Origin of the sequence: Nocardia sp. NBC_01377, assembly GCF_045040005.1 — a bacterium.
Classification (GTDB): Bacteria; Actinomycetota; Actinomycetes; order Mycobacteriales; family Mycobacteriaceae; genus Nocardia; species Nocardia noduli.
This window is the reverse complement of the sequence record NZ_CP109566.1, coordinates 5,983,539-6,214,224: the sequence shown is the minus strand read 5'-3', so window position 1 is coordinate 6,214,224 and position 230,686 is coordinate 5,983,539. Positions and strand designations below refer to the sequence as shown.

Here is a 230,686-nt window from a genome sequence, read left to right as displayed (position 1 = left end):
CCCACCCCGCCGAAGACGGCGAGCACGACCAGAGCGGAGGAGCCATCCTCCAACGAGTGCGCCGCGTCCGATCGGAACACGATATCGCCGAGTCCGTACTGGAATGCCGCGCCGACGATCGGGGCGATCACCGCGAATCCGGTCAGCGACAGCGGCGCGTAACGGACCCACCTCGGCTGCCAATGCCCGATCTCTCGTTCGGTGACCGGCTCGACATCCGGCGCGATGCGGTCGGGAGATTCCGAATCGGTCTGTTCGGCAGCGGGTTTCGCGCTCGCGGTCAGATGATCGACCAGGGTCGCGCGCAAGGCGGGCACCAACGCGCGGTCGAGGGAATCGAGCCGGAATTTCTCGCCCGACTCGGCCTGCTGTCCGGTGCCGATCACCACCACCGACAGTCCGAGCAGGCGGTGCAGCGGATCGGATTCGATGTCGACGGAACGGATTCGCGAGCGCGGCACCGACAGTCTGCGGCGCTGGATCAGGCCGGTGCGCAACTCGACGTGGGTCGGGCCGATGCGATAGGTGGTGGTGAACCAGCGGGTGAGGGCGAAACCGATGATCAGGGCGAGCGGGATGAGACTCCAGCCGTGATTACCGCTGCTCGTGCCGAGGATCAGGGTGCCGACCAGCACGGGAATGAATTTCGCCACCTCGTTGACCGGATGGATCAGCAGCATCCGCCTGTCCAGCCGCAACCAATTGCCCGCATCGGGGACGGCGGGTGCGTCGGCGGGGGAGGCGCGGGCGGCCGGGTCGTTGGTCGGTCCGCTCACGTCGCGTCCCCGCGGTGCAGTGCCGCGATCTGCGTCAGCCAGGTCACCGTCTCCTCCGCGACCGGCAGATCGAGCGCCTCGATGCGTACCGCTCCGGCCGAGGACGCGGTGGTCACGGTCACCGTGGCCAGACCGAGCAGACGCTCGAGCGGTCCGCGTTCGGTGTCGACGGTCTGCACGCGCGAGATCGGCGCGACCCGGCTCTCCTGGGTCAGCCAGCCGACCCTGGTGTAGACCGCCTCGTCGGTCACCTCCCAGCGGTGCACCGCGTAGCGCCACCACGGCACCACCGTCGCGTTGACGATCCCGAGGACGATCGCCACCGCCAGCGCCACGCCCTGCCAGCCGCGATGGCCCGAGTCGAAGAATGCCCAGATCAGCACCGCCGCCACGGCGATCAGCCAGAACACCGCCCCCTGGAGGGCCCACAGGAGTTTGGCCTTCGGGCTCGGTCGCAGTGCCGGATCGGCGAGTACGGTGCTCGGTGGCGACATACAGCCATGTTGGCACGAAATTCCCGCCCTCCGTCGACGCGCCGAAGCGCCCATGGAATAACCGCGCGCCGTCGCGAGGTTGTGTTGCTCACGACTGCGCCGTACGCGGCGCCGTCGTCGTCGTGTGCGCGGTCGCGGCATTGCCGCACGCTCACTCGGGTGCACTGGAGGGAGACAGCGAAGGATGTGTAGCGCATGATCGAGGGCGTGACCGAGCTAGCGACACCGAGTGTCCCCCCCGTGCCGCCCACGTCATCGGCCATGCGCCGGGCGCTGCGGCGAGCGCGTGACGGCGTGACATTGAACGTGGACGAAGCCACCGTGCTGCTGCACGCCCGCGGCGATGACCTGGTCGATCTGTCCGCCAGCGCGGCCAGAGTGCGCGACGCGGGTCTGGAGTCGGCGGGTCGCCCGAAAACCATCAGTTACTCCCGCAACGTCTTCATCCCGCTGACCAAACTGTGCCGGGACAAATGCCACTACTGCACCTTCGTCACGGTCCCGGGCAAATTGCGGGCCGAGGGCAAAGGCATGTTCCTCGAACCCGACGAGGTGCTCGAGATCGCGCGCGAAGGCGCGGCGCTCGGCTGCAAGGAAGCGCTGTTCACCCTCGGTGACCGGCCGGAGGATCGCTGGCCCGAGGCCGCGCAGTGGCTCGACGAGCGCGGTTACGATTCCACGCTCGACTATCTGCGCGCCGTCTCCATCCTGGTACTGGAGGAGACCGGACTGCTTCCGCACCTGAATCCGGGCGTGATGAGCTGGGACGAGATCTCCCGCCTCAAGCCGGTCGCGCAGTCCATGGGCATGATGCTCGAGACCACCTCGTCCCGGTTGTTCACCGAGAAGGGCCAATGCCACTACGGCAGTCCGGACAAGGATCCGGCGGTGCGGTTGCGCTCGATCACCGACGCCGGACGTCTCTCGGTGCCCTACACCACCGGAATCCTGATCGGCATCGGTGAGACGATGGCCGAGCGCGCCGAATCCATCATGGCGATTCGTAAGCAGCACAAGGCATTCGGGCACATCCAGGAAGTGATCATCCAGAACTTCCGGGCCAAGGACGATACCGCGATGCGGGATACCCCCGACGCCGGTCTGGAGGAATTCCGCGCCGCCATCGCCGTCACCAGGCTGCTGCTCGGCCCGGACGTGCCGGTGCAGGCGCCGCCGAATCTGGTCTCCCAGCAGGACTGCCTCGATCTCATCGACGCGGGTATCGACGACTGGGGCGGGGTCTCGCCGGTCACGCCCGACCACGTCAACCCCGAACGGCCGTGGCCGAATCTGGACACCCTGCGCGAGATCACCGAAGCCGCGGGATACCAGCTGGTCGAGCGCACCTCCGCGCATCCGAAGTATGTGCGCGCGGGCAATCCGTGGATCGATCCCCGGATCGGCGCGCACGTCGCGGCGCTGACCGACCAGGCGACCGGTCTGGCGAACCCGGACGCGCTGCCGGTCGGCCTGCCGTGGCAGGAGCCCGACGAGAACTGGGATTCGGCGGGGCGGGTCGATCTCAACACCTCGATCGACGTCACCGGACGAAATACCGAGAGCCGCAGCGATTCCGGACTCGGCCAGGAGGTCCTGGGAGCCTTCGGCGACTGGGACACCATTCGTGAACAGGCCCGTGATCTGGCGATCGCCGTGCCGCAGCGGCTGGACGCCGACGTACTCGCGGCGTTGCGCGCCGCCGAAGCCGATCCGGCGGGTCTGAGCGACGCCGAATACCTGGCGCTCGCCACCGCCGACGGCCCGGATCTGGAAGCCGTTGTCGCCCTCGCCGATCAGTTGCGTCGCGAGGTGTCCGGCGACGAGGTCACCTACGTGGTGAACCGGAATATCAACTTCACCAACATCTGCTACACCGGATGTCGTTTCTGCGCGTTCGCCCAGCGCAAGGGCGATGCCGACGCCTTCACGCTCAGCACTGAGGAAGTCGCCGACCGGGCCTGGGAGGCCTATGTCGACGGTGCGAGCGAGGTCTGCATGCAGGGCGGTATCGACCCGGATCTGCCGGTCACCGGATACGCGGATCTGGTGCGCGCGGTGAAGCGGCGGGTGCCGTCGATGCACGTGCACGCGTTCAGTCCGATGGAGATCGTGAACGGCGCGTCACGTGGCGGCCAGAGCGTCAAGGATTGGCTGGTCGCGCTGAAAGAGGCGGGGCTGGACACCATCCCTGGCACCGCGGCCGAGATCCTGGACGACGAGGTGCGCTGGGTGCTCACCAAGGGCAAACTGCCCGCGTCGGCCTGGATCGAGGTCATCACCACGGCCCATCAGGTGGGGCTGCGGTCGAGTTCGACCATGATGTACGGACACGTCGACAATCCGTCGCACTGGGTCGGCCACCTGCGCGTGCTGCGCGGAATCCAGGACGAGACGGGCGGTTTCACCGAATTCGTGCTGCTGCCCTTCGTCCACCAGAGCGCCCCGCTCTACCTGGCGGGCGCCGCACGCCCCGGCCCGACCATCCGCGACAACCGCGCCGCCCACGCCCTGTCGCGCATCATGCTGCACGGCCGTATCCACAACATCCAGACCAGCTGGGTCAAACTCGGCACCCAGGGCACCCGCATGATGCTCAACGGCGGGGCCAACGACCTCGGCGGCACCCTGATGGAGGAGACCATCTCCCGCATGGCAGGCTCCCAGCACGGCTCGGCGAAAACCGTCGCCGAACTGCGCGAGATCGCCGAGGGCATCGGCAGGCCGGTCCGCGAACGCACCACCGTCTACGGCCGCATCGACCGCTCCGCCACCTCGATCCCCCTGGTCGTCGGATAGCCACGGAAGCACCCGGGACGACGGTTACGATCGCGACGTGACCGTCATCTGGCAGGGCCCGCAACCGACGCCGATCGACTGGGTGACGTTCCTCGACATCGAGGAGGACGTCCGCCGCGAACTGGAGATCGTCGACGGTTTCGTCGTCCCGCGTGAGCAGCGCGGGCGTGACCATCAGAAGGTCGGCACCCGGCTCTCGCTGGCCTTGGAGCGCGCGGCAGTCGCCGAGATGCGGGGCAGTGGTGGCGGTTCCTGCTACGAGACCAACACCGAGGTCGACGTGAAGATCGGGACGCTGACCATCGAGCGCTACACGCTGTCGGATCGGACCGGCCCCTACATCCATATCGGCACCGGTCACCGCGATATGGGCCCGGTAGCTGTCGCCGCCTCGGATCCCTTTCCGCTGGAACTGCTGTGGGCGGATCTGGAGATCGCGCCTCGGGTGTGAACGGTGGGGTTGGAGGGATCGGTCACTCGATGCGGGCGTGAACGGGGTTGCGGCACTAGGATCTGGCTGGGGCGTCACAGTGGACGCGGCCGGGGCCGGAGCTGGGAAGTTAGGGCAGGCTGACCGGTAGTAACGTGGGGTGTAGGGATAGGGTTTCGCAGGCGGACCATCCCGCAGGTGAGGACCAGACTAGGAGAACGGCAGTGCCGTACATCATCGCTGAACCGTGCGTTGACGTGAAGGACAAGGCATGCATCGAGGAATGCCCCGTGGATTGCATCTACGAGGGTGGTCGCATGCTGTACATCCATCCCGACGAGTGCGTGGACTGTGGTGCGTGTGAGCCGGTGTGTCCGGTCGAGGCCATCTTCTACGAGGACGACACCCCCGACCAGTGGATCGGTTACGTGAACGCCAACGTCGATTTCTTCGACGAGCTGGGTTCGCCGGGTGGCGCGACCAAGGTCGGCAAGACCGATTTCGATCCGGCGTTCATCAAAGAACTCCCCCCGATGGGCGAGTGAGTTCGCACGTGTCGGCTCGTATTCGGGTCAGCTCGCTGCTGCCCGACTTCCCTTGGGACACCATCGCGGCGGTCAAGGCAAAAGCGGCGGCGCATCCCGGCGGAATCGTTGACCTGTCGGTCGGCACCCCGGTCGATCCGGTGGCACCGCTGATCAGGACCGCGTTGAATTCGGTCGCCGAGGTCCCCGGCTACCCGACCACGCACGGGACGCCCGAACTGCGCGCCGCCGCCGTCGACGCGCTGAAGCGGCGCTACGGGGTCACCGATATCGATCCCGCCGCCGTCCTGCCGGTGATCGGCACCAAGGAACTGATCGCCGGACTGCCGAAACTGCTCGGCCTTGGCACCGGCGACCTGGTCGTCATCCCCGAGGCCGCCTACCCGACCTACGAGGTCGGGGCACTGCTCGCGGGCGCCGAGATCGTGCGCGCGGACGGTCTGACCCAGCTCGGCCCGCGCAATCCGGCCCTGATCTACGTGAATTCGCCGTCGAATCCCACCGGCAAGGTGCTCGGCGTCGATCACCTGCGCAAGGTCGTCGCCTTCGCCCGCGAGCGCGGCGCGATCGTGGCCTCCGACGAGTGCTACCTCGGACTGACCTGGGAGGGACGGGCGGTCTCGATCCTCGACCCCGATGTCTGCGACGGCGATCATACGAACCTGCTCGCGGTGCATTCCCTGTCGAAGACCTCGAATCTGGCCAGTTACCGCGCCGGATTCGTGGCGGGCGACCCCGAACTCGTCGCGGAACTGCTCGAAGTCCGCAAACATTCCGGCATGATGGTGCCCTTCCCGATCCAGGCCGCCATGACCGCGGCGCTGAGCGACGACGCGCACGAGGCGCAGCAGCGCGAACGGTACCGGGCGCGCCGGGAGATTCTGCGAAAGGCCCTGGAAGCGGCCGGTTTCCGCATCGATCATTCCGAGGCGGGCCTCTACCTGTGGTCGACCAGGGGCGAGAACTGCCACACGACCCTGGACTGGCTGGCCGAACGCGGCATCCTCGCCGCACCCGGCGAGTTCTACGGCCCGGGCTGTGCCGAATACGTCCGCATCGCCCTGACCGCGACCGACGAGCGCATCGACGCCGCGGTCTCACGACTCGGCGAGCGCTGAGAACAGCGCGCCGGGCGTGCCCGACGCTCATCTGACACTCCGGAGCGTCGAAGACGGCCGGACCGTGCGCGTCGCGATCCGCGATCGGCCGACGACCCTAGGTTCGGTGCGGCCACCCCATCGCCGCCCGCCCGCCCGATCGAGCGGTTGCCAGGCAGCGTCCGGGGACACGCGATCGGCGCGCGTGCCGCGCAACCGGCCGCAAAGGGCGATAGCCTGGGGTATGGACGCTGTCACGGTTGTCCCTGTCCCCGGCAACGAGCCGGTGCATTCCTACGCACCCGGCAGCCGGGAGCGTGAACTACTGGTCGCGCGACTGGCCGAGATCTCCGCCGAATCCGTCGATGTCCCGCTGGTCGTCGGCGGCAAACATCGCCCGGGTATCGGCGATCGGCACTCCATCGTCGCCCCGCACCGGCACGCTCACGTCCTCGGGACCTACACCGATATCACCCACTCCGAAGCGCGCGGAGCCATCGACGCGGCCATCGCGGCCGCGCCCGGCTGGCGCGCGCTACCCTTCGACGAACGCGCCGCGATCCTGCTGCGCGCCGCGGACCTGCTCGCGGGCCCGTGGCGCGAGACCATCGCCGCCGCGACCATGCTCGGTCAATCGAAATCGGCGATCCAGGCCGAGATCGACGCCCCCTGTGAACTGATCGACTTCTGGCGTTTCAATGTGGCGTTCGCGCGCCAGATCATGGAACAGCAACCTCAGTCCTCGCCCGGGGTGTGGAATCGCCTGGAGTATCGGCCGCTGGAGGGTTTCGTCTACGCGATCACCCCCTTCAACTTCACCGCCATCGCGGGAAATCTGCCGACCGCGCCCGCCCTGATGGGCAATACGGTGGTCTGGAAACCGTCACCGACCCAGACGCTGTCCGCCTTCTACACCATGAGATTGCTCGAAGCCGCCGGCCTGCCGCCCGGCGTGATCAATATGGTGACCGGCGACGGCGCGGCACTGTCGGAAGTCGCGCTGAGCGATCCCCGGCTGGCCGGAATCCATTTCACCGGTTCCACCGGGACATTCCAATACCTGTGGCAGCAGGTCGGCGCGAATATCGGCCGCTACCACGGCTATCCGAGGCTCGTCGGTGAGACCGGCGGCAAGGATTTCATCGTCGCGCATCCCTCGGCCGATCCGGACGCGTTGCGTACCGCGATGGTCCGCGGCGCCTACGAATACCAGGGCCAGAAATGTTCCGCCGCGTCGCGCGCCTATATCCCGCGCTCGGTGTGGCGGGTCATGGGCGACGATTTCCTGGACGTGACGGGCGGGCTCGAATACGGCGATATCGCCGACCTGACGAAATTCGGTGGCGCGCTGATCGATCGACGTTCCTACGACAAGAACGTGGCCGCCATCGAGCGGGCACGCGACGCCGGGATCACCATCCCGGTCGGCGGCGAGTACGACGATTCCGAAGGTTGGTTCGTGCGCCCGACGGTGCTGCTTTCCGACGATCCCCGCGACGATTCCTTCCGGACCGAGTATTTCGGCCCGATCCTGTCGGTGCACGTCTACGACGACGCCGAACCCGGTTCCTACGCGGCGATTCTGGCCGAGGCCGAATCCGCCGCACCCTACGGGCTGACCGGCGCGATCTTCGCCCAGGACCGGCACGCGATCGAACAGGCCAGTGCCGCATTGCGATTCGCGGCGGGCAATTTCTACATCAACGACAAACCCACCGGCGCGGTGGTCGGTCAGCAGCCTTTCGGTGGCGCGCGCGCTTCGGGAACCGACGACAAGGCGGGTTCGCCGCTGAATCTGCTGCGGTGGGTGGCGCCACGGACCATCAAGGAGACGTTCGTCCCCCCGGTCGAGCATCGCTATCCGCATATGGACGTGTGAGCGGCATTCCCGACGGCACAGGAGGCACGGTGGGCCAGGCAACGCAGAATCCGGTGCGGGGTAGTCGGCGATGAATCCGCTGCGTCCCGTCATTCTCGCGGCCGCCGGGTCGCCGCGCATGAAACGCGTGCTCACCGGCACGACCGTCACCACCGATATCGTCCGCCGCTTCGTGGCGGGGGAGACCAGGACCGAACTGCTTCCGGTCGTGGCGGCCGTGCTCGGCACCGACCGGCTGGTCAGCGTCGATTTTCTGGGTGAGTACACGACCGACCGCGCGCAGGCGGACGCGACCGTGGCGGAATACCTCTCGCTCATCAACGATCTCGCGGCGCTCGGGCGGGTGCGGTCGCTCGGTGTCGAGGTCGCGCCGGTGGAGGTGTCGGTCAAATTGTCGGCCCTCGGGCAGGCGTTACCCGTCGACGGCCCCGCCATCGCCACCGACAATCTGCGCGTCCTGTGCGCGAAGGCGGCCGAGGCCGGGGTATGGGTGACCGTCGACGCGGAGGATCACACCGCCACCGACGCCACCCTGGCCTCGGTGCTCGAACTGCGGCCCGAATTTCCCTGGCTCGGTACGGTTCTCCAGGCCTACCTGCATCGCACCGAATCCGACTGCGCCGAATTCGCCGGGCCGGATTCACGGATCCGGTTGTGCAAGGGCGCCTACCGGGAACCGCAGGGTGTGGCGTTCCAGCATGCCGTCGAGGTGACCGAATCGTATCTGCGCTGTCTCGAAGTCCTCATGTATGGGGACGGCTATCCGATGGTGGCGACCCACGATCCGATGCTCGTCCTCGCGGCGGAGACGATGGCGGCCGAAACGAACCGGGCCGCCTATCGTTTCGAGCACCAGATGCTCTACGGCATTCGCGAGGGTGAGCAGTCCCGGCTGACCGAGGCCGGATACGCGATGCGGGTCTACATGCCCTACGGCAACGAGTGGTACGGCTACCTGACCCGGCGGCTGGCCGAGCGCCCGGCGAATCTGGGGTTCTTCCTGCGGGCGCTGGTCTCGCGGTCCTGATCAGACCAGCGGCGTGCCCAGCCGGTGCCTGCGACGCATATCCCACAGGTAGGCGTTGAGCGGAAAGAGTCTGGCGGGCTTGGGGAATCGCCGATGGACGGCGCCGATCGCGCGCAACAGCGCGTTCATGATCCGTTCGTCGCGGTCGGTCCAGGTCAACCGCATCTCCGAGCGCAGATGCGGTGGCAGCAGCCCGACAACGAAGAAGCGCTGAACCGGTGCGAAGATCCGCAGCGGCCTGGCGACCATCTTCAGATCGATGAGGTCGTCGAAGAAGGCGCGGGTCCTGGGATCGATCGTCTTGGTGGCCAGTTCGGAAGTCCAGTACTCGTCGAACGCGGCGCGATCGGCGGGCCACATCTCGGGGCGCACCTGCAACGTGGTGCCGAGTCGGGAGGCGTACCGGTAGAAGACCGCGGTGGTGTCGGGGTCCATCGGACCGTGTAGTCGTTCCTCCAGGTCGACGATGCCCCAGTACAGGCAGGCCGCCACCCACAGCTGTAGTTTCGGGTCGAAGGCGTTGTACTCGACCGGGCTGGCGGGACCGGAGTGGACGGGCCGGTGCGAGCCGTTGACGGCTTTCTTGTAGATCCGCTTGTCCTCGTCGGTGCCCATCAGCGCGACCGCGAGGTAGGTCAGCGTGGTGCGCAGCCGCTTGTACGGATGCACGGTGATGCGACCGGATTCGACGGGACTCTCCATCACGCCGTAGGCGACCGGACGCAGGCTGAGCTGCATGATGACATTCGCGGTGCCGCCGAGGAAGGCGGCCGCCCCGGTCCAGAACTCCTCCATGTCGAAGTCGTCGGCCGTCCCGTAACGGCAGCTTCGGGCAGGTTCGGGCGTTGTCTCGCGCAGGGGTGCGGTCATGGGATCCCCGTCTTTCTGTCTTCGTTCACGATGACGAAAAATGAGAAGATTGTGCCCTCACTTTCTCATCGTCTCGGAATCCTGTCAATCGGCGGTGACCGTCGCCGGAGGGTGATGCTATGCGATGCTTGGATCGTCATCGTTTCGCCGGAATCGACTGTGGATAGGTGGAGAGCATGGCGAGGCTGACCAGGTTGCTGCCCCTGGTGCGCAACACGGGCCCGGAGGATCGCAATCAGGCACGCGTGCTGGACGCCGCCCTGATGGCCTTCCTCGATTTCGGGATCAAGCGCACGAGCATGGTCGAGGTGGCACGGCGCTGCGGGCTGTCGCTGGCCACGCTGTACCGGCGCTTCGCGAGCAAATCCGATCTCATCCAGGCGGTCGCGCTCCGTCAGACCCGCGATTTCATCGACGAGGTCGACGCCGTGCTGAAACGTCAGGTGGACCGCGACGCCGACGCCGAGGACCAGATCGTCGAACTGTTCGCCGCGTTCATCAACGGCCTGCGCGGTAACGAACTGGTCCACCGCCTGCTCGCCACCGAACCCGAACTGGTCCTGCCGTTCCTCACCACGCGCGGCGCGCCGATCATCGAACTCGGCCGCGACTACCTCGCCGAATTCGTCGCCCGCCTCCAGGCGGAAGGCAAACTCCCCGACTACGACCCGGCCCCCCTCGCCGAGATGATCGCCCGCACCGCGGTATCACTGGCACTCACCCCGCAAACGGTGATCCCGCTCGGCGACGACCAGGCCATCCGCCGCTTCGCCCGCGACCACGTCGTCGTCTCCTTCCGGGTGTCCTGAGGACGCGTCGCGTCATCAGACCAGGCGCAGGCCGAGGCGGCGGCGCAGGCGCAGGTCCCAGAGGAACGCGGTGATCGGGAAAGTCCTGAGCGCGTGGGGGATTCGGTCCTCGATCGCGCCCGCGGTGGTGAGCAGGCGGGCCAGGTTGCGGTCGTCGCGGTCGGACCAGGGCATGCCCATCTGGTCACGGAGGCGGGCGGGGAGCATGCCCGCGGTCATCCAGCGGTGGAATCGGCCGAAGGCGAGGTTGACCGGGCGGGGGAACATCTTCAGGTCGACGATGTCGTCCAACATGGCGCGCACCGGTGCGGCGATGCTGGTGCGGGCCAGGTTCTCGGTCCAGTAGCGGTCGAAGGCGGCGCGGTCGGCGGGCCACAGCCCGGAGGGCATCTGGAGCGTGCTGCCGAGACGTTCGGCGTGGTGGTAGAAGCCGTCGGCGGCGGCTTCGTCCATGGGACCGTGCATGCGCTCGTAGAGGTCGCGTGCGCCCCAGTAGAGGCAGGCGGCCACCCACAGTTGCAGGACGGGGTCGAAGGCGTTGTATTTCACGGGGCTGTCCGGGCCGGAGCGCACGCCACGGTGCGAGGTGTCGATCGCCGCGCGGTAGGCGGCGCGCTCGTCCTCGGTGCCGAGCATGGCGACCGCGAGATAGGTGAGGGTGGTTCGGGTCCGTTTGATCGGGTGCAGCATGATCTTGCCGCTGTCGACCGGACTCTCCAGCACGCCGTAGCCGACGGCGGGGGTGCTCAACTGCATGATGACGTTGGCCGCCGCGCCGAAGAACGCGGCCGATCCGTCGATATGGCGGGTGATGTCGAAGTCGTCGGTCCCGGCGCGCGTGCTCGGCGTCGACGCGTCGGCGCGAAATGGTCTGGTCATGGCGACCTCGATCTCGTCGTTGAGAAGAGTATTCATAAACCGTCTCACCGCCTCTGCGGGGTGTCAACCGTCTGCCGCCCACGTCGTCCGAGCTGTGATCGGGGGAGCGCTTCCGCCGCATGATCCGCCGGAGGTCGGCACGACACGGATCCGGGAACCTACCGCGGCGAGCGGCGACCGCACGGCCGACTTCGCCTCGATGGCGGACTCGATGTTCGAACGGCCGGATGGACGGGCCGCGGGGCAGCGTCGATCCTATGGCACGCGCGCAGTAGCGTGAGCGAATGTCGTTCGGCTCGCCGCTGCTGCTTCGTTCCCTGAATCCGCTCGCCGTCGCCGCGGGTGCGGATATCCCCGACGCCGTCACCATCGACGGGACCACGCTCTCGCGCGGTGATCTGCTCGGCGCGGCGACCTCGGTGGCAGAGCGGGTCGCTCGCGCCGACCGGGTGGCGGTACTGGCCGCGCCCTCCGTCACGACGGTGCTCGCGGTCGTCGGCTGCCTGATCGCGGGCGTCACGGTGGTGCCCGTGCCGCCGGATTCCGGCGAGGCCGAACTCGCCCATATCCTCGCCGATTCGGGGGCGCAGGCCTGGCTCGGCGAGGCGCCCGATGGCACCGGACTGCCGGTGGTGCCGGTACGCGTGCACGCGCGGTCCTGGCACACCTACTCCGAACCCGATCCGGGCTCGGCCGCGTTCATCCTCTACACCTCGGGCACCACCGGCCTGCCCAAGGGCGTGGTACTCACGCGCGGCGCCATCGCCGCCGGGCTCGACGCCCTCGCCGACGCGTGGTCGTGGACCGCGAGCGATGTACTGGTACACGGTCTTCCGCTGTTCCACGTGCACGGCCTGATCCTCGGCGTACTCGGCCCGCTTCGCGTCGGCTCACCGCTGATCCACACCGGCAAGCCGACGCCGCGGGCCTACGCGCGGGCGAAGGGAACGCTGTATTTCGGGGTGCCGACGGTGTGGTCGCGGGTCGTCGAAGATCCGGAATCCGCACGGCACTTGGCGAAAGCCAGGCTGCTGGTGTCGGGCAGCGCGCCGCTGCCCGTTCCGGTTTTCGAGAAGTTGCGCGAACTCACCGAGCAGAGTCCGGTCGAGCGGTACGGCATGAGCGAAACCATGATCACGCTGTCCACGCGTGCCGACGGCGAGCGCAGGCCCGGCTGGGTCGGCACCCCCGTGGCGGGCGCGCGGACGCGGCTGCGCGACGAAACCGGCGCACCGGTGCCGCACGACGGCGAGAGTATCGGCGGGCTACAGGTCTCGGGGCCGATGCTGTTCGACGGATACCTGAATCTTCCCGAGGTGACCGCCGAGAGCTGGACCGAGGACGGCTGGTTCCGCACCGGTGACGTGGCCGTCATCGACGCCGAGGGTTTCCATCGCATCGTGGGGCGCGAATCGGTGGATCTCATCAAATCCGGCGGCTACCGGATCGGGGCGGGCGAGGTCGAGACCGTGCTGCTCGGCCATCCAGCCGTCGCCGAAGCGGCCGTGGTCGGTCTGCCCGACGACGATCTCGGCCAGCGCGTCGTCGCCTTCGTCGTGCTGCGCGACGGTGCGGCAGACGATGTCGAGTCCGAACTCATCGACCATGTGGCGCAGCAGCTTTCGGTGCACAAACGGCCACGAGAGGTCCGCGTGCTGACCGCGCTGCCGCGCAATGCCATGGGCAAGGTGCAGAAGAAGGTGCTGGCTTCGGGGGATTGACCTCGAGTGAGGTGCAGGTTCTACGGTCACGGATATGAACGCACAGCTGACGTCCGAACAGATCGATTACCTGCACACGCAGCAGTTGGGTCGGCTGGCGACCGTCCGCCCCGACGGCTCGCCCCAGAACAACCCCGTCGGTTTCCGGTACAACGCCGACCTCGGCACCATCGATATCGCGGGCTGGAACATGGGCGCTTCGTGGAAGTTCCGCAATCTGACCGGCAACGACCGCGTCGCCTTCGTGGTCGACGACGTCGCCTCGGTTCGGCCCTGGCGCGTGCGCTGCCTCGAAATACGCGGTACCGCGAAGGCATTGACGGATGTGCAGCCCTACATGGAAGGCGTGTCCCGTGAGATGATCCGCATCCGTCCGGACCGGGTCATCGCGTTCGGGCTGGAGGGTGAGCCCGCCTCGTGAGGCTCACCCTGCGGGAACTCAGTCGTTCGCGTGCAGCGCCGCGTTCAGTTCGATACCCGTGCCCGCGCGGGACACCACTTCCACCGCTCCGCTCTGGGAATTGCGACGGAACAGCAGATTGTTCTGCCCGGCCAGTTCGGCGGCCTTGACCACGGTGCCGTCGGGCGTGACGACCTTGGTGCCCGCGGTGACGTAGAGCCCGGCCTCGACCACGCAGTCGTCACCGAGCGGGATGCCGACGCCGGCGTTCGCGCCGACCAGCGAACGCTCGCCGATCGAGATGATCTGGGTGCCGCCACCGGACAGCGTGCCCATGGTCGACGCGCCACCGCCGATATCGGAACCGTCGCCGACCAGGACGCCCGCCGAGATACGACCTTCGATCATCGAATTGCCGAGGGTGCCGGCGTTGAAGTTGACGAAACCCTCGTGCATGACGGTGGTGCCGGAGGCGAGATGCGCGCCGAGCCGGACCCGGTCGGCGTCGCCGATACGCACGCCGGTCGGGATCACGTAATCGACCATGCGCGGGAATTTGTCGACGCTGTAGACGGTCACCGGACCGCGGGCGCGCAGTTTGGCGCGGGTAGCCTCGAAACCCTCCACCGCGGCGGGGCCCTGGTTGGTCCAGACCACATTGCTCAGCAGGCCGAACTGGCCGTCCAGGCTGATCGTGTGCGGGGTGACCAGCCGGTGGGAGAGCAGGTGCAGGCGCAGGTAGACGTCGTGCGCGTCGACCGGCGGGGCGGACAGGTCGGCGATCACGGTGCGCACCGCGACCACGTCGACGCCGCGCGCGTCATCGAAGCCGAGCAGCGCGGCGTACTCCGCGGGGGCGTCATCGAGGCGTTTGGTGCCCGTCTCGCCGAATTCGCCCAGCTCCGGGCTCGGGTACCAGGTGTCGAGGACGGTTCCGTCCGCGGTCACATTGGCGATACCGACTGCTGCTGCTCCCTTGATGCTCACGTCGACAGAGGTTACCGACCCGAGGCGGGCCGTGGTGAACCTACCTGCGGCTTGTTCGTCACAACCCGGTCGCGGGTCACCGGAGAAAGGCACCGCCCCTCTCCGTACGCTGAGTGCGTGACCATCGACCTGCGCGAGGATCCCATCGCACTGACCGCCGCTCTGGTGGACATTCCCAGCGTCTCGCTCGACGAGGCCGTGATCGCCGACATCGTCGAACGCGCGCTGCGCGAGCAGACCACCGGATTCGAGGTGCTCCGGCACGGCAACGTCGTCCTGGCCCGGACGAATCACGGCAAGCCGACACGGGTGATCCTGGCGGGGCACCTGGACACCGTGCCGATCGCCGACAACGTGCCGAGCAGATTCGACACCGACGCCGAGGGCGTGCCGGTGATGTTCGGCTGCGGCACCGTCGATATGAAATCCGGCGACGCGGTCTTCCTGCATCTGGCGGCGACCGTCGCCGATCCGGTCTGCGATCTGACGCTGATCCTCTACGACGGCGAGGAGATCGCCGCCGAACACAACGGGCTCGGCCATATCGAGCGCGATCTGCCGCAGTGGCTCGACGGCGATCTCGCGATCCTCGGCGAACCGTCCGGCGGCTGGGTCGAGGCGGGGTGCCAGGGCACCATGCGGGCGCGGCTCACCACCGAGGGCACCCGCGCGCATTCGGCGCGATCCTGGTTGGGCGACAACGCTGTTCACCGTCTGGCGCCGGTTCTGCAACGGCTGTCGGAGTATCAGGCCAGGCAGGTCGACATCGACGGATGCGTGTATCGCGAGGGGTTGTCGGCGGTGCGGGTCCAGGGCGGTGTCGCGGGCAATGTGGTGCCCGATATCGCCGAACTCGACGTGAATTTCCGCTTCGCGCCGGATCGTTCGGTGGACGAGGCCGTCGCCCACGTCCGCGAGGTCTTCGCGGGCCTGGACCTGCGTTTCGAGGTCACCGATTCCGCGCCGGGCGCGTTGCCCGGGCTGACCGCGCCCGCGGCGGCCGACCTCATCGCCTCGGTCGAGGCCCACGGTGGTGGCGGGGTGCGCGCGAAATACGGCTGGACCGATGTCTCCCGTTTCGCGGCGCGCGGCATTCCCGCCGTCAATTTCGGTCCCGGCGACCCCAATCTGGCCCACAAACGCGACGAACACGTGCCGACGGCGCAGATCACCGCCGTCGCCGCCATCCTCCGGAATTACCTCGTCGGCGGGGCCTGAATCCGGCGATCCCGTGTTGCCGTGAATACGCGCGGTGTTGTCCCGGTGGTTCGGCGCGTGAAACGCCGATCCCGGTAGCGTGGAGGTCATGTCTACCGACGCCGTCGAACCCGAGGTTGCCAGCTCACGGAAGTCGACCCCCAAGTATCGGGGGCCGATCATGTTCCGTCGCGACCGTAAGGCCGGTCTCGGCACCGCGGACCAGAATCTGCTCGATCGGCACGAGCCCAGCGGTTGGGTGCACACCGATCCGTGGCGGGTGCTGCGCATCCAGGCCGAATTCGTCGAGGGTTTCGGCGCGCTGGCCGAGGTGCCGCGCGCGGTCGCGGTCTTCGGTTCGGCGCGCACCCCGGTCGAACACCCCGAATACGAGGCGGGCCGCGCCATCGGCGCCGCGCTGGCCAGGGCCGGATTCGCGGTCATCACCGGCGGCGGTCCCGGGGCGATGGAGGCGGTCAATCGTGGCGCCTCCGAGGTGGGCGGCTATTCGATCGGGCTCGGCATCGAGCTGCCGTTCGAGCAGAGCCTCAACGAATGGGTCGACCTCGGGATCAACTTCCGGTATTTCTTCGCGCGCAAGACCATGTTCGTGAAGTATTCGCAGGCCTTCGTCTGCCTGCCGGGCGGATTCGGCACCCTCGACGAATTGTTCGAGGCGCTCACCCTGGTGCAGACCCGCAAGATCACCCGGTTCCCGATCATCCTGTTCGGCACCGCGTACTGGTCGGGACTGGTTGACTGGCTGCGGGATTCGCTCGGCGGCTCGGGCAAGATCTCGCCGGGAGATCTCGATCTGCTGCATCTGACCGACAGCGTCGAGGAAGTCGTCTCCATCATCGTCGACACCGCGGCGGCGGGCGGGAATGTCGACGCGCTCGGCACGGAGGACCAGTGGTGACCGCCGCCGGGTACTCGGTGTGCGTGTACTGCTCGGCCAGCACCGCCGATCCCGCGCACCTGTCCCTCGCGGCCCGGGTCGGCACCGAAATCGCCAGGAACGGTTGGCGATTGGTGTCCGGCGGCGGTCACGTCTCGATGATGGGCGCGGTGGCGACGGCCGCGCGCGCCGGTGGCGCGAAGACCGTCGGGGTGATCCCGAAACACCTTGTGCACCAAGAGGTCGCCGATGTGGGCGCGGACGAACTCATCGTCACCGACACCATGCGCCAGCGCAAACAGGTCATGGAGGATCGCGCCGACGCCTTCCTCACCCTGCCCGGCGGCATCGGCACGCTGGAGGAATTCTTCGAGGCGTGGACCGGCGGCTACCTCGGCCAGCACGACAAGCCGGTGGTCCTGCTCGACGCGGACGGTTTCTACGCGGGACTGCTCGGCTGGCTCGACGAACTGTACGAGCGCGGGTTCGTGACCAGGTACGCGATGGAGCGGATCACCGTCGTGACCGATCTGGCCTCGGCCTTCGCCGCGCTGCGCGGTTTCGCCGACGTCACAGTGAACGCTGAGGAGCATCAGGACCGGTGAGTACCGAAACCCGCACCACGGTAAGTCTTCTCGATCTCGTCAAAGCCCTCCCGGCGATGGCGCTCGACGCACCGGGCATGGTGCGCAACGCTGTCGGGATGCTGGTCCGGCCCGGTGACCGGGCCTCGATCGGCCTGTATTTCCAGCGCAACGCCCACCGGCACCCGCAACGGCTCTTCCTGCGTTTCGAGGGCAGCACCTACACCTATCAGCAGGCGAACGCGCAGGTGAACCGGTTCGCCAACGTCCTCACCGATCGCGGTGTCCGGCGCGGTGACGTGGTCGGCGTGCTGATGACCAACCGGCCCGAAACCCTGCTGCTCGCACTGGCCGTGGTGAAACTCGGCGCGACCGCCGGCCTGGTCAACCACAATCAGCGCGATCGGGTGCTCGCGCACAGTTTCGAATTGCTCGACAGTGTGCTCGACGTGGTCGGCGAGGAATGCCGGGAGGCGCTCGACTCGCTGCCGGAGCCGCTGCCGAATGTGCTGTACAGCGACGATCTCCTGGACGCGGCCGAATTCGCCGATCCCGACGATCCCGCGGTCTGCGCGCAGATCACCGCGGGCGAGCGGGCTTTCCTGATCTTCACCTCCGGCACCACCGGCCTGCCCAAGGCCAGCGTGATGACCCACCAGCGCTGGACCAAGAGCATGGCCGGGCTCGGCGGACTCGGAATTCGACTGCGCGGCAGCGACATCATGTACTGCTGCCTGCCGCTCTATCACAACAACGCGCTCACCGTCGCGCTGTCGTCGGTGCTCGCGGGCGGTGCGACCTACGCGCTCGGCCGCAAATTCTCGGCGGGCGGATTCTGGGACGAGATCATCCGGGAACGGGCCACCGCGTTCATCTACATCGGCGAACTCTGCCGCTATCTGCTCCGGCAGCCGCCCGCACCCGTCGATCGACAGCACCGGGTCCGGCTCGCGGTCGGCAACGGGTTGCGTCCGGAACTGTGGGACGAGTTCACCACCCGTTTCGGCATCGGCCGGGTGGTCGAGTTCTACGGCGCGAGCGAGGCGCCGGTGGCTTTCGTCAACGCGTTCGGCATCGACCGCACGGCCGGGGTAGGTCCGCTGCCGTACGCGATCGTCGAATACGACGACGAGACCGGTAAGGCCGCGCGCGGAGCCGATGGCAGATTACGGCGGGTCGGTTCGGGCGGCGTGGGACTGTTGCTCGCCAAGGTGACGGGCAGGCAGCCCTTCGACGGATACACCGACGCGCAGGCGTCCGAGGCCAAACTCGTGCGCGACGGTTTCGCCGACGGCGACGTCTGGTTCGACACCGGCGACCTGGTTCGCGACCAGGGCTGGTGGCATATCGCCTTCATCGACCGGCTCGGCGACACTTTCCGGTGGAAGGGCGAGAACGTCGCGACCACGCAGGTGGAGGGCGCGCTCAGCGAGAGCGAGGCGATCGAGCAGGCCGTGGTGTTCGGCGTCGACATTCCCGGAACCGACGGCAAAGCCGGAATGGCCGCCGTGACCCTGCGCCCCGACGCCGAATTCGACGGGAAGGCGCTCGCCGGGCTCGCCTACGACCGCCTGCCGTCCTATGCCGTCCCGCTGTTCGTCCGCGTGGTCGACGAACTCGAGCAGACCTCGACCTTCAAGAGCCGCAAGGTCGAACTACGCAAACAGGGATACGCGAGCGACGACGCGAGCACGCTGTACGTCCTCGCGGGCCGCGCCGACGGATACGTGCCCGCCTACGACGAGTACGCCGACGACGTGGCCGCGAGGCGCGCGCCCAAAGGGTGAGTGCCGGTGGTCTCAGGCCGCGACGCGGGAAGGGCGCAAAGTGTTCATCGGCGGACGGTCCGCCAGCGACACCTCGGTGCTGTGGGCGGTGAATTCGTCGCCGATCAGCGGGAACTGGGTGAGCGCCGCGCCGGAGTCCTGGACTCCGCTGCGACCGAGGACGGTGCCGAGGATCTGGCGGCTCATCACGCCCAGATCGGCGAGCGGACGGTTGCGGTGGGTGCGCACGCCCAGATTGACCTGGCCGATGGCATCGATGCCGAGCCGATCGTAGGTGTCGAGCAGCAGTCCGATCTCCACGCCGTAGCCGGGCGCGAACGGGACCGAGGTCAGCAGTTCCCTGGTGCCCGCGTATTCGCCGCCGAGCGGTTGCAGCACCTGTGACAGCTCCGGGCGCAGTGCGGCCAGCAGCGGTCGTGCCACGAGTTCGGTGACTCGGCCGCCGCCGTGCGCGTCGACGGAATCGCCCTGGCGCAGCGGCCGCCGGTAGTATGCCTTCACCAGGTGCATGCCCTCGACCGTCAGCAGTGGGCCGAGCAGTTTCGGCACGAAGGCCGGGTCCGGGTCGATGAGATCGGAGTCGACGAAGGCGATCAGGTCGCCGCTGGTCACGGCGAGCGAGCGCCACAGCACCTCGCCCTTGCCCGAGACCGGATCCAGTTCGGGAACCGCCTGTTCCCGGGTGATGACTTCGGCGCCGGCGGCCGCCGCGCGTTCGGCGGTGGCGTCGGTGGATCCCGAGTCGAGTACCACCAGTTCATCGACCAGGGTGCCGAGCAGGGGCCGGATACTGGCCACCACGTCGGCGACGGTGCCTTCCTCGTTCAGCGCGGGCAGCACGACCGAGACCGTGCGCCCGTTCTTGGCGGCGACGAGGTCGTCGACCGGCCATTCGGGGTTGTCGAAGGTGTTCGTAGTCGCCCAGGCGGGCTCGCGGTGTTGGAATTTCATACCAGACCTCGCAGGGTTCGTGCGGGGGGCCGGATGCCCTGGATCGCGGCGATCATGTCGACCACTCGCCGGGTCGCGGCGACTTCGTGGACCCGGAAGATTCGAGCGCCCGCCGCGGCAGACCATGCTGTCGCTGCCAATGTGCCCTCCAACCGTTCGGATAGGTCGACACCTAAAGTCTCCCCGATGAAATCCTTGTTGCTCAGTGCCATCAGGACTGGCCATCCGGTTTTTACAAGAACGTCGACTCCACGCAACAGTGCGAGCCCGTGATGGGTGTTCTTACCGAAATCGTGGGTCGGATCGATCAGGATCGAATCCCGGCGCACACCCGCGGCGAGCGCGTCCTCGGCCGCGCGCACCACCGTCTCGGTCACCTCCGCCACCACGTCGGCGTAGCGGACCCGGTGCGGCCGCGTCCGAGGCACCGCCCCTCCGGTGTGACTACAGACGATGCCGACCCCGAGTTCGGCCGCGACACGCACCAGATCCGGATCGGCGCCCGCCCAGGTGTCATTGATCAGGTCGGCGCCCGCGTCGACGGCGGCCCGCGCCACCTCGGCGCGCCAGGTGTCGATGCTGATCAGCAGCTCGGGATATTTGCCCCTGATGGCGGCGACGAACGGCACCACCCTGCGGGCCTCCTCGGCCGCGTCGACCAGATTGCCGGGACCGGCTTTCACCCCGCCGATATCGACCACGTCCGTGCCCTCGTCGACAGCGCGCGCGACCGCGTCCATGGCGGCCGAATCGCCGAAGGTCGCGCCCTTGTCGTAGAAGGAGTCGGGCGTCCGGTTGACGATGGCCATGACCAGAGCGCGATCCGTCGCCACCGGCCTGCCGCACAGAGTCGGTGACGGCACGGCGGTGGAGCTGAACATGCCCCCGACTGTACCGACAGGTATTCGCGGGCGGGTTCGGTACCGCCGTCCGGACGGCGGTACCACTCAGCGGTGGATGGGTCCGTCGAGCCGATCCAGCGGAAGGCCCGACGCGCCGCCGCGGACCGCGAGGATATGCGCGGCGATGGATATCGCGGTCTCGTCGGGGGTGTGGGCGTCCAGATCCAGGCCGAGTGGGCTGTACAGGCGCGCGAGCCGGTTTTCGCCGACACCGGCCTCGCGCAGTCGCTCGCGCCGTTCGGCGTCGGTGCGCCGGGAACCGAGCGCGCCGACGAAGGCCAGCCGGTCGATGGCCAGGGCGGCGGTGAGCATCGGCACGTCGAATTTCGCGTCGTGGGTCAGCACGCACACCACCGTGCGGTGATCGACGCGACCCGCGCGGTATTCGGCGTCGAGGTAGCGGTGCGGCCAGTCGACGACCACGTCGTGCGCGGCGGGGAAACGAGCGGGGGTCGCGAACGTCTCGCGGGCGTCGACCACGGTGACCCGGTAGCCGAGCCCGCGGCCGGTGTGGCTCAGCGCCCGCACGAAATCATTGGCTCCCGCCAGGATCATCCGCGGTGCGGTGGCGAAGACCTGGACGAAAGTCCGCGGACGTGTGGCGGATTCGGGCCCGCATTCCGCCGCGCCGACGATGCCGCTGCGCCCCGCGGCCAGCAACGCCGCGGCATCCCGATCGACGCGGCGCCACGGCTCGGAACCCCCGGGCCGCAACAACTTCCATTCGGTGGCGGACTCCAGCGTGGTCGCCAGCGCGACGGGTTCGCTCGCGGCGAGTGCGCCGCGCAGTTCGGTCAGCACCGCGAGTCTGCTCGCGTCGACCCGCTCGACGAAGATCTCCATCTCGCCGCCGCAGGTCAACCCGATCTCGATGCCGTCGGATTCGGCGTACCCGAAACGGTCGGCGGCGGCCTGTCCGCTCGCCAGCGCCGTCCGCGCCGAGTCGAGCACCGCCGCCTCGACGCAGCCGCCCGACAGCGATCCGACGATGGTGCCCGATTCGGTCACCAGCATCGCGGCCCCCGGCTGCCTCGGTCCCGCGCCGGTCGTCTCGATGACCCGCGCCAGGGCGACGGGTCCTGAGGGCAGCAGCCCGATGAGCTGTTCGAGTAAGGTGCGCACGGCCTCCGCTCCTCTCCTCGACGCCTCGCGCGGCCCGCCGTGAAGGCGGAGGACACGCGCCGATAGTTCGAGCGTAGCCACGAACCGCTGGTGGGTGCCCTGGAATGTGACGGTCGTGCGCGGGAATCGCTTTCCCGTGATCGCCTCGGGTGCCCGCCGATCGTTCGAGTGGCCACGAACCGTCGGCGGCCCGGAATTCGGACGGCCGAGGGTGTCGTCGTCGTGGACCCCGCACCGCACGGGACCGGTTCGCGATGTGGGCCGAGGGTATGCGCCGGTGCGTTGTGATCCGTCGTACGCAGGGGGCGCGATCGGGTGGCGACTACCTGTCGGTGCCGGACCGGATGTTCGGGTGGGGACGGTAGCCGGTGGGACGTCGGTCGGCGGTCACCGGCTCGGTCCGGCGGGGGTCGCTGGTCGGGCGCGCGATATCGACCAGGGTGGGAGAGTCGAAATCGGCGGCCCGATTCGACCTGGCGGGTGTGCGGAGTACGGACGGTCCGCCGAACGTGGCGGGCTCGGCGGGGTACTCCCCGGCGAGCCTGGCTTGAATCTGCGCCACTGTCAGGTGATCACGCGCGGAGCCGGTTCCGCGGAGGGCGACGGCGAGGATGCCGAGCATGCCCGCGACCACGAGGACCGTGCCGATGGCGACGACGAGGTTCACAACTGCCTCCCGTGGTGGGCGCTCGAAATGTCGTACGAACAGCCCGTCACACGACCCGGCTCGGCTCGGCTGCGGACCTCGCACCCACGAAACGTGCACCCGCTCACATTAGTGGTTATTTGTCAGCAATCTATATGTAGAAGAGGCTCTGTGGGCGGGCGGGACCGCGTGAGCTGTGCCACATGGCAGATCGGTGAGCCTGGGGCGGTACCCCATTGGGCCAAATCTGTGAGGCGGCAACCTGCCCGCTGTCGATTCGTGGGAGCCTCGCCGCGCGCGAAACCGATTCGGGCCGTGCGATATGCGATCAGCGGGCGGCCGAGGGTGGTCGAGGGCGGCCGAGGTCGGGCACGAGGGGGCGCAGGCGCCCTGGATGCGGTGCGAACACGCGCGACCGAGTGGGCCGAACCGCCCGGGCGGGCGTCGAACACGCGCCGAAGTTCAGCGACGGGTGCGCAGGGCCGCCGATCGGGAATCGGGGGGTTCGTGGCGGTAGACCGGGGTGAGCAGGTCGGCGTCGACGGGCTCACCGGTCGAGCGGTCGTAGCGGACCGCGATGAGGACCGAGAACAGATTGTTGGCCGCGCGCTCGTGCAGGGTGGCCAGGCGGGTGGCGAGCAGCCGGATCGCGCCGAGGGAGCCGGGTGGGTGCAGTCCGTCGATGAGCAGGCAGGTGCCGCGACCGTCGGGGCGGGGCAGGCGGGCCAGATAGGCGATATCGTGCGGCTCCGGGCCGCCCGGCCGGTACACGCGCCTGGCCGCCCTGTCCTCGATACCGCGGCGGGCGTCGCCCGCGCGGGTCACGGCGCGGCGCAGCCGGGGGTCGGCGGCGATGAGCTGGCGCAGACTCGGGGAGAGTTCGGGGCCGCCGATGGCGATGAGGCCGTCGCGGTTCAGGTCGATCGGGCGACCGGGCAGGAAGGTTTCGACCGTCGCGGTGAAACCGAGTTCGCGCAGCAGTTCGGCAAGTCGGGTGCCCGCGTTGGGATCGGGTGCGCCGAGGATGCGCCCGGCGCGGATCTCGGGGACGAGCACGGTCAGCGAGCCGTGCCCGAAGAACAATCCCTCGGGTGCGGGGCCCTGGGTGCTCACCTGATGGATGCGCGCACGGGAAAGTCCGGCGGCGGCACCGATTCTGGCGAAGGTCCAGCCCTCGGCGTGCAGTTCGCGGATGACCGCCCTGCGGATACGCGTTAGCTCGTTGATGGTCTGCTGCGCCGCCGCCACCCCGTCTGTGGCTGCCTTGAGTCTCTCGACCTTGTCCTCGATCGCAAAGACTCGCGCCACGTCATCGGCCGACATGTGCGAAGTCTAGACAGGTGGACACGCTCGTGTGTCTAGAACGCTTGACAGTCGAACTTCCAGACGGCTCAGTCCGTTTCGCGCGAAAAGTGTATTTCTACAGGTCAGGTGGCATCGTTGTCGATCGGCGGACGCTCGTTGCGCGCCAACGGCTTCTCGAGTTTCGGCATCGGGTGATCCGGCATGCCGCTCGCGGTGCCGAGGAGGTCGTCCTTGCTCGGCACCGCCTTCTCCAGATCGCGGAAGACCGAATCATCCCCGTTCAGCAAATGTTTGGTCACCACCGCGCGCGGACTCATCCCGCGCAACTCGTTCAGATCGGCCAGCGGCTTGCGCAGGTCGTCGAATTCCGGACCGAGTTCCTCTTTGAGTTGGGCGGTGGCCCCGCTCGCGTAGTCGCGTACCTGACGCAGGCTGCGCGTGGTCCAGCGAACCGCCCCGGGCAGCCGTTCCGGACCGAGGATCACGAGGGCGGCGACGAGCAGGATGAGCATCTCGCTCCAGCCGATATTGCTGAACACGAGTCCAGGCTACCTGGCGCGGGGGTCGCGACTCAGTCGGATTCCAGCGTGACAGGCACGTCGACCTGCCTGCCGTCTCGAATCAACTGCACGTTCACCCGGTCGCCGATCTTGTGGGCCTGCACCGCGACGGTCAGCTCCTCCGGACCTGTCACCTCGCGATCGCCGACCTTGACGATGACATCTCCCTCGACGATCCCCGCCTTCGCGGCAGGCCCATCGGGCGCCACGTCGGCCACCGCCGCGCCGCTCATCACGTCGTTGGCGACGGTCTTGGTGCGAGCGCTCACACCGATCATCGGGTGATGCATCTGACCGCTCTTGATCAGGTTCTGCGCGACATCGGTCATCACGTCCACCGGGATGGCGAAGCCGAGGCCGACCGAACCGCCGGTCTCACTGCGGATCGCGGAGTTGATGCCGATGACCCGGCCCTCCATGTCGACCAGCGCGCCGCCGGAGTTACCCGGGTTTATGGAGGCGTCGGTCTGCACGGCATCGATCACCGCGTTGGTGTCGCTGCCCTCGCCCTGGAGTTTCACCGGACGGTGCAGCGCGCTGACGATGCCGGAGGTGACGGTCTTGCTCAGCCCGAGGGGGGAGCCGATGGCGAGCACGTCGTCGCCGACCTGCACGTCCTGGGAGCGCCCGAGTTTCGCCACCGTGAGGTTCTTCACATCGACCTTGAGCACGGCCAGATCGGTCTTCGGATCGCGTCCGACGATGGTGGCGGGCACCCGGGTGCTGTCGGAGAAGGTGACCTGGATCGCGGCCCTGTTGCTCTTGTCCTGCGCGGCCATCGAGATCACGTGATTGTTGGTGACCACGTAACCCTCACCGTCGATGACGACGCCGGAACCGGTCGCGCCGTTCTCGCCGACCGTCACGCGAATCGAAACCACCGACGGCAGAACGGCATTGGCGACCTGGGAGATCAGCCCGTGCGGACGTTCGGTGGCATCGCTCTGGCGCAGGCTCACCGTGCGCGAGGTGAGGTTGGTCGACGCCTCGGCCGTGAGCCGCCCGACAAGTCCGCCGATCAGGCCGATGGCGAGCGCGACGACCGCGAGCACGGCCAACGCCTTGGGTGCCACCCGCGAGCCGAACAGCACTTCGCGCGCGGTGAGTCGGCGCGACTGCGGCAGCGGCTCGACCCGCGGCGTCGCGACGGCGGGGGCGCCGAGCGCGGCCGAGGAGTTCGGGTCGCGCCACGGATCGACGCGACCGGGCGCGCCGTCGGGCGTGTCCCCGGAATCGGGCTCGCGTTGCAACAGTTCGCTCGAACCCTCCGGCCTGCCGAACGCCTCGGCGAGCACGGCATCCGGTGGCCGGTTCTGCAATTCGGGACCGAGCGGCGCGATACCCGCGCCGCCGGTGCTCGCGGGCCGGTTCGCGGAGAAGGATCCCGTCTGGCCGCTAGGGCGGCGGAAGGCGCGCGTGGTGTGGGAGTCGACGTGGGGCCGATAGACCGGCCGGGGACCGAGAACGGGTGCGTCCGACGGCCTCAGGTTCCCCCTGTCGGCCGCCGAATCGGGGGTGTCGCCCGCCGCGGGCGCGTCAGACACGGGTCCGGTGTTCGGTGATTCGGTGGTCACTCGCCAAACTCTACTTGCGCCACCAGTTGGCCCACCGGGTCGTGGTGAACGAATCCGCCAGAAAACCGAAAACAGCCTCGTTTCGGGCGTTCCCGGCCTGCTGATGAGCCGCGCCGTTGGTGCCGGGCAGCTCGGCGAGCGGAATACGGGTCAGGCTGTCGTGCAGTCCGGTGGGAATCGATACCTGACCGGACTGGCGCAGCGCGATCCGCGCCTGCTGCTGCGCGTCCACCTCGGCCGCGCATTCGGGACACAGGGACAGATGTTGAGCGGCACGCAGGTACGCGTTCATCCGCAGTTCCCCGTCCACATAGGCCGCGATCGCCTCGCTGGCCAGATGTTCGGTGGGACGGAAACGCGGTGAAGGACCGGACGCGCTGGACTCACCACTCATTCGGTGCTCACCCTTCCAACCGATATCGACCACCTGCGCGGGTGATGCCGGTTTGCGACCGATCACCCGAGATTCGCGTCAGCGGTGAACCGCTGCTGAGATCCATTATGCGCAAGGTGGTCGCGCAATGCCTGACGCCCTCGATGGATGCGGCTGCGCACGGTGCCGAGTTTGACTCCGAGCGTCGCGCCGATCTCCTCGTAGGACAGGCCCTCGATATCGCAGAGCACGACCGCCGCGCGGAACTCCGGCGCCAGCGAATCCAGCGCGGATTGCAGGTCCGGGTCGAGTCTGGCGTCGTGGTAGGCGTCCTCGGGGGTCGGTCCTTCGGCGGGCACCCGCTCGTAGTCCTCGGGTAGCGCCTCCATCCTGATCCGGTTGCGTCTGCGCACCATATCGAGGAACAGGTTGGTGGTGATGCGGTGCAGCCAGCCCTCGAAGGTGCCCGGCTGATAGTTCGACAGCGAGCGGAAGACCCGGATGAAGGTTTCCTGGGTGAGGTCTTCGGCGTCCTGCGCGTCACCGGAGAGGCGGTAGGCCAATCGGTACACCCGGTCGGCGTGTTCGCGGACGAGTTCGTCCCACGACGGCATCGCGGCGCGGTCGCCGGTGGCGTCGAAGGCCGCGGTTCCGGTCAGCTCGCCGGGTTCGGGCAGGGCGTTCTCGTCGGGCCGTTCGGTGTCGAACGGCGGGATGTGATCGGGAAGTGTCGCGTATTCGCTCACCGCGGCGGGACGAGCCTGCGCTGTCGAGCCGACCGTATCCGGCAGCGGGTTCGCCTCCGGGCTTTTCCCCGAGTAGTCCCCCGAGTGCCCCGGCAGTGTCGCAAAGGAACCTTTGACCATGTGGATGGGGCTACCTCCTACTCGGGACCGTAAACGTTCGCCACGGTCGTGTTGATCCGGAATCCCGGACCCCCACCTAGGGGATACAACCGACTACCTGTATGTCGTTGTTCCCTGGTCCCGTGTAAACGGTCTGATGGTCTTACGTGTTCCCACTCTTTCCTGTCCTGATATGCCCCGGTTATGGAGATCCTGAGGGACACCTGAGAAATTTGTCTTTCCGGAAGTGTGACCGTGCGAATCCGCCCGCGCGGACCGGGAAAGCCGCAGATGACCAGGTAGCCGGGCGGCCGGGCGCGCCACCATGCGCGGATCGGCGGCGACGGCGGAAAACTATGCTCACACACTCACGAGCGGCGGAAAGACGCGGGGAGGCCGGGAAGCTAGCCTCATACGGTGGCATCGAACTTGGAGCGAAATCTCTCCTACGTGGAAGAATCCGTCGTGGAGGACGACATCCTGGTGAGCGCGCGCGAACGGGCCACCGAGTTGGGCGCGGCTCCGGTGCCGCCGTCGGTCGGAGCGCTGCTCAGCATGTACGCGCAGTTGCTCGGCGCGCGCGCGGTCGTCGAGGTCGGCACCGGCGCCGGTATCAGCGGCCTGTGGTTGCTCGACGGCATGCGCGAGGACGGCACGCTCACCACGATCGATTCCGAGCCCGAACACCAGCGCGCGGCCAAGGATGCCTTCCGTGCCGCCGAGATTCCCCCCGCGCGCACCAGGCTGATCAATGGCCGCGCCCTCGATGTGCTGCCGCGGCTGGCAGACGGTGCCTACGACCTGGTCTTCATCGACGCCGCGCCCCTGGAACACCCGCAGTACGTCGGTCAAGCCGTGCGATTACTCAGGGAGGGCGGGGCGATCATCTTCCACAACGCGTTGCTCGGCGGTCGTGTCCCCGATTCCTCCCAGCGAGATCCGGCCACCGCCGCGGTCAGGGCCGCCACCCGCGCCATCGCCGAGGACCCCGAACTCACCAGTGTGCTGATCCCCGTCGGTGACGGTCTGCTCTGCGCCTCGCGCGGCTGACCGAGGTTTCGATCGACCGTGCACTCCGGTTGGCCCGCGGTGCTCTCGTCCGCCGCCCTGCTCGTGGCATGGCCCGTGGTCGTCCTGCGCGCGCTGTACTTCGACCAGACCGGCGCGGATCGGCAGTTGGCCGCCATCATCGGCCTCGGACTGGTGAACTGCACCCTGCGTGAACCGAACTGTCAGCGGCTGATCACGATCGCGACGGGTGGACACCTCTCCGTACTGCTGATGTACCAACTGAGCGTTGTCGCGTTCGCCGCCAGTTCCGCGGCCGGTGTGCTGCTCGCCCGTGACGGACGTGATCGTCCGGTCCCCGGGATCACGCTCGCCGCGACCACCGGACTCTGGGTGCTGTCCGCCGTGGTGCTCGGCCTGGCCGAGGATCCCGCCGCCCTGGTACGCGGCGCCAGCGCGGAACCGATGGCCTTCGTCTACTTCGGGGGCGCGGTGCCGCTGGCTCTGCTGGTCGGAGTCGAATTCATCGCGCTCGGCAGGGCCGGACTGTCGATGGGCGGGGATCGAATCGAGACGGCGCTGCACGTGATGGTCATCGGGGTCGGGATCGTCAGCGTCGTCCAAGCGGTCAGTCGCACGATGACGGCGGTGCTGCTCGGAACAGGCCACCGCACGGCCCTCACCAGGTTGCAGGGAATCATCGACAACGACCTGATCTTCCCGACGGTGCTGGCGGGCACCGTGTTCTACGCCGCTCCGCTGATCCGGTCCGGTCTGGAACGAGTGCGGCTCGACGACTGGTCGCGGCGTGGGAAACAGTTGCTGCCGCTGTGGTCCGAACTCACCGCCGCCTGCCCGGAAATCGTGCATCGCGCACCGGGAATCGATCGCGTCGACAGCCGCTACCGCGTGTATCGCACAGTGGTCGAGATCCGCGATTGCATGCTGATCCTGTCCCGTCACACCCGCGCCCTCCCGCCGGAAGTCCGCGCTGCCATCGCGGCACGGGGGATGCCGGAGCCCGAACAGCGGACGCTGGAGACCGCCGTCGCGCTGCTGTTCGCGCTGCGCGCGCGAAGTTCGGGTCTGCCCACCGTGGCCGCCGTCGGCAGGGCAGCATCGATGGCCAAGGACATGGATTCGGAAATCGATGAACTGGCGCGGATGGCCGCCGTATGGCCGCTGGCGTGTGGAATAGCCACGCGGGGCGCGTGAACTCGATCGCGCTGGGTAAGCGGGAACCAATCGAGTTAGAGGTATCGCATGATCTGGCAACGTAGTTCCGAATTCACCGAGACAACAGCCCATCTCGGCCATATGGCCACCGAGCGTTCGACGCCGAGTTGGCTGACGTCGATCTTCGGCGTCTTCTTCCTGATTGTCGCGGCGGCGGTGATTGTGCTTCTGTTGGTGAGCAACGCCGACTTCGACACCGGTCCGCCGAAGACCCCGCCCGCGTCGGGAAGCTGTGAGCCCTTCTGTACGGGCGCGCCGCAGGCTCCCTGACAAGGGCGAATCCGTCGACGTCACCCCCGCCGGGCCGGAGAGTCACCCGCCCCTCCCGCCCGAGAGGGGCCGTGATGTTCCACAACAACGACGACGGCGTCGATTGGGGCGGCACGGCCGTGGTGCTTGTGCTCGTGCTGGTCGCGGCGGTTCTCGTGCTGATCGTGGTGAGCAACGCGGATTTCGGGAATCGCGACCGGCCGACGGCCCCGCGCACACCCGGCCCCTGCGAGCCGTTCTGCCCGGCGCCGCGCACACCGTGAACGGCGCGCCCGACCCCGGTCGGGTCAGACCCAGATTCCCTTGCCGACGGTGACGACACCGCCGTTGCTCACCGCGAATCGTTCCCGGTCGCGTTCGAGGTCGACACCGATGATCTCGCCCTCGGCGACCACCACGTTCTTGTCGAGAATGGCGCGACGCACCACCGCGCCGCGTCCGATGCGCACACCCGGCATCAGCACACTGCCCTCGACGGTCGCGCCGTCGTCTATCACCACGTTCGAACTCAACACCGAATTGCGCACGGTCGCCGCCGAGAGGATGCTGCCCGCGCCGATGATGGATTCCTGCGCGAGCCCGCCCTGTGCGAATTTGGCGGGCGGCAGATTCTCCGCCGCGCCGCGAATCGGCCAGTGCCGGTTGTACAGGTTGAACACCGGATGCACCGACACCAGATCCATGTGGGCGTCGTAGAACGCGTCGATGGTGCCGACGTCGCGCCAGTACCCGCGGTCACGGTCGGTGGCGCCGGGCACGTCGTTGTCGGCGAAGTCGTAGACGCCCGCCTGCCCCGCGGCTACCAGCGACGGGATGATGTCGCCGCCCATATCGTGATCGGAGTCGGAGTTCTCGGCGTCGGCGCGAATGGAATCGACGAGCACCTTGGTGGTGAACACGTAGTTGCCCATGGAGGCGAAGGTCATGTTCGGGTCGTCCGGGGTGCCCGGCGGATGGGCCGGTTTCTCCAGGAACTGGGTGATCCGACCCGAGTCGTCGGAATCGATGCAGCCGAAGGCGCTCGCCTCGCTACGCGGCACCCTGATGCCAGCCACCGTCACGCCCGCACCGGATTCGATGTGGTGCGACAGCATCTGCTCCGGATCCATCCGGTACACGTGATCGGCGCCGAAGACCACGATGTAGGACGGATCCTCGTCGTAGATCAGGTTCAGCGACTGCATGATCGCGTCCGCGCTGCCCGTGTACCAGCGCGGGCCGAGCCGTTGCTGGGCCGGAACCGGGGTGATGTACTCACCCGCGAAACCGGACAGTCGCCAGGTCTGAGAGATATGTCTGTCCAACGAATGCGACTTGTACTGGGTCAGTACGCACAGTCGTAGAAATCCTGCGTTCACCAAGTTGCTCAAGACGAAGTCGATCAGGCGATACGCACCCCCGAAGGGGACCGCAGGCTTGGCGCGATCCGCGGTCAGTGGAAACAGGCGCTTGCCCTCGCCACCGGCGAGCACGATCCCGAGTACGTGCGGCTGGCTCCTCACATTTGCCAAACTACCGTGAAGTGCGGGTGTGAGTGGCCCCCGCAGAGCCGAGCGTCTACTTTGAGACCGTGAGTTTCGGCACGGACGGCGGGCGCTCGGCGGCGGGATCCGGTGAAGCCGAGCAGTCACGCGAAGCATTGACGGCGGTCGGAGACGGGCCGCGGGACAGCGATGTCACCCCGGGCGACCGATTGCGGGTCGCCATGCTGACCCGGGAGTATCCACCCGAGGTGTACGGCGGCGCGGGCGTGCACGTCACGCAGCTCGTCGATCGACTCGGCGTGCTCTGCGATGTCACCGTGCACTGCATGGGCGTGCCCCGCACCGATGCCGTGGTGCACCAACCCGATCCGATGCTGTACGCGGCCAACGCCGCCATGCAGATGATGTCGGCGCAGCTGCGCATGGCCGACGCCGCCGGACACGTCGACGTGGTGCATTCCCACACCTGGTACACCGGGCTCGCGGGGCATCTGGCCGCGACGCTGTACGGGATCCCGCACGTGCTCACCGCGCATTCGCTCGAACCGCGACGTCCGTGGAAGGCCGAGCAGCTCGGCGGTGGTTACCGGCTCTCGTCGTGGTCGGAGCGCAACGCGGTCGAACACGCCGACGCGGTCATCGCGGTGAGCGAGGGGATGCGCCACGACGTGCTCGACGCATACCCGGCGCTGGACCCGGGCCGGGTCCACGTGGTGCACAACGGGATCGACGCGACCCTGTGGCATCCCGGCCCCGCCGACGCGGACGCCAGGCCGGTACTGGCCGAACTGGGGGTGCGTACCGACCTGCCCATCGCGGCGTTCGTCGGACGGATCACCCGGCAGAAGGGTGTCGGGCATCTGCTGGCCGCCGCCCGCGATTTCGATCCGGATATCCAACTCGTGCTCTGCGCGGGAGCCCCCGATACGAGGGAACTCGAAGTCGAGACCGCCGCGGCCGTCGATGAATTGCGGCAGCGCCGCGGCAATGTCTTCTGGGTCAGGGAGATGTTGCCGATCGAGCAGATCCGGCAGATACTCGCCGCCGCCACCGTTTTCGTCTGTCCCTCGGTGTACGAACCGCTCGGCATCGTCAATCTGGAAGCCATGGCCTGCGCCACGGCGGTGGTCGCCTCCGACGTGGGCGGGATTCCGGAGGTCGTCGGCGACGGACGCAACGGGCGGCTGGTCCACTACGACCCGGCCACCGCCGCCGACTACGAGCGCGCCCTCGCGGACTCGGTGAACGAGGTCGCGGGGAATCCTGCGCTCGCCGCGGAATTCGGCGCGGCCGGACGGGCAAGGGCCATCGCGGAATTCGACTGGGCCGCCATCGCCGCGCGCACCGTCGACGTGTACGAACAGGTACGCAAATTCTGATCCGCCCTCATATCGGACGGTAGGCGGCGACCACCACCGACGCGGTCACTTTCGTGTTCTCGTCGAGTGTGTCGAGCGCGGCGTTCCTCGACTCGTCGGCGACGTGGAATGCCGAGGGGCCCATGCCGACGACATGCGCGATATCGGTGCGCGACAGTGTCATCGGATATTCCACGCTCACCCGATCGATGGGGGAGAAATGTCCGGCGAGTGATTCGGTGAGGCGTTGCTGTTTGTCCGGATCCACCGTCACCATGCCCAGTCGGCCGACGAGTTCGCCCAGGTGTCGGGATGTGGGTGTGACGACGACGAATCGGCCGCCGGGTTCGAGTACCCGCGCCACCTCGGCCGGATTGCGCGGGGCGAAGGCCGCGAGGACCCCGGACACGGTATCGGCGCGCAGCGGCAGACCTCGCCAGGCGTCCGCGAGCACCGACGCCGCGCGAGGATGCGCGCGGGCGCAGCGGCGGGCCGCCGGTTTGGCGACGTCCACCGCGATGCCACGGGATTCCGGCACCGCGTCGAGGATCGCGGTGAGGTAGTAGCCGGTTCCGGCGCCCACCTCCACTATCGGGGCCGCGGGTCCGGCCTCGTCGAGAGTCGCGCCGATCGCGCCGACCACAGCCTGCGCGATCGGCGCGAAATGTCCCGCACCCTGGAACGCCGCACGAGCGTCCAGCATGGCGGGCGTATCGCCTGTCATCTTGGTCGACGAGCCGGTCAACAGGCTGACGTAGCCCTGTTTGGCGATGTCGAAACTGTGCCCGCTCCGGCAGCGCAACGCCCGGTCGGCGGCCTCGAGTTCGAGACCGCATTCCGGGCACGCCAACAGGGCGGCCACATCAGCGAGTGCCGGGTGCATGGGCGGCCTCGTCCGATCCCGATTCGTCGGGATCATCGGAAGGGCCGCCCTCGGCCCGGCACTCGCTTCGCTGCGGCCGGCTAGCTCGTGACACTCTTCAGTTCGTCGCCGAGCGCCGCTGCCTCATCCGGCGTGAGTTCGACGACCAGACGCCCGCCACCCTCGAGTGGAACCCGCATAACGATTCCACGCCCTTCTTTGGTTGCCTCGAGGGGACCATCCCCGGTGCGGGGCTTCATGGCCGCCATCCTCTGCTCCCTCCAGATCTGCGCGGTTTTCTGCGCACTTTCTTGGAACTCCAGTTGTCACCAACCAGCGAGCTCGCCGGCATTTGGCGAGCTACACCGATCTATTCTTCCCTATTGCCGATCTCGACGGATACCTGAGTTCGAAATGTGACCGGGAGGTCGGTGATCCGACGGCTTCAGCGGATCCAGCAATCGCTCAGATGGTCGTCGACCATTCCGGTGGCCTGCATCAACGCATACGCGGTCGTCGGTCCGATGAAACGAAATCCGCGTTTCTTCAATTCTTTTGCAAGAGCGATGGATTCGGGGCTGGTCGCGGGCACTTCAGCCAGCTCGCGCGGGCGCGGGCGCGCGGGCGGGGCGAACGACCAGATCAGCTCGTCGAGGCCGGTGTCGAGGGCGCGGGCAACCTCGGCATTGGCGATGGCTGCCTCGATTTTCGCCCGGTTGCGCACGATGCCGGTATCGGCGAGCAATCGCGCCACATCATCGTCGCCGAACTCGGCGACCCGTTCGATGGAGAATCCGGAAAATGCTGTCCGGAAGGCGGGGCGCTTACGCAGGATGGTGATCCACGCGAGCCCGGACTGGAATGCCTCCAGGCACATTCTCTCGAACATGGCGTCGTCACCGTGCAGTGGACGGCCCCACTCCTGATCGTGGTAATCGCGATACAGCTGAGAAGACTCCGCCCAGGGGCACCGAAATCGGCCGTCGCTCATCGTCGCGGCGGTCACGGCGAATCGGGGGTCGAGTGGTCACGGGGTCGCGCGGAATCGCCGTTCTGCCCCGAGTCCGGTCGTCGCGCTCCCGGATCGGCGGGCGCGCCCCGGTGCGGTGTCTCGGGTCCGTGCGGTGCCGAGGCATGCTCGGGCCGAGGATCGAACGGTGCGGTGCCCTCGGGCGGGGATACCTCCGGTGCCGGGCCGACGACCGGTTGCGCGCTCGTCAGCCCGGCCAGGGGTAGTGGCGGCGGATCGGATTGCCCGGACGGCACGCCCCACGGCGCACGCGGCGGTGCGGGCGTCTCCGGCCAGGGATGCCGGTACGGGACCGGAGCCGGGGCGGGCTGCGGGCCGGTCCGCAGCGCGCTCGCGGGTACGGCGGACTCGGCCGTACCGCCGCGCGCGTACGCCAATTCCCGTTGCAGTTCATCGATGCGGGCGGCCAGTCGCGCCAGCGCCCAGTCCACTTCGCCCGCCTTGTATCCGCGCACCACCTGCTGGAAGCGCAGCGCCCGCACATCGGCGCCGTTGATGCCGTCCGCGGGCAGCACGGTGGCCGTCGTGCCCTCGGGCAGCGGCCCCAGTTCCTCCCCCCGCCCGAACACCACACTCGCGAGCAGGAAGAGCATCGCGGCCACGAGGCCTACGATCAGCACGTAGAAAAGCAGCGTGAGCATGCCGATCAGCTTATTGGCACCGGCCGACACGTCGCACATGTCCTCGCGCGGGCCGCGCACATCTCCTCGCGCGCGGCCCGCGCCGGGACGTACTACAGGTGACGCGTGGTGTCGATGCCGAGCGACATCCCGGCCAGGCCACGCCGCCGCACCGCCAGTTTGTCGGCGACCTCGAGCAGGGCCTTGGCCGCCGCGCTCTCGGGATCGCGCAGCACGATCGGCGTGCCCTCGTCACCGGACTCGCGCACCGCCTGCTCGATCGGGATCTGACCGAGCAGTGGGACGTTCGCGCCGACCGCGCGGCTCAGGCTGTCGGCCACGGTCTGGCCGCCGCCCGATCCGTACAGATCCATCCGGGTGCCGTCCGGCAGATCGAGCCAGGACATGTTCTCGACGACGCCCGCGATGCGCTGACGGGTCTGCAACGCGATCGAGCCGGCCCGTTCGGCCACCTCGGCGGCCGCGAGTTGCGGGGTGGTGACGACCAGGATCTCCGCGCTCGGGATCAGCTGGGCGATGGAGATGGCGACGTCGCCGGTCCCCGGCGGCAGGTCCAGCAGCAGGACGTCGAGGTCGCCCCAGAACACATCAGCCAGGAACTGCTGAAGGGCCCGGTGCAGCATCGGCCCGCGCCACACGACCGGGGTGTTGCCCTGGGTGAACATCGCGATCGAGATGACCTTCACCCCGTGCGCGACGGGCGGCATGATCATGCGCTCGACCTGGGTGGGGCGCTGGTCGGTGCCGAGCATGCGCGGCACCGAATGGCCGTAGATATCGGCGTCGAGCACGCCGACCGACAATCCGCGCGCGGCCATGGCCGCCGCGAGATTGACGGTCACGCTGGATTTCCCGACACCGCCCTTACCCGAGGCCACCGCGTACACGCGAGTCAGCGAACCGGGCTGGGCGAAGGGGATCACCGGCTCGGGGGAGTCGCCGCGCAACTGCTTGCGCAGGTTGGTGCGCTGCTCGTCGTCCATGACGTCGAGTTCCACCGTGACCGCTCCGACGCCCGCGACGTCGGCGACCGCCTTGGTGACCCGCTGGGTGATCTCGGTCCGCAGCGGGCAACCGGCCGTCGTCAGGTAGATCTCGATGTGGACATTGCTGTCGGCGCCGATCCCGATGCTCTTCACCATGCCCAGTTCGGTGATCGGCTTGCGGATCTCCGGGTCGTCGACCTTTGCGAGGGCTCCCCGCACATCCGCTTCCGTAACCACTGACATTCCAGCGATTTTAGTCGTCTCAGATCCGGGGCAGTTCCGCGGGCTTCGGAGCGACGCCGTTGTTGTACGAGTTGGCCCACGCCATGACGTTCGCGACGTAGGCCATCGAGTTGTTGTAGCGAAGGATCGCGCGGGTCTGCTGGGACATGTCGCGCATGTCGAGTCCGCCGCTACAGAGGTACTTCCCGGCCGTCAGCGTGGCGTCGAAGAGGTTCTGCGGGTCGGCGACGCCGTCGTTGTTGCCATCGGCGGCGTAGCGCTTCCAGGTGTCGGGCAGGAACTGCATCGGGCCGATCGCGCGGTCGTACCCGCTGAGCCCGTCCAGCGCGCCGTCGTCGCTGTCGTGGATGACGTGGTTGCCGTACAGCGAGCCGTCGAGCACCGGGCCGTAGACCGGTGAGAGCGGATTACCGTCGGCATCGGCCTTGCCGCCGAAGGCGTGGGTCGATTCCACCCGGCCGATACCGGCGAGCATCGACCAGGACATCCCGCATTCGGGATCCTCGGTGTGCAAGACCTGTTCGGCGTTCTGGTAGGCGGCGACCGCGATGCCGGGAATGCCGAGCGGCCCGGCGGGTATCTCGGCGCGCGCCCGGTTGTCCGGCAGCGCAACGGTTTTGACCACCGGCGGAGCACGGAACCTCTGTTGCGCCATGGCGTGGTCCGCGGTCTCGTCGAGCGCGGCGGCCAGGCGCGCGCCGAGCGCGTCGCGATCTTCCTCGGGGGACGGTTGGATATCCGCCTGCATGGCGGGGTCCAAGTCGGAGGCGCCCGCGACGGCGATGACGCCGGCGGGGAGCAAACCTGACAGAGCTAGGACAGATGTTCGGCCGACTTTTACACCGGTCGAAGGTTTACGGTGACGCCCCACGGTGTGGTGCCCTCCTCCGCTTTCAAGATTGAAACTCTAGGAGAGGGTACCGCATTCGAGATCTTTTTGTTACTGCTTCGTGACCTCGATCGAGGTTTGGTCAGGGACCGACGGGCGGAAGCGGGATGACGATGTTGAACGGCAGGGTGATGCCGGGTTGGGGCGTCGGCGCGGGCGCCGCTTCCTGCTGCGGGGCCTCGGGCAGTTCGGGTTCCGGGGTTTCGGCGGGGACGGCCTCGGGAGCCGCCTCCGGCGCGGGTGCGGGCACGGTCGCCCGCTGGTCGCCGATATCGGGCATCAGCGGCGCGCAGGCCGGCGCGGGTGCTATCGCCTGCGGGTCCCGCTGTTCGCCCGCGCCGAAGGTCTTGGCCGCCGGGGGGAGCGCGGGATCGCCCGGGCGCGGCATCGGCGCCGGAATAGTCTGCGTCTCACACGGATTCGCGGGCGGCGCGGGAGCCGGGCAGAAGATGCCGCACGGGATCGGCGGCAGGCCGGGGATGGTGATCATCACCTGGGTCGGGGCGGCCGGGTCGACCGTGGTCGGCGCGTTCGGCGGCAACTCGGCCTGGGTGGACGGGCTCGGCGTCGTCCTGTTCGCCGCCAGCATGTCCGGATTCGGCGCCTGACCGGGCGGGATCAAGCCGGGGTAGATGCGGTCCTGGCTCGGCTTGCCGCCGGTGCGATAGGCCGCCGACCAGCTCAAGACGTTGGCGGCGTAGGACATCGAGTTGTTGTAGCGCAGCACGGCCCGCAGTTCCTGTGCCGGATCGCGCAGGTTCAGCCCGCCCGAGCACAGGTACTTGCCCGCCGCGACGGTCGCGTCGAAGACGTTGTGCGGATCGGCGACCCCGTCGCCGTTGCCGTCGGAGGCGTAGTGGCTCCACGTGCTCGGCAGGAACTGCATCGGCCCGAGCGCGCGCACGTAGCCGCCGTCGGTGGCCTGGATGACCTCGTTGCCGGGCAGGGTGCCGTCGAGCGCGGGGCCGAGGATCGGGGTGACCGTCGTGCCCGCGGCGTCGGTTCGCCCACCGCTCGCGTGACCGGATTCGATCCGTCCGATTCCGGCGAGCAGATTCCACGGCAGTCCGCAGTCCGGCGCCGCCGATTCCATTGCCAGCTCCGCGTTGCGATAGGCCGCGAGCACGATTTCCGGGATGCCGAGCGCGCCGCCGGTGGCGGGCAACACGATGTCACGAAGCGGAACCGTTCCGGCGACGGGGGCGTTACCGTCGGCGGGCGGCGTCATTGCCGTGAGTTTGCGGGGTGTCTGGGGGGTTACCGGTAGCAAGCCGACTGTCCGGGACAGCTCGGCTTCCTTGGTATTGTCTGGCGCGTTGCCCGTGCCGCCGGGGCCGTTGGATGCGGCCAGTAACGCGTCGGTAGCCTGCGGTGCCGTGGTCTCATCGGTGGTGTTGGTACCCGATCCCGTGACGACGAGACCCGCCACTACCAGGGCCGACACGGTAATTGGAGCAGATATACGCATTCGGCCACACCAATCCTCGACGTCGTGAGCGCGGCTGTCCGGGACATTTCGCATCCGACCCGCTCGGGACAACGTTCTCCAGGTTACCCATGGGTCAAGTGGTTGTTGAGCATTTCCGGTCATGGATCGGTTGGCTGCGGCGGAATCGGGTCACCTCCCTGCTTCTGACCGGAGGTTTTCTTGCGACGCGCCTTCGATGTCTTGTTGATATCGTGCGCACGATCCGGTGACGCCGCGGCATCGATCCGGTCGAGCACCTCTTTCATCTCCTCGAGTTCGCGGCGCAGATAGTCGCGTGTCGCCACCTCGCCGACCGCGATCCGCAGCGCCGCGAGTTCGCGAGCGAGGAATTCGGTATCCGCCTTGGTCTGGGTCGCCCTGGACCTGTCCTCTTCGAGCGCGACCCGGTCCCGGTTGTCCTGGCGATTCTGGGCCAGCAGGATCAGCGGGGCGGCGTAGGCGGCCTGGGTGGAGAAGGCCAGATTGAGCAGGATGAACGGATAGGGATCCCAGCGCAGCGCCACCACGAAGATGTTGATCAGGATCCAGACGATGACGACAACGGTCTGCATCGCCAGATAGCGTCCGGTGCCGAGGAATCGGGCCACCCGCTCGCTGCTGCGGGCCAGCGCCTCGGCATCCCAGTCGATCCGGAAACGGGTTTCCAGCGGTGTCTCCAGCCGCAGCCTCGCCGGGCTCTTCTCACTCATGCCCTGGCACCCCTTCGTGTGATTCCTCCTGCTCGCGCCAGTCCTCCGGCAGCAGGTGATCGAGTACGTCGTCCACGGTGACGGCGCCGAGCAGATGACTCTCCGCGTCGACCACCGGGCCGCACACCAGGTTGTAGGTGGCGAAATAGCGGGTCACCGCCGACAGCGGCACCTCGACGCGCAGCGGTGACAGATCGCTGTCGAGTATTCCGCCGACCAGGTGCGCCGGTGGTTCGCGCAGCAACTGCTGGAGGTGGACACAACCCAGATAGCGTCCGGTCGGCGTCGCGGTCGGCGGACGGACCACGAAGACCATCGACGCCAGCGCCGGGGTCAGATCGGGATTGCGGACCCGGGCCAGCGCTTCGGCGACCGTCGTCGACGGTGTCAGGATCACCGGCTTGGGGGTCATCAGACCGCCCGCGGTGTCGGGGGAGTGTTGCAGCAGCCGCCGGACCGGTTCTGATTCCTCCGGATCCATCAGGGCGAGCAGCGATTCGCGTTCGCCGGTGGAGAGTTCGCCGAGCAGGTCGGCGGCGTCGTCGGGATCCATCGCCTCCAGGACGTCGGCGGCCCTGCGCACCTCGAGGTGGCCGAGCAGGTCGATCTGGTCGTCGTCGGGCAATTCCTGGACGACGTCGGCGAGGCGTTCGTCGTCGAGCGCCTCGGCGACCTCGATCCGGCGCTTCTCCGGCAACTCGCGCAGCAGATGGGCGACGTCGGCGGCGCGCAGGCCCTCGAACTGTTCCAGCAGTGTCGTCACGTCCTGGCCCGGTCTGCCGATCTCGTACGGCGTCAGACCGGACACGCGTGACCAGTCGACCACGTGCACGGTCCGCCTGCGCCCGATGCGCCGGTGCCCGCGCACCGCGACCCGCGAGACCCGCCAATCCCGCGTCCTGGTCTGCTCGATTCCCAGATCCACCACGAACACATCGATGTCGACCAGGTCGGGCAGGTCCGGATCGTCCACCCGGACGGCCGAATCCACGATCTGCGCGATGGCGAGCAGTTCACCCGGTCGCTGCGCGAAGCGGCGCAGGCTCACGGTTCCGGTGTTCAATGTGACAACACCGGGCTCGATCGCGGTCACCCGCAGCATGGGTACGAAAATTCGCCTGCGGCTCGGCAGTTCGACGACGAGGCCGTGCACCCGGGGCTGCTGGCGGTCGTAACGGATAGCCACGACGACATCGCGGATACGGCCGATGGACTCGCCGTCCGGTCCCAGCACCACCAGGCCGGCCAGCCTGGCGACGTAAACCCTGGTTGCTGCCATGGCTGTCAGGCTAGAGGTTCGCGGGCGAGCGCACCCGCCACGCCACGGACGACAAGAACACGCGTTTCACATCCCCGGAAATCCCGGCGTGATAGCAGAATGGTGATATGACGAATCCTCTAGGAGGCTCCAGCCGCGCCCGGCAGGGTCTCCCCACCCCACCGTCGGGTTGGCCGGTCGGCTCCTATCCGACCTATGCCGAGGCGCAGAAGGCTGTCGACTACCTGGCCGACAATCAATTCCCGGTGCAGGACGTGACGATCGTCGGCGTCGACCTGATGCAGGTCGAACGGGTGCTCTACCGGTTGACGTGGGGCAAGGTCATCGGCGGCGGCGTGGTGAGCGGCGCGTGGCTCGGCCTTTTCCTCGGTCTGTTGCTGAGCCTGTTCACCACCGGCGGCGCGTTCGGGCCGCTGCTGGTCGGCTTGGTCGGCGGCATCATCTTCGGCGTCATCACCACCTCGATCCCGTACGCGGCGACCAAGGGACAGCGTGATTTCGCCTCGACCATGCAGTTGGTCGCGGGCCGTTACGACGTGCTGTGCGATCCGAAATCGGCCGAGCAGGCGCGCGATATGCTCGCCAGGCTGGCGATCTGACGGATGGAAGTAGTCGACAGGGTCCGCGCCGGAGTGCTCGACCACTACGGCGTCGCCGCCGCCGGGGTCGACTCGGCCTCGGTGACCTTCCTCGGGCTGGAGGCCATCGAGATCCTGCGCATCCACGACGGCGATCTGGTGCGTTTCGTCACTCTCGGCGGCTCACGTCATCCGATGGGTGATCCCGGTGACCTGCTGGCGGATCCGGTGCGTGGACCACGTGCCGAACTCGTGCTGTCCCTGCGCGCCGGAATCGGCGAGACCGCGGGACTCGTGCGCGCGCTCGGGGTCCTGGTCGCCACGCCCGCCGTGGAAGGCGTCGTGCTGCAACCCGACGCGCTGCTGGATCTGGGCGAGCCGATGTGGGCGGGCGCGAATTTCACCGCAGTCCTGCTCGGTGACAGCGATATCCCCGAGGTCGTGCTGCCCGAACCGGCCGACCCGGTCCGCTATCTCACGGTCACGCCGGTGACGGCGACCGAAGCGGCGTGGGTCCGGGTGCGCGGGGCGAGCGCACTGCGTGACGCGTGGGGCGAGGCCGGGATCGACGTGCACGACCCGGCGCGCGGGGCGGCCACCCTGTAGTCGCGCGGCGGATCGCTCAGAGCCAGTGGTTGCGCCGGAACAGCACGAGCAGCATCGTGCAGATGGAGACGATGACGCCGATGACCAGCGGGTATCCATAGGTCCACCGAAGTTCCGGCATGTGTTCGAAATTCATGCCGTAGATGCCCGCGATCATCGTCGGCACCGCGGCGATGGCGACATAGGCCGAGATCTTGCGCATATCGGTGTTCTGCTGGACGCCGATCTTGGCCAGCCCCGCGCCGATCAACGCGCTGAGCGATCCGTCGAAATCGGTGATGCGCTCGGCCACGCTGGTGTGGTGGTCGGCCACGTCGCGCATATAGCGCCTGATCTCCTTGGGCAGCGGGAGATCGGATTTGTGGCCGAGCAACTGGAGCGGAATCGCCAGCGGATTCACCGCGCGGCGCAATTCGACCACTTCGCGTTTGAGCTGATAGATAGATTCGATGGCGACCTGGCTGCGCGGGGTGAAGACCTCTTCCTCCATCGCGTCGATATCCAGTTCGACCGAGGCCGCGACATCGATGTAGTTGTCGACCACGTAGTCGGCGATGCCGTGCAGCACCGCGCCGGGGCCGTACATCAACATGGTCGCGTCGGCTTCCAGGCGCTGCCGCACCGACGCCAGCCCGGAATGCTCGCCGTGCCGGACCGTCACCACGAAATCGGCGGCGGCGAACACCATGATCTCGCCGGTCTCGACGATCTCGCTGACGCTGTGCAATTCGTGTTCGACATAGGCGACGGTGCGCATCACCAGCACCAGGGTGTCGTCGTAGCGTTCGAGTTTGGGCCGCTGATGCGCCCCGACCGCGTCCTCGACGGCGAGGGCGTGCAGACCGAATGTCTCGGCGATATCGCCCATCTGGGCGGCGTCGGGATCGTGCAGGCCGACCCAGACGAAACCGGCCCCGCGATTACGCACTTCCGCCAGGGCGTCCCGGTGGGTGAATCGGCCGGGCAGCCGGTGTCCGTCGACGTAGACGCCGCAGTCGACGATGGCGCGCGCGGTCGGGACCGGGATGCGCGGCAGTTCCGAACGTGTCGCCGTTCGGGCCGCGCGCGCGGAAGCGCGGAACGACGGCATCGGCGGAATGGAGGGCACCCGCCGATGCTACGTCGGGATCGGCGACGGGCCTGCTCGAGACCGGGTCGCCTTGTCGGGGCCTGACCACAACCGTCGGAGATCGCGCACTGTATGACTGGAGACGTGCGCATCGACCTCCACACCCATTCGAACGCGTCCGACGGTACCGACACACCGGCCGAACTCGTGCGGAAAGCGGCGGCGGACGGCCTGGATGTCGTCGCCCTCACCGATCACGACACCACATCGGGGTGGGCCGAAGCGGTGGAGGCGCTACCCGAGGGGGTGAGCCTGGTGCGCGGCATGGAGATGTCGTGCGTGGGGCTCGGTGAGGACGGCTGGCCGGTGCCGGTGCACCTGCTCGCCTATCTCTTCGACCCCGCCGACCGAGGTTTCGCCGAGGAGCGCGAGCGGTTGCGCGCCGAACGCGTCGATCGGTTGCGGGCGATGGCCGAACGGATGCGCGAGGACGGCCTGCCCATCGATCCGGACGCGGTGCTCGATTCCGCCGGTGCGTCGGCGGGGCGTCCGCATCTGGCCAGGGCGTTGGTCGAGGCCGGGGTGGTGCCCGACGTCGGCTCCGCGTTCACCCGGCTGCTCGCGCCGAGCGGGCCGTATTACGTCGACAAGGCCGACACTCCGTTGCGTCGCGCGGTGGAGATGATCGCGTCGGCGGGCGGGGTCAGTGTGCTCGCTCACACCAGGGCCAGGAAGCGCGGGCGGCTGCTCGCCGTCGACGACATCCGCGAACTGGCCGAGCTGGGACTGGGCGGACTGGAGGTCGATCATCCCGACCACGCCGCCCCCGATCGGGAGGTGCTGGCGGGTCTTGCCGCCGAACTCGGGCTGCTCACCACCGGGTCGTCGGATTACCACGGTGCGAACAAGACCATCCGCCTGGGCGAATTCACCACCGATCCGGCGCAGTTCGACGAGCTCGTCGGTAAGGCCACGGGTGTGCCGGTGATCGTCCGGTGAGAGTCGTTCGCTGGCTCAGTGGCGTGGTGGCCGCGGGAACCGTCGTTCTGGCCCTCGTCGTGATCGGATCCGCCTTCATCGCGAGCAGACGCGATTTCCCCGGGCCGGGCGGGGAATCCATCGTGTGCCATGTGCTCGCGTCCGTGACGGCCGTTGTCGCTCAGATTTTTTCGGATCGGCATCGGGGTTTCGCTGCCTTTACCGGGTCCGCGGTTGTTTTCGTGGTCACGGGAATATTGCTTTGGACACAATGGTGGGGCTAATAGCCGTGTAATAGTTGCGGCCGGATGAATAGTGGCCGAATATTTCTTCTTGTGGCTGATCTGGAAGCGGAAGTTCTGGTTCTCGGCGGTGGCCCCGCCGGTGCCTGGGCCGCTGTCTCGGCCGCCACGTCCGGCGCGCGGGTGATCCTGGTCGACAAGGCCCGTTGCGGATCCAGCGGTCCCACCGCCTTCGGCATGACAGCGCTCTGGAATATGCCGCCCGGCCCCGACCGTGACGACGCCGTCCGCCGCGCCTGCGCGCACGGCGGTGACCTGGGCGACCCGATGTGGATCGACATGGTCCTGGACGAGACATATCGTCGCGTCGACGAGTTGGCGCGCTGGGGCTACCGATTCCCCGGCACCGATCGCAACGCCCACCGCAAGTCCTCGCGGGTGTGCGTCGACGGTGCGAGCTATCTGCGCCGGATGCGCCGACGCCTGCGCGAGGCGGGTGTCCGAATTCTCGATCACCACCCGGCGCTGCAATTGCTCACCGACGGCGACGGCGTCGTCTCGGGCGCGACCGGCCTGCAACCGCACAACCGCTACCTGCCGTGGACCGTGCGCGCGGGCGCGGTCGTCGTCGCGACCGGCGGTTGCGCCTTCCTGTCCGGCGGACCCGGCACCGATGTCGACACCGGTGACGGACTGCTGCTCGCGGTGGAGGCGGGCGCCGAACTGTCCGGGATGGAATTCTCCAGCGCCTACGGCCTGGCCCCGGCCCTGAGTCTGCCCACGGTCGCGCGGCATTCGAGTTCGGCGCCGGGACTGGCCGCGCATTTCCCCACGGTGTACGACGAATCCGGCGCCGACCTCGCCGACCTCGGAACCGACGCGTTCGCCGCGCTCGCCGCGGGCAGGCGCGTCTACGCCGCCGTCGAAGATCTGCCCGAAGTCGTGGGGATCTGGCTGTCGCGCCAAGGGGTGGTCGACCGATCCCGGCGGATTCCGCTGCGGGCGGTACTCGAGGGCACCGTGCGCGGCACCGGCGGCCTGCATATCACCGGAACTGATTGCGCGACAACGGTTTCCGGCCTGTACGGAGCCGGTGACGTCACCACCAGGGAAGCCATCACCGGCGCGGTCAGCGGATTCGGCGGGCAGGGCGGCGCGTGGGCGCTCGCCTCCGGCGTCTGGGCCGGTGCGAACGCGGCCCGATTCGCCGTCGCCAGGGGGATACCCCGGGCCGCCGATCCGGTGCCCGGCGCGGGACTGCACGATCGGCCGCGCGTCGATCCGCGCGCGGTGGTCGGTCTGGTGCAGGAACACACCTTGCCGTTGCGACGCAGCTATTGGCGCAGCGCGGGCAGCCTGCGCGACAGCATCGGTGAACTGGACGGGATGTGGCCCGGCGCCGAATTCGATCTCGGCGGACGCGGTGCCGGTCGGCTGCGCGCCAGGCAGGCCGCCGCGCTGCTCGCGGTGGCGCGCTGGACCAAATACAGCGCGCTGGCCCGCACCGAGACCAGGGGGATGCATCGCCGCACCGACCACCCCGGCGCCGACGCCGATTGGCGGGTGCGGCTGATGTCCGGCGGTCTCGACGAGGTCTGGGTGCGCCCGGAGACCCGGCCGTGGAATCGGGTCGGCGCCGACGAACGGCCCACCGGCGCCGAGAGCTCCGACACGCGCGACGATTACGGCCACCTCACCGCCGCCGACGTCCGCAGGATCGCCGGTCAGGAATCGGTGCTCGCCGTCTCCCCGCGCGAGCCCGTCGACGCCCAGGTCGCCGAACCGTCCGCCCGGCCGCTCGCCGGTCAGGAATCGGTCCTCGCCGCACATCCGCCCGCCCGGCCCGTCACCGAGGAACCCGCCGACGGACACCGCGGCGGCGTGGCGGATCCGCTACCCCTGTGAACGTGCTCCCGATATGGTCGACGCCCGCGCCGACAGGTCGGCTCACCGCGCCGGTTCGAGTGCGCTGCGTCTCCTCACAGACCCCGTTCGCCGGGGTGCGAGTTTCCCCTTACCTCTGGGTAATTCCCGGGCCCTACCCTCGGAATATGACGCGCGGCCGGTATAGCACAGACCGGTTTGGCAAGTCGTTGTCGAGGCTGGCAGAATATTGCGGATTCCCGCCCTTGCCACCGCCGGGTCAGGGAACGATGACGATCTTCTCCGCCGCGCACCGCGGCGCCCCGAGGATCGCACCGCATATCCGCCCGGAACACCCTCCGGCTCCGCTTCGCGGATCAGCGACGCACCGCCAATTCGATATCCTGCTGCAGGTTCCCCGCGCGCGATCGGAATGCGAAACTGATCGACCGGAGCACTCGATGAGCGGTTCAAATCATTTATCACCTCAGTACCCGGCGGTAACCGTCCCCCGGTTGAGCCCGACCCGAGCAGGAGTGAAATCGTGTCACCTGTGACTGACGCACCGAATGCCACCGCGGTGAACCGCACCGACGATCCGGCCTCCCTTTCCTCGATCACGTCGGAAGAGATTTTCGCGGGCCACCTCGGCGGCAAACTCTCGGTCGAGCTGTCAGCTCCGCTGGAGACCCAGCGCGACCTCTCGATCGCCTACACCCCCGGCGTCGCGCAGGTCAGCCGGGCCATCGCCGAAGACGAGTCGATGGCCAAGCAGTACACCTGGACCGACCGCCTGGTCGTCGTCGTCAGCGACGGCACCGCGGTTCTCGGACTCGGTGACATCGGCCCGCGCGCCTCGCTGCCGGTCATGGAGGGCAAGGCCGCGCTGTTCAAGAAGTTCGCAGGCCTGAACTCGATCCCGATCGTGCTCGACACCAAGGATGTCGACGAGATCGTCGACACGCTGATCCGCCTGCGCCCGAGCTTCGGCGCGGTGAACCTCGAGGACATCTCGGCTCCGCGCTGCTTCGAGATCGAGCGGCGCGTCATCGAGGCGCTCGACTGCCCCGTCATGCACGACGACCAGCACGGCACCGCCATCGTGGTGCTCGCCGCGCTCAACGGCGCGGCCAGGGTCCAGGGTCGCGCCATCGACGGACTCAAGATCGTCGTCTCCGGCGCGGGCGCGGCGGGCGTCGCGTGCACCAACATCATGCTCGCCGCGGGAGTGAAGGACGTGACGGTCCTCGACTCGCGCGGCATCGTGAGCCGGGAGCGCACCGATCTCAACGAGGTCAAGTCCGAACTGGCCCAGCGCACCAACCCGCGCGGTCTCAACGGCGGCGCGGCCGAGGCTCTGGCAGGCGCGGACGTGTTCCTCGGTCTGTCCGCCGGTCTGATCGCCGAGGAACTCATCGCCTCGATGGCCCCGGAGTCGATCGTCTTCGCGATGTCCAACCCGGATCCGGAGATCCACCCCGAGGTGGCGCGCAAGTACGCCGCGATCGTGGCCACCGGCCGCAGCGATTTCCCGAACCAGATCAACAACGTCCTCGCCTTCCCCGGTGTGTTCAAGGGCGCGCTCGACGCGGGCGCCCGCCGGATCACCGAGGGCATGAAGATCGCCGCCGCCGACGCCATCCTGAGCGTCGTCGCCGACGAGCTCGGCCCGGACAAGATCGTCCCGAGCCCGCTCGACCCCCGTGTCGCGCCCGCCGTCGCCGAAGCGGTGGCGAACGCGGCTCGCGCCGAGGGCGTCGCGTAAGCGGTTCGAATCTCCACGGGAGCGCTCCGGTCCGAATTCGGACCGGAGCGCTCCCGTTTTCGGTCCGGATCGGCCTCCCTACGAAGTGGGCCGGATCGAATTCGCCACTGTGATCGGCGCGAGTCCACGACGCAGACGACCGGTGCCCGGCGCGCTCACCCACACCGCGAGGGCCAGGATGCCGTCGAGCGCCATGGCCAGTACCGCGACGAGAATCGCGCCGACCAGCACGCGGTCGTAGCGGTAGAGGCCGATACCGTCGAAGATGTAGCGCCCGAGACCGCCGAGGTTGACGTAGGCGGCGATGGTCGCGGTGGCGACCACCTGCAACGTCGCCCCGCGCAGGCCGGTGAGCAGAATCGGCATGGCATTGGGGATCTCGACGCGGAACAGGATCTGGCGTTCGGTCATGCCGACCGCGCGCGCGGCGTCGACCACGTCGTCGGGCACATTCGCGATACCCGCGTACGTGCCCGCGAGCAGCGGCGGGATGCCGACGGTGACCAGGGCCAGCAGCGGCGGGATCAGGCCGAGGCCGAGCAGCAGCACCAGAAAGGTGAGCAGTCCGAGGGTCGGCAGCGCGCGCATCGAATTCGCGAAGCCGACGATCAGCGCCGCACCCCGACCGGTATGCCCGATCACCAGTCCCAGCGGCACCGCCACCACGGCCGAGGCGGCGACCGCGAGAGCGCTGTACCAGAGATGTTGCGCGATCCTGGTTCCGATGCCCGCCGGACCGCCCCAGTTCGCGCCGTCGGTGAGATAGGTCCAGGCGTCGAGAAACAGACTCATGTGCCGCCGCCCTTCGCGGTGCGTCCGCTCCTTCGCGTCCACGGTGTGGCGAGACGACCGAGGGCATAGACCGCGCGGTCGAAGATCAGCGCGAGCGCGAGCGTCACGATGATGCCCGCGACGATCTCGTCGGGATAGTCGCGCTGATAGCCCTGGGTGAACAGTTTGCCGAGCCCGCCGACCCCGATCAGCGCGCCCACCGACACCATCGCGATATTGCTGACCACGACGACCCGCAGACTCGAGACGAAAACCGGCACGGCCAGCGGCATATCGACGGTGAGGGTGCGACGCAGCGGACCGTAACCGATGGCGTCGGCGGCGTCGATGACATCGGCTGCCACCGAATCGAGGGCGGCCGGAACCGCGATCACCAGCAGCGCGGTCGAATACACCGACAGGGCGATGATCACCGTGAGCGGATCGATCGTCGAGATGCCGACCAGCGGCGGGATGATGACGAACAGGGCCAGCGACGGCACCGTGTAGGCCAGACTCGCCACGGTCACGGTGACCCGGCGCAGCCACCGCACTCGACGAACCGACGCGCCGACCGGAATCGCGATCACCGATCCGATCACCAACGGCACCAGCGCCAGATACACGTGGGTTCGGGTGAAACCCATGACGACGGAGAAATTGTCGATCAGATAGCGCATCGAACACCTCGGACCGTGCTCATTCGGCGCCGTCGGAGGAGAGGCCGTGGCGTTCGGCGTCCTCGGACGCCCGCTGTTCGGCCAGTACTCGGACGACGTCGCTCGCCCGCACGCCACCCAGAACCGCGCCGGAATCGTCCACCGCCACGCCGATTCCCGACGGCGAGGAGACGGCCGCGTCCATCGCCTGGCGCAGATCCGCGCCGGGAGCGAACAACGACCCGCCCGCCGACATGCTCTCGGCGAGAGAGGTTCCGGCCCGCACCGACGCCGCACCGGCGATATCGATCCACCCGGACGGCCGGTCCGCCGCGTCGACCACCAGCACCCATTCGCCCGGTGCGGGCCGCAGGTCCGCCACCTCGTCGGCGCGTGCGGTCCGGATCTCGTGTACGGGAACGTGTGCGGCGGTTCGGAACGACAGGCCGCGATAGCCACGGTCGCGCCCGACGAATTCCGCCACGAAATCCGTTGCGGGCCGGGCGAGTACACGTCGCGGGGTGTCGTACTGCTGGAGGACGCCGCCGCGGCCGAAGACCGCGAGGCGATCGCCCAAGGTGATCGCCTCGTCGATATCGTGGGTGACGAACACGATCGTCTTGCGCAATTCGGCCTGTAGTCTCCGCATTTCGCTCTGGAGTTCCGCCCGCACCACCGGATCGACCGCGCTGAACGGCTCGTCCATCAGCAGGATCGGCGGATCGGCGGCCAATGCCCGCGCCACCCCGACCCGTTGCTGTTGCCCTCCCGACAACTGCGCCGGATAGCGCTGCGCCAGAGCGCGATCCAGCCCGACCCGGTCGAGCACCTCCAGCGCGGCGGCCCTCGCGGCCCTGCGTGAAGCACCGCGAAGAACGGGGACCGTCGCGACATTGTCGAGCACCGTGCGATGCGGCAGCAGCCCACCGCTCTGGATCACATATCCGATCCCGCGGCGCGATGTCACCGGATCCACCGTCGAGATATCGACGCCGTCGACGGTGATCGCCCCCGAGGTCGGCGTGATCATCCTGTTGATCATCCGCATCGACGTGGTCTTGCCACAGCCGGAGGGACCGACGAACACGGTGAGCGAACCCGATTCGATATTCAGGTCGAGATCGCCGACGGCACGGGTGCCGTCCGGATAGATCTTGCTGATACCGCGAAATTCGATATCGGACAAACGGTATCTCCTGGTAATCCTGTATTCCGGCGCTCGAGCCGACTAGCCGAGGTGCTTGTTCAGTCCCATGGCGTTCACCCACGCCACCGCCGCCGCTTTCGGTTCGGTCTTGCTCGTCCCCGAAACGGCCTCGTTCAACGCGAGCAGTTCCTGCGTCGTCAATTTCGCGGAGACGGCGTTCAGCGCGGCGAGCGCCCGATCGGATTTCTTCGCCGCGTTGAACAGCGGCACCACGTTCTGCGCGGGGAAGTTGTTCTTCGGATCCTGGAGCACCACCAGGTTGTTCTGGGTGATGGCGGGGGAGGTGGTGAAGATATCGGCCGCGGTCACCTGTCCCTCGACCAGGGCTCGGACCGTGGCGGGACCGCCGCCGTCGGCGATCGGCACGAAATTGTTCGCGGCGATGTCGAGTCCGTAGTTCTTCTTCAATCCGGGCAGTCCGCCCGCGCGCTCCTGGAATTCCGCGGGAGCGCCGAATTTCACCTCGGCCGAATGGGGCGCGAGATCGGCGATGGTGCGCAGATTCCAGCGGTCGGCGGTGGCCTTGGTGACGACGACGGCGTCGGAATCCTGGGCCTGGGCCGGGGTGCCGATGACGAGATCGGAACCGAGGGCGGTGACCAGCGCGGCGTCGACGTCTGCGGCGCTGGTCGCCGTCGCGTTCTTGTCCAGGTATTGCAGCAGGTTGCCGGTGTACTCCGGGATCACCGAGATCGCGCACTGGCGCAGCGCCGGGATGTAGGCCTCGCGGCTGCCGATGTTCAGCCGGGTTTCGACGGTGAAACCGTTGACGCGCAGCACTTCCGCGTAGATCTCGGCGACGGTCTCCGATTCGGGGAAATTCGCCGACCCCACGACGACGGTGTCGCCCGAGCAATCGCCGTCGGCGGCCAGTGGATCGGAATCACCGCAGGCCGACAGGATCATGGCCGTCGCCAATGCCGCCGCGGCGATCAGGAATCGGGTGGCGCGCAAGGCCAAGCGCAGCGCCGAGCGCCGGTGCCGCGCGGCATCGGGGGGCGATGTGGTATCCACTGGGGTCCTTCCGGCAGAGCGAGCTATGCGAGCGGCCGGGTGACGACGGCCACCGGTACATTCTGGTTGTCCATACTGCCCGCTACTGAGCCTTTGTGTCGGCTCTGTCGACTTCGGAGAGTTGGTGTCGCCGGATGTTGCTGGCCGCGTCGAAGCGGATGCTGGCACGGTTGTTGCTGGTCGCGGCCGCTGTCACCGCAGTATCGTGCGGCAGTGACGACCCGCGTTCGGCATTCGTTGTCGGCGCGGGAGATTCGGTGGAATCCCGGGTGCTCGCCGAGATCTACGCGGGCGCGCTCGCGCGCACCGGACTCACCGTCGCGGTACTGCCACAGCTCGGAGCGCGGCCCGACTATCTCGCCGCACTCGACGCGGGCCGGATCGGTCTCGTCGGCGAACACAGCGGAGAACTGCTGGCCTACCTGGATTCCGCCACGACCGCCCGAACCCCGCAGCAGGTGACCGTCGCGTTGAATCGGGCGCTGCCGGAGGGAATCGTCGTCGCCGATCCGGCCGACGGGACCGATATGCGGCCGCGCGTCCTACTGCCCGCCGAGGTCGCCGACCGCGAGGACCTGCGTTCGATCGCCGACATCGGTCCGCGCTGTGGCGAGTGGGAAGCTGGAATCGCCCCCGCCCCCGACATTCTGCGCGCGTCGTCCGCGCGACTCTCGATCACCGGATGCGATTTCGCCGGAGAACGCCCACTGCCCGACGCGGCGACCTTGCGAAACGCCTTGCTGGACGGCGGTTCGCCGGTCGGCGTCCTCTCCGGCCCGCCCGCTCTGACCCCCGGCGCGGCCGATGGCCTCGCGATCCTCACCGATGAGGATTACGCGCTTCCCGCGCAGAACGTGCTCCCGATCTTCCGCAAGGGCATGCTCGACGACCGTCGCCTGGAGAAACTGAACTACGTCGCGGGCGAGCTGACCACCGAGGATCTGGTCGACCTGATCCTGAAGGTCCGCAGCGGAACCTCCGCCGCGACCGCGGCGCGCGATTGGCTGGACGAGCACGCCCTCTGATCTTCGCAATACCGTCATTTCGGGGCCTCTACGAGGCATTTCCATCATGGATCGTGCGCGCGTAACCCCCTTGCCACCCAGATGCTCCGGACCGTATATTCCGTGTGGAGTATTTGGCGTGGGATATCCGGCCGCGGACCGCCGGTGCCACGCTCGACCACTGAGAGGGGAAGGAATGGGACAACAGGCGCGTCCCGGGGTGACCGCGCTCGCGGTCGCCGTGCTGGCACTGCTGGCGGAGCGGCCCATGCATCCGTACGAGATGTATCAGCTGCTGATCAGCCGTGGCGAAGATGTGTTGGTCAAGGTCCGCCCGGGATCGCTGTATCACACGGTCGCGCGACTGGCCGAGCACGAATTGGTGCGCGCCGAAGGCGTCGACCGGTCGGGTAATCGTCCCGAACGCACCACCTATCGCATCACCGAACTCGGTGAACAGGCGCTGCGGAACAAGATCGCCGAGGTCATCCGGTACCCGCACGCCGAATATCCGATGTTCCCGCTCGCGCTGGCGGAAGCGCACAATCTGCCCGCCGCCGACGTCACCGCCCTGCTCCAGGAACGACTGGGGCATCTGCGCGCCGATATCGAGGATTTCGACCGCATGACGGACTGGGCCACCAGACACCAGGTCCCGCGTCGGTACTGGATCGTGCTGCCGTATCTGCGCGCGACCGTCGGCGCGGAGATCGCGTGGATCGACGGCTTCCTCGCCGAACTCGGTAGCGGCGCGCTGGAGTGGGAACGATTCGACCCGGAAACCGGCGCGAGGATCGCCGGACCGGAACATCCGTGGGCCGCCGCCGGGAATACCGAGCGTGCGCCCGTACCCCGCCGCGCCGCCGCGGCCTCCCCGTGATCTCGCGACGGAGTCCGGCGCGCCGGGCCCCGATCGCTCACCAACCTTCGAAGCTTCCGAGAATGGAACCGAACCTATGACCACCCAACGTAATCCGTGGCTGGCGCTCACCGCGCTTGTCGTCGGCTTCTTCATGATCCTGCTCGATATGACCATCGTCGCCGTCGCGAACCCGGCGATCATGGAAGACCTGGGAGCCGATGTCTCCTCGGTGATCTGGGTGACCAGCGCCTACCTGCTGACCTACGCCGTGCCACTGCTGGTGACCGGCAGGCTCGGCGACCGCTACGGCCCCAAGAACATCTACCTCATCGGCCTCGCCGTCTTCACCGCCGCGTCGCTGTGGTGCGGTCTTTCCGGCACCATCGGCATGCTGATCGCGGCCCGCGCGGTGCAGGGACTCGGCGCGGCGCTGATGACCCCGCAGACGATGGCCGTCATCACCAGGACGTTCCCGCCGGATCGCCGTGGCGCGGCGATGGGCCTGTGGGGCGGCGTCGCGGGTCTCGCGACACTGGTCGGCCCGATTCTGGGTGGCGTGCTCGTCGACAGCCTCGGCTGGGAGTGGATCTTCTTCGTCAACGTGCCCGTCGGCATCATCGCGTTCGGGCTGGCCGTCTGGTTGGTGCCGTCACTGGAGACCAACAACCACAAATTCGACATCCCGGGCATCGTGCTCAGCGGTGTCGGTCTGTTCCTGCTGGTCTTCGGCATCCAGGAGGGCAATTCGTACGACTGGTCGGTGGGTATCTGGTTGATGATCGGCGCGGGTGTGCTGGTACTCGCCGCGTTCATCTGGAACCAGGCCCGCAACCGCGGTGAGCCGTTGCTGCCGCTGAGCCTGTTCAAGGATCGCAATTTCGCGCTGTCGAATCTCGCCATCGCCGCCATGGGCGCGGCCATCACCGCGCTGATGGTGCCCGCCTACTTCTACCTGCAGGCCGTGCGCGAGATGTCGCCGACCAAATCCGCCCTGGTGTTCGCGCCGATGGCGATCGTCACCGGTTTCTTCGCCCCGGTCATCGGCAAATTCTCCGATCGTCTGCCGCCGCGGCTGGTCCCGACCATCGGCTTCACCGCCTTCGCGGCCTCCGTCTTCTGGTTCGCCGCGCTGATGACACCGGATTCCCCGATCGCGGTCTTCCTCGTCGCCGGCGCGCTCGCAGGCTTCGCCAACGCCTGCATCTGGGCTCCGCTGGCGTCGACGGCGACCCACAACCTGCCGGTCCAGCAGGCCGGTGCGGGCGCGGGTATCTACAACACCACCCGCCAGGTGGGTTCGGTCCTCGGCAGCGCCGCGATCAGCGCCCTCATCGCCTCCCGCATGAGCGCCAACGGACTCGGCGGCGGCAAGGTCGCCGAAGGCGGCGCCGGCCAGGGCGCCATACCGGAATTCGTCAAGGTCGCCTTCAGTTCCGCACTGGCCGAATCGATGCTGCTCCCCGCCTGCATCCTCCTCATCGGCGTCGTCGCCTCGGCCCTGTTCGTCAGCCACTCCCGTGGCCGCGCGGCGGAACCGACCGACAAACTCTCGAAGGCCGACACCCTCGCGGGCTGAGCGTCACCGGGGGAGTCCGGCCGGTCTGTGCGGACATTCTCGCGTCGTTCGAACAGACTTCGGGCGGTCGTGTACCGGATTGTCCGCCCAGCCCGGCGACTATTCGACGGTGAAGGCGACCTCGGGGTGGCCGGTGGCTCCGTTCGGGAGGGCACCCATGCGGTCGGCGGTCTGGATGGCACCCGCGCCGTCGGTGGCGCGGGCGAAGACGGTGTGCGAACCGGGGGTTGCGTTCCATTCGAAGACCCATTGGCGCCAGGTGTCGATGGATTGTTCGGCGGACAGTTTGGCCTGCTGCCACGGGCCGCCGTCGATCTGGACCTCGACGGCGCTGATGCCGCGGTGCTGGGCCCAGGCGACTCCGGCGATGGCGACGGTGCCCTTCGAGATCTTGGCGTTCGCGCGGGGGGTGTCGATGCGGGTGCCGGTCTTGACCGGGCCGTACGGGGACCACCAGCGCTTGGTCCAGTAGGCCATCGCGCGGTCGAACCGGGTGACCTCGAGTTCGGTCACCCATTTTGTGGCCGAGACGTAGCCGTACAGGCCGGGCACGACCATGCGGGCCGGGTAGCCGTGGGACACCGGAAGCGGTTCACCGTTCATGCCGATGGCGAGCAGCGCGTCACGGCCGTCGGTGAGTGCCGCCAGCGGGGTTCCCGCGGTCCATCCGTCCACACTGTGCGACATGACCATGTCGGCGTCGGGGTGCGGGCCCGCCTCGGCGAGCATTTCGTCGATCCGGTAGCCGCGCCACATCGCGTTGCCGATCAGATCGCCGCCCACCGAATTGGATACGCACGCCAATGTCACCAGCCGTTCGATCGCCTCCCGATTCGCCAGATCCGCCCAGCGGATGACGATCTCGCGCTCGACCATGCCGTGGATGCGCAACGACCAGTCCTCGATCGACAGCTGCGGCACGATGAGCTCGGTGTCGATCCGGTAGAAATCGGCATTGCGGGTGAGATACGGGGTCAGTCCGGGAATACGCAGATCCGCCTCCGGCGCAAGGGAAATCGGCGGACCCACCGGTTCCGGCAGCTGCACCGCCGCCCGTTCACCCGAGACGTCCGCCCGTCGCGAACCGAGCAGTCGGCCGCCGAATCCGGCGACCAGCGCGACCCCGCCGGTGACGGCGACACCGCGCAGCAGCTGTCGGCGTCGCAACGCGCTCACGCCGTCCGGCACGAGGGCCGGATGCGGTATGGCTTGCGGTCGGTCGGTCGATACCGACGATGCGGGGGTGTGGTCCGGGGTGCGGTCTCCGGGGGTGAGCCGATCATCCTCGACCGCCTCGACCGCCTCGACCGCCTCGACCGCCTCGACCGCCTCGACCGCCTCGACCGCCTCGACCGCCTCGACGCGGCGGGTGAGCACCCGCAGCGCGTAGATCCCCGCAGCGATACCGACGACCGTCGGGAACGCCGCGGAGAACCCGTGCTGTTCGACCGCGATGACCGCGGTGACGACCCCGAAGACCGCGAACACCGACGAACCGATCGCGCGGTTGCCGCGTTCGACCACGCCGACGAAGGCGGCCAGCAGTATCGCGACCACCGCCATGCACAGGTAGAGCACAAATTTGTCGCTGGTGCCGAAAGTCTGGATCGCCCACTCGCGCAATCCACCCGGCGTGTGGTCGATCACCGTGGAGCCGAGGACCTGCACAGGTGCGGTCTCGGAGCCGACGAAGGCGGCGAGCACTTCGGCGACGCCGAGCGCCAGGCCCGCCGAGACGATCCCGGCCGCCATCCGATACCACAGTCGCGCCATGAAACCGAGCCTACTGCCGCCCCCGTGCCGTCGATGTGACCATTTTCTGACGGCAGACGAACATCGGGAAGGGCCCGATACGACAACGCCGCCCGCGAATTCGATTCGCGGGCGGCGCCGTTGCTGTCACGAGGAGATCAGCTGTAGATCTTCTCCACCTCGGAGGCGTACTGCTTCATCACGACGGCGCGCTTGAGCGACATCTTCGGGGTGAGTTCGCCGGTCTCCTGGGTCCAGTCGACGGCGAGGATGCGGATCTTCTTGATGGCCTCGGCGTGCGACACCTTCTTGTTGGTGTCCGCGACCGCGGCATCGATTTCGGCGACGATGGCCGGATTCTCGATCAGCTGCTCGATCGGGGTGTCCGCGGCGACGCTGTTGCGTTCCTTCCAGCCCGGCAGCGCCTCGGGATCGAGGGTGATCAGCGCGCCGACGAAGGGCTGACCGTCGCCGACAACCATGACCTGGCTGATCAGCGGATGGGCCCGCAGCGAATCCTCGAGCAGCGCGGGGGAGACGTTCTTGCCGCCCGCGGTGACGATGATCTCCTTCTTGCGGCCGGTGATGGTGACGAAGCCGTCGGCGTCGATGGCGCCCAGATCGCCGGTCTTGAACCAGCCATCGGCGAAGGCTTCCTCGGTGGCTTCCGCGTTACCCCAGTAGCCGTCGAAGACGACCGAACCGCGCAGCAGCAGTTCGCCGTCCTCGGCGATCTTGACCGAATGGCCCTCGATCGGCTTGCCGACGCTGCCGACCCGCAGGTTCTCGGGGGTGTTGACGGTGACGGCCGCCGTGGATTCGGTGAGACCGTAACCCTCGTAGACGGTGACGCCGACGCCACGGAAGAAGTGGCCGAGGCGCGCGCCGAGCGGTCCGCCGCCCGAGACGGCCGCCTGGCACTGTCCGCCGAGCGCGACCCGCAGCTTGCTGTAGACGAGTTTGTCGAACACGCCGTGCTTGAGCTTGAGCACCAGACCCGGGCCGCCGTTGTCGAGGGATTCGCTCCACTCGATGGCGGTGTCGGCGGCGGCGTCGAAGATCTTGCCCTTGCCGCCGTCGTGTGCCTTCTGCTTGGCGCCGTTGAACACCTTCTCGAACACACGCGGCACGGCGAGGATGAAGTGCGGGTGGTAACTGCCGAACTGTTCGACCAGGGTGGTCCAGTCGGAGGTGAAGGCGAGGACCACCTTGGCGTCGAACGAGGTCAGCGTGACCGCGCGCGCGAAGACGTGGGCCAGCGGCAGGAACATGAGGGTTTTCTTGCCCTCTTGGATGTACTTGCGCAGCGCGAGCCGGTCGGACTTCGATTCCGCCCAGAGGTTGGCGTGCGACAGCATGACGCCCTTGGGGCGGCCGGTAGTGCCCGAGGTGTAGATCAGAGTCGCGGGCGAGGCCGCCTTGACCTGCTTGCGACGGTCATGCACGACCTGGTCGTCGAGTTCGGCGCCGCGCTCGATCAGTTGGTCGACCGCGCCCTTGTCGATCTGGAGGGTTTCCTTCAGATCCGCCAGCGAGCCCGCCTCGATCTCGTCGATCGTGGCGCGGTGCTTGTCGTTGTCGAGGACCAGCAGTTTGGTGGCCGAATCCTGCAGGATCCACTTGGCCTGCTCGGCGGCGGAGCTGTCGTAGATGGCGACGGTGCAGCCGCCCGCGGCCCAGATGGCGAAGTCGAAGGCGACCCATTCGTACCGGGTGGGGGCCATGATCGCGATACGGTCACCGAGTTCGATGCCGGAGGCGATCAAACCCTTCGCGATGCCGGTCACCGTTTTCGCGAACTCCGCGGCGGTGACATTCCGCCAGCCGCCGTTGTCGTCCGACAGGTTGAACAGCACCGCGTTCGGTGACTTTTCGGCATGCCGGAAGACGTTGTCGGAATTGTTCGCGTCTTCCGGAATGGTGTAGGAAGCCGGAACTTCGAACTCGCGCATCACTGCCCTTCCACGTGGTTTACTCGCCAGTAATCTACGACACGTATGGGCGCGTCGTCATGTCGACCACCGGAAATTTGTCCGAATCTTGTTTCGAGCGGGACCATCGGCCGGTGGATACGGGGTGCGTGATCATCCTAGATCCCGGACCGACACCGGCTGTAACGCTTCGCGCAGGAAATCGGCCAGTTCCCGCACCTCGGCGGCCGCGGACCCGATCAGCCCGGCCTGTAGTTGCGCGACATGCTACAGTCCGCGTGTCCGGCTGAACCGGACGTGCACGCCCGCGTCGCGCAGTGCCGCCTCCAGCGTCAGGCATTGGTCGTGGAGCATCTCGCCCTCGTCGACCTGGAGGTAGGTCGGCGGCAGGCCGTGCAGTTCACCGCGCAGCGGCGCGTATCCGGAATCGTCGCCGTCGCCCGCGCCGAGGTAGGCCGCGGCGCACGAGCGTGACCAGGGCCGATTGACGACCAGATCGCGTTCGCGGTCGGGAACCAGGTTCGGGTCGCTCCACGGGGCGATGAGTCCGAGCGCGGCGGGGGTGAGCCCGTGGTCGGCGACGAGTCGCTGCGCGGTGGCGAGGGTGAGCCCGCCACCCGCGGAATCGCCCGCGATCGCGATGCGCTCCGGCCGGTGCCCCTTCTCCCGGACGAGTTCGAGGAACGCGGTCTCCGCGTCGTCGAGCGCGGCGGGGAAGGGATGCTCCGGCGCGAGTCGGTAGTCGAGCACGTACACCGGACAGTCGGTGCCGTGCGCGAGCCGGGCCGCCAGCGAGCGGTGCGTGGTCAGCGAGCCGACCGTGTACCCGCCGCCGTGCAGGTACAGGATCGCGCCCGACTCCGCCGCCCGCGCGCGTGGCCCGTCGATCGCGGTCGGGGCCGAGGTGATCCGCTCCGCGGGCCTGCCCGCCAGTCGCAGTCGCCGCACCACGGTGTCGTCCGGCACCGGCTGCGCGCGCGACATCACGTCCATGAGCACGCGCTGCGCCGCGAACGGCAGGCGATCGTTGAGGATGACGCGGAAGACGGGATCGAGCACCGCCCGCGCGAGGGGCAGCGGGATATCGAAATCGCGCATGGTCTACGGCAGGAAGGGCCGGTTGACGGCGGCGGCGATGCGCTGGTAGCCCGACGCGGTGATCCGCACGAACAGATCGAGCAGCTTGGCCTCCCAGCCGATGAGCACGCGCCCGTGGCCCTTGCGCACCCCTTCGGTGATGGTCTGCGCGGCCATCTCGGGGGTGTGGATCGCCAATTTCGCGTCGAACATCGATGCCGCGTTCTTGGCGTCGATGCCGTCGGCGTAGGTGGCGTTGCGGGCGACGGCGGTCTTGATGCCGCCGGGGTGCACGCAGGTCACCTTGACCGGATGCTTACCGACCAGCATTTCCTGGCGTAGCGATTCGGTGAAACCGCGCACCGCGAATTTGGCCGAGTTGTAAGCACTCTGGCCGGGCACGGCGATGAGCCCGAACAGACTGGAGACGTTGACGACATGGCCCGCGCCGGACTCCATGAGCAGCGGTAGGAAGGCCTTGGTGCCGTTGACGACGCCCCAGAAGTCGACGTCCATGATCCGCTCGATGTCCTTGAACTCGGACTTGATCACGTCGCCGTGATAGGCGATTCCCGCGTTGTTGTAGATCTGGTGCACGACGCCGAAATGCGCTTTCACCGCGTCGGCGTAGAGCAACACCGCCTCGCGTTCGGCCACGTTGAGCCGATCCGATTTCACCTGCGCGCCGAGTTCCTCGCACCGGCGCGCGGTCTCGGCGAGGCCCTCGGTATCGATGTCGGAGAGCGCGAGCTTGGCGCCTCGTTCGGCCAGGTTCTCCGCGAGCGCCCGGCCGATGCCCGAACCCGCCCCGGTGATCACACAAACCTTGCCCGTGAAATAAGCGTCATTGCTCACGGTGCTGCCACCACTTTCAGATCGTTACGTGACGCGGCCGTCGTCTGATAGGCGTCCACGTCGAATGTCTTTGTCAGCCTACGGAATTCGAAGGTGAAATCGGGCCATAACGTGGTGTTGTTCCCATGTTTGTCCATGTACCAGCTCGCGCAGCCACCGGTATTCCACACGCTCTTGCCCAGTTTCGCCTGCAAATCACGGTTGTAAGCGTCCTGGACGTCCTTGCGGACTTCGACAGTGCGCAAACCCATTTCGTCGACGGTCGCCAGCGCGTCGGCGATGTAATTGATCTGTGATTCGATCATGTACACCATCGAGGTGTGGCCGAGGCCGACGTTCGGGCCGACCAGGAAGAACATATTCGGGAAGTTCGCGATGGACGCGCCCTTGTAGCCCTGCTGACCGATCTCGTCGAACACCTCGCTGAGCGTGCGACCGTCCTTGCCGGTGATGGCCTCGTAGGTCGGCGAATCGGTCACGTGGAATCCGGTGGCGACGATCAGCGCGTCGATCTCACGCTCGGTACCGTCCTTGGTGACAATGGAATTCGCGCGGATCTCGGCGATGCCCTCGGTGACCAGGTCGACGTTCGGGCGGCTCAGCGCCGGGTAGTAGTTGTTCGAGATCAGCATGCGCTTGCAGCCGATCCGGAAGTCCGGGGTGACCTTCCTGCGCAGTTCGGCGTCGCGAACCTCGTAGCGCAACTTGGCCTTCGCCAGCAGTTCGAATCCACGCATCAGCGCGGGCACCTTGGCCAGGCCGACGACCTGGGTCTCACGCGCGGCGTAGATGGCGGCGCGCGACAGGCGCTGGAAGCCGGGAATGTGCTTGAACGCCAGTCGTTCCGGCAGCGTGTAGGGGCGATCCATGCGCGGAAGCAGCCAGGGCGCGGTGCGCTGGTAGACGTCGAGATGCGCGACCTGCGGCGCGATGGCGGGCACGATCTGGATGGCCGAGGCCCCGGTGCCGATGACCGCGACACGCTTTCCGGTCAGGTCGATCTCGTGATTCCAGCGGGCGGAGTGGAAGGTCTCGCCTTCGAAGGTGTTGATGCCCTTGATATCCGGGAGCGCGGGTTCGCAGAGTCCACCGACCGCCGAGACCACCGTGTCCGCGGTGAACTCGCCCTTGGACGAGCTGATCTCCCAGCGCGCGTCGTCGGCGTTCCAGCGCACACTCGTCACGTCGCAGTCGAAGATGTGCTTGTCGAGCACCCGATGCCGTTCGGCGACACCGCGGATGTACTGGTAGATCTCGCCCTGCTTGGAGAACGAACGCGACCAGTCCGGATTGAGCGCGAAGGAATACGAGTACAGGTGCGACGGCACATCGCAGGCCGCGCCGGGGTAGGTGTTGTCCCGCCAGGTGCCGCCGACGTCGTTGCCACGTTCGAGGACCAGGTAATCGGTGCGACCCTGCTGGCCCAGTCGGATAGCCAGCCCGAGCCCCGCGAACCCACTGCCGATAACGATCGTCCTGGCGTGGCGGGTGGGCTGGTCGCCGACAGCTTTGTCTGTAACCTTGCGACTCATGTAAGTGAGAATACGGATCTATTGAGCGTCAGTCAACAGCTATTGAGTCACGTTCAGTAAGATGGCGGCGTGGCAAGAGAAGCGGGAGCGACCAAGCGTGTCCGGCTCACCCCGGAACAGCGCCGCGTGCAGCTGATAACCCTCGGGGTCAAGATGCTCGGCGAACGCGCCATCGAGGACATCTCCATCACCGAGATCGCCGAACAAGCGGGCATCTCGCGCGGCCTGCTCTTCCACTACTTCCCGACGAAACAGGATTTCCAGCTGGCCGTCGTCGCGCAGGCGAACGCCGAACTCCTCGAACGCGTCACCCCCGACCCCACGCTCGGCGTGCTCGACATGCTGCACGACTCGATCGGGCGCTACGTCGAATACGTCACCGAGAACCGCGCCTCCTACCTGGCGCTGCTGCGCGGCCCCACCAGCGTGAGCCCCGACCTGAAACCTCTGGTCGACCAGACCCGCGACGTCATCATCGGCATCATCCTCGCCGAAGCGCCGGTGCCGATCGAGGAGGACCGCAGGCCCCGGCTCCTGCTCGGCATGCGGGGCTGGGTGGCGTTCATCGAGGAGACGACCTTGACGTGGTTGCGTGAGGAACCCATCGGCCGCGACGACCTCGTCGACCTGCTCGTCGAATCCCTCGTGGCGCTCGCCTTCGCCCTCGATCCGGCACTCGCCGAAGCGTTGGGCCGTGCCGCGGTTTCCGCCGAGTCCGCACGGTAGGTCGAATCGCCAACCTTGACGACAGCTGTCGTTGCCGCTGTCGTCCATCACTCGGGTGCATACCATGATCCATATGGCCGTGCCCGACGTCGATCGACCGGACCTCCCCGAATTCATGACGTGGGAGGAACTCGAAGAGTTGCCCGAGGAAATCGCCGCGCAGATCGAACTCTGGGATGGCCGCGTGGTGTGGGTGCGCCGCGGCCCCGGCGAGCACCAACGTTTCACCGTCCGCATGCGCAACGCCGTCGAGCGTTGCGCACGCAAGGGCATCGCCGACCATCCCGAGACCTGTTGGCAGGTCGATGTGGAGACGAATGTCTTCCTCGGCGCCACGGGCAAGTCCGACTTCCTGACGCCCGATTTTCTCGTCTATCGCTGCTTGGAATCCCCGTTCCAGGACATCAGGGCAGCGGACACGCTCATCGTCGGCGAAGTGCTGTCGCCGTCGAACAGTCAGTCCGACATGGAAGCGAAGAAAGGCCGCTACGCGAGCGTCGGCATCCCTTGGTATTGGGAGGTGACTATCGCGCGCGCCGAGAGCGCCATCGCCATCGTCCGGGCCTATGCGCTGGAGACCGGGCACGGCCGCCTCCCCGACGGTGTACGTCCACTCCGCCCGGCCAACTATCTGCTCGCCGGAGAATGGACGCCCGCCGACGAGGACGGGATCCGGATCGGGTTCCCGTTCCCGATCGAAATCCCTTGGAGCGAGCTCGCCTACTGATCGCGGCAGGGCACGTCGCCGTCGGAGATCTGCGCCCACGAGCGGTGGGCGTTCGGGAATCGAGGCGAGGGCGATTACCTGTGTGGAGCAGGGGGTGGAGCGTTGTCGTGTGTGTGCTCGGCGAGGAACCGTTCCAGGTCGGGCGCGGGTGCCCGACAGGTCACCACCGCGGCTTTGCGGACGACGAACGCGGCCGCGCGATGGACGGTTCGGAAATTGTCCGGATGCAGGTCGTCGGTGTGCACTTCGAAGTCGAAGGTGCGTTCCAGCAGGGCGACGATTTCCAATGCTCGCAGCGGTGTCACCAGGCCCATCGCGAAATAGTCGTCGTCGGGTCCGATCTCGACGCCGGTGATCAGTCGGAACTGTCGTAGTAACTGTGCCGTCAGCTCCGGGGCCGGGGCACATGTCTCCTCGTCCATCTACAGTCCTCCTCGCCGAAAACTCCAGGTGGATAACTCGGTTCGGAAATTGCCGCGCGGTGGGGCCGCGCGAATGCCCCCAATTCGTGTGCCCCCGAGGGTGGCTGACGCTACATCTTTCCCGGTGTGTCCGGAATCGGCCGGGTTTTCGGATCCTTGGCCGCCCAGGCGCGGCCGATGATCGTGTCGATATCGGAGGAGGTTGCCGTCCAGTTCAGTTCGTTCCTGGCGCGGGTGCTGTCACCGACGAGTCGTCGCGGTTCGGTCGCGGCCGGGCGGTGCCTGACCGCGACGGCCTTGCCGGTGATCCGGGAGGTCGCCGCCACCAACTCGTTCACGCTGGTGTCGATTCCGCTGCCGATGTTGTATCGCCGCGAGACGCCGGGGTCGGGCAGTCGGGTCAGTGCGGCGACGAATGCGCTTGCGGCGTCATCGATGTGGAGGTAGTCGCGAACGGCGGTGCCGTCGCCGTTGATCGGCAGGCGGTGCAGTTCGCCGGCGGCGACGGCGAGCAGTCGCGGGATGATCCCGCCGTCGTCGGCATTGGACCCGCCGACGAGGTTGAACAACCGCAGGATAACCGCGGACAGCGTGCCGGTGGCGGCTTGGGCGGTGATGGCCGCTTCGGCGGCCAGTTTGCTTGCCGCGTAGGGATGGGGCGGGTCGTCGGGCAGATCCTCGTCGATCGGCTGCCGATCCGGTGTGCCGTAGATCGCGGCGGTCGAGGCGAATACCAGGTGGCGGACGCCGACCGCCTCCATCGCCCGCAACAGGGCGACGGTGCCGCCCGCGTTCACCTCGAAATAGCGCAGTGGCTCGGTATGCGAATCGCGGGCGCGGGTGAGCCCGGCGAGATGACAGACCGCGTCGATACCGTGCAGCGCGTGGGTGAGGGCGGCGACATCGCGCAGGTCGGCGGCCCGCATCGGCAGGTCGGCGGGCGCGAGTGACCGCCCGCGATGCACCGAACCGATGACTGTGTGCCCGCTGTCGCGCAGCGCCCGGCAGACCGCGCCGCCGAGGTAGCCGTTCGCACCGGTGACCAGGACTCGCACTCGGAACCTCTTCTGTCCGGCGGATATACACCTACGGGTGAAAAGCGCCGGCGTGGTTCACGAAAGGTAGGGGGCGAGCTGGGGAATCGCCTCGACCGGATGGTTCGCCTCGATGGCCACGCCGATCGGCTGATACTGCCATCCCCGCGCCGTCAGGACCAGCTTTCCGGGAACAAATCCCGTGCGATTCGGTCCGTTGTCCAGAATGTATCGGGCGAACTCGATGTCGTTGAGGCCGTCGACGAAGCGGCAGAAGGCATTGTCGATCTGCTCGAAGGACTGTCCGGCGTAGGACGTGACCAGGTAGATGACGGTGGTGATATTCGGCGACAACCTGGTCAGGTCGACGGTGAGTACCTCGTCGTCGCCCGGTTCCTCTCCGGTGACGCTGTCGGCGAGCAGTCGCACCGCCCCGTCCTGGGATATCAACTGATCGTGATACACCGTGTCGACGAGTACGTCGCCCTCGAACATCAGCGCGGCCGCGTTCAGATCGATATCGGGTCTGCCACCGGCCAGCCATCGACGGGTCTCCGGATCCCACCCCAGCCCCATCGTGACCCAGGCGAGTCCGGGCACACCCTCGTCATCAACCGTCGTGGACACCGACACCTACTTCTCGACGCGCGATACGGCACGATCACCGTCGCGCCGTCCAACGTTCCCACCCTATGCGCACAGCGCCCGCCGCGCGCCACGTCGAATCGGCCCAACGGCCGCCAGGACACGAAATGCCCGGTGCAGCAGGGGAAATGCGGACCTCAATCCCACAGGCGCGAGCAGGGGAGAGGCGGCAATCCGTCACGCAGTTCGTCGTCGACCGTCACTTCGAATTCCGGAAAACCTTCGGCCAGTTCATCGGCGACATTGCGGGCCTGCTCCGCCGAAGCCGTGTAATCCAGCGAAAGGTAGTCGGATTCGATATGGACGTGACGTTTCGATAAACCCATACCCCACTCCTTCCAACCACCGCACCCCAACTCTGTCCAGAGTCCTCCCGAACGGTCGACCGTAGGACACGGCCGCATACCGACTGGGTATGGTTCCGATTCCCGCCCGTTCTCGAACATGTGTTTGATTTCTGGTCGGCTCCGGTCGTGGTCGCGCGTGTCTCGGCGTCGGTGGCGTGGTCGTCCGGTCCGGCGACGGTCAGTCGCGCGGATCGATTTTCCGGGCGTGTGGGCGGTCGATGCGTGCGCCCAGGTCCGCGAGGAGGGTGTCGAGCGCGTCCATGTCGCTCCATCCGTTGACCGCGACGGTGCCGTCCGCGCCGACCCGCACTTCGACGCGATCCGGGGCGGTCACGAAATCCAGGTCGCGATATCGAGTGGTCAGGGCGCGCAGACCCTGATTGGTCGAGCCCACCCAGGGGCGACGGTGGTCGAGCAGTTCGGCGCGGAACGGGCCGTCGGCGAGCAGGTCGGTGTGTGCGAGCAGCGCCGCGATATCCGGCCGCACCTCGGCCCAGGCGCACAGATCGGTGTAGTCGTAGCCGGTGAACGTCATGATCGACAGGCCGTGTGCGCGGGCGGCCGCGGCACAGCGCGCCAAAGGGGCTGCCTGCTCGAAGGGTTCGCCGCCGAGCAGGGTGATGCCGTCGACCCCGGCCGCGATCGCCTCGCACAGGAGGCGTTCGGTCCACTCGCCCACGGGGACGGTCGTGCCGCCGGAATCCGCCCACATGTGCGGGTTGAAGCAGCCTTTGCAACGAATCGTGCAGCCCTGCAACCAGATCGCGGTCCGCAGGCCGGGTCCCTCGGCGGCGGTGGCGGTGAGAACCCGCGCCAGACGCAAGGAATCGGCGGGGACCTCGTTCGGGATCACAGATCGAGCTTCCGGCCCCGGGCCGCGGGTGTCGGGGTTTCCGAGAAAGAGAGACGCGCCGCGACGAGGTGGAGCTCATGGGGTTTCAGCCCGGTGACTCGAGCGAATTCGCGCAGATCGCGCAGGGGGGCGGTGCTCTTGCGGGCCTCGAGCACCGCGTCCACCGCCGACCTTGGGAGGCCCGCCTGTGCAAGTTGTTCGGCCGAGCAGGTATTCACGTCGATCCGGTCGGTGGCAAGGTCTGACGTGGCGTCGGAATCCGAGGCGGGCCGGTGCGTGCCCGACCGGGCGGATTCGGACGCAGCGGCGGGTAGGCCGAATTGCGGTGCGGACCCGGGCGCGGAGAGCGGGGCAAGCCGACCGCCTTCGGCAGGAGTGGACGGAATGCGTTGCCACGGTGAGGTGGCGGGCACGGACTGCCCAGCGTTCGGCGCGCCGGACGACCCCGGTGGGGGTGCTGCGGACCATGGTTCGGCGGACGCACCCCACGTCGGTGTAGCTGCTGTTTGCCACGGTGCGCCGGGTGACCCAGGCGTAGAGGCGGGTGTCGCTTGCGGGGAGATTGCGGGTAAGCCGGGAGCGGGTACGGCCGGCGTCGACCACGGCGCCGGAACGGACGGAGCCTGCGGTGCCCAATACTGCTGCGGATCACCGCCGATCCAGCCGTTCGCGGATCGCGGCTGAATCCGATCGGGGTACACCGGCGTGATCGCGTGCTGAGGCCCCGCCGACTTCTCCCACAGCAGGTGCAGGTACTGCGGGCGGACGAGTAGCGCGTGCACGAATCCCGCGATCCAGTTCGCGACGAGCGCGCCGGATAACCAGGTGTTGACGATCTCCTCGCTGTGAGTGCGCGGCGGCGCTCCGGCGGCGAGCTCGTCGGTGGTGGGTCCGGAAAACCCCATCGCCACGAAGCAACCGATGACCAACAGCAGGTACACACCGCCGGTGATCAACCACGCCCGTTTTCCGGTGCGGATGCCGATATAGAAGAAGGAACCCCAGGTCAGCAGGCCGAGGAGAAAGGTAGGCAGAATCCAGAGGCTGTGGGTTACCCGCCAGCGCGGGCTGCCGGGCTGCGGCAGGCTCATCGCTCGTGATCCAGTCGCGCGGGCTGGGCGAAGTGCGCGCGATCCGGCTGCGGGACCACGGGCGCCCCCTCGGTTTTCCACCAGTCCGCGGTGTAGGCGCTGTCCAGGGTGTCGGCGGCGAGCAGATCCTCCAGTGCCTGGACGTAGGGCAGGCACTGCTCGCCGACGGCGTCGTGGGTCTCGGCCTGTATCTGGCCGTCGGCGGAGACGGTCACGGTGATGCGGACCGGCCGGCTCATTCGCGGACCTCCAGCACCATGGTCACAGAGCGGTCGGCGTTGGCGGTCTGCGAGACGAGTGACATGCCCGCGGCGGGCGCCTGGTCACGGACCCGCCGCAACACCTCGGCCTGCACCCGCAAACCGTAGGCCGCGTCGATCGCGAGCACCGTGTCCACACAGCGCTGCCGGTCCTCGGTGCCGTGGAAATGCGCCTGCCACACCCCCTCGGCGTCGCGCCGCAGTTGCGCTGTCATCTGCGCCCATTCGACATCGATGGCGTCGGGGGCGGCCGAGGTGGTGCGCGCACCCGTGTCCTGCAACGCCAGATTCAGCAGTCTCGCGTCCCGCAATCGCGTCGACACGGTGCACACATTCGGTGCGGGAGAACTCTGCGCGACGGCGGCTTTCGCGACCGCGCCGAGTGCGACGGGCAGCAGTATCAGAGAAATGCTCACGTATGGATTATTCCGGGGCGAGGCCGTCGTTGCCCAGCGATCGGGATGCGGGAACAGCGCGCAATTTCGCCCATTCCCTGAGCTCGGCCACCTGCGCGGCGTGCAACGTCGACAGCGGGACGGTATTTCGCACCGCGTGCAGCAGATCCGCCGCGGTCAGCGCCCGCCGATCGAAGTAGGCCTCGAAGAGCCCGGAAACCACGGCCTGTTCGATTTCCGCGCCGGAGAACCCCTCCGATATCCCTGCCAGTTCCCGCAGCAGCTCCGGTGTGAGTTCGGGTCCGCCCGCGGGTCCGGCGGGCCGCCGGGTCAGGTGCAGCCGCCAAATATCGGCGCGCTCATACGAATCCGGCAGGTCGACGAAGAAGATCTCGTCGAATCGGCCTTTGCGCAGAAATTCCGGGGGCAGATTCTCGATGCGATTCGCCGTCGCGATGACGAACACCGGCCCGGTCTTCTCCTGCAACCAGGTGAGAAAGGTGCCGAAAACCCGCGCGCTGGTGCCGGTGTCGGAAGCGGTGCCTGCCCCGGCGAAACCTTTGTCGATCTCGTCCACCCACAGCACGCACGGCGCGCACGCCTCCGCGGTCGCCAGGGCCGAGCGCATATTGTGTTCGCTCGCGCCGACCAGGCCCGCGAAGACCCGGCCGATATCCATCCGGATCAGCGGAAGTCCCCACGCCGCGGCGGCGGCCTTGGCCGTCAGCGATTTTCCGCAACCCGGCACACCGGTGATGAGCACCCCCTTCGGCGCGGGCAGCCCGTAGGCGGCGGCCTCGGCGAGCCAGGAGTCACGCCGCTTGTCCAGCCACGACTTCAGCGCGTCCAGCCCGCCGACGTCGGCGAGATCGATCTCGCTCCGAACCAACTCCAGCAGTCCGGTTTTGCGGATGGTCTGCGCTTTCTCCGCCAACACCAGTTCCACATCGGATTCGGTGAGGGCGCTGCCGTTCACCATCGCCAGCGATACCGCGTTCTCGGCTTCGGCGAGGGTCATGCCGAGCGCCGCCTTGGTCAATCGGTCGCGACCGCGTTCGTCCAGCGCCACGTGCACCGTGTCGCGATTCCGGATGATCATGCCTTCGAGCAGGTCGCGGATCTCGGGTTCGCCCGGCAGCGCGAAATCGACCACCGTGACATCTTTTTCGAGTTCGGGCGGGATCCGCAGCACCGGCGCGACCACGATCACGGTGCGGGCCAGTTCCCCGGCCCGAAAATCGCGCACCACATCCCGCAGCGCGCGCACGGTCAGCGGATCCGCCTGCTGGGTGCCGTCGCCGAGGAAGGCGTGCAGATCGCTCAGCACGAATACCGCCCGCTCGTGCACCCGCGCCACCCCCTGCAACATCGCCGCCGGTGCGTGCGTCTCCCGTTCCGGAGGGCCACCGGCCCGGCGTAGCCCCTCCGTCGCCGACCAACGCCACAGCGCGCGCGGCGTTTTCAAACCGGCCACCGCGGCGTCGATCTCGTCCAACACCCGCTGTTCCTCGAAGGATTCCACGAACAACAGCGGGAAACGCGCCTGGAGCAGGTGGGTCAGGGCGGAGCGGAATGGTGGCACAGTCGCCGATGGTAATGCGCACCGAGATCTGTTCCGCGGCTCGACTGCGCATATTGACCGGACACCGGTGCGGGCGGCGCTGCCTTCCTTCGGTCTGGGCCGTATTCGGGGAATTCGCAGTCGTGGGCCTCTGTGGATCGGTCGCCCAACGACGACGCCGGGTCGTTTCGCTCGGGCGAGCGATACGACCCGGCGTCGGGTTGTCGGAGGTGACTAGCTGGTCGGCTCGAACGCTTCGGCGACGATCTCGGCCTGCTCAACGGCGTGGACCTTGCTCGAACCCGAGGACGGGGCCGACATGGCGCGGCGGGAGATACGGCGCAGCTTCTTGAACCGCTCGGGGAGGGTTTCGGGGAGATTCAGGCCGAAGAAGGGCCATGCGCCCTGGTTGGCCGGTTCTTCCTGGACCCACGCGATATCGGTGGCGTTCGGGTAGCCGTTGAGTGCCTCGTTGAGGCGGCGCACGGGCAGCGGGTAGAGCTGCTCGATCCGAACGATCGCGACATCCTCGCGCTTCTGCTTCGCCTTCTCGGCGGCGAGCTCGTAGTAGAGCTTGCCGCTGGTCATCACGATCCGCTTGACCTTGGAACGATCACCGGTGCCCGTTTCGTAGGCGGGCTCGTCGAAGACCGAACGGAACTTCGACTCGGTGAAATCCTTCAGATCCGAGACGACGGCCTTGTTGCGCAGCATCGACTTCGGGGTGAAGACGATCAGCGGGCGGCGGATGCCGTCCAGCGCGTGGCGGCGCAACAGGTGGAAGTAGTTCGCCGGGGTCGACGGCACCGAGACGGTCATCGAACCTTCCGCGCACAGCTGAAGGAACCGCTCGATACGACCGGAGGTGTGGTCGGGACCCTGGCCCTCGTGGCCGTGCGGCAGCAGCAGCACGACGTCGGAGAGCTGACCCCACTTGGCCTCACCGGAGGAGATGAACTCGTCGATGATGGACTGCGCGCCGTTGACGAAGTCACCGAACTGCGCTTCCCACAGCACGAGTGCGTCCGGGTTGCCCAGCGAATAGCCGTATTCGAAACCGACGGCGGCGTATTCGCTCAGCGCCGAATCGTGCACCGCGAACCAACCAGGGTTCTCGCTGCCGATGTTGTGGAGCGGGGTGTACTCCTCGGCCGTCTTGCGGTCGATGATCACCGAATGGCGCTGGGTGAAGGTGCCGCGACGCGAATCCTGACCGGTCAGGCGCACCGCCAGACCGCCGTCGATGAGCGTGCCGAAGGCGAGCAACTCGGCGAAGGCCCAGTCGACCTTGCCCTCGTAGGCCATCTCGCGGCGCTTCTCCAGCACCGGCTTCACGCGCGGGTGCACGTTGAAACCGTCCGGCACGTCGAGGAAGGCGTCGCCGATACGTTGCAGAAGGGCCTTGTCGACGGCCGTCTGCACGGTCGTCGGGACCTTCTGGTCGTCCTCGACCGACTCGCTCGGACCCGGGGTGTACTTCTCCAGTTCGCGGACCTCGTTGAACACCCGCTCCAGCTGACCCTGGTAGTCGCGCAGCGCGTCCTCGGCCTCTTTCAGCGAGATGTCGCCACGGCCGATCAGGCTTTCGGTGTAGGCCTTGCGGACCGAACGCTTGGTGTCGATGACGTCGTACATCGACGGCTGGGTCATCGACGGGTCGTCGCCCTCGTTGTGGCCGCGACGGCGGTAGCAGACCATGTCGATGACGACGTCCTTGCGGAACTTCTGCCGGAAGTCGACCGCGAGACGGGCCACCCAGTCGCAGGCTTCGGGATCGTCGCCGTTGACGTGGAAGATCGGCGCGCCGATGAATTTCGCGATATCGGTGGAGTATTCGGTGGAGCGGCTGTTCTCCGGCGCGGTGGTGAAGCCGATCTGGTTGTTCACCACGATGTGGATGGTGCCGCCGACCCGGTAACCGCGCAGACCCGACAGGTTCAGCGTCTCGGCGACCACGCCCTGACCCGCGAACGCGGCGTCACCGTGCAGCATCAGCGGCATGACCGAGAAGCCCTCGGGGCCGTCGCCCTTGTCGAGCAGATCCTGCTTGGCGCGAACCAGACCCTCCAGCACCGGGTCGACCGCTTCCAGGTGCGAGGGGTTGGCGGTCAGCGAGACCTCGATCTCGTTGTCGCCGAACATCTGGAGGTAGGTGCCGCGCGCGCCCAGGTGGTACTTCACGTCACCGGAGCCGTGGGTGGCCGCCGGATTCATGTTGCCCTCGAACTCGGTGAAGATCTTCGAGTAGGGCTTGCCGACGATATTGGCGAGCACGTTGAGGCGGCCTCGGTGCGGCATACCGATGACGACCTCGTCGAGCGCGTATTCGGCGCACTGGTCGATGGTGGCGTCCATCATCGGGATGACGGCTTCGGCGCCCTCGAGCGAGAACCGTTTCTGACCCACGTATTTGGTCTGGAGGAACGTCTCGAACGCCTCGGCCGCGTTGAGCCGGTTCAGGATGTACTTCTGCTGGGCGACCGTCGGCTTCGCGTGCTTCTGCTCGACCCGCTCCTGCATCCACTGCAACTGCTCGGTTTCCAGGATGTGGGTGTACTCGACGCCGACGTGGCGGCAGTACGCGTCACGCAGGATCGACAGCACGTCACGCAGTTTCATGCGTTCCTGGCCGTGGAAACCGCCGACGTCGAATTCGCGGTCCAGATCCCACAGGGTCAGCCCGTGCTGGGTGACGTCGAGATCGGGGTGGCTGCGGAACTTTTCCTTGACCAGGCGCAGCGGGTCGGTGTCGGCCATCAGGTGACCGCGGTTGCGGTAGGCGGCGATCATCTCGAGCACGCGAGCGCTCTTGTCGACGCCGCGCTCGCGGATGTCCTGGCGCCAGCGCACCGGCTCGTACGGCACGCCGAGGGCGTGGAAGACCTCGTCGAAGAACTCGTCGGAGATCAGCAGGGTGTGGATGGTCCGCAGGAAATCGCCGGATTCCGCGCCCTGGATGATGCGGTGGTCGTAGGTCGAGGTGAGCGTCATCAGTTTGCCGATGCCGAGATCGGCGATGCGCTCGTCGGCCATGCCCTGGAATTCGGCGGGGTACTCCATCGCGCCCGCGCCGATGATGGCGCCCTGGCCGTTCATCAGGCGCGGCACGGAGTGCACGGTGCCGATGGTGCCCGGGTTGGTCAGCGAGATGGTGACGCCGGAGAAGTCCTCGCCGGTGAGTTTGCCGTCGCGGGCGCGCCGCACGACGTCCTCGTAGGCGGTGTGGAACTGCCCGAAGGTCATGTCCTCGGTGTTCTTGATGGCCGCGACCACCAGCGAACGGTTGCCGTCCTTGCCGGGCAGATCGATGGCGAGACCGAGGTTGGTGTGCGCGGGGGTGACCGCGTTCGGCTTACCGTCGACCTCGGCGAAATGCCGGTTCATGTTCGGGAATTTGCGGACCGCCTGCACGATCGCGAAACCGAGCAGGTGGGTGAAGGAGATCTTGCCGCCGCGGGTCCGCGCGAGGTGGTTGTTGATGACCAGACGATTGTCGATCATCAACTTCGCCGGGATGGCCCGCACGCTCGTGGCGGTCGGGATGGCCAGCGAGGCGGACATGTTCTTCGCGACCGTCGCGGCCGCGCCGCGGAGCACCCGGGATTCGTCGGAAGCCGGTTCGCCGGACTTGGGACCACCGGTGGTGGGCGCCGCGTTCGACAGCGGCGCCGGGGTGGTCTGCGGGGCGCGGGTGGCCTTGGCCGCCGGAGCCTGCGCGGGCTTGGCGGTGGGTGCGGGCTTGGCGGCGGCAGGTGCGGGTGCGGCCTTCGCCGGTGCGGGCGCCGGTGCCGTCTTGACCGCTGCCGGTGCGGTCTTCACGGCCGCCGGTGCGGCGGGCGCCGAGTCGGCGGCGGGAGATGTCGTCTGAGGAGTTGGCTGGTCGCCGGTCACTTCAGGGGTGTAGTCGGCGAGGAACTCGTGCCAACTCGCGTCGACAGAGGATGGATCCTCCTTGTATTTGAGATACATCTCGTCGACTAACCACTGGTTCTGTCCGAACTGGGAAGTTGAGCTGCTCACAGCAGGTGTTCGCCTCATTTCGTTCTTCGCGCTGCGACGTTTGTGACGTGCCCGGCACGGGGATCAGCGGATGCGCGCCGATGCGCCCTCATTGAGGATAGGCCCAGCAGCAAATCGGCGATGCTACCCACCACCGGACATTCCAGAACTCACCTGTGCAGACTCGTCCGGCAACGAGAATATTCCCTCGTCCCGGCAAACTGTCGCCCGTACCACGTTTGGCGCTCAACGAGAGGGCGAGGTAGCTGCCTCCCACAGGCGCGAGTACTGTCCTCCGCCCGAAATCAGTTCGTCGTGGGTGCCGATCTCGGCGATCCGGCCGTGGTCGACCACGGCGATCCGATCCGCTCGAGCGGCCGTGCCGAGCCGGTGCGCGACCACGACGGTGGTCCGTCCACGTGCCAGCGACCGGTTCGCCACCAGCACCGATGCCTCCGTCTCCGCGTCGAGGGTCGAGGTGGCCTCGTCGAGGAGCAACAGATCGGGGTCGACCAGTTCCGCGCGGGCGAGCGCGATCAGCTGACGTTGCCCCGCGGACAGCCCGCGTCCCCGTTCGCCGACCGGCTGCCGCATCCCCAACGGCAGCGCCGCGATCATCGCCGACGCGCCGACCGCTTCGGCGGCCGCGGCGATCCGTTCGGCGCTCGCGGATGGTTGTCCGAATGCAATGTTGCTGGCGACGTCGCCGGTGAACAAGTGAGCTTCCTGCGGCACGATGCCGAGCCGGGAACGGTAGTCCGCGAGCCGGTAGTCGCGGATGTCGACACCGTCCACCCGAATCGCGCCGACCCCGCCGTCGGCACCGCCGGGCGGCAGATCGTAGAGCCGGGCCAGCAGTTTGACGATGGTCGACTTGCCCGCGCCGGTCGGACCGACCAGTGCGAGCGTGGCGCCGGGCGCGATCTCCAGCGACACCCCGTCCAGCGCCGGGCTCGTCGCGCCCGAGTACTGGAAGCGGACCTCGTCGAATCCGACCTCGCCGCGCAACGACCCCTCGATCGCGACCGCGTCGGGCGGATCGGCCGCGATGGACGACGGCGTGCGCAGCAGGTCGCCGATCCGGCGCAGGCCGACCCTGGCCTGCTGATAGCCGTCGAAGACCTGCGACAGCTGCATGATCGGACCGAACAGCAGTTCCAGATAGAGCACGAAGGCGATCAGCGTGCCGGCCGTCGTGGTGCCCGCCGCCACCTCGCGGGCCCCGATGAACACCACCGCCGCCAGGGCCAGATCCGCCCAGGCGATGACGGAGGCGAAATACGTCGCGATCGCCCACTGCGCCCGCATCCGCGAATGCCGGTAGCGCACCGAATACTCGGCGAAACGCCTGGCCGCGACCGGTTCGTGCCGATTGGCCTGAACGGCGCGCAGACCGGTGACGTTCTCGGTGAAATGGGCGTTCACCGCCGACACCCGTTCCCGCGACACCGTGTAGGCGGTGTCGGAGACGCGACGGAACAGCAGGGTCGCCCCGAACAGCGGCGGCAGCGCGACCAGTACCACCGCGGCCAGCGAGGCATCGATGACCAGCAGCGCGACCGCGATACCGATCAGCGTCAGTCCGCCGATCAGGGTGGTCGCGACCCCGGTCTGGAGGAAGGTCGACAGCGCGTCCACATCTGTGGTCATGCGCGTCATGATCCGGCCGGACAGTTCGCGCTCGTAATAGTCGAGCCCGAGCCGTTGCAGGTGGGCGTAGCTGCGGATGCGCAGCCCGTAGAGCACGCGTTCGCCGGTGCGGGCGGTCAGCACCGTGGTCACCACGCCGACGAGCAGACCGGCGACGACGAGGACGGTTCCGATCACGGCGGCGCGGGTGAGGGCCCCGGCGTCGTCACCGCTGACACCGTCGTCGATGGCGTAGCGCACCAGCGGCGGGAAGGCGATCGCGAGCAGCGCGTCCACGGCGAGCAACGCGACCACGGTGAGCACGAGCAGCCGGACCGGGCGCAGCAGCCGCGCGAGCCGGAAGTTCGGTTCGGGTTGCCGCAGCGCGCGGTCGTCATCGACGGGACGGTCGGTGGCCGGTGGCAGCCGCGCGATATTGCGGCGTAGTTCCGGGGTTTCGCTCAACGCGTTGGTGATGCCGGACCAGTTCCCGGGACCGCCGGTCGCCTCGCGCCCGCGCGCCGGTTCGGCGGTGACGACGAGGGCGGGCGCTTCGGGGGCGGGCAGCCGGATCACCCGGTCGGCCTGGGCGAGGGTGGATTCGCGGTGCGCGAGGATCAGCGTGGTTCGCCCGCCCCGGTCGGGCAGGGTGTCGAAGATGGCGGCCTCGGTCACCGCGTCTACCGCGGAGGTGGCGTCGTCGAGCACCAGGATGCGCGGACGTGCCAGCAGGGTTCTGGCCAGCGCGATCCGCTGACGCTGACCGCCGGAGAGGGTGAGACCGCGTTCGCCGACGACGGTGTCGTAGCCGTCGGGGAGTTCGCTGATGAAATCGTCGGCGGCGGCGAGTTTCGCCGCCTGCCTGACCTCGGCGTCGGTGGCGTCGGTCCGGCCGAGCGCGATATTGGCGGCGATGGTGTCGGAGAACAGGAAGGGATCGTCGAACACGACGCCGACGGCGGATCGGAGGTCGGCGGCGCTGACGTCGGAGATGTCGACGGACCGACATCGACCGTCGGTGAGTGAACCGTCCGTCGGTTCGGACCGGCCCCGCGCGGCGGAGTCGGACCCGTCCGCTCCGTCACCGCCGGGTGTGGAGTCGATGGCTGCCCGTGGATCCGCCTCGGCGCCGAAGAGATGGATGCTGCCCGAATCCGGCGCGTAGAAACGCGGCAGCAGCAGCGCGAGCGTCGATTTGCCGGAGCCCGCGGGTCCGATGATCGCCACCGTCTCGCCGGGGTGAACCACGAGGTCGAGATCGCGCAGTACCGGCCGGTCCGGGTCGAATCCGAAGCTCAGGGAGCGGATATCGATGCCGAGCGGGCCGTCGGGCAGCGGCGCGGGATGCGCCGGTTCGGCGATGACCGGCGCGGTGTCGATGACCTGGAACACTCGTTCGGCGGCGGCGCGGGTCAACTGGGCCATGATCACCACCGAGGACATGGTCCGCGCGGAGGCGGTCATGGTCGCGACGTAGGCGGCGAAGGCGAGAAAGGTGCCGACCCCGATGAGGCCGTGCAGGGCGAGCAGCCCGCCGACGACGATCACCGCGACCATTCCGGCCTGCGGTACGGCGGCGACCACCGGTGCGAACCTCGAGTCGACGCGCGCGGCGCGCAGCCGCTCGGCGTAGAGGTCGCGACTGTGTTTCTCCAGCAGGTCGACCATCCTGGCCTCCTGCCCGAAACCCTTCACCACCCTTACGCCGGTGACGGTTTCCTCGACGTGCTGGGCCAGATCGGCCGCGCGCTGCTGCGCCGACCACGTCGCCGCGTACAGGCGCGGCCGCATCCGGTAGACGACGAGCGCGATGGCGGGCACGACCAGCAGTGCCACCGCGGCCAGCGGCGGTGACAGCCACACCATGACCGACGCGGCGAGCACGAATTGCAGTAGCGCCAGGCCGGACCACGGCACCATGGCGACCAGGCCCTGCACCAGTTGCAGATCGGTGATGGATCGCGACACCACCTGCCCGGTCCGGATGGTGTCCTGCCCGGCCCCGTCCAGGCGCTGCAACGAGGCGAGCAGATCCACCCGGATCGCGTGCTGCATATCCAAGGACAGTCGCCCGGCCAGTACTCGCCTGGTCAGCGAGGAGACGAACCGTCCGACAGCGAGCAGGGCGAGCAGGGCCGCGACCACCCCGATCACCTCGGTATCGCCGACGCCCGCCGCGTCGACGGCGCGTTTGGTCAGCAGGGGAGCGGCGACCTCGACCACCGCGCCGAGCGCCACCGCGGCGGCGACCCCGGCCAGCGTGCCCCGGTAGACCAGGCTCGCGGCCCACAATCGTCGAATCCACCCCGGCTGTCGCGCCGCACGCCCGTCCAACTCCGCCACCAGCACTTCCCACTCACCCCCCGTTCGTATCCCCGACGTTACGACGTCTCGCGACGCGCTTTGATTCCCGCGTGGTCGCCGCGGCGCCGCGCGCTGGGCGGTGGTGGGTGGCGCGCGTTCGGAGATCCGCGGATCAGGTGTGGATCAGAGGTCGCGGGTGCGCAGGGACCACCAGCCCGCGCCCGCGCTGCCGATGGTCCACAGCAGCAGGACGACGACGGCGGCCGGTGTCGGCGCGAGGATGTCGCTGTCGGGGAAGGAGCCGACGGCCACCGTGGCGATGGTCGCCGATCCGGGGAGCAGGGTGGCGACGCCACCCATTCCGACGGCGTTGGCGATGAGCCAGATCAGCGGTTCGGCGATCAGCAGCCAGCCGAGCAGCACCGCGATCGCCGCACCCGATTTCCGCAGTACCAGGGCCAGCCCGGCGCCGATCAGCGACCAGCAGGTCGTGGCGAGTAATCCGCCGCCGAGCACGGTGACCAGTTGCGTGCCGAACTCGACCTTGCCGCGCCCGAAGATCAGCAGGCAGGCGAAACCGACGAGTTCGACCGCGACGGCAACCGTCAGCGCTATGGCCCCGGTGACCAGCAGTTTCGAGGCGATCAGGCGGTCACGGTCGGTGGTGAACAGCGCGGTGACCGGCATCGAGTGATACCGGAATTCCGCACCCGCGCCCGACGCGCCGAAGACGGCCGCCGCCAGGATCGTCACCGCGATCGCGGCGTAGAGCCCGATCGAGGCGGCGCCGGTGGCCGGATCGGCTTCGGGGTCGGCGGGGCCGGAACGGACGCTGGTCGCCAGGCACGCCACCAGCGCGACGGCGGGCAGCAGGGCGGCCAGCATCGCGTTCGAGCGCAGTGTCGCGGCTTTGCGGAGTTCGGAGTTGACGGCGGGGACGAGATCCGGGGGCAGGAGGGTGATCACCGTGGAATTCCGTAGGACGTCGGCTGCTGGACGGGGTGGTTCGGGTACGGGGCGGGTGCCGCGAACGGTATCGGTGCGGTGGTTCTCGGTTTGGTGAGCGAGGCGAGGACCCGATCCGGGTGGATCGGGTCGGCGGTGACGCTGTCCAGTCGTACGCCCGCGGTGTGCGCGGCGTCCCGGATCTGCGATTCGGTCGCGTCGGCGACCGCGAGTCTGCCGTCCGGGCGGATCACCGCGTCGGTGTAGCCGCGCGCGGCGAGCACGGTCGCGAGCGCCACCGGGGTGGATATGGCGACGACGAGCCGGTCCGGATGTCCGCGCCGCAGTTTCGCCGGGGTGCCCTGGTAGACCACCGCGCCCTCGCTCATCACGACGAGGTTGTCGACCATCGGCACCACCGCGGCCAGCGACGTGCTCGACAGCAGCACGGTGCCGCCCCTGCGGTTGTGCCCGCGCAGGAAATCCTGCAACCATCCGCGTTCGGCGGCGTCGAGACCTTCGGCCGGTTCGTCCAGGATGAGCAGTGGTGGGTCGGCCAGCAGCGCGGTCGCCAGCGCGAGCCGGGTGTGCTGTCCGGCGCTCAACGCCGAGATCCTGGTGTCGGCGTGGCCGGACAGCCCGACCGAGTCGAGCACTTCCTCGACCCGCCCGTCGGGCACGCGCGCGGCGGCGGCGTGGATCGACAGGTGGTCGCGGGCCGCGCGGGCCGGATGCAGCCCGCGCGGGCAGAGCATGCCGCCGACGGGCGACCCGCCGCCGATACCGGCCACCGAGCCGGGGCTGCCCACCGACGCGGTGCCGGTGGTCGGACGCACCAGACCGAGCAGGACGCGCAGCACCGTCGACTTACCCGCGCCCGAGGGCCCGACCAGGCCGACGCTGGTGCCGGTGTCGACGGCGAAGGTCACATCCTGGATCGCCACGGTCTGTTCGTAGCGCTTGGTCAATCCGCGAACGGAGAAAGCGGGGCGTGCTGGAGTCACCGCGGGCCCGGGGTCCGCCGAGGTGCGGACGGATCGATCGCCTTCAGCGGATCCGCTTCGATGACCAGATGCCTGGACGCGGGCCAGCTGCTCGGCGCCGCGCCGAAGGCCTTGTGCGCGTTGACGATCGTGGTCTTGCCCAGGGCGCGGTTACCGACACCGCCGATGACGGCGCCGATCCCCATCGGGATCACCTTGCCCGCCATCAGCGCCATCCGCTTGGTCAGGAATCGGACGATGAAACGCTTCATCAGCGAATCGTTCATCCCGGACAGGCCGGGTATGCGGGTGGCGAGCAGCGTGCCCCAGTTCTTGGCCGAATGGCCGACCGACTTCTCCACGATGTCCATGCCCGCGTCACCGAGCACGACGGCGATCACCAGCGCGCGGCGCTGTTCCTTGGCTTCCGGCGCGATGCCGTGCACCCCGGCGATAGCGAGGGTGTACAGGGCCGAGGCCTCGAGGAAGAAGGCGGTCTCCGCGGTGATCGTCGCCAGCGAGGCGACGGTGCCGACACCGGGCATGGCGGCCGTCGCGCCCGCCGCCGTACCGCTGCCGGTGACCGCGAGCAGGTAGAACCGTTCCAGCCGGGTGATGATCTGAGCCGGGGTTTCGTCGGGGTGTGAGCGCCGGACCATGTCGATGTACTTCTCCACCGCGGGGCCCTGTAGCTTCGATCCGTTCTCGAGCAGCGTGACCACGGTCTTTTCGAACGCGCTGTGCCTCATCGGCAGAACCCCTTAGTCTCAGCATTCGCTGGCAGAACTCTATGGCACCGAGGATTGCTCGGCCCAACACGGCAACGAACCGCATCACTCGACGGGTTCCCCGTTACGGCCGATATACCCGGTCTAGGGCAGGACCGGTGTCGGCACCTGTTCCGACGGCACGGGCGGCGGTGGCGGCGTGCCGTCGCCGAAGGGGCGTCCCCCGAGCGATTCGCGGCCGTGCGCGGTGAGCCAGCCCGAAAGATCCGGTCCCTTCGGCACGATCCGGGTGGGATTGATATCGGTGTGCACCACGTAGTAATGGGTCTTGATCTGGCCGAAGTCGATGGTGTCTCCGAAACCGGGCGTCTGGTAGAGATCGCGGGCGTAGGCCCACAGCACCGGCATCTCGCTGAGTTTGCTCCGGTTGCATTTGAAATGTCCGTGATAGACCGGGTCGAAGCGCACCAGGGTGGTGAACAGTCTGACGTCGGCCTCGGTGATGGTGTCGCCCACCAGGTAGCGCTGCCTCTCCAGACGCTCGGTGAGCTGGTCCAACCGGTTGAAGAGCCGGTCGTAGGCCGTGTCGTAGGCATCCTGGGTCCCGGCGAAACCGCAGCGGTACACCCCGTTGTTGACGTCGCGGAAGATCGCCAGACTCACCTCGTCGATCTCATCGCGCAGCGGTTCCGGATACAGCAGCGGGGCGCCGGGGCGGTGCAGGGCGGTCCATTCGGTGGAGAAGTCGAGCGTGATCTGCGCGTAGTCGTTGGTCACGACCTGACCGGTCGCGATATCGACGATCGCGGGGACGGTGATGCCGCGCGGATAGTCGGGGAATCCGGCGAGGTAGGCGTCACGCAGCTTGGCGATGCCGAGCACCGGGTCGACACCGCCGGGGTCCAGATCGAAGGTCCAGCTCAACTTGTCGTGGGTGGGCCCGCAGAGTCCGAGCGACAGCGTGTTCTCCAAGCCCAGCAGCCTGCGCACGATCAGCGTCCGATTGGCCCACGGGCACGCGCGGGCGGCGACGAGCCGATAGCGGCCCGCCTCGACCGGGTAGCCGTCACGGCCGTCGGCGGTGATCCGGGTGGTGATGTAGTTGGTGTCGCGTTTGAACTCGCCGGACTCGACGTAGGTACCGGATTCGGATGCCGACTTGGTCACCGGCACAGTTTGGCAGATCCGGGTTCTAGGCTGACCGGATGAGCGAATCGAAGGCGACCCGGCTGGAACGTGAAGTCACCGGCGGCGGCGCGGAGGTGGCGATCCTCACCTTCGCCAACGCGCCGCTGAACCTGTTCGACCAGGCGATGTTCGACTCGCTGGTCGGCGATATCGCGGAATTGGCCGCGCGCCCGCCCAGGGCGGTGTTGCTGCGCGCCGAAGGCAAGGTCGTCTCCGGCGGCGTCGACGTGCACGTCTTCGACGGGTTGTCGGTGGAACAGGGCGCTGAATTGTGGCGCACCCTGTTCGCGCAGATCATCCATCCGATCGAAGCGCTGCCGTGCCCGGTGGTCTTCGCCGCGCACGGCCTGACCCTCACCGCGGCCTTCGAGATCGCCTTGGCCTGCGACATCATCCTGGCCGCCCCGAAGGCCAGGTTCGGTCTGGTGGAGACGGTGGTCGGGCTGACCCCGTCGATGGGCGGCCCGCAGCGGCTGGCCGAGCGCGCCGGATCGGGGCGCGCCCGCGAATTCGTGATGACCGGCGATCTCTACGATGCGGCGACGATGGCCGACTGGGGTGTGGTCAACGCGGTGCACGAGGATGTCGACACCGCGGCCAGGCAGTTGACCTACCGGCTCGCGCAGGGGCCGACCCGCGCGCACGCCGCCACCAAACAGATCGTCGCGGCCTGGCGTTCCGGCGGTGTGGCACACGCTGATTCGGTCACCCCGCAGGTTTCCGGCGTGCTGTTCGACACCGAGGATCTGCGCGGCGCGGTGCGCAGCTTTCTGGAGGTCGGACCGGGTAAGGCCACCTACACCGGTCGATGACCGGCGTGTCCGACATGACACGTATCGCCGCTAACCCAGCGAGATTGTGATCCTCGTCATATAGTCGCAGGTGCCTGGTCGCTCGAGGCGCGCGGAGGACGAATGTCGCAGCAGTTGTTGGTCGAATACCCCATGGCAGGGCCGCCCGTGTGCGCCAACCCGCTGGCTCGCGGCGCAGACGGTGTGCTCAGGTACGGCAATCTCACCCCCGCGCTCACCGAGTTGCTCGATCTACGGGTGCACGCGTTCGCCCAGCGCGAGGCGGTGGTCGAGATCGGCGGCCCCCGGTTCACCTACCGGGAGCTGTGGCATTCCGCCTCGCGGATCGCCGGAGGTTTACAGGAGCACGGCATCGGATACGGCGACCGCGTCGCCATCCACATGCCCGTGGGTGCCCGCTGGGTGCAGGCCTTCCTCGGGGCGCTGCTCAGCGGCGCGGTGCCGGTTCTCGTCCACGACGGCCTGCCCGCGGCGGTGGCCGACCGCGTGATCGCCGACAGCAGAGCGGATTTCGTCCTCGGCTCGGGCGCGGGCGACGAACTGCCCGACGGCGCGTCCTATATCGATGACGGCGCCGCGCTGAGCGATCTGGCCTTGCTCTGCTACACCAGCGGTCCCGCGCCGGGCGCCACGGGCCAGGACGCCGAGCCGAAGGGCGTGGAACTGACCAACGAGAATCTGCTCTCGGCCATCCGGTCGGTGGTCGGTGCGCTGGACCTGCCGACCGACGGACTGCGGAACCTGCTGCTACTGCCGTTGGCCCATGCCAGCGGCTGCGTCGATCAGTTGCTGCCCACCTTCGCGGTCGGCGGCACCGTCGTACTCGCCCCCGATACCGGGAAACTCGCCGAGGGGATCGCGACCGAACGGGTCGACATGGTCTCGGCGACCCCGCGACTGTTCGCCCGCCTACTACCGCAACTTGCCGCGCTGCGTCAGGACGGGATGCGCACCGAGGGCGTGTCGCGGATCAGCAGTGCCGGACATCGCGCCGAACGCATGTTCGTCCCCGCCGCGGGCGCGACGCCCTCGGCCGCCCTGCGTGAGATCTTTCCCGCCGCGCGGCAGTGGTCGGTCTGGGGCGCGACCGAGACCAGCGGTATCGGTCTCGCCGTCGACGACCGCGCCGAAGCGGATGCCGCCGTCCTCGGATTCCCTTTCGGCGGTACCGAATTGGCGCTGTTCGGGCCGCGCGCGAGCTCCGGGCACGGTGAGTTGCTGTGCCGGGGGCCCAATGTCACGCGACGCTACTGGAACGATCCCGAGGCGACCGCCGATCGCTTCACCGGCAGCTGGTTCCACACCGGCGATCAGGTCACCATCGACGCGGACGGCCTGGTCCGTCGCGGTGCGGCGGGTCAGTCGGGATTTCCACGCATCGATTGATTACTCCAGCATCGTTTCGCGCAATCGCGCGCGCACTTGCGTGGTGAGACCGATGGCCTCGAGATAGCTGTCGAAGTCACCGTGCTGTTCCAGCGCCGCGGCCAGGGCGACGTTCAGATATTCGTTCCTGACACCGAGCAGATCGGCGGTCAGTTCGACACCCTCGGGCATTTTCGGCTGCAACATCGCGCGCAGCGAGGGGACCGCGTCGTTACTGCGCAGGAAGTCGGCGAAGATATCGGATTCGGTGACCCCGACCGCGTACAGCAGCGTCGCCATCGCCCAGCCGGTGCGGTCCTTGCCCGCCGCGCAGTGGACCAGGACCGCGCCCTCGCCGCGCAGCACGGAGTCGGCGATCGCGGCGATCGCGCGCTGGGCCTCGGGCAGTGCGGGGAAGAACCGGTAGACCTCGAGCATATGGGCCATGCCGAAGGAGGTGCGCGCCTCGTGCGGCGGCCGCTCGCCCATGCGCGAGTCGAACGGGGTGATGTTGAGCCGGACACCGTCGGGCAGATTGTCGTGCCCGACGTGGTCGATCTCCCGCAGTCCGCGCAGGTCGTAGACGTCGGTGACGCCGAGTTCGCGCATGGTGGCGTGGCCGTCGGGGGTGAGGCCGCTGAGCTGGGCCGAGCGGAGCAGGACGCCGGGACGGACCGTCGCGCCGTCGGCGGTGCGCAGGCCGCCGGTGTCGCGAAAGTTGAAGGTGCCGGAGATGAAGAACTGGTCGATGGGGGTCGGGAGAGTCACCGACCCAGGCTATCGGCCGGGGGTTGCCGTGGGAATCGTTCGCTCGGCGAAATTCTGATGACCGGTTCGTGAGGATCGCTCTGTGTTGTGTGCCACAGCGACACCGAGCGGTCCCTGAATCGTCCGTACAGTGGATCGAGGTGTCTCTTGCCGGGAGGGTCGATGAGACCACACCCAGAACGGGGTTTCATCAGTGCCGAGGGATGGTCGCGAAGCCATTCCGTTTGGGTAACAAAACATTCTTTCAGTCTGAAATTACCCGTTGAACCCGTTCTTAAACCTTGATAACCCTCTACCATTGGTGAACGTTGGACCGGGCAGCCCCGTGATCTCAATGATGAGGTCGGTGGGAGTGGTCGCAATGTTCAGCGAGTCGCGCCGCAGTTTGCGCGAGTTTTTTCGCCGAGGGAGTCGTCGTTGAGCGCACGTGGAGAGATAGCAGAGGTGCGGTTCCGGCCGGCGATCTGCGAGGCCGTGGAGAAGGCGGCCGCCTCGCTCGATTTCACCGGTGTGCGAGCACTACGAGTGTTGTTGCACGCCGGGGTCAGCGCGTACTGGCCGATGGTCAAGGCCGCGCCGACCAAACAGGTAAAAGCATATGAGGCGACCGTCAATGCATTACGCGAGAGATGGGACGTCCCGCCCGATTGCGCGCCGGACCCTTCGGCTCGCGCGATGTTCCGTGACATGGATGCCGAGGTCGCGTGGTTCCTCGACCTCTGCGCGGCCCGGTCGGGCACGCAATGGTTGGAACCGGTCGAGTCGATCGCCGCGTACGCGGCCGCGATGTTGCAGGGCACGGTGCTGCGGTGGCTCGCCGACTGTGATGACGAGACCGCGTTGGTCGTATTGGACGACCTGGTCAGCGGCCTGGCGGGACGCGCGACCGACGCGTACTGACAGGAGCTGGACGTCTGACCAGTTTGGTGGTTGAGTGGGGACGGTGACCTCGCCGATCGCGCGGCTCCACGCGGCAACCGCCGAATTGGATCCGCCCATTGCCGCCATCGACCTGCCCACACTGCGTGCCAACGCCGCCGATCTGGTGCGCAGGGCGGGCGGGGTCCCCATTCGCGTGGCGAGTAAATCAGTGCGCTGTCGCGCCGTCCTCGAGGAAGTGCTCGGATCCGGACCGGCCGGGGGTTTCGCGGGCATCATGTCGTATTCGCTGCGCGAGGCCATCTGGCTGGTTCGGCTCGGCGCCCGTGACGTGCTGTTGGGTTATCCGAGCGTCGACCGGGCCGCCTTGGCCGAACTCGCGGGCGACGCGACGCTGCTCGATTCCATCACCCTCATGGTCGACGATGCCGAGCAACTCGCGCTGATCAGGGCCGCGGTCGGCAGCGACCGGGTCCGGCCGCGGATCTGCCTGGATGTCGACGCCTCGCTGCGGGTCGGCCCGATCCATCTGGGCGTGCGCCGCTCCCCGATGCGCACGCCCGATCAGGCCGCGGCACTGGCCCGGGCGGCCGTGGATCGCGGTTTCGACGTCGTCGGCGTGATGACCTACGAAGCGCAGATCGCCGGACTTCCCGACGGCAATATCGCGATTCGCCTGGTCAAGAAACTCTCGGCCGCCGAGATCGCCACCCGGCGCACCGAGGTGCTGGCGGCGGTGCGCTCGGTGGTCGGCCCGTTGCGGATCGTCAACAGCGGCGGTACCGGCTCGATCGAAGTCAGTATCACCGATCCCGAGGTCACCGAGGTGACCGCGGGATCGGGCCTGTACGTGCCGACGCTGTTCGACAACTACCGCGCGTTCACCCCGCGCCCCGCCCTCTTCTTCGCCACGTCCGTGCTGCGCAGGCCGACGCCGTCCATCGCGACCGTTTTCGCCGGTGGTTACATCGCTTCCGGACCGACCGGTCCGTCTCGCGTGCCGAAGCCGGTGTGGCCCACCGGATTACGGCTGATCGGCACCGAGGGTGCGGGCGAAGTGCAGACCCCGCTGTCGTCGGCGTCGGGGCTGCGCATCGGTGACCGGGTGTGGTTCCGGCACGCCAAGGCGGGCGAACTGTGCGAGCGTTTCGATCGAATCCACCTGGTGGACGAGGACGGCACGCGCAGCGCGGTTCCCACCTATCGCGGCGAAGGGCAATGCTTCGGCTGACGCTTCCCGAACTCAGGGCGAACCGCTGGTCGGTTCGGCGCGGGGTCAGCTCGGCGTGGCGGTCAACTCGAGGAATCGGGCCAGATCCGTCACCTCGCCAGGTGTGGACGGCAGATATTCGGTCAGCAGCGTGGAGCGGATGATCACCGCCTTCCACATCGCCCGGCACAGCGCGGCGTGCAGCACACCGCGCGAGAGCGGGAACGACATGCCGTAGGGCGCGTCGGCGGGGGTGGAGGTGGTCATCGACAGCAGGACCACCGCGGCCTGCCTACCGCGGAAGCGATCCGGGGTGCCGACGAGGACGTCCTCGATCTTGGCGCGGGCCAGCATGGTGCGAATCCGGCCGACCTGGGCGCCGTAGGGCGCGACGACGAAGATGTCGTGCGGATGCAGGCGGCGGGTCATCGTGCCGACCGTCCACGAGACGCCGAGCAGCGTGCGCACCCGCCGGACCACCTCGCGCGCTTCGGCCTCCGATTCGGTGGTGTTGCCGAGGTGACCGACCAGCACCGCCTCGATGCCGGGCACCACCCCGTCGAGTTGGCGTGCGAGCGTGATGGTTTCGTTGGACCGCAGCCGATCGTCGTAGTAGAGCCGTGAGATCGGCTCGCAGACGCGCGGATGCATCCGCCAGCTGCGATCGAGGAAGTAGCCGCGTTCGGCGGACAGGGTGGCCCGGTCCTCGATCAGCCAGCCGAGCACCGATTCCCCGACCGGTTCCTGGTGCGCGGCGTGCGCCGTCGTCGGCGCGAGATCGCCGATCAGCAGCAGATTGCGCGCGCTCGGGCCGACCGAGATCATCTCCGCCAGCGCGAAACCGCCCGCGTCGGCGATCACGAGCAGATCGAGGGCCTGCTGCCCGATCAGGTCCTCGTTCGCGAAATCCGCGGGCGCGCCACCGATGACGCACCCGTTGACGGCGTTGTCGAGAAAACGCTGGTAGCGGCCCGCGTCGATGACGGCCCACTCCGGCGCGACCGATTCGACATCCTTCTTGGCCACCAGTTCCGGGAGCACGCCGAATTCGACCACCGCGTCCAGCATGTTCTCGATGGTCGGATGCGATCGCGCCACCACACCCACCCGCCAGCGATGTTTGGTCACCAGGCGTTCGATCACCCGGGCCGCGGTGGAGGTCTTCCCGGTGCCGGACGGACCCTGCACCGCGACGTAGGAGTCGTCGAGTTCGCGGATCGCCGCGGTGATCGCGGCCGCGTGATCGCCGTGCACCTCGGCCAACGCGGCGCCGTCGCGTAGCCGGGGCGGCCTGCGCGCCAGGATGTCGAAGACGGCGCTGCGCGGTATCTCCGGCAGTGTCACCAGCAACTGCTGGGCGGCGAATTCCACCGCGCCCTCGGCATTCTCGTCGCGGGCGGGCAACTGTGGCGCGATGGCGACGGGCAGATCGTCGTAGGGTTCGCACCCGGCGGGCAGTAATTCCTCGAGGCGGACCGTGTCGTCGAAATCCGGGTCGACCGAACAGCCGAGCACGGTGGCGGTCGCGGTGGCGCGCCTGCCGACCGCCGTCACCATGCCCGCGGCCACCGGGCGGTCGTAGTAGGTATAGACGGTCGCGCCCGGCGCCAGCGTCGTGCCCGCGCCGCGACCGGTGCCGATCCGTCCGGTCAGGGTGAGATAGCGCCGCATGGTCGGCCGGTTCGGGCTGTGATGCCATTTGGTGTCGACGGTGCCCCAGTCCGCTACGAGCACACCCGCCGCCTCGGGCCATTCGTTCACCGGGTGGCTGAGCCGGTCCATATGCGCCCACCACAGCGGTCGCCGCTCGCGCCGGTGGTAGCCGAGCGCGGCGGCCATCAGCGCGGCCGGATGCGGCGCGGGACCCGCCGCGCCGCGACCCGCCGCGAATTCGGCCAGCGCCGCCTCGATGGACGACGGGGGCGCGGGCGGAATCGTTTCCGCCCCCTGCGAATCCGGGCCGCACCAGGACCGCGTTCCCGGGGGCGGTACCGGCCACGGCGTGATCCGTTCGTCGGCGGCGCGGTCGAGCAACCAGTCGCGCAGTCGCAGGATCGTCGCGCAGTCGGCGGATTCGCCCGTCGCGGCATCGAGAGAGAGGCGGTCGTGGAGAAATTCGCGCAGGGTCTCGAGCCGATACGATCGCCGCCCGATGACGGCCGTGTTGCGCAGGATCGGATACAGGTCGACCAGCACGCCGTCGCACAGCAGTTCGTCGGCGATCTCCTCGCCGACGCCGTACCCGCCGGTGCTGCGCAGCAGTGCCGCGCGGACCTCGCGCGTGAAGTAGTACACCCGCATCGCGGGATGGTCGCGACGTCGCGAGACGAGGAAATCGAGGGTGTCGGCCACGGCGTCGCGTCGCGCGGCCGTCGCGGCGGGTGAGTCGCCGGGAATCCGGTAGCTCCGATAGGTGACGCCGGGGCCGCCCACCTCGATCCGCAGCGGTTCGCCGGGGGTGTCGTCCAGGATCAGCGCGAGGTCGCCGGCGGACGGCGGTGGCAGCGCGCGCAGCGCGTCGGGGTCGAACACGGCGTACTCCGGGCCGCCGGAATGTTCACCGGCGACCTGGATTTCGGCCTGACGCCGCAGGGTGCCCACGGTGCGCGGGGAGAGTCCGGCGACCGCGGATTCGGTGACCGCCAGCCGGTCGATGGTCGCCGTCCCGGCCTCGCGCAGTCGCGCTCGCGCCGGATTGCCGAGTCCGGCCACGAGCAGCAGATCGCGCGCGGTGGTCAGCGCCGAGGTGCAGGTCGGGCATCGACCGCAGGCAAGGAAGCGTGGATCACCCCATTGCACGGGTAGCAGTTCGCTGAGTTTCTCCTCCACGATCCACTCGACCCGGCGCCTGAGCGAACGATAGATCGGGACGAGTTCGGCCGTCGGCAGATCGGAAAGGTCTCGGCCCCAGTGCAATCGGACCACGGCGGCGGTGGATAGCCCGCGGGCGTCCGCGGCGTCGGCGCAGGCCGCGAGTTCGAGAGCGGCGAGTTCCAGTGCCGCCCTCACCGATTCCCGCTGATACGGCGCGGTGCCGTGCGCGGTGTAACCCGCCTGATCGCGCACCAGGAATTCGCAGGCGCAGACGAACCGGCCGTCGAAGAAGGTGGCGCCGTTCACGATATCCGCGCCCGCGCGCAGTGCCGCGTCGGTCTCGGCGTCGACGGCGCGCAACGCCGCGACCCTGGCCTCGGGATCCTGCGGTTCGGGATCCTGCGGTTCGGGATGCGGCGCCCGCACCTCGACCATGGTGTCGCCGAATCGATCCCGGAAATCGGTGCGTGTGCGTTCGCGTTCCGCGCCGATACCGGGCACCGCGGCGATATCGCCGAAATCCGCCGATTCGGCCGCGAAGGTGCCGAGCTCGGTGTCGAGGGCGCGCAACAGCGCGAATTCGCACCGCGCCGCCCGCACGAGATCAGCGGCGGTGCACACGACACGATCACCGAACACGAACAAACGCGGCCCTCCTGTGTCTTACGGGACACCCGCACTCGCGGCGCCCCGACGAACACCGGCACCCGAGCAACGCGGACGGCAACACCTTAGCTAGCCCATGTGACCTCGGTGAACCCTGCCCGGCTCAGGAGCGTGGCTTACGCCTCTCGAACCGCTTCGGGCCGCTGTGCTCGGTGCGCGGACCACGGGTGAACGAGCGGCTCTGCGGCGGGCCCGAATCCAGCTGGAGCTGGATCAGCACGCCGCTGATCCTGGTGCGCCGCAATGCTTCGAGCGTCTCGTTGGACAGATCGGCGGGCAACTCGACCAGGCTGTGATCCGGTCGAATGCTGATATGCCCGAAATCGCTGCGCCGCAAACCGCCTTCGTTGGCGATGGCGCCCACGATCGCGCCCGGCACCACGCGGTGCCGTTTGCCCACACTGATCCGGTAGGTGGCGAGTTCGGCGCCGCTGGTCCGGTTGAACCCGGTGCCGCGATCCTCGTCGAAGCCACGGGCCGGACGGTCACGCGGCGCGCGCTGCGGACGTTCCACCGGCTCCGGCTCGGGCTCCATGAAGAAGTTGTCGCCGTCGTAGGAGCCGACGGCCAGCGCCGCGGCGATATCGACCAGCGGGATGTTGTGCTCGCGTTCGTAATCCTCGATGAGGGTGCGGAACAGCGCCAGGTTCGGGTTCGACAGGTTCTCGGTGATGGTGTCACCGAATTTCGCGACCCGCTGGGCGTTCACGTCCTCGACGCTCGGCAGCTGCATCTCGGTCAGCGGATGCCGGGTGGCGCGTTCGATCGCCTTGAGCAGATGCCGTTCCCTCGGCGCGACGAACAGCAGTGCCTCGCCGCTGCGCCCGGCCCGGCCGGTGCGGCCGATGCGGTGCACGTAGGACTCGGTGTCGTGCGGGATGTCGTAGTTGACCACGTGCGAGATGCGGTCGACGTCCAGACCGCGCGCGGCCACGTCGGTGGCGACCAGGATGTCGAGCGTGCCCGACTTGAGCTGTCCGATGGTCCGCTCGCGCTGATTCTGCGCGATATCGCCGTTGATCGCGGCGGCGGAGAACCCGCGGGCGCGCAACTTCTCGGCAAGTTCCTCGGTGCCCTGCTTGGTGCGCACGAAGATGATCATCGCCTCGAACGACTCGACCTCGAGGATTCGGGTGAGGGCGTCGAGTTTGCGCTGGTGGGAGACCTGCACCCAGCGCTGGTTGATATTGACGTTGGTCGTGGTCTTGGTCTTGACCGTGATCTCGACCGGTTCGCGCAGATACTGCTTGGAGATCTTGCGGATCGCGGGCGGCATGGTGGCCGAGAACAGCGCGACCTGCTTGTCCTTGGGCGTATCGGCGAGGATGCGCTCGACGTCCTCCTGGAAGCCCATCTTGAGCATCTCGTCGGCCTCGTCGAGCACCAGGTATTGCAGCTGCGACAGGTCGAGCGTGCCCTTCTCCAGGTGATCGATCACGCGACCCGGGGTGCCGACGACCACGTGCGCGCCGCGGCGCAGTCCGGACAACTGCACGCCGTAGCTCTGGCCGCCGTAGATCGGCAGCACGTTGAGACCGGGGATGTGCGCGGCGTAGCGGCCGAACGCCTCGGCCACCTGGATCGCCAGCTCTCTGGTGGGGGCCAGCACCAGCGCGCGCGGCTGCTTGCCGATGATTTCCAATCCCATGAGGATCGGGATCGCGAAAGCCGCGGTTTTACCCGTTCCGGTCTGGGCGAGGCCGACCACGTCTGCGCCGGAGAGCAGCGGCGGAATCGTCGCGGCCTGGATCGGCGACGGCGACTCGTAGCCGACATCGGCGATGGCCGCGAGAAGGCGGTCATCGATCCCGAGATCGGCGAAGGTCGGGCCGTCGTTGTCCCTGTCGTTGTCGCCAGAAACGCTGTCGACCTCATTGGTGCTCATTGACCAGTACTTTACTGCCTTGTAGTAGCTGTCCCGGCCACCGGCCCAATACGGTGAGACCTATGCGATCGAATGACTCGTCCGCGGATCACGACCGGGCAACCGCGAAGATGTCGGTGGCCGTCATCCAATTCGCGCCGGGAAAGCAGCCGCCGGACAATCTGGAGGCGCTGCGTGAGCACGTCGCCGCGGCCGTCGACAGCGGTGCGAAGGTCGTCGTCGCGCCCGAGTACTCCATGTACGCGGTCTCGCGGCTCGACGAGCGGGTCGTGGCCGTCGCCGAACCGCTGACCGGCCCGTTCGTCACCGGGCTCGGTGCGATCGCCGCGGAGTTCGGCGTGCATCTGGTGGCCGGAACGGTGGAGCGCGGCGACCCCGGATCGGAACGTATCCGCAATACACTCGTTGCCTTCGACCCCTCGGGGACACAGATCGCGCGCTACCGCAAAGTGCACCTCTACGACGCCTTCGGACATCGCGAATCCGATGTGGTCGAACCGGGCGTCATCGAGACCCCCGCCACATTCGAGGCGGGCGGTGTGACATTCGGCATGCAGACCTGTTTCGACCTCCGCTTCCCCGAGGGCTTCCGGCGCAGCGCGGCCGCGGGCGCGCAGGTGCTGCTGCTGCCCGCCCAGTGGATTCCCGGCCCGGCCAAGGTGGATCAGTGGACCACGCTGGTGCGGGCCCGCGCCATCGAGAACACCGTCTACATCGCCGCCGCCGACCAGGCCGCGCCGCGCGGCGCGGGCGCGTCCATGATCATCGACCCGGCGGGGCGGATCATGGCCGAACTCGGCGACGAGCCGGGTGTGATCGCGGCCGAGGTCGACCTCGAACAGTTGGCCGCCGTCCGTGCCGCGAACCCGAGCCTGGCATTGCGCCGATTCTCGATCACCGAGCGGGGCCAGGAGTAGCGTTCGAACCGATGGGCTACACCGATCGGGCGGCCGCCGGTCGCGCACTGGGGGCCGAACTGGAACACCTGCGCGGGTCGCTGCCGCTGGTGCTCGGGCTGCCGCGCGGGGGCGTTCCGGTGGCGGCGGCGGTCCGCGACATCATCGGTGGTGACCTGGACATCCTGCTCGTCCGCAAACTCGGCGTGCCGTGGCAGCCGGAGCTGGCGATGGGGGCGATCGGGGAGGACGGCATCCTGGTGCGCAATCCCGACGTGCTGGCGCAATCCCGTGTGCCCGCACACGAATTCGACCGGGTCGAGGCGCGGGAACGCGCCGAACTGGAACGTCGCCGCACGATATGGCGGGGCGACGCCGCGCCGATCCCGATCGCGGGGCGCACCCTGGTCATCGTCGACGACGGCATGGCGACCGGCGCGACGGTGGTCGTCGCCTGCCGGGTCGCGCGGCTGCGGCGGCCCGAACGCATCGTGGTCGCCGTCCCGGTGTCCTCGCCCGAAGCCGTGCGACGGGTCGAGGGGGAGGCCGACGAGGTGATCTGCCCGCTGGTGCCGGAATCCCTCGGCGGAGTCGGGTCCGCCTTCCGCGATTTCCACCAGCTCGCCGACGACGAGGTCACCGATCTGCTGCGCTGACGTGCGTGTCGGCAACGGGTCGCGGTCGCGCCCGGGGATCAGCGCGAAGTCGCGCTCGCGCTCGATCGGCCCGCCGCGTTGAGCATGGGGCGCAATTGGGCGGCGAAACCTTCGGCGTCGACCGGGATGACGTCGACGTCGGCACCCGTGCGGATCGCGTACCGGCCGTCGCCGGTGATATCGATCCAGCACAGCACCCCGAACGGGTGCAACTCGCCGTCGGCGCGCGTGGCGGAGACCACGATCTGGCCGATGCCGTCGCGTGGCCTGCCGAGCAGACGGCGGATCCGGGCGGGCGCGGTGGGACCGGCCACCGGAACGGTCACCAGATCCCTGCTGTCCTCGCGCACGCGCGGCAGCGGCGCGACGAGCCTGGCCGAGGTACCGGGCGAGTTCTCCGGAAGCGTCGAGATCACGCGGGCGGCAAGACTTTTCGGGCCGCCGATGAAGAGACGAATATCACCGCCGCGATCCGAGGCCGAACCGGGCCGCTGGGCCGCCACCACCGCGATATGACCCGCCGTCGCACCGAGTACCCGCACCGGGCGCGGGCCGGGAAGGGTGTCGGCATCGCCGGTGCGCCCGACGGCCTCGGAATTCGAGGCCGCCGCGTGGTATGAGCCCGGTCCGTCGCCGGACGGGCCGTATGCCGGTGCCCGCGCCACGTACGGGGTGATCGGCGCGGGCCCGTTCCCGGAGGATCGGGCAGCGACGGGGACGCGGATATTCCGGCTGCCCACCGCCTCGTCGTCCGGTTCCGTCCCGAGTGGTGTTGCCGCCCGGCCGGATTCGGCGCCCAGTGCGGCATCGGTCAATACCGAGTGATCCGGTTGCGGGTCGTCGCGCGATCGCTGCGCGGACGCCGGATCGCACTCGCCGTACACCTCCAGTCGCACCGTCGGCCGGGCCAGCACGCGCAGCGCGGCCTCCAGATCGGCGTCGAGCACCCGGTCGCACCACGCGGTCAGCGCGGGCAATTGCGCGGCGCGCTCGACGGTGTCGCGGGCCGAGAGCCGCACCGAGAGCGGATAGGGGATCCGGTCACCGTCGGTGCGCTCCCAGGCCAGTGCGAACTGGTCGGGGGTCAGCGTCCAGTTCACTCCAGTTCGGTCCAGTCCCCGACCACCGGCGGTGTGGTGGGATCGAGCGCGCCGATCAACTCGTCCGGCTCGTCGGCGGGCTCGAGGAAGGTCAGATCGTCGTCATCATCGATCCACTCCAGGTCGTCGTCCTCGTCCTCTTCGGAACGTGCGGTGCGATTGACCTGGGGCGACCCGATTCCGGAACCGGAGCGGGCATTGTCGGCGGAGGTGGCGAGCGCGCCGCCCATCAGACCGCCGATCGCGCCCGCGCCCATGCCGTTGACGGCGTCGCCGCCGGTGTCGCGTCGCCGTTCGTCCCGCTTACGGTCCTCCTCGGTACTGCTCTGAGCGCCGGCGCCCGGAACGGTCGGCGCGACCACCGGGGCCGCCGCGGCGGGCACGGTCGGCACACCCGAACCGGGCGCGGTGACACGATCCGGGGCGGGTGTCGGCACGGTGGAAGCCGCCTGCTGTGCGGTCGTGGCGGCGGTCTGCGCCGATACGGGGACCGAAGGCGGGTCGACCACGTGCGGGGCGGAGGTGAGCACGGGGGAGGCGGGAACGGTGGCCGCCTGCGCCGTCGTGGCCTGCGCCGCAACGGGTTCGGTTCGTGACGAGGTCTCCTCCGGAACGGACGTCGCGAGAGCCGCCACGTCGACATCCGAAATTGGTTGGTTCACAGGGACACTCGCGGTATACACGGGAGTCGTCGGTGCGGCCGCCGTGGTCGCCGTGCCCGCAACCCGCTGTGAATCCGACGGTGTCGAGTCGGGAAAGGCGGGAACATCGGTCCCGGAACGGATGAACGCGTTCGTGTAGACGCTGTCCATCGCTCGCACCACGTCGCCGCGTTCGTGTTCGGCGGCTTTCTGCGTGGCGCTGTTGGCGGTCGCCTGACTCGGATCCAGCAGTGCGGCAGACAGATCCGGTGTGTCGGCGGTCGGCGCTCCCACCGCGCCGCGCAATGTCTCCGCGGCGTCACCGGCGTGGCCGAGACGTTGCGCCACCACCGACATCACATCGGCGAGCTGCTGGCCGTGCTGTTCGAAGGACCGGACCGCCTCGGCGGCGGTCCGCGCCGCGCCCCCGCGCCAACCGTCGGCGATGAGCGCGCGAATCTCGGTGTGCGCCTGCGACACCGCGTCCGCGACACCGGTGGCGGATCCCTGCCATGCCTGCTGTCCCGCGCTGAGTGCGGCGGGGTCGAGCAGTTGCACTCCCGCGTGGATCCGGCGATGGGTCAGGTTGTCGAATATCTCGACATTCGGCGCGTAATCGGGGTCGTGGCGGGTGTGCTCCCCGCGTTCGGCGTTCGTCGGGAGTTCACGCACGGATCGCTCCCGTCGGGTCGATCCGGCCGACCGCGCTCGCCAACTCGTCATCGGAACGGGTGTAGGCCGCGGCCGCGGCCCGGAAGGTCTGCGCGAGAGCCCGCGCGGCGTCGGCGTACTCGCGCAGCCGGACCACCGCGTCGTCCGCTTTGCCCTCGAAACCGCTGCGCAAGGCGGCGCCCGAGGCGAAACCGCCGAATCCGGGCAGCGAGGTCGCCTCACTCAGCACTCGGATCTGGGCATCGACCTCGTCGGCCAGCTGCTCGTACCTGCGGGCGCAGCGATCGTGGGCGCCGTCGGCGACGAGCACCCCGTCGATCCACAACTGTCCCTCGTCGACCGCCCTGTTCAGAGCCGTGACATCCGATCGCATCGCGGTCCCCCTTCCTCGTCGTGCCGTGACGGCGGCCCGATCGGCCCGCCGTCCGGCTCAGCGTTGCCGAGCCAGCCCCACCACCGCGTTTCGGAGCCACTGCGCGATATCCCCGGCGACCCGAGCGTGCCCCGGCTCGTGCAGCAGGTCGTGTCCGGCGTCGGCGTACTCACGCAAATTTACCGTTTCGTGGCGCGCAGTCCATACCCTCATCGCATCGATCGGCGCCCGACGGTCCTCCAACCCGTGCACGGCGAGCACGGGAAGGCGTGCGGGCAGCGGGGTGCCGAGCGCTCCGGGAACACCGCCGCCGAGCGCCCGCTTCGGCACGCCGGACAGCACCAGACCGGTCAGGTCCTCGACGGGCAGACTCGGCGTCACCGGCACGTTGGCCTCGACGGCGGACAGGTCGGCCTCCGAGCCGACATCGGGGATGGCCGCGCCGAGCATGCCGAGCGCGGTGACCGCGCCGAGCGAATGGCCCATCAGCACCATCGGTGTGTGTGGAAGTTCCGCGCGTGTCAATTCGACCAGTTTCGTCGCGTCCGCCACCAGTTCGGCCAACGTGCCCGGATGTTCGGGATCGCCCTCGCTGAGTCCGTGACCTGCGGTATCGAGTGCCCACATCTCGACATCGATCGTTTTGAGGGTCCTCGCGAGCCGGTGATAATGGCCGCTGTGCTGACCCAGGCCGGGCAGGAGAACCACCACCGCGACGTTGTTTTCGACCGGCCACCGCCGATAGTGCATCCGGCCACGCGCGCCGTCGAAGAAAAGCATTAAAAGATAGTGCCAAAACTTTTGCGTATCAGGGTACTTCACACAGATCACGCGGATACGACTAGACTGCGCGGATTCGCCCCGCAGCCAGGAGGATCGACGTGTTCGTGAAACAGCATCGCAGTCGCGTTCGCTGGGCCCGTCCCGTCCTCGTCGCACTCGCCGTGACCTGCCTTTCCGGTGCGCCGACCGCCTCGGCGGACCCGGTGGCCGGTTGCGCGCCCGCCGTGGCGACCCCGGTGCTCCCCGCTCAGGTGCCGATTCTGGACTGGTCGGAGAACGTCACCTTCGACGCCGACGGCAATCTCTGGGTCGCACGCCTGTATCGCAACGCCGTCCAGCGCTACGACCGCACCGGCGCGCTGACCGCGACGGTGCCGGTCGAATTCCCCGGCGCGCTGCGGCTCGGACCTGACGGACTGCTCTACGTGGTCTACGGGGACGCGCCGACCAGCGCGGTACGTCCCGGCGGCGTGGTCCGGTTCGATCCCAGGGCCGCGCAGCCGCGTCCCGAGGTCTTCGTCGACGGCTTGGCCTCGATGCCCAACGGCGCGGCGTTCGGGCCGGACGGGGCCCTCTACATCGCCGCGACGAACGCGGGCGTGATCAAGGTCCGCGCGGACGGCACGATCGATGCCGAATGGACCGCGCGGGCGGCGGGCTCGGGTGGCGGTTCAGGTGCCAATGGCATCGTGATCCGCGACCGCACGATCTACCTGACGGCGAACGGCAGCGCGCTGGGGCAGGTCGTCGGCATCGCGATCGACGCCCCCGAGCGCATGGCCGTGCTCGCCGACCTCACCACCGGCGTGGCGGGCATCCCCGATTTCGCCGACGATCTGCTGATCGACGACACGGGAATCCTGTATGTGACCACGTTGTCGGGCAAACTCGTCCGGGTCGATCCGAGCGGGGGAGCGATCTGCACGGTGCTGACCGGCCAGCCGATGACGTCGGTGGTCGCCGTGCCGGGGCAGCGCGACGAACTGTTCGTCGGCACCGAAGTCGGCACCGTGCTGCACGTCCGGCTCGCTCGCTGATCCGGGTCGGCGGACCGCCCGGTTCGGCGTCAGTGTCCGATCGGGTCCGGTTCGATCGGGTCGGTTCGTTCGGATAGCGGTCGCCAGGGCGGGGCGGGCGCGTTCGCCCCCGGTCCGGGACCGACCTCGACATCGCTCGGCAGGAGTTCTTCGCCGCAGCGTTCGCAGACGACCTTGGCGTGGGTTATCTCTCCGCATCCGCGATGCCGCAGTTGCGTCGGCGCGCCGTTGACGAGTCCGGTGTGCTTCTCGCCCCACGCGAGGATGGCGGCGATCACCGGATACAGCTCGATTCCCGCCGGAGTCAATCGGTATTCGTGCAGGCTGCGCTGCGGACCCGAGGCGTATTCGCGCCGTTCCATGATCCCGAAGTCGACCAGGCGGTTGAGTCGATCGGTGAGGATATTGCGCGCGATGCCGGTTCGGCGCTGGTAGTCCTCGAAGGTGCGGGCGCGGAAATAGGCCGCGCGCAGGATCGCGATCACCCAGCGTTCACCCAGTACCGCGCTCGAACGTTCGATGGCGCAGTTACTGCCCAGCAGATCATCGTGTTTCATCCAGGCCAGAATACCCCGTTGCAAAACGCAACTACGTCGCCTAGCTTCTAGTTGCATGTTGCAACGACGTGCCCTGGCGCTTCTGGCTATCTGCGGCAGCGCGTTCCTCGCCTTCCTCGACACTTCGATCGTCAATGTCAGCTTCCCCGATATCGCCGCCTCGTTCCCCGACGCCGACCGCGCCGAACTGAGCTGGGTACTCGACGCCTACTTCATCGCCATGGCGGCACTGCTCGTCCCGGCGGGCGGACTGGGTGACCGCTTCGGCCACAAGCCCTTACTACTCTGGGGCACAGCGCTTTTCGTACTCACCTCGATCGCCTGCGCGCTCGCGCCGACCTGGGAGTTCCTCGTCGGAGCCCGTGCGATGCAGGGCGCGGCGGCGGCGATCATCACGCCGGTGTCGATGGCGTTGCTGCTGCCCGAATTCCCGCTGGAGCGCCGCGCCGCCGCCGTCGGCATCTGGGGCGCGGCCGCCGCGCTCGCCGCAGGCGCCGGTCCGCCGCTGGGCGGGCTGCTCATCGAATTCGGCGACTGGCGCTGGATCTTCCTCGTCAACGTCCCCGTCGGACTCCTCATCCTCGCGGCGGGCCGGGCGGCGTTGCGCGATACCCCGCGCGGCACCGAGAGCGGACTTCCCGATCTGCTCGGGGCACTGCTGGCCGCGATCGGACTCGGACTGCTCGCCCTCGCCATCATCGAGGGACACAACTGGGGATGGGGCAGTCCCGGCACCGTCGCCTGTTTCGTCGTCGCGGCGATTCTGGTGGCTTGGCTGGTCCGTCGCTGCGCGACCCATCCGCACCCTCTCGTGGAACCGGCGCTCGCCCGCATTCCGAGTTTCGTTCTCGGCAATCTCGGCACGCTGCTGTTCGCGATGGGTTTCTTCTCGATGATCCTCGGCAACATTCTCTTTCTCACCGGGGTCTGGCAGTACAGCGTGCTGACAGCCGGTCTCGCGGTGCTGCCGGGCCCCTTGCTCACCACCGTCGTCGCCGTTCCGGCGGGCAGGCTCGCCGACCGTTTCGGACATCGCGCGGTGATCGTCCCCGGCGCGCTGATCTACGCGGCCGGCCTGTCGTGGTTGCGCGGAGCGGGTGCGGAACCGGATTTCCTCGGCACCTGGCTGCCCGGACAGTGTCTGGTCGGTATCGGAATCGGCCTGGCCTTCCCGGCTCTGGGCGCGGCGGCCGTCACCGATGTTCCGGCCGCCCGCTACGGCTCGGCCAGCGCCGTCGTCGCGGCCTTCCGGCAATTCGGCGCGGTACTCGGCACCGCGGTGCTGATCGCCGTCATCGGCACCTCCACCACCCTGGCGGACGCGCTGGCGGCCTCGGACCGCGCCTTCCTGTTCGGTATCGGAGCGGGCCTGGCGGCCGGTGTCGTCGCGCTCGCCCTGCGTCCGGCGACCGCGGCGGCGCGCTCGGCGGAGCCCGCCGTCGAGGTTGCCGTCGAGCCGATCGAAGTGAAATCGTGACCGCGAGTCGCCGAAACCGGCGCACCGCAAGGGAATCGGTGCTGGGAACGCTGCGGATGATCGTCGTCACGATGCAGGCGATCTCCCCGTCCGGTCGCCGCCGCTTCACGCTGGAAGTGTGCTGCGCGGTCGGTTCGGCGTTGCGCGAGGCCGAAGTGCGCGGCCCGGCGGACTTCGGCGCGACTTGCGCGCCCGATGGCGTCGAGTTACCCGAACATCGCTGGCATTACGTCACGGAGGAGGCGTGGGCCGACATGCGGCCTTGACGGGCCTGTCTCGGGCGCGGATCGGCTCCTCGGTCCGGAAAGGTAATCGCCCGAGACGGGGCTCAGGCGTCGTCGAGGAGACGACTCGGGGCCGCCTGCCGCCAGGAGTCGAACAGGATGTCGCGCAATTCCCCGGCATCCTCGAGCGCCGACAATCGCGCCCGCACCCACGAGGAGGATGCCTCGTGGGTGGGCACCCAGAATTTGTCCGGCTCGGCCGCGATCAACTCGTCCCGGTCGGGTTTCGGACAGCGCACCGCGAACGAGGTCTGATCATCGGGGACGGTGGCGAACATCTTGCCCGCCACATCAAAGGTCGGATGATCCCAGCGCTCCTTCTCCGCGGCCTCGGGAAAGGAGAGCGCGATCCGGCGCACGTCATCGGCGTCCAGCACGGTAGTGGGACGAGAACTCAGCTGCCGGAAGGAACTTCGCCCTGAACCGCCGCGCCCGCGGGGGGCTGCGGTGCGGCGGGCGCGGGCACCGGGGCCGGAGCGGGCGCCGCGGGGGCCGGTGTGGGAACGTCGGCGGGTGCCGGTGAACCGGTGCCGGGGCCGGCCTGCGGTACCGGCGGGAGGCTCGGCGTGGTCGGGGCCGCGGATTCGGGGGCGGGGGCCGCCTCCGCCGGTGCGGCGGCGGGCAGGTCGGGGACCACGAAGGTGCCGACGGTCGGCGTCATCACGCAGTTCGCGAACGGATAGTTGATGACACCCCACATCGAGGCGAGCACGGTGCCGGGACCGGAATCGATGGTCTTGGACAGCGTGGGCAGTCCGACCTCGGTGCGGTCGTCGAGTGTGTCCAGGCCGCTGCGGCCGTTGTTGATATTGACCCAGGCCACCACGAGGCCCGAATTCAGCGGCGCGCCCGTATGCGCGGGCGAGGCGCTGAAGCGCAGGGTGCCGGGGTCCGGGCTCACACCCTGGTTGCGATTGGGGCCCTCGGTGGTCGCCGCCGCGATGATGGTGGTGATCGGCCCGTGGCTGCCACAGCCGAAGGTGGGGGCGGCGTAGGCGAAGGGAATGAAACTGGCCGCAACGTGACGCAATTGGGGCACGTCGAGCAGTGAGGTGTACTCCTTCAGCGCTCCGACGCCCGCCTGCGCGGAGATGTCCTCTCCCGCCCGCACGGTGAGGTCGGTGAGCGTGGTCTCGACCGGTGACGCCGGTTCGGCGGACGCGCTGCCGAGGGTCAGAACCGCACCGATGCCGAGTGATGTCACTGCCGTGGCCGCGCGCGCGAAGGTTCTGCCGTTCACTACACAACTCCCTTTTGACTGCTGAACGCGTGGGTTTTTCCCAGCCCCACCTGCAGCAAGTTACCAGTTCGCCGTGGAGTGCGCCCGGGTAGCCGTCGTGGTCGCCCGGTGGTTGCCCGTGTTTGCGTGTTTGCCTGGTGTGATCCCGGAGTCAGCGGGAGACTACCGGGAGGTAGGGTTTCACTCGGACGTACGAGACACCATGGGAGCTATGTATGAAAATATCCCTGTCCCCCGACGAGGTCGCCTTCCGCGACGAACTGCGCCAGTTCTATCGCTCCGAGATTCCCTCCGAGATCCGCGAGCGTGTGAAATACGGTAAGGAGCTGTCCCGCGAGCAAGTCGTCATCTCACACAAGATCCTCAACGACCACGGGCTCGCCGTGCCGAACTGGCCGGTGGAGTGGGGCGGCAAGGACTGGACGCCGATCCAGCGCCACATCTGGCAGGACGAGATGCAGCTGGCCTCGGTTCCCGAGCCGCTGACCTTCAACGCCCAGATGGTCGGTCCGGTCATCGCGCATTTCGGTTCCCAGGAGATCAAGGAGCGGTTCTTGCCGCCCACCGCCGCCATGGACATCTGGTGGTGCCAGGGCTTCTCCGAGCCCGACGCGGGTTCCGACCTCGCCGCGCTGCGCACCACCGCGGTACGCGACGGTGATTCCTACATCGTCAACGGCCAGAAGATCTGGACGACCCTGGCCCAGTACGCGGATTGGATCTTCTGTCTCGTACGCACGGATCCGAACGCGCCCAAGAAGCAGGCGGGCATCTCCTTCCTGCTGTTCGACGTGAAGAGCCCCGGCGTCACCATCCGCCCGATCAAGCTGATCGACGGCGGATACGAGGTCAACGAGGTCTTCTTCGAGAATGTCCGCGTTCCCGCCGATCAGCTGGTCGGTGAGGAGAACATGGGCTGGACCTACGCCAAATTCCTGCTCGGCAACGAGCGCACCGGCATCACGGGCGTCGGACGGACCAAGGTCAAACTCGGTGTCGCGAAGGAATACGCGCGTCAGACCGGTGCCGGGGCCGGAACCCTGCTGGAGGACCCGCTGTTCGCGGCGCGGGTCGCCGAACTGGAGAACGAACTGCTCGCTCTCGAACTCACCCAGCTGCGCGTGGTGTCCAACTCCGAGGACGGCAAACCGAATCCGGTGTCGTCGGTGCTGAAGATGCGCGGTTCGGAATTGCAGCAGGCGGCCACCGAACTGCTGCTCGACATCGCGGGACCGGACGCGATTCCGGTCGGCGCGGACGATATCGCCTCACCCGCCTGGGCCCAGCGCACCGGTCCCGGCTACCTGAACTACCGCAAGACAACCATCTACGGAGGTTCGAGCGAGGTGCAGCGCACCATCATCGCCTCCACGATCCTCGGATTGTGAGGGGCCATCATGGATTTCGAACTCACCGATGAACAGGTCATGCTGCGTGACACCGTCCGCGACCTGCTCGCCCGCGCCTACGATCCGGAGACCCGGCTCAAGGTGACCGATACCGAACTCGGTTGGAGTCGCGACGTCTGGAATCAGCTCGCCGAACTCGGCGTCCTCGGCCTGCCCTTCTCCGAGGAGGACGGCGGCGTCGGCGCGGGCCCGGTCGAGACCATGGTCGTGTTGCAGGAGGTCGGCCGCAGGCTGGCTCCCGAGCCGATCGTGGACGCGGTCTACGTGCCCGGCGCCCTGGTCGCCCTCGCGGGCAGTGCCGAGCAGCGCGGACGCATCCTGCCCGAGATCGCGGGTGGGACCAGACTGCTCGCCTTCGCCCATGCCGAACCGGGTAAGCGGTGGCCGTCGGCCGAACTGGGCACCACGGCCACCGCGCAGGGTGATTCGTACACGCTGACCGGTGTGAAGAATCCGGTCTCGCACGGTGACGCCGCCGACGAACTCGTCGTCAGCGCGGCGCTGCCGGGCGGCGGTGTCGGACTGTTCCTGGTCGCGCCGGATGCCACCGGCGTGGTCCGCAAGACCTACAGCACGGTGGACGGATCGCGCGGCGCCCAGATCGAACTGGACAACGCGCCCGGCGAACTGCTGGGTGACGCGCAGGACGCCGCCGACACGGTGCTGTCGGCGCTGACCCACGCGCAGGCGCTGCTGTGCGCCGAATCCATCGGCGCGATGGAGGAGGCGCTGCGGCTGACCACCGATTACCTCAAGGCTCGCAAGCAGTTCGGTGTCACGCTGTCGAAGTTCCAGACGCTGACCCAGCGGGCGGCGAACATGTACGTCTCGCTGGAACTGGCGCGCAGTATGAGCCTGTACGCCACGGCGTCGCTGGCGGACGGCTCGGTCGATCCGGTCGTCGGCTCGCGGGCCCGGTTGCAGATCAGTCGTTCGGCCCGGCATGTCGGGCAGGAGGCGATCCAGATGCACGGCGGTATCGGCGTCACCGCGGAATATCCGGTGGGCCACTACGTCGCCAGACTGACCGCGATCGAGCGCACCCTCGGCGGCTCGCTCGAGCATCTGTCGGTGCTCACCGCGCGGGTCGGGGAGTACGAACTGCCGGAGCTGTAGGTCGGCTACGACGGTGGCCGGATGGCCCGGTGCGGGGTTCGCTACTCGCGCCGACCATCCGGCTTTTTCGTGTTCCGAAGGGTCGGCGCGGATCGAGTTGGCGCTCGAGTCCGGGTTATTCGGATACTCGGTGCCCTCGATCGGCGTTCATCGTGGCGTGGTGGTCGGGTCCGCGGAGACGAGCGGGTCCGGGACGATCGTGGTCGCGTCCTCGGTGGTGGTGGTCGACTCCGCGAGGGGCGATTCCGTGGTCGCGCCCGCGTTCGTCGGTTCGATGACGATTGGTTCTCCCGCACCGGGTCGCGGGACGCTCGAATCCTCGGTGCGCGTTTCCTCCAGGGCCGCGGCTTCCTCGGTGCTCGTCTGCGCGCGGGTCGTCGGCACGGATTCCTCGACGGTGGTCGGATCGGCCGTCTGCGTGCGGGTTCGGGTCGTCGTCGGGGTCTCTTCGGTATCCGAACCCCGGATGGCGGGCGGCGTCGTCGTGCGCGTGGGGGACGTCCGTCCCGGCCGGGTGGAGGATTCGGGTGACTCGGTCGCCGAGTCCGGTTCGGCGCCCGGCGAAGTCGATGAAGGCGGGGTGTATCCGGCGGGCCTGCGCGGCGGGCCCGCGGGGGCCATCTGCCAGGTCGGGGACGGCGGGATGATCACCTTGGGCACCGTGACGCTCGAACCGTCGCGCATGGTCGCCACCGCGGCGGCCGGACCGAGTTCGAGCGGCGGCGGCGGCACGTAGATGTCGTGGTGTCCGACACCGCAGGCGCCGATGAGAACCAGGCCGAGCGATACGGCGCCGACTGCGATCGCCGGACCGGCGATCTTGGCCCTGCTGCTCACCATCGGGGTCTCTCCTCGTGTGTTTTCGAGTGGGCTCACCATAAACCAGGTCGATCGACCAAGCCAGATGGGACGCCGGTCGGCGGGTCCGCGACCACCGATTTTTAAAACATTAGTGATTCAAATATCGAATTGGTCTCACCGGCGTGTCGTGGACACGTGTCGCGCCATATCGGCCAGCGCGGGTCGTAGCGTTGTGATCGAAGTTACGCGTGAGACGCCTGTATCAGATGAGAGACGCGCCGCTCGAGCCGCGCGATGGCAATACTCTTGTCGGCGTCATCGAGGAGTGGTGATGGGAGCATACTCGACAACGCCGTTGCGCTCCGCGCCCGAAGTCGACGAGCCGCAGGCCCCGGCATCGGAGCGGCACGACGAGTCGACGCGGAGTGAGTCGGCGCACAGCGGGTCGGCACACGGTGAGTCGACACAGCCGGTGCGCGCCGTGCCCAGGGTCCTTTTCCGGATCCTCGGATGGGTTTTCTTCGTAGCGGGCCTCGTCGGTGCCGTATTCGGCATCGCCGGGCTGCACGTGGAGATCACCGTCGCGGGCTTGATCCTGGCCTGTACGTCCGGACTGGTCCTGCTCAAGTTGCGCGCCGACAAGGGGAAGCCCGGCGACTGAAGGATTTCCGCGCGGCGGATCAGGCCGACGCCCGACGCGCCACCCACTCGAATGCCTCGGCCTTCGAACGCGCCCCCTGCGCGGCCCGCGAACGATTGGGCTCGCCGAGATCGCCCAGCAGTTCCTCGGTCAGCTCGACCAGACCGGCCAGCGTGGCGGGGGTGAACCAGGCGGGTCTGGTGGCGAAGAGGATGTCCTCGGTCGAGGTGTTGCCGCTGGCTCCCGGTGCGAACGGGCAGCCGCCGAGACCGCCGAGCGAACCGTCGACCATGGTCGCTCCCGCCGCGAGCGCGGCCAGCGTGTTCGCCACCCCCATACCCCAGGTGTCGTGGCCGTGGAAGACGATGCGGCGCCGCGGAGTTCGCGTCGCCACCGCGGAGATCAGCTCCGTCACCTGAGCCGGATGCGCCTGGCCGAGGGTGTCGGCGATCACGATGTCGGCAGCGCCGTCGGTGCGGGGATCCGCGGCGATGGCGAGTACCCGCTCCGGATCGACCGGCCCCTCGAAGGGGCAGGTGAAACTGGTCGCCAGGCAGAGTTGGATCTCGCCGCCCGCCTCCTGGGCCAGACGTACCGCGTCGGGCATGGCGGCGACGCTGTCCTCCGTGCTGCGTCCGATATTGGCCCTGTTGTGCGAATCCGAGGCGGAGAAGCAGTACTGGAAATTGCGCACGCCCGCCGCCGCGGCCTTCTCGATATGGCGCGGCGTCGCCACCCAGACCCAGCAATGCCGCAATTCATCGGGGGTGAGTTCGGCGATGAGATCCATGGTGTTGGCCATCGGCGGCACCAGATCCGGCCGCGCCATGGAACCGATCTCGAGCGCGGGCACGCCGAGCGTGAGCAGCTTCCGGACGATGCGCACCTTGTTTTCGACCGGCAGTACCTTCCCGGTGAGTTGCAGACCGTCACGCAGGGTCACGTCACGCAGAACGGATTCGGTCGCCTTCATCACTTCTCCTCGCGCGTCCGGTTCGGCACGCACATGACGCCCGCCCAGGCCTTCCGGTTGATTCCCGCCGGATTCGGATGCACGGTCGGCCTGCGCGGCGAGGGCGCGCGCGTCTCCCAGCGACCCCGGCCCATCGGACGACGACGCTCGGGACCCGGCCTGCTCACGAGATCCCCATCGCGTCGACCTCGGCGGCGCTGCGGCCGAGGAGTTCGGTGAGCACCTCGCGGGTGTGCTCCCCGAGATCGGGGCCGACGTTGCGGATGGGAAGCGATTTCCCACCGATGACGGGCACGATGCCGGGGAATCCGACGGTCTTGGGTTCGGGTTCGCCGACGTCGACCGCGAACGGCTGGATCATGTCGCGGGCCAGATACTGCTCGTCGGCGACGATATCGGCGGCGGTGTAGATCGGACCGCAGGGGATGGCGGCGCCTTCCAGAATCGTCAACGCCTCGTCCCTGGTGTGGCGGATCGTCCATTCGGCGATCGACGCGTCGAGCCGCTCCCGGTGACGCCAGCGGCCCGCGTTGTCCTGGAGTTCGGGATCGGCGGCCAGATCCGGGCGTTCGATCACCGCCATGTAGCGCTGGAAGATGGCGTCGCCGTTGCCGCCGATGATGATGCTGACCCCGTCCGCGCACGGATAGGCGTTGCTGGGGGCGATGCCTTCCATCCGGCCGCCGACCCGTTCCCGGTTGATGCCGTAGGCGAGATAGTCCGGCACCAGCGATTCCATCACCGACAGGATGGCCTCGTTCAGCGCGACGTCGATGACGCGCTCGGACAGCGCCACCGAACCCGCGTCGACCCGCTCACGCCGGAACAGCGCCATGACCGTGCCGAATGCCGCGTAGATGCCCGCGATCGAGTCGCCGATGGACACTCCGACGCGCACCGGCGGACGGTCCGGATCGCCGACGAGTTCACGCAGGCCGCCGACCGCCTCGGCGACCGCGGCGAATCCCGGGCGTTCGGCCATCGGACCGGTCTGTCCGTAGGCGGAGATGCGGGTGATGACGAGATCGGGATTGACGGCATCGAGGACCTCGGGGCCAAGGCCCCACTTCTCCAGCATGCCGGGACGGAAATTCTCGAGCAGCACATCCGAATGCCGGATGAGGTCGAGCACGATCTCGCGGCCCTGTTCGGTGCGCAGATCCAGCGTGATCGACTTCTTGTTCCTGTTGACGGTGCGGAACAGCATCGAGGTGTCACCGCCGTAGAGCCGCCAGTTGCGCAACTCGTCACCCACCCCGGGCCGCTCGACCTTGATCACCTCGGCGCCGAAATCGCCGAGAATGCGTCCGGCGGTCGGCGCCGCGATGTAATTGCCGAGCTCGAGGACGCGAACGCCGTCCAACGGCCGAATACTCATGGCAACCAGTGTGGACTATCGACCACCTGTCGGCGCCGCGCACCTCGTCCGACGGCACGGCGTCCGACCGCCGTGGCCGCCCCTCATCGCCGGGGCGGGGCCCGACCGGGGGTGAGGGCCCGGTCGGGCCCGCTCGGTCAGGCGGCCTCGGTGACGTCCTCGACGATCGAGTAGTGCTCGGCGTCGCCCGCGACGACGGTGCTGCGCCTGCCGTCGACACCGACCGGGACATCGCCCGCCAGCGTGATGCGGGTCAGGCGGCGCGGCGCGTCGTCGTAGTCGTCGATCGCGTAGTGCTGGGTGGCGCGGTTGTCCCAGATCGCGACATCGCCCAACTGCCAATCCCAGCGGGTGGTGTTCTCCAGCCGGGTCACCCGATCCTGGAACAGCCGGAACAGCGCCTGCGACTCCGGGGAGGACAGACCCACGAAATGCTTGACGAAATGACCGACCAGCAGCGACTTCTCGCCGGTCTCCGGATGGACCCGCACCACCGGGTGTTCGGTCTCGTAATAGGTCGACTCGAATTCGGCGCGGTAGGCGGTCGAATTCGGATTGTTCCTGATCGTGTTGTGCGAGGCTGCGTAGTCGTAGACGTTGGTGTGCACCGCGCGCAGATTCTCGGCGAGCGACTTCAGCGGCTCGGGCAGCGACTCGTAGGCCGCGACGGTGGAGGCCCACGTGGTCGAGCCGCCGTAGGGCGGTAGGTGCACCGCGCGCAGGATCGACGCCTTCGGGATCCGGTCGACGAAGGTGACATCGGTGTGCCAGCTGTTGGCACGACCGCTCTCGGAATCGATCGCCAGACTTTTCACGCCCTTGGAGGTGACCGTGGGATGCGGGGTGGTCGGGGTACCGAGCAACCGCGCGAATTCGTACTGGCCGTCCTCGGTCAGATGATCCTGGCCGCGGAAGAAGATCACCTTGTGCTCGAGCAGCGCGGCACGGATCACCTCGACGGTGGTGACGTCCAGATCGGCGCCGAGCCGGACACCGTCGACCCTGGCGCCGATGCGGGAGCCGAGTTTGGACACCGTCGCGGTGCGGGGGGTGGCGTAGTCGACCGTCATGTGATCACCTTCGCTGCTCGAAGTCGGGTGGGTACGACGTCGAGCACATCACCGTGACAGCGCCCCGACCAGGTTTGTCGTCGCGCTGATCGCAACCGGCGACGCCGGGCCCCCGACCGAGTGGACCGGTCAGTCCAGGTGTTCGCGCAGGTAGGCCAGATCGTCGGCGACCCCTTCGGCGGGGGTCTCCAGGATCACCGGCGCGTCGGCGGTCCGGCACACCTCGGCCAGTAGTTCCGGGTCGATGGTGCCGTCGGCGAAATTGGCGTGCCGATCCGCGCCGGAGTTGAATTCGTCACGCGAGGAGTTCAGGTGCACCAGATCGATCTGGCCGGTGATGGCCTTGATCCGTTCGACGACGCCGACCAATTCCTCCCCGCCGGCCCAGGCGTGACAGGTGTCGAGACAGAACCCGGCGCCGAAATCGCCGACCGCGTCCCAGAGCTTGCCGATCGAGTCGAAATGCCGCGCCATCGCATGGTTGCCGCCCGCGGTGTTCTCGATCAGGATCGGCACGGCGAAACCGCCCTTGTCCTGCTGACGTTCGAACAGCTTGCGCCAGTTGACGATCCCGTCCTCGATCTCGGTGTCGGAACGGACGTGACCGCCGTGCACCACCAGGCCGAAGGCGCCGAGTTCGGCGGCGGCCTTCGCCTGCTGGGCGACCGCGTTGCGTGAGGGCATCCGCAGCCGGTTGTTCAGGCTGGCGACGTTGATCTGATACGACGAGTGCACCACCACATCGATGGGACTGGCCAGTATCTCCTCGGTTCGCGGATGCGGCGTGGGCTTGTCCCAGCTCTGCGGATCGACGACGAACAACTGGATGACCTCGGCGCCGAGTTTCTCACCGAAGCCGATCGGGTCGCCGTCGAGCCGTACGTGTGCTCCAATGCGCATGGGTTCAGCCTAATGACTGGCACCGACAGCTCACCGACAGCCGATGTTCGCGGCCGTGCCGGTGGATAATGGGATGTTGCGCCCGCGTGGTCCGAAGAGATACATCGTTAGGATCCACGTGCTCGACCCTACGAGGGGGGTGAATCAGACCGTGTTGCGCACTGGTGAGACCTTCGCCGGATATGTGATCAAGCGTGTGCTCGGTCAGGGCGGCATGGGCACCGTGTATCTGGCTCAGCATCCGCGGTTGCCGCGACTGACCGCACTGAAACTGCTCGAACGCGATCTCTACGGTGACGCCGAGATGCGTGGCAGATTCGAGCGCGAGGCCGACCTGGTCGCGCAGTTGGACCATCCGAATATCGTCACCGTGTACGACCGGGGCGCGGAAGAGGATCAGCTCTGGATCTCCATGCAGTTCGTGGCCGGGTCCGATGCGGCCAGCGTCGATGTGAACGTGCTCGCGCCCGCGCGTGCCGTGCAGATCATCGGCGAGACCGGCGCCGCGCTCGATTTCGCGCACGCCAACGGGGTGCTGCACCGCGACGTGAAACCGGCCAACATCCTGTTGGCCAAGGCGCCCATCGGGCAGCCGGAACGGGTGCTGCTCACCGATTTCGGCATCGCCGGTATGCGTGACAGCGACACCACCCTCGGATCCGCGGGCACCATCACCGCCACCCTCGCCTACGCCGCCCCCGAACAGTTGAGCGGACAATCGCTCGACCACCGCGCCGACCAGTACTCGCTGGCCTGCACCCTGTTCTGGATGCTCACCGGCGCCGCGCCGTTCAACGGGACCAGCCCCGCCTCGGTGATGAACGGCCACCTCTACGGTCAGGTGCCCTCGCTGCGACCGTTGCGCCCGGGAATTCCCCCCGCCCTCGACGTCGTGCTCGCGCGCGCGATGGCCAAACGCCCCGACGACAGATTCGCCAGCTGCACCGATTTCGCGGCGGCGGCGCGTCGGGCGGTCACCCCCGTCGGTCAGCCCGGCCCCGTGGGCATGCCCACGCACCCGCCCGCCCGTACCGGTCAGGCGCCGGTCCAGGGACCGCGCACCGGATACCCGACGGGATACCCGCCCAACGGAACCGGCTACCAGGCCACCGGATCCCCCTACCCGAACAGCGGCACCGGTCAACCGCATCCGGGCACCGCCCGGCCGCCCGTCCCATCGGCCCCCGCACACCCCCGCCCGTCGGCCCCCCGCCACCCGGCGCAGCCACCCGCCGCCGCGCTGCCGCCCACCGGAGTACTTCCCCCCGGCTACGTCGACCCGACCCGCGTCGGAACCCCGCCCCGCCTTCCGTACCCGAACCCCGCTCGCCCCGCCCCGGTTCCGCCGAACGGTCCGCAACCGCCCCCCGTGCCACCGGGTCCCCAGGCCCGGCCGAACGGTCCGGGATATCGGTCGAGCGGAACGTCGCACAGCGTCGTCCCGCCTCACCCGCGGCACCCCAGCGGAACGTCGCACAGCGTGGTTCCGCCCCGTCCAGGTGAGCCGATGCGCGGTACGCCGCCGCGGAGCGGAACCTCGCACGGTGCCGCACCGCCGCACGGAACACCGCAGTCGAGCGGGAGTTCGCACGGTGCGGTTTCGCCGTATCCGGGCACTTCGGCACCTGCTCCGCCTCAGGCCAGCCCATTGCCGCACGGTTCGCCACAATCGAGCGGAACCTCACACAGTCTCGTTCCGCCCTATTCGGGCACGTCGGCACCCGTTCCGCCTCGTCCCGGCGAGCCCGTGCACGGTTCGCCGCAGTCCAGTGGAACCTCGCACAGCGTCGTTCCGCCTTATGGTGGCGCACCGTCGCAGGGTTCGCCGCACGCGAGTGGGAGTTCGCACGGTGCGGTTTCGCCGTATTCGGGCACATCGGGACCTGTTCCGCCTCGGCCGGGCCCGCCGCCGCGCGGAGGGCCGCAGTCCAGTGGCACGTCCCACAGCGTCGTTCCGCCGCGTCCGTTGGGGCACGGTTCGCCGCAGACGAGTGGGGCGTCGCACGGTGTTGTTCCGGGTGCGCCCGTTGACGGTTCACCGCAGGCGGGTGCTGCGTCGCCTGGCGTCCAGGGTGCACCGCGGGCGCGCCATTCCGGCGGTACCGCGCACGGCTCGCGGCGACCGGATGTTCCGCACGGCGGACCCGAATCCGCGTCGGGCCGGGTCGGCGGCGGGCAGGGGGCGGAGGCGGCCGAGGAGCGGTCGGGTTCGGCTGCCGGGCAACCGGATTCCGGGGCGCGGGAGACGCCGAACCGGAAGCGTCCGGTTCGGCCCATCACGATCGCGCTGCCCGATGCCAGGGTCCGGCGCGTTCGTCCGCCGGGTGCGGCCCCGTCCGCCGGGGGGCCGTCGGAGCCGCGGCCTCCGCCGTAGTGGTCCGCTGTCCATGTCGCGCCGGACAATCCGGAAATCCTCGGGCAACCGATGAGCACGCGACTGCTGCTATGGTTTCGATGTTTTCCGTGGTCGGGCGTTGCTCGAGCGCGCGTTCTTATGCTGTACGCCTGTTCATCGGTGGGTCCCGATGACGGCGGGAAGTGGAGCAGACAATGCTGGCCAGCGGTGACGTTTTCGCCGGCTATGTCATCGACCGGCAATTGGGCCGCGGTGGCATGGGTTCGGTGTATCTGGCGAAGCATCCGCGCCTGCCGCGGATGACTGCGCTCAAGTTGTTGAACAGGGAGATGTTCTTCGACAAGGAGGTGCGGGCGCGGTTCGAACGGGAGGCGGATCTGGTAGCCCGGCTCGATCACCCGAATATCGTCACGGTCTACGACCGCGGCCTCGATGACGAGCAGTTGTGGATCTCGATGCAGTACGTCGACGGAATCGACGCCGCGTCGGTCGATCCCGCGACGCTGCCGCCCGAACGGGCCGTGCAGATCATCAAGGAGACCGCCGACGCGCTCGACTACGCGCACGGCATGGGTGTGCTGCACCGCGACGTGAAGCCGGCCAATATCCTGCTCGCCCGCTCCGGCAGCGGCCGTGGCGAGCGCGTCTACCTCACCGATTTCGGTATCGCGCGCCTGCGTGACGACACCGGTCATCTGACGCAGACCGGGACGTTCACCGCCACCCTGGCCTACGCGTCCCCGGAACAACTCACCGGAGCATCGCTGGATCACCGTTCGGATCAGTATTCGCTGGCGTGCACGTTGTTCTGGCTGTTCACCGGCAGCGGCCCGTTCGCCGCGACCAATCCGGCCCAGGTGATCCAGGGCCACCTCCAGACACCGCCGCCGGCGCTGAGCAATACGCGCCCCGGCCTGCCCTACGCGCTCGATCTCGTGCTGGCGCGGGCGATGGCCAAACGGCCGGAGGAGCGCTTCGCCTCCTGTTCGGAATTCGCGGCGGCCGCGCTCGTCGCGCTGTCCAATCAGAGTGCGCCCGCCCTGCCGATCACGGGGATGCCGGTCACGGGTCCCCCGATTCCGTTGACCGGCCCGCGTCCCGGCACCGGCCCGCAGCATCCGCTGACGGGCTCGCCCTATCCGCTGACCAAGGGTCCGGCCCCGATCAACAGCGGCGCACAGCCGCTGACCGGTGCGACGATGGCGAATACGGCGCCGCCGTACACCTCGATGCCCAATGCGCAGATACCGCAGCCCGGTCCGACCGCGCAGCATCCGAATCCGACGGGCGCGTACAACAATCAGCAGACCTACGGCTATTCGCAGCAACCGCCGCGTCCGCCGATGGGCGGCGGACAGTTCCCCGCTTCGCATCAGCCGCCGCGCAAATCCAATACCGGCCTGATCATCGGTATCGGTGTGGCGGCGGTGGTCCTGCTCGTCGTCGTTATCGGGATCGTCGGTGTGGTCGCGGGCGGTGGTTCCGATACGCCGACCACCACGACGGTGGCGCGCCCGTCGTCGTCATCGACGACCTCGCCGAGCAGCAGCGGCACCGTGACCGCCGACTCGGAGTCGATCAGCAAGGAATTCCCGCGCATGGTGCCCGCGTCCAAATCGGGCGACACCGGCTACAACGGCGCGACCTGCGGTTCCTACAGCGCGAGCTCGCCGTCGACGCCGACCTCGGGTACCCCGGATTTCGGTGACTGGGTCTACCAGTGGGATTGCTTCGGCGGCGGTGACAACGATGATCCGTTCTTCACCTTCTACATCTACGATTCCGCCGCGGACGCCCAGGCGGCGGTGAACAACCTGCCGAGCGACAAGGTGAAATCCACCGACACCAACGGTGGGAAGACCTACACCAACTACAAATTCGAGAACAGCGGTCCGAAGATGGTCACCGTCTTCACCGGCGACAAGGACCGGAACCAGATCCTGATGTACACCGACGGAATCGTCGGCACCATCGATGAGGTGCTGCGCTGGTGGCGTTCGGCCCCGCTGAACTGATCCAGGGCACGATCCGACCCCGAATACGCGGAGGCCGACCGGACGGGTCACGTCCGGTCGGCTTTTTCGCTGTCGACGCCGGTTACCGGGCCCGTCGGGGCGGCGAGGAGGTCAGAGCAGGTTTTCCAGGGCCGAACGCAGTTCCGGCGCCTCGGGGGTGGTGCGGGGGCGGAAACGGCCTGCCACCGCGCCCGAGCGGTCGATCAGGAACTTCTCGAAGTTCCACTGGATATCGCCGGTCTCGCCCTCGGTATCGGGGCTCTGAACCAGTTCCTGGTACAGCGGGTGGCGTTCGTCGCCGTTGACATCGGTCTTCTCCAGGAGCGGGAAGTCGACGCCGTAGGTGGTCGAACAGAATTCCTGGATCTCCTCGGCGCTGCCGGGTTCCTGGCCCATGAACTGGTTACACGGCACGCCGACCACACTGAAACCCTTGGGTCCGTAGGTCTGCTGCAACTCGACCAGCCCCGAATACTGGGGGGTCAGACCGCATTTCGAGGCCACATTGACCAGCAGCACCACCTTGTCGCCGACCAGCTCGGCCAGGGTGGCCTGCTCGCCGGACAGGGTGCGCAGCGGAATTGTTCGAATGCTCACTTGTCTCCACCTGCCAATTCCGGATCCTCGTGATCCGAGAATCAACGTACCGGACGCCGGTTTCGCGGGGCGCCGCCCAGCGAGCGCCGCGGGCCGACGGCCACGGGATTCCGGGCAAACCCTGATGGCGCGCGGACGGCTCGCCAGACAGACTGGTGGCATGACTTCGCACGTAGCGGGTACAGATATCGCTGATCCACCGACCGCGACAGGTATCGCGGCCAGCGCCATTGCGGTTACCAAGATCTATGGAACAGGAGATACGCAGGTCACAGCCTTGGATCAGGTGTCTGCGGATTTCGCGCGTGGAGAGTTCACCGCGATCATGGGTCCGTCCGGCTCCGGTAAGTCCACGCTGATGCACTGCCTGGCGGGTCTCGACAGCGCGACCTCGGGCGCGGTGCGCATCGGCGACACCGAGTTGACGAACCTGTCCGACAAGCAGATGACGCGTCTGCGCCGTGACCGCATCGGATTCGTATTCCAGGCCTTCAACCTCGTCCCGACCCTGACCGCGCTCGAGAACATCACTCTTCCGCTCGACATCGCGGGCCGCAAGGCCGATCAGGAGTGGCTCGACACGGTGCTGGGCAGGCTCGGGCTCACCGACCGGCTCGGCCACCGTCCCAGTGAACTGTCCGGCGGTCAGCAGCAGCGGGTGGCGTGCGCGCGCGCCCTCGCGGGCAAACCCGAGATCATCTTCGGCGACGAGCCGACCGGCAATCTGGACTCCCGCGCCTCCGAGGAGGTGCTCTCCATCCTGCGGGCGGCGGTGAACGAGTTCGGTCAGACGGTCGTGATCGTCACCCACGAACCGCACGCCGCCTCCTTCGCCGACCGGGTGGTATTCCTGGCCGACGGTCGCATCGTGTCCGAATTGCGCGATCCCACCGCCGAGTCGGTGCTGGACCGGATGAAATCGCTGGAGCAGGCCTGATGGCGGCATCGCCCGGCGCGCCGACCAAGGACGGTCGGCCGCGCGGCAACCCGATGCGCAAGGTGGCTCTACGCAATCTCGCTGCGCACAAGGTCCGGTTGGCGCTGACCCTGCTGTCGGTGGTGCTCGGCACCGCGTTCATCGCGGGTTCGTTCGTCTTCACCGATACCCTGCAACGCACCTTCGACGGGATCTTCGAGGACGAGGCCAAGGGCGTCGATGTCCGGGTGAGTCCGGAGAACCAGCAGTCCTTCGGTGTGCCGATCGCCGTGGTCGATCAGATCAGCCGCACCGAGGGGGTGCGCGCGGTCGCGCCGAACGTCAACGGACCGCTGGTCCTGTTGAACCTGGAGAACAAGCCGGTGCAGACCGGCGGCGCTCCGAGCTGGGGCGAGTCCTACGTTCCGCCGGAGCGCGCGGTCGCCGAGCCGAAGAAATTCGTCGAAGGCGCTCCGCCCACGGCGACGGGGCAGGTCGCGATCAACAGCGGCGGCGCCGAACGCGCGGGCCTGAAGGTCGGCGATACGGCCAAGGTGCTGATTCCCTCGCGCAGCACCCAGCAGAGTCCGACCATCGATGTCACGATCTCCGGCATCTACACCGTCGCCTCCGACACCGGTGGATTCATCGGTCTGCTTTTCGACGGCACCCAGGCCCGTCAGCTGTTCACCGACGGATATCACGTGGCCTACGTCGACATCGCGGCGTCGTCCGGTGTCGCCGGTGACGATCTGCGCGACCGGATCGCCGAGGAACTACCCGGTTTCAAGGTGCAGAACGGCGAACAGGTGCGGGCCGACCTGAAATCCCAGGTGTCGGAAGCGCTCAATTTCATCAATTACTTCCTGCTCGCCTTCGGCGCGATCGCGCTGATCGTAGGCACCTTCATCATCTACAACACCTTCTCGATGATCGTGGCCCAGCGCCTGCGCGAACTCGCCCTGCTGCGCGCGGTCGGCGCGAGCAGACGCCAGGTCGGCAATACCGTGATCTCCGAGGCGCTGGTGATCGGATTCATCGGTAGCGCGATAGGTTTGGCGGCCGGTGTCGGTCTGGCCTTCGGACTCTCGGCCCTGTTGAACGCCTTCGATCTCGGGCTGCCGACAGGTTCCATGACGGTGCTGCCGCGCACCATCGTCGTCGGCCTCGTCGTCGGCCTGCTGGTGACGGTGATCAGTGCCTACGCCCCCGCACGCCGGGCCGCGAAGATCCCGCCGGTCGAGGCCATGCGCGAGGAATTCGCGTCGGCGGGCGATTCGCTGCGGGTGCGGACCGTGGTCGGCGCGGTGCTCGGCGTCATCGGCGTCGCGCTGGTGGCCCTCGGCGCGCAATCCACCGGCGGCAATGCCGCGGCGACCGTCGGGGTGGGCGCGCTCGCGCTGATATTCGCGGTGCTGCTGGCATCGCCCGCGCTGTCGCGGCCGGTGGTCGGCACGCTCGGGTTGCTGGTGCGTCCGTTCGGTCCTATCGGCCGGATGGCGCGCAACAACGCCGTGCGCAATCCCCGCCGCACCGCCGCCACGGCCTTCGCGCTGACCCTCGGGCTGATGCTGGTCTCGGCGATCGGCATCCTCGGCGCCTCGGCGAAATCCAGTGTCGGTGTGCTGGTCGACAAGGGCGTCGCCGCCGATTACGTGCTCGCGGGTCCGCAGCAATCCCAGCTGCTCGGTCTCCCGCTCGGGGTGCCGGACGCGGTGAAACAGGCGGTTCCAGAGGTCGCGCAGGCGGTCGGTCTCCGGGGCGCGGCCGTGCAGGTCGGTGACGACCAGTTGGCAGGCGTCTCGCCGGACGGACCGCTGGAGGGTGTGCTGAATTACGACATCCTGCGCGGCACCGGAACCCTCGGCGACAACGACATCCTCGTCGACGACACCGAGGCGGCGGACCGGAACTGGAAGGTCGGACAGACCGTCGAACTGACCACGCTGGACAAGAACCAGAAGGTCCCGGTGACGATCGCGGGCGTCTACAAGAAGACGCCGCTGCTCGGTGCGATGGTGTTGTCGCCCGGGGTGTTCCAGAAGGTGACACCGGTCGCCTTCCAGAACAATTTCTTCGTGCTGGTGAAGGCGAAGCCGGGAACCGACCTGACCGCCATGCGGACCGATCTGGCGAAGGCCACCGACCGGTTCGCCGTGGTCCAGGTGCAGGATCGCGAAGAGTTCAAGGGCGCGCAGGGCAGGCAGATCAACACGCTGCTCGCGATCCTCTACGGCCTGCTCGCGCTGGCCGTGGTGATCGCCATCCTCGGCATCATCAACACCCTCGCGCTGTCGGTGGTCGAGCGGCGCAGGGAGATCGGGATGCTGCGCGCGGTCGGCACCACACGAGCCCAGGTCAGACGCAGTATCTACCTGGAATCGATGTTGATCGCGGTCTTCGGCGCCATCGTCGGCGTGCTGCTCGGCATCGGTCTCGGCATCGGATTCCTGCGCACCCTGCGCGATTTCGGCATCGACCAGATCGCCATCCCGTGGAACCAGCTGGTCGCCGTCCTGATCGCGTCGGGGGTGGTGGGTGTGCTCGCCGCCGTCTGGCCCGGCATCCGCGCAGCGAGGACGCCTCCGCTGGCGGCCATCGCGGACCTGTAGGACCGCACGATCCGAGCCCGGTGGGGACGCACTCCGCGTCCCCACCGGGCTTTGTCATGTCCGGGACGGTGCCTACGCTCGGCCCACCGGCCCACCGGCCCACCGGCCCACCGGCCCACCGGCCCACCGGCCCACGGCCTCGTTCGTCCTCGGATGATCGAGAGTCGTATTCCCCTGCGCCGCAGTCGATTCGGCACACCCGAGGGTGCGTTTCAGCGCCGCGGGAGCGCGTGGCTCTCTCGCTGTCTCCTCGGTCACAGTGTGCGGATCGTGTCCATCCGGTGTTGCTAGATTAAACGGAGAGTGTCACTCCGGTTAAGGCGGGTGGTCGTCCGGATGTGATGGGAAGGAGGCCGCGGCAATGGTGGCGGTAGGTCTCGGTGGACCGGGTGTCGGGCTGCGTATGGTGCCCGAAGTCGTCGTCGAACGGATGCGGACGGCGTTGCGTGGACGCGGCGGCGAGGCGATCGGGCAACTGGCGCTGATCACGGTGCTCTATCTCGCCTACAAGATGGGGCGGATGATCACCGCCGACGACAGCGCGCACGCGCTCGACAACGCCCACGAGATCCTCGGCGTCGAACATCGACTCGGGCTGCCGGGGGAGACCACGGTGCAGTCGCTGTTCGTCGGTCACGACTGGCTGGCCGTGCCCGCGAATTTCTACTACGCCACCGCGCATTTCACCGTCGCGGTCGGTGTGCTGCTGTGGCTGTGGGTCTTTCGCCCCGAGCACTATCGGTGGACACGCAATCTCATGGTGGTGCTGACCGGCGCGGCGCTGGTCGTACACGTCCTGATGCCGCTCGCGCCGCCGCGCATGCTGCCGGAATACGGTTTCGTCGACCTGGCCGCCGTGCACGGACAATCGGTCTACGGGCCGGTGGGCGCGGGCGGAATGTCGAATCAGTTCGCCGCCATGCCGTCGCTGCACGTCGGCTGGGCCCTGCTGCTCGCCTTCGCCGTGGTGGCCGCGACGCGCGGCCGATGGCGCTGGCTGCTGTTGGCGCATCCGGTGCTCACCCTGCTGGTGGTGGTCGGCACCGGTAATCACTACTGGCTCGACGCCGTCGTCGCGATCACGCTGCTCGGCCTGGCCGCGCTGCTGCACCCGGTGGTGGTGCCCGCGTCCGCCACCGCCTGGGGACGGATGGGCGCGGTTCAGTCGAAGTAGCGGGTCCGCCATTCCGACGCGGGTTCGCCCTTGTCGTCGCGCGGGGGATTCGGACCGAATTCGGCGCAGTAGTCACCGGCGAGCCGGTCGACGACGGCGGCCACGTCCAGTGCCGATCGCCACCTCGCGGGCACCGCCGCGACGCCGTAGCGGGCGCCGAGGATATTTCCGCACACGGCCGCCGTCGAATCGCTGTCGCCGGAATGATTGACGGCAAGCAGGATTCCGGTGCGCACGATCTGCTCGGGCGAGCCGCCCGCCGCCGCGGCGGTCAGCGCCGTGTAGACGCCGATCGCCAGCGCCTCCGGGCCGATCCAGCCGCGTCCGAGCGATTCGACCTCGTCGGCGCCTGGCACTCGTCCGCCCGTTTCGCCCGCGAGCCGAACGGCGGTGGCGAGCGCCTTCTCGGTCTCCTCGTGCCCTGTGTGGCGGGTGAGTTCCGCGCGGGCCAGCTCGACGGCCTTGTCGAGTTCCGCGCCCCGGCACAGGGCGTACACGATGGCCGCGAGCACGCCGGCGGGCAACCACCCACCGGGATTGCCGTGCGTGAGCGCCGCGGCGTCGCAACCCAATTCGAAGACGAACTCGAGTGAGGAACCAGAGGTGTCGGCGGCGTACCCGAAACCGCACGGCGCCGCGCGGACCAGCGCCGCGCACCCCTTGGAATCGTTGATCGGGCGCTCGCGGGTACCGAGCGGCAGACCGGGTTGTCCGCGCTCGGCCGCCTTGCGCAACGCGGTGACGCTGGCATTGCTGGTGCCACGATGGCTCATGAGCTCCGGATATCCGGTGAGCGAGCTGTACGGACGATCCGCGTGCGCGGCCGATTCGGCCGTGGAAAGGCCCTGTCCCCGAAGCCATTCCAGGAACCCGGCCTGCATGAATCCGAGCGTGGCGCCGCCCTTGCCGTGCGCCCTGGCCCGGATCGAACCCTTGATCAGCGCCTCCACCGTGAACAGCGTGAGCTGGGTTTCGTCGGAGATCTCCAGGACAGCCGAATCTCCGGTCACTCCGCGCGGGCCGTAGCGCTGGCGGATGTGGTGCGACATCATGTTCTCCACCGGCGCGCCGAGCGCGTCGCCGACGGCGCCGCCGAACAGGCAACCTCGCACGATGTCCTCGCGGCTCGGCCGCACCGGCTCGGCACGCATCGTCGGATCGGGTGCGGCACGGGGGCCACGACGTGGCGGCTCGGATCGGGCCGGTGCGAGAACCGTCGCCCGGGTGCGCAACGCGCGCGCCGCCGCCGCGGCGAATTCCGCACAGGACGGGAACCGATCCGCCGAATCCTTGGCCATCGCCCTGGCCACCACCTCGCCCAATTCGGCGGGCAGGTCGGGCCGTGCCGCGCACAGCGACGGCGGCGGGGACTGGACGTGGCCGAACACGACGGCGGCGATATTGGGGGCGTCGAACGGGCCCGCACCGGTGAGCAGCCGGAACAGCGTGCAGGCCAGCGAATACTGATCCGACCGGTGGCCGAGGTCGCCCTGGGTGAGCTGTTCGGGCGAGGCGTAGGCCAGTGTCGCGGTGAGCGTTCCGGTGCGGGTGAGTCCGGCCGAACCGTCGAGCAGTTTGGCGATGCCGAAATCGGTGAGCAGCACCCGTTCCTCGAAGCCGGTGGACGCGCCCGCGGATTTCGACAGCAGGATATTCGCGGGTTTCACATCCCGGTGCAGCACTCCCGATTTGTGCGCGTAGTCGAGCGCGCCCGCGATCTGGACGGTGATCTGCACGGCGCGATTCGCGGACATGGCCGTCGTCGGAACCGACGCGCTGTCGACACCGTCCACGTACTGCATGGAGATCCACAGCTGGTCGTCCTCGATGCCGCGATCGAAGACGGTGACGATATTCGGGTGGTCCAGGCGTGCCACGGTCTCGGCCTCGCGGGCGAAGCGCACGCGGGTGTCCTCGTCTTCGAACATGCCCCGGTGCAGCAGCTTCAGCGCCGTCAGCTTCGGCAGGCGCGGATGTCGCGCCGCGTAGACAGCGCCCATGCCGCCGCGCCCGAGTTCGCGTTCGATCACATACCCGGCGAATACGTCACCACGGCGCAGCATGCGTGCCCCCATCCCAGCAAAGACCTTGGCAGCCTATCGAACCCGTCGGTCCGGCACGGGCACGGTACTCCGACCCGGCGCTACCGGGTGTTGCGTTCGGCCCAGGAACGGATGTCACCGCGGTCGAGCGCGGTGGCGAGCAGATCGGGGAATCGGTCGGGGGTGCAGGCGAACGCGGGGATGTCCAGGCCGGCCAGCGCCGCGGCGTTCTCGTGATCGTAGGCGGGAGCGCCGTCGTCGGACAGCGCGAGCAGCACCACCACCGTGACTCCCACCTCCTTCATCTCGTGGACGCGGCGGATCATCTCGTGGCGGATTCCGCCCTCGTAGAGATCGGAGACGAGCACGAAAAGGGTGTCGGCGGGCCGGGTGATCAGCGATTGGCTGTAGGCGATGGCGCGATTGATATCGGTGCCGCCGCCGAGTTGGGTGCCGAACAGCATGTCGACCGGATCGGCCAGCGATTCGGTCAGATCGACGACCTCGGTGTCGAAGACCACCAGCGAGGTCTTCAGTGCCCGCATGGAGGCCAGGACCGCGCCGAAGACCGAGGCGTAGACGACACTGGCCGCCATCGAACCGGATTGGTCGATCGCCAGCACCACATCCCGGCGCACGGCCTGGGCCTTGCGCCCGTAGCCGATCAGCCGTTCCGGGACCACGGTGCGATATTCGGGCAGATAGTGCGCGAGATTCTTGCGAATGGTGCGGTCCCAGTCGATGTCGCGCGGGCGCGGCCTGGCGACGCGGGCGGCGCGATTGAGCGCGCCCGACACCGCGGCCCTGGTATGCGCGGCGATGCGCTGCTCGATCTCGCGCACCACCCGTTCGACGACGACCCGGGCGGTCGCCTTGGTGGTCTCCGGCATCACCTTGTTGAGGCTGAGCAGGGTGCCGACCAGGTGGATATCGGGCTCCACCGCTTCCAGCAACTCCGGTTCCAGCAGCAATTGCGTCAGATTCAGCCGCTCGACGGCGTCGCGCTGCATCACCTCGACCACCGTGGACGGGAAGTAGGTGCGGATATCGCCCAGCCAGCGCGCGACCTTCGGCGCCGACCCGCCGAGCCCGGCCGAGCGCTTACCCGTCGCGGCGTCCTCACCCGAGTCGTAGAGCCCGCCCACGGCCCGGTCCATGGCCGCGTCGTCGCCCGAACCGAGTCCGCCGAGTTCCGGCTCGGCCGCGCCGCCGAGTACCAATCGCCAACGCCTGTTCTGTGTTTCGTCGGTCATGAGTTCACTCCGAGTATCTCCGCGACGGTGCGCATGGCGAGCAACCCGCGCGCCGAGTCGATGTCGGCGACGGCGGTACCGGGGGCGGGTCCGGCGTCGCGCACGGCCCGGCCGATGGCGCGGCGCTCCCCGGATTCGAAGGCGCCGAAGGTGCGGCGCAACAGCGGAAGCGTTTCGACGAACTGGTCTTCGGCCAGACTCTCCAGCCACCCGTCGACGAGATGCAACAACTCCCTGTCGTGGACGAGCAGCAGTCCGCGTCCACCGAGGAAACCGTCGATCCAGGCCGCCTTGGCCGCGGGGGTGTTGCCGATCGACAGCGCCGCCGACAGCCGCCGAGCCGCCTGCGCCTCATCGATGACACCGGCATCGCTCAGCAATCGCACGGCACGCCCGACCAGCGCGCCGTGCACATCGGCGCGTTCGGCGAGTTTCTCCAGCGCGGTCAGCCACTGCGCCGTTGACCACGCGTCGTCGCGAGTGTGGACCGCGGTGTGCGCCGCGTCGATCAGCGCGCGCACCTGCTCGGCCGCGTCGGTGTCGAGTCCGGTGACCGCGCCGGGCAATCCGGCGCAGATCCGCACCAGCAGGCCGTCGGCGACATGGCCGAGCGCCTTGGTGTCGGTGCCGCGCACATCGCCGTAGCGCAGGGTCTTGGTCAGGCCGGGCAGCGCCGCGAGCAGATGCGTGACGTCGTGATCGAGTGCCGCGACCGATTCCAGGCGGGTGATGAGCCCTTCGGTGGCATCGCCGAGATCGGCGAGCAGGGCCAGGTCGAGCGCGTCGGTGAGATCGGCCAACGTGACCCGCGTGCTCTGCGCGGTGTCGAGGATCTTCGTCTGCGCGGCGATGCGCAGCGTCGGACCCCAGCGCGAGGCCTCGATGACCGCGACGGCGAATTCGGGTCGCCACTTCAGTCGCCAGCTCTCCCGGAAGGTGCCGGTATTGCGCACTTCTCCGGTGATCGGTGTGCCCCAGTCGATGCCGAGCAGACGCAGCCGATGCAGCAGCCGGGAACGTTCGAGTTCCCTGTCCTTGCGCAGATCGAGGTCGAGCGTCTTGGGCGTCGGCTCCTGTTTCAGGCGCAGTGTCCGCGTCGCGGCGCGCAGATCGGCGTCGAGTGGCACCGTCGGCACGCCTTCCGGCACCGCGCCGAGCGCCTCGCCGACCACGAGTTCGGCGACCACGACCCGCACCATGGTCTCGTCACCCCCGCACAGCACCGAACGCACCGCCTGGGTCACCTCCGACAAACCGGCCAGCTGCCGGGTCCGCAGGGTGGCGAGGGTGTCGGCGAGCCGCACCGCCTCGATGACGTGCGCGCTGGAGACCGGCAGATCGTGGGCCCGCAGCACCCCGGCGACCTTGGTCAGCCAGCGCGCGATCGGCTGTTCGGTTTCGGTGAAGAGGTGGTGATACCAGCCGGGTGAGGTGATGCCCGCGCCGTAGCCCGACGCCGTCGACAGTCGCGAATGCGTCCACGGCACCCACGTCACGGTGGCTTTCACCTTGGGCATCCCTTTGAGCAGCCGTATATCGGGGGCGGCGGGGCCGAGCTGACCGGTCAGCGCGGGCGCGTGCCAGGCTCCGCAGACCACGGCCAGACGGCGAGCGCCGGCCTTGAGCGCCTTGCGCATGGTCTGGCGCATGAACGCCTCGCGGCGCAGGGTGTGCGCGTCGACCACCGCCGGAACCGGCGAATCGCGCAGCGCGGCCATGGCTTCGGTGATAGCGTCGAAAGCGGTGGCGTCGGCGCTGGATTCGACGACCGCGTCCCACCAGCGTTCGGCGTCGTCGTAACCCGCGGCGGCCGCCAATTCGGCCAGCGGGTCACCACTTTCGCCGCCCTCGTCGGACGCGGCGAGCGCATTCGCGGCGGGCAGATCGCAGAAGCGAACGGGCACGGCGAATTCGGCGGCGTAGCGCAGTGCCTGCCATTCGGGGGAGAACGAGGCATAGGGCCAGAAGGCCGCACGCGCCGGAGTCGCGGGCACGTAGGCGAGCAGGGCGACCGGCGGTCGCATCCCGTCCGCCGCGACGAAACCGGCCAGCGGATCCGCGTCGGCCGGGCCCTCGATCAGAATCGTGTCGGGGGCGAACTCCTCCAGGGCCAGACGTAACGAGCGCGCCGAACCGGGTCCGTGATGCCGGATGCCGAAAACCCTGGTGACGGCATCCCGTGCCGCGTCGGCCGAGGTGGTCACGAGATCACCGGGGGCCGGTGCGCGAACGCGTCGGCTGTTCGTGCGTGCGAGACTCGTTCACCCGGTGATCTCCCGGCAGGCCCGGTAGAAATCGGACCACTCGGGCCGTTCGCGGACCACGGCCTCGAGATATTCGGTCCACACGACCCGGTCGGCGACCGGATCCTTGATGACGGAACCGAGTACGGCACCGGCGATATCGTCGGCCCGCAGGGTGCCGTCGCCGAAATGCGCGGACAGCGCGATGCCGTTGGTGATCACCGAGATGGCCTCGGCCGTCGACAGCGTCCCCGAGGGCGATTTGAGTTTGGTGCGGCCGTCGGCGGTGATGCCGGAGCGCAGTTCCCGGAAGACCCGAACCACCCGTCGCACTTCCTCGGCCGCGGCGGGAATACGCGGCAATTCCAGTGCCACGCCCAGCTGTTCGACCCGGCGCACCACGATGGCGACCTCGTCGTCCTCGTCATCCGGCAGCGGCAATACCACCGTGTTGAACCGGCGGCGCAGCGCCGAGGACAGTTCGTTGACGCCACGATCGCGGTCGTTGGCCGTGGCGATGACGTTGAACCCCTTCGCGGCCTGCACCTGCGAGCCGAGTTCCGGCACCGGCAGCGTCTTCTCGGACAGAATCGTGATCAACGCGTCCTGCACATCGGAGGGAATCCGGGTGAGTTCCTCGATGCGGGCGATCGCGCCGGTGCGCATGGCGGTCATCACCGGTGACGGGACCAGCGCCGCGTCGCTCGGCCCCTCCGCAAGCAGTCTGGCGTAGTTCCAGCCGTAGCGGATCGCCTCCTCGGCCGTCCCCGAAGTGCCCTGCACGAGCAGCGTCGACGACCCGCTGATCGCGGCCGAGAGATGTTCGGAAACCCAGGTTTTGGCGGTGCCCGGCACGCCGAGCAGCAGCAGCGCGCGGTCGGTCGCCAGAGTCGCGACGGCCACTTCGATCAATCGGCGCGGCCCGACGTATTTGGGTGTGATCACCGTGCCGTCGGCGGAGGTGCCGCCGAGCAGGTAGGTGACGACCGCCCACGGTGAGAGCAGCCACGAGGGTGGGCGCGGCCGGTCGTCGCCGACGGCGAGGGCGCGTAGTTCTTCGGCGTAGGCCTGTTCGGCGTGCGGGCGCAGCAGGCCGGGGGCAGGGTCGATGGTCGTCACTGCAACTCCTCGAGCATCTTCGAGCGGTGGGTGAGATCGTCGGCGAGCAGATCGAAGGCCCGCACCCAGGTGGGATCATCGCAGCGCCGCGCGAGGGCGCCGACCGCGGGCGCGGCCGTGACCGGGAAATGGACCGAGGCCGTGGTGAGCAGCGAGCGATGCGCGGCCGGGCTCGCGCCGTGCGTGCCCGCGTGCTGCGCGGCGATCCTGGCGCGATCGGCGAGCAACAGCATCAGGTGGTTGGCGACGGCATCGGGCCACGGGTGTCCCATGGCGGGCAGCAGCGCCTCGATCTCGGACAACCACGAACCGTCGAGCCGCAGCAGATGACGTGTCCTGTCCTCGATCGGCAGCAGGGCGAACAACTCGCGCCGCCGCAGCAGCGCGGCGTCTGACGGCACTCCCGCCTCGAACAATGCTTTGGCCCAGCGTGAGTCACCCTGGGCCAGCGCCGCGTCCACCCAGCCGTCGAACAGCGGTTGCCGGAATCGATCGTCCACGCCGATTCCGGCCCATCGCTCGGGGCCGAGTTCGGCGGTGTCCGGCCAGCCGTCGGCGTTTCCGCTCTGCCAGAACCGCAGTGGCGTGGCGGCGACCAGCCGGCGCAACCGTCCCGCCGTCACGTCGGGCCTGCCGTTCCAGCGGTAGGTGAATTCGACGCCACGGTCGACGATGCCGTCACGCTGGGCGGCCGCGTCGATGGCCTCGGGCAGGTCGATGACGAGGTGGGGTGTACCGGATGTGGTCGGGCGCAACCACGCGGCCGCGCGCGCGGTCATCCGCCGCGCGAACGCGGAATCCGGAAGCAGGGTCAGCAGGCCCGCGGCCGTGCGGCGCACATCGGCGCGGCGGTCGTCCAATGCCGGTTCCAACAGGTCCTCGTCGGCCGGGGAGATCGCCGGTTCCAGCGTGGCCAGGAGTTCGGCGCGCAGCGGTCCCGATTCCTTCGGCCACACCTCGATCAGCGCGCCGCGCGCCGCCGCCGGATCCTCGACCCGCAACCGGGCCAGCCAATTCCTGCGGGCCTGCGGACCGCCGAAATGCCAGGTGTCCTCATCGAGTTCGGTATCGATATCGGGCCACGACAATGTGCGCCACTGCGGATGTCGCGCCGCGAGCCACTGTCCGCGACGGCCCGCCAACCGCAGCAGCGCGGTCCGCCACGGCGAACTGCCCGAGGCGTGTTCGAGCAGCAGCGCGCACAGTGCGTCCGGCGCGCGGTAGTCGTGCGGTTCGGCGGCGTCGAACCATTCCGGCAGGAAATTCGATGTGCCGCGCAGCATCTCCGCCAAGCGCACTGCCGCAGCCTGCGGCAGTCGCCGCCTCGGATCGCCGAGCGCGGGTTCGGGGATGTCGCCGGATTCGGCAGGCACCCCGCCCCGCTCGAAGGCATCGCGCAGCGCCGCCGATTCCAGCAGTAGCAGCGCAGGATCCGTCCGAAGCCGCACGGCCGCAGCGGCGACCGGCGGTGCAAGCCGGGCCGGATCCGGACTGCGCCGGGCGGTGCCGAGCAGTGCGACGGAAGTCGGATCGGCCCCGCTCCCGGCCACCGCCGCGCCGGAATTCGTTCCGCGAGGCGCCGCGCGTTCCCCCGTGACGTCGAGTACCTCACCCGCGACCAGCGCCGAGACCGGAACGAGCCCTTCCTGCGTCCAATCGGCGCTGAGCGTCACCGGATGACCTCCCGATATCCCGAGCAACCGCCACGGCTGTTCCGAGGGGGCCAACGCGAGTGCCGCGCCCCCGGAATCGACCACCCGCCAACCGCTGTCGTCCACCACCGGCGTCACCTCGGGCAGCAGGACCGGCCACGACCGCAACCAGGGGTCGGCGCCGAGTGCCCGCGCGTGCGCTTCCAGCGCGGCGGCGATCGTGCCGCTCGCCCCGGGCACGGTGGTGAAAGGTTCGTCGGTGCCGTGACGTTCGCCCCAGAGCGCGCGCAACGGTGCGGCGGCGGGGTAGTAGTGCAGGTGCGCGTCGGCCATGGCGCCGAGCGCGGGTACGTCGTTCGGGAAACCGGGCGATCCGAAGCAGTGATCGACCAGTAGCGCCCAGCGGTGGGTGTTCCTGCCGTAGAGCCAGGTCCTGCGGGTGTAGAGCCGCTCCTCCTCGGTGGTCCGACTGCCGAGCACCATCCACCGGTCGCGCAGCGGCGCTTCGGCGCGCACCGCCTCGGCGGACGTCGGGTAGCCGATGTGGGTGCGGATACTCGCGCCCAGTGCGTCGGGCAGTTCGTCGAGACGGCGGTGCGCGGCGATCAGCAGGTGCAGGCGCGCGTATTCGCGCAGCACGATCCGCGGCCAGTCCGCACGGGTGGCGACGGTGGTCGGGAGTTGACGCAGCACGGCCGCCACCGCGGGCGCCTGGGCGTCGACCATGCGGGCCGCGATGGCCTCGAACGCGCGGTAGGAGCGATCGGTCTGGGCCAGGCCGGTGCGGACCTGATCGCCGAGCCAGATGTCGAGGTCGTCCAGCCCGGCCGTGACCCGTGCGCGCCGCTGCCTCGCGGTGGCGGGATTCGGCACTCGGATCGCGGTGTCGCGGGCGGGTTCTCGCGCTCGTTTCGCTCTCGAAGCGATCCATTCGGCCGCGAAATCGGCGACGGTGTCCGTGTCGGGCACCGCACCGGCGGTCCAGCGCAACATCAGCGACAGCACGTGTTTGCACGGAAATTTCCGGCTCGGGCAGGAACACCGATACGCGGGTCCGCTCAGATCGACGACGGTCAGGTATGGCGGCGCCCCGCCGCCGTGCCACATCCCCCACAGCGCCGTGTCGCGGTGCCCCGTCTCGTGCCAGCGCGCACCGAGCGCACGCGCGGCCGACAGCGCGTTCGCGTCCGGCGCGAGTGCGCCGACCTGCGCTTCGGTCCACGGTGCTGTCATCGGGCGGCTCTCGATCGGTGGCGGTTCACGGTGTTCCCCCCAAGGTTGCGTCGACCGGATTTGTACCGCAGGCCACCGACAGACCGGCCGTCGCCCCCGCCGGTCCGCACGGAACCCACTGTGTCGGCATCGGATTCGCTCACCTTCTCGAATCGTTCCTGCGGTTGCGTTACCGTCTCGATACTGTCATTCTGTTCTGTTCGGCTCCGTCCGAGCCACCCGATCGGGTGACACACATCGAGCTGCCCGTCGGGGTTGGCGAGGGGTGGACATCGAGGGCGGCCGTGCGCCTTCGATGGCCATATCCATCCCCGCGGGCAGATTCGGACCATCCTTCGGACCGCCCATTCCGGGACAGGACTGTATTCGGCACCGCCCGGTGGGCGAATCCCGGCGCATCGGGTAGCGTTTCGCTGAGCTTTCGACAGAGGACACCGGGTGCGAGGCGGGTGGGCAGGCCGCGGCTCGGTGGTGAAGGGGTTTGACGTATGCGCGTGAATCCCGCGGCCGATCCGGCCACGGAGGTATCGCCGCGCCTGCCCGAAGTGGTGGCCCGGCGCTTGTCCGAAGATCCCACCGTCACCTCGGACGTCGCGGAGACAGTGCTGTGGTCGCTCGGTTCTCTCGGCCATCGTGATGCGCACGGGCAGGCCGGAGAATTCGACGCCGCGGGAGTCTTCCTGCGCGCCATCCGGGTCCGCGGATTCCGCGGGATCGGCCCCGAGACCACCTTGCACGTGCCGCCCGGTCCCGGACTCACCTTGGTCGTCGGCCGCAACGGCAGCGGCAAATCGAGTTTCGCCGAAGCCGCCGAACTGGCGCTGACCGGCGGCAATCGCCGCTGGGACGGCCGCTCGGCGGCGTGGCGCGAGGGATGGCGCAACCTGCACGAAGGCGAGTCGGCCCGTATCGAACTCGACCTGCTCACCGAGGGCGACGACCCCGAACTCACCGTCGTCAAGGAGTGGGCGCCGGAGGCGGACCTGACCCAGGCGGTGTGGACCGAGCGCGGCACCGGCGTCGCCGAGAACGATTCGGCCCCATTCGCCGAGAACGATTCGGCCCCATTCGATGTCACCCGCTGGTCGAGTGTGCTCGACCTGTACCGCCCGTTCCTCTCCTACAGCGAACTCGGCGCGCTGGTCGACGGCAAACCCAGCGACCTGTTCGACGCGCTGCACCAACTGCTCGGCCTGGACGAATTGACCAGGGCCCAGGAGCGGATTCGCGCCCGCCGCCTGGAACTGGAACGCGCCGCCCGTGATTCACGCCAGGAACGGCTGGATCTGCTCGGCGCGTTGGAGCAGGTCGCCGACGACCGCGCGGTGCGGATGGCGCGACTGCTGCGTCCGCTGCAACCCGATCTGAACGCGGTGAGCCGCCATATCTTCGGCACGGTCGACGACACCATCGGCCCGGACGGATTGCGCGCCATCGTCCGGCTCACCCTGCCGACCAGCGCCCAGGTCGACGCGGTGGCCGCCCGCATCGAGGAATGCGGCGCCGAGGTCGCGCTCGGGTCGACCACCGACGCCGAGGCCGATCTGCGAGTGCTCGACCTGCTGCGCCGGGCCCGCGAACACGCGGGTGTGGTCGGCGATTGCGCCTGCCCGGTCTGCGGTCGCGGCACTCTCGACAGCGAATGGGCCGAGGCGGCCGATGCCTCCATCGCCCAGCTCACCGCCCGCGTGGACGCGCTGACCACGGCGCGCGACCAGTTGAACCGCGCCGTGCGCACCGCCCGTGGCCTCCCCGATCACGTTCCGCAGGAACTGGATTTCGACCCGAGCAATCCGCCGACTGTCGACACCGGCGCGGTGCGGCGGGCTTGGGCGGACTGGGCGGCGCTGACCGGTGCTGAATACACCCCCGATCTGGCGGATCGGTTGCGCGGCGCGCACACCCGCCTGGTCGACGAACTGGAATTGCTCCAGCAGGGCACCCGCAAGGAACTCGATCGTCTCGACGAGGTCTGGGCGCCGCTGGTGCCGCGCCTGGCGACCTGGCTCGACAACGCCCGTGAGGTCGCGTTGCGCGCGAACGAACTGCGGACCGTCAAACGCGCCGAGGACTGGCTCAAATCCGCGACCGCGGGTCTGCGCGGTGAGCGGATGGCGCCGCTGGAGACCACCGCGCGCTGGATCTGGCGGACCCTGCGTCAGCAGAGCAATGTCGAACTCGGCGCGATCCGCCTACAGGGCAATGCCGGAACCGCGCGCCGGGTACTGCTCGACGTCACCGTGGACGAGGTGGACGGTGCCGCCCTCGGCGTGATGAGTCAGGGCGAGTTGCACGCGCTGGGCCTGTCGCTGTTCCTGCCGCGCGCGACGGTCGAGGACAGCCCGTTCCGTTTCGTGATGATCGACGACCCGGTGCAGGCCATGGACCCCGCCAAGGTCGACGGCCTGGCCATGGTGCTGGCGACGGTCGCCAGGCACCGCCAGGTCATCGTGTTCACCCACGACGAGCGGTTGGCCGAGGCGGTGCGGCGCATGCAACTCGACGCTTGCGTTCTCGAAGTGCAGCGCCGAGAACGGTCGGTCGTGGAGGTGCGGACCTCGAGCGACCCGGTCCGCCGCTACCTCGCCGATGCCCGTTCACTCGTGCGCACCCCGCAATTGCCGCGCGCCATCGCCGACGAACTGGTCGCCACCTGCTGCCGGTCCGCGGTGGAGGCGGCCAGTCAGTCCCGCGCGCGCCGCGACCTGCTCGCCACCGGAATGCACCACCGCGAGGTGGAACGCCATGTCGAGGAGGCGTTCACCACCCGCGCGATGGTGGCGCTGGCCGTCATGGGTGTCGGCTACAACGTGGACAACCTCAACAAATTCCTGGCCCGCGACGAAAAATGGCTGGTGAGCGTCCTGCGTGATGTGACGGCGGGCGCGCACGTCCCGATCGGGCGCAGCATGCGCGAATTGATCAGCGACACCGAACGTTTCCTCGCCTGGCTGGTGCGGTGAGCGTGACGCGCCCGCCGGACCGCTGTGCCCCGGATGTCCTATCCGGCCGGACGATCCGGTGACCGCCCCGCGCCGTTCCCGGGGCCGCGGCCGTCGACCACCGCACCGCGCCGAGCGACCACGCGCGCCCCGGCCGACGGTGGTCGAGCGTTTCGAGGTCGTCGACCGACTGCTCGACGGCGAGGTCACCGACGCGGGCGGCGTCTGGTCACGCGCCACCGCCTGGATCCTGCGCCTGGCGCTGGAGCAGTCGGTGGACGAACTGTGGGCGCGACTCGCCCCCGACCTGCTGCGCTGCCCCATGCGCGCCCAACTGCTCGCCCTGCGCAGCTACACGGGCCCCGACACCGCCGCCCAGGTCGCGACGGTCTGGGCCGCGCTCTCCCGCGCCGCCCACCACCACGACTACGAACTCGCGCCCGGCGTCACCGAGCTACGCCGCTGGCGCGACCAGACCGCGGCGATAGCGGTCGTCCTGTCGAAGGTCGAAAGCCGCTGACCCTCGCACGGTCAACTGCCGTAGTGGCTGCCCACTTGGACGCTTCGGCCGATCCATGCCTATCGGCTCATATGCCCGGATTCGGTGAGGGACCGGGGTGAGACGAGAATCGATGGATGACGCAGTCGCAGCCATGCCCGTGCCGCCGGGGTGAGCCTTTCGAGCAATGCTGTGGGCCCGTGCTCGCGGGGGAGCGGGGTGCGCCGACGGCGGAGGCGCTGATGCGGTCGCGGTATACCGCGTTCGCGGTCGGGGACGGGGAGTATCTGCGTCGGTCGTGGCATTCCTCGCGGCGTCCCCCGGTGGTGGAGATCGATGACGATCAGCGGTGGATGTTCCTGGAGATCGTGCGGGTCGAGCGCGGTGGGCCCTTCGACGACACCGGGGTGGTGGAATTCGTGGCGCACTACCGCGCGGACGGGGTGCGCGGGTCGCTGCACGAGGTCAGCAGGTTCGCCCGGGAGGACGGGGCGTGGGTGTACGTCGACGGCGTGATCGAGCCGTGAACGGTACCGTCGTCGCATGGCGCGTATCGCGATCGAGTACTGCACCCAGTGCCGCTGGTTGTTGCGGGCGAGTTGGATGGCTCAGGAACTGCTGAGCACCTTCGGCACCGATCTGGGCGAGGTCGCGCTGATACCCGGCACCGGCGGGGTCTTCCGGATCACGGTCGACGGCGATCAGGTGTGGGAACGCAAAGCCGACGGCGGATTTCCGGACATCTCGGTGCTCAAGCAGCGCGTGCGCGACCGGGTCGCGCCCGATCGCGATCTGGGGCACGTCGATCGACGCGACAGCGAGCACACCGGCTGAGACCGGCTCCGACGCGCACGTGACCCGCCGTACCGCCGTCGCCGACCGATCCGCACGCGGAAATGGGGCGCCGATGTGGCGAAATCACCGTGACTCATCGATGGTGATCCGAGTCACAGAAATGGACGCGCTCGATCTCGCGCGTGATTCAGCCGCCGCAGCCGCCGCCGCCGCAGCACCCGCCACCCGACGGACTCGGCGCGGGAGCGGCCGCGGGCATACCGCCGCCACCCCGGCTGACCGTGGCGAATGTGGTCAGCAGTTTCACGGTGTCGTCGTGTCCGTTCGGGCAGACGGCGGGATCGGACGATTGCGCCATGGGGCGGTTCACCTCGAAGGTGTCACCGCAACCACGGCACCGAAAGGCATAGCTCGGCATCCCGCCAGCGTATCGCGTCGGAGTCGAAAACCGCGTCCTCCTGCCGACCCACGAACAGAGACGTACTCTCGATTGAAAGATCAGGTAGTACCGTCCCGCTGGTAGCAATCGTCCAGCGCACCGGCGGGCCGGGGCAGGAGGTGCGGGAAGATGAGCGAGCACAGTGAGCGGAGTCCGGGCCGAGCCGCAACGCCGACGGCGACGCACGACGACGACGCGCCGTTCGCGCGCACCGAGTACGGCCCCGTTCGGGGGTTTCTCGACGGGCCGGTCGCCGTCTGGCGCAGCATCCCCTACGGCGCGCCCGTCACCGGAACCGGGCGGTTCCGTCCGCCCTCGCCGCCACAGAGCTGGGACGGCGTCCGCGAATGTTCGACGTTCGGCAATATCGCCCCGCAAACGATGGGCACCATGGTGCCGGTCGACTCGGATCTGCGGATGGGCGAGGACTGCTTGTGGCTGAACGTGTGGGCCCCGCGCGGCCTGCTGACAGAGGACGGTGAACCGCGACCGGTCATGGTCTGGCTGCACGGCGGCGCCTACTGCCTCGGTACCGCCGCGCAGGCCGTCTACGACGGGCGCAAACTCGCCGAGATCGGTGATGTCGTGGTGGTGGGGGTCAACTATCGGATCGGCGCGCTCGGCTTCCTCGATCTGTCCTCGCTGTTCCACGGTTTCGTGCCCAACCTCGGGCTGCACGATCAGATCGCGGCGCTGGAATGGGTGCGCGACAATATCGCCGCATTCGGCGGTGATCCCGGCAATGTGACCCTGTTCGGCGAATCCTCCGGCGGCGGCTGCGTGACCGCGCTGTTGACCTCCCCGCGCGCGGCCGGGCTCTTCCATCGGGCGATCGCCCAGAGTCCGCCCGCCACCACGGTTTTCGGCCAGGAGCGGGCCGCGGGCGTGGCACGGCGGTTCATGGAGTTACTCGAACTGCCCTCCTCGCGCGCGCTCGAACTGAGCGATATGCCGATCGAGCGAATCGTGCAGGCGGCGGGTCTGCTGCTCGACGAGGTGCCGCTGCGGGAGCCGGGCAGGCTGGCGGCGGCGCCCGTCGTCGACGGTGACCTGCTGCCGACCTATCCGGTCGACCGGTTCCAGGCGGGGCGTTCGCACCGGGTGCCGCTCATCATCGGCACGAACAAGGACGAGTCGTCGCTGTTCCGGGTGTTCCGTTCGCCGATCATGCCGGTGACGCCGGAAGCGGTGAACCTGATGCTGGAGGACGTGGCCGCGGGCCATCCGGAGTGGTCGGCCGAGCGGATCGCCGAGATCACCTCCGCCTACCCGGATCTGGCGAAGACCAGGGGCGCGCTGGCCATGTCGACCGACGCGGCTTTCCGCATGCCCGCGCACTGGGTGGCCGACGGCCACGCCGCGCATTCGCCGACCTGGGCCTACCGCTTCGACCACGCGACGCCGATGCTGCGCGCGGCCCGGGTCGGCGCGGGCCACGCGACCGAATTGCCCTATGTGTTCGGCAATTTCGGCACACTCAACCACGATCCGACGTTCTGGCTCGGCGGACGCAAGGCGGCCACCGAGGTCTCCGGCCGGATGATCCGGCGCTGGCTGGCCTTCGCGACCCACGGTGTGCCCGCCGCGCTCGACGGTTCCAAGCACTGGCCGCCGTATCGCCGGGCCGACCGGGCCACCCTGTTGATCGACGCGGTGGACCGCGTCGTCGGCAATCCGGACGCCGACCTGCACACCGCCTGGGGTGAGCAGGCCGTTGGCTTCAGCTGATCAGACCGAGGACGGCTGTTTCGCGTGCGCGGCGCGACCCAGCCGGACCGGCATGTGTTCGTAGCCGTGCAGGGTGAACAGCCGACGGCGTCGCGGTGTGCCGTCCAGCGCCAGATCGGGGAACCGCTCGAACAGCGCGCGCAGCGCGTACACGCCCTCCATCCTGGCGAGGCTGGCGCCGAGGCAGACGTGGATGCCGTTGCTGAAGGACAGGTGCTCCTTGGCGTTCGCGCGCGTGACGTCGAAACGGTCCGGATCGGCGAACACCTTAGGGTCGCGATTGGCCCCGGCGAGCGAGAGCACGACGGTATGACCCCGCCGGAGTTGTTCGCCGTCGAGTTCGAGGTCTTCGAGCGCGGTCCGCGCCGTGGTCTGGACCGGTGAATCGATGCGGAGTACCTCTTCCACGGCATTGGGCCACAGGTCGGGTTCGGCGCGCAAACGGTCGAGCTGGTCGGGGTTGGCGAGCAATTGGACGACGCCGTTGCCGATGAGATTGACGGTGGTCTCGAACCCAGCGCCCATCAGCAGGCTCGCGGTGGCCTTGAGCGCGTAGTCGTCGAGTTCGCCCGCGCTGACCAGCGTGCTCATGATGTCGTCGCCGGGGGTGCGGCGCAGCCGCGCGATATGCGCGTCGAGGTATTCGTTCATCACCTCCATGGATTCCAGGGCACGGCGATGCGTGCGCCAGGAGATGCCCACATCGAGCAGCGGCGTCATCCGATCGCCCCAGCCGAGGAAGAGATCGCGATCCTCGTCGGGGAAGCCGAGCATTTCGGAGATGATCGCGATCGGCACCTGGGCGGCGAACGCGGCGACGAGGTCGGCCGAACCGTCCGACGGCAGCGCGTCGAGCAATTCCTCGGTCACCGTCTCGACCCGTTCGCGGAGTTTGGCGATGGCCCTGGGCGTGAACGCGGACGCGACCGGTTTGCGCATGGCCGTGTGCTGGGGCGGATCGATGACGAGCATCGACGGCGGTTCCACCGGATTGGGCGGCAGCGGTGACCGTTGCGCGAGCATCCGCAACGGTTTCGGGACGTCGAAACTCTCCGGTGTGCGCACCCCGAACCGGCTGTCGCGCAGGATCGCTCGGCTCAGTTCGTGGTCGAAGACCGCCCACGACAGGCTGGTGCGAAGCAGCCGGTCCCGCCCGCGGAGTTCTTCGATGAGTGGGTACGGATCATCGATGCCGCCCGGTCCGCCCATGAGGACGGCGAACGGGTCGCCGCGACGCGCTTGCGTGCGCAGTACGAAGCGCGGCGCGCCCTGTTGAGACAGCCAACGGAACCAATATTGCGGCTTCATGTACCACCGACCTCGTCGTTGTGTGATGTCTCCCACGTTACGGGGTCGGCCACGGCGGTGAAACGGCCTCCGGTCGGACGCCGGACCTATACCTGGGTAGGACTCCTCCCGTTACCCGCGCTGCGCGGTGACCCGTTCCGAGGCGATCCTGCGTTCCTTGGCGGCCGGGTCCGGATTGACGACCTGTACCAGTGATGCGCCAACAGCGAGCACCGAGATCAATCCGTCGATCAGCTCGGCCGGGGTCTCCCACGGCGTGCTCGACAGCACGCGGTCACCCTCGGCGAATCCCTGCCGCAGGGCCGACTTCCTGGCTTCGGCGAGAACTTCCGACACGGGCATGCCGTCGAGCGCGACACCGGCGCCGCGCGGATGGAACTGGTCGCCGTGCACCCGGACGGCGGTGGCGAAGTCGGTGATCCCGATGGGCAGATCGCGCACCGGCATACCCATGGGATCGAGCGAGAGCGCGGCCACTTCGGCGACACCGTCCGCGTCATCGATGCGATCGGGTGTGGCCAGAGCCAGGTCGGCGTCGGGATCGGGGCGCAGCACGACCTCGGTCCCGGCCCACCAGCAGCCGAGCAGCACCGCGGCGGTCTGCCAATGCGCGGGCAGCAGGACCGCGACCCGTGCGCCGGGGCTCAGCCCGAATTCGTCGCGGATCAGGTTGCCGGTCTTGGCGGCCCAGTTCGCCAGCGTCAGCCCGGACAGTTCGATCCGCGCGCCGTTCGCGTCGTCGTAGTAGGTGACGCGCGGACCTGCCGGTTCGCGGGCCAGGATCGGGTCGAGGACGGCCTCGGTGAGGGTGAGCGCCTGGTCGAGGTCACGCATGCTCGACGTCACGATCGTCGGCGGGGAGGGGAGTCAGTTCACGCATTTCGGTCCGTTCTGGCCTGCGTCGATCGGTGGGGCGGGGGGAACCGGCGTCGCGGAGGTCGAGGGTCCGGAGAGATCGAACATGGAGCTCGCCGCCGAGCCCGGACCAGAATAGTCGCTCGCGAGCACGACCCCGACCGAACCCGGCGACATCGACTCGTCGGCGATCACGGCCAGCCCGCCGAGCGCCTGCGCGACGGCCTTGGCGCGCGAATCGGAGGTGTCGGCGGTGAGCACCCGGCTGCTGCTCGCGCTGCGTCCGGAATAGTTCGTGACGGTGCCCTCGCGGAAACCCTTGGCGCTCAACGCCTGCGAGACCTTGCCCGCCAGCCCCGCGACCCCGCCCGCGTTGTAGACGTCGACCGTCACGCTGTCCGGATTCACCAGTGGCTGTGGGGTTTCGCGGCTCGACCCGCCGACGAGCGATGCCACATAGGACTTCACGGCTTTCGGGTCGACCCGCACCACGGATTCGCCGTCGCCGGTCATGCCGTTGAGATCGGTCACCGGAATGGTCTCGAATTTCACCTGCCCGCCGGACAGATCCTTGAGTTGCTGGAGGAAGGTCAGCACGTCCCAGTCCTCGTCCAGTACGACGGTGCGCCCGACCGCCTCGCTGAGCTGGCCCAGCCGCGAGGGATTCGTGAGGGTCTTCGCACTGAGCACCTGCCCGACGAGCTGGGCCATGAACACCTGCTGGCGCACGATGCGGTCGAGATCGCCGCGTTCGAGGTCGTGGCGCTGGCGCACGAAACTCAATGCCTGCGGACCGTCGAGTTTCTGCCGTCCGGCGGGGAAGTCCGCACCCGACATCCATTCGTCCACCGAATGGTTCAGGCAGACGTCGACACCGCCGACGGCCTCGGTCAGCAGGACGAATCCGAGCAGGCTCACCTCGGCGTAGTGGTCGACACCGATACCGGTCAGATTGGCGACGGTGGTGATCAATGCCTTGCGACCGGCCTGGGTGGCCCGCTTGTCGACCTCGGAGTCGGACAGACCGGTGCCGATGAGTTTCGCGCGCTCGGCCTCCTTGGTCGCGCCGTAGGCCGAGTTGATCTTGCCCTTGCCGAATCCCGGTATGTCGACGTAGGAGTCGCGGGGGAGCGAGATGGCGGTCGCGGAACGCCCGTCGTTGGGGACGCGCACCAGAACGATGGTGTCGGTATTGGTGCCGACCTCGTCACCCGCGTGCAGCATGGCCCGTTCCGCCTGCGTCAGCGGGTTGCCGTGCGCGTCGGTGCGACTGTCCACCCCGACCAGCAGGATGTCGATCGCGCCGTCACGACTTCCGCCCAGTCCCAGATCGCCGATGCGTTCGATATTGGAGATCAGCGCGTCGACGCTGTGCCAGGCGAAACCGGTGACCACCACGACGAGCGCGGCGAGCAACGCGACGATGACCTGTACGGGCCCGACGGTTCCCGGGCCGCCGGCTCCGGACGATCGTGACGGAACCGACCCGCTCATCGACTCACTCCCGCATCCTCTCGACGAACTCGATGGAATCCGGGCGCGGCACGTACCGTCGGAACGCCGACGGCGTCATCCACCCGACCGGCCCCGCCTCCGGCTGCCCCCTGCCCGCTCCGGTGGCAACTGTCCACCGGAACATACGCCCCCAGGCTAACCAACGGCTACCTCGGTACGGGTCAACCGGCGATGTCACGGCGTGCCAGACTTGCGCCCGTGACTGTGTCGAACCCACCGTTGACCGCCCGTCTCGTCGTGACCGGAGCCGGTGGACAGGTGGGCCGGGAGCTCCTGCGGCTGGCGCCCGACGCCCGCGGATACGGCCGAACCGACCTGGACATCACCGATCCCGCCGCGGTCCGCGCGGTCGTCGGGCCCGATGACGTCGTGCTCAACTGCGCCGCCTTCACCGCGGTCGACCGCGCCGAATCCGAGCAGGCCGCCGCCTTCGCCGCCAACGAGACCGGCCCCGCCGTGCTCGCGGCCGAATGCGCGCGGGCCGGAGCCCGATTGATCCACCTGTCCACCGATTACGTGTTCCCGGGTACCCGGGAACGGCCCTACGACACCGCCGACCCGACCGGACCGACGACGGTGTACGGGCGCTCGAAACTGGCGGGGGAGCGCGCAGTCCTCGATATCGCCCCCGACGCGGTGGTGGTGCGCACGGCCTGGGTGTACCGGGGACGTGACGGCGATTTCGTCGCTACCATGCTCCGCCTGGAAGGTGAGCGCGACACCGTCGACGTGGTCGACGACCAGCTCGGCTCACCCACCTACGCCGTCGACCTCGCCTCGGCCCTGCTCGACCTCGCCTCCGTGCAGGCCCCGCCCCGCGTGCTGCACGCCACCAATACGGGCCGCGCCACCTGGTTCGAGCTGGCCCGTGCCGTCTTCGAGGAGATCGGCGCCGATCCGGAGCGGGTGCGTCCGTGCGATTCCGCCGCGTTCCCGAGACCCGCGCGCCGCCCGGCCTATTCGGTGCTGTCGGACCGGGCGTGGGTGGACGCCGGACTCACACCGCTGCGTCCGTGGCGAGACGCGCTGCGCGCCGCGCTGGCCGATCGCTGAGCGCGGGATAGATCGTCGGCGAGACCCGCTCCGCCCGTATCGATTTCGATCATCGCCGCGCACCGCCGCTCGACCGCGGTCGGCGTCACGGGCGATGCCGCCCGTATTCGCACCGCGGGCCGCGCACCGGAACGGTTCCGACTAGGCTGGGCGGTCGTGAGTGAGCGCAGCGAGCGAACCGACAACCCGTCCTCGGAATCCGTGTCCCCCGGCCGCATCGCGGTCGTGACGGTGACCTATTCACCGGGCGAGCACCTGGACCATTTCATCACCACGCTAGCGCACGCCACCGGCGAGAAACCGCAGGTGATCCTGGCCGACAACGGCTCGGTCGACGGTGTCCCGGAACTGGCGGCCGAGGCGAATTCGCACGTGCGACTGCTACGGACCGGCGGAAATCTCGGCTACGGCGGCGCGATCAATCGGGCCGTCGCCGAGATCGACCCCGATATCGAATTCGTCGTCATCTCCAACCCCGACATCCGCTGGGGCACCGATTCCATCGATGAACTGCTGGCCGCCGCCGAACGCTGGCCGCGCGCGGGCGCGCTCGGACCGATGGTGCTCGATCCGGACGGCACCGTCTACCCGTCCGCGCGTTCGGTGCCCGGTCTGCTCGACGGCGCCGGTCACGCGATCCTGGGCACCGTCTGGCCCGCGAACCCGTGGACCCGGCGCTATCGCCAGGACAACGAGCAGATCTCCGAACGCACCGTCGGGTGGCTTTCGGGCTCCTGCCTGCTGGTCCGGCGCAGCGCCTTCGATTCGATCGACGGCTTCGATTCGCGCTACTTCATGTACATGGAGGACGTCGACTTCGGCGACCGCCTCGGTAAGGCGGGTTGGCACAATGTCTTCGTCCCGACCGCCGAGGTCACTCACGCCCAGGGACACGCGGCGAGCCGCCACCCGGAACTGATGCTGCCCGCCCACCACGCGAGCGCCTACCGGTTCCAGGCCGACCGGCATCCGCACTGGTGGCAGGCGCCGCTGCGGCTGGCGTTGCGGGCCGGACTTGCCATTCGCTCCCGGATTGCGGTTCGATCTGCGCTGCGAGAGCAGGCACGAGGCTGACCCGAGTCGGGGCCGCCGCGCGGAACAATCCACTGTGAACAGGGGAAGTTGATGTCAGGACATGCAGGCACCGAAGCCGTGATTCTGGTCGGCGGCCAGGGAACGCGGCTGCGTCCGCTGACCCTGTCGGCACCCAAGCCGATGCTGCCGACCGCGGGACTGCCGTTCCTGACCCACCTGCTCGCGCGGATCGCCGAAGCCGGGATCACCCACGTCGTACTCGGCACCTCGTTCAAGGCGGAGGTATTCGAGGAGCATTTCGGTGACGGCGCCGACCTGGGACTCGACCTGGAGTACGTCACCGAGAGCGAGCCGCTCGGCACCGGGGGCGGCATCCGCAACGTGCTGCCGAAGCTGCGCGGTGACACCGTGATGGTCTTCAACGGCGATGTGCTCGGCGGCACCGAACTCGGCGCGATTCTCGACACCCACGAGTCGACCAACGCCGATGTCACCCTGCACCTGGTCCGGGTCAGCGATCCGAGGGCCTTCGGCTGTGTGCCGACCGACGCCGACGGCCGGGTCACCGCGTTCCTGGAGAAGACCCAGGATCCGCCGACCGACCAGATCAACGCTGGCTGCTACGTGTTCCGCCGCGAGTACATCGAGAAGATCCCGGCCGGTCGCCCCGTCTCGGTGGAACGCGAAGTGTTCCCGGCGCTGCTCGCCGAGGGCGCTCGCGTGCAAGGCCACGTGGACACCTCGTACTGGCGCGATATGGGCACACCGGAGGATTTCGTCCGGGGTTCGGCCGACCTCGTCCGCGGTATCGCGCCCTCGCCCGCCCTGCCGGGGCAGCGCGGGGAATCCCTGGTCCATCCCGGTGCCGGTGTCGCTCCCGGTGCCCTGCTCATCGGCGGCACCGTCGTCGGGCGCGGTGCGGAGATAGGCGCGGGGGCGCGGTTGGACGGCGCGGTCATCTTCGACGGCGCGATCATCGAGGCGGGTGCCACGGTGGAACGCTCCATCATCGGTTTCGGCGCCCGCATCGGCCCTCGCGCGCTGGTGCGCGACGGTGTCATCGGTGACGGCGCGCAGGTCGGCGCCCGCTGTGAACTGCTGCGCGGCGCCCGCGTCTGGCCCGGCGTGGAAATCCCGGACGGCGGTATCCGCTTCTCCACCGACGTCTGAACGCGGCGGATGGGGGCGCGCTCCCCTCGCCCCGACCGAGCCTCGCTAGAATGTCTAGCGAGGCTAGGATCTTGGCATGACCACCCGAAAAGAACGCGAACGGGCCGATCGGCATCAGCGGATCATCGATGCCGCTCGCGAACTCGCGGAAAGTCAGGGCTGGGAGGCGGTGACGGTGCGCAAGCTGGCCGAGCGCATCGAATACAGCCAACCCGTGTTGTACAGCCATTTCACGGGTAAGGCCGCGATCATCGCGGCCGTGGCGGTCGAAGGCATCATCGATCTCACCACCGCGTTGCGCGCCGCCGAGGCCACCGCGGCGACCCCCGCCGAGGCGCTGGAGAGCGTGACCCGCGCGTACCTGGATTTCGCCGCCGCGAATCCGGCCCGCTACGACGCGATGTTCGTGCTGTCGACCGATCTGGTCTTCGGACTGGACGCGCCGCAGCCGTTGCGCGACGCCTTCGCCGTTTTCGAGGGCCTGTTCCGGCCCTTCGTCGACGACGCCGACCTCGGCGCGCGCGCGGAAGTCGCGTGGAGTTCCATCCACGGCCTGGCCACCCTCGAACGCGCGGGCAGGCTGCGGCCGGAGTTGCGCGAGCGACGCCTGGCCCTGCTCGTCGCCGAATGGCTTGCCGCCGTTCGCGTCTGATCCACGACCGGTGACGCGATCGGATCCGGCGGTAGCGTGTGGTCATGGCGGATGCGGTGGTGGTCGGATCGGGACCGAACGGCCTCGCGGCCGCGGTGATCCTGGCGCGGGCCGGTCTCGCGGTGGAGGTCTACGAGGCCGAGCCGAGCGCGGGCGGCGGATCGCGCACGATCGAGCTGACCCTGCCCGGATTCCGTCACGATCTGTGCGCGGGCGCGCATCCCATGGCCTCGGCCTCGCCGTTCTTCCGCGCGTTCGATCTCCCCGCGCACGGCGTGGAACTGCTGACGCCGGAGGTCTCCTACGCCCATCCGCTCGACGGTGGCCGGGCGGGGGTGGCCTGGCGCGATCTCGACCGCACCGTCGAGGGTCTCGGACGCGACGGCGCGGCCTGGCGCAGACTCTTCGCCCCGATGGTCCGGCACTGGGAGGCCGTCGTCGAGGTCGCGATGTCGGATCTGCGCAGGTTGCCGCGTGATCTGCTGACGGCCGCGCGCTTCGGACTCCGCGTCATCGAACAGGGCACGCCGTTGTGGAATCTGCGGTTCGACGACGAACCCGCGGCGTCGATGCTGACCGGCGTCGCGACGCACGCGATCACCCCGCCGCGCGCCATTCCGGCGGCGGGGGCGGGCATGCTGCTCGGCACCCTGGCCCACGCGGGCGGCTGGGGGCTGCCGCGCGGTGGCAGCCAGGCGATTCCGGACGCGCTGATCGCCGAACTCGAACGTCTCGGTGGCCGCGTGCACACCGACCATCGGATCGACTCGCTCGATGAATTCCCGGACGAACCGGTGCTGCTCGATCTGAGTCCCGCCGAACTGCTCCGCATCGGCGGTCACCGGCTTCCCGACCGCTACGCCGACCGGTTGCGGGATTTCCGCTACGGCGGCGCGGCCTGCAAGGTCGATTTCGCGCTGTCCGGACCGGTGCCGTGGACGGCCGAGGACTGCGCTCGCGCGGGCACACTGCACCTGGTCGGCACCAGGAGCGAGGCCGTGGCCGCCGAACGCGCCGTCGCCGCGGGCCGCCACGCCGACCGGCTCTACGTGCTCGCCATCCAACCGGGCGTGGTCGATTCGACCCGCGCCCCGGCGGGCAACCACACCTTCTACACCTACGCCCACGTCCCCAACGGATCACCGCGCGATGTGAGCGCCGCCGTCGTGGCCCAGGTCGAACGTTTCGCCCCCGGCTTCACCGATCTGATTCTGGCGAAACACGTCATCACCGCGGCCGAAATGCCCGAGCACAACGCCAATTACATCGGCGGCGACATCTCGGCGGGCGCGATGTCGTTGCGCCAGTTCCTCTTCCGTCCCGCCCCGCGCTGGAATCCGTACGCGACTCCCGTTCCCGGCGTCTACCTGTGCTCGTCGGCGACTCCGCCCGGACCCGGGGTGCACGGTATGAACGGCCTGCACGCGGCCCGCCACGTCCTGCGTTCCCGCTTCGGCATCCACACCGATCCACTCGGCCTGCTTCGAGGGTGAGCGCAGGCGGGCCGTCACCGGCTGTCGGCGTCGCCTCCGAGTCGTGGAGCGGTCCGGCTTCTCGCACCGCGATCGGACGCGAATGTCGCCTGTCCTACAGAGTCCATGCCGGTGTCACCGTCGACGGTCAGCCGAGGCGTTCGCGATACAGGTCCGGTTCCAGATAGATCCGCTCCGCGATCGGCACCGCCGCGCGCACCCTTACCTCGGCGTCGTCGATCGCCGTGGCGATGTCGGCGATATCCAGTCCGGGGGCGACGGCGATCTTCGCGGCCACCAGCAGTTCCTCCGGACCGAGGTATTGGGTCTCCAGGTGGATGACGCGTTCGATCCTCGCGCCGTCCACCAGATTCGCGCGGATGGCCGCGTCCTGGCTCGGCGTCGCGCCCTCACCGATGAGCAGACTTTTCATCTCCACGATCAGGACGGTCGCGATGACGCCGAGCAGGATGCCGATGCCGAGCGTGCCGATCCCGTCCCAGATCGGGTTGCCGGTGACCATCGTCAGCCCGACGCCCGCGAAGGCGAGCAGCAGACCGATCAGCGCACCGCTGTCCTCGAGCAGCACCACCGGCAGTTCGGGGTTGCGGGAATTGCGGATGAAGGCCCACCAGCTCGACTGCTGTTTGAACGGGCGGGATTCGCGGGTGGCCGTGGCCAGGCTGAACCCTTCCAGGACCATCGCGACCAGCAGGATCACGATGGCGACGAACGGGTCGCGGAGATGCTCGGGTTCGCGGATCTTGTGGATACCCTCGTCGATCGCGGCGAGCGAGCCGAGCGAGAACAGCACGAGCGCGACGACGAACGCGTAGAAGTAGCGGTTGCGGCCGTAGCCGAAGGGGTGCAACCGATCCGCACGCTGCTCGGCGCGCTTCTGCCCGATCAGCAGCAGTCCCTGATTGGCGGTATCGGCGACCGAGTGGATCGCCTCGGCCAGCATCGACGACGATCCGGTGATCGCGGCGCCCGCGAATTTCGCGACGGCGATCCCCGCGTCGGCCGCCAACGCCGCGTACACGGCCGTCTTGCTACCACCGCTCGACATACCGGCCGACGCTACTCGCGGACCCGGTCGTCGCGGGGCAGGCACACCAGCCGCCCGGTCGACGCCGAGTCCGGGGCGGGCTGGTGATCGACCGGACCCCGGGAAATCGGGCTAGTTCGCCGGTTCCCGATACAGATCCGGCTCGAGGTAGATCACCCGCGCGGCGGGCACGGCGGCGCGCACCCGCGATTCGGCCTCATCGATCGCGTTGGCGATCTGGCCGATATCGAGTCCGGGCGTGAACGCCAGTTTGGCGGCGACCAGGATCTCCTCGGGACCGAGGTACTGCGTCTTGAGGTGGATGACCCGCTCGATGCGGTGACCATCGACCAGATTCGACCGGATCTCGCCGTCCTCCTCGGGCGTCGCGCCCTCACCGATCAGCAGACTCTGCATCTCGATGATGAGGATGACCGCGATGACACCGAGCAGCGCGCCGATCGCCAGGGTGCCGATGGCGTCCCACACCGGATCGCCGGTCAGCATGGTCAGTCCGACACCGAACAGGGCGAAGACCAGACCGATCAGCGCACCGGTGTCCTCGAGCAGCACCACCGGCAGTTCGGGGCTGCGCGAGGTCTTGATGAACCGCCACCAGCTGCTCTTGCCCTTCAGCGGCCGCGATTCCTTGACCGCGGTCATGAAACTGTAGGTCTCGAGTCCGATGGCGATCACCAGGATGACGATCGCGACGATCGGCGACTTGAGTTCCTCGTGGTGTTGAACCTTGTGGATACCTTCGTAGAGCGCGTAGATCGAGCCGAGCGTGAACAGCACCAGGGCGACGATGAACGAGTAGAAGTAGCGATTGCGGCCGTATCCGAACGGATGCAGCTGGTCGGCTTCCTTTTCGGCGCGGTTCTGCCCGAACAGCAGCAGGCCCTGGTTGGAGGTGTCGGCCACCGAGTGCACGGCCTCTGCCAGCATCGACGCGGAACCGGTGATCGCCGCACCGACGAACTTCGCGACCGCGATTCCGGCATTCGCCGTCAACGCGGCGATAATCGCCTTCTTGCCACCACCAGCAGACATATGTCGGGTGTCCTTTCTCGTTTGCCGATCTCGGCTAACTTAGCGTGCCCCGCCGCCGGTCACCGAATGAGATCAGTTCGCGCTGCCGACGCACGCGCAGAAGAACTGGGCCGCGCCGTCCACCGCCTGTGCCCGAATATCGCTGTCGGCGGCCGAGATCCAGGCGGCCGCGCCGCGTTCGAGCAACAGAGTCTGTCCGCCGCGCCGCAGCCGCACGGTTCCTGCCGTGCACAGCACGATGCCGGGGCCGTCGTGCAGCGGCACCTGCCCGATGCCCGCGGTCAGGTCGAAGCGGTGCAGTGCGAATTCCGGTGCGGGCGTGCGATATCGGACCGATCCGTCGCCCGCGGGTTCGGGCAGCACGGCGGGCAGGTCGATCGGTTCGAAATCCAGGACCCGCAGCAGTTCGGGCACGTCGACGTGTTTCGGGGTGAGACCGCCGCGCAGCACGTTGTCGGAATTGGCCATGATCTCGACGCCGAGTCCGCTCAGGTAGGCGTGCAGGTTACCCGCGTCGAGGAACAAACCCTGTCCCGGTTCCAGGGTCACCCGATTGAGCAGCATCGCCGCGAGCACCCCGGCGTCACCGGGATAGGCCTCGGCGAGTTCGAGCGTGGTGCGGGCCTCGGCGACGAAGACCCGGTCGTCCCTGGCCGACAGGTAGTGCACGCAGCCGTCGAGCACCGCGGGCAGCAGCGCGGCGAGCACATTGTGCGGCAGCGTGATCCAGGTCGTGAACAGCGTGCGCAATCCGGCCGAATCCGGCTGCGCCGCAAGGAGTTCCGCATACGATTCGAGCTGGGGCACGCCGAGCGCGCGCAACAGCGCCACCGTGCGCTCCGGCGCGCGGAATCCCGCGAGCGCCTCGAATCGCTCCAGCGCGACGACCAGTTCCGGCTTGTGGTTCTCGTCGCGATAGTTGCGCATCGGGGAATCCAGCGGCACCCGCGCGCGATTCTCCCGTTCGAATCCCGTCTGGGCCTGGACCTCGCTCGGATGCGCCTGTAGCGACAGCGGTTCCTCGGCGGCCAGGATCTTCAGCAGGAACGGCAGTTTGCCGCCGAACTCCGATGCGGCCGCGCCGAGTTCACGCTCGGGATCGGCCGCGACCAGCTTCAGCAGTGAGATGGTGCCCTCCGGCGTGCGCACATGGGCGGGATCGGCGGGATGGGCGCCGAACCACAATTCGGCCTCGGGATGGGCGGAGGGAACGGGTCTGCCGCACAGTTCGGCGAGCGCGGTGCGCGAACCCCAGGCGTAGGAGCGCAGCGCACCAACGAGTTCGTGCACTAGTAGCGTCCCCCGTCGTACTGATCACCCGGTGCCGCGGCGCCGCCGCGCGCACCGATCAAACGCAGGTAGGCCGCGGCCATTTCGATACGGACGGCGAGCACGGCGAGTTGCTCCAGTTCGGTGCTGTGGGTGGCTGATCCCGGCAGCGGAACCCCGGCCTCGTCGACCCGGGCCCGCGTCGGACCCGCCGGATCGTCGAGCGTGTTCTGCAACAGATCGACGTCGGCGTTGAGCAGATCGGCGTCGACCACGCCGGAACCGCCGAATACCGCGAGCCTGCGGCGGGCGGAGGACTGGTCGGGGTCGGTGCTGAGGACGAAGATCCTGGTGCGTTCCACCGGGGCCGGGCCGTCGAGTTCCTCGTCGTGGAACAGCGGGTCGAAATCGGGTGCGACCCCGCCCGCGGCGTCGGCGAGACGCGCGTTGGCCGTGACGGCCTCGTGCAGGTCGGCGGAGGCCGCCACCCGGCCCGCCGACTGCAACAGCACCTCGGCGCTGTGCTCGGCCAGTGCCACGGCGGCGGGGGAGTCGCCCGCGAACACGATCCCGTGCTGTTGCATGCGTGTCGCCAGCGTCTTGGCCGGATTGTGGAAGACCTCGTTCTGCGGCGCGTCGCGCATGGCCTCGGCGTCGAGTACGTCGGCGAGCGCGCCGAGATCGGGGACAACGGTCCCCGAACGCGACGGGTCGACGGTGCGCAGCACCGCGATCCCGACCGCCAGGTAGCGCAGCAGCCGATTGTGGTCGAGAACGGTGACGCGCGGTTCGAGCAGCGCGCTGCGACGGGCCGCGGCGGTGCGTAACGGGCCCTCCATCGGCGCCGCGATCACCACCTCGGCGCCTCGGCGTTGCGCGCGGTCGACGGCATCGATCAGACGTGGATCGCCCGCGTCGTCGCCGGCGATCAGCACCACGTCGAGTGGTCCGACCCAGGCCGGAAGCGCGGGAGCGGGCACGATGGGCAGCCCGGCGCGGTCGCCCAGTGCCGCGACGAGGAGTGCGCCCGCGCGTGCGGCCCGGCCACCGCCGGTCACCAGGACGACGCTGCGAGGTCGGATATCGGTGAGCGACGCGAGCGCGTTCTCGTCGACGGCTGCCGCGGTCGCGCGTACCTGGGCGCCTCCCGAAGCGGCCGAACGCAGGGCGCCGCTGCTGTCGGCTGCCTCGAGCGATGCGGCGTCATCGAGGTCGAGTACCGGAGTTCCAGCGATCATCGGGCGTCCCACCTCCCCTCATCCGCTGTATTCGATTCGTCCGAACGCACCCGGGTCGTACACACCGAGCCCAGGTCGGACGAATCCACTGTCTGTGATTCCACTATTCCAGTCAGGAGCGGACGATGCTCAGGATCTCGGTCACGAGTGCGTCTACTTCCGCCGACGTCCTGGCTTCGACGTTCAACCTGAGCAACGGTTCGGTATTGGACGCGCGCAGATTGAACCACGCGTCGTCGGCGAGTTGCACGGTCACACCGTCCAGTCGGTCGATGGCGACCGCGCGGTTCCCGAATGCCTCCAGCACCGCGAGCGTGCGCTCGGCCGCGTCCGCGACGGTGGAATTGATCTCGCCGGAGGCGGCGTACTTCTCGTAGGCCGCCATCAGCTCGGAGACCGGCCGGTCCTTCTCGCCGAGCGCGGCGAGCACGTGCAGGGCGGCGAGCATGCCGGAATCGGCGCCCCAGAAATCGCGGAAGTAGTAGTGCGCGGAATGCTCACCGCCGAAAACCGCGCCGGTGGTTGCCATCTCCTGCTTGATGAACGAGTGGCCGACCCGGGTGCGCACCGGCGTGCCGCCGAGTTCGTGCACCAGTTCAGGCACCGCGTGCGAGGTGATCAGGTTGTGGATGACGACCGCGCCCGGCTCCTTGGCCAGCTCGCGCTCGGCCACCAGGGCGGTGATGGCCGACGGCGACACCGGATCGCCCTTCTCGTCCACCACGAAACACCGGTCGGCGTCACCGTCGAAGGCCAGTCCGATATCGGCGCCGGTGCTGCGGACCAGCTTCTGTAGATCCACCAGATTCGCCGGATCGAGGGGATTGGCCTCGTGGTTGGGGAAGGAGCCGTCCAGTTCGAAATACAGCGGCTCGATCTTCACCTGGCCCAGAGTGCCGAGCACCGCGGGCACCGTGTGCCCGCCCATGCCGTTGCCCGCGTCCACCGCGATGATGAGGGGGCGGATGTCGTCGAGTTCGACCAGCCCGCGCAGGAAACTCGCGTAGTCGGCGAGTACGTCGACCTCGGTCTCGGCGCCGCGCGGTCCGTCGAAAGCGGGCACGCCCGAGACGACTTCGTCCTTGATGATGCCGAGGCCGGTGTCCTGGCCGACGGGCAGCGCCTTGGCCCGGCACAACTTGATGCCGTTGTAGCGCGCCGGATTGTGGCTCGCGGTGAACATCGCGCCGGGGCATTCGAGGCTGCCGGAGGCGAAGTAGAGCTGGTCGGTGGAGGCGAGGCCGATATGCACCACGTTCAGGCCCTGCCCGGTCACGCCCTCGGCGAAGACCGCGGCCAGTTCCGGTGAGGAGTCGCGCATGTCGTGTCCGATGACAACGCGAGAGGCGCCCTCGGAGCGCATCAACCGCGCGAACGAGGCCCCGACGTCGCTGACGAATTGCGCGTCGAGCTGTTCACCGACCACTCCGCGAACGTCATAGGCTTTGATCACCGCGTTCACGAATTCGGCAGAGCGCGTGGCTGTCATAGCCACTACCCTAGTGGCTCGGTCGGACGGGATCGACGGGGTCCCGTTCTCGTGCGACGGGGGTGGGTCAGCTCGGCGGGTCGGGCAGTACGCGCAGATGTCCGCGTCGCCCGGTCCTGGTGGTGCGCTGCTGGGGCGGCGGCGGTGCGTAATCGCGGTAGCCGCGCTGGTCGGGTTCCGGCGGACGGCGACGCAACCCGGCCTCGCGCACGGCTTCGGCCAACGCGGTGAGATCGTCGTCGTCCGGTGTGCTGGAGGAGAATCCGCCTTCGTGCCTGACCATGTCCCAGCCCTTGGGGGCGGTGATGCGGGAGGCGTGGGTTTCGCACAGATCCCATGAGTGCGGTTCGGCGACGGTGGCCAGTGGTCCGACGACGGCGGTCGAGTCCGAGTACACATACGTGAGCGTCGCGACGGCCGGATTCTTGCAGCCGGGTCGGCAACAACGACGCATGGGGATCACGCGGATGAGAGTAACCCCACTCGGCCCTCCGAGGTGGCCGGACACGCGGTAAAAGGGGTGAGGCTCACAGCGGGATCGCCACGGTCGCCGCGTTAGTCCTCGGGGTCGATGAGGTCGGGATCGACCCCGAGATAGGTGGCGATCTGTTGCACGAGAACCTCGCGCAACAGGTCGATGAGGTCGTCGGGATCACCCGCCCGCAGTTCCAGTGGTTTGCGGAACAGCACGACCCGCGCACGGGTCGCCGCCCCGTGCCGGTCGATGCCCGCGGGCACCAGTCGGGACAGGGGTACGGGGCCGTCCGCCACCACCTCGTCCGGCCAGGTGACCGAATCGGGGTGCAGCGGACGGATTTTGGGGACATCGTCGACGGCGATATCGAGTTTGGTGAGTCGATCGTGCCAGCGGCTGTCCAGCGGCGCGAACGCCTCCAGCACCAGCCGGTCGAATTGCTGGCCGCGCGTACGCCACGCCGGGACGGTCGGAGGCAGCATGGGTCCGCGCACCCCGCGACCACGCCGGATCACCGACCGGGCGGTCGGTGGTCGTCGATTGCGAGAGCGAGACATAAGAGAAATCTAGGTGAACACGCACCGACCTCGTGCATCGAGGTCGGTGCGGCATCAGGTTCTAGCCGATTCCGCGCTTGAGGCGGCGGCGCTCCCGTTCGGAGAGGCCGCCCCAGATCCCGAAACGCTCATCGTGTGCGAGTGCGTATTCCAGGCACTCGTCGCGTACTTCACAACCCATGCAGATCCGTTTGGCCTCGCGGGTCGAGCCGCCCTTCTCGGGGAAGAACGCCTCCGGATCGGTCTGCGCGCATAGGGCACGTTCCTGCCACTGCTCTTCGATGGATTCGAACATCTCGTCGAAGCCCGTCACGACCAGGCTGAGCCGAGGTGTCGATATGTCGTCACCCGCCTCCTGTTCGATCCGGCCGATGTCTGTGCAGACGCCACGTGCTGCGCCTGCTGTGGAATCGGTTGGCGAGACCATGTCTTCGGCCATCGCTCCGCCTCCTCACTGTGTGTTAGCGCAGAATGATTCTTTCCGTCGGACCAACGCGCACACCGACGGCCGTACCCCGCGACGTTGTCCCGCGGACATCCCCGTGCTCGTCATTCCAGTGCGAACATCTGTTCGAAAAACCGCTCGCGCCATGCACTCTCGCGCGAGCCCGGAATGACATGTCTGTGATTAGACACGCCGGATGTGTTGATGGTCAAGCGGCCGACGCTATTCCGTTACTATCCGTCGCCGATTTCTGTGTTGATCTTGTGGTACCCACTAGCAAATGATCAGCAAATATGCGGCGAACACCGCTGGTTCCGGTACCGCATAGGCTGTGTCGATGTGACTGCACAACAAGCGGACATCGCGCCCGCGAACGGGCCCAAGATCGCCGTACTCGTCGGTGGAGTCGGTGGCGCGCGGTTCCTGCAGGGTGTTCGGGAACTGCTGCCGGAAGCCGACGTTTCCGCGATCGTCAATGTAGGTGACGACGTCTGGATGCACGGCCTCCGCATTTGCCCCGACCTCGATACCTGCATGTACACGCTGGGTAACGGAATCGATACCGAACGTGGATGGGGGCGGGTCGGAGAAACTTGGCACGCCAAGGAGGAACTCGCCGAATATCATGCCGAGCCGGACTGGTTCGGGTTGGGCGATCGGGATATCGCGACGCACTTGATTCGAACCGAAATGTTGCGCGCCGGGTACCCGCTTTCCGTGGTCACCGAAGCGCTGTGCAAGAGGTGGCAACCCGGCGTGAAACTGATCCCGGCAACCGACGATCGCTGTGAAACGCATGTCGTTGTGAGTGATCCTGGCAACCCTGGCGAACGTCGCGCGATCCATTTCCAGGAGTGGTGGGTTCGTTACCGAGCGAACATCGAGACCCATGGATTCGCGACAATCGGCGCGGATGACGCCACTCCCGCCCCAAATGTGATCGATATCATAGATCAGGCCGATATTGTTATGATGGCCCCCTCCAATCCCGTCGTCAGCATCGGCGCGATCCTCGCGGTGCCGGGAATCCGAGGCGCGCTGCGCACCACGTCGGCCAAAGTGATCGGGGTATCGGGGGTCATCGACGGCAAACCGCTGCGCGGGATGGCCGACGAATGCCTGTCGGTGATCGGGGTCGAGACGACCGCGGAAGCGATCGGCAGGCATTACGGCGCCCGCTCGGCGACCGGCATCCTGGACGGTTGGCTGATCCACAGCACCGACTCGGCGCGGGTGCCGGGAGTCGAGGTGCGTAGTGTGCCCTTGCTGATGACCGATCCGCCCACCACCGCGGAAATGGTGCGTGAGGCCCTCGACCTTGCCGGAGTGAAATGGTGACGGTGAATCCTGGCCGGACAGAGCTGGTGACGGTGAATCCTGGAATCCTGGCCGGAGGGAGTTGGTGACGGTGAATCCCGCCCGGAGTGAGACGGACGTGAATTCCGATCACGCCGCGAACGAACTGCGCATCCTGCCGATCACCGGCCTGCCGGAGTTCCGGCCGGGCGACGACCTGGCCGAGCACATCGCGGCGGCGGCGCCGTGGCTGGCCGACGGCGACATCCTTGTGGTCACCAGCAAGATCGTGGCCAAGGTCGAAGGCCGGATCGTCGCCGCGCCGCTTGATCCGGAGGAACGCGACAGCGCGCGCCGCGCACTCGTCGATCAGGAAGCGGTGCGGGTGCTGGCGCGCAAGGGCCGCACCCTGATCACCGAGAACAAACTCGGCATCGTCCAGGCGGCGTCGGGGGTCGACGGTTCCAATGTCGAACAGGGCGAGTTGGTGTTGTTGCCGAACGACCCCGACGGCAGCGCGAAGGCGTTGCGCGCCGCGCTCGGTGAACGTCTCGGCGTCACCGTCGCGGTGGTCGTCACCGACACCATGGGGCGGGCCTGGCGTAACGGGCAGACCGACGCCGCGATCGGCTCGTCCGGTCTGCGGGTCCTGCACGACTACGCGGGCACCGTGGACGGGCAGGGCAACGAACTCCACGTCACGCAGGTCGCGATCGCGGACGAACTGGCCGCCGCCGCCGATCTGGTGAAGGGCAAACTCGGCGGCGTACCCGTCGCCGTGGTGCGTGGACTACCGGTCACCGACGACGGCTCGGGCGCGGTCGACCTGCTGCGCGGCGGCACCGAGGATCTGTTCTGGCTCGGCACCGCCGAGGCGATCGACCGCGGACGGAAAGAGGCGCTGCTGCTGCGCCGTTCGGTCCGGCAGTTCGCCGACACCCCGGTCGACCCCGAACGCGTTCGCGGCGCCGTCGCGACGGCGCTGACGGCGCCCGCGCCACACCACACCCGTCCCGTGCGTTTCGTGTGGCTGCGCGAACGCGAGTTACGGGAGGCATTGCTGGAGGCGATGGCCGACAAGTGGCGCACCGACCTCACCGCCGACGGACTCGATCCCGAACGGGTGGAGCGCCGGATCGCGCGCGGACGCATCCTTTTCGACGCGCCCGAGGTGATCATTCCGTTCTGCGTGCCCGACGGCGCGCACGATTACCCCGACGAGCGCAGGCGCGCCGCGGAGCGGACCATGTTCACGGTCGCGGTCGGCGCGGCGGTGCAGGGCCTGCTGGTGGCGCTGGCCACCGACGGGATCGGCAGTTGCTGGATCGGCTCGACGATTTTCGCCCCGGAGGTCACCCGTTCGGTGCTCGGTCTCGCCGAGGACTGGAATCCGCTGGGCGCCATCGCCATCGGTCATCCGCTCGAGGAACCCGCGCCGCGTTCGGTATTCGGTCCGGGCTCGGGTTTGGTGGAACTGTGATCATGGGAACCGTGACTCTCCGAACCACGATCGCGTCCACCTGTTCCGCCGTCGGCGGATTCGCGCGATGAGCGCCGAATCGCTGCACGCCTCGGCCACGAAACTGCTCGAATCCTGGTGCCCGGCAACACGTCCCGATGAGTCGCTGCGGGAGGCGATGCTGGCCTTCCTCGGGTCGGCCCCCGGTGGCTGCCTACGTGGGCACGCGCCGGGACATATCACCGCGTCGACCATCGTCTTCTCGCACGACCGGAGCGAGGTCCTGCTGACCCTGCATCCCAGGGTCGGGCGTTGGCTCCAGCTCGGAGGGCATTGTGAGGAGGGTGACGAGACGGTCGCCGACGCGGCGCTGCGCGAGGCGACCGAGGAATCCGGTATCGAAGGCATCGACCTGGAACCGGAACTGTATGGGGCGCAGGCGCACCCGATCACCTGTTCGCTCGGTGTGCTGACGCGTCACCTCGATCTGCTGTTCCTGGCCGTCGCCCCGGCGGGCGCGGTTCCGGTGCGCAGCGCGGAGTCGACCGACCTGCGGTGGTGGCCGGTCGGCGCCCTGCCCGACAACGCGGATGTACTGCTGGACCGCTAGTACCGGCCGTCGAAGGGCCGCATCCTCCGGGGTGCGGCCCTTCTTCTGTTTCCGGGACCGGCCCGCATGCCATGTCAACTTTACAAATCAGCGTATTTGTATAGACATCCGACACTGTGGCGGCTATTGTAAATCATAGATGTATTGCGCGTCACACTTTCGGCGCGCCGCTGGAAAGGGGAGACAACGATGTCGACGGATATCGACGCGGCCGAGCGCCCGGTACAGGCGTGGCGCGACCGCAAGCGGTACATGTGGCTGTGGGGGCTTTTCGCGCCGACGGGGCTGTTCACCATCGGTCTGCCACTGATCTGGGCGCTCAACGAGATCGGCTGGCACCGGCTGGCGCAGGTGCCGTTCTGGCTCGGTCCGATCCTGATCTACGTGCTGATCCCGATCGCCGATGTGTTCTTCGGCCCGGACGGTGAGAATCCGCCCGACGAGGTGATGGAGTACCTGGAGAACGACAGGTACTACCGCTATCTGACCTACCTGTACCTGCCGTTCCAGTACGCGGGACTGGTGATGGCCTGCTACCTGATCACCGCGGACGACGTGAGCTGGCTCGGCATCGACGGCGGGCTGCACCTGGTCGACAAGATCGGGCTCGCCATCACCGTCGGCATGATCGGCGGCATCGGTATCAATACCGCGCACGAACTGGGCCACAAGAAGGTGCGCCTGGAGCGCTGGCTGTCGCGGATCGCGCTGGCCCAGCCCTTCTACGGCCATTTCTACATCGAGCACAATCGCGGCCACCACGTGCGGGTGGCGACGCCGGAGGATCCCGCCAGTTCCCGGATCGGCGAGTCCTTCTGGGCCTTCTGGCCGCGCACCGTGTGGGGGAGTTCGAGCTCGGCGTGGCGGCTGGAGTCGACTCGGCTCGAGCGTCTCGGCAAGAAGCCGTTCAGTCTGCACAACGAGGTGCTCAGCGCCTGGCTCATGTCGGTGGTGCTGTACGCCGCGCTGATCGCGATCTTCGGTATCGAACTGCTTCCGTATCTGGTGTTGCAGGCGGTGGTCGGATTCAGCCTGCTCGAGGCCGTCAACTACCTCGAGCACTACGGGTTGGTGCGCGAGCGGACCGCCTCGGGTCGTTACGAGCGCCCGGCGCCGGTGCACAGCTGGAACAGCGATCACCTGGTCACCAATATCTTCCTGTACCACCTACAGCGTCACAGTGACCATCACGCCTACCCGACGCGGCGCTATCAGACCCTGCGCAGCTGGGACGGCGCACCCAATCTGCCCAGCGGCTACGCCAGCATGATCCTGCTGGCCTACTTCCCGCCGCTGTGGCGTCGGGTGATGGACAAGCGGGTGCTGGCCCATTACGACGGCGACATCACCCGGGCCAATATCCAGCCGGGTAAACGGGATCGGGTCCTCGCCCGCTACGGCGCGAGCACGACGGAGGTGTAGTCGTGAGCTCTTTCCGTTGCCCCGTCTGTGATTACGTCTACGACGAGTCGAAAGGTGAACCACACGAAGGATTTCCGGCCGGAACGGCCTGGTCCGAGGTGCCCGACGACTGGTGCTGTCCCGATTGCGGCGTACGCGAGAAAATCGATTTCGAACCGGTAGGAGTGAGCGGATGAGTACAGCGTCACCCAGTGAAGCGACGATCGGCCGGGGGGCGGGCGGACCGGATTACAAACTGTTCCAATGTGTCCAGTGCGGTTTCGAATACGACGAGGCGCAGGGCTGGCCCGACGACGGAATCGCCCCCGGTACCAGGTGGGACGATATTCCCGATGACTGGACCTGTCCGGACTGCGGCGCGGCCAAGGCCGATTTCTTCATGGTCGAGATCGAACGGTCGTGAGATTTTGACTGCGGCAGATGCCCGTGACAGTGTCGCGGGTATGCCGCGTACCGGACCGAGGGTTCCTTATCAGGAAGCGGCGCGGCTGCTGCTGCGCACATCCGTCCTCGACGGTATGCGCGAACTGCTCGTCGAACGGGACTGGGCCAAGATCACCCTCGGCGATGTCGCGACCAGGGCGGGCGTCAGCAGGCAGACCCTCTACAACGAGTTCGGTTCACGCGCGGGCCTGGCGCAGGCGTACGCGCTGCGACTGGCCGACGATCTCGTCGATCACGTTCACACCGCGATCGACGGCAACGTCGGTGACGCGCGCGCCGCGTTCCGGGAGGGTCTGGCCGGGTTCTTCCTGGACGCGGCCACCGATCCGCTCGTGCAGTCGCTGCTCTCGGGCGAGGCGAAACTGGATCTGCTCCGCCTCATCACCCTCGACGCGGGGCCCTTGCTCGCGCACGCGACCGATCGCCTCGCGGGGGCCTTCGAGAACAGTTGGGTGGACGCCACCCGGGCGGAATCGGAGATCCTCGCCCAGGCGTTGGTGCGGATCGCGCTGAGTTACATCCCGACCCCGCCCGGTCCCGGGCACAACGCCCCCGCCGAGCTGAGCGAGTTGCTGGCCCCTTACGTGGAGGCGATACTGTCCGCGAGGGACCGGCAGTAGCAGCGGATGGGACCGGAGCTCAGCGGTAGCCGCGGGTGCACAGTGCGTCGAGGCACTTATGATTTCGACCAAAAACCGACTAGCAGGGTTGTAAGTACCACCACGTTTGATTGCCTAGGTGCTGTGTAACAGTCCGAAACACTGTATGTATTGTCCTGCAACGAAGTGGAAGTACGGAATTAGCGGGGCAAACGTGCAACCGGTTGGCAAACCGAAGGGGTCGCTCGATCCCAAACGCCATCTCTGGGTGTTCGGTCTGCTCGCGCCCGCCTGTGCGCTGCTCCCTTCGCAACTTGTCCTGCGCACCGGCTACGAGATCTTCTGGTGGATCGGGCCGGTCCTGATCCTGATCGTCATCCCGGTGCTGGACTGGGTGGTCGGCGAGGACGGATCCAATCCGCGCGACGAGGACTACGAACGCCTGTCCAACGACAGGTTCTACCGGTGGTGCACCTACCTCTTCCTACCGATCCAGCTGATCGGCCTGGTGATCGCCAGCGCGATGTGGGCGGGCGACGACCTGAGCCTGCTGGACAAACTCGGCCTGGCGACCACTCTCGGGTTCGTCAGCGGCATCGGTATCAACGCGGCGCACGAACTGGGGCATCGGGTCGAGGTCCTCGAGCGCTGGCTGGCGAAACTCGCGCTGGCGCAGTCCGGCTACGGGCATTTCTTCGTCGAGCACAACCGTGGTCACCACGCCCGCGTCGCCACCCCCGAGGATCCGGCGAGCGCCCGGCTGGGGGAATCGCTGTGGGAATTCCTGCCGCGCAGCGTCGGCGGCGGATTCCGTTCGGCGATCGGTCTGGAGCGCGAGCGGCTGGCCCGGCGCGATCGCGGCTGGTGGAGCCCGCACAATCACATCCTCCAGGCCTGGGCGATGTCGCTGGTGCTGTTCGGCACGCTGATCGGGATCTTCGGCATCGCGACGGTGCCGTGGCTGTTCCTGCAAGCCGTGATCGGGGCCTCGCTGCTGGAGACGGTGAACTACGTCGAGCACTACGGTCTGCTGCGCGAGCGCAGGCCCAACGGCCTCTACCGCCGTTGTTCGGCCCGCGACAGCTGGAACAGCGATCGCCTGGTCACCAATATCTTCATGTTCCACCTGCAACGGCACAGTGACCATCACGCCAACCCCGGTCGCCGCTACCAGACGTTGCGCACCTCGGCGCTGGCGCCGCGGCTGCCCGCGGGCTACGCCAGCATGATCGTGCTCGCCGCGATCCCGCCGCTCTGGCGAGCGGTGATGGACAAGCGGGTGCTCGCCCACTACGACGGCGACCTCGACAAGGCCAATGTCCTGCCCCGTAAACGAGTGAGACTGGCGGCCTCGCGCCGGGCTGCCGCCTGACCCCGAATCGCGCGGATTAGGTTAGGCTCAGCTAATGTTCGACAGGTTGCTCGTCCTCGCAACCGCCGCCGCGGCTGTCCTCACTCCGCTCGCGGCGGCCACTCCCGCTGTCGCCGCTCCCGCCACTCCGGCCGCCACGCGCGGTGTCGTCGTCATCGTGCCCGGCCAGTCGTTGGGTCCGCTGCCCTACGAACCGATGGCCGCCGAACTGCGCGCGGACGGATACACCTCCCTCGTCCTCGATCTGCGGGGTTTCGACGTGGCGGCCGACGCCGCGTCGGTCGCCGTCGCGGTGGACGCGGCCCGCGCCGAACATCCCGGCGTTCCCGTCGCCCTGGTCGCGCACAGTATCGGCGCGATGAGCGGTCGCTACTACCTGCGCAATCTGGGCGGTGCGGACCGGATCGCCACCTATGTCGCGATCGGCGCGCCGCAGTACGGATCGTCCGGCGCGTGCGGGCAGCCGGTGGGCGCCGAGATCTGCCCGGACACCCGGTTCATGGCCGAGCTCAACGCCGGCGACGACACCCCGGGACCGACCGCCTACTACTCGATCCGCAGTCAGCGGGAATGGTCCGACGGGCGCCTCGACGGCGGACAGTGCCGGATCACGCCGTTCCCGACCCTCGGCAACGGCGGCGTCGACCACGCGCTCGAACCGCTGCTTCCCGCGGTACTGCCGCTGGTGCGCGGCGCGCTCGCGGGCGTGTGCGATGGTGAATTCGTCGACGAACCGGACGGCGCGATCGACCCGGGGTCGACCATCTTCCCCAACGGCGTCCCCTACAGCTAGTACCACCGCGATACGGCAAGACCGTCGCGCTGTGCCACGGCGCGGAGTGACGGACTAGCCTTGCTGATCGAACCGACATTCACCGAGAGGCTGATCCAGGCGCATGACAACCTCAGAACTTCCCGCACGCACGTCCCTGACCGCCGATGTCCGCAACGGCGTCGATTACAAGGTGGCGGACCTCGCGCTGGCCGAATTCGGCCGCAAGGAGATCCGGCTGGCCGAGCACGAGATGCCCGGTCTGATGGCGCTGCGCCGCGAGTACGCGGACGTGCTGCCGTTGCAGGGCGCCCGCATCTCCGGTTCGTTGCACATGACCGTGCAGACCGCGGTGCTGATCGAGACCCTCGTCGCGCTGGGCGCGCAGGTGCGCTGGGCCTCGTGCAACATCTTCTCGACCCAGGACCACGCCGCCGCCGCGGTCGTGGTCGGTCCGCACGGCACCGTCGACGCGCCCGAGGGCACACCGGTCTTCGCGTGGAAGGGTGAAACCCTCGAGGAGTACTGGTGGGCCGCCGAGCAGATGCTGACCTGGCCGGGCGAACCCACCAACATGATCCTCGACGACGGCGGCGACGCCACCATGCTCGTGCTGCGCGGCGCGCAGTTCGAGAAGGCGGGTGTGATCCCGCCCGAGGACGACGACCACTCCGCCGAGTACAAGGTGTTCCTCAACCTGCTGCGCGAGCGTTTCGAGACCGATCGCGGCAAGTGGGGCGCCATCGCGGAATCGGTCAAGGGCGTCACCGAGGAGACCACGACCGGCGTGCTGCGGCTGTACCAGTTCGCGGCGGCCGGTGAGCTGGTCTTCCCGGCCATCAACGTCAACGACTCGGTCACCAAGTCGAAGTTCGACAACAAGTACGGCACCCGCCACTCGCTGATCGACGGCATCAACCGGGGCACCGATGTGCTCATCGGCGGCAAGAAGATCCTGATCTGCGGTTACGGCGACGTCGGCAAGGGCTGCGCGGAATCGCTTGCGGGACAGGGCGCCCGGGTCCAGGTCACCGAGATCGACCCGATCAACGCGTTGCAGGCGCTGATGGACGGCTACGACGTCGTCACCGTGGAGAAGGCGATCGCGAACGCCGATATCGTCATCACCTCGACCGGCAACAAGGACATCATCACCCTCGATCACATGAAGGCGATGAAGGACAAGGCCATCCTCGGCAATATCGGCCACTTCGACAACGAGATCGATATGGCCGCGCTGGAGCGTTCCGGTGCGCACCGGCTCAATATCAAGCCGCAGGTCGACCAGTGGACCTTCGAGTCGGGCAAATCCATCATCGTGCTGTCGGAGGGGCGGCTGCTCAACCTCGGCAACGCGACCGGACACCCGTCGTTCGTGATGTCGAACAGCTTCTCCAACCAGGTCATCGCGCAGATCGAGCTGTGGACCAAGCCGCAGGAATACGACAACGAGGTCTATCGCCTGCCCAAGGCGCTGGACGAGAAGGTCGCCCGCATCCACGTCGAGGCGCTCGGCGGTGAACTGACCAAGCTCACCAAGGATCAGGCCGAGTACATCAACGTCGATGTCGAGGGACCGTACAAGCCGGAGCACTACCGGTACTGACGCCCGCGAGGGATTCTTCCCGAATCACGTGTGTCCCGTCGAGTCCGGCTCGACGGGACACACGCGTGCGCGGTCACTCGCCCGGCTACAGCCGAAGCCGATAGCAGTCGCCGTAGAAGTACAGCCGTAGCGCGCAGTTGATCCCGGCCGAACCCGTCATCGACAGCAGCCGGAACACGGTGGCGATATCGGCGGCCGATCCGGAGGCGCTGCCGGTGTCGGCCGCGACGGGATCGGCGGGGGGAAGTGGATCCGCGGCTGCGTTGCCGCGGATGACGGCGCTGGAGATGGCGATCGCCGCGACGATCGCGGGCAGAATGTGTGATTTCGGCATGTGGTTGACCTGCCTGATAGTGGGTGGAGCCGCCGCCAATATACGACAATCTGAAGTGTTGATATTTCATATTTGCCGAGTTGGTCGGGTGGCGTCGGTCCGTCACCGTCGCGCATGTAGCCTGCTCCTCATGGGTGCGCTGGTATCGGTCGAAGGGATCGACGGAGCGGGTAAACGGACGCTGATCGACGGCGTCGGCGCGGCCCTGCGTGCGCGCGGTCTGCGCGTCGCCACGCTGGCCTTCCCGCGCTACGGCCGTTCGGTGCACGCTGATCTGGCGGCCGAGGCGCTGCGCGGCAAACACGGCGATCTGGCCGACTCGGTGTACGCGATGGCGCTGATGTTCGCGCTCGACCGCGCGGCCGCGCTGCCCGAACTGTCGAAACTGGTGGCCGACAACGACATTGTCGTGCTGGATCGCTACGTCGCCTCCAACGCCGCGTATTCCGCCGCCCGCCAGAAGGAATCGGCGGACGGCGAAACGGTGCGCTGGGTGGGCGATTTGGAATTCGGCAGATTCGCGCTTCCGGTGCCCGAGCTACAGGTGCTGATCGACGTGCCGACCGAGGTGGCTGCCGAGCGTGCGCACAGGCGTGGCGAACTCGACGAGTCCCGGGCCCTGGACGCCTACGAACGCGACGGCGGACTACAACAGCGCACCGACGAGGTGTACCGCGAGCTGGCCGAACTGCCTTGGTTCGGGCCGTGGTGGAAGTTCCGAACCGACGACGACGCCTCGACGTTGATCACCCGATTGGCCGAAATCGTTGCCCGATAAGGTTGGATGTGCGGCGGGATTCGACCAGTGTTGGCGTGGCGGCCCGCTACGAGCGCGAGAGATGACAACATAGTAATTATGAAGCCGAAGATTCTGGTCGTCGACGACGATATGGCGCTCGCGGAGATGCTCACGATCGTCTTGCGCGGGGAAGGGTTCGACCCGCATGTGGTCGGCGACGGCACGCAGGCCCTGGCCGCGGTACGTGAGATCCGCCCCGATCTCGTGTTGCTGGACCTGATGCTGCCCGGTATGAACGGCATCGACGTATGCCGGGTGCTGCGCGCCGATTCCGGGGTGCCGATCGTGATGCTCACGGCCAAGACCGACACGGTCGACGTCGTGCTCGGTCTGGAGTCGGGCGCCGACGATTACATCGTCAAACCGTTCAAACCCAAGGAACTCGTCGCCCGGGTGCGCGCTCGCCTGCGTCGCACCGAGGACGAGCCCGCCGAACTGCTGTCCATCGCGGATATCGTCATCGACGTGCCCGCGCACAAGGTCAGCCGTTCCGGCGTGCAGATCTCGCTGATGCCGCTGGAATTCGATCTGCTGGTGGCGCTGGCGCGCAAACCGCGCCAGGTCTTCACGCGTGAAGTGCTGCTCGAACAGGTATGGGGCTACCGGCACGCGGCCGACACCAGGCTGGTCAACGTGCACGTGCAGCGCCTACGCGCGAAGGTCGAGAAAGACCCGGAGAATCCTGAAATCGTGCTGACCGTCCGCGGGGTCGGGTACAAGGCCGGACCCCCGTGATCGATAGCGAGGAGCGTCCCGCGGGCGCGGTCGGCCACGACGACCCGGCCGGTGCGTCACGCGGGACGGGTCATCGTATTCGAACAGCGCTCACACCGGTGGCGACGTGGTTCAGAGATGTCGGCACCGCGTTGGGTCATGTCTGGCGACGGTCGCTGCAACTGCGCGTCATCGTCTCGACGCTGACCCTGTCACTGATCGTCATCACCATCCTCGGCGTGGTGCTGACCAGCCAGATCACCGATCGGCTGCTGGACGCCAAGATCAACGCCGCGGTCGAGGAGATGGACCGCGCGCGCAATACGGTGGAGAGCCAGCTCGCGGGTGTGCACGATATCGGCACCCAGCGGCTCGGTGATGCGCGCGACGCGCTGTCCAATCGTGGTGGCACGGGTCAATCCAGCGGTGTGGCAGGCAGTTTCGATTCCGCGCTGAGCATGGTCGGCGGCACGCCGCAGCAGCAGATCTCGGTCGGTCCGATCAGCGAGGTGCCCGAGGAACTGCGCCGGTTCGTGCAGCGCAACCAGGTCAGCTATCAGTTCGCCACGGTGGCGGATCCGGACGGCTATCACGGCCGCGCGCTGGTCATCGGCAGTCCGAGCGCCGAGATCCCGACCCTGGAGATCTACCTGATCTTCCCGCTGGCCAACGAGGAACGCAGCCTGGCGCTCATGCGCGGCACCATGATGATCGGTGGCCTTGTGCTGCTCGTGCTGCTTGCCGCGATCACCGCGCTGGTCACCAGGCAGGTCGTGCTGCCGATCCGGTCCGCCGCGCGGATCGCCAGCCGCTTCGCCGACGGCAGACTCAAGGAACGCATGCTCGTGCGCGGCGAGGACGATATGGCGCGGTTGGCGCAGGCGTTCAACGAGATGGCCGAGAGTCTGTCGAACCAGATCACGCAGCTCGAGGAATTCGGCAATCTACAACGCCGATTCACCTCGGACGTCAGCCACGAGTTGCGCACCCCGCTCACCACCGTCCGCATGGCGGCCGACCTGATCCACAGCAGCAGCGACGATCTGGACCCGGCTCTGGCCCGCAGCGCCGAACTGCTCGTCACCGAACTCGACCGCTTCGAGGGCCTGCTCAACGACCTGCTCGAAATCAGCAGGCACGACGCGGGCGTGGCCGAATTGCAGGTCGAATCGCTCGACGTGCGCATGTGCGCGCGGGCCGCGATCTCCACCGTGCGGCATCTGGCCAAGGACGCGGGCATCGAAGTGGTCATCGACATGCCGGAGGAACCGTTGGTCGCCGACGTCGACCCGCGTCGCGTCGAGCGTGTGCTCCGTAATCTGCTCGCCAACGCCATCGACCACAGCGAGGGCAAACCGGTGCTGATCCGGATGCGCGGCGATGCCGACGCCAACGCGGTCGCGGTGGTGGTACGCGATCAGGGCGTCGGTCTGCGGCCGGGCGAGGAGAAGTTGGTGTTCAACCGCTTCTGGCGTTCGGACCCGTCCAGGATGCGCCGTTCCGGCGGTACCGGACTCGGTCTGTCCATCAGCGTCGAGGACGCGAATCTGCACGAGGGCAGGCTGGAGGCGTGGGGCGAGATCGGCCTCGGCGCCAGTTTCCGGCTGACGTTGCCGCTGGTTCGCGGTAAGAAACTCGGGGTGAGCCCGCTGCCGCTGGAACCGGGCATGCGCAAACCGCCGCGTCCCACCGAATCCGAGACCGTCGAGTTGCCGTCCAGCCCGTTGCCGCAGCCCGAACCGGGCGCGGACCGGGCCCAGGCCACCGAGGCCGACCGCGACGGCGCCGCACCGGAGCCGCCGTCGCGGTCGGCCGCCGACAGCGGCGAGGTAGCGCGCGAATCGGGAGACGTACAGTCATGACCGTGCATTCCAGGTTCCCGCGGCTGCGTTGGGCCGCGCTCGGCGCCCTCGTGCTGGTGACCGCGCTGCTCGGTGGGTGCGCGAGTCTGCCGGAGTCCTCCGCGCCGCAGGCTCTCGGCACCATCAACAGGGAGCCGACGTCGGAAGGACCGCTGCCGCCGACGGCCGGGCGCGATCCGGGACTGCTGCTGCGCGACTACCTCCAGGCGACGGCGGACCCGGCCAACGGGTACGCGGCGGCGCGGCAGTACATGACCGAGTCGGCCTCGGCCCAGTGGGACGACACCACGAGCACGGTGATCGTCGACCGGCCCGACACCCTGCTCGAATCGCGTGAGGCCGAATCCGCCACCTACCGGATCCGCGCCCAGAAGGTCGCCGAGATCGCGCCCGACGGCGCGTACCGGGCCACCGAGGGCCCTCCGCTCGAATACAAGATCGAGATGGTCAAGGTCGACGGCGAATGGCGCATCGACGACCTGCCCGACGGCGTCGTGATGGACACCACCGCCTTCGCCAAGTCCTACCGGCGATACGTGCTGTACTTCGCGGAGCCGACGGGTAATTCGGTCGTTCCCGATCTGCGCTGGATCTCCGCGCCGAAGAACGAACTGGCCGAGCGGCTGCTCTCGTTGCTGGCGGACGGCAGCGAGCCCGCGCTCGCCCCGGTGGTGCGCAACCTGATGGCCCCGCCCGTGGCGATACGAGGTCCGATCACCAAGGCCAACGGCGATCCCGACGAGGTCGGCGTGGGCCTTGGTGGCGTGCGCATCGATTTCTCCGGCGTCAACGGGTTCAACCAGCGCGATCGCGAACTGCTCGCGGCGCAGGTGGTGCTCACCCTGGCCAGAGCCGACGTCCTCGGGCCGTACATGCTCCTGGCCGACGGCAAACCCCTGGACGAACGGTTCGCCGCGAACGGGTGGTCGGTCGCCGACGTCCAGCAGTCCAGTCCCGAGGTCAACGCCCAGAACCGGATCGGGCTGCACGCGCTGCGCGAGGGCTCGCTCGTGCAGGTCGGGGTCGGCGGGATCGACCCGGCCCCCGGCTATTTCGGTGCGGTGAGCAATCTCCAGTCCGCGGCGCTGAGCCCGGACGGTCAGTTCGTCGCCGCCGTCGCCGACGCGGGCAGGCCCGCGCCCGAGCCGCCGCGCACGCTGATGGTCGGCAGTTACGGCGGCACGCAGTTCCCGGTCGCCGAGGGCACCACCATCAGCCGACCGTCCTGGGCCCTCGACGGCAGCGCCGCGTGGGCGGTCATCGACGGTGAGCACGTCATCCGGGTGGTCAACGACCGGGCGACCGGAACCGTGTCGGTCGAGGACGTCGACATCTCCGGCCTGACAACGGGTTCCACCGCGCTGCGATTCCCGATCACCGAGATCAGGATCTCGCGCAGCGGTGTCCGCGCGGTGCTGATCGCGGACGGCAAGGTGTACGTGGCGGTCGTGGTCCGCAGGCCCGATGGCAAATACGCGGTGAACTCGCCGATGCCGGTGGCCGTCGACGTGAGCACACCCGCGGTGTCGGTGAACTGGCTGGGCGGCGACACGATCTTCATCGCGTTCCAGGGCAATGTCGACCCGGTGCGCACCGTCCAGATCGACGGCTCCGGGCTGCTACCGCTGACCGGGCGCAATCTGACCTCGCCGGTGCGGTCGGTCAGCGTCTCGCCCGAACACCAGTACGTCGCCGATTCGCGCGCTGTCCTCGAATTGACCAGTAATCCCGACGGCGGCGAACCCTATTGGCGCGAGGTGCCGGGGCTGGGCGCCAACGCCGTTCCCGTGCTGCCCGGATAGCCGCGCTCTGTCGGTGGGTGGGTGCACACTCGCCCGATGCGAACGCTGCTCGATCTGATGTTGCCCGCACGGTGCGGCGGGTGCGGGACGGCCGGGACGCCATGGTGCGCCGATTGCGCCGCGGTGCTGACGAGACCGCCGGTGCGGGTCCGTCCACGGACCGATCCCGGCGTGCCGTGCTGGGCGCTCGGTCCCTACGCCGGTCCGGCCCGTCGCGCGGTACTGGCGATGAAGGAACACGGCAGGCGTGATCTCGCGCGACCCCTCGGTGACGCGCTGGCGGCGGGGCTGGCTCGACTACGGGCTCCGGGGCGGACACTGATCCTGGTGCCCGCCCCGAGCAGACGGGTCGCGGCGCGGCGTCGGGGTGGCGATCCGGTCCTGCGGACGGCCGCTGCCGCGGCGGGATCGCTGGAAGATTGCCAGGTGGTCCCGGCATTACGTCTGTGGTGGGGAGCGCGTGACTCCGTCGGGCTGACATCCGGCGAGCGCAGGCGCAATCTGGAGGGTCGGATCCACGCTCTACCCATACCCGGTGCGCGGGCATCCTACACCGGATTTGCCGAGGTAGTCGTGGTCGATGATGTGCTGACAACCGGCGCCACCGTCGGTGAATCGGTGCGCGCGCTCGGACGTGTCGGTTATTCGGTACGTGGCGTTCTGGTGACGTGTGCTGCTTGACTCCGGGAAATTTGCGTGAACACTGGCGGACCGCCGCTATGCGTACTACCGTCGCCAACACACACCCGAACCGGGAGTTTGGAGGTGGCGCCTCGGACAACTACGTGCCGTGCTATTCCCCGACGTGAGGTCCGGGCCCCCGGCCCGAGTCCGTGTAACCGCGAAGGGCTCCGCGAAGCGACGGATACCGAATACTGCTCGGCACGGCTCAACCCCGCCGCACGTCATATCGGGCTGTGCGGCCAGATCCGGGAGGTACGCGTGACGACTTCACGACCTTCAGTGAAAGATTCCAATTCCTCGGTACTGGACCCCGGTGCCGCGTATTCACAAGAGTCCCCCGACGAGGATCGAGCGCCGGCTCCTCGCGCCGACGTCGTGGTCAAGGGCCGCAACGTCGAGGTGCCCGACCACTACCGAATCTACGTCTCGGAGAAGCTCTCCCGTCTCGAACGCTTCGATCCGTCGATCTTCATCTTCGACGTCGAGCTGTTCCACGAACGCAACCGTCGTCAGCGCAAGAGTTGCCAGCGCGTGGAGATCACCGCGCGGGGTAAAGGTCCGGTCGCCAGGGCCGAAGCGTGCGCGGACAGTTTCTACGCCGCCCTCGAATCCGCGACGGCCAAACTCGAGAGCCGCCTGCGCCGCACCAAGGATCGCAGGCGTGTCCACTACGGTGAGAAGACTCCCGTCTCCGTCGCCGAGGCGACCGCCGAACTCGTCGACGATCAACTGTTCGCCCTCGCCAGCGGTGATCTGGACGCCCATGCCCATCCCGGCGAGGATTCCACGGAGCCAACGGATTACGAGGCCGGACCCGGCCATATCGTGCGCACCAAAGCGCACACCGCGACTCCGATGTCGGTCGATGACGCCCTCTATCAGATGGAACTCGTCGGCCACGACTTCTTCCTCTTCCACGACAAGGAGACCGACCGTCCCTCGGTGGTCTACCGTCGTCACGCTTTCGACTACGGCCTGATCCGGCTCACCTAGCGCGCGTCGAAATGCCCGGCCGGATCACGACGCCCGGCCGGGCGCAGTGCTGTCCTACCGGCGGCGATCACGAAAGAACGTGTTGCGCAACAGGGAATCGCGGCGCGGCCGCAGCGCTTGCAACATCACCAGGTCGGCGAAGGTCTCCGCGTCGCGTTCGCGACTGCTGCCGTAATCGGTTCTGCCCAGCACGTGCCGGATGGATTCCGGGCTGATCGACGGCAGCAGTTCGGTCACCGCGGCCAGGGTATGGCCGGCCGCGGTGCCGTCGGCGCGATCGGGTCCGTGCCCGAGCAACATGTGGCCGAGTTCGTGGGCGACGATATGTTCGGCGTGCCATTCGGTCGTGTCGGCGCCGTAGACGATGACATCGGAATCCTGTTTGGCGATCCACAGACCGCTGCCGGTGCCGCACCCGGCTCCCGCGAGGTCGACGGTATCCACCGGATGCAGGGTGATGGGTCGTCCCCGGAACTCGGCGACCGCGTCGATATAGGAGCTCAGCTTCCACGGACGTGGAATCGAGACGTTCCGGGAGAGTTCCCGGAACCGGGTGTCCATACCGGCCATACGATGCGATCTCCTACGACAGTCCACGATCCCGCCCCGTGTGGGTGTCGATGTTACCGAGTGGTGGGTCGGAGTCGGTCGGTGCTCTCGATCAGCCGGGAGAGGCGGTCGAGGTCGACCTCCGAACCGCGCAGCGCGATGCTGGCGACATTGGCATCGCGCATGGTCGCGAGCAGTTCGAGTTCGCGATCGATCGACCGCGCGGTGTCGCCGGTGGTGGTGAGGTAATCGGATTCGACGCCGAAGCAGTGCGCGATGGCCGCGAGCACATCGTCGTCGACGACGCGCTCGTCGAAGACGCCGTCGCGCATGCTGTCGATGTGCTGTGCCGAGATGGTGCGGTGCAGGGTGGTGCTCACCTGTTCGGCCACCGAGGACGACGCGCGCTCCGGTGCGGCGCGCGGATGCATCGTCTCGAATAGTCGGTTGATCTTGCGACTGAGCGTCAATCGCTCATGCGCGGAGGTGTTCTCGGACATCTTCACCATTCATTCCTCGCCGTTCCGGAATTCTGCCGCGCCGTTGGCGGCCGACCACCGATCGCGGAACCTCGCCTCGGTACCGGCGTCGATCTCGGTGACGCGGTTCGCCAGCCAGCGACGATAGCGGCGCTCGTCGAGTTCGGCCGGATCGCTCACCTCGGCGGGAACCTCGAGCAGATGTTGAAAGGCCATCTCCACCAGCGGGTGCAGCTGCCGTCCCGGACCCCCGTTGCGTTCGAGCATGACGGTGGCGTAGCGCGCGGACAGCCGGGAGACGACGCCGTTGAGATCTCCGACGGCGGCCACCACGTGCGGCTCGACGGTGTGGCCGCGTTCTATCGCGTCGTTGAGACGGCCCGAGGCGGCGAGCAGGGCCGTCAGATCACCGAGTTCGAAGCGGATCGAATCCGGTCCGGAGACGATCGATTCGTTGCCCGCCGAATCCGTGTTCCGCGCTTCGGACGGTGTGCCGCCCGCGTAGGCGCGGGCGGCGCTGCCGGGCCGCCAACGGAGCGGCACGTCGAGTTTGTTGAGGGTGTGCGTGCTGATCGAGGAGTCGCCGTCCTCGATCTTCCTGATCGTCGGGGCGGACGGGCCGCCGAGGTCGCCGATCTGGATCTGGGTGAGGCCGAGTTCGTCCCGGCGCTCCCTGATGATCCGGCCGAAGCGCTTCTGTCGCGACAGCTCCGAAGTGCTTTGCATAGTGGGTTTCAGCGTAGGCCGTTTTCGGGTTTGATAGCAAGCTGATAGAAAGTGTTTGAGAAACCTGTCGAAACATTGTTACTGTGTTTTCGCGCCGAGCGTCCCGACGCCGGCTGCACAGGTTCCGGGGACGAGCAGGGGCGTTCACCGGGGCCGACCTACCGGCCTGCCGTGCAACGGTGCGCGGCAGGCTCAGCGGATTCGGAGGGGATCGCTGAGCCGCGGGCCGGGCCCATGGCGACCCGGCGGCGATCACCACGTGGGGTGCCGCCGGGTCTGTCATCGACGTTGCGCGGGAGTTTCGGCCGATCCCGTCGTAGACCTGGAACTTACTTTGAAGTAAGTTCAGTGCAACAGGTCTGTCGAAAGGAACTCGCATGGCTGCCCAGGTTGCCCGCCGTGCCGTGATCGTCTCGGGTGCGCGCACACCGTTCGTGCGCGCGTTCACCGATTACACGCGGATGGATTCGATCGCGCTGGCCGACGCCGCCGTGCGCGGACTGCTGGAGCGCACCGGGCTTCCCGGTGAACAGGTGCGGGCGATCGTGTGGGGCGGGGTGATCCTGCCCAGCGCCGCGCCGAATATCGCGCGCGAGATCGCACTCGACCTGAAACTCGATCCCGGCTGCGAGGGCTACACGGTCACCAGGGCCTGTGCGTCCGGATTACAGGCGGTGACCGCGGCCGCGGCCGCGATCGAGCGTGGTGAATACGACATCATGATCGCGGGCGGCAGTGATTCCACCAGCAATGCCGAGGTGAAACTGCCCCAGAAACTCGTGCACGCGGGCGCGCCACTGGCACTGGGCAAACCGAAGCCGACGGACTACCTCGCCGCCCTGCGTCAACTGGCCCCGTTCACCGATCTGCTGCCCGCCCGGCCGAAGATCGCCGAACGCACCACCGGCGAGGTGATGGGTGAATCGGCCGAGAAGATGGCGCGAATTCACGGCATCGGACGCGGCGAACAGGACGAATTCGCCGTGCGGTCGCACCGTCGCGCCGCCGCAGCCATCGAGTCCGGGCGTTTCGACGACGAGGTGTTGCGGGTGCGCACACCCGACGGCGTCGATATCGACCGGGACGGTCTCGTCCGTGCCGACACCAGCATCGAGCGGCTGGCGAAACTCGCCCCGGTTTTCGCGACCGACGGCACCGTCACCGCGGGTAATGCCAGCCCGTTGACCGACGGCGCGTCGGCGGTGCTGTTGATGAGCGAGGACGCGGCGAAGGCCATGGGCTACCGGCCGCTCGCGGCCTTCCGCTCGTGGAGTTACGTCAGCGTCGATCCGGCCGATCAGGTGCTGATCGGGCCCGCGATCTCCATGCCGAGAGCGCTCGACAAGGCCGGTATGTCGCTGGCCGATATCGACCTCGTCGATATCCACGAGGCGTTCGCCGCGCAGACGCTGTCGGTGCTGAGCGCCCTCGCCAGCGACGAATGGGCAAAGACGCGCCTCGGCCGTGACACCGCGGTGGGCGAGATCGATATCGAGACGCTCAATGTGCACGGTGGTTCGGTGTCACTCGGCCACCCGTTCGGCGCGACCGGAGCCCGCATGGTCACCACCATGGCGAATGAGTTGGCTCGCACCGGCAAATCCACCGCACTGCTCGGAATCTGCGCGGCGGGCGGTATCGGGGCGTCGGCGGTGCTCGAAAGCGTGTAGCGACGGGCCGTTCACGAATTCGCGCGGAAGGTCTCCCGATGTACGGCGTCGGCGAGCGCTCTGCCGGAGCGCCAGCCGAAACGTTCCAGGTCCGGGACGGTCTGGAATTCGTCGACGGGCCCGACGCAGAGCCAGGCGACGGGGCGGATGTGGTCGGGCAGGTCGATCAGGTCGGATAGGAACGGCTCGTCGTAGAACGAGACCCAGCCCACCCCGACACTTTCGGCGGTGGCCGCCAGCCACAGGTTCTGGATGGCGAGCACGGTGGAGTAGACCCCGGTCTCGGGAACCGTCGCGCGGCCGAGAACCACCGGGCCGCCGCGCGAATCGTCATGGGTGACGACGATGCCCGTGCCGCTCTCGGTGATGCCTTCGATCTTGATCGGCTCGAAGGTCTCGGCCCGCTCCGGCGGTAGCGCGTCACGGAATTCGACGCGTTTGTCGGCCACGTGATCGGCGAATCGCCGCAGCGTCGACCGGTCGCGCACCACCACGAAATCCCACGGCTGCGAGTTGCCGACGCTCGGGGCCCGATGCGCGGCGTCGAGGATTCGCCACAGCGTCTCGTCGTCGACGAGTTCACCGGTGAATTCGGCGCGCACGTCCCGGCGCAGCCGGATCGCCTCGTAGATATTCATATGGTCGGCACACACGGGGCAAGTCAACCAGGCGGGTGTCCCGCGCCGGTGAGCCGACCCGCCGTTGGTCAGCCGATCGGTACGGCGCGGGCGATCCGGCGACGTCCCTGGGCGAGCGCGGTGCGAAGTCCGCGGCGCTTACCGGTGACGGGATCGAATGTCGGGGCGGTGTCGCCGCCGAATTTACGTTCCGACGCCGTCTCGGGAGCGTCGTCCGCGGTGTGGCGCAGGTATTTGTTGGGCAGCGCGAGCTTGGCGATGGTGCGCCACGCCTTGAAGTACTGCACCGGCAGCGATCCGGTGGTGTAGGGCAGATCGTATTTCTCGGCGAGCGCCCGCACCCGCACCGCGATATCGGCGTAGTGATTACTCGGCAGGTCGGGGAAGAGATGGTGTTCGATCTGGTGGCTCAGGTTCCCGCTCATGAAATGGATGATCGGGCCGCCGGAGATGTTGGCGCTGCCAAGCATCTGGCGCAGGTACCACTCGCCCTTGGTCTCGCCCTCGATATCGGCCCTGGTGAACTTCTCCGCGCCGTCGGGGAAGTGGCCGCAGAAGATCACGGCATTGGTCCAGACGTTGCGCACCATATTGGCGGCGATATTCGCGGTCAGGGTGGTGAAGAACGCGGGGCCGGTCAGCAGCGGGAACAGTAGGTAGTCCTTGCCGACCTGTTTGCCGATCTTGGCCAGTACCTCACCGCGTTTGCGTTCGAATTCGGCGCGCTCGGGGGAGCCCTCGGGGTAGCGGCCCGCGGCGAGTTTGCCCAATTCCAGGTGCTGGATCGCGACGCCGTATTCGAAGAACAGTTGCAGCAGCAGGTTGTAGGCCGGGTTGCCCAGATTGAACGGCTTCCAGCGCTGGTCGCGCGTCACGCGCAGCAGACCGTAGCCGATGTCGTCGTCCATGCCGAGCACGTTGGTGTACTTGTGATGCAGGTAGTTGTGGGTCTGCTTCCAGTGCTTGGACGGCCCGGTGTTGTCCCACTCCCACGAGCTGGAATGGATCTCGGGATCGTTCATCCAGTCCCACTGGCCGTGCATGACGTTGTGCCCGATCTCCATGTTCTCGATGATCTTGGCCGTCCCGAGCAACGCCACGCCCGCCAACCACGCGGGCGGCAGGAAACTGGCGAAAAGTACGGTGCGGCCGCTGATCTCGAGCGCGCGCTGAAGCCGGATGACATTGCGGATGTAGTGCGCGTCCTTCACCCCGCGGGAGGATTCGATCTCCCTGCGGATCGCGTCGAACTCCGCGCCGAGTGCCTCCACATCGGCTTCGGTGAGGTGCGCGTACTCCTTGACATCCGAAATCGCCATGGTGGTTACAGTACCGTAAGTTACGTGACCGTAGGTTGCGAGCGAGGATGCGGAATTGTGGTAAATACCGCATTGCGGAGTCGCTGGGAGAATGCTAGACGTCTGCCGCCGATCGGTCCAATCGGAGCGTCAGCGGTTGCGGCGCAGCCGCAGTGACATCCGTTTCCGCACGGCCTTGCGACGCAGGGTCGCCTGCTCGTTGCGGGCCTTCTCCTGCAACGTCGCCCGTGCCTCGCGCAGCAGTACCTTCTCCTGCTCCGCCTTCTCCTTCAGCGACCGCTTGGCTTCGCGCAGGACTCCTTTTTCGTATTCGGCCTTCTCGCGCAATACGACCTTCGCCTCGGCCATCGCTGAACGCAGCCCGCGACGTCGCCCGGTCTCCGGGTCGATCATCACCCGATGGTTCTCCGGCCGCCAATGGTTCTCGGTCCAGCGTTCGGTGGGCAGCGACGGGAGGGTGATACCCGCGAATTTGCGTTCCGACGAGGTTTCCGGAGCGTCGTCGGCGGTGCGCTTGAGGAAGCGGTCCGGCAGCGCGAGCTTGTGGATGGTCCGGAACGCCAGCAGGTACTGCTTGCCCAGCGATCCGGTGGTGTAGGGCAGGTCGTACTTGTCGCACAACTCCCGCACCCGCACCGCCACTTCGGCGTATCGGTTGCTCGGCAGGTCGGGGAACAGGTGGTGCTCGATCTGGTAGCAGAGGTTGCCGCTCATGAACGCCATCGCGGGCCCGGCCTTGAAATTGGCACTGCCGAGCATCTGGCGCAGGTACCACTCGCCGCTGGTCTCACCCTCGAGCTGTTCGACGGTGAATTTCTCGGCGCCGTCGGGGAAGTGGCCGCAGAAGATGACCGCGTACGCCCACAGGTTCCTCACCAGGTTCGCGGTGGCGTTCGCCTTGAGCGTCGACTTCCACGCCGGACCGGTCAGCAACGGGTACAGCAGGAAATCCTTGCTGACCTGGCGGGCGATCTTGCGTCCGAACTCGCGATTCGGGGCGGACATGAGCTCGCGGGGTGGCGTGCCCGACAGCTGCTTCTCGATGTCCCAGTCGTGCAGGGCGATACCCCACTCGAACCCGGCGGCGAGCACCAGATTCGCCGCAGGCTGCACCAGGTGGATCGGGCGCCACTGCTCGTCGCGGGTCATCCGCAGGATGCCGAAGCCGAGATCCTCGTCCTTGCCGAGCACATTGGTGTAGGTGTGGTGCGAGTAGTTGTGCGCTCGCCGCCACTGCGAGGACGGGCCGGTCTGATCCCATTCCCAGGTGCCCGAATGGATCTCCGGATCGTTCATCCAGTCCCACTGGCCGTGGCTGATGTTGTGCCCGAGTTCCATGTTCTCGATGATCTTGGCCACCGAGAGCATCGCGGTGCCCGCGAGCCAGGCCCAGCGGTTGCGGCTGCCGAAAAGAACGGCGCGCGCCGCCACTTCCAGCCCGCGCTGGGCTGCGATGGTGCGGCGGATATATCTCGCGTCACGCTCTCCGCGTGACAGCTCGACCGACCGCCGAATGGTATCGAGCTCATCGCCGAGGGTCTCGATGTCGGAGGCCGTGAGGTGGGCGAACGCCTTGATATCGGTGATTGCCACCGGAGTCCCTTCTCTGGCTCGTGTACCCCGAGGGTACCCGCCGTGCCGAGTAGCGTCCGGCTACTCGGCACGCGACCGCGCGCTGCGCGGTCTCGCCGTTGTCAGATGTCGAGTGTGCAGTTTCCCGCCGCGGCGGAGATGCAGGTCTGAACCTTGTCGCCCTCGCGGCGTTCCTCACCGTTGCGCAGATCTCGCGCATGACCGGAACTCAGTGTGACGACACAGGTTTGGCAGATGCCCATACGACAGCCGAACGGCATCTGCACACCGACCGACTCGCCCGCCTCGAGCAGGCTGGTCGCGCCGTCGACCTCGACCGAGCGGTCGGTCCTGCCGAAGGTCACCGTGCCGCCCTCGCCCACCGCCGACCGCGCGATCTCGAACCGCTCGACATGCAGCTGATCCGACAGACCCGCTGCGCGCCAATGGGATTCGATCTCGTCGAGCATGCCCGCCGGGCCGCAGGCCCAGGTGTCGCGCTCGCGCCAGTCGAGGAAACGCTCGTCCAGATCGGCGAGCGCGAATTTGCCGTTCTCGCCGGTCAGATGCAGGTGTGAGGTGAAACTCGGGTGACGGTCGTGCATGTCGCGCAGTTCCGCGCCGAACATCACATCCTCGGCGGTGCGCGCCGAATGCAGGTGCGCCACATCGGTGACCCGGTCCCTGCGGTCCATGGCCCGCAGCATCGCCATGACGGGAGTGATGCCACTGCCCGCGGTGAGGAACAGCACCTTCTCCGGCGGCGGATCGGGCAGCACGAATCCGCCCTGCGGCGCCTGCAATCGGACGATGGTGCCCTCGGACACACCGCCGACGAGATGGCTGGAGAGAAAACCCTCCGGCATGGCCTTCACGGCGATGGAGATCAGACGTCCACCGCCGCGGCCGGGTTCGGTCCAGTTCGGCGGACAGGTCAGCGAATACGAGCGCCAGTGCCAGCGGCCCTCGACCAGGATGCCGATGCCGACGTATTGACCCGGCTGGTACTTGAAATCGAAACCCCAGCCCGGCTTGATGACCAGCGTCGCGGAATCGGCGGTCTCCTTGCGCACCTCCACGATGCGGCCGCGTAATTCCCGGGCCGACCACAGCGGATTGGCCAGGTGCAGGTAGTCGTCGGGCAGCAGCGGTGTGGTGACCCGCGCGACGGCGCCGCGCAGCACATTCAGTCTGCCGCCGCGCTCGGCGACACTCGCGGCCGGAGCCTCCAGCCACTCGCGGACATTCTTGAAGACCATTCGGTGCCGTTCGTCTCTCTTGTCGTGCGGCCACCGTCGGTGCCGTCTGTCCGCAAGGTTACGGCATCGTAGGTTGTGTCGGTCGGGCGACGGCCGATCGGTCCGCGCGGGTCCGTTCCGCCTACAGCAATTCGAGCAGGAACGGCAGTTCCTGGGCGGCGTACCAGGCCAGCTGGTGGTCCTCGGCGTCGCCGAGGACGAATTCGGCGTCGGTATCGCCCAGGTCGGCGGCGTCGACCACGTCGACGGCCTTGGCGACCTGGGGCTCGGCCTCCGCCAGGTCGACGTGCACCGAGGCGATCTGGTTGTAGGTGATCGGCCCCGCGAGTTTGACCACGGCGTCATCGAGGTCCGGCCGCAGTTTCGTGCCCGTCACGTCCGCGGCGATGACCGCGCGCCGGTACACCGGGCTGCTCGCCGACGCGGCGCCCGCGGCGTCATCGATATCGCCGCTCTCGGCATCGCCGGAATCCCCGCCGCCGACGAAATCGTCGCGTTCGGCCGCGAGCAGTCGCAGCGACGCGCGCGCCGCCTCGACCATGGCGACCTCGGCCAGTTCGTCGTCGTCGCCGGAGGCGTAGGCCTCGCGGAGCGCGGGGGTGACCGCGAACGCCGTGCCGCCGATCGGGAACATCTCCCGGTCCGCGACCAACCCGCGCAGCATCGGCACCGTCGCAGGGATGTAGACCCGAATCGCGGGGCGATCTGATTTGTCAGACGCAGGCACCGAGCATCTCCTCCATGGACTCGTGCACCGCCGCGGCGAGCACTCCGATATCGGCCATCGCGTCGCGGTCGGCGTTGAGTCCGTAGAAGACGTGCCCGTCGTAGGACGTGATCCCGATACTCGAAGCCTGCCTGCGCAGCAGCGGCGACACCGGATACATCTCCAGCATCCGCGCGCCGCCGATATACATCGGCGTCTGCGGACCCGGCGCGTTGGTGATCACCAAGTTGAACGTGTGCTCTGCGAACGTACTCGCCGCCCTGACACTGACCGCGTGCAGGCTCGCCGGAGCGAACCCGGCCAGATGCACCAGGGTGCGGGCGCGCACACCGCGGCGATGCCGGTTGTTGGCGTCGGTCGCGTGCGAGATGTGCGACAGGCGCATCACCGGATTGGGTTCGCCCACCGGAAGATCGATGAGGAACGAGGAGACCTCGCCCGCCGGATTGAGCTGATCGCCGTTCGGATCCTCCAGGTACACCGACATCGGCACCACGGCGCGCAGGGTGGCCTGTTCGGTGAGCGCCTCGTCGCGCGAGAGCAGCCAGTTCCGCAGCGCGCCGGTCACCACGGCGAGGATCACGTCGTTGATCGAGCAGTCGAACCGCTTACGGATCTTGCGGTAGTCCTCGAGGTCGGTACGGGCCACATCGAAACGGCGGCTGCGCGAGGTCTTGGCGTTCAGGGGGCTGTCGGGTGCGCCCGCCGTCGCGGCCTTGACCGCGGTGACCACCGAATCCACCGCGCGGCCCGCCGCGGCGACCATGGCGAAGGCGTCCGCGCTCGCCCCCCGGACGACTTCGAGCGCCTCGCGCGGCTGCGCCGCCAGGTGGCCGAGCGCGCCGACCAGCAGTTCCACCTCGTTGGGTTCGCGCGGGGCGACCCAGGCGTCGTCGGCAAGACCGCGCGGTGACGGGCTGGTATCGAGGATCACGTGCCCGATCTCGAGCGCGCTCTCCCCGTCGACCAGCGCCGAATGGGTTTTGGTGAAGATCGCGCTGCGGCCGTCGGAAAGTCCTTCGATCAGATTCATCTCCCACAGCGGTCGGCCCTGGTCGAGCGGTCGCGAGGCCAGCCGGGCGACCAGGTCGTGCAACTGGTCGTCGGTGCCGGGACTCGGCAGCGCGGAGCGGCGCACGTGGTAGGTGATGTCGAAGCGGCTGTCCTCCACCCACACCGGCCTGCCGAGGGCCAGCGGAATCTCGCGCACCTTGCGTCGGTAGCGGGGGACCAGCGAGAGCCTGCTCTCGACCAGATCCACCAGGCTGTCGTAATCCAGCGATGATTCGTCGTCGGTGTTCCGGACGATCGCGAGGGAGCCGATATGGATCGGATTGCTGCTCGACTCGAGCCGATAGAACGACGCGTCCTGCGGCGTCAGTCTCGTGATCACGCTGCCCGGTACTCCCTTCCGCTGCACTGCGCCCCGGCCGCCCGCGTTCCGCTTGCTCGCACACCGCGTCTTCGCGACTCCGCCGCGCGGTGTGCCCCGGTACAACGCCTCATTTGTGGTGCGCTACAACGAACCGTAGGCGTTCTTGTGGCATATCAAGCGAAATGGACGCATTCCTTAACCCGTGCCCTCGTCGTGGCCGACCATCTCCGAACGTCTCCGGTCTCCCGATTCGATCACAGGGGGAGGGGGAATGCGCGGCGAGCGGCTGCGGACGTCTTACATCGTACGGCGCACCCGCCGCCACGCGCACCCGCGACGAGTACGGTGAAGGCGAACGTCCCACGGCCCGGTGACGGCGTCGGGCGAGCAGCCACGACGCAGGTCACCGGCGCCTACCATGGGTGCGGCATTAGCATGGAGCGTGCTGCGGATTCCGTCGTTCTCGGCGGAGTGCGTGCGCACCGGCCGCGCACACCGCCCGACCCGGGTGGGGGGCCGTACAGATGACACACCGACCAGAGGACTGACGAGACCCGTGCCTGCGCTGACACTGACGAGGTTGCTACGGATTGGTGAGGGCCGCACGGTCAAGCGGCTGGCTCACGTCGCGGACGAGGTCCTCGAACTCGGGTCGGAGATCGAGATGCTCACCGATGCCCAACTCCAGGCCAAGACCGGCGAGTTGAAGGAGCGCTACGCCGAGGGCGAGACCCTCGACGACCTGCTCCTCGAGGCTTTCGCGGTGGCTCGTGAGGCGTCGTGGCGAGTGCTGAACCAGAAGCACTACAAGGTCCAGCTCATGGGTGGCGCCGCCCTGCATCTCGGCAATATCGCCGAGATGAAGACCGGTGAGGGCAAAACCCTGACCTGTGTGCTCCCGGCCTACCTGAACGCGCTGTCCGGCGAGGGTGTGCACGTCGTCACGGTCAACGACTACCTGGCCAAGCGCGACGCGGAGTGGATGGGCCGCGTGCACCGCTTCCTCGGTCTCGAGGTCGGCGTGATCCTGGGCGGGATGAATCCGGCCCAGCGCCGCCAGGCCTACGCCGCCGACATCACCTACGGCACGAACAACGAGTTCGGCTTCGACTACCTGCGCGACAACATGACCCATTCGCTGGACGATCTGGTGCAGCGCGGGCACAACTTCGCCGTGGTCGACGAGGTCGACTCCATCCTGATCGACGAGGCCCGCACCCCGCTGATCATCTCGGGTCCGGCCGACGCCTCCTCCAAGTGGTACGCCGAATTCGCGCGTATCGCCCCGCTGCTCAAGAAGGACCTGCACTACGAGGTCGACATCAAGAAGCGCACCATCGGCGTGCACGAGGCGGGCGTGGAATTCGTCGAGGATCAGCTCGGCATCGACAATCTCTACGAAGCGGCGAACTCCCCGCTGGTCAGCTACCTGAACAACTCCATCAAGGCCAAGGAACTGTACAACCGCGACAAGGATTACATCGTCCGCGACGGCGAGGTCATCATCGTCGACGAGTTCACCGGCCGCATCCTGGTCGGACGTCGCTACAACGAGGGTATGCACCAGGCGATCGAGGCCAAGGAAGGCGTCGAGATCCAGCCGGAGAACCAGACCCTGGCCACGATCACGTTGCAGAACTACTTCCGCCTCTACGACAAGCTCTCGGGTATGACCGGTACCGCCGAGACCGAGGCCGCCGAGCTGCACTCGATCTACAACCTCGGCGTCGTCCCGATCCCGACCAACCGGGCGATGGTGCGCGCCGATCAGTCGGACCTGATCTACAAGACCGAAGAGGCCAAATTCGCGGCCGTGGTCGATGACGTCACCGAGCGGCACGAGAAGGGCCAGCCGGTGCTGATCGGTACCACGAGCGTCGAGCGCTCGGAGTACCTGTCCAAGCAGTTCACCAAGCGCGGTATCCCGCACAACGTGCTCAACGCGAAATTCCACGAGAAGGAAGCCGAGATCATCGCCGAGGCCGGTCGGCCCGGCGCGGTGACCGTCGCGACCAATATGGCCGGTCGTGGTACCGATATCGTGCTCGGCGGCAACCCGGACATCATCGCCGACATCCTGCTGCGCAAGCAGGGCCTGGATCCGGTCGAGACCGCCGAACAGTACGAAGCGGCGTGGCATTCGGCCCTGGATCAGGTCAAGGCGCAGACCGAGGAGGACGCCGACGCGGTGCGCGCGGCGGGCGGGCTCTACGTGCTCGGCACCGAACGGCACGAGTCGCGGCGTATCGACAACCAGCTGCGCGGTCGCTCCGGCCGTCAGGGCGATCCGGGTGAATCCCGCTTCTACCTGTCGCTGGGTGACGAGTTGATGCGGCGCTTCAACGGCGCGGCCCTCGAGTCGATCATGACCCGCCTGAATCTGCCCGACGATGTGCCGATCGAGGCCAAGATGGTGTCCAAGGCCATCAAGAGCGCGCAGACCCAGGTCGAGCAGCAGAACTTCGAGATCCGCAAGAATGTCCTCAAGTACGACGAGGTCATGAACCAGCAGCGCACCATCATCTACGGCGAGCGCAACCGGATCCTGCGCGGCGAGGATATGGATGGCCAGGTCCAGGAGATGATCACGGACGTGGTCACCGCCTACGTGGACGGCGCCACCGCCGAGGGGTACGTCGAGGACTGGGATCTGGACAAACTGTGGACCGCGTTGAAGACGCTGTACCCGGTGAGCGTCGACGCCAAGGAGCTGACCGGCGAAACCGAGGTCGGCGAGGCGGGCGACCTGTCCAAGGACGAACTGGCCGAGGCGCTGCTCGACGACGCGCACGACGCGTACGCCAAGCGTGAGCAGGAGATCGACGGGCTCGCGGGCGAAGGTTCCATGCGCAACCTCGAACGTCAGGTGCTGCTGTCGGTACTCGACCGCAAATGGCGCGAACACCTCTACGAGATGGACTACCTCAAGGAGGGCATCGGCCTGCGCGCCATGGCGCAGCGCGATCCGCTCGTCGAGTACCAGCGTGAGGGTTTCGACATGTTCGCCGCGATGTTGGAGGGGCTGAAGGAGGAGTCGGTCGGCTTCCTGTTCAACCTCCAGGTCGAGGTGCAGCAGCCGCAACCCGAAGGTGTCGCCATCGATCCGGGTCTGCGTTCGCCGGTCGGCGCCACCGCACCGCGTCCCCCGGTGTCGACCGAGAAGGCTCCGGCCGCCAACGGCGCACCGGCGGCGTTGCGCGCCAAGGGAATCGGCGATCCCAGCCCGCGCGGCTACAGCTACTCCGGTCCGGCGGGCCCGGACGACGGTGGGCACGCCGCGGTCCACGACGACGTCCAGGAGTACGGCGACGACGACGGTGCGGGCACCACCCGCCGCGAGCGTCGCGAGGCCGCTCGGGCGCAGGCCAAGTCGGGCCGCTCGCCCAAATCACGTCGCAAGCACTGAGTCGGGAATATCGAAAGCGCCCAAGGATCTCGATCCGTGGGCGCTTTCCTTTCGCCGGGTCAGAGCCGGTTCCACGGACAGACCGCGTCGACGGCGGCTTCCAGGAACAGATACGGGTATTTCACTGCGGGTCTGGTCTGCTCGGCGAGGCGCATGCGATTGCGCGCCGTGTTGCCGTGGGTATCGAGGTATTTGCATTCGGCCTGGGCCAGTTCGATCGCGGCGTCCTGCGTCGGATAGTCGGCGTCGTCGTAGTCGGTCCGCCGCAGGAACAACAGGTCGGCGGCATTGCGCGCGGGACCGGGGTTGCCCTTGGCCGCCGAATCGGCGTCGCTGCTGGTGGAATCCACGGCGGGTGCCGCCTGGGCGCCGTGCGCGCCGCCCGCGAACAGCGCGGCGCACGCGAGGGTACTGCCCAGAATCGTGCGCACTGTTCTCGATAGGTATCGCGTGTCGAGCGGTGCGGTCATTCTCGTCCTCTCGAATTCTCGTGAGCAGAGCTATCTCCGGCCGACGCGGTCCCGAGCGACGGGCAGACGGTATCGAAAAGAAACCCCCTGTTCGGGGCACAACATATCGGAAAGCTCGAGCGGACTGAGGGTTTCGCGATTCTTCGGCAAACATTGGGGAACCGAGTGGTTTTCGGTCTGTAATCACCGAATTCGAGGGGGAAGCGTTCGCGCTGAGCCCGGAATACCGGGCGGTCCTGTAGCGGCGAGCCGGAGCCGGAGCCGGAGCAGTGCGGCGGGCGACGCGCAGGCCCTGGCCGTACCGTCCACGGTATGGGCGACAACAAATCTCCGCGCGACTTTCCCCGATCCACCGAACAGGGGTATTGGCAGTGGCGTGACGAACTGGAGTCCGGACTGTCGGTGGACGCCCCCGAGGCCGCCCGGTCGCTGGTACACGAGGCGAACGGGTGGTACGAGGCCTTCCTGCGGAACCGACGGCGGCTGCTGATCCGCCGATCCGTTCTGCACGGACTCGGCATCACCGTCGTCGCGCTCGGCGTCCTGGCCGCGGCGGTCGTCGCCGGGGTGTACTGGCGCGATCGGGTATGGGCCACGGTGCTGTGCGGGGTGCTCGCGGCGCTGGCGCTCTACCGATACGTCAGCACATTGGCCGCGACGAGAGCCGCGCACAACCTCGAACACCGGGTGCTGTCGCGGCAATTCCCCGCACCCCAGGCGATCTGGGAGGAGACGGTGCGCAAACACACCGGCTGAGTGCCGACCCGGTTACCACGCCTCGTTCGTATTGAGGGCCTCGAGCAGCAGGCGGATCGCCGCGACGCGGCGTTCCTTGCCGGGGAGTTGGTCGAGCGCGCATTCGGGATCGGTCGGCGGGCCCAGATGGGTGCAACCGCGCGGACAGTCCTCGATGGCGGCGGCCAGGTCGTCGAATGCGGCGATCACGTCGTCGGGGGTGATGTGGGCGAGCCCGAACGAGCGGATTCCGGGCGTGTCGATGACCCAGCCCCCGTTCGGCAGCGGCAGTGCCACGGATTGGGTCGACGTGTGCTTGCCCTTGCCCACACCGGACACCTCGCCGACCGCCCGTTCTGCTTCCGGCACAAGGCGATTCACCAGCGTCGACTTGCCGACCCCGGAATGCCCGATGAAGGCGGTGAGTTTTCCGTCGAGCAACTCGAGAACCGGCTCGATGGGGTCGTCGACGCCGCCGTAGATGATGGTGAAGTCGAGATCGTCGAAGGCGGCGGCGAATTCGGATTCGGCGTCCAGATCGTGTTTGGTCAGGCACAGGATCGGCCGCAGGCCACCGGCGAACGCCGCGACCATGGCGCGTTCGACGAATCCGGTGCGCGGCGGCGGATCGGCCAGGGCCACCACGATGAACAATTGTTCGGCGTTGCCGACGACGACGCGTTCGAAGGGATCGGTGTCGTCGGCGGTGCGGCGCAGCACCGTCGTGCGATCGGAGACCCGGACGATGCGCGCCAGCGTGTCCGTGGCTCCGGACAGGTCACCGACCACGTCGACCTGATCGCCGACAACGATCGGGGTCCGCCCGAGTTCGCGGGCGCGCATCGCGACGATGCGCCGGTCCGGATCGCCGTCGAGAACGCATCCCCACCGGCCGCGATCCACCGCGACGACCATCGCGGCCTCGGCGTCGTTATGCCTGGGCCTGGTCTTGGTCCTCGGCCGTGAACTCTTGCCCGCACGAACCCGCACGTCGGTTTCGTCGTAGCTGGCGACCTTGCGGCTCACGGCCGAGCCCCGCTGACGTTCAGCGCGCCACTCCCGGCCCGGATAACGCGGTGTCGAGCATCCGCTCCCACAGCGAGACGAAATTCGGCAGGGTCTTGGCGGTCGTGCCGATGTCCTCGATCTCGATACCCGGCACCCGGAGCCCGAGTATCGCGCCCGCGGTCGCCATCCGGTGGTCGGCGTAGGAATGCCAACGGCCGCCGTGCAATTCGGCGGGCTCGATCTCGAGTCCGTCCTCGGTTTCGGTCACCTTGCCGCCGAGCCGGTTGATCTCGGTCGACAGCGCCGCGAGCCGGTCGGTCTCGTGTCCGCGCAGATGCGAGATACCGCGCAACCACGACGGCGAATCGGCGAGGGCGGCGAGCGCGGCCACGGTCGGGGTCAGCTCGCCGACGTCGTGCAGGTCGATATCGATGCCCGCGAGGCGCTCCGGTCCGCGCACGGTGAGCACACCGTCGAAGATGCGCGCCTCCGCGCCCATCCGCACCAGGATCTCCCGGATCACGTCACCGGGCTGGGTGGTGAGCCGTGGCCAGTGCGGAATGCTGACTTCGCCGCCGGTGACGGCCGCGGCGGCCAGGAACGGCGTCGCGTTGGACAGATCCGGTTCGATATCCCAGTCCACGGCCCTGATCGGGCCGGGCCGCACTGTCCAGGTCTGCGCGTCGCGGCTGTCGGCGGGGGTCTGGACCTCCACGTCGGCGCGGCGCAGCATCTCCACCGTCATCTCGATATGCGGCATCGACGGCAGTGCCTTGCCGTCGTGATGGACGATCAGTCCCTCGTCGAAGCGGGCGGCCGAGAGCAGCAGACCCGAGATGAACTGCGACGAACCCGAAGCGTCGATGGTGACCGAGCCGCCGCGCAGCCCGCCCTTGCCGCGGACGGCGAAGGGCAGCGTGTCGCCGTCGATATCCGCGCCGAGCCCGCGCAGCGCGTCCAGGATGGTCCGCAGCGGACGCACTCTCGCCTGCGCGTCGCCGTCGAAGGCGACATCGCCGTTCGCCAACGCAGCGACCGGCGGCAGGAAGCGCATCACCGTGCCCGCGAGACCGCAGTCGACCGAACCCGCGCCCAATGCCGCGGGGACGACGGTGAGCGTCTCGGCCTCGCCGGTGATATCGGCGCCGAGCGCGCGGAGAGCGCCGATCATCAGGTCGGTATCCCTGCTGCGCAGCGCACCGGTGATGGTCGAGGGCCCGTCCGCCAGCGCGGCCAGGATCAGCGCGCGGTTGGTGATGGATTTGGATCCGGGCAGGGTGACGTTCGCGTGGACTGGGACATCGACATGGGGCGCTGGCCAATAGGTCACGTAACCATCTTCGCCCATCCGCCGACCGGACACGCGGGCGGTCGTGAACTGGCCGGTAATTTCGGTCTTCGCGTCGTTCGCGACGACCATGGCGCGGTGCGGGCAGACGAGCGGGGCACGGGATCGAGATCCCGTGCCCCGCTCGGCATTGTCGGCTCCGACGGCCTACTTGTGACGTCCGTGCAGGAACGGCACCACCTTGCGCAGCAGTTTCATGGTGGATTCGGTGCGCGAGTAGCTCAGCAGAGCCATGCCGGGAACCGTGAACCGCTGCACCGCGATCGAATGCGGACGGGAGAATTCGCGCAGACCCGGCTCACCGTGGATCCGGCCGATACCGGAATCGCCGACACCGCCGAAGGGCAGTCCCGCGATGGCGGCGAAGGCGAGTACCGAGTTCACCGAGGTGGCTCCGACGCGCAGTCGGCGCGCGATCTCCAGCCCGTTGTTCTTGGAGTAGACCGCGGAGGACAGGCCGTATTTGGAGTTGTTGGCCAGGCGTACCGCCTCGTCGACCCCGTCGACGGTGCGAATGGTGAGGGTGGGTCCGAACGTCTCCTCGGCCACGGCCTCGGAATCCTCGTCGACGTCGACCAGCACGACGGGTTCGATGAACGGGCCCTTGATCGACTCCGGGCCGCCGAGCACGGCGGTGCCGCCGTTCTTCAGGGCGTCGTCGATGTGGCGACGGACGATATCGATCTGGCTCGGCATGGTCATCGGGCCGTAGGAGGCCTTGCTGTCGGAACCCGGCTTGACATCCTGCAGGATCCGCTTGACTTCGGCGACGAATTCGTCGCGCACCGAACGATCCACGTACACCCGCTCGACACCGGCGCAGGTCTGGCCGCTGTTGGCGGTGGCGCCCCAGGCGACCGCGTCGGCGGCGGCCTTCACGTCGGCGTCGCCGGCGACGATCACCGCGTCCTTGCCGCCGCATTCGAGCAGCACCGGCGTCAGCGTCTGCGCGGCGGCGGCCATGATCCGCTTACCCGTCGCGGTGGAACCGGTGAAGGCGATCTTGTCGACACCGGAGGCGACGAGCGCGGCACCGGTGGCGCCGAGACCGTTGATGGTTTCGAAAATGCCTTCCGGCAGTTCGGGATTGGCCTTCTTGAAGGCCTGCGACAGGAAGTTGCCGATACCGGTCGAGTACTCGCTCGGCTTGAAGACGACGGTGTTGCCGCCCGCGAGCGCGTAGGCGATGGAGCCGTTGGGGGTGTAGACGGGGTAGTTCCACGGCCCGATCACACCGACCACGCCGAGCGGGCGCTGTTCCAGGCGCGCGGAGAAGTTCGACATCAGCGCGCCGGGGGCGATCTTCTCGGGTGCGAGGTATTTCTTGGCGTTCTTGGCGGCCCACGCGATGTGTTCGAGGGCGAGCATCAACTCGAGGTACGCGTCATCGAGCGGCTTGCCGTTCTCCCGGTGGATGAGCGCGCAGAATTCGTCGGACTCGGCGACGAGACGGCTCGACCAGCGCAGCAGGTGTTTCCTGCGGTCGTCGAAGCTGAGCGAACCCCAGGTGGACGCGGCGGTACGGGCTTTGTCGACGGCCGCGCGCACCGCGTTCTCGTCGGCGATCGTGTAGGTCGCGATGACCTCGCCCGTGGCCGGGTCGACCGACTGCAGCGCCGTATCGGGGGCGGTGGGTGTGGCCTCGGTGGTTGTCACGGTGGGACTCTCCTCTTACCTGTGGGCGGCCGGTCGGTGCGCGTGCCGGAGCGGAGGGTCTGATCCAACCCCTCCGTTGAGAGAATGCTAAGCGAAAACTCTCACCAGGTCACCACAATGCCCCATTGTCTCCCGTTTCGGCTCCGACCTTTGTCGGGACGGGATGGCAGGATCGAAATATGTGCGGACGATATGCCACCACCACGGACCCGGGCCGGCTGGCGGTCGAGCTGGACGCCATCGATGAGACCGACGGTGACGGTCGGGCGGGCACCAGCGGATACGCCAACTACAACGTCGCCCCGACCACCCAGGTGCTCACCGTGGTCGAACGCCACGATCGTGCACATCCCGACGACGATCCGGCGCTGCGGATCCGGCGCATGCGCTGGGGCCTGGTCCCGGTCTGGACGAAGGTCGCCGAACCCGGTGTCCCGGTGAAGGGCAAACCGCTGTTCAACGCCCGCGCGGACAAGGCCGCGACCACCGCGTCGTTCCGCGACGCCGTGAAATACCGGCGCTGCCTGGTGCCGATGGACGGCTGGTACGAATGGCTGGTCGAACCCGCCGTCGGTATCGACGATCGCCGCGACGGGGCCAAGGGCAAGGCCGCCAAACAGCCGTATTTCATGGCGAACGCCGACGGCTCCCGCCTCTACATGGCCGGACTGTGGTCGGTCTGGCGTGATCGTTCGCTGCCGGAGAGTTCGCCGCTGCTGTCGTGCACGATCCTCACCACCGACGCGGTGGGCGACCTGACCGCGATCCACGACCGCATGCCGCTGCCGATGCCACGCGCACACTGGGACGCCTGGCTCGACCCGGACCATCCCGCGCCGGACGAACTGTTGCGGACACCCGAACCCGAATCCGTGGCGGGCATCGTCGCCAGACCGGTCTCGCCGCTGGTGAACAGTGTGAAGAACAACGGTCCGGAATTACTGGCCGACGTCGACGGCTCCGCGCCGAAGGCCGGGCAGATGCGTCTGCTCTGATGACCCGGCCTTCGACAGCGTGGACAGTGGACAGCGGAGCGTCAGAGCCCGCAGTCCACGGCGTCTGTCGCGATATTCAGGCCGCATTTCGCGACACCGGAGATCAGGTCGATGATCTCGGAGGCGAGTCCGCCGCCGAATTTCTCGGCCTTCTCCGCCATCGCTTCTTCCTGCGTGCCGGGTTTACCCGGTGCGTCGTCGGCGCCGAGGCCGTCGAACGGGGAATCGCCGTGTGTCGAAGGCGGCGCGGCGGCGGCGATCGGGGTCAGTACCGGCGAACCGAGGCCGAGTACCGCCGCCCCGAACAGGGCGGCGACCACGGTGCGCAGACGTTGGTGTCGAAACATTTCGCATCACATCCTCGGGTCGGACCAATCGGACCTTGCGTAGACGGGTAACGCTTCGAATCGGTAACACCGCAGATCAGTAACGCACATTCCCGTCCGTGTGGCCCGTGACCGCGCCGGACGAGGGCGGGACCGGTCGGGTCAGGCGGTGATGGACGCGCTCACCGCACCGGCGACCCGGATCAGGTCCGCCGGGGCAAGTTCGATCTCCAGTCCGCGCTTGCCCGCGCTGCACAGCACGCGATCCCAGGTGAGCGCCGAGGCGTCGACCACGGTCGGCAGCGGTTTGCGCTGACCCAGCGGCGAGATGCCGCCCAGCACGTAGCCGGTACTACGTTCGGCCTTGGTCTTGTCCGCCATCACGGCCTTCGGCGCGCCGAAGGCCGCCGCTGCCGCCTTGAGCGAGAGGGTGTTCGGCACCGGGAGGACGGCCACCGCGAGTGCGCCGGTGGACAGTTCGACCACCAGTGTCTTGAAGATCTGATCCGCCTCGACGCCGAGTTCCGCGCCGAGCGCGTCGACGGCTTCGGTGCCGTAGGAATCGCTGCGTGGATCGTGCCGGTACGCGTGGACCCGGTGCTCGACCCCGGCCGAGGACAGGGTGCGGATCGCGGGGGTCGATGCGCCTGCCATACGGGTCACCTTAACGGCGACTCACCTTAACGGCGACGGCCCCGCGGTGCGCGATGATTTTTGCCGTGACCGGCGCCCGACCGGGAACACAGCGGGGCCGGTACATGTTGCACAGCCATGTAGTGCGCACCGAATCCGCCACGGCGGGAGGAGCGCCCGGCGAGGCGCCGGGTCGGATGCCCGCGCCCGCCACGGATATCAGGTCGTATCACAGGAAGGGAGATGCCGGTGCCCGTATTGCTCGACGAACGTCCGGTCCGGGCCGAGGCGCCGCCGTCGGACCCGCGATTGTCCTTCGATCCGAACTTGCCGGTAGATTTGGCGGGTACGCCGATCGAAGGGACAGGTGTGACGAGCGACGACGACGGGGTGACCGAGAGCACGGTCGGCGACGCGCGCGGCGACGATGCGGCTACCATCGCACCGGTCGACGAGGCCGCGCTGGCGCGGCGGTTCGAGCGCGACGCGCTCCCGCTGCTCGACCAGCTCTACGGCGCGGCCCTGCGGATGACGAGGAACCCGGCCGATGCCGAGGACCTGGTGCAGGAGACCTACGTCAAAGCGTTCCAGGGATTCAAATCCTTCAAGGAAGGCACCAATCTGCGTGCCTGGCTCTACCGGATCCTGACCAACACCTACATCAACTCCTATCGCAAGAAGCAGCGTCAGCCCGCGCAGTATCCGACCGACGAGATCACCGACTGGCAGCTCGCCGCGACCGCGGAGCACACGTCGACGGGTCTGCGTTCGGCCGAGGTCGAGGCGCTCGACGCCCTACCCGACGACGCGATCAAGGCGGCGCTACAGGAATTGCCGGAGGAATTCCGGATGGCGGTGTACTACGCCGACGTCGAAGGCTTCCCGTACAAGGAAATCGCCGACATCATGGGCACTCCCATAGGTACGGTGATGTCCCGGCTGCACCGCGGACGCAAGCAGCTGAAGGGTTTGCTCGCCGACGTGGCGCGCGAGCGTGGATTCAATCGGGGCGAGCGCCAGGAGGTCAAGCAGTGAGCGATCAGCGGGACCCCGATATGGAGCTCGACTGCACGGCGGTGATCGCCGATGTCTGGCTGATGCTGGACGGTGAATGCGACGAGTCGACAAGGGCTCGGCTCCAGCACCACATGGACACCTGCTCGCCCTGTATCGAGGCATACGGCATCGAGGAGAAGATCAAGGGTCTGCTCAGCCGTAAATGCGGTGGTGACCGCGCGCCGGATTCGCTGCGGGACCGGTTGACGCTCGAGATTCGCACATCGGCCACCGTGACGCGGATCGAGACCACCGAGGCATGAGCCCGGTAAATATTCGAAAACAATTGAGCGGCCCGCTCTTCCGTGACGGAGGAGCGGGCCGCTCGGTTGCGCTCGGCCGCAGCCGCGGCTCAGGCGTTGGGCCGCTTGCCGTGGTTGGCCGCGTTTCCCTTGCGGCTGCGCTTCTTACGTCCGCGCTTACCCATAAGTAGACCTCCTTCTGATTGAAGGCCATTCTTTCACGTGTGGTTGGCTGTAGCTGCAGCGGATACGGACCCGACCGAACGAATGAGGTGTGTCATGGCTGAGGAAGTACGCGCGGAGATGGTGTCGACGGTCCTGACGGTCGAAGTCGCGGTGGGCGAGAAGGTCGCGATCGACCAGACCCTGGTGCTGCTCGAATCGATGAAGATGGAGATCCCGGTGCTCACCGAGACCGAGGGCGAGATCACCTCGATCGCCGTGGAGCCCGGCCAGGTACTCCAGCAGGGCGACCTCATCGCCGTGATCTCCTGAGTGACGCGGTAGACCCGACGTGTCGACCCTGAGTGAACTGCTCGCCGAACATACCGATCTGCCCGGCGTCGCCGTGGATCACCTGCAACGGGTGGTGGGCGACTGGCAGTTGCTCGCCGATCTCTCCTTCGCCGACCTGCTGCTGTGGGTCGGTGCCGGACCCATCACCGACGGCGCCGATATCGTGTGTGTCGCCCAGTGCCGCCCGACGACGGCGGCCACCGTCCACCTCGAGGACATGGTCGGCAGCACCGCGATGAACGGCGACCATGTCCAGGTCTTCGACGCGCTGCGGACCGGGACGGTGGTGCGCTCGGACAGCGATGTGGAGGCCGAGGGCGTCTACCACCCGCATCCGGTGCACGCCGTGCGCGAGGCCATTCCGGTGCGCTGCGGCGACGATGTCATCGCGGTGCTCAGCCGCGATACCGATATGCAGCGGTCCAGGGTGCGCAGCACCCTGGAGATCGCCTACCTCGCCTGCGCCGACGATCTGTGCCAGATGATCGCCGACGGCAGCTTCCCCACCACCGAGGATCGCGCGGCCACCCATTCCAGTCCACGCGCCGGTGACGGTTTCATCCGGCTCGACACCGACGGCATCGTTGTCTACGCGAGCCCGAACGCGCTGTCCGCCTATCACCGGATGGGTCTTCAAGCCGATCTGGCCGGTCAGGATCTCGCCGTCACCACGCGTTCGCTGATCACCGATCCGTTCGACGCCCAGGAAGTGGTCGGCGATATCCAGGCCGCGCTCGCCGGGCGGACGGGTAGGCGGATGGAGGTCGAGGCGCGCGGCGCGACGGTGCTGTTGCGCACCCTGGTGCTACGCCCGCACGGCGAACTGGCGGGCGCCGCGGTGCTGGTCCGCGATGTCACCGAGGTCAAGCGCCGCGATCGCGCGCTGCTGAGCAAGGACGCGACCATCCGTGAGATCCATCACCGGGTGAAGAACAATCTTCAGACCGTGGCCGCGCTGCTGCGTCTCCAGGCCCGTCGCACCGAGAACGAGGAGGCGCAGGTGGCGCTGACCGAATCGGTGCGCCGCGTCACTTCGATCGCCTCCGTGCACGAGATGTTGTCGATGTCGGTGGACGAGGAAGTCGATCTCGACGAAGTCGTCGACCGACTGCTGCCGATCATGGCCGATGTCGCCACCGTGCACACCACCCGCATCAAGGTACGCCGCGCGGGATCGTTGGGGGTGTTCTCCGCCGAACGAGCCACCCCGTTGGTGATGGTTCTCACGGAATTGGTGCAGAACGCGATCGAGCATGCCTTCGATTCGGGTGAAAACGGCACGGTGACAATACGTTCGGAACGGTCGGCGCGCTGGCTCGACGTCATCATCAGTGACGACGGTCGCGGCCTGCCCCCCGGTTTCAGCCTGGAGGCCTCCGACCGGCTCGGCCTACAGATCGTGCGGACGCTCGTCACCGCCGAACTGGGCGGTTCCATCGGTCTGCACCCCGGCGCGGACGTCGGCACCGACGCGGTGCTGCGCGTTCCGCTCGGACGTCGTTCCGGTCGCTGATCTCCGTCGAATTCCGAGAACCTTTCCGCGAATCATCGCCTCGTCACGGTATAAGAAAGCCCGGCACCTACGAAGGGTGCCGGGCCGAAATGCGTTGGCGGACCGGGCTGAATGGTCCGCCTGCGCTTATCGTCGAATCAGACGACAGTACGGGTGCGAGTGCGCGCATTGCGACGCTTCAGCGCACGGCGCTCGTCCTCGCTCATACCACCCCACACGCCGGCATCCTGCCCGGACTTCAGGGCCCAGGAAAGGCAGTCGGCGGTAACGGGGCAGCGAGCGCAGACCAGCTTGGCATCGGCAATCTGCGCGAGCGCAGGACCACTGTTACCCACCGGGAAGAACAGCTCGGGGTCCTCATCGCGACAGATGGCCTTGTGGCGCCAGTCCATTCCTCTGCTCCTTTGCTGGGCGCCACAATTGGCGCCTACGGTTTCTGGTTCGTTCACTTGTGCGACTCGAATGTTTCCGCACGGTTGCTTGTGAATGCTTTCACGAACACCGTAGATGTCAATAGGTCTACGGCGCACCGTGGGGAAGCTCACGCTCACGAAGTCCCCGCATAGGGGCCCTGCCCGGTCCTTTGTACTCGCTCCACCGGGTTTTCGCAGCACAACCACGATGTTTCAGGGGGTGATTCGTACCCTGTTCGGCTGCGGCGCGATCACATCCAGCACATCCGGCACGGAGGTGAAATCCACCACGTTCCGTTTCCCGATAAAATCGCCATCGATTTGCAGGCCGATCGGTTCGGCCGTCGTGACCCGCACCGACGGCACGTCGTCTTCACGAAATAAATTGTGCGACTTGGGATTTCCATTCGCCGCCAGGAGTTGGCGGGCCAGCAACAGAGTTGGCGCGACCGACATGGACCGCACGGCGAACACGCCGAGCCCGGTCTCGAATGTCGTGCCCGGGTTGGTGTGCACCGGCGTCGAGTTCAGGTACGTCCACGGGCTCGCGTTCGTTATGAAGGCGTAATGGACCTTGCCGACCGGCGCGAATCCCGGGATTTCGATCCGTATGGTCGGGTCCTTGCGCCGGGCCCGGAAGAATTGTCGCACAGTTGTTCGAATATATCGGGCCGGGGTGGCGGCGTGACCGTTGGCGCGACTGTTGTCGATCGCCTCACACACATCCGCGTCGAGTCCGACGCCCGCGCTGAAAGTGAACCACCGATCGTCGGCCAGACCGAGTCCGATCTTCCGGTCGCGCTCCAGGGTCAGCAGATCGATCAATTGATTGGTCGCCGTCACCGGATCGGGTGAAATTCCGAGTGCGCGCGCGAAGACATTCGCCGAACCGCCGGGAATCACGCCCAGGCGCGGCAGCCAGGCCTGACCGTCGTTCAATTCCGGCAGGGGCAGAAAACCGTTGATCGTCTCGTTGACCGTCCCATCGCCTCCGTGCACGACGATCAGATCCATTTCGTTGGTCGATGCCCATTGGGCCAATTCCGCGGCGTGTCCGCGATGCTGGGTGTGCGCAACCGTGAGCTGTGTCCGGCTCTCCAGCGCGTGCGCCAGCAGATCCCTGGTCGCCGGCGTCGTCGAGGTGGCATTCGGATTCACGATCAGCAGCGTCCGCACGCTGGCAGCCTAATGGCCGCGCGCGGCGGGTCCGAAAAGCCGCCGTCCACCTCCCCGGCACGGTGCCCACCGGATCGCCCCGGTGGTCTCGCTGCTCGCCACGGTGGCCTCCTCGTAGGCTGGGCCCGTGGTCGACAGTGGTGAAGGTACGGATTCGGCGCGGGTGCCGACGACGGTGCGAGGCGCGGGCGGGCTGGTCGCCGTCGAAGGCGCGGTCGCGGTCATCGTCGCCGTCGTACTCCTGGTGCGCGGACTTCTCGGACACGATCAGACGCAGACGAGCGGATACGGCACGGCGGCCTGGTTCGGCATCCTCGGCGGCGCGGTACTGGCCGCGGGCGTCGGTCTGCTGCTCGGTCACCGATGGGGGCGTGCCATCGCGACCATCGCCCAGCTCCTGCTGCTCCCGGTGGCCTGGTCGCTGCTCACCGACTCCCATCAGCCGGTCCTCGGGGCGTTGCTCGGCGTCGCCGCGATCGGCGCGCTCGTGCTGTTGTTCGCGCCCAAGTCCAACCTGTGGATGGCCCAGGAGTACGGCGCGGATCCCGAATAGGCCGGTCAGCCCGCGATATCGGTGCGGCGCAGTACCGCCTCGCGCAGCGCGCGGCGGCACAGTTGATCAGACTGGCGGGTGGTCTCGGGCTGGCGATAGTGCGGTGTGAGCGACAGCACCTGCTCGCACGCGGTGTCGAGATCGACGAGATGGCCCACCGAGACGTACAGCGGTTTCACCCCGGTCCTGGTCCGCAGCACCCGGCCGACCACCTCGCCGTCGAGCCGGATATCGGCGGTGTCACCGCGTTCGGGCCCGGGATCGGGGCATTCACCCCAGGCGTTCTTGGCGACGCCTATGGTCGGAACCCCCGCCAGGATGCCCAGGTGGCACGCGAGTCCGAAGCGGCGGGGATGGGCGAGACCCTGACCGTCGCAGATCAGCAGATCCGGTGCCGCGTCCAGCCTTTCGAGGGCGGCGAGCGCGGTCGGCACCTCGCGGAAGGCGAGCAGGCCCGGCACGTACGGGAAAGTCGCCGTGCCGAGCACCACGGCCGAGGTGACGGTCTGCAACGTGCGGGCGTCCAACGCGACCGCGGCGGCGGCGACCAGGCCGGAATCGTCGTAGGCCGAGTCGATTCCGGCGACGACGCGGAAATCCGGCGGTCGCGGATCGGTCGTGACGACCAACGGCCGCAACCGATCCTGCACGGCTCTCGCCGCGTTCGCGTCGTCGGGCCAGCCGTCGGGCACGGTGACCTTCATCGGTGTCCTCGACTCACTCGGCGGCGCGATATTCCTGTCCCACCGTACAACTCACGCGATCCCGCGGCCCGAGATCCTCAGCGTGCCTGCGCGGCCAGTGCGGACAGCGCTTCCCCCGAAAGTCGGTAGCCGACCCACTCGTCCTGGCTCTGCGCGCCGATGGATCGATAGAACGTGATCGACGGGGTGTTCCAGGTGAGTACCGACCAGTCGACGCGGCTGTACCCCTTGTCGACCGCTTCCTGGGCGAGTGCGGCCAGCAAACCCCTGCCGTATCCCTTGCCCCGCGCCCACGGCGAGACGTACAGATCCTCGAGGAAGATGCCGTGCACCCCGTTCCAGGTGGAGAAGTTCAGGAACCAGATGGCGCACCCGACGATCTCCGCCTCGTCCTCCGCGACATGCGCGAAAAGTGCCGGTGCCGGGCCGAACAGCGCCGTGCGCAGTTGGTCCTCGGTGAGAGCGCACTGGTCGCTCGCCTTCTCGTATTCGGCCAGATCGTGGACGAGACCGACGAGGGCCGGAATGTCGGCCTCGGTGGCCCGACGGATCTCGGCTGTTTCGGGCAGGGTCACGACACGTCTCCGTTCGTTGCGGGAATCAGATTGTGCGCCAGGATGCTTCGCACATCGTGCTGGTAGCCCAGGATGCTGACGGCCGCGGTGGACATGGGGAAGCGGCGGCCTTCGCGCACGTCGAACTCGGCCCAGCGGGCGATCAGCACCCGCGAGAAATGGCCGTGCCCGACCAGGATCACGTCCCGCTCGGGCAGCACCGCGTCGACCGAGGCGAGTACGCGATCGGCCCGCGCGCCCACCAGTGCCGCCGTCTCGCCACCGGGAACGTCGCCGGTGAAGATGGTCCAGCCGGGCGCCGACTCCCTGATCTGCGGGGTGGTCAGGCCCTCGTACTCGCCGTAGTCCCATTCGACCAGATCGTCGTCGACGACCGTGTCGGTCAGGCCGACGAGTTCCGCGGTGTGCACCGCACGCCGACGCGGACTGGTCAGCACCAGGGGATTCCGCAGCGCGAGGTCGGCGATCAACGGTCGCGCCGCCTCGGCCTGCGCCTCGCCGTCGGGTGTGAGCGGCAGGTCGGAACGTCCGGTGTGGCGACGCTGCTTCGACCAGGAGGTCTCCCCGTGTCGGAGCAACACCACCCGGGCGGCGTCGAGTGTGGAGAGTGCGGACATGTCATCCATTCTGGCCGTCTCGTCGTCGGCCGTGGTGACCAGGGCCGTGTGCTCAACCGAGGGCGTAGAGAACGGTCCCGCGCTTCTCCAGGACCGTGGTGCCGAGCACCGCGAGGGACAACGGGGAGATGTCCGCCCCGGGGCGCGGCACCGGGATACGGGAGATCTCCGCGCCGGACGACGGTTCGAGCACCGCGATGCCATCGGTCACCGGCACCAGCAGTTTGCCCGTCATCATCGCCGGTGTGCCGACCACGTCGGGCGCGGCCCACAGCGGATCGAAGGTGCTGCCGTTCAACGCGATCAGACTGTTGCCGGTGAACACGAAGAAGGTCGACCCGAGTTTGACAGCCGTGGCCTTGTCGCTCAGTGGCGCCGAGAGTTGTTGTACCACAAGGGGGTTGCCATTGCCGTCGTAGACGGCCAGGCGTGGCGGCGCGACTTCGGTCGCGTCCGTGGGCGATCCGCCCGGCATGTACAGCAGGACGCGGCTGTCCGATACCGCCAGCACCCGCGTCTCCGGGGCGTCGGCGCCGACACCGGACAGGACGTGTGAGCCGTATTCCTCGGGAACCGTATTGTCCTTCGGCGCCGGATTGAGCACCGTCAGCCGCCGGACCGGATCCTGCGGGCAACGCTCGATCACGGCCAGCCGGGACGGACTCGAACCCGACGAGAGCAGATCGCAGCCCGAACGCGGCTGGGTCTTCACGTTCACCGGTGCGTCGACGTAGCCGTATTCGATGGTGCGCACCAGATCCGAGCGCCACAGTTCCAGGCGTCGCGGCCCCTGGGCGAGCGCGTAGGTGCCGTCGACCGACAGCCGCACCGTCTCGTCCATGTAGCTACTGCGCGAGGTGCGCCGCTCGCCGGTATCCCCGGCGAGCAGCGTCGCCTGACTGCATCCGCGTTGATCGCGATACACCGCGAGCACCATCGCGAACTGCGACTCGACCCCGCACAGCGGCATATCCCGCCGGTACCGCCACACCTGCGCGCCGGTCAGCGGATCACGCCCGGTGACAGTGCCGTCGTCGCCGGTGACAGCCACTCCGGCCGAGGTCAGCGCTCTCGAATCCGCGCTGTCGGAGGCATGCCACAGTTCGCGCAGCGTGGTGGGCAGCCGGTCCGCGGCGGGCGGCGCCGACACGGGGGTCGGCGCCGTCACCGAGTCGGTGCCGGTCGCGTCGCCGCGCGCCCACACCGCCACGGCCGCGAGCAGTACGAGTACGGCGATCGCGACCGCGGAGATGATGTCGGCGCGCGTTCGCCGCTCGGGTGCGAGCACGATTGCGAGGGTAGCGGATCCGCCGAACTAAGCCGAAGTGGTCGCCGCCGAGGCCGTGACCACATCCTGCCCGTCGGTTTTACGGCTGCGCCTGCGCGGTGTCTCGCCCGCGGTCGAGGCCGTGGTGGCCGCACCGTTGGCCGCCGCGTCGAGGCTCGCCGCCGTCGTCCGGGTGCGACGCCGCTTCACCGGTGCCTCGATCTCGGTCGTCACCGATTCGGTAACGGTCGAGTCGGTGGCTTCGGCTACCTTGCGGGTCCGACGGCGCACCGTCTTCTCGGCAGGCTCGGCGACGTCGGCGGTTTCGGCCACCTCGGCCACCACCGCCTTCTTACGGCTGCGCACGGCTTTCGGGGGAGCGACCGATTCGTCGCTCGCCACCGTGACCTCGACCGCCTTCCTGCGACTCCGCACGGGTTTCGCAGCGGGTTCGGCGTCGGCGGTCGCGGTGACCTCGGTCGCTTCCGCTTCCGCCACGGGCGCCTTCTTGCGGCTGCGCGTGGTCTTCGCGGCCACGGGTTCGGCGGCGTCGTCCACGACCGGGGTCGCGGCCTCGGTGACCGCTGTCTTCCTGCGAGTGCGAGTCCGTGCGGGTACGGCCTCGACCGCAGACGATGCCGGTTCGGCTGCCTCTGCTGCGGTCGTTGCCTCGGCCGCCTCGGCGGCCTTCGCGGTCGAGATTGCGGTCGCCTTGCCCGTTGTCGTGGCCGCTACCGTGGTCGCCTCGTCCGTTGTCGTGGCCGCAGTCGTGGTCGAGGCCACAGTCGCCTCGCCCGCGGGTGCGGTCGCCTTCTTGCGGCTGCGGGTAGGCGCTACGACCGTCTCCGCCGTGCTGTCGGCATCGGCAACGGTCACGGCCTTGTCGGTGGTGGTCGCGGCCTTGCGGCTGCGACTACGAACAGGTTCGGCGGTGGGGTCGGTTCCGGCGACGTCCGCCGTGACCTTCCTGGTCCGCCTGCGGACCGGCTTCTCGGCCACCGCGTCATCGGTCACCACTGCCGTGGTCGCCTCGACCGCCGTGCTCGCCGCGGTGACGTCAACGACCGTCTCGGGCCTGTCGATGACGGCCGTCGCGAGGCCCGTGCCGTCGGTCGCCGCCGTGGCGTCGACCGAAGCCGCCGCGACGTCGGCGACGATCGCGCCGTTGGTGGACGCCTTGCCGTTCACAGACGCGGGAACATCCGAGCCTGCGTCGAGAGCGCCGGTCACCGTGCCGGGACCGGTCGAGACATCGCCGACCGAGGTCGCCGAGTCGTTCACGACAGGAGTCGACGCGGTGGGACCACCGTTGTTCGTGGAATCGACCGAAGGATCGGTGACCGCGACGGTGTCGATGTTCGCGACCGAACTCGACGAACCGCCGCCGGACTCGCCGCGACCCGACGTACCGCCTTCGGCAGTCCTCGAATCGTCACCGGAGGGCCTGCGCCGCCGACGACGCCGCCGTGCGGGCTGTTCGCCGGTGTCATCGCCGGTGGTGTCCTCGGTGTTCTCGGTCGAGGTCACCTCGGCGGCGACGGTGTTCGCCGCGGCCTCCTGATCCGCACCCGAACGACGCCGACGCCGCCTGCGACGCGGTTGTCCGCCTTCTTCGGCTTCGCCTTCGGCACCTGTCTCCGCGCGGCTCTCGGTGCCGCGGTTATCGACACCGGTGGTGTCGGTACCGGTGCTCTCCACGCCGTCCATCGGCTCACCGGCGCGGGTACGCCTGCGATTGCGTTTACGCGGCGCGCGTGCGGGCCGCTCGACGACTTCGGCCTCCTCCTCGCGGACCACCGGCTTCGCCTTGCGGACGTGGCCGGTCGTGCCCTCGGGGATGCCGAGATCGCTGAGCAGGTGCGGGGAACGCGAATACGTTTCGACCGGTTCCGGGATGCCGAGGCCGAGCGCCTTGTCGATACCGGCCCAGCGGTTCAGCTCGTCCCAGTCGATCAGGGTGATCGCGACACCGGTGCGTCCGGCGCGACCGGTCCGCCCGATCCGGTGGACGTAGGTCTTCTCGTCCTCGGGGCACTGGTAGTTGACGACGTGGGTGACATCGTCGATATCGATGCCGCGCGCCGCCACATCGGTGGCGACGAGTACGTCGATCACACCCTTGCGGAATTTGTTCAGCGCCTTCTCGCGGGCGATCTGACCGAGGTCGCCGTGCACGGCGCCCACCGCGAACCCGCGGTCGGCCAGTTCGTCGGCGACCTTCTGCGCGGTGCGCTTGGTCCTGGTGAAGATCATCGTCGCGCCACGGCCCTCGGCCTGGAGCACCTTGGCGATCAATTCGTGCTTGTCGAGCGCGTGCGCCCGGTAGACGAACTGCGTGGTGCGGTCGTGGATGGCGGAGTCGTGCGGTTCCTCGGCCCTGATATGCGTCGGCCGGGTCAGGAAGGTGCGGGCCAGGGTGATGATCGGGCCCGGCATCGTGGCCGAGAACAGCATGGTCTGACGCTTGTCGGGGACCATGCTGAGAATGCGCTCGATATCGGGCAGGAAGCCCAGATCCAGCATCTCGTCGGCTTCGTCCAGGACCAGCACGCCGACCTTGCCCAGGATCAGGTGATTCTGGTTGGCGAGGTCCAGTAGTCGTCCCGGCGTTCCGACCACGACGTCGACGCCGGCGCGCAGCGCGGCGATCTGGGACTCGTAGGGACGCCCACCGTAGATCGAGGCCACCTTCAGCGGCCCTTGGTGATTGGTAAGGTATTTGCTCGCGTTCTCCAGGTCGGAGGTGACCTGAATGCACAGTTCGCGAGTGGGGACGATGACGAGTGCGCGAGGTGTGCCGTCCAGCGGAGTGGTTCCGGTATCGGCGGTCGCGATGCGGTGCAAAAGCGGCACGCCGAATCCGAAAGTCTTACCCATTCCGGTGCGGGCCTGACCGATGAGATCTTCGCCGGCCAACGCCAGCGGCAAGGTCAGTTCTTGAATCGCGAAAGTGCGTTCGATACCGATCTCGCCGAGTGCGCGAACGATTTCGTCGCGAACTCCCAATTCTGCGAATTTCGGTGCGGTGTGTGTGTCATCCAGTTCGGCGGTCAACAGGGTGTCGGTGAGACCGGGTTCCTGTTCGACAGTGATCTTGCTCAGGTTCGTGCCTTCCTCGTAATCGCGTCACGCGCGCACGAGGCGTGGGGCGGACCGGTCGGTCCACGACAACCACGTATCCGCCTGTGATACTCACCCGGGCCACTGCCGGACGTCACCAGGGTGCCGTGGATACGGCAGCGACCCGGGACATCGGCGCGGCGCAACGGTGATGCGGATCTGGTGCGCGCACATTTTCCTGACACCGAGAAATTCCGGCTCCGAACCTGGTCCAAGGCCTTCACGACCCATCCGCTGGACGCGGTAAAGGTACTGATCCGGCAGCTCCGGTCGAGCGAAATTTCTCGTTGTCCGTAGTGATTGTAGCGTGATATTGTGCACCGCTCGAATTGCCGCCGCGGTATTTTCCGGACAAATCGGCGTCTTCTCGCCATCGGGTCAGCGATGTCCGGTGCGAGACATGGCAATTCATGTCGCGGTGACGAATCCGGACAACCCGAGAATCGCACCGGGACGGGACTTGCCTGTAACCGTCGGTACCGGGATGTGAGAGATTCTTGGTGTGAGTCTCGCAGACACCGTCACCCTCGCCGCCCGCAATGCCTGGGCGCTCACCTTCGGCCCCGGCGTCCGGGACCACGATCCCGCCCCGTCGACGGTGCTGTGGGATGAACCACACCGGCGGTTGAGCCGCTTCGACGGTGCCGAATCCGATTCCGCCACAATGACATCCGCCGTGCTGTTGGTTCCGCCGCTCGCCGCGCCCGCACTCTGCTTCGACCTGCGCGCCGACCAGAGCGTCGCGCGATTCCTGCTGGAGACCGGTCGATCGCCGTACCTCGTCGACTACGGCGAGATCGCCTTCGCGGACCGGCGGATGGGATTCGAGCACTGGATCGACGACATCCTGCCCGAGGCGATCCTACGCGCATCGGCCGATCGCGGCGGCGCGCCCGTCGACCTGATCGGTTGGTCCCTCGGCGGCACACTGTCGCTGCTCACCGCAGCCGCGCACCCGCACCTGCCCATCCGCTCGATCACCGCGATCGGCTCACCGCTGGACTACGACAGGATGCCGGGGGTGCCCCAACTGCGCGCGGTGGCCGAACGCACTCGGGGCGACCTCGTCGCGTCGACCGCGGTCCGGCTCGCGGGCGGCGTGCCCGCTCCGCTCACCCGTATCGCCTACCGGGCCACCGCGTGGGATCGCGAACTGCGCCGACCATGGTTCGTCGCGCGCAATATCGCCAGAACCGAAACCCTGGCCAGAATGGAATCGGTGGACCGATTCATGGCCGCGATGCCCGGCTACCCCGGCCGCTTCTACGGACAGTTGTGGGGCCGGATGTTCCTGAACAACGACATCGGCCGCGGTGTCGTGCGACTGGGGGAGCGGCGGATCGCGCTCGCCGAGGTGACGGCGCACGTCCTGTTGGTCGGGGCCCCGACGACGTCATCACCCCGGCCGCCGCCGTCGAGGCGGGCGCGGCGAATCTGACCGGCGCGGCCTCGGTGCGCTACGAGACCGCCACCGGCGGCCATCTCGGCATCCTCACCGGCGACACGGCCCGCGACACGACGTGGGCAGCCATCGACAAATTCCTCGCCGAACTGCGGTAGTCCGGCGACGCGGAACCGAGAAAGTTCGGGTTGGCAAGGCCGGGTTCGGAATCCAGGACTACCCTTCGCATACATGGGACAACAGATATCCGCCGGACTGGGAGTTTCGCCGATCGATTCCGAAATTCTCGCGGCGGACCATCCCGGCGTGACCGATTTGTTCGCGGTACTCGCCTACGGCGAGATCTCCGCCTTCTATCGGTTGGCGGAGGAAGCGAAACTGTCCCCGACGCTGCGCGGCAAGGTCGCGGTCGCCAAGATGGCCGCCGCCGAAATGGGGCATTTCGCGTCGCTGGAAGCCGCGCTGGCCGCCGTCGGCGCCGATATCTTCGACGCGATGGCACCGTTCGTCCACGCGCTCGACGCCTATCACGCGTCCACCGACCCGTCGACGTGGCTGGAATCGATGGTGAAGTTCTACGTCGGTGACGGTATCGCCGCCGATTTCTACACCGAGATCGCCGGTGCGCTCAGCCCCGAGGTGGCCGCCGTCGTCCGTGACGTGCTGGCCGAGACCAGCCACTCCGAATTCGTGGTGGAGGAGGTGCGCCGGGCGGTGGAGACCAGTCGCTCCGAGCGCGACCGGCTCACGCTGTGGGGTCGCCGCCTGCTCGGTGAGGCGATCACCCAGGCGCAATACGTGATGGCCCAGCGCGACGAACTCACCGACCTGGTCCTCACCGCGACGGGCGATCTCAACGGCATCGCCGAACTCTTCGAGCGTATGCAGACCAGTCACGCCGAGCGCATGGCGGTACTCGGCCTCTGACACGCGCCCTTGCGGGGAGCGAATAGCGCTGTGCCCCCGCGCTATTCGTTGACGGCGCGCGGTTCGACCAGGCGCAGGCCCGGCGCCTGCGCCGCGGTCTTGTCCGTCAGCCAGATCATCACACTCTGGTCCCGGTCGGAGTCGAGTGTCTCGAACGGCACGTCGACGGCGCCGTGCACCGGATGATCGAAGGCGAGCACACCGGAACGATCGTCGCCGAGCCGATGTGGCTTCCAACGCTCGGCGAATTCCGGACTGCGCTGGAGCGCCGCGATCATCTCGCGCAGGGTGTCGTCGGCGGGCCAGCGGACTTTGGCCCGATTCAGGGCGGCGACGAAATGATCCGCGGCCGCCGACCAGTCGCGCAGCACGCGTTGCGCGGCCGGATGCATGAAGATGTACCAGGCCAGATTCGGCCGGTCGGCCTCGTCGAACAGGCCGAGCGGCGCGGCGAAATCGGCCCAGGCGGGATTCCAGCCGAGCACATCGAAACGTCGCCCGACCACGAGGGCTGGCGTCGGTTGCAGGGCCCGCAGAATCGTCCGCATCGAGTCGGCGAGTTGTTCGTCGGGCGATTCCGAACCGGGACAACGGTATTCGTTGCCGGAGGTGAGCGCGAGCATGGTGAAGTGGTCGCGCTGCGCACCGGCGAGCAGCAGGGCGTCGGCGAGGGCGTCGACCACCGACATCGACGGGTTGGTATCGCGGCCCTGCTCGAGCCGGGCCAGGTAGTCGGCGCTGACGCCCGCCCGCACGGCCACTTCCTCGCGGCGCAATCCCGGGGTCCTGCGCCGCCCGCCCGCGGGCATGCCGATATCGGCGGGTCGCAATTCGGCGCGCCGGGCGACCAGGAATTCCGCGAATCCGTTTCGGGCCATATCTCCATCCTGCCCTGTCCTGGGATCCGGAGCCGCGCCCTGCGAGGGCCAGGATAACGGCGGTCTGGTTATCCGATGATCGGCGAGTGATCGTCGATGGCATGACCAGTACCTCGGAATCCACCACCGCGTCCGCCACCCGACCCCTCGCGGTCGGGGCGTGGGCCCTCGATACGAATCATTCCTCGGTCGCCTTCACCATTCGCCACCTCGGCATCTCCAAGGTGCGCGGCGGCTTCACCCGCTTCGAGACCGAATTCGTGGTCGACGAGTCCGGTGCGGCCACCATCGGCGCGACGATCCACCTCGACTCCTTCGACACCGGAAACCCCGACCGCGACAATCACATCCGCGCCGCCGACTTCCTCGACGTCGCCAACCGTCCGACGCTCACCTTCCGCGCCACCGAACCCGTGCTGGTCGCCGAGACCTTCGTGGTCGAGGGCGAGGCGACGCTCGGCGGCATCACCAAACCGGTCACGCTCGAGGTCGAGTGGGGCGGGGTCCAGGATGTGCCCGCGGCCGGGGAACGGCACGCCGGATTCTCGGCGACCGGCACCATCAAGCGCACCGATTTCGGTGTCGGCGTCCCGCTGCCCGGCATGCTCGGCGACGCCGTGAAGGTCGAACTCGAGATCCAGTTGGTCGAGCCGAAGTAGCGCCGCCCACGCTGTTCGCTGACAGCGCAGGCAGCCGTCCGACACGGCGTCCCCGCCCTGCACTAGCCTTGGATTCGACAGCACAGGACTCTAGGTTCGGAGGTTGGCCGTGGAGGTCAAGATCGGTATATCGGATAGCCCGCGGGAGCTCGTGATCAACAGCTCGCAGACCCCGGACGAGGTCGAAGCGCTGGTATCCGGTGCGCTGACCGGCGACACGGGCGTCGTGTCGCTGACCGACGAGAAGGGTCGCAAGTTCCTGATCCAGGCTTCCAAGGTCGCCTACGTGGAAATCGGCACGCCTGCCGCGGGCCGCGTCGGCTTCGCCGCCGTCTAGCCTTCGCCGCCGAGCGCGGATACGAACAGAGCCCCTGTGCTCGACCGACTCGGTCGAGCACAGGGGCTCTGTTCATCTGTTCCTAAGAGCCGAGGGTGCGCGGCGCGCCGCCGTCGAGCGGATGCAGCGGCACATGCGACAGACCGCCCCACGCGAGCGCGACGGTGGTGTCGACCGCGTCGTCCTTGGGGATCGGGCGGTCGGCCTCCAGCCAGTAGCGGGCGGTGAACTGGCTCGCGCCAACCAAGCCGACGGCGAGGATGCGCGCCCGGTAGGGGTCCAGGCCGGAATCGTGGGCCACGACATCGAAGACCGCGTCGACACAGGCTTCGGTCGCCTGCTCGACCCGGCGCTGCACCTGCGGCTCGCTGGTCAGGTCCGACTCGAAGACCAGGCGAAAGCCCTGCATCTCGTTGTCGACGAAGTCGAAGTACGCGGCGACGGCCGCGCGGACACGCTGCCTGTTATCGGTGGTCGAACGCAATGCCTGGCGTACGCTCGACACCAGCATGTCGACGTAGTTCTGGAGGACAGCCAGGTACAGTTCGAGTTTGCTGGTGAAGTGCTGGTACAGCACGGGCTTGCTCACACCGGCGCACTGGGAGATCTCGTCCATTCCCGCGGCGTGATAACCGCGTAGGACAAACACCTCGCTGGCCGCATGGAGAAGCTGTTGGCGTCGTTCGTCACGCGGCAGACGAGTGCCGCGCTTGGTCGGCGCCATGGCCTCGGACGACGTTTTACGCGACGTCGGCCGGTCCACGAGGTCAGTCATTTCGGCTCTCCCAGTCGATTCCCCGGCAAATAGGGATTGTGCACCGGGTATCCCATGAACGATACCCGGTTGTGGCATACATGCGGTTCGGGGATACGCATGTAGTCCCCACGGTGAGATATATCGCAGCGAACCCCTGTGGTGTGTCATGTTCGCCGTTCCGGCTCCGCGGCACTCGTGGCGTTGCGATACCGCCGACTGTGAGAGTCTGGTGTGCGTGACCCATCGTGTCGACCGCCCCGGGCACTCGTCTTCCATACCCTATCCAGGCCCCGCGACAGGTGCGATACCCGGCGCTGCTTCGGCCGGACGGCCTCGGTGGGCCGCCGGGCCGACGGAACCGTGATGTCGGAATCCATGGCCAGGTCCGACGCGCGGTCCGGTTCGACGAGGGGGCGGGCGCGTTCGGACCCGTCGGCCGACGGTGACGGGCCGACCCCGGAGCATTCCCGTGCGGAGGACGACAACGTCGGCACCGCGGTCGAGGTCAGCGACCCGTTCGGACTCCATGCCTCGGCCGATCGCACACACCAACCGCTGCGGGCCCGCTGGGATCCGACCGCACCCGACGAGGCGCGAGCCCGGTCACCGCGCCCGGAACGCGGAGTCAAGAAACAGAGCGCGCTCGGGCGCTTCATCTCCACCTATGGCTGGCGCGCGTACGCCCTGCCCGTGCTCTTCGTCGTCACCGTGCTGGTCGTCGTCGACGCGGTGAACGGCGGTCCCGAGGTCATCGGCGCGGGCGGGAATCCCGGATTCGGCAGGCTCAGCCCGCGCGCCGCCTCGGCGGGCATCATCGGCGCACCGCCGGGTGACGGCCAGTTCCCCGGCGATCTCCCCACCGGCGCGCTCCCCGAGGGCGGCCCGTTCACCGAGATCGGCGCGGGCACCTGGCACGTGGTGCCCGGCGCCGCCGCCGAATTCGGGGCGGGCGCGGAACTGCATCTGAGCTACACCGTCGAGATCGAGGACGGTATCGACACCTCCGGACTCGGCGGTGACATCGCGGTGGCGAGGATGGTGGACAGCACCCTGTCCAACCCGAAGAGTTGGTCGCACGACCGCAAATTCGCCTTCCGCCGGATCGACCAGGGCGAACCTGATTTCCGCATCTCCCTGACCTCGCGTGAGTCCACCCGCAAGGCCTGCGGATTCGATATCCCGATCGACTCCTCCTGCTACAACGCCGACCTGCGGCGCGTGGTGCTCTCGGAAGTCCGCTGGGTCCGCGGCGCGCTCGCCTTCGAGGGCGATATCGGGTCCTACCGGCAGTATCAGATCAACCACGAGGTCGGCCACGCCATCGGCTACCACCAGCATCAGCCCTGTGAGACCGACGGGGGACTCGCACCGGTGATGATGCAGCAGACCTTCGGAACCAAGAACAACGACATCGCCGCCCTCGACCCCGACGGCGTCGTCCCCATGGACGGCAAGCGTTGCCGCTTCAACCCCTGGCCCTATCCCCGCGGTTAGCCGTCCCGTGGGGTGCGTACGCGCGCCGGGGGCGGGTACGCGACCATAGAACGGGAAGAACGGCCCGCTCGCCGGTGTTGCACGGGTGGTCAACGCCGTGATGTCAAAAGCCGTGATCGGCCAATTCGATTCGAGGAGTCCTGGACGTGTCATCATCGAAGTCCCTGCCGCCGCTCGTCGAGCCGGCCGCGGAGCTGACTACCGACGAGATCGCGCGCTACAGTCGCCACCTGATCATCCCCGATCTGGGTGTCGACGGGCAGAAGCGCCTGAAGAACGCCAAGGTGCTGGTGATCGGCGCGGGCGGTCTCGGCTCGCCCGCCCTGCTGTATCTCGCCGCGGCCGGTGTCGGCACGCTCGGCATCGTCGAATTCGACGAGGTCGACGCCTCCAACCTGCAACGTCAGATCATCCACGGCGAGTCCGACATCGGTCGCCCCAAGGCCGACAGTGCCCGCGACTCGATCCACGAGATCAACTCCGGGATCACCGTCAACCTGCACAAGATCCGGCTCGAGCCCGAGAACGCGATCGAGTTGTTCCGCGACTACGACCTGATCGTCGACGGCACCGACAACTTCGCCACCCGGTATCTCGTCAACGACGCGGCGGTGCTGGCCGGTAAGCCGTACGTGTGGGGTTCCATCTACCGCTTCGAGGGCCAGGTCTCGGTCTTCTGGGAAGACGCACCCGACGACCGCGGCATCAACTACCGCGACCTCTACCCCGAGGCCCCGCCGCCCGGCATGGTCCCGTCCTGCGCCGAAGGCGGCGTGCTCGGCGTGCTGTGCGCGTCCATCGGTTCGGTCATGGTCACCGAGGCGATCAAACTCCTCACCGGTATCGGCGACCCGCTGCTCGGTCGACTGATGGTCTACGACGCACTCGACATGAGCTACCGCACCATCAAACTGCGCCGCGATCCCGAACGTGTGCCGATCACCGAATTGATCGACTACGAGGCGTTCTGCGGCGTGGTCTCCGACGAGGGTGTCGCGGCGGCGGCCGGGTCGACCATCACCGCGCGCGAACTCAAGGAACTGCTGGACGCGGGCAAGGATATCGAGCTCATCGACGTCCGAGAGCCGGTCGAATGGGACATCGTGCACATCGAGGGCGCGAAACTGATCCCCAAGGACCGCATCCTCTCCGGCGAGGTCCTGGCCGAGTTGCCGCAGAACCGCCCCATCGTGCTGCACTGCAAGACCGGTATCCGCTCGGCCGAGGTCCTGGCCGCCTTGAAGAAGGCCGGTTTCTCCGACGCCACCCACGTCCAGGGCGGCATCGTCGCGTGGGCGAAACAGATCGACACCTCGCTTCCCGTCTACTGATCACACCGCGCATCGGGTTCCATGCCCGGTGCGCGGTATACGAATTCGACACCGGACCGCGACCCCGATCGGCGGTGTGGCAGTGTTCCGGGCCGCCGTGACCGGCGGTACGGTACGGCCGTGACTTCTGTGGAACCCCCCGAGCACGTGCGCGCGACGTTCGGTCTGCGCGAAGTGACCCCGGTGTCCCTGGGAGACTGGGACGGCGGCTGGCGCTGCGGTGACGTGGTGCTCAGCCCCGTCGCCGACCACGCGCGCGCGGCGTGGTCGGCGAAGATCCGCGAGACGCTCGAGGTCGACGGCGTGCGCCTGGCCCGCCCCGTACGCGCCACCGACGGACGCTACGTCGTCTCCGGCTGGCGCGCCGACACCCACCTGGAAGGCTTCCCCGAACCCCGCCACGACGAGGTCGTCTCGGTATCGCTGCGCCTGCACCAGGCCACCGCGGAACTGGAACGTCCTCGGTTTCTCGTACAGCCGCCCGTCGCGCCGTGGATGGACGTCGACGTCTTCGTCGCCGCCGACCGCGCCGCCTGGGAAGCCGTGCCGCTGCGGACCCTGCGCGCAGGCGGCAGCCCACCGCCGACGAGTGCCGACGGCGTCCGCAGCATGGAACTGATCGGTCAGCTGGCGACTCTGCGCAAATCCGTCAGGACACCCCCGCAACTGGTGCACGGCGATCTCTTCGGCACCGTCCTGTTCTCAGGACCGGGAACCCCCGGTCTCTCGGACCTGACACCGTACTGGCGCCCACCCCAATGGGCCGCAGGCGTCATCGTCGTCGACGCCCTCGCTTGGGGTGGCGCCGACGACGGACTTATGGAGAGGTGGTCGGATCTGCCAGAATGGCCTCAAATGCTCTTGCGCGCAGTCATATTCCGGCTCGCGGTGCATGCGATCCATCCGAGGTCGACCCCGCAGGCTTTTTCCGGGCTGGCGCGGACGGCCGATATGGTGCGGCTGACGTTGTGAGCCCGATGGCTGTGAGATAGTTTTCTCGCAGCTTGGACGCCGCGGCAGGCAAGGCAGACGGCTGATTTGCGGCGACGGCGACACGGGGTGGAGGGCGGCGGCAGATGAGAATTCAGCCTCGGCAACAGATTCTGGACATTTGGAGCGCGCTGCTCGCCGCGTGCTACCGGGACGGGACCTGGAACTGGGACATCGGCGAAACACTCGAGTCGATCGATGCGGTGCACACCTTCGAACTCGATGACGTGTTCCAACCGCCCACGGTGTCCGATTTCTCCGAACCCGAGCGTCGGCCCGAAACCGTAGAGCAGACAACCGATCCCAACTCGGTCAGTGATTCCGAGCAGCTGCACTGTCTGCTGTTCCCGGCCACGGAGATAGACAGTTTCGCACTCGATCGCGAGGATCTCATCGAATCCGATGTGCGCGCGGTGTTGTCGGTCGTCGGCGGCGCGCCTCGGATCGGTTCGTTCGTCATCGCCCGGCTCGAGGAATACATCGAACGTAACACGAGACCCGACGGTGAGCCGGACTTCGCGTCGGGCAGACGACTGCGGTCCACGGACCATCGTGATCTGACCGCCGAACAGCGTCAGATCGAGGTCGTCGACGCCTACTCGATGTCGCTGAGCGTCTGTGTCGCCGGAATGAGATTCCTTCGCGTATACGAAGGTTCGTTGCGCGGCAAGGCCCACCGGGAGTTCATCGACCGGATCGACCGGTTGTCGGACAGGCTCAGCACCCGGCTCACCGCCGCGATGACCGGGCTCGTGCGCAGCTTCGTCGTGAATACGATGTCACCGAAATCGCCTGCGGGGCAGGTACTGCTGAGCATGCTCAACCAGGACGGCAGACTGGAGGACACAGTCCTGCGGGAAGTGCGTGAGTCGCTGGAGCGGGTCAGGGCGAGGCTGCGCAACGACATCACACTCGGCCAGACCCCCGACACTCAACTCGACGACGAGGGCCTGCTGTTCGAGTGCGGGTGGACCTGGGGGATCGCCAAGGACGCGGCCTCGGTCGGATTCATCGATTCCGCCATCGCGAGACAGCCCGGGATCGCCGACACCCGCCCCTATCTGTACTTCACCATCATCGCGCTCGACGGCATCAACGATCTCATCTCCCAGCGCACGCGCGAACTCGACCTGTTGAGCGAGGATCAGTACCGGCTCGCCGAGTCGTTGCGCATCCGCTGGGATCTGACACAGCGTTATTGGTCGACCGTCGCCCGCTTCGGACCCGTCGGGTGGCCGCTGGAGGATATTCCGTGGCGCACCACAGACGGTGACGAGTCCGACTATTACAGCCTCATCGTCTCCGCGGTACTCATCCAGGATCTGGTCAACCGCACGGCTTCCGACGACGATCTGACAAGGGCCGTGGCAATCTTCGACGAACTGGCGCGACGCGGGCGAATCGTGCGGCGACCGACCAGGGATGATCCGGCGGTGCACCTGCACATGCCGGGTGTGCAATTGTCACTGGTCGGCACCGAAGAAGTCGGCGGCGGACCTCGGCTGCAATGGCAGGTCTCGGATTTCGCTCCGGTGCTGCTCAAGCGAACGCTTCAGGCGGCAAGGCTGTCCGGCAATATCGAAGCGCGTGACAAGCTCATGCAGCTGGCCGAGACGACGATGGATCATATCGATCGACGCATGCTGCGGGTCGGGCCCGCTGCGGGTCTGTGGGACGACCCGGGGGCGGTGTTCGGCGGCGACTCGCAGCGACAGCCGGAGTTCAAACCGTCCTGGTACATGACCGAACGGATGATCGAGAGTCTCGTCACCGCCGACCGCACTTTTCGTGAGGTGCCGCTGCGCGCCGCTTCGATGGTCGTGCGCGCGGTCGACCTGCTCAATGAGGCGGACCACCTGTTCAATCAGGTCATGCTCGGGGTGAGTGTGAATGACAGTTCGGATAACCGGCGCATGCTAGACGAAGTCGAGGAGTATCTCACCCAGGCCAGGCGGCTGATCGACGAACAACCAGGTACCTCGTTCAGTCTCGCGTCGGTGGCCCTGTTCGAATTGAACAAGCTGACCTATGCCCGTCGCGACGCGACCCGGGGGGCCTGATCCGATGATCGTGTTCGCCACCTCCGACAAGGGCGGCACCGGGCGATCGGTGACCAGCTGCAATATCGCGTACCGCCTGTGTCTGTCCGGCCAGAGCGTTGTGTACGCCGATTTCGATTTCGGCTCACCCACCGCGGGAGCCCTTTTCGAGATCAGCTCGGTGAGCCGCGGTGTCACGGGGGAGACGGGACTGCATTCTTACTTGCTCGGGCGCAACGGTACGACGACGCGACTCGATGTCTACGCCTCGACCGATCGGGCGGCGCTGCGTCGCCAGCGACACCGCTCAGGGAAGCTGATGCTCATCCCCGGTGACGCGGGCGGCGGGGAATTCCTCGACGCCAACGATCCGAAGATCGTAGAACGCTGCGCGGGACTGCTGCTCGGACTCGAGCAGCGGTACACCAATTGCATCGTAGACCTGAGCGCGGGGCGTTCGATGGCGATGGATCTGGTGCTGCGTGCGACCGTACTGCCGCATTTCCGGGCGACGCGGGTGTGCTGGTTGGTGTTCCACCGGTGGACTCGTCAGCACATCCTCGCGGCCAACGGACTGGTCCACGGTGCGCGTGGACTGCTGGACAACGGGGCTGCCTACGGGCACAATCCGGATACTCTGCTGGAGAGCGTGCGCTTCGTGCGGACCGCAGTGCCGCAGGTCGACACCCACACCGGGGCTGTCGGCGGTCCGCAGGCCGCGTGGGTGCAGGAGCAAGACGCGGCGTTGAGCACACTGGCGTCGGATAATCTGCTCGGTGAGAGCAAGGTACTCGGATCGACACCCGTCGAGCCGATACTGCAATGGCGGGAACAAGTGATTCTCGACGCCGATGTCACCGCCGAAGTAGCCAATCCGGCCACCGTCACCGCCTTCAGTGGACTCGCCGCCCGCCTCATCGATGAAGCGACATGGGAGTCCGTGGAGACGCCGGAAGCCTCCTGAAACGTCGCCAGAAGGGTCTGGATTCCAGTGGACAGTTTCGCGGGCTACAGCGAGGCGACCGAACGTGTTCGGGTCTCCGAGGTGCCGCTGTCTCACGTCTCGATCGAGGCGGGGCATTTCTACATGGACGACTTCGGCAACGGTGATGAACGCCTTCGCGCGCAGTTCCAGCGGATCGGTCCGCTGGTACAGGCTTTCACGGCGGCCGCCCGGGCGGAATTCGGTCCGCAGGCGCGGGTCAGCACCTGCTTTCTGATCGATGACTATTTCCGCCACGACACCGACCCGACCGAGGTCATCAACCGGCTACTCGGCATCGCAGACGAATACGGCGTCGTGATCGACTATCTGGCGCGTGAGGCGGGCTGCTGGGAGGTGCCCGCGACGATCGAGGGTGCGGACGCTATCGGCCTCGCCGAGATAGTGGCGGCGCGTATCGTGGCCGAACCGCCGCGCGAATTCACCGGGCGGCGTCCCCCCGTGACCGAATCGGGCTGGCTGTGCAACGGGCGTCGTTCGTCGGAAGACGAACCGTCGGAGGCCATGCGATTCGAGCCCTACCGCCCGTCGGAGGAACTCGCGGCGCGCGAACACTCGATCTTCCTCGACGTGCAGATATGGAGTCGCCGTACCGTCAGGGTCAACGGACGCAATGAAATCCACACAAAATGGTCATGCCCCTTCCTGGCGTCGATTTGGCAGCTGCTGCGGCTCGGAATGCTGCGCTACGAGGGCAGGCCGGTGGTCGAACCACGCCTGTGGACCTCACGGTCGTTTCCCGCGAAATGGTGGGAGATGCCCGCCGTCATCCAGTTGAACCCTTCCGCGAAACCGTTCGCCGCCTACCGTTCGCTGTCGCTGCTGCCGCAGCGATATCTCGGTGTCGAGCATGCGGTGCGGATCATCCTCGAGCACATCGATCTCGATGCCGAGGTGATAGACCAGATCGTCGCCCGGGCGGGGCGCGAGGAAATCACCCTGCCACGCACCGTTACCAAGCGGCTGTCCCATCTGCTGCTGGAGGGGTCCTGACATGGCTGGGGGCAGCACCTCGGCGCCGCTGGTCGTGCTGGGGGAGGTGCGCACCTGCCTTGTCCCCGATTCCTCGACCCTGAGCCGCGGTGCTGTCGAGGAGCTGTTGGCCTTGGTCCCGGGGCGGCGGGTGACATCACGGCAGCGTCCGATCGCTTGGGCGAGTTCGCCAACGACCGCGGTCGGTGTCGATTGTCGCCTGGCGACCGTTTCACGTAGTGCGGGACGGGCAGTGGGAACGGTCGGGGTCAACGCGGTCGTGGTCGGCGGGCGAGTCCTTTCGAGTTCGGCCAAGACCACGGTGACAGACGCGGAGATGGGTCGGCGCAATGTGTGGTCGCACTACCTCGAGCGGGTCGGCGTCATCGAGTTGCTCAGCCGCAGTCGCGCGGGCATCGACACGGCGGCCGATCTGGCCGAGGGCTTTCTGATGCCGGACGAACCGCAGGCGGATACCCTCGACCTCGAGTCGATCAGTGATCGACTGTTGATGACCGTGCGGATGAACGCCACGCTGAATCAGAAGTCGCCCATTCCTACCGATACCACCCGGCTGCGGTGGGCGGCGCGAATCGCGAACGTCAGCAGTCCGGCGGTGGTGTTCCGTGTGCAGGACGAGACGGTGCGCACCGCGCTGATCACCGTTCGCGACCAGGCTGAACTCGCGGCCGTGCACCGCCTCTGCGAGGATCTGGCACTGCACGACTGGCTGTTGACGGTCATCGACGCCGAGGTCGAGCGAGCCGACTTGTTCCGGTCCGCGAGTCCGGAGTCGGTGAGTGTCCTCGCGCCGCTACTGGAACACCTCGTCTGTCTGTGGATGCCCGGCGCGCATGTTCCCGTCGGCCTACAGCCTGCGTGGGATCAGCTACAGGCCGATCCCGGATTCACCGATCAGTGGAATGCCCGGGTCGGCCAGCTCCGAGACCGGATGACCGTCGCGACCCTGGCGGCGCTGCACCGGACCGGTGTGCGCAGTACCGAATGGTAGCCGCTCACAGGCGGAACCACAGTCGGACGAGCAGGGCGAAAAAGACCGAGGTCGAGACGATCCCGATGTAGGACTCGATCGTGAGCAGCACCTGACCCGGGCGATGCACCTCGGGGAGATCGCCGGTGCCGATCGGGTTGAGGAAGTTGATCAGGCTCATATGCAACGCGGTCGTGAGAGATATATCGGAGCTCGCCCGCAGACCGAAGGTGAACAGCACGAGCAGCAGGGCTATCCACAGCAGTAGTCGGAATGGTCGATAGCCATAGCCGCACAATAGATCCGCGGCCCAGCCAGGCAGCCGCCGTGGGCCCGGCGGATGCGCTCGGCGCCTGACGCGGGCGATCGCGAGTCCGCAGCGGTCCTGCTCTTCTACATCTCCGTGCTGACCGTGCAAACTCGACGCACCGCGGAATGCGAGGATCGCGTGCGCGGTTAGTCCGGATGCCACCAGTGCGGCGCCGATGCATTCGTAGTGTGCCGCGAGTTGTGCGCTCTGGATGCGGCTGAGCCGCAGCGGGCCTCGTGTCTCAACCTCGGCCGCCAGTAGTGCGGTAAGCAGCATCGTCGTCGGATCGGTAGCGGCGTCGCGCGCCTCGGGGGTGTCGTGGGCGGTGTAGATGTGCCGGAAGACCAAGCTGTCGCCACGTCGTCGGGTGGACGGTGGCTCGTAGTGGGTGAGGACATCCTCTACACGGTGATTGAGCGAATCCAGTAGAGCCTGTTCGGTCGCGGTGTCATGGCCCCGCACCGGACTACCGAGCCGACTCGCCACCTCCTGCGCGTAGGCCGTGCCGTTCCGATCGATACGGGTGGTCATGGATCGGACGAAATCGGAGAGCTGCCAGTGCCGTTCGTACTCGATCATGTTCATCCCCCCGGACGTCACCACGTTGTGGCGTGTGATGTCCACGATAGCAGTGGGATTCGGCTATCGATCAGGCCGACGAGTGGTCTTGATCCTGTGGCCATCGGCCGCGCGGGGGAACCATGCGGGAGGGGCGTTCGACGCGCTCGACAATGTTCAGCACGGCTCGCGCGCGCCGAAACAGCGATATCGGAGCATCGGCGACTAGTCCGTCCTGCTCGTAGCGATCGACCGGCCGGATTGTGATGCCCGGTCGAACCCGCGGTGAGAATGGCGCGTCCGACGGGGTTACGGATGCGCGACCGGCGTTTGTCGAGTCGATCGAACGTGCGACGATATGGATGACGCGCCCGCGCGACCCGGAGTCGGCGAAACGTTCGACCGCGGGGTAAGGTCGCGTGCGAACCGGCGTATCGTTTTTTCCTCGCATGGCGATTACCAAGGTGAATCCGTTCGGTATTGACAAGTTTATAGTGCGCTCGGACCGACCTATACGACGACAGAGGGGCTTATAGACAATGCTCGAGCAGATCCGTACTGACGGTTTCGCTCGTGTCCGATTGAAAACGGACGAAACAGACTGTCTGGTGCGGTTGTACGAACGAGCGCTTCGCTTCTTCGCGGTCGGCCCCGAGCGCAACAGTCGATACAGCACCGAGCGATTGACCAACGGCTATCGCCCGCCGGGCACGGCCTACAACAATGGCGACCCGGTCAACGAATTCGACGTGAACGACTCGTTCTTGTACTGGAATCCGGAATGTGGGAGGCGGCTCCCGTACCACGAGGAAATAGCGGCGTTCCTCGCCGCGCTCGAGGGATATCGCGTCGCTGTCACTCGTCCAGTGATCGGTCGGCTCCTCGAAGAGTTGGCTCATCATTACCACTATCGGCACGACCTGTCATTCGAGGAAGCGTCGGTCCTGCAGGTCAACTCGTACGACCAGCCGACTTCTCGGGTGCTCGGTCAGACGCCGCATGAGGACGGCGTACTGGCGACCGTCATATGGGCAAGCGCCGCGGGACTGGAATCCGTGGACGGCAACGTCACGAAGCAGCTCGACATCGGACCGGACGAGGTCGCGATCATGCCGGGTAGCATTCTGACGGTGATGACGGGCGATGAGATCAAGCCGCTCTATCATCAGGTCAGGAATCACGATCCGGCGATCAGTCTGCATCGTAAATCCATCATGTACTTCAGCTGCCCAGATATCGACAAGGGCTTTATCGAGCCTTATGTTGTGAACGATACGAACAGTGACGTCGATATCCGCGACGCCATCCGTTCGGCGACGGACGCCTACGGGCTCGCGGCGGACTTCGTTACCGACCACTGACGGTGGCGGTTGCAGGGTCAGACGGCCTGCACCGCCACCTCCCACAGTCGCTGGAATTCCATCTGCCGAGTGGCCACCGAGTCCAGGGCGAACACCACGGTGGTCTGCGTCAGCAGCGGTGCCATCGATCCCGAGAAACGCGTCGATGAGGTCATCTCGTAGCTCAAGCAGCCATCGAACAGCACTATGCTGGCGAGCCTTCGGCGCAGTGTCGGCGGCGCGTCCTCGGGTATCAACACCCTGGCATCGATACCCATCGAATTGTGATCGGCGATCTGCTGTATGACGGCCCGGTCCGATATCTGATCTCGATCGTCCACCACGAAAAGGCGACGCACCTGGACATTGCGTTCGGCAATGATCTGTCGCTGAATCTCCAGATACCGAATGCCGAATTCGGACATCCAGAAATCGCTGCCATCGAGAATTACCGGACTCACGGCGTCGATCCGATCTTGCGCCGCCGCGGCCAAGGCCAGCAACATGTGCCGGTCCTCGCCGGGGTAGACGATCTCTCCCGTCATCGGACCGGCCGAGCACTGGATGGCTCGGTTGACGTACTCGATCACCAATGCGTGCGCGAGCAAAGGGGCGCTGTCGTCGATCTTGGCGACCGACTCCGCCAGCCCGACCACCAATTCGTCCAGGGCGGATAAGGTCTGTCTGCCGGATACCAGCCGGGTGGCGCGGGCCAGACTTTCCGTGACCTCCGCAGTAGCGACACGGTTCGCGGAGTTTTCTTGCTGCACAATCGAATTCAATCTCGCGATGGACTCGAGCACCTCGTGACGGAATTGCGCCTGTTCATTCTTGAAGCCGATGATCTCGGCCGCCGCGAACGACAAACCACCGAAAACGACTACGGTGGTCACGGTTTCCGCGGTCTTGGCATCACCGACGATGCTGGTCACCAGACCGGCTACTCCGAAGGCAAGGCTCACGGCGATCTTCTTGACAGACGTATTGATGGCACGCGGTCGTGGCATCCACCACCCCCCAGGTCACGGCTCCGTCACAGCCACAAAGGCACTCGGAGAAATGCGGCTTTCATTCCATTGTGCGCCTCGTCTGCCGAACATCGGCTTGTCGGTAGGTGGCGTGGTCTGCCACAGGGCACGTTTCAACGAAGGCGGCGATCGCGGAGACCGTCGGAGTCGGCGGCTCACGATCCGTCCAGCAGCAGATGCGAGAGCCGGTCGCCGATTGAGCGCGGCACGTTCATCGGAACCGGTTCGGCCAGTGCGCCCGCGATGATTTCGTCGTTCACGTGCCCGTACGGAGAGAGATGGTCGAGGACGAGTCGGACAGCGTGTTCGATGCCGACATACTGTTTGGGCAGGATCGAGAGGGTTCGGTATGCCGGGAAGGGTGTCGCGTCGGGATTGATCTGTACCACGGGTGGCAACTCGTCCCAGGTCGGCGGTGTCGGCTCGGTGTACCACGGCTGCGGGTCGGTTACGGGTGCGCCGTCGTAGCGCAGCAGGCCGAGTCGCAATAGATGCCACACGGTGGTGAGGAATGCGCACGACCAGCGGGTTTCGGTGCCCTCCGCTGTATTTCGGTTACTCCATAACTGGACATCGAGGAACAGCGAATGCTCGTGACGCCCGTACTCGTCGGTCGGTGTGCGGTATTCGTCCTGTGCTGCTTCGTGTTCGGTGGCTCGCTTACTGTTGCACAGCCAACCCGACTGTCCGGTCGGTGGGCGTCGGCCGGCATCGGGCGGTGACGGCTCGGTCACGATGCGGGCGGCCACCATCTCGGCGACGGGAATCGGGTCGCCGGTCGGCACGCTGTGCGCGAATCGGGTTGCTCGAGCGCAGCTGGAGAGACGCGCGAAATAGTCGATGGTCGAACCGATTTCGGCGGCAGCCGAGCGAAGGTCGTCCAAGATGTCCACGGGTGCGATATCCGGCTCGAAGTAGTCGTCGATCAGATAGCAGGTGCTTATTCGGGCGGCGGGACCGTATCGGACTCGCGCGGATTCGGTGAAGGCGCGCATCAGTGGCGCGATACGTCGCAGGTCCGCCCGGACGCTCGCCATATTGCCTCTGACATCGGCGAGCGAGAAATGGCCGACCTCGATCGACAAGTGTGACATGGGGATTCGGTCGGCACTCGAGTGGTCGGAGGGATCGACCACTCCTGATGTATCTGGCATCTGCGGTCTCATTCCGCGTTGGTCCTCGCCCCCGTGCTCGGCGGTCGACGCCGAGACCTGTATTACAGTGTGCCTGGCCGATCCGGTAGCCGTCCACAATCGGTGGGTGCGACGCCAACACTGTTCGGCTATGGGGCCGAACCAGAACTGCGCTTGATCCAGCGCGGATCATCCGGTGTCGCGCCGCCCCACTGCTTCGGCTCGTGATCGAATCGACGTTCCAGAACCTGGCGAGGTTCGTCGGCGCCGAAATAGTGATCCTCCTCCGAGATCCAGGTGAAGCCGACGTCTTTGTACAGGTTACGGGCGGTGGCATGTCCGGGACGGACAGTGAGGCGGACGCGTTCGGCATGTGCGATCCGGCAGTGCTCGACCGCTCGCTCCAGCAGTGTCCGCCCGATGCCGCGGCGACGATAAGCGGGTGTGACGCCGAGGCTCATCACCCAGCCGCGCCGCCGGTAGTCGAGCCCGACCAGCGCGTAGCCGCAGATGACGTCATCGACCTCGGCCACGACCCAATGCACGCCGTGCAGATCGAACAGTTGCCGCAACCCGGAATACGAGTAGGCCATCTCGGCGAACAGTTCGCATTCCAGGGCGGCTATCTCTATCAGGTCGTCCAGTCGCACGTGTCGCAGCATTCGAACTCCCGCCCCGCTGTCTACGATGTCCAACGCTCGCCCCCGATCGAACCGTCGTGTGTCGCTTTTCAGCGTAGAGGCATGCGGCGAGCTCGGGACGGGGTTCTTCCCACATCTCTCAGTGCTCCAAATTAGCTGCACACCAGTCTCTTCCGGTGAGTCGCCCCAGACTCTCCCTCATACGCACCCCCAGCTACCGCTATGCAATCTACTACTCGGTCTCCCGCGGATCTCCGGGTGGCTTTTCGAGATCGCGGGGGATGCTGCCCACAGCGCACCCTGAGGTCGAAATCCACTCGTGCGCGACCATCCGGGCCGGGCCGATGTCGGAGCTGGGGTGGACGGCGCACGGATTTCGATGGCGTGCCCGGGGAGTGGATTCGGCCGGTACGCCGAACGCCGCCCGGGGTGGACCGGGCGGCGTTCGGCGATGGGGGGTGGTGGGGATTACACGTTCGCGTAGGCCAGGGAAGAGATGCGGCCGGTGGCGAAGCTGGAGCGGAGGTAGAAGAACCAGGTGACGGCGCCCATTACCAGGAAGGCTGCGGCGTAGGCCCAGAAGGCCGGGGTCATGCTGCCGAAGTTGATGTTGGACAGGCGAAGTGCCTGCTGGAGGACGTAGCCGCCGGAGGCGCCGATCGCTCCGATGACGCCGATTGCGGCGCCTGCCTGCCTGCGGGCCGAAGCGGTGGCTTCGGAGATGTCCATGCCGTGTTCGGAGGCGTATTTCTTGGCTTCCGCGCTGAAGATGGACGGGATCATGCGGTAGGTGGAGCCGTTGCCGATGCCGGTGAGGATGAACAGCAGCAGGAACGCGGCCAGGTAGAGCGGGAAGCTCTTCATCTCCAGGGCCGCCATGATGAGCACGACCGCCACCGACATGCCGCCGAAGACGAACACGGTCATCTTGGCGCCACCGACTTTGTCGGAGACCCAGCCGCCGAACGGACGGCTGAAGGAGCCGACGAGGGCGCCCAGGAAGGCCAGGTTGCCGAGGGTGGTGATCCAGCCGATCTTGGCCAGGTCGGGGAAGTTGGCCTTGATCAGGGTGGGGAAGGCGAAGGAGAAGCCGATGAAGGATCCGAAGGTGCCGATGTAGAGGAAGGACATGATCCAGGTGTGGCGGTTGGTCAGCGCCAGTTTGTAGGACTTGCCATCGGATTTGGCGGTGCCGATGCTGTCCATGTAGCGCAGGGCGCCGAAGGTGGCGACGAGGATGAACGGGATCCAGACCAGGACCGACAGGGTGATGCCGAAGCGGTAGCCCGCGGCGTCCTTGGCCATGATGTGGGTGCCGAGGGTGATCAGCAGCGGCAGCACCAACTGGGTCTGCGCGACGCCGAGATTTCCGCCCGCGGCGTTGATGCCGAGGGCCGCGCCCTTTTTACCTTCGGGGAAGAAGAAGGAGATATTGGCCATCGACGACGAGAAGTTGCCGCCACCGACACCGGCCAGCGCCGCCAGCACCATGAATACCCACATCGGGGTTTCGGGCTGGTTGACGAAATAGGCCAATCCGATTGTCGGAATCAGCAGCATCGCCGCGCTGAACGCGGTGAACGCTCGTCCGCCGAATTTCGGGATGGCGAAGGTGTACGGAATTCGCAGCGCCGCGCCGACCAGGGTCGGGGTCGATGTCAGCAGCAGCGCGTTGCTCACCGCGGTCGGGTTGCCCTTGCCGAGACCGGCCAGGAAGTCGAATCCGGCCAGGCCCATGCTGGTGACGACGGTGCCCCAGATGACCCAGATGCTGAATCCGAGGTTCTCGGCGAATACCGAGAAGATCAAATTCTTGCGCGCGGTCTTCTTACCGCCCGCTTCCCAGAATTCGGTGTTGTCCGGTTCCCATTTATCGAGCCAGCGTCCGCGAGTCCGATGCTCGAACGCCTGCGTTTCCGACTGTTGTCCGGTGGTAGCTACTGTGGCAGTCATCGGCTCCCTCTCGATTGCCTCGCTACGGTCGAGACAAACGTAGAAGTTGGTTGTTGCGCGCTGATGGCCTTCCGTTGCGTTCCCGGCAAATTCGACTCACACGGTCGAATTGCGTTCGGTGACCTGTTGGTTACGTCGATTTATGATGCGCGACCGGTCGGTCCTAGCGCGGCTCGGGGTACTCGGCGATGAGTGATCCGAGGAAGCATCGTGTCGCCTGCGCCGCTTGCTCGGCGTCGCCGTCTATGACAGCTTGCACCAGTTCCTGATGCTCCGCGTTGTAGGAGTCGTCGGATTTGGCGGTGCGCGAGCGGATCACCTGCTCGATGGTCGGCAGCAGCGAGTCGTAGAACTCGAGGTACACCGCGTTGTGGCTGGCGACCACGATCGCCCGGTGCAGTGCGACGTCCGCGGCGATCGCGGCGGGGTTGCCCTCGCCCCAGGTGTGACGGCCGCGTTCGTCGAGCAGGCGTTTCAGGGTGGCGATGTCGTTGTCGTCGCGGCGTCGGGCGGCCAGGGCCGCCGCGGTGGTGTCGAGTGCCTCGCGTAGTTCGAGGACGTCGCGTTCCTCCGCGTCGGCGAAGTATTTGGCGAGGGTGCCGCCGACTTCGGATATCGCGATCACATAGGTGCCCGAACCCTGGCGGCGTTCCAGCATGCCCGCGTGGACGAGGGCCTGGACGGCTTCGCGTACGGTGTTCCGCCCCGTCCCCGTGAGCTCGGTGAGCTCCGGTTCGGTGGGGATGCGGGAGCCGATAGACCAACGGCCCGAACGTATTTCGGCACGCAGTTGCTCGGTTACCTGGGCGATGAGGCTGGTGCGCCGGACTGGTTGCACCGCATCAGAGTACCGCCCATCACAAATACGTTGCCTCCTATCATCGGGTCATCCTATGATTTGTCGGTGACAGCTACCCTCACCGACACCACGACCCGTCCGGATCAGACCTCCGTCGAGCCGCGCAGGCGCGCGCTCGCGGAGGGTCGGCTCCTGGTACTCACCGCGATCGTGATGTCGGCGCTCACCCTCCGGGTCGCCGTCACGGCGTTCAGTCCCCTTGCCGAGCGAATCGGCGACGACATCGGATATTCGACCGCGATCATCGGCGTCTTCGGCATGGTGCCGACCGCGATGTTCGCGGTCTCCGGCCTGATCGCCCCGTTCCTGGTCGGCCGGATCGGCCTGGAGCGCACCGCGCTGACCGCCATGGTGCTGGCCGGACTCGGCATGCTTATCCGCGCCCTCGTCGGCGGCACCGGCGAACTGTTGGTGTTCTCCGGGCTCGCCCTCGCGGGGATGGGTATCGGCAACGTGGTGATCCCGCCGCTGGTGAAACGCTATTTCCCCGACCGTCTCGCGGTGATCAGCTCCCTGTACATCACCATGGTGCAACTGGGCACCGTCGTGCCCGCGCTGATCGCGGTGCCCGTCGCGCAGGCGCACGGCTGGCGGATCTCGCTGGGATTGTGGGCCGTGCTCGGTTTCGCCGCCGCGCTCCCGTGGATCGGTGTGCTGCGGGTGCGGCGCGGGCGCGAGGTGGTGGACGAGACGGCACTGCCGGGCGCCGAGCCCGAGGTGCCGGGCCGGGTCTGGCGTTCGCCGCTGGCCTGGGGGATGGCCGCCATGTTCGGCATGACCTCGCTGACCACGTACGCGATCTTCGCGTGGCTGCCCCAGATCCTGGCCGAGGCGGGGGCGAGCGACGGTTTCGGCGGCACCATGGTCGGGCTGTTCGCCCTGGTCGGGCTGGTCTCGGCATTCACCGCACCGACCATCGTCGCCCGGTTCCGCAATCCTTTCCCGTTCGTGGTGCTCTTCGCCGCCTTCTTCTTCATCGCCTTCGCCGGACTGCTGATCGCGCCGATGAGCGCGACGGTGCTGTGGGTGGTGATCCTCGGACTCGGTCCGAGCACCTTCCCGATGGCGCTGACGCTGATCAACGTCCGCACCCGCACCGCGCGCGGCTCGGCCGCTCTGTCGGGGTTCACCCAGGGCATCGGTTACGCCGTGGCGTGCGCGGGGCCGCTGCTGTTCGGCACTCTGCACACCGCGACGGGCGGCTGGCTCGCGCCGTTCGCGATGCTGAGCGTCGCGGTACTGGTGCTGCTCGTCGGCGCGTGGCAGGCGTGCAGGCCGCGCGTTCTCGAGGACGGCTGGGCCTGACCGAGAAAAGAACCTCACAACTCGAGTTGCGAGGTCGTGCGGAAGCGGCCATTCTTTTCCGAAAGGGTCGTGCGCGTCACACCTCACCGCCGCTTTATTGCGAGATCGGCTCTTTGTCACCGACGGAAACCGTCGTGTCACATCGTTGAAACATAGACCCGGAACTCACTTCGGGTTTCGGGTAAACGTGAGCAACCGTTGATTCAGCGGTCATTTCGCGCAGCATTTCGGCAATACCTGTTTCCTACCGTTGGGCTAACCGATTTTGGGAGGCCCTGTTGAGCACGCTGACGCGTAACCGCAACATCGAGCACTGGGATGCCGAGGATGTCGACGCCTGGGAGGCGGGCGGTAAAGATGTCGCCAAGCGCAATCTGATCTGGTCGGTCTTCGCCGAGCACGTCGGGTTCTCGGTCTGGTCGATCTGGTCGGTGATGGTGCTGTTCATGCCGACCGACAAGTTCGGCATCGATCCGGCGGGCAAGTTCTTCCTCGTCGCGGTGCCGACGCTGGTCGGCGCGATCCTGCGCATTCCGTACACCGTCGCTACCGCGCGCTTCGGCGGACGCAACTGGACGATCTTCAGCGCCGGGCTGCTGCTGATTCCGACGCTGCTGACCCTGTACTTCATCAACCAGCCCGGGACCTCGTACACGACGTTCCTGATCGTGGCGGCGTTCGCCGGTCTCGGCGGCGGCAACTTCGCCTCGTCGATGACCAATATCAACGCCTTCTACCCGCAACGGCTCAAGGGCTGGGCGCTCGGCCTGAACGCGGGCGGCGGCAATATCGGCGTTCCGGTGATCCAGTTGATCGGCCTGCTGGTCATCGCGACCCTGGGCAACCAGTACGCCTCGCTGATCTGCGCCATCTACCTGGTGCTCGTCGCGCTGGCCGGTGTCGGCGCCGCGCTCTACATGGACAACCTGAAGAACCAGAAGGCCGACCTGTCCTACATGATCACGGCGCTCAAGGTGCCGCAGTCGTGGGCGATCGCGTTCCTCTACATCGGCACCTTCGGCTCGTTCATCGGCTACAGCTTCGCCTTCGGCCAGGTGCTCCAGATCAGCTTCAAGGCCGGTGGCGACACCGCCGCGCAGGCCGCGCTGCACGCGGCGCAGATCGCCTTCATCGGCCCGCTGCTCGGTTCGCTCGCCAGGCCCTACGGCGGCAAACTCGCCGACCGCATCGGCGGCAGCCGCGTCACCTTCTACGTCTTCGGCGCGATGATGGCCGCCGCAGTGGTCGTCGGTGTCGCCAGCACCATGGGCGACAGCAACAAGGGTGTGCCGACCGGCGGTGTGATGACCATGCTGGTCGTCGGATTCATCGCGCTGTTCGTGCTCTCCGGTGTCGGCAACGGCTCGGTCACCAAGATCATCCCGTCGGTCTTCGACGCCAAGAGCAAGAGCCTGGACGCCACTCCGGCGGCGCAGGCGGCCTGGTCGCAGAACACTTCCGGCGCGCTCATCGGCTTCGTCGGCGCGATCGGCGCGCTCGGCGGTGTCGGCATCAACCTGGTGCTGCGCTCGTCCTACTCGTCGACCGCTTCCGCAACCACCGCGTTCTGGGTCTTCATGGCCTTCTACGTCGCCTGCGCCGCGGTGACCTGGGCGGTCTTCCTGCGCAGGCCCACCTCGGGCAGCCGGTCCACCGACTCCGATGTCGTGGTCGAGGCCGAGTCGCTGGTCCTGCGGGCCGAACACGCCGACAGCGCACCGTCCACCAATTCGTCGGCTCGCGCCTGACATTCGCACCAGTACGGAGACACTCATGAACCCCACCGTCGATCCGACGCAACGCAAAACCGCGGTGGTCGTGGGCCACGGCATGGTCGGTCACCGCTTCGTCGAAGCGCTCCGGTCCCGCGACGACGCAGGCCTGTGGCAGGTGCTCGTCCTGAGCGAGGAGCAGCTTCCCGCCTACGACCGCGTCGGTCTCTCGGCCTACGTCGGCACCTGGGACGCCGCCGCGCTCGCCCTGCCCGGGAATGAATACGCGGGCGACGACCTGGTCGAGCTGCGCCTGGGCCAGCGCGGTATTTCCATCGACCGCGACGCTCGCAAGGTCACCACCTCCGAGGGCGACACCATCGCCTACGACGCGCTGGTCCTGGCGACCGGCTCCTACGCCTTCGTGCCGCCGGTGCCGGGGCACGACCTGCCGGAATGTTTCGTCTACCGCACCCTCGACGATCTCGACGGCATCAGGGCGGCCGCCGAGGCCGCAGGGCCGGGCGCGCACGGCGTCGTCATCGGCGGCGGTCTGCTGGGGCTGGAAGCGGCCAACGCGCTGCGCCTGCTCGGGATGACCCCGCACGTCGTCGAATACAACGAGCGGCTGATGCCCGCCCAGATCGACGCAGGCGGCGGCGCGATCCTGGAGAAGCTGGTCACCGATCTGGGACTGAACGTCCACACCGGTGTCGGCACCTCCTCGATCGAAAAACTGGACGACGGCACACTCGAGTTGACGCTGTCCGACGACTCCCGGATCGTCGCCTCGCTGGTGGTGTTCTCCGCGGGCATCCGTCCGCGTGACGAGATCGCCAGGGAATCCGGTATCGAGGTCGGCCCGCGCGGCGGCATCATCACCGATCTCGGTCTACAGACCTCCGATCCCCACATCTGGGCGATCGGCGAATGCGCCGCGGTCGAGGGCGTCTGCTACGGCCTGGTCGCCCCCGGCTACACCACCGCGGAAATCGTCGCCGACCGACTGCTCGGCGGCGCGGGTGAGTTCCCCGGCGCGGATATGTCCACCAAGCTGAAGCTGCTCGGCGTCGACGTGGCGAGTTTCGGCGACGCGCACGGCGTCACCGAGGGCGCGCTGTCGGTGGTGCTGCACGACGCGGCCAAGGGCACCTACGCCAAGCTGGTCGTCTCCGACGACGCGAAGATCCTGCTCGGCGGCATCCTGGTCGGCGACGCCACCGCCTACTCGGCACTGCGTCCGCTGGTCGGCCGCCCGCTGCCCGCCGAACCCGCAGCGCTGATCTCGCCCGCCGGTGCGGAACTGGGCGCGGACTCGCTGCCCGACGACGCGCAGATCTGCTCCTGCAACAACGTCAGCAAGGGCGCGATCTGCGGTGCCATCGCCGAAGGCGCCTGCGACGTGCCCGCCGTCAAGAGCTGCACCTCCGCCGGAACCTCCTGCGGCGGTTGCGTTCCCATGCTCAAGAAGCTGCTCGAACAGTCCGGCGTCGAGATGTCCAAGGCGCTGTGCGAGCACTTCTCGCAGTCGCGCGCCGAGCTGTTCCAGATCGTCCAGGTCACCGGGATCCGCACCTTCTCCGGCCTGATCGCCAAGCACGGCAAGGGATCCGGCTGCGATATCTGCAAGCCGACCGTCGCCTCCATCCTGGCCTCCACCTCGAGCGATCACATCCTCGACGGCGAGCAGGCCGCGCTCCAGGACACCAACGACCACTTCCTGGCCAACCTGCAGAAGAACGGCACCTATTCGGTGGTGCCTCGGATGCCGGGCGGCGAGGTCACCGCCGAACAGCTCATCACCATCGGCGAGGTCGCCAAGGAATTCGGCCTGTACGTCAAGGTCACCGGCGGCCAGCGCATCGACCTGTTCGGCGCGCGCGTCGAGCAGTTGCCGCTGATCTGGAAGCGCCTGGTCGACGCGGGTATGGAATCGGGCCACGCATACGGCAAATCGCTGCGTACTGTCAAGAGCTGCGTCGGCTCCACCTGGTGCCGCTACGGCCAGCAGGATTCGGTCGGCATGGCCGTACTGTTGGAGAAGCGCTATCGTGGACTGCGGTCCCCGCACAAGCTCAAGCTCGCCGTTTCGGGCTGCGCGCGCGAATGCGCCGAGGCCAGGGGCAAGGATGTCGGCGTCATCGCCACCGAGCACGGCTGGAACCTCTACGTCGGCGGCAACGGCGGTCTCACCCCCAAGCACGCCGTACTGCTGGCGGGCGATCTGGACGACGAGACCCTGATCAAGTACATCGACCGCTACCTGATGTTCTACATCCGCACCGCCGACCGCCTGCAGCGCACCGCGCCGTGGCAGGAGGCGCTCGAGGGCGGCATGGACTACCTCAAGCAGGTCGTGTGCGAGGACAGCCTGGGGATCGCCGACGATCTGGAGGCCGCGATGGCCGCTCACGTCCACGGCTACCGCGACGAATGGGCCGCCGTTCTCGATGACGAGGAGAAGCTGTCGCGTTTCGTGTCCTTCGTCAACGCTCCCGAGGAGAGCGACCCGACCATCTCGTTCGACGACAGCGGCGAACGCAAGGTGCCGGTGCTGCTCGGCCTGCCGGAGATCCCGGTCGCGGCGGGTGTGGGATCCACCACAGCCACGCACGGGAAATGAGCGCTTAACCGCGTGGAAACAGGACGCCGGTACCAATGAGACAGGCGTTCGGAGGAGGAACCCGATGACCGTTATCGATACACCCAGCATTTCGCAGGCCACGGCCACGGGTTGGACACAGGCGTGCCGACTCGACTACTTGATTCCCGGCCGCGGCGCCGCGGTGTTGCTGAAAGGTGGCCGGCAGGCCGCCCTGTTCCTACTGATCGACGGCACGGTGTGCGCCGTTGGTAATATCGATCCGATCGGCCGGGCCGCGGTGATGTCGCGTGGGATCGTCGGTGATCGCGGCGGGATTCCCGTCGTCGCATCGCCACTGCTGAAGCAGGCGTTCTCCTTGCTCGACGGCCGGTGCCTCGACGACGAGTCGGCAACGCTGCCGGTGTACGCGGTGCGTGTGGACGACGGCATCGTTTCGGTATCCAATGAGCCGGTGGCGTCCGGGCTCGAATCCTCGGACGGATGAACACCCATGACGACAATCGACGCGGGCGCGTGTCTCGCCGGGTTCACGGTCGGCATCACGGCAGCGCGACGTGCCGATGAGTTCGCCACGCTGCTGACCAGGCGGGGTGCGACGGTCGTCTCGGCCCCCGCCATCCGCATCATTCCGCTGGCCGACGACACCGAGCTGGAGCGGGTCACCCGCCAGCTCGTGTCCGATCCACCCAAGATCACCGTCGCGACCACCGGCATCGGATTCCGCGGCTGGATGGAGGCCGCCGAGGGCTGGGGGCTGGCCGAAGAGCTGCGCACCACCCTCGCCGGTAACCGGATGCTCGCCCGCGGTCCCAAGGCCAAGGGCGCCATCCGCGCGGCCGAACTGCGCGAGGAGTGGTCGCCCGCCTCGGAGTCCTCCGCCGAGGTGCTCGACCACCTGCTCGCCGAAGGTGTGGAAGGTGTGCGCATCGCGGTTCAGCTGCACGGCGCCACCACCGAATGGGAACCGATTCCGGATTTCTGCGAGGTACTGCGCTGCGCGGGCGCCGATGTGGTTCCGGTGCCGGTCTATCGCTGGATCCCGCCCGTGGATCAGGGGCCGATGGACCAGATGATCGAGGCGATCGTCACCGCGAATCTGGATTGCGTGACCTTCACCAGCGCGCCCGCCGTGGCGTCGATGCTGATGCGCGCCAAGGAGACCGGACTGCTGGAGGGCGTGTTGCACGCCCTGCGCGGCCGGGTGCTGCCCGCCTGCGTCGGACCGATCACCGCGGCTCCGCTCGAAGAACTCGGTGTGCCGACGTCGATGCCCGCCAGGGCCAGGCTCGGCGCGCTCGCCCGCC

The 230,686-nt window shown here is 67.8% G+C and carries 207 protein-coding genes and 5 pseudogenes (2 of these 212 only partly in view); 97 read left to right on the top strand and 115 right to left on the bottom strand.

What is annotated here, in order from left to right:
• Together OG225_RS28745 and OG225_RS28740 are read right to left on the bottom strand one after the other, a co-directional pair.
• A protein-coding gene (locus OG225_RS28745) for a PH domain-containing protein (protein ID WP_405183398.1) crosses the window boundary here: on the bottom strand, positions 1–680 show its 5' end (the start). It extends 913 nt beyond the left edge of the window; 680 of the gene's 1,593 nt are visible here — the first part of the coding sequence; its start codon is at positions 678–680; its stop codon lies beyond the left edge, outside the window.
• A gap of 92 nt (positions 681–772) precedes the next feature.
• A complete protein-coding gene (locus tag OG225_RS28740; RefSeq protein WP_405178104.1) occupies positions 773–1,270 on the bottom strand; it encodes a PH domain-containing protein in 498 nt (165 codons plus the stop codon).
• Positions 1,271–1,465: 195 nt separating this feature from the next.
• Here OG225_RS28740 and OG225_RS28735 point away from each other — a divergent pair, with 195 nt between their 5' ends.
• From OG225_RS28735 to OG225_RS28710, 6 genes are all read left to right on the top strand, one after another.
• Positions 1,466–4,066 (top strand): bifunctional FO biosynthesis protein CofGH, encoded by a 2,601-nt coding sequence (locus tag OG225_RS28735; protein WP_405178103.1) that lies wholly within the window; start codon positions 1,466–1,468, stop codon positions 4,064–4,066.
• Between the two features lie 37 nt (positions 4,067–4,103).
• Positions 4,104–4,517, top strand: a complete 414-nt coding sequence (locus OG225_RS28730; protein WP_405178102.1) for a hypothetical protein — start codon at positions 4,104–4,106, stop codon at positions 4,515–4,517.
• A gap of 203 nt (positions 4,518–4,720) precedes the next feature.
• A complete protein-coding gene (gene fdxA / locus OG225_RS28725; RefSeq protein WP_109528510.1) occupies positions 4,721–5,041 on the top strand; it encodes a ferredoxin in 321 nt (106 codons plus the stop codon).
• An 8-nt stretch (positions 5,042–5,049) separates the two neighbouring features.
• Entirely contained in the window at positions 5,050–6,159 is a 1,110-nt protein-coding gene (gene dapC / locus OG225_RS28720; RefSeq protein WP_216909110.1) for a succinyldiaminopimelate transaminase, read from the top strand.
• 223 nt (positions 6,160–6,382) lie between these two features.
• Positions 6,383–8,017 carry an L-glutamate gamma-semialdehyde dehydrogenase gene (gene pruA / locus OG225_RS28715; protein ID WP_405178101.1) on the top strand — a complete coding sequence of 545 codons (1,635 nt, stop codon included), beginning with the start codon at positions 6,383–6,385 and terminating at the stop codon, positions 8,015–8,017.
• Between the two features lie 70 nt (positions 8,018–8,087).
• Complete coding sequence (locus tag OG225_RS28710) at positions 8,088–9,044, top strand: proline dehydrogenase family protein (protein ID WP_405178100.1); 957 nt, start codon at positions 8,088–8,090, stop codon at positions 9,042–9,044.
• Here OG225_RS28710 and OG225_RS28705 read toward each other — a convergent pair whose 3' ends face one another.
• Complete coding sequence (locus tag OG225_RS28705) at positions 9,045–9,914, bottom strand: oxygenase MpaB family protein (RefSeq protein ID WP_405178099.1); 870 nt, start codon at positions 9,912–9,914, stop codon at positions 9,045–9,047.
• Positions 9,915–10,090: 176 nt separating this feature from the next.
• On the opposite strand from OG225_RS28705, the gene OG225_RS28700 reads away from it, so the two are divergent.
• On the top strand, positions 10,091–10,723 hold the full coding sequence (locus OG225_RS28700) for a TetR/AcrR family transcriptional regulator (protein ID WP_216908932.1): 633 nt from the start codon (positions 10,091–10,093) through the stop codon (positions 10,721–10,723).
• A gap of 15 nt (positions 10,724–10,738) precedes the next feature.
• Here OG225_RS28700 and OG225_RS28695 read toward each other — a convergent pair whose 3' ends face one another.
• Positions 10,739–11,602, bottom strand: coding sequence for an oxygenase MpaB family protein (locus OG225_RS28695; protein WP_405183397.1), 864 nt, complete (start codon positions 11,600–11,602; stop codon positions 10,739–10,741).
• A gap of 284 nt (positions 11,603–11,886) precedes the next feature.
• Between OG225_RS28695 and OG225_RS28690 the strand changes: the two genes are divergently transcribed.
• Together OG225_RS28690 and OG225_RS28685 are read left to right on the top strand one after the other, a co-directional pair.
• Positions 11,887–13,323 carry an acyl-CoA synthetase gene (locus OG225_RS28690; protein WP_405178098.1) on the top strand — a complete coding sequence of 479 codons (1,437 nt, stop codon included), beginning with the start codon at positions 11,887–11,889 and terminating at the stop codon, positions 13,321–13,323.
• Between the two features lie 34 nt (positions 13,324–13,357).
• Positions 13,358–13,744 carry a PPOX class F420-dependent oxidoreductase gene (locus OG225_RS28685; RefSeq protein WP_405178097.1) on the top strand — a complete coding sequence of 129 codons (387 nt, stop codon included), beginning with the start codon at positions 13,358–13,360 and terminating at the stop codon, positions 13,742–13,744.
• 18 nt (positions 13,745–13,762) lie between these two features.
• On the opposite strand, the gene dapD is transcribed toward OG225_RS28685, so the two are convergent.
• Positions 13,763–14,710, bottom strand: coding sequence for a 2,3,4,5-tetrahydropyridine-2,6-dicarboxylate N-succinyltransferase (gene dapD, locus OG225_RS28680; protein WP_405178096.1), 948 nt, complete (start codon positions 14,708–14,710; stop codon positions 13,763–13,765).
• A 117-nt stretch (positions 14,711–14,827) separates the two neighbouring features.
• Between dapD and dapE the strand changes: the two genes are divergently transcribed.
• The 4 genes from dapE to OG225_RS28660 all read left to right on the top strand — a co-directional run bounded on the left by dapE (position 14,828) and on the right by OG225_RS28660 (position 19,176).
• On the top strand, positions 14,828–15,928 hold the full coding sequence (dapE, locus tag OG225_RS28675; RefSeq protein ID WP_405178095.1) for a succinyl-diaminopimelate desuccinylase: 1,101 nt from the start codon (positions 14,828–14,830) through the stop codon (positions 15,926–15,928).
• Positions 15,929–16,016: 88 nt separating this feature from the next.
• Positions 16,017–16,826 carry a TIGR00730 family Rossman fold protein gene (locus OG225_RS28670; RefSeq protein ID WP_405178094.1) on the top strand — a complete coding sequence of 270 codons (810 nt, stop codon included), beginning with the start codon at positions 16,017–16,019 and terminating at the stop codon, positions 16,824–16,826.
• On the top strand, positions 16,823–17,410 hold the full coding sequence (locus tag OG225_RS28665; RefSeq protein WP_405178093.1) for a TIGR00730 family Rossman fold protein: 588 nt from the start codon (positions 16,823–16,825) through the stop codon (positions 17,408–17,410). The genes OG225_RS28670 and OG225_RS28665 overlap by 4 nt, the downstream gene beginning before the upstream one ends.
• The gene (locus OG225_RS28660; RefSeq protein ID WP_405178092.1) at positions 17,407–19,176 is read left to right on the top strand and encodes a long-chain-acyl-CoA synthetase; all 1,770 of its coding nucleotides are present in this window, start codon (positions 17,407–17,409) and stop codon (positions 19,174–19,176) included. Before OG225_RS28665 ends, OG225_RS28660 begins: the two co-directional genes overlap by 4 nt.
• Before the next feature lie 12 nt (positions 19,177–19,188).
• Here the strand turns inward: OG225_RS28660 and OG225_RS28655 are convergent, their stop codons facing one another.
• The 9 genes from OG225_RS28655 to sigE all read right to left on the bottom strand — a co-directional run bounded on the left by OG225_RS28655 (position 19,189) and on the right by sigE (position 27,325).
• Positions 19,189–20,127, bottom strand: a complete 939-nt coding sequence (locus OG225_RS28655) for a glucosyl-3-phosphoglycerate synthase (protein ID WP_216908948.1) — start codon at positions 20,125–20,127, stop codon at positions 19,189–19,191.
• Positions 20,124–21,008, bottom strand: coding sequence for a dihydropteroate synthase (gene folP / locus OG225_RS28650; protein ID WP_405178091.1), 885 nt, complete (start codon positions 21,006–21,008; stop codon positions 20,124–20,126). Before folP ends, OG225_RS28655 begins: the two co-directional genes overlap by 4 nt.
• Positions 21,009–21,074: 66 nt before the next feature.
• Positions 21,075–22,151, bottom strand: a complete 1,077-nt coding sequence (locus tag OG225_RS28645) for an XdhC family protein (RefSeq protein WP_405178090.1) — start codon at positions 22,149–22,151, stop codon at positions 21,075–21,077.
• A 322-nt stretch (positions 22,152–22,473) separates the two neighbouring features.
• Complete coding sequence (locus OG225_RS28640; RefSeq protein WP_405178089.1) at positions 22,474–22,818, bottom strand: hypothetical protein; 345 nt, start codon at positions 22,816–22,818, stop codon at positions 22,474–22,476.
• 441 nt (positions 22,819–23,259) lie between these two features.
• Positions 23,260–24,120: a hypothetical protein gene (locus OG225_RS28635; RefSeq protein WP_216908956.1), complete on the bottom strand. Its 861-nt coding sequence runs from the start codon at positions 24,118–24,120 to the stop codon at positions 23,260–23,262.
• Between the two features lie 104 nt (positions 24,121–24,224).
• A complete protein-coding gene (gene tatB, locus OG225_RS28630; RefSeq protein ID WP_216908957.1) occupies positions 24,225–24,641 on the bottom strand; it encodes a Sec-independent protein translocase protein TatB in 417 nt (138 codons plus the stop codon).
• A gap of 32 nt (positions 24,642–24,673) precedes the next feature.
• On the bottom strand, positions 24,674–26,236 hold the full coding sequence (locus OG225_RS28625) for a trypsin-like peptidase domain-containing protein (RefSeq protein WP_405178088.1): 1,563 nt from the start codon (positions 26,234–26,236) through the stop codon (positions 24,674–24,676).
• 10 nt (positions 26,237–26,246) lie between these two features.
• Positions 26,247–26,630, bottom strand: a complete 384-nt coding sequence (locus OG225_RS28620; RefSeq protein ID WP_405178087.1) for a hypothetical protein — start codon at positions 26,628–26,630, stop codon at positions 26,247–26,249.
• Positions 26,631–26,692: 62 nt separating this feature from the next.
• Positions 26,693–27,325 carry an RNA polymerase sigma factor SigE gene (gene sigE, locus OG225_RS28615; protein WP_405183396.1) on the bottom strand — a complete coding sequence of 211 codons (633 nt, stop codon included), beginning with the start codon at positions 27,323–27,325 and terminating at the stop codon, positions 26,693–26,695.
• 546 nt (positions 27,326–27,871) lie between these two features.
• On the opposite strand from sigE, the gene OG225_RS28610 reads away from it, so the two are divergent.
• From OG225_RS28610 to OG225_RS28595, 4 genes are all read left to right on the top strand, one after another.
• Positions 27,872–28,504, top strand: coding sequence for an O-methyltransferase (locus tag OG225_RS28610; protein WP_405178086.1), 633 nt, complete (start codon positions 27,872–27,874; stop codon positions 28,502–28,504).
• An 18-nt stretch (positions 28,505–28,522) separates the two neighbouring features.
• Complete coding sequence (locus tag OG225_RS28605) at positions 28,523–29,677, top strand: DUF6545 domain-containing protein (RefSeq protein ID WP_405178085.1); 1,155 nt, start codon at positions 28,523–28,525, stop codon at positions 29,675–29,677.
• A gap of 48 nt (positions 29,678–29,725) precedes the next feature.
• Positions 29,726–29,968: a hypothetical protein gene (locus OG225_RS28600; RefSeq protein ID WP_405178084.1), complete on the top strand. Its 243-nt coding sequence runs from the start codon at positions 29,726–29,728 to the stop codon at positions 29,966–29,968.
• 74 nt (positions 29,969–30,042) lie between these two features.
• Positions 30,043–30,231, top strand: a complete 189-nt coding sequence (locus OG225_RS28595; RefSeq protein ID WP_405178083.1) for a hypothetical protein — start codon at positions 30,043–30,045, stop codon at positions 30,229–30,231.
• Positions 30,232–30,255: 24 nt separating this feature from the next.
• On the opposite strand, the gene glgC is transcribed toward OG225_RS28595, so the two are convergent.
• Entirely contained in the window at positions 30,256–31,470 is a 1,215-nt protein-coding gene (glgC, locus tag OG225_RS28590) for a glucose-1-phosphate adenylyltransferase (RefSeq protein ID WP_405178082.1), read from the bottom strand.
• Between the two features lie 191 nt (positions 31,471–31,661).
• On the opposite strand from glgC, the gene glgA reads away from it, so the two are divergent.
• A complete protein-coding gene (gene glgA / locus OG225_RS28585) occupies positions 31,662–32,831 on the top strand; it encodes a glycogen synthase (protein ID WP_405183395.1) in 1,170 nt (389 codons plus the stop codon).
• Positions 32,832–32,838: 7 nt separating this feature from the next.
• Here the strand turns inward: glgA and OG225_RS28580 are convergent, their stop codons facing one another.
• From OG225_RS28580 to OG225_RS28540, 9 genes and pseudogenes are all read right to left on the bottom strand, one after another.
• Complete coding sequence (locus OG225_RS28580; protein ID WP_405178081.1) at positions 32,839–33,693, bottom strand: putative RNA methyltransferase; 855 nt, start codon at positions 33,691–33,693, stop codon at positions 32,839–32,841.
• 80 nt (positions 33,694–33,773) lie between these two features.
• The gene (locus OG225_RS28575) at positions 33,774–33,941 is read right to left on the bottom strand and encodes a DUF3117 domain-containing protein (RefSeq protein ID WP_011211259.1); all 168 of its coding nucleotides are present in this window, start codon (positions 33,939–33,941) and stop codon (positions 33,774–33,776) included.
• A 101-nt stretch (positions 33,942–34,042) separates the two neighbouring features.
• Positions 34,043–34,663: pseudogene (locus OG225_RS28570) on the bottom strand (DNA-3-methyladenine glycosylase I).
• Positions 34,664–35,031: 368 nt separating this feature from the next.
• A pseudogene (locus tag OG225_RS28565) lies at positions 35,032–35,343 on the bottom strand (DivIVA domain-containing protein); the annotation flags it as partial.
• Positions 35,344–35,435: 92 nt separating this feature from the next.
• The gene (locus tag OG225_RS28560) at positions 35,436–36,572 is read right to left on the bottom strand and encodes an Mrp/NBP35 family ATP-binding protein (protein ID WP_405178080.1); all 1,137 of its coding nucleotides are present in this window, start codon (positions 36,570–36,572) and stop codon (positions 35,436–35,438) included.
• 19 nt (positions 36,573–36,591) lie between these two features.
• Complete coding sequence (locus OG225_RS28555) at positions 36,592–37,443, bottom strand: lytic transglycosylase domain-containing protein (protein ID WP_405178079.1); 852 nt, start codon at positions 37,441–37,443, stop codon at positions 36,592–36,594.
• Positions 37,444–37,543: 100 nt separating this feature from the next.
• A complete protein-coding gene (locus OG225_RS28550) occupies positions 37,544–38,905 on the bottom strand; it encodes a lytic transglycosylase domain-containing protein (RefSeq protein ID WP_405178078.1) in 1,362 nt (453 codons plus the stop codon).
• Positions 38,906–39,048: 143 nt separating this feature from the next.
• On the bottom strand, positions 39,049–39,639 hold the full coding sequence (locus OG225_RS28545) for a DUF1003 domain-containing protein (protein ID WP_216908980.1): 591 nt from the start codon (positions 39,637–39,639) through the stop codon (positions 39,049–39,051).
• Complete coding sequence (locus OG225_RS28540; RefSeq protein WP_216908997.1) at positions 39,632–40,918, bottom strand: magnesium transporter MgtE N-terminal domain-containing protein; 1,287 nt, start codon at positions 40,916–40,918, stop codon at positions 39,632–39,634. The genes OG225_RS28545 and OG225_RS28540 overlap by 8 nt, the downstream gene beginning before the upstream one ends.
• Before the next feature lie 107 nt (positions 40,919–41,025).
• Between OG225_RS28540 and OG225_RS28535 the strand changes: the two genes are divergently transcribed.
• Together OG225_RS28535 and OG225_RS28530 are read left to right on the top strand one after the other, a co-directional pair.
• A complete protein-coding gene (locus OG225_RS28535; protein ID WP_109528482.1) occupies positions 41,026–41,517 on the top strand; it encodes a general stress protein in 492 nt (163 codons plus the stop codon).
• A gap of 3 nt (positions 41,518–41,520) precedes the next feature.
• A complete protein-coding gene (locus OG225_RS28530) occupies positions 41,521–42,102 on the top strand; it encodes a suppressor of fused domain protein (protein WP_405178077.1) in 582 nt (193 codons plus the stop codon).
• 16 nt (positions 42,103–42,118) lie between these two features.
• Here OG225_RS28530 and OG225_RS28525 read toward each other — a convergent pair whose 3' ends face one another.
• On the bottom strand, positions 42,119–43,210 hold the full coding sequence (locus tag OG225_RS28525) for a magnesium and cobalt transport protein CorA (protein ID WP_405178076.1): 1,092 nt from the start codon (positions 43,208–43,210) through the stop codon (positions 42,119–42,121).
• A 105-nt stretch (positions 43,211–43,315) separates the two neighbouring features.
• Here OG225_RS28525 and OG225_RS28520 point away from each other — a divergent pair, with 105 nt between their 5' ends.
• The 3 genes from OG225_RS28520 to OG225_RS28510 all read left to right on the top strand — a co-directional run bounded on the left by OG225_RS28520 (position 43,316) and on the right by OG225_RS28510 (position 48,019).
• On the top strand, positions 43,316–44,170 hold the full coding sequence (locus tag OG225_RS28520; RefSeq protein ID WP_405178075.1) for a PHP domain-containing protein: 855 nt from the start codon (positions 43,316–43,318) through the stop codon (positions 44,168–44,170).
• Positions 44,171–44,484: 314 nt separating this feature from the next.
• Complete coding sequence (locus OG225_RS28515) at positions 44,485–46,296, top strand: FAD-binding protein (RefSeq protein WP_405178074.1); 1,812 nt, start codon at positions 44,485–44,487, stop codon at positions 46,294–46,296.
• A 502-nt stretch (positions 46,297–46,798) separates the two neighbouring features.
• Positions 46,799–48,019, top strand: a complete 1,221-nt coding sequence (locus OG225_RS28510) for an NADP-dependent malic enzyme (protein ID WP_405178073.1) — start codon at positions 46,799–46,801, stop codon at positions 48,017–48,019.
• A 78-nt stretch (positions 48,020–48,097) separates the two neighbouring features.
• Here OG225_RS28510 and OG225_RS28505 read toward each other — a convergent pair whose 3' ends face one another.
• From OG225_RS28505 to OG225_RS28490, 4 genes are read right to left on the bottom strand one after another with little or no spacing between them, the layout of a single operon-like run.
• Positions 48,098–48,811 carry an ABC transporter permease gene (locus OG225_RS28505; RefSeq protein ID WP_405178072.1) on the bottom strand — a complete coding sequence of 238 codons (714 nt, stop codon included), beginning with the start codon at positions 48,809–48,811 and terminating at the stop codon, positions 48,098–48,100.
• Positions 48,808–49,470: an ABC transporter permease gene (locus OG225_RS28500; protein ID WP_405178071.1), complete on the bottom strand. Its 663-nt coding sequence runs from the start codon at positions 49,468–49,470 to the stop codon at positions 48,808–48,810. Before OG225_RS28500 ends, OG225_RS28505 begins: the two co-directional genes overlap by 4 nt.
• A 19-nt stretch (positions 49,471–49,489) precedes the next feature.
• Positions 49,490–50,635, bottom strand: a complete 1,146-nt coding sequence (locus OG225_RS28495; protein ID WP_405178070.1) for an ABC transporter ATP-binding protein — start codon at positions 50,633–50,635, stop codon at positions 49,490–49,492.
• A 42-nt stretch (positions 50,636–50,677) separates the two neighbouring features.
• The gene (locus tag OG225_RS28490; RefSeq protein ID WP_405183394.1) at positions 50,678–51,562 is read right to left on the bottom strand and encodes an ABC transporter substrate-binding protein; all 885 of its coding nucleotides are present in this window, start codon (positions 51,560–51,562) and stop codon (positions 50,678–50,680) included.
• Between the two features lie 242 nt (positions 51,563–51,804).
• Here OG225_RS28490 and OG225_RS28485 point away from each other — a divergent pair, with 242 nt between their 5' ends.
• The 3 genes from OG225_RS28485 (at position 51,805) to OG225_RS28475 (ending at position 55,112) form a co-directional block, all read left to right on the top strand.
• Positions 51,805–52,695, top strand: a complete 891-nt coding sequence (locus OG225_RS28485; RefSeq protein ID WP_405178069.1) for a glycine betaine ABC transporter substrate-binding protein — start codon at positions 51,805–51,807, stop codon at positions 52,693–52,695.
• A 175-nt stretch (positions 52,696–52,870) separates the two neighbouring features.
• Positions 52,871–53,554, top strand: a complete 684-nt coding sequence (locus tag OG225_RS28480) for a PadR family transcriptional regulator (RefSeq protein ID WP_405178068.1) — start codon at positions 52,871–52,873, stop codon at positions 53,552–53,554.
• A gap of 76 nt (positions 53,555–53,630) precedes the next feature.
• Positions 53,631–55,112 (top strand): DHA2 family efflux MFS transporter permease subunit, encoded by a 1,482-nt coding sequence (locus tag OG225_RS28475; protein WP_405178067.1) that lies wholly within the window; start codon positions 53,631–53,633, stop codon positions 55,110–55,112.
• A 99-nt stretch (positions 55,113–55,211) separates the two neighbouring features.
• Here OG225_RS28475 and OG225_RS28470 read toward each other — a convergent pair whose 3' ends face one another.
• The 5 genes and pseudogenes from OG225_RS28470 to OG225_RS28450 form a co-directional block, all read right to left on the bottom strand.
• The gene (locus tag OG225_RS28470; RefSeq protein ID WP_405178066.1) at positions 55,212–56,885 is read right to left on the bottom strand and encodes a molybdopterin-dependent oxidoreductase; all 1,674 of its coding nucleotides are present in this window, start codon (positions 56,883–56,885) and stop codon (positions 55,212–55,214) included.
• 137 nt (positions 56,886–57,022) lie between these two features.
• Positions 57,023–58,816: an AMP-dependent synthetase/ligase gene (locus OG225_RS28465; protein ID WP_405178065.1), complete on the bottom strand. Its 1,794-nt coding sequence runs from the start codon at positions 58,814–58,816 to the stop codon at positions 57,023–57,025.
• Positions 58,817–58,948: 132 nt separating this feature from the next.
• Positions 58,949–59,893, bottom strand: a pseudogene (locus OG225_RS28460) (alpha/beta hydrolase).
• Positions 59,894–59,896: 3 nt separating this feature from the next.
• Positions 59,897–60,727 (bottom strand): SDR family NAD(P)-dependent oxidoreductase, encoded by an 831-nt coding sequence (locus OG225_RS28455; protein WP_405178064.1) that lies wholly within the window; start codon positions 60,725–60,727, stop codon positions 59,897–59,899.
• Positions 60,724–62,259, bottom strand: a complete 1,536-nt coding sequence (locus tag OG225_RS28450) for a flavin-containing monooxygenase (protein ID WP_405178063.1) — start codon at positions 62,257–62,259, stop codon at positions 60,724–60,726. Before OG225_RS28450 ends, OG225_RS28455 begins: the two co-directional genes overlap by 4 nt.
• Positions 62,260–62,328: 69 nt before the next feature.
• Between OG225_RS28450 and OG225_RS28445 the strand changes: the two genes are divergently transcribed.
• Complete coding sequence (locus tag OG225_RS28445) at positions 62,329–62,985, top strand: TetR/AcrR family transcriptional regulator (RefSeq protein ID WP_405178062.1); 657 nt, start codon at positions 62,329–62,331, stop codon at positions 62,983–62,985.
• A 73-nt stretch (positions 62,986–63,058) separates the two neighbouring features.
• Positions 63,059–63,712 carry a Uma2 family endonuclease gene (locus OG225_RS28440; RefSeq protein ID WP_405178061.1) on the top strand — a complete coding sequence of 218 codons (654 nt, stop codon included), beginning with the start codon at positions 63,059–63,061 and terminating at the stop codon, positions 63,710–63,712.
• Between the two features lie 74 nt (positions 63,713–63,786).
• On the opposite strand, the gene OG225_RS28435 is transcribed toward OG225_RS28440, so the two are convergent.
• The 15 genes from OG225_RS28435 to OG225_RS28365 form a co-directional block, all read right to left on the bottom strand.
• Positions 63,787–64,134 carry an acyl carrier protein gene (locus OG225_RS28435; protein ID WP_405178060.1) on the bottom strand — a complete coding sequence of 116 codons (348 nt, stop codon included), beginning with the start codon at positions 64,132–64,134 and terminating at the stop codon, positions 63,787–63,789.
• 110 nt (positions 64,135–64,244) lie between these two features.
• Complete coding sequence (locus OG225_RS28430) at positions 64,245–65,189, bottom strand: NAD-dependent epimerase/dehydratase family protein (RefSeq protein WP_405178059.1); 945 nt, start codon at positions 65,187–65,189, stop codon at positions 64,245–64,247.
• Between the two features lie 57 nt (positions 65,190–65,246).
• Entirely contained in the window at positions 65,247–65,795 is a 549-nt protein-coding gene (locus OG225_RS28425) for a TerD family protein (RefSeq protein ID WP_405178058.1), read from the bottom strand.
• 155 nt (positions 65,796–65,950) lie between these two features.
• Positions 65,951–66,139, bottom strand: a complete 189-nt coding sequence (locus OG225_RS28420) for a hypothetical protein (RefSeq protein WP_216909033.1) — start codon at positions 66,137–66,139, stop codon at positions 65,951–65,953.
• Between the two features lie 199 nt (positions 66,140–66,338).
• A complete protein-coding gene (locus OG225_RS28415) occupies positions 66,339–67,013 on the bottom strand; it encodes a 4Fe-4S single cluster domain-containing protein (RefSeq protein WP_405178057.1) in 675 nt (224 codons plus the stop codon).
• The gene (locus OG225_RS28410; RefSeq protein WP_405178056.1) at positions 67,010–68,104 is read right to left on the bottom strand and encodes a helix-hairpin-helix domain-containing protein; all 1,095 of its coding nucleotides are present in this window, start codon (positions 68,102–68,104) and stop codon (positions 67,010–67,012) included. Before OG225_RS28410 ends, OG225_RS28415 begins: the two co-directional genes overlap by 4 nt.
• Positions 68,101–68,343, bottom strand: coding sequence for a DUF2997 domain-containing protein (locus OG225_RS28405; RefSeq protein WP_405178055.1), 243 nt, complete (start codon positions 68,341–68,343; stop codon positions 68,101–68,103). The genes OG225_RS28410 and OG225_RS28405 overlap by 4 nt, the downstream gene beginning before the upstream one ends.
• Positions 68,340–68,780, bottom strand: coding sequence for a hypothetical protein (locus OG225_RS28400; RefSeq protein WP_216909039.1), 441 nt, complete (start codon positions 68,778–68,780; stop codon positions 68,340–68,342). Before OG225_RS28400 ends, OG225_RS28405 begins: the two co-directional genes overlap by 4 nt.
• A 7-nt stretch (positions 68,781–68,787) precedes the next feature.
• On the bottom strand, positions 68,788–70,341 hold the full coding sequence (locus OG225_RS28395) for an AAA family ATPase (protein ID WP_405178054.1): 1,554 nt from the start codon (positions 70,339–70,341) through the stop codon (positions 68,788–68,790).
• Positions 70,342–70,554: 213 nt separating this feature from the next.
• Entirely contained in the window at positions 70,555–74,358 is a 3,804-nt protein-coding gene (locus OG225_RS28390) for a multifunctional oxoglutarate decarboxylase/oxoglutarate dehydrogenase thiamine pyrophosphate-binding subunit/dihydrolipoyllysine-residue succinyltransferase subunit (RefSeq protein WP_405178053.1), read from the bottom strand.
• Between the two features lie 207 nt (positions 74,359–74,565).
• Positions 74,566–78,291 carry an ABC transporter ATP-binding protein gene (locus OG225_RS28385; protein WP_405178052.1) on the bottom strand — a complete coding sequence of 1,242 codons (3,726 nt, stop codon included), beginning with the start codon at positions 78,289–78,291 and terminating at the stop codon, positions 74,566–74,568.
• Positions 78,292–78,435: 144 nt separating this feature from the next.
• Positions 78,436–79,218, bottom strand: a complete 783-nt coding sequence (locus tag OG225_RS28380) for an ABC transporter permease (protein ID WP_405178051.1) — start codon at positions 79,216–79,218, stop codon at positions 78,436–78,438.
• Positions 79,215–80,165, bottom strand: coding sequence for an ATP-binding cassette domain-containing protein (locus tag OG225_RS28375; RefSeq protein WP_405178050.1), 951 nt, complete (start codon positions 80,163–80,165; stop codon positions 79,215–79,217). Before OG225_RS28375 ends, OG225_RS28380 begins: the two co-directional genes overlap by 4 nt.
• A 32-nt stretch (positions 80,166–80,197) precedes the next feature.
• Positions 80,198–80,929 (bottom strand): hypothetical protein, encoded by a 732-nt coding sequence (locus OG225_RS28370; protein ID WP_405178049.1) that lies wholly within the window; start codon positions 80,927–80,929, stop codon positions 80,198–80,200.
• A gap of 123 nt (positions 80,930–81,052) precedes the next feature.
• Positions 81,053–82,075 (bottom strand): glutathione S-transferase family protein, encoded by a 1,023-nt coding sequence (locus OG225_RS28365; RefSeq protein ID WP_405178048.1) that lies wholly within the window; start codon positions 82,073–82,075, stop codon positions 81,053–81,055.
• Positions 82,076–82,113: 38 nt separating this feature from the next.
• On the opposite strand from OG225_RS28365, the gene OG225_RS28360 reads away from it, so the two are divergent.
• Together OG225_RS28360 and OG225_RS28355 are read left to right on the top strand one after the other, a co-directional pair.
• A complete protein-coding gene (locus OG225_RS28360; RefSeq protein WP_405178047.1) occupies positions 82,114–82,908 on the top strand; it encodes an enoyl-CoA hydratase/isomerase family protein in 795 nt (264 codons plus the stop codon).
• 102 nt (positions 82,909–83,010) lie between these two features.
• Positions 83,011–84,294, top strand: coding sequence for a class I adenylate-forming enzyme family protein (locus tag OG225_RS28355; protein ID WP_405178046.1), 1,284 nt, complete (start codon positions 83,011–83,013; stop codon positions 84,292–84,294).
• On the opposite strand, the gene OG225_RS28350 is transcribed toward OG225_RS28355, so the two are convergent.
• Positions 84,295–85,041, bottom strand: a complete 747-nt coding sequence (locus OG225_RS28350; protein WP_405178045.1) for a tyrosine-protein phosphatase — start codon at positions 85,039–85,041, stop codon at positions 84,295–84,297.
• A 417-nt stretch (positions 85,042–85,458) separates the two neighbouring features.
• Between OG225_RS28350 and OG225_RS28345 the strand changes: the two genes are divergently transcribed.
• Both OG225_RS28345 and OG225_RS28340 read left to right on the top strand, forming a co-directional pair.
• Complete coding sequence (locus OG225_RS28345) at positions 85,459–85,941, top strand: TetR family transcriptional regulator (protein ID WP_405178044.1); 483 nt, start codon at positions 85,459–85,461, stop codon at positions 85,939–85,941.
• A 43-nt stretch (positions 85,942–85,984) separates the two neighbouring features.
• Positions 85,985–87,151 (top strand): amino acid deaminase/aldolase, encoded by a 1,167-nt coding sequence (locus OG225_RS28340; protein ID WP_405178043.1) that lies wholly within the window; start codon positions 85,985–85,987, stop codon positions 87,149–87,151.
• A gap of 45 nt (positions 87,152–87,196) precedes the next feature.
• Here the strand turns inward: OG225_RS28340 and OG225_RS28335 are convergent, their stop codons facing one another.
• A complete protein-coding gene (locus OG225_RS28335; protein WP_405178042.1) occupies positions 87,197–90,583 on the bottom strand; it encodes an AAA domain-containing protein in 3,387 nt (1,128 codons plus the stop codon).
• 130 nt (positions 90,584–90,713) lie between these two features.
• Positions 90,714–92,495, bottom strand: coding sequence for a DEAD/DEAH box helicase (locus tag OG225_RS28330; protein WP_216909067.1), 1,782 nt, complete (start codon positions 92,493–92,495; stop codon positions 90,714–90,716).
• 62 nt (positions 92,496–92,557) lie between these two features.
• On the opposite strand from OG225_RS28330, the gene OG225_RS28325 reads away from it, so the two are divergent.
• Positions 92,558–93,412 carry a carbon-nitrogen hydrolase family protein gene (locus tag OG225_RS28325; protein WP_405178041.1) on the top strand — a complete coding sequence of 285 codons (855 nt, stop codon included), beginning with the start codon at positions 92,558–92,560 and terminating at the stop codon, positions 93,410–93,412.
• Between the two features lie 11 nt (positions 93,413–93,423).
• The gene (locus OG225_RS28320; protein ID WP_405178040.1) at positions 93,424–94,047 is read left to right on the top strand and encodes a phosphoribosyltransferase; all 624 of its coding nucleotides are present in this window, start codon (positions 93,424–93,426) and stop codon (positions 94,045–94,047) included.
• Between the two features lie 38 nt (positions 94,048–94,085).
• Here the strand turns inward: OG225_RS28320 and OG225_RS28315 are convergent, their stop codons facing one another.
• The 4 genes from OG225_RS28315 to OG225_RS28300 are packed head-to-tail and all read right to left on the bottom strand — an operon-like array spanning position 94,086 to position 97,655.
• The gene (locus tag OG225_RS28315) at positions 94,086–95,147 is read right to left on the bottom strand and encodes an ESX secretion-associated protein EspG (protein ID WP_405178039.1); all 1,062 of its coding nucleotides are present in this window, start codon (positions 95,145–95,147) and stop codon (positions 94,086–94,088) included.
• Positions 95,144–96,460, bottom strand: coding sequence for a WXG100 family type VII secretion target (locus OG225_RS28310; protein WP_405178038.1), 1,317 nt, complete (start codon positions 96,458–96,460; stop codon positions 95,144–95,146). Before OG225_RS28310 ends, OG225_RS28315 begins: the two co-directional genes overlap by 4 nt.
• A complete protein-coding gene (locus tag OG225_RS28305; RefSeq protein WP_216909074.1) occupies positions 96,453–96,833 on the bottom strand; it encodes a hypothetical protein in 381 nt (126 codons plus the stop codon). Before OG225_RS28305 ends, OG225_RS28310 begins: the two co-directional genes overlap by 8 nt.
• A gap of 57 nt (positions 96,834–96,890) precedes the next feature.
• The gene (locus OG225_RS28300) at positions 96,891–97,655 is read right to left on the bottom strand and encodes an alpha/beta hydrolase (RefSeq protein WP_405178037.1); all 765 of its coding nucleotides are present in this window, start codon (positions 97,653–97,655) and stop codon (positions 96,891–96,893) included.
• 59 nt (positions 97,656–97,714) lie between these two features.
• Here OG225_RS28300 and OG225_RS28295 point away from each other — a divergent pair, with 59 nt between their 5' ends.
• Complete coding sequence (locus OG225_RS28295) at positions 97,715–98,653, top strand: SMP-30/gluconolactonase/LRE family protein (RefSeq protein WP_405178036.1); 939 nt, start codon at positions 97,715–97,717, stop codon at positions 98,651–98,653.
• A gap of 29 nt (positions 98,654–98,682) precedes the next feature.
• Here OG225_RS28295 and OG225_RS28290 read toward each other — a convergent pair whose 3' ends face one another.
• The gene (locus tag OG225_RS28290; RefSeq protein WP_405178035.1) at positions 98,683–99,210 is read right to left on the bottom strand and encodes a winged helix-turn-helix transcriptional regulator; all 528 of its coding nucleotides are present in this window, start codon (positions 99,208–99,210) and stop codon (positions 98,683–98,685) included.
• Positions 99,211–99,265: 55 nt separating this feature from the next.
• On the opposite strand from OG225_RS28290, the gene OG225_RS28285 reads away from it, so the two are divergent.
• Both OG225_RS28285 and OG225_RS28280 read left to right on the top strand, forming a co-directional pair.
• Positions 99,266–100,687, top strand: a complete 1,422-nt coding sequence (locus tag OG225_RS28285) for an MFS transporter (protein WP_405178034.1) — start codon at positions 99,266–99,268, stop codon at positions 100,685–100,687.
• Positions 100,684–100,953 carry a hypothetical protein gene (locus OG225_RS28280; RefSeq protein WP_405178033.1) on the top strand — a complete coding sequence of 90 codons (270 nt, stop codon included), beginning with the start codon at positions 100,684–100,686 and terminating at the stop codon, positions 100,951–100,953. Before OG225_RS28285 ends, OG225_RS28280 begins: the two co-directional genes overlap by 4 nt.
• Positions 100,954–101,015: 62 nt before the next feature.
• Here the strand turns inward: OG225_RS28280 and OG225_RS28275 are convergent, their stop codons facing one another.
• Positions 101,016–101,348 (bottom strand): MmcQ/YjbR family DNA-binding protein, encoded by a 333-nt coding sequence (locus OG225_RS28275; RefSeq protein ID WP_405178032.1) that lies wholly within the window; start codon positions 101,346–101,348, stop codon positions 101,016–101,018.
• A 17-nt stretch (positions 101,349–101,365) separates the two neighbouring features.
• On the bottom strand, positions 101,366–102,211 hold the full coding sequence (locus tag OG225_RS28270; RefSeq protein WP_405178031.1) for a hypothetical protein: 846 nt from the start codon (positions 102,209–102,211) through the stop codon (positions 101,366–101,368).
• Positions 102,212–102,426: 215 nt separating this feature from the next.
• Between OG225_RS28270 and OG225_RS28265 the strand changes: the two genes are divergently transcribed.
• Both OG225_RS28265 and OG225_RS28260 read left to right on the top strand, forming a co-directional pair.
• Positions 102,427–103,599: an acyl-CoA dehydrogenase family protein gene (locus OG225_RS28265; protein ID WP_405178030.1), complete on the top strand. Its 1,173-nt coding sequence runs from the start codon at positions 102,427–102,429 to the stop codon at positions 103,597–103,599.
• Positions 103,600–103,608: 9 nt separating this feature from the next.
• Positions 103,609–104,736, top strand: coding sequence for an acyl-CoA dehydrogenase family protein (locus tag OG225_RS28260; protein ID WP_405178029.1), 1,128 nt, complete (start codon positions 103,609–103,611; stop codon positions 104,734–104,736).
• 147 nt (positions 104,737–104,883) lie between these two features.
• On the opposite strand, the gene OG225_RS28255 is transcribed toward OG225_RS28260, so the two are convergent.
• A complete protein-coding gene (locus tag OG225_RS28255) occupies positions 104,884–105,576 on the bottom strand; it encodes a hypothetical protein (RefSeq protein WP_405178028.1) in 693 nt (230 codons plus the stop codon).
• Positions 105,577–105,868: 292 nt separating this feature from the next.
• Between OG225_RS28255 and OG225_RS28250 the strand changes: the two genes are divergently transcribed.
• A complete protein-coding gene (locus OG225_RS28250) occupies positions 105,869–106,198 on the top strand; it encodes a hypothetical protein (protein ID WP_405178027.1) in 330 nt (109 codons plus the stop codon).
• Between the two features lie 19 nt (positions 106,199–106,217).
• On the opposite strand, the gene OG225_RS28245 is transcribed toward OG225_RS28250, so the two are convergent.
• The 5 genes from OG225_RS28245 to OG225_RS28225 all read right to left on the bottom strand — a co-directional run bounded on the left by OG225_RS28245 (position 106,218) and on the right by OG225_RS28225 (position 110,498).
• Positions 106,218–107,150, bottom strand: a complete 933-nt coding sequence (locus OG225_RS28245) for a hydroxymethylglutaryl-CoA lyase (RefSeq protein ID WP_405178026.1) — start codon at positions 107,148–107,150, stop codon at positions 106,218–106,220.
• Entirely contained in the window at positions 107,150–107,317 is a 168-nt protein-coding gene (locus OG225_RS28240; protein ID WP_405178025.1) for a hypothetical protein, read from the bottom strand. The genes OG225_RS28245 and OG225_RS28240 overlap by 1 nt, the downstream gene beginning before the upstream one ends.
• Positions 107,314–108,528: a CaiB/BaiF CoA transferase family protein gene (locus tag OG225_RS28235; RefSeq protein WP_405178024.1), complete on the bottom strand. Its 1,215-nt coding sequence runs from the start codon at positions 108,526–108,528 to the stop codon at positions 107,314–107,316. The genes OG225_RS28240 and OG225_RS28235 overlap by 4 nt, the downstream gene beginning before the upstream one ends.
• Before the next feature lie 137 nt (positions 108,529–108,665).
• Positions 108,666–109,598 carry a TauD/TfdA dioxygenase family protein gene (locus OG225_RS28230; protein WP_405178023.1) on the bottom strand — a complete coding sequence of 311 codons (933 nt, stop codon included), beginning with the start codon at positions 109,596–109,598 and terminating at the stop codon, positions 108,666–108,668.
• Positions 109,599–109,727: 129 nt separating this feature from the next.
• Positions 109,728–110,498 carry a deoxyribonuclease IV gene (locus OG225_RS28225; protein ID WP_405178022.1) on the bottom strand — a complete coding sequence of 257 codons (771 nt, stop codon included), beginning with the start codon at positions 110,496–110,498 and terminating at the stop codon, positions 109,728–109,730.
• A 139-nt stretch (positions 110,499–110,637) separates the two neighbouring features.
• Between OG225_RS28225 and OG225_RS28220 the strand changes: the two genes are divergently transcribed.
• Both OG225_RS28220 and OG225_RS28215 read left to right on the top strand, forming a co-directional pair.
• Complete coding sequence (locus OG225_RS28220) at positions 110,638–112,872, top strand: protein kinase domain-containing protein (RefSeq protein ID WP_405178021.1); 2,235 nt, start codon at positions 110,638–110,640, stop codon at positions 112,870–112,872.
• Positions 112,873–113,048: 176 nt separating this feature from the next.
• The gene (locus OG225_RS28215) at positions 113,049–114,869 is read left to right on the top strand and encodes a protein kinase domain-containing protein (protein WP_405178020.1); all 1,821 of its coding nucleotides are present in this window, start codon (positions 113,049–113,051) and stop codon (positions 114,867–114,869) included.
• A gap of 111 nt (positions 114,870–114,980) precedes the next feature.
• On the opposite strand, the gene OG225_RS28210 is transcribed toward OG225_RS28215, so the two are convergent.
• On the bottom strand, positions 114,981–115,466 hold the full coding sequence (locus OG225_RS28210; RefSeq protein ID WP_308165187.1) for a glutathione peroxidase: 486 nt from the start codon (positions 115,464–115,466) through the stop codon (positions 114,981–114,983).
• 160 nt (positions 115,467–115,626) lie between these two features.
• On the opposite strand from OG225_RS28210, the gene OG225_RS28205 reads away from it, so the two are divergent.
• The 3 genes from OG225_RS28205 to OG225_RS28195 all read left to right on the top strand — a co-directional run bounded on the left by OG225_RS28205 (position 115,627) and on the right by OG225_RS28195 (position 120,168).
• The gene (locus OG225_RS28205) at positions 115,627–116,403 is read left to right on the top strand and encodes an ABC transporter ATP-binding protein (RefSeq protein ID WP_405178019.1); all 777 of its coding nucleotides are present in this window, start codon (positions 115,627–115,629) and stop codon (positions 116,401–116,403) included.
• A complete protein-coding gene (locus tag OG225_RS28200; protein WP_405178018.1) occupies positions 116,403–118,994 on the top strand; it encodes an ABC transporter permease in 2,592 nt (863 codons plus the stop codon). The genes OG225_RS28205 and OG225_RS28200 overlap by 1 nt, the downstream gene beginning before the upstream one ends.
• A 361-nt stretch (positions 118,995–119,355) precedes the next feature.
• Positions 119,356–120,168 carry a phosphatase PAP2 family protein gene (locus tag OG225_RS28195; protein ID WP_405178017.1) on the top strand — a complete coding sequence of 271 codons (813 nt, stop codon included), beginning with the start codon at positions 119,356–119,358 and terminating at the stop codon, positions 120,166–120,168.
• Here the strand turns inward: OG225_RS28195 and OG225_RS28190 are convergent.
• The 5 genes from OG225_RS28190 to OG225_RS28170 all read right to left on the bottom strand — a co-directional run bounded on the left by OG225_RS28190 (position 120,156) and on the right by OG225_RS28170 (position 129,710).
• The gene (locus OG225_RS28190; protein WP_405178016.1) at positions 120,156–122,243 is read right to left on the bottom strand and encodes an ADP-ribosylglycohydrolase family protein; all 2,088 of its coding nucleotides are present in this window, start codon (positions 122,241–122,243) and stop codon (positions 120,156–120,158) included. The two genes, OG225_RS28195 and OG225_RS28190, sit on opposite strands and share 13 nt — an antisense overlap.
• A 68-nt stretch (positions 122,244–122,311) precedes the next feature.
• Positions 122,312–123,463, bottom strand: coding sequence for a VWA domain-containing protein (locus tag OG225_RS28185; protein WP_405178015.1), 1,152 nt, complete (start codon positions 123,461–123,463; stop codon positions 122,312–122,314).
• A complete protein-coding gene (locus tag OG225_RS28180) occupies positions 123,460–125,667 on the bottom strand; it encodes a DUF5682 family protein (RefSeq protein WP_405178014.1) in 2,208 nt (735 codons plus the stop codon). Before OG225_RS28180 ends, OG225_RS28185 begins: the two co-directional genes overlap by 4 nt.
• Positions 125,668–125,724: 57 nt before the next feature.
• Positions 125,725–126,825 carry an AAA family ATPase gene (locus OG225_RS28175; protein ID WP_405178013.1) on the bottom strand — a complete coding sequence of 367 codons (1,101 nt, stop codon included), beginning with the start codon at positions 126,823–126,825 and terminating at the stop codon, positions 125,725–125,727.
• Positions 126,822–129,710, bottom strand: coding sequence for an SWIM zinc finger family protein (locus OG225_RS28170; RefSeq protein ID WP_405178012.1), 2,889 nt, complete (start codon positions 129,708–129,710; stop codon positions 126,822–126,824). The genes OG225_RS28175 and OG225_RS28170 overlap by 4 nt, the downstream gene beginning before the upstream one ends.
• A gap of 488 nt (positions 129,711–130,198) precedes the next feature.
• On the opposite strand from OG225_RS28170, the gene OG225_RS28165 reads away from it, so the two are divergent.
• From OG225_RS28165 to OG225_RS28150, 4 genes are all read left to right on the top strand, one after another.
• Positions 130,199–132,673, top strand: a complete 2,475-nt coding sequence (locus tag OG225_RS28165; protein ID WP_405178011.1) for an AAA family ATPase — start codon at positions 130,199–130,201, stop codon at positions 132,671–132,673.
• Between the two features lie 58 nt (positions 132,674–132,731).
• Positions 132,732–133,172, top strand: a complete 441-nt coding sequence (locus OG225_RS28160; protein WP_405178010.1) for a hypothetical protein — start codon at positions 132,732–132,734, stop codon at positions 133,170–133,172.
• Positions 133,173–133,288: 116 nt separating this feature from the next.
• A complete protein-coding gene (locus OG225_RS28155; protein WP_405178009.1) occupies positions 133,289–133,678 on the top strand; it encodes a YchJ family protein in 390 nt (129 codons plus the stop codon).
• A 16-nt stretch (positions 133,679–133,694) separates the two neighbouring features.
• On the top strand, positions 133,695–133,985 hold the full coding sequence (locus tag OG225_RS28150) for a SelT/SelW/SelH family protein (protein WP_405178008.1): 291 nt from the start codon (positions 133,695–133,697) through the stop codon (positions 133,983–133,985).
• Between the two features lie 148 nt (positions 133,986–134,133).
• Here OG225_RS28150 and OG225_RS28145 read toward each other — a convergent pair whose 3' ends face one another.
• Entirely contained in the window at positions 134,134–134,364 is a 231-nt protein-coding gene (locus tag OG225_RS28145; RefSeq protein ID WP_405178007.1) for a zinc ribbon domain-containing protein, read from the bottom strand.
• A gap of 150 nt (positions 134,365–134,514) precedes the next feature.
• On the opposite strand from OG225_RS28145, the gene OG225_RS28140 reads away from it, so the two are divergent.
• Positions 134,515–136,113 (top strand): carboxylesterase/lipase family protein, encoded by a 1,599-nt coding sequence (locus OG225_RS28140; protein WP_405178006.1) that lies wholly within the window; start codon positions 134,515–134,517, stop codon positions 136,111–136,113.
• Here the strand turns inward: OG225_RS28140 and OG225_RS28135 are convergent, their stop codons facing one another.
• From OG225_RS28135 to OG225_RS28125, 3 genes are all read right to left on the bottom strand, one after another.
• The gene (locus tag OG225_RS28135; protein ID WP_405178005.1) at positions 136,114–137,421 is read right to left on the bottom strand and encodes a cytochrome P450; all 1,308 of its coding nucleotides are present in this window, start codon (positions 137,419–137,421) and stop codon (positions 136,114–136,116) included. It lies immediately after the preceding gene.
• 111 nt (positions 137,422–137,532) lie between these two features.
• The gene (locus OG225_RS28130; RefSeq protein ID WP_405178004.1) at positions 137,533–138,255 is read right to left on the bottom strand and encodes a TIGR03089 family protein; all 723 of its coding nucleotides are present in this window, start codon (positions 138,253–138,255) and stop codon (positions 137,533–137,535) included.
• Positions 138,256–138,288: 33 nt separating this feature from the next.
• Positions 138,289–139,770 carry an LCP family protein gene (locus OG225_RS28125; RefSeq protein WP_405178003.1) on the bottom strand — a complete coding sequence of 494 codons (1,482 nt, stop codon included), beginning with the start codon at positions 139,768–139,770 and terminating at the stop codon, positions 138,289–138,291.
• Between the two features lie 192 nt (positions 139,771–139,962).
• On the opposite strand from OG225_RS28125, the gene rfbD reads away from it, so the two are divergent.
• From rfbD to OG225_RS28100, 5 genes are all read left to right on the top strand, one after another.
• Entirely contained in the window at positions 139,963–140,844 is an 882-nt protein-coding gene (gene rfbD / locus OG225_RS28120) for a dTDP-4-dehydrorhamnose reductase (protein WP_405178002.1), read from the top strand.
• A 201-nt stretch (positions 140,845–141,045) separates the two neighbouring features.
• Complete coding sequence (locus tag OG225_RS28115; RefSeq protein ID WP_405183393.1) at positions 141,046–141,918, top strand: glycosyltransferase family 2 protein; 873 nt, start codon at positions 141,046–141,048, stop codon at positions 141,916–141,918.
• 51 nt (positions 141,919–141,969) lie between these two features.
• On the top strand, positions 141,970–143,049 hold the full coding sequence (locus OG225_RS28110) for a sugar phosphate nucleotidyltransferase (protein WP_109528412.1): 1,080 nt from the start codon (positions 141,970–141,972) through the stop codon (positions 143,047–143,049).
• Between the two features lie 76 nt (positions 143,050–143,125).
• Positions 143,126–143,701, top strand: coding sequence for a TetR/AcrR family transcriptional regulator (locus OG225_RS28105; RefSeq protein ID WP_405178001.1), 576 nt, complete (start codon positions 143,126–143,128; stop codon positions 143,699–143,701).
• A 44-nt stretch (positions 143,702–143,745) separates the two neighbouring features.
• Positions 143,746–145,194: a phytoene desaturase family protein gene (locus tag OG225_RS28100; protein WP_405178000.1), complete on the top strand. Its 1,449-nt coding sequence runs from the start codon at positions 143,746–143,748 to the stop codon at positions 145,192–145,194.
• A 127-nt stretch (positions 145,195–145,321) separates the two neighbouring features.
• Here the strand turns inward: OG225_RS28100 and OG225_RS28095 are convergent, their stop codons facing one another.
• From OG225_RS28095 to OG225_RS28060, 8 genes are all read right to left on the bottom strand, one after another.
• A complete protein-coding gene (locus OG225_RS28095) occupies positions 145,322–146,242 on the bottom strand; it encodes a cation diffusion facilitator family transporter (protein WP_405177999.1) in 921 nt (306 codons plus the stop codon).
• 111 nt (positions 146,243–146,353) lie between these two features.
• Positions 146,354–147,274: a cation diffusion facilitator family transporter gene (locus tag OG225_RS28090; RefSeq protein ID WP_405177998.1), complete on the bottom strand. Its 921-nt coding sequence runs from the start codon at positions 147,272–147,274 to the stop codon at positions 146,354–146,356.
• 72 nt (positions 147,275–147,346) lie between these two features.
• A complete protein-coding gene (manA, locus tag OG225_RS28085) occupies positions 147,347–148,564 on the bottom strand; it encodes a mannose-6-phosphate isomerase, class I (protein ID WP_405177997.1) in 1,218 nt (405 codons plus the stop codon).
• Positions 148,564–149,781, bottom strand: coding sequence for a tobH protein (locus tag OG225_RS28080; RefSeq protein ID WP_405177996.1), 1,218 nt, complete (start codon positions 149,779–149,781; stop codon positions 148,564–148,566). Before OG225_RS28080 ends, manA begins: the two co-directional genes overlap by 1 nt.
• 112 nt (positions 149,782–149,893) lie before the next feature.
• Positions 149,894–151,270, bottom strand: a complete 1,377-nt coding sequence (locus tag OG225_RS28075) for a phosphomannomutase/phosphoglucomutase (RefSeq protein WP_405177995.1) — start codon at positions 151,268–151,270, stop codon at positions 149,894–149,896.
• Positions 151,271–151,337: 67 nt separating this feature from the next.
• Complete coding sequence (locus OG225_RS28070) at positions 151,338–151,724, bottom strand: DUF3499 domain-containing protein (RefSeq protein ID WP_109528404.1); 387 nt, start codon at positions 151,722–151,724, stop codon at positions 151,338–151,340.
• A 101-nt stretch (positions 151,725–151,825) separates the two neighbouring features.
• Positions 151,826–152,302, bottom strand: a complete 477-nt coding sequence (locus OG225_RS28065) for a metallopeptidase family protein (RefSeq protein ID WP_405177994.1) — start codon at positions 152,300–152,302, stop codon at positions 151,826–151,828.
• Positions 152,303–152,363: 61 nt separating this feature from the next.
• Positions 152,364–152,597, bottom strand: coding sequence for a WhiB family transcriptional regulator (locus OG225_RS28060; protein WP_029901515.1), 234 nt, complete (start codon positions 152,595–152,597; stop codon positions 152,364–152,366).
• 348 nt (positions 152,598–152,945) lie between these two features.
• Between OG225_RS28060 and cofD the strand changes: the two genes are divergently transcribed.
• From cofD to ahcY, 10 genes are all read left to right on the top strand, one after another.
• Positions 152,946–154,085: a 2-phospho-L-lactate transferase gene (gene cofD, locus OG225_RS28055; RefSeq protein ID WP_405177993.1), complete on the top strand. Its 1,140-nt coding sequence runs from the start codon at positions 152,946–152,948 to the stop codon at positions 154,083–154,085.
• Positions 154,086–154,182: 97 nt separating this feature from the next.
• Positions 154,183–155,523 carry a coenzyme F420-0:L-glutamate ligase gene (locus OG225_RS28050; protein WP_405177992.1) on the top strand — a complete coding sequence of 447 codons (1,341 nt, stop codon included), beginning with the start codon at positions 154,183–154,185 and terminating at the stop codon, positions 155,521–155,523.
• Positions 155,524–155,590: 67 nt separating this feature from the next.
• Positions 155,591–156,112: an NUDIX hydrolase gene (locus tag OG225_RS28045; protein ID WP_405177991.1), complete on the top strand. Its 522-nt coding sequence runs from the start codon at positions 155,591–155,593 to the stop codon at positions 156,110–156,112.
• A gap of 189 nt (positions 156,113–156,301) precedes the next feature.
• Complete coding sequence (locus OG225_RS28040) at positions 156,302–157,534, top strand: alkane 1-monooxygenase (RefSeq protein WP_405177990.1); 1,233 nt, start codon at positions 156,302–156,304, stop codon at positions 157,532–157,534.
• A gap of 2 nt (positions 157,535–157,536) precedes the next feature.
• A complete protein-coding gene (locus OG225_RS28035) occupies positions 157,537–157,710 on the top strand; it encodes a rubredoxin (RefSeq protein WP_109528399.1) in 174 nt (57 codons plus the stop codon).
• Positions 157,711–157,736: 26 nt separating this feature from the next.
• Positions 157,737–157,937, top strand: a complete 201-nt coding sequence (locus OG225_RS28030; protein ID WP_405183392.1) for a rubredoxin — start codon at positions 157,737–157,739, stop codon at positions 157,935–157,937.
• 40 nt (positions 157,938–157,977) lie between these two features.
• On the top strand, positions 157,978–158,598 hold the full coding sequence (locus OG225_RS28025; RefSeq protein WP_405177989.1) for a TetR family transcriptional regulator: 621 nt from the start codon (positions 157,978–157,980) through the stop codon (positions 158,596–158,598).
• Positions 158,599–158,791: 193 nt separating this feature from the next.
• Entirely contained in the window at positions 158,792–159,949 is a 1,158-nt protein-coding gene (locus OG225_RS28020; RefSeq protein WP_405177988.1) for an alkane 1-monooxygenase, read from the top strand.
• Between the two features lie 34 nt (positions 159,950–159,983).
• The gene (locus OG225_RS28015; RefSeq protein WP_405177987.1) at positions 159,984–160,742 is read left to right on the top strand and encodes an esterase/lipase family protein; all 759 of its coding nucleotides are present in this window, start codon (positions 159,984–159,986) and stop codon (positions 160,740–160,742) included.
• Between the two features lie 103 nt (positions 160,743–160,845).
• Positions 160,846–162,327, top strand: a complete 1,482-nt coding sequence (ahcY, locus tag OG225_RS28010) for an adenosylhomocysteinase (RefSeq protein ID WP_216908106.1) — start codon at positions 160,846–160,848, stop codon at positions 162,325–162,327.
• Positions 162,328–162,412: 85 nt separating this feature from the next.
• Here ahcY and OG225_RS28005 read toward each other — a convergent pair whose 3' ends face one another.
• Positions 162,413–162,661 (bottom strand): hypothetical protein, encoded by a 249-nt coding sequence (locus OG225_RS28005; RefSeq protein WP_405177986.1) that lies wholly within the window; start codon positions 162,659–162,661, stop codon positions 162,413–162,415.
• Between the two features lie 130 nt (positions 162,662–162,791).
• Here OG225_RS28005 and OG225_RS28000 point away from each other — a divergent pair, with 130 nt between their 5' ends.
• The 6 genes from OG225_RS28000 (at position 162,792) to hpf (ending at position 169,515) form a co-directional block, all read left to right on the top strand.
• Positions 162,792–163,439, top strand: coding sequence for a dTMP kinase (locus tag OG225_RS28000; RefSeq protein WP_405177985.1), 648 nt, complete (start codon positions 162,792–162,794; stop codon positions 163,437–163,439).
• Between the two features lie 78 nt (positions 163,440–163,517).
• Positions 163,518–164,195, top strand: coding sequence for an MtrAB system response regulator MtrA (gene mtrA / locus OG225_RS27995; protein ID WP_405177984.1), 678 nt, complete (start codon positions 163,518–163,520; stop codon positions 164,193–164,195).
• 77 nt (positions 164,196–164,272) lie between these two features.
• Positions 164,273–166,036, top strand: coding sequence for an MtrAB system histidine kinase MtrB (gene mtrB, locus OG225_RS27990; protein WP_405183391.1), 1,764 nt, complete (start codon positions 164,273–164,275; stop codon positions 166,034–166,036).
• Positions 166,033–167,838 (top strand): MtrAB system accessory lipoprotein LpqB, encoded by a 1,806-nt coding sequence (gene lpqB / locus OG225_RS27985; RefSeq protein WP_405177983.1) that lies wholly within the window; start codon positions 166,033–166,035, stop codon positions 167,836–167,838. Before mtrB ends, lpqB begins: the two co-directional genes overlap by 4 nt.
• Before the next feature lie 36 nt (positions 167,839–167,874).
• Positions 167,875–168,519: a ComF family protein gene (locus OG225_RS27980; RefSeq protein ID WP_405177982.1), complete on the top strand. Its 645-nt coding sequence runs from the start codon at positions 167,875–167,877 to the stop codon at positions 168,517–168,519.
• Between the two features lie 378 nt (positions 168,520–168,897).
• The gene (hpf, locus tag OG225_RS27975) at positions 168,898–169,515 is read left to right on the top strand and encodes a ribosome hibernation-promoting factor, HPF/YfiA family (RefSeq protein WP_405183390.1); all 618 of its coding nucleotides are present in this window, start codon (positions 168,898–168,900) and stop codon (positions 169,513–169,515) included.
• Positions 169,516–169,569: 54 nt separating this feature from the next.
• Here the strand turns inward: hpf and OG225_RS27970 are convergent, their stop codons facing one another.
• Genes OG225_RS27970 through OG225_RS27960 form a run of 3 tightly spaced genes read right to left on the bottom strand, consistent with a single transcriptional unit; the run spans position 169,570 to position 171,269 of the window.
• On the bottom strand, positions 169,570–170,085 hold the full coding sequence (locus OG225_RS27970; RefSeq protein ID WP_405177981.1) for a hypothetical protein: 516 nt from the start codon (positions 170,083–170,085) through the stop codon (positions 169,570–169,572).
• A 53-nt stretch (positions 170,086–170,138) separates the two neighbouring features.
• Positions 170,139–170,564, bottom strand: coding sequence for a hypothetical protein (locus OG225_RS27965; protein WP_405177980.1), 426 nt, complete (start codon positions 170,562–170,564; stop codon positions 170,139–170,141).
• A 9-nt stretch (positions 170,565–170,573) separates the two neighbouring features.
• Positions 170,574–171,269, bottom strand: a complete 696-nt coding sequence (locus OG225_RS27960) for a helix-turn-helix domain-containing protein (protein WP_405177979.1) — start codon at positions 171,267–171,269, stop codon at positions 170,574–170,576.
• Between the two features lie 377 nt (positions 171,270–171,646).
• On the opposite strand from OG225_RS27960, the gene OG225_RS27955 reads away from it, so the two are divergent.
• Positions 171,647–172,939, top strand: coding sequence for an acetyl-CoA C-acyltransferase (locus OG225_RS27955; protein WP_405177978.1), 1,293 nt, complete (start codon positions 171,647–171,649; stop codon positions 172,937–172,939).
• Between the two features lie 11 nt (positions 172,940–172,950).
• On the opposite strand, the gene bluB is transcribed toward OG225_RS27955, so the two are convergent.
• The 6 genes from bluB to OG225_RS27925 all read right to left on the bottom strand — a co-directional run bounded on the left by bluB (position 172,951) and on the right by OG225_RS27925 (position 179,847).
• Complete coding sequence (gene bluB, locus OG225_RS27950) at positions 172,951–173,577, bottom strand: 5,6-dimethylbenzimidazole synthase (RefSeq protein WP_405177977.1); 627 nt, start codon at positions 173,575–173,577, stop codon at positions 172,951–172,953.
• A gap of 68 nt (positions 173,578–173,645) precedes the next feature.
• Positions 173,646–174,896 (bottom strand): fatty acid desaturase family protein, encoded by a 1,251-nt coding sequence (locus tag OG225_RS27945; protein ID WP_405177976.1) that lies wholly within the window; start codon positions 174,894–174,896, stop codon positions 173,646–173,648.
• Between the two features lie 129 nt (positions 174,897–175,025).
• Positions 175,026–176,489 carry a fatty acid desaturase gene (locus OG225_RS27940; protein WP_405177975.1) on the bottom strand — a complete coding sequence of 488 codons (1,464 nt, stop codon included), beginning with the start codon at positions 176,487–176,489 and terminating at the stop codon, positions 175,026–175,028.
• A 101-nt stretch (positions 176,490–176,590) separates the two neighbouring features.
• Positions 176,591–177,727 carry a ferredoxin reductase gene (locus OG225_RS27935; protein WP_405177974.1) on the bottom strand — a complete coding sequence of 379 codons (1,137 nt, stop codon included), beginning with the start codon at positions 177,725–177,727 and terminating at the stop codon, positions 176,591–176,593.
• 121 nt (positions 177,728–177,848) lie between these two features.
• Positions 177,849–178,391, bottom strand: a complete 543-nt coding sequence (locus OG225_RS27930; RefSeq protein ID WP_405183389.1) for a DUF6912 family protein — start codon at positions 178,389–178,391, stop codon at positions 177,849–177,851.
• 49 nt (positions 178,392–178,440) lie between these two features.
• A complete protein-coding gene (locus OG225_RS27925) occupies positions 178,441–179,847 on the bottom strand; it encodes a wax ester/triacylglycerol synthase family O-acyltransferase (RefSeq protein ID WP_216908087.1) in 1,407 nt (468 codons plus the stop codon).
• A gap of 538 nt (positions 179,848–180,385) precedes the next feature.
• On the opposite strand from OG225_RS27925, the gene secA reads away from it, so the two are divergent.
• Positions 180,386–183,235, top strand: a complete 2,850-nt coding sequence (gene secA / locus OG225_RS27920; protein WP_405177973.1) for a preprotein translocase subunit SecA — start codon at positions 180,386–180,388, stop codon at positions 183,233–183,235.
• Between the two features lie 59 nt (positions 183,236–183,294).
• On the opposite strand, the gene OG225_RS27915 is transcribed toward secA, so the two are convergent.
• On the bottom strand, positions 183,295–183,705 hold the full coding sequence (locus OG225_RS27915) for a hypothetical protein (protein WP_405177972.1): 411 nt from the start codon (positions 183,703–183,705) through the stop codon (positions 183,295–183,297).
• A gap of 312 nt (positions 183,706–184,017) precedes the next feature.
• Here OG225_RS27915 and OG225_RS27910 point away from each other — a divergent pair, with 312 nt between their 5' ends.
• Positions 184,018–184,461 carry a hypothetical protein gene (locus OG225_RS27910; protein WP_405177971.1) on the top strand — a complete coding sequence of 148 codons (444 nt, stop codon included), beginning with the start codon at positions 184,018–184,020 and terminating at the stop codon, positions 184,459–184,461.
• A gap of 12 nt (positions 184,462–184,473) precedes the next feature.
• On the opposite strand, the gene rsgA is transcribed toward OG225_RS27910, so the two are convergent.
• From rsgA to OG225_RS27895, 3 genes are all read right to left on the bottom strand, one after another.
• The gene (gene rsgA, locus OG225_RS27905) at positions 184,474–185,466 is read right to left on the bottom strand and encodes a ribosome small subunit-dependent GTPase A (RefSeq protein WP_216908083.1); all 993 of its coding nucleotides are present in this window, start codon (positions 185,464–185,466) and stop codon (positions 184,474–184,476) included.
• Positions 185,467–185,485: 19 nt separating this feature from the next.
• Positions 185,486–186,796: a 3-phosphoshikimate 1-carboxyvinyltransferase gene (gene aroA / locus OG225_RS27900; protein WP_405177970.1), complete on the bottom strand. Its 1,311-nt coding sequence runs from the start codon at positions 186,794–186,796 to the stop codon at positions 185,486–185,488.
• Positions 186,797–186,943: 147 nt separating this feature from the next.
• Positions 186,944–188,452, bottom strand: coding sequence for an aldehyde dehydrogenase family protein (locus OG225_RS27895; RefSeq protein WP_405177969.1), 1,509 nt, complete (start codon positions 188,450–188,452; stop codon positions 186,944–186,946).
• Between the two features lie 179 nt (positions 188,453–188,631).
• On the opposite strand from OG225_RS27895, the gene OG225_RS27890 reads away from it, so the two are divergent.
• Positions 188,632–189,447 carry an SOS response-associated peptidase gene (locus OG225_RS27890; protein WP_405177968.1) on the top strand — a complete coding sequence of 272 codons (816 nt, stop codon included), beginning with the start codon at positions 188,632–188,634 and terminating at the stop codon, positions 189,445–189,447.
• A 41-nt stretch (positions 189,448–189,488) separates the two neighbouring features.
• On the opposite strand, the gene OG225_RS27885 is transcribed toward OG225_RS27890, so the two are convergent.
• Together OG225_RS27885 and ybaK are read right to left on the bottom strand one after the other, a co-directional pair.
• Positions 189,489–189,794: a hypothetical protein gene (locus OG225_RS27885; protein WP_405177967.1), complete on the bottom strand. Its 306-nt coding sequence runs from the start codon at positions 189,792–189,794 to the stop codon at positions 189,489–189,491.
• 141 nt (positions 189,795–189,935) lie between these two features.
• Positions 189,936–190,427: a Cys-tRNA(Pro) deacylase gene (gene ybaK / locus OG225_RS27880; RefSeq protein WP_405177966.1), complete on the bottom strand. Its 492-nt coding sequence runs from the start codon at positions 190,425–190,427 to the stop codon at positions 189,936–189,938.
• A gap of 222 nt (positions 190,428–190,649) precedes the next feature.
• Between ybaK and OG225_RS27875 the strand changes: the two genes are divergently transcribed.
• Both OG225_RS27875 and rsrA read left to right on the top strand, forming a co-directional pair.
• On the top strand, positions 190,650–191,441 hold the full coding sequence (locus tag OG225_RS27875; RefSeq protein ID WP_405177965.1) for a sigma-70 family RNA polymerase sigma factor: 792 nt from the start codon (positions 190,650–190,652) through the stop codon (positions 191,439–191,441).
• Positions 191,442–191,461: 20 nt separating this feature from the next.
• Positions 191,462–191,725 carry a mycothiol system anti-sigma-R factor gene (rsrA, locus tag OG225_RS27870; protein WP_405183388.1) on the top strand — a complete coding sequence of 88 codons (264 nt, stop codon included), beginning with the start codon at positions 191,462–191,464 and terminating at the stop codon, positions 191,723–191,725.
• An 89-nt stretch (positions 191,726–191,814) separates the two neighbouring features.
• On the opposite strand, the gene OG225_RS27865 is transcribed toward rsrA, so the two are convergent.
• Positions 191,815–191,889 (bottom strand): 50S ribosomal protein bL37, encoded by a 75-nt coding sequence (locus OG225_RS27865; protein WP_022597109.1) that lies wholly within the window; start codon positions 191,887–191,889, stop codon positions 191,815–191,817.
• Positions 191,890–191,983: 94 nt separating this feature from the next.
• Between OG225_RS27865 and OG225_RS27860 the strand changes: the two genes are divergently transcribed.
• The gene (locus OG225_RS27860) at positions 191,984–192,199 is read left to right on the top strand and encodes a biotin/lipoyl-binding carrier protein (RefSeq protein WP_109528374.1); all 216 of its coding nucleotides are present in this window, start codon (positions 191,984–191,986) and stop codon (positions 192,197–192,199) included.
• A 19-nt stretch (positions 192,200–192,218) separates the two neighbouring features.
• Complete coding sequence (locus OG225_RS27855) at positions 192,219–193,733, top strand: sensor histidine kinase (protein WP_405177964.1); 1,515 nt, start codon at positions 192,219–192,221, stop codon at positions 193,731–193,733.
• 137 nt (positions 193,734–193,870) lie between these two features.
• Here the strand turns inward: OG225_RS27855 and OG225_RS27850 are convergent, their stop codons facing one another.
• Complete coding sequence (locus OG225_RS27850) at positions 193,871–194,125, bottom strand: WhiB family transcriptional regulator (RefSeq protein WP_011211115.1); 255 nt, start codon at positions 194,123–194,125, stop codon at positions 193,871–193,873.
• Between the two features lie 234 nt (positions 194,126–194,359).
• On the bottom strand, positions 194,360–195,322 hold the full coding sequence (locus tag OG225_RS27845; RefSeq protein WP_405177963.1) for a diacylglycerol/lipid kinase family protein: 963 nt from the start codon (positions 195,320–195,322) through the stop codon (positions 194,360–194,362).
• Positions 195,323–195,449: 127 nt separating this feature from the next.
• On the opposite strand from OG225_RS27845, the gene OG225_RS27840 reads away from it, so the two are divergent.
• The gene (locus tag OG225_RS27840; protein WP_405177962.1) at positions 195,450–195,875 is read left to right on the top strand and encodes a hypothetical protein; all 426 of its coding nucleotides are present in this window, start codon (positions 195,450–195,452) and stop codon (positions 195,873–195,875) included.
• 5 nt (positions 195,876–195,880) lie between these two features.
• Here OG225_RS27840 and OG225_RS27835 read toward each other — a convergent pair whose 3' ends face one another.
• The 5 genes and pseudogenes from OG225_RS27835 to OG225_RS27815 all read right to left on the bottom strand — a co-directional run.
• Positions 195,881–196,579 (bottom strand): endonuclease V, encoded by a 699-nt coding sequence (locus OG225_RS27835; protein ID WP_405177961.1) that lies wholly within the window; start codon positions 196,577–196,579, stop codon positions 195,881–195,883.
• Positions 196,580–196,656: 77 nt separating this feature from the next.
• Entirely contained in the window at positions 196,657–197,148 is a 492-nt protein-coding gene (locus OG225_RS27830; RefSeq protein ID WP_405183387.1) for a GNAT family N-acetyltransferase, read from the bottom strand.
• 2 nt (positions 197,149–197,150) lie between these two features.
• Entirely contained in the window at positions 197,151–197,771 is a 621-nt protein-coding gene (locus OG225_RS27825; protein ID WP_405177960.1) for an acid phosphatase, read from the bottom strand.
• A gap of 52 nt (positions 197,772–197,823) precedes the next feature.
• Positions 197,824–199,059, bottom strand: coding sequence for a hypothetical protein (locus tag OG225_RS27820; protein WP_405177959.1), 1,236 nt, complete (start codon positions 199,057–199,059; stop codon positions 197,824–197,826).
• Between the two features lie 1,497 nt (positions 199,060–200,556).
• Positions 200,557–202,160: pseudogene (locus OG225_RS27815) on the bottom strand (DEAD/DEAH box helicase); the annotation flags it as partial.
• A 500-nt stretch (positions 202,161–202,660) separates the two neighbouring features.
• Between OG225_RS27815 and OG225_RS27810 the strand changes: the two are divergent.
• Both OG225_RS27810 and OG225_RS27805 read left to right on the top strand, forming a co-directional pair.
• Positions 202,661–203,718, top strand: a pseudogene (locus tag OG225_RS27810) (alpha/beta hydrolase).
• Positions 203,719–203,791: 73 nt separating this feature from the next.
• Entirely contained in the window at positions 203,792–204,487 is a 696-nt protein-coding gene (locus OG225_RS27805; RefSeq protein WP_405177958.1) for a ferritin-like fold-containing protein, read from the top strand.
• A gap of 41 nt (positions 204,488–204,528) precedes the next feature.
• Here OG225_RS27805 and OG225_RS27800 read toward each other — a convergent pair whose 3' ends face one another.
• The gene (locus tag OG225_RS27800; protein WP_405177957.1) at positions 204,529–205,365 is read right to left on the bottom strand and encodes a helix-turn-helix transcriptional regulator; all 837 of its coding nucleotides are present in this window, start codon (positions 205,363–205,365) and stop codon (positions 204,529–204,531) included.
• A gap of 101 nt (positions 205,366–205,466) precedes the next feature.
• On the opposite strand from OG225_RS27800, the gene OG225_RS27795 reads away from it, so the two are divergent.
• Together OG225_RS27795 and OG225_RS27790 are read left to right on the top strand one after the other, a co-directional pair.
• Positions 205,467–206,024, top strand: coding sequence for a YceI family protein (locus OG225_RS27795; RefSeq protein ID WP_405177956.1), 558 nt, complete (start codon positions 205,467–205,469; stop codon positions 206,022–206,024).
• A gap of 109 nt (positions 206,025–206,133) precedes the next feature.
• Positions 206,134–206,361 carry a DUF3107 domain-containing protein gene (locus tag OG225_RS27790; RefSeq protein WP_216908056.1) on the top strand — a complete coding sequence of 76 codons (228 nt, stop codon included), beginning with the start codon at positions 206,134–206,136 and terminating at the stop codon, positions 206,359–206,361.
• Between the two features lie 82 nt (positions 206,362–206,443).
• On the opposite strand, the gene OG225_RS27785 is transcribed toward OG225_RS27790, so the two are convergent.
• On the bottom strand, positions 206,444–207,136 hold the full coding sequence (locus OG225_RS27785) for a TetR/AcrR family transcriptional regulator (RefSeq protein ID WP_109528364.1): 693 nt from the start codon (positions 207,134–207,136) through the stop codon (positions 206,444–206,446).
• 345 nt (positions 207,137–207,481) lie between these two features.
• Between OG225_RS27785 and OG225_RS27780 the strand changes: the two genes are divergently transcribed.
• The 7 genes from OG225_RS27780 (at position 207,482) to OG225_RS27750 (ending at position 215,959) form a co-directional block, all read left to right on the top strand.
• On the top strand, positions 207,482–208,612 hold the full coding sequence (locus OG225_RS27780; RefSeq protein ID WP_405177955.1) for a DUF3152 domain-containing protein: 1,131 nt from the start codon (positions 207,482–207,484) through the stop codon (positions 208,610–208,612).
• Between the two features lie 146 nt (positions 208,613–208,758).
• Positions 208,759–209,943 (top strand): adenylyltransferase/sulfurtransferase MoeZ, encoded by a 1,185-nt coding sequence (moeZ, locus tag OG225_RS27775; protein WP_109528363.1) that lies wholly within the window; start codon positions 208,759–208,761, stop codon positions 209,941–209,943.
• 120 nt (positions 209,944–210,063) lie between these two features.
• The gene (locus OG225_RS27770) at positions 210,064–210,915 is read left to right on the top strand and encodes a TIGR02569 family protein (protein ID WP_405177954.1); all 852 of its coding nucleotides are present in this window, start codon (positions 210,064–210,066) and stop codon (positions 210,913–210,915) included.
• Positions 210,916–211,019: 104 nt separating this feature from the next.
• Entirely contained in the window at positions 211,020–212,993 is a 1,974-nt protein-coding gene (locus OG225_RS27765; protein ID WP_405177953.1) for an SCO2524 family protein, read from the top strand.
• A gap of 4 nt (positions 212,994–212,997) precedes the next feature.
• Positions 212,998–213,936 carry an SCO2523 family variant P-loop protein gene (locus OG225_RS27760; protein ID WP_405177952.1) on the top strand — a complete coding sequence of 313 codons (939 nt, stop codon included), beginning with the start codon at positions 212,998–213,000 and terminating at the stop codon, positions 213,934–213,936.
• Positions 213,937–213,963: 27 nt separating this feature from the next.
• Positions 213,964–214,968, top strand: a complete 1,005-nt coding sequence (locus OG225_RS27755; protein WP_405177951.1) for an SCO2522 family protein — start codon at positions 213,964–213,966, stop codon at positions 214,966–214,968.
• A 1-nt stretch (position 214,969) separates the two neighbouring features.
• Complete coding sequence (locus OG225_RS27750; protein ID WP_405177950.1) at positions 214,970–215,959, top strand: SCO2521 family protein; 990 nt, start codon at positions 214,970–214,972, stop codon at positions 215,957–215,959.
• 4 nt (positions 215,960–215,963) lie between these two features.
• Here OG225_RS27750 and OG225_RS27745 read toward each other — a convergent pair whose 3' ends face one another.
• On the bottom strand, positions 215,964–216,872 hold the full coding sequence (locus OG225_RS27745) for a hypothetical protein (RefSeq protein ID WP_405177949.1): 909 nt from the start codon (positions 216,870–216,872) through the stop codon (positions 215,964–215,966).
• A gap of 473 nt (positions 216,873–217,345) precedes the next feature.
• Here OG225_RS27745 and OG225_RS27740 point away from each other — a divergent pair, with 473 nt between their 5' ends.
• Positions 217,346–218,167, top strand: coding sequence for a 2OG-Fe(II) oxygenase family protein (locus OG225_RS27740; RefSeq protein ID WP_405177948.1), 822 nt, complete (start codon positions 217,346–217,348; stop codon positions 218,165–218,167).
• A 17-nt stretch (positions 218,168–218,184) separates the two neighbouring features.
• On the opposite strand, the gene OG225_RS27735 is transcribed toward OG225_RS27740, so the two are convergent.
• The 5 genes from OG225_RS27735 to OG225_RS27715 all read right to left on the bottom strand — a co-directional run bounded on the left by OG225_RS27735 (position 218,185) and on the right by OG225_RS27715 (position 223,739).
• The gene (locus OG225_RS27735; RefSeq protein ID WP_405177947.1) at positions 218,185–219,153 is read right to left on the bottom strand and encodes a hypothetical protein; all 969 of its coding nucleotides are present in this window, start codon (positions 219,151–219,153) and stop codon (positions 218,185–218,187) included.
• Positions 219,154–219,329: 176 nt separating this feature from the next.
• Positions 219,330–220,328, bottom strand: coding sequence for an SCO2522 family protein (locus OG225_RS27730; RefSeq protein ID WP_405177946.1), 999 nt, complete (start codon positions 220,326–220,328; stop codon positions 219,330–219,332).
• Between the two features lie 128 nt (positions 220,329–220,456).
• Entirely contained in the window at positions 220,457–220,969 is a 513-nt protein-coding gene (locus tag OG225_RS27725; protein WP_405177945.1) for a GNAT family N-acetyltransferase, read from the bottom strand.
• Positions 220,970–221,416: 447 nt separating this feature from the next.
• Positions 221,417–222,901 carry an MFS transporter gene (locus OG225_RS27720; protein WP_405177944.1) on the bottom strand — a complete coding sequence of 495 codons (1,485 nt, stop codon included), beginning with the start codon at positions 222,899–222,901 and terminating at the stop codon, positions 221,417–221,419.
• A 163-nt stretch (positions 222,902–223,064) separates the two neighbouring features.
• The gene (locus OG225_RS27715; protein ID WP_405177943.1) at positions 223,065–223,739 is read right to left on the bottom strand and encodes a FadR/GntR family transcriptional regulator; all 675 of its coding nucleotides are present in this window, start codon (positions 223,737–223,739) and stop codon (positions 223,065–223,067) included.
• Positions 223,740–223,805: 66 nt separating this feature from the next.
• Between OG225_RS27715 and OG225_RS27710 the strand changes: the two genes are divergently transcribed.
• The 5 genes from OG225_RS27710 to OG225_RS27690 all read left to right on the top strand — a co-directional run.
• Positions 223,806–225,065 (top strand): MFS transporter, encoded by a 1,260-nt coding sequence (locus OG225_RS27710; RefSeq protein WP_405177942.1) that lies wholly within the window; start codon positions 223,806–223,808, stop codon positions 225,063–225,065.
• 275 nt (positions 225,066–225,340) lie between these two features.
• A complete protein-coding gene (locus tag OG225_RS27705) occupies positions 225,341–226,813 on the top strand; it encodes a nitrate/nitrite transporter (RefSeq protein WP_405183386.1) in 1,473 nt (490 codons plus the stop codon).
• A gap of 25 nt (positions 226,814–226,838) precedes the next feature.
• Entirely contained in the window at positions 226,839–229,400 is a 2,562-nt protein-coding gene (nirB, locus tag OG225_RS27700) for a nitrite reductase large subunit NirB (protein ID WP_405177941.1), read from the top strand.
• A 64-nt stretch (positions 229,401–229,464) separates the two neighbouring features.
• Positions 229,465–229,866: a nitrite reductase small subunit NirD gene (nirD, locus tag OG225_RS27695; protein WP_405177940.1), complete on the top strand. Its 402-nt coding sequence runs from the start codon at positions 229,465–229,467 to the stop codon at positions 229,864–229,866.
• A 6-nt stretch (positions 229,867–229,872) separates the two neighbouring features.
• A protein-coding gene (locus OG225_RS27690; protein ID WP_216908032.1) for a uroporphyrinogen-III synthase crosses the window boundary here: on the top strand, positions 229,873–230,686 show its 5' portion. Its footprint extends 434 nt past the window's final position; 814 of the gene's 1,248 nt are visible here — the first part of the coding sequence; the start codon lies at positions 229,873–229,875; its stop codon lies off the right edge, out of view.

Coding starts and splice junctions, on each gene's coding strand:
- OG225_RS28740 (WP_405178104.1), bottom strand. CDS start 1,270: ATGTCGCCACCGAGCACCGTACTCGCCGATCCGGCACTGCGACCGAGC.
- OG225_RS28735 (WP_405178103.1), top strand. CDS start 1,466: ATGATCGAGGGCGTGACCGAGCTAGCGACACCGAGTGTCCCCCCCGTG.
- pruA (WP_405178101.1), top strand. CDS start 6,383: ATGGACGCTGTCACGGTTGTCCCTGTCCCCGGCAACGAGCCGGTGCAT.
- OG225_RS28710 (WP_405178100.1), top strand. CDS start 8,088: ATGAATCCGCTGCGTCCCGTCATTCTCGCGGCCGCCGGGTCGCCGCGC.
- OG225_RS28705 (WP_405178099.1), bottom strand. CDS start 9,914: ATGACCGCACCCCTGCGCGAGACAACGCCCGAACCTGCCCGAAGCTGC.
- OG225_RS28700 (WP_216908932.1), top strand. CDS start 10,091: ATGGCGAGGCTGACCAGGTTGCTGCCCCTGGTGCGCAACACGGGCCCG.
- OG225_RS28695 (WP_405183397.1), bottom strand. CDS start 11,602: ATGACCAGACCATTTCGCGCCGACGCGTCGACGCCGAGCACGCGCGCC.
- OG225_RS28690 (WP_405178098.1), top strand. CDS start 11,887: ATGTCGTTCGGCTCGCCGCTGCTGCTTCGTTCCCTGAATCCGCTCGCC.
- OG225_RS28685 (WP_405178097.1), top strand. CDS start 13,358: ATGAACGCACAGCTGACGTCCGAACAGATCGATTACCTGCACACGCAG.
- OG225_RS28670 (WP_405178094.1), top strand. CDS start 16,017: ATGTCTACCGACGCCGTCGAACCCGAGGTTGCCAGCTCACGGAAGTCG.
- OG225_RS28655 (WP_216908948.1), bottom strand. CDS start 20,127: ATGAAATTCCAACACCGCGAGCCCGCCTGGGCGACTACGAACACCTTC.
- folP (WP_405178091.1), bottom strand. CDS start 21,008: ATGTTCAGCTCCACCGCCGTGCCGTCACCGACTCTGTGCGGCAGGCCG.
- OG225_RS28635 (WP_216908956.1), bottom strand. CDS start 24,120: ATGTCGGCCGATGACGTGGCGCGAGTCTTTGCGATCGAGGACAAGGTC.
- OG225_RS28620 (WP_405178087.1), bottom strand. CDS start 26,630: ATGAGTGGTGAGTCCAGCGCGTCCGGTCCTTCACCGCGTTTCCGTCCC.
- OG225_RS28600 (WP_405178084.1), top strand. CDS start 29,726: ATGATCTGGCAACGTAGTTCCGAATTCACCGAGACAACAGCCCATCTC.
- OG225_RS28595 (WP_405178083.1), top strand. CDS start 30,043: ATGTTCCACAACAACGACGACGGCGTCGATTGGGGCGGCACGGCCGTG.
- OG225_RS28580 (WP_405178081.1), bottom strand. CDS start 33,693: ATGCACCCGGCACTCGCTGATGTGGCCGCCCTGTTGGCGTGCCCGGAA.
- OG225_RS28575 (WP_011211259.1), bottom strand. CDS start 33,941: ATGGCGGCCATGAAGCCCCGCACCGGGGATGGTCCCCTCGAGGCAACC.
- OG225_RS28560 (WP_405178080.1), bottom strand. CDS start 36,572: ATGTCAGTGGTTACGGAAGCGGATGTGCGGGGAGCCCTCGCAAAGGTC.
- OG225_RS28545 (WP_216908980.1), bottom strand. CDS start 39,639: ATGAGTGAGAAGAGCCCGGCGAGGCTGCGGCTGGAGACACCGCTGGAA.
- OG225_RS28540 (WP_216908997.1), bottom strand. CDS start 40,918: ATGGCAGCAACCAGGGTTTACGTCGCCAGGCTGGCCGGCCTGGTGGTG.
- OG225_RS28535 (WP_109528482.1), top strand. CDS start 41,026: ATGACGAATCCTCTAGGAGGCTCCAGCCGCGCCCGGCAGGGTCTCCCC.
- OG225_RS28530 (WP_405178077.1), top strand. CDS start 41,521: ATGGAAGTAGTCGACAGGGTCCGCGCCGGAGTGCTCGACCACTACGGC.
- OG225_RS28505 (WP_405178072.1), bottom strand. CDS start 48,811: ATGAGTCTGTTTCTCGACGCCTGGACCTATCTCACCGACGGCGCGAAC.
- OG225_RS28500 (WP_405178071.1), bottom strand. CDS start 49,470: ATGCGCTATCTGATCGACAATTTCTCCGTCGTCATGGGTTTCACCCGA.
- OG225_RS28490 (WP_405183394.1), bottom strand. CDS start 51,562: ATGATCCTGTCGGCCTGCGGTGATTCCGATCCACTGGCCGCCGACGGC.
- OG225_RS28485 (WP_405178069.1), top strand. CDS start 51,805: ATGTTGCTGGCCGCGTCGAAGCGGATGCTGGCACGGTTGTTGCTGGTC.
- OG225_RS28480 (WP_405178068.1), top strand. CDS start 52,871: ATGGGACAACAGGCGCGTCCCGGGGTGACCGCGCTCGCGGTCGCCGTG.
- OG225_RS28475 (WP_405178067.1), top strand. CDS start 53,631: ATGACCACCCAACGTAATCCGTGGCTGGCGCTCACCGCGCTTGTCGTC.
- OG225_RS28470 (WP_405178066.1), bottom strand. CDS start 56,885: ATGGCGCGACTGTGGTATCGGATGGCGGCCGGGATCGTCTCGGCGGGC.
- OG225_RS28465 (WP_405178065.1), bottom strand. CDS start 58,816: ATGCGCGAGTTCGAAGTTCCGGCTTCCTACACCATTCCGGAAGACGCG.
- OG225_RS28450 (WP_405178063.1), bottom strand. CDS start 62,259: ATGAGTCGCAAGGTTACAGACAAAGCTGTCGGCGACCAGCCCACCCGC.
- OG225_RS28440 (WP_405178061.1), top strand. CDS start 63,059: ATGGCCGTGCCCGACGTCGATCGACCGGACCTCCCCGAATTCATGACG.
- OG225_RS28435 (WP_405178060.1), bottom strand. CDS start 64,134: ATGGACGAGGAGACATGTGCCCCGGCCCCGGAGCTGACGGCACAGTTA.
- OG225_RS28420 (WP_216909033.1), bottom strand. CDS start 66,139: ATGGGTTTATCGAAACGTCACGTCCATATCGAATCCGACTACCTTTCG.
- OG225_RS28410 (WP_405178056.1), bottom strand. CDS start 68,104: ATGAGCCTGCCGCAGCCCGGCAGCCCGCGCTGGCGGGTAACCCACAGC.
- OG225_RS28405 (WP_405178055.1), bottom strand. CDS start 68,343: ATGAGCCGGCCGGTCCGCATCACCGTGACCGTCTCCGCCGACGGCCAG.
- OG225_RS28390 (WP_405178053.1), bottom strand. CDS start 74,358: ATGAGGCGAACACCTGCTGTGAGCAGCTCAACTTCCCAGTTCGGACAG.
- OG225_RS28370 (WP_405178049.1), bottom strand. CDS start 80,929: ATGAGGCACAGCGCGTTCGAAAAGACCGTGGTCACGCTGCTCGAGAAC.
- OG225_RS28360 (WP_405178047.1), top strand. CDS start 82,114: ATGAGCGAATCGAAGGCGACCCGGCTGGAACGTGAAGTCACCGGCGGC.
- OG225_RS28355 (WP_405178046.1), top strand. CDS start 83,011: ATGTCGCAGCAGTTGTTGGTCGAATACCCCATGGCAGGGCCGCCCGTG.
- OG225_RS28330 (WP_216909067.1), bottom strand. CDS start 92,495: ATGAGCACCAATGAGGTCGACAGCGTTTCTGGCGACAACGACAGGGAC.
- OG225_RS28325 (WP_405178041.1), top strand. CDS start 92,558: ATGCGATCGAATGACTCGTCCGCGGATCACGACCGGGCAACCGCGAAG.
- OG225_RS28320 (WP_405178040.1), top strand. CDS start 93,424: ATGGGCTACACCGATCGGGCGGCCGCCGGTCGCGCACTGGGGGCCGAA.
- OG225_RS28305 (WP_216909074.1), bottom strand. CDS start 96,833: ATGCGATCGGATGTCACGGCTCTGAACAGGGCGGTCGACGAGGGACAG.
- OG225_RS28290 (WP_405178035.1), bottom strand. CDS start 99,210: ATGAAACACGATGATCTGCTGGGCAGTAACTGCGCCATCGAACGTTCG.
- OG225_RS28285 (WP_405178034.1), top strand. CDS start 99,266: ATGTTGCAACGACGTGCCCTGGCGCTTCTGGCTATCTGCGGCAGCGCG.
- OG225_RS28265 (WP_405178030.1), top strand. CDS start 102,427: ATGAAAATATCCCTGTCCCCCGACGAGGTCGCCTTCCGCGACGAACTG.
- OG225_RS28260 (WP_405178029.1), top strand. CDS start 103,609: ATGGATTTCGAACTCACCGATGAACAGGTCATGCTGCGTGACACCGTC.
- OG225_RS28255 (WP_405178028.1), bottom strand. CDS start 105,576: ATGGTGAGCAGCAGGGCCAAGATCGCCGGTCCGGCGATCGCAGTCGGC.
- OG225_RS28250 (WP_405178027.1), top strand. CDS start 105,869: ATGGGAGCATACTCGACAACGCCGTTGCGCTCCGCGCCCGAAGTCGAC.
- OG225_RS28245 (WP_405178026.1), bottom strand. CDS start 107,150: ATGAAGGCGACCGAATCCGTTCTGCGTGACGTGACCCTGCGTGACGGT.
- OG225_RS28235 (WP_405178024.1), bottom strand. CDS start 108,528: ATGAGTATTCGGCCGTTGGACGGCGTTCGCGTCCTCGAGCTCGGCAAT.
- OG225_RS28230 (WP_405178023.1), bottom strand. CDS start 109,598: ATGACGGTCGACTACGCCACCCCCCGCACCGCGACGGTGTCCAAACTC.
- OG225_RS28225 (WP_405178022.1), bottom strand. CDS start 110,498: ATGCGCATTGGAGCACACGTACGGCTCGACGGCGACCCGATCGGCTTC.
- OG225_RS28215 (WP_405178020.1), top strand. CDS start 113,049: ATGCTGGCCAGCGGTGACGTTTTCGCCGGCTATGTCATCGACCGGCAA.
- OG225_RS28205 (WP_405178019.1), top strand. CDS start 115,627: ATGACTTCGCACGTAGCGGGTACAGATATCGCTGATCCACCGACCGCG.
- OG225_RS28200 (WP_405178018.1), top strand. CDS start 116,403: ATGGCGGCATCGCCCGGCGCGCCGACCAAGGACGGTCGGCCGCGCGGC.
- OG225_RS28195 (WP_405178017.1), top strand. CDS start 119,356: ATGGTGGCGGTAGGTCTCGGTGGACCGGGTGTCGGGCTGCGTATGGTG.
- OG225_RS28190 (WP_405178016.1), bottom strand. CDS start 122,243: ATGGGGGCACGCATGCTGCGCCGTGGTGACGTATTCGCCGGGTATGTG.
- OG225_RS28185 (WP_405178015.1), bottom strand. CDS start 123,463: ATGACCGACGAAACACAGAACAGGCGTTGGCGATTGGTACTCGGCGGC.
- OG225_RS28170 (WP_405178012.1), bottom strand. CDS start 129,710: ATGACAGCACCGTGGACCGAAGCGCAGGTCGGCGCACTCGCGCCGGAC.
- OG225_RS28165 (WP_405178011.1), top strand. CDS start 130,199: ATGCGCGTGAATCCCGCGGCCGATCCGGCCACGGAGGTATCGCCGCGC.
- OG225_RS28155 (WP_405178009.1), top strand. CDS start 133,289: ATGACGCAGTCGCAGCCATGCCCGTGCCGCCGGGGTGAGCCTTTCGAG.
- OG225_RS28150 (WP_405178008.1), top strand. CDS start 133,695: ATGGCGCGTATCGCGATCGAGTACTGCACCCAGTGCCGCTGGTTGTTG.
- OG225_RS28145 (WP_405178007.1), bottom strand. CDS start 134,364: ATGCCGAGCTATGCCTTTCGGTGCCGTGGTTGCGGTGACACCTTCGAG.
- OG225_RS28140 (WP_405178006.1), top strand. CDS start 134,515: ATGAGCGAGCACAGTGAGCGGAGTCCGGGCCGAGCCGCAACGCCGACG.
- OG225_RS28135 (WP_405178005.1), bottom strand. CDS start 137,421: ATGAAGCCGCAATATTGGTTCCGTTGGCTGTCTCAACAGGGCGCGCCG.
- OG225_RS28130 (WP_405178004.1), bottom strand. CDS start 138,255: ATGCGTGACCTCGACCAGGCGCTCACCCTCACCGAGGCCGTCCTCGAC.
- OG225_RS28125 (WP_405178003.1), bottom strand. CDS start 139,770: ATGAGCGGGTCGGTTCCGTCACGATCGTCCGGAGCCGGCGGCCCGGGA.
- rfbD (WP_405178002.1), top strand. CDS start 139,963: ATGTCACGGCGTGCCAGACTTGCGCCCGTGACTGTGTCGAACCCACCG.
- OG225_RS28110 (WP_109528412.1), top strand. CDS start 141,970: ATGTCAGGACATGCAGGCACCGAAGCCGTGATTCTGGTCGGCGGCCAG.
- OG225_RS28105 (WP_405178001.1), top strand. CDS start 143,126: ATGACCACCCGAAAAGAACGCGAACGGGCCGATCGGCATCAGCGGATC.
- OG225_RS28100 (WP_405178000.1), top strand. CDS start 143,746: ATGGCGGATGCGGTGGTGGTCGGATCGGGACCGAACGGCCTCGCGGCC.
- OG225_RS28095 (WP_405177999.1), bottom strand. CDS start 146,242: ATGTCGAGCGGTGGTAGCAAGACGGCCGTGTACGCGGCGTTGGCGGCC.
- OG225_RS28090 (WP_405177998.1), bottom strand. CDS start 147,274: ATGTCTGCTGGTGGTGGCAAGAAGGCGATTATCGCCGCGTTGACGGCG.
- OG225_RS28080 (WP_405177996.1), bottom strand. CDS start 149,781: ATGATCGCTGGAACTCCGGTACTCGACCTCGATGACGCCGCATCGCTC.
- OG225_RS28075 (WP_405177995.1), bottom strand. CDS start 151,270: ATGACAGCCACGCGCTCTGCCGAATTCGTGAACGCGGTGATCAAAGCC.
- OG225_RS28070 (WP_109528404.1), bottom strand. CDS start 151,724: ATGCGTCGTTGTTGCCGACCCGGCTGCAAGAATCCGGCCGTCGCGACG.
- OG225_RS28065 (WP_405177994.1), bottom strand. CDS start 152,302: ATGTCTCGCTCTCGCAATCGACGACCACCGACCGCCCGGTCGGTGATC.
- OG225_RS28060 (WP_029901515.1), bottom strand. CDS start 152,597: ATGTTCGAATCCATCGAAGAGCAGTGGCAGGAACGTGCCCTATGCGCG.
- OG225_RS28045 (WP_405177991.1), top strand. CDS start 155,591: ATGAGCGCCGAATCGCTGCACGCCTCGGCCACGAAACTGCTCGAATCC.
- OG225_RS28040 (WP_405177990.1), top strand. CDS start 156,302: ATGTCGACGGATATCGACGCGGCCGAGCGCCCGGTACAGGCGTGGCGC.
- OG225_RS28025 (WP_405177989.1), top strand. CDS start 157,978: ATGCCGCGTACCGGACCGAGGGTTCCTTATCAGGAAGCGGCGCGGCTG.
- OG225_RS28015 (WP_405177987.1), top strand. CDS start 159,984: ATGTTCGACAGGTTGCTCGTCCTCGCAACCGCCGCCGCGGCTGTCCTC.
- ahcY (WP_216908106.1), top strand. CDS start 160,846: ATGACAACCTCAGAACTTCCCGCACGCACGTCCCTGACCGCCGATGTC.
- OG225_RS28005 (WP_405177986.1), bottom strand. CDS start 162,661: ATGCCGAAATCACACATTCTGCCCGCGATCGTCGCGGCGATCGCCATC.
- OG225_RS28000 (WP_405177985.1), top strand. CDS start 162,792: ATGGGTGCGCTGGTATCGGTCGAAGGGATCGACGGAGCGGGTAAACGG.
- mtrA (WP_405177984.1), top strand. CDS start 163,518: ATGAAGCCGAAGATTCTGGTCGTCGACGACGATATGGCGCTCGCGGAG.
- lpqB (WP_405177983.1), top strand. CDS start 166,033: ATGACCGTGCATTCCAGGTTCCCGCGGCTGCGTTGGGCCGCGCTCGGC.
- OG225_RS27980 (WP_405177982.1), top strand. CDS start 167,875: ATGCGAACGCTGCTCGATCTGATGTTGCCCGCACGGTGCGGCGGGTGC.
- OG225_RS27970 (WP_405177981.1), bottom strand. CDS start 170,085: ATGGCCGGTATGGACACCCGGTTCCGGGAACTCTCCCGGAACGTCTCG.
- OG225_RS27965 (WP_405177980.1), bottom strand. CDS start 170,564: ATGTCCGAGAACACCTCCGCGCATGAGCGATTGACGCTCAGTCGCAAG.
- OG225_RS27960 (WP_405177979.1), bottom strand. CDS start 171,269: ATGCAAAGCACTTCGGAGCTGTCGCGACAGAAGCGCTTCGGCCGGATC.
- OG225_RS27955 (WP_405177978.1), top strand. CDS start 171,647: ATGGCTGCCCAGGTTGCCCGCCGTGCCGTGATCGTCTCGGGTGCGCGC.
- bluB (WP_405177977.1), bottom strand. CDS start 173,577: ATGAATATCTACGAGGCGATCCGGCTGCGCCGGGACGTGCGCGCCGAA.
- OG225_RS27945 (WP_405177976.1), bottom strand. CDS start 174,896: ATGGCGATTTCGGATGTCAAGGAGTACGCGCACCTCACCGAAGCCGAT.
- OG225_RS27935 (WP_405177974.1), bottom strand. CDS start 177,727: ATGGTCTTCAAGAATGTCCGCGAGTGGCTGGAGGCTCCGGCCGCGAGT.
- OG225_RS27930 (WP_405183389.1), bottom strand. CDS start 178,391: ATGCTGCGCGGGTTGGTCGCGGACCGGGAGATGTTCCCGATCGGCGGC.
- OG225_RS27915 (WP_405177972.1), bottom strand. CDS start 183,705: ATGACCGCACCGCTCGACACGCGATACCTATCGAGAACAGTGCGCACG.
- OG225_RS27910 (WP_405177971.1), top strand. CDS start 184,018: ATGGGCGACAACAAATCTCCGCGCGACTTTCCCCGATCCACCGAACAG.
- aroA (WP_405177970.1), bottom strand. CDS start 186,796: ATGGGCGAAGATGGTTACGTGACCTATTGGCCAGCGCCCCATGTCGAT.
- OG225_RS27890 (WP_405177968.1), top strand. CDS start 188,632: ATGTGCGGACGATATGCCACCACCACGGACCCGGGCCGGCTGGCGGTC.
- OG225_RS27885 (WP_405177967.1), bottom strand. CDS start 189,794: ATGTTTCGACACCAACGTCTGCGCACCGTGGTCGCCGCCCTGTTCGGG.
- ybaK (WP_405177966.1), bottom strand. CDS start 190,427: ATGGCAGGCGCATCGACCCCCGCGATCCGCACCCTGTCCTCGGCCGGG.
- OG225_RS27875 (WP_405177965.1), top strand. CDS start 190,650: ATGCCGGTGCCCGTATTGCTCGACGAACGTCCGGTCCGGGCCGAGGCG.
- rsrA (WP_405183388.1), top strand. CDS start 191,462: ATGGAGCTCGACTGCACGGCGGTGATCGCCGATGTCTGGCTGATGCTG.
- OG225_RS27860 (WP_109528374.1), top strand. CDS start 191,984: ATGGCTGAGGAAGTACGCGCGGAGATGGTGTCGACGGTCCTGACGGTC.
- OG225_RS27850 (WP_011211115.1), bottom strand. CDS start 194,125: ATGGACTGGCGCCACAAGGCCATCTGTCGCGATGAGGACCCCGAGCTG.
- OG225_RS27835 (WP_405177961.1), bottom strand. CDS start 196,579: ATGAAGGTCACCGTGCCCGACGGCTGGCCCGACGACGCGAACGCGGCG.
- OG225_RS27825 (WP_405177960.1), bottom strand. CDS start 197,771: ATGTCCGCACTCTCCACACTCGACGCCGCCCGGGTGGTGTTGCTCCGA.
- OG225_RS27805 (WP_405177958.1), top strand. CDS start 203,792: ATGGGACAACAGATATCCGCCGGACTGGGAGTTTCGCCGATCGATTCC.
- OG225_RS27800 (WP_405177957.1), bottom strand. CDS start 205,365: ATGGCCCGAAACGGATTCGCGGAATTCCTGGTCGCCCGGCGCGCCGAA.
- OG225_RS27795 (WP_405177956.1), top strand. CDS start 205,467: ATGACCAGTACCTCGGAATCCACCACCGCGTCCGCCACCCGACCCCTC.
- OG225_RS27785 (WP_109528364.1), bottom strand. CDS start 207,136: ATGACTGACCTCGTGGACCGGCCGACGTCGCGTAAAACGTCGTCCGAG.
- OG225_RS27780 (WP_405177955.1), top strand. CDS start 207,482: ATGTCGGAATCCATGGCCAGGTCCGACGCGCGGTCCGGTTCGACGAGG.
- OG225_RS27765 (WP_405177953.1), top strand. CDS start 211,020: ATGAGAATTCAGCCTCGGCAACAGATTCTGGACATTTGGAGCGCGCTG.
- OG225_RS27760 (WP_405177952.1), top strand. CDS start 212,998: ATGATCGTGTTCGCCACCTCCGACAAGGGCGGCACCGGGCGATCGGTG.
- OG225_RS27750 (WP_405177950.1), top strand. CDS start 214,970: ATGGCTGGGGGCAGCACCTCGGCGCCGCTGGTCGTGCTGGGGGAGGTG.
- OG225_RS27740 (WP_405177948.1), top strand. CDS start 217,346: ATGCTCGAGCAGATCCGTACTGACGGTTTCGCTCGTGTCCGATTGAAA.
- OG225_RS27735 (WP_405177947.1), bottom strand. CDS start 219,153: ATGCCACGACCGCGTGCCATCAATACGTCTGTCAAGAAGATCGCCGTG.
- OG225_RS27730 (WP_405177946.1), bottom strand. CDS start 220,328: ATGCCAGATACATCAGGAGTGGTCGATCCCTCCGACCACTCGAGTGCC.
- OG225_RS27725 (WP_405177945.1), bottom strand. CDS start 220,969: ATGCTGCGACACGTGCGACTGGACGACCTGATAGAGATAGCCGCCCTG.
- OG225_RS27720 (WP_405177944.1), bottom strand. CDS start 222,901: ATGACTGCCACAGTAGCTACCACCGGACAACAGTCGGAAACGCAGGCG.
- nirB (WP_405177941.1), top strand. CDS start 226,839: ATGAACCCCACCGTCGATCCGACGCAACGCAAAACCGCGGTGGTCGTG.
- nirD (WP_405177940.1), top strand. CDS start 229,465: ATGACCGTTATCGATACACCCAGCATTTCGCAGGCCACGGCCACGGGT.